The following is a 230,686-nucleotide window of genomic DNA, read 5'->3' as shown; positions in this document are numbered from 1 at the left end:
TAAAAAAGCAAATAACTCCTCATACTCCCATTTCCCACCTTTTTCAAGTAGTGCTTTTGAGTAATTGAATGAGCTGCCAAGATGGGCCTTTTTATTTCCAACCACGTTCCATAAGTTTGGCCCCACTTTATTCATTCCACCTTTCTCAAAACTATGACAAGCTATACATTTTTTTGCTGCTGACTTGCCTTTTTCAAAGCTAGCATTCTGCATGAGCTCTCCAATATCAAGTGCCACTTGTTCAATCTTTTGTTGAGGCTCATTGCTGGCTGCTACTATTGTTTGGTGTTCAATTTTATAATCCTCTGGGTTGTAGAGCATATCAACTACATTACTAACTATCATAATTATTAATCCAGAAAGTAAAATCGATGCTGCAATCTTATTAAGCTCCATAGTTAATTCTTATCAAGTAATGTTACTTAAATTATGCAAATATTTTCGCAAACAGTAAACAATTACCTTTATTTCACCAAAGATAGAAATTTCTATTACTTAGCTAAGTTAGGAGACTGCAATTCTATTTCTATCGGAGTAACTTGTGGTTCAATTACATAATGATCTGGAATAACATATTAAAATAGATTTCCTGCAAACTTGTCTGCAATGATTGAAACTGGAACTACTTCATATAATGTTCGTTTGCTTGACCTAAGATTCAGGAGCATTTAAACTGAATTTTATAAAGTACTAGAAATGATAGGAAATCTAAGAGGAATAGTTGATGAGGTGTGTAGCGATCACATAATCCTGAATGTGAATGATGTTGGCTACATAGTATATCTTTCAGCCAAAACTTTAAGTGCTTGTTCGATTGGAAGTAGAGTAAAATTACTTATCGACACTTATGCAAATAGCAGAGAAAACGTTACTCAGCTATATGGCTTTATAAGTAAAGAAGAACAGCAGTGTCTGCGTTTATTAGTTAAAGTGAGCGGTGTCAGCTATAAAACCGCAATGTCAATTTTGAGCAAATTAACTCCAGAGCAACTGTTTTTGGCAATTATAAATGAGGATAAACTAGCACTTAAGGTGAGTGGACTTGGCCTGAAACTCATAAATCGAATTATTACTGAGCTGAATGGCAAAGTAAGTAAATTAGAGATAAATAACAATCATTTTCACTCAATTAGTGAAGATGCTCTTTCAGCTTTGATCAATCTTGGATATGAAAGAACAAAAGCTTATGATACAATAAAAAAAATAGAAGATGAATCACCAAACTTGGACACTAAAGATATTATTCGTATGGCGCTTAAAACAATATGAAGTCAATATCATGTAGTAAGGAATACTCTGAAGATGTACGTAATTTAAATATCCGGCCTGAGCAACTTGATGATTTTGTCGGGCAAAAAGACTTAATACAAAATTTAAAAGTGTTTATAAATGCTGCACAGACGAGAGCTGAAGCTTTGGATCACGTATTGCTCTATGGTCCTCCAGGGCTTGGTAAAACAACTTTAGCACAAATTGTCTCTAAGGAGTTAAGGGTTAGCTTTCGTGCAACTTCTGGTCCATTGCTTAGTAAAGCTGGGGACTTAGCTGCAGTGCTCACTACTTTAAATGCAAAAGATGTTCTATTTATCGATGAGATCCATAGATTAAATCGTAGCATTGAGGAAGTTTTATATACTGCTATGGAAGATTTTTGCCTAGATATACTAGTAGGTGAGGGCCCATCTACCAGAACTTTAAGAATAGATTTACCACCATTTACACTGATTGGGGCAACAACACGGCTTGGACTGCTTTCTGCACCGCTGAGGGATCGTTTTGGTATTCCCCTGCATCTTGAGTTTTATTCTTTTGAGGAACTGATTGATATTATCAAAAGAGGTGCAAGAGTTCTTTGTGCTGAAATCGAAAAGGATGCTGTGCAGGAAATTGCCTGCCGCGCCCGTGGTACTCCAAGAATTGCTTTGAGATTACTCAGAAGAATAAGAGATTTTGTTGAAGTAAAAGATGATAAAAAAATTACCTGTGAAATTGCCGGTTCTGCACTATCAAAATTGGGTATAGATAAAATGGGACTAAATAAATTAGATATGGATTATCTGAGATTTTTGTTTAACACCTCAGGACCTGTTGGAATTGACACCATATCTATTGCACTATCTGAAGATGTTGGCAATATTGAAGAAACAGTAGAACCTTATTTAATCAAGGTCAGTTTTGTAAAGCGCACACCAAGAGGACGTGTTTTAACTGATCAAGCAAGGGAATATCTCAGCATTAATTCAGTGGTATGCTAGTATTATACTATATTTTATAACATTGTATAGTATTACATTAAACATTATAATATTCTTTTATTATATGATTTGCAGGTGTTTTAGAGGCAAATAAGAAAGTCTTCTGTTATAGTGAATATGTTCTTGAAAAATTACGTAATATATGCTAGGCTGTATATAGTATGAATGTAAAAATATCAATAATTTATTGATATTTTTTAAGATTAATACTTATTAAATACTTCATATTATAAGATTGAGTTATTGTATTTTATAGACTTAAGATAAAATGGTAAAAAGCCTTCTAAACAATTATAGAAACAGTAATTCAATTAATGGAGAAAAAGCAATGAAAAATTTTTTAATCAATAACAACGAAGAGGACGGTAGCTCAATCTACATTAATCGAATCAGAGAGCAAGATCTCTCTGCAGAGCAGAAGCTCAATGAATTAAAAGGATTCATGGAGGAGCTTGCTAGGAAAGCTGAGCTCAAGAGAATAGAGCTTGAGCGTCAGGCTGCGAGTTGCATTGATGAAACATTATCTCAAGTAGAGCTACAGATACAAGATAATGAGGATTACTTTACTGATGATAATCAAGGGGTATTCGCAAATTTCTTTGAATCCCTCTTTAATCTTTTTGAAGTAAATGTAGATCCGAAAGTCTACAAAATGCTCAAGGAGAAGAAAGAGAAAAATCTGCTTCTTTCGATAATTAAGTTTTTGCGTGATAAGCTTAAGGAATTAGTTACAAAGATCTTCAAAAAAGATTTAGATTTAAGTTGGGATAAAAGGCTAGACAAAGAGATAAAAGAATTGCAGGAGAAATTACTCAGCGGTGAGTTATCTCCTGAAGAAGAAATAGCAATACTCGAACGTTTGCAAGCGTTGCAAAATTTAAAATTGAAGCTTCAAACTTTTCTCGTGGGCTCAGTCATTGCAATGTTTGCAGAAATTTTTGCAGTTGATTTAGCAGCAGTAGTAGAGCAAGATGTAACTGAGGAAAAAAGAGACAAAAAAGCAGAAAAAACAGAATCAAAAGAAGTTCGTCAAGAAATAGAAACAAAAGTGAATGAAGTTGCGCCAGTTCACCTCTTTAATTTTTCATCTCAAGTTCCAATGCCAATCACTCTGAATAAGCAAGAACGTGCTATTTTACCAAAGCCTATAGAAAAATTAGTAGACACTCTACCTAAACCTGTTATAAGTCACAAAGATAGTGAAGTACAAAAACTGGAAAAAATGAATAAAGAAAAGAAAGAAGCAAAAGAAGAGAAAACTGAAAAACCAAAATTAGCTGTCTGTCCACCTGCTCCAGAGCGAAAGGAACACAGGAGAGTTAAAAGACAAAAATGTGATAAGGATACAAGGAGAACAAAGAAAAAAGAGCTAAATGGATCTTCCTGCGAGAGAAAGCTTGGTGATCAGCAAAAGTCTAATGCTGCTGTGGAATTGCCAGGAGGATTAACTGATGATGTGAGAGTTGAAAACCATGCTTCTTCAGTCAAAGAGAGAGGTGTGTAAAGGTTCTCTCTTTTTTTTTCATTTCAGACTGGTTTTTTATCTGGATTCCAGCATCAAGTGCTGGAATGACATGGCGGACAAGTAGCTCTCTCTTGTCTTCAAGTGGCCCCTTTGTTGTCATCTCAGTGCCTCCTCTCTTGTCATCCCAGTGCTTGACACTGGGATCCAGGAACTTAGTTTAAAAAAGTTGTCATTTCAGTCTAGGATCCATTTTCTCTTCTAGATTCCAGCGTCACGCGCTGGAATGACATCGTCTTGAATAAAATTTGAATGAAAACCGGTCTGTCATTCAGGTAGCCCTTCATTTTCATTCCAGTGCCTCCTTTGATGTCATCCCATTACCTCCTCTCTTGTCATCCCAGTGCGTGACACTGGGATCCAGAGAACTTAGTTTAAAAGAGTTGTTATTTCAGTTTAGGATCCATTTTCTCTTCTAGATTCCAGACTGGAATGACACCGTCTTGAATGGAAGCCAGTGCCAACGATGCGCCATATTACAATGTTCGTACAGTTGTGTACTCAGACACTGTCATCCAGACACAATTTCATCATATAAATCTTTCCATTCTTGATTTGTTTTTTCAATTAAGTTTATTTTCCATTTTCTCTGCCAGCTTTTTAGGAGTTTTTCTCTACTAATTGCTAAGTTTATCTCTTGAAATTCTTCAAAATAGACTAGTTTACAAACATTGTACTTTGACGTGAAACCAGAGATGGCTTTGCTTTTGTGTTCCCAAATTCGTTTAGTCAAATTTGATGTTATACCTGTATATAGGGTTCCATTGCGTTCACTTGCAAGTATATAAATATAATAACTTTTCATATATAATAAATAAATTTACTAGATTCCAGTGTCAAGCACTGGAATGACATTAAAGGAGCTACTTGATGACACCAAAGAGGCTATTCTTTGATACCAAAGAGGCTACTTGAATGACAAGAGAGGAAGTGCTGGAATGACATTGTCTTGAGTGCATAATGCACCAAAGGTTGTGTACCAAAAAGGTGTCAACCAATTTTAAAAGGCTGTCATGCAAGTGGCCCCTCCGTTGTCATCCAAGTAGCTGACACTGGGATCCAGAAAACTTAGTTTAAAAAAGTTGTCATTCCAGTTTAGGATCCATTTTTCTTCTAGATTCCAGCATCAAGTGCTGGAATGACATGGCGGACAAGTAGCTCTCTCTTGTCATCCCAGTGCGTGACACTGGTTTTTCATCTGGATTCCAGCATCAAGTGCTGGAATGACATGGCGGACAAGTAGCTCTCTCTCTTGTCATCCAAGTAGCTGACACTGGGATCCAGAAAACTTAATTTAAAAAGTTGTTATTCCAGCACTTCTTCTCTTGTCATCCCAGTCTGGAATCCAGGAGTATAAAAATGGTGAATAAAATTTATGTTAAAAAACTGCTTGTGCTGATAATTGATTCTTAATATACTCATTACATAATAATTTAATTCGGAGGCTAATATGGATGGTAATAATGATCCAAATAAAAAAGTACCTGATTCAGGGAGAACAAGGATTTATAAAAAAGATTTAGATCCAAAGAGAATAGATAATTTCAGCGATAGGATTAAGCGTGAACAAGAGCGAATGAAACAAAATCAATCCAGTAGTAGTAAGAGTGGTCAGAGCAGCAGTATGGGTGGCAAGTAATTATGTTGATTAATTAGAGAGGTGGCGTTATGCCTAATAAAAGTGAAATAAATCGAGAATTAGTAAAAGCATTTAATAGTATTCTTCGTTTCAGTAATGCTGTTGTTACTAATTTTACTGTAAAGAACGATCATATTGTTATCTCGTTTGATAATAATATGACTATTGATCAGTGCAAGGGGTACTTGAAAAGTATGAGAGAAAAAGTAGTAAAAAGATTTTGTCCGGATGAAAGTATTCTTGATGATAATTTTTATACAAAGTTTTTTCCTTTTAACTTTGATCAAGGAAAATCGACTGTAGGTAATAAATTTTTGGTGCCAATGAGAAAAGAGGTGGTTTCTAATCTAAAGTTTTTGCTAGCTAATGAACTTGCGCGATTTACAACAGATCTTATTAAAGAGCAAGAAAAAGAAGACAAAAAATCGGAACTAGGTTGTGAGGATCTATCAGATGATATAGAGGAGGAGATAGAAAATCATGTAGATTATAATATAATTGATGAAGTCTTTGATAAGGGATCTTATCTATATGGTGCGGAGTGTGTTGATAGAAATTTGCAACGTTCTTTTGTAGATTTGCTCTCATCGAGGATAAAAGGTTATGAAAATGGTCCTAAAAAAACTAAGGATTTTTTAGAAGAGAAAGGAAATTATGTATATCTAAAGAAAAGCATTTTTGATAATCCTAAGCTCATTAAAGACATAGCAAAGCATGAATTATCCTTTCATTGTCGTGATTTGGAAGTTTCAAGTACCGAGGATGAAATGAATGACACTCTGAAGTTCGCAGTTGTTGATTTTATTTGTAAGGCACTACCGCACCTACCAATTGATTCTATGTGGCATACTTCTCACAAAGAAAGTAAAGATGAGTTTTCAATTTTAGCTCCTGTTATTGATTGTGGTAATTACATAGAGTTTTTAAATGAAAAAGAAGTTGATCATATTAATAATAAGGTGTTTGGTGGTACAAAAGTATTGCGTGATGTAAAAGATGATATTGCAGAAAGAGGTCTTCCAACATATGGTGCCGAACAAATATATGCAATAGACTTTCGTAACCCAGACATTGCTTACTGTGTGATGGATAAGATCATGGAGAGCTCTTTAATCAGCGAAGATAAAGATAAAGTTAAATATAAGCTATCCATTGATCCTGCGCGTGTGCAAGCTATGAAACCACAAACTCTTGAAGAAAAAGTAGGGACGGATGGACCAAGTGCAGATAGTGGTTTTGCTGGTTCACCTAAGAATTCAGTTATAGGTAAATCACATAATGGAAACACAAGCAAATTCCTTAGGCCTGACTACTATGGTGAAGGTAAAGGTGGGGATGATGCTTCGGCTAAAGATAGTGGCTTTGGCCCTTCTTCAGCACGATCTTCTTTTAATAAGCCCGAAACAACATTTAACCAACCTTCTATATCACAGCCTGACCAATGTTCTGCAAAAAAGCAGACATCAACTAGTAAAAAATCATCTTGCTGTATTTATAGCTAAAGGAAATTAGGCTATTCAAAGATGAATTGTGAATGAAAGGTTATTTGCCAAGGTAGAGCTGCCTTGGCCTACAAATCTTGGTTTCTTTATCGTTTACCATTTCATACCACTGGGCAACCCAACCAGTGGTTCTTGCAAGTGCAAAAATGGGTGTAAACATACTTGAAGGGATACCGATAGCATTCATTATTATACCTGAATAAAAATCAACATTTGGATACAACTTACGTGTAATAAAATACTCATCCTTTAAAGCTATTTCTTCAAGTTTTTTTGCAATTTCAAGTAATTCATTGTTTTGCTCTAGTTTGCTTAAAATCTCATGACAAGCATCCTTTAATATAAGCGCGCGCGGATCATAGTTTTTATAAACACGATGTCCAAATCCCATTAGCTTAAATGGATCTTTATCATCTTTAGCTTTCTCAATGAATCTATCTACATCTCCACTTTGCTCTATCTCTTTTAGCATATTTATAACTGCCTCATTAGCTCCACCGTGTGCTGGACCCCAAAGTGTAGCAACTCCTGCAGACAGGCTTGCAAATAGATTAGAACCAGCTGACCCTACCAATCTGACAGCTGCTGTAGAAGCATTCTGTTCATGATCAGCATGGAGAGTAAATATTTTATCCAGAGCTTTTACAAAAAGGGTATTATTAACAGCACTGCCAAATATCATATTTAAGAAATTCTCACTATAACTTAATTTATTATTAGCATTTGTGAATTCCTGATTGTTGATATGTCTATAAATCATTGCAACAATTGCAGGAACTTGTGCTATTGCAGAAATTCCAAAATCTAAATCTTCACCATTGACATTGTTGCCATGTGTTTCATGGTAAGATGCTGACAAATTTGCAAAACATGCAACTAAAATCGACATAGGGTGAGCAGTTTTTGGAAATGCTTTGATTACATTTGTAACTTGCTCTGATACTTTGGATGATTCTTGTATTTTGAGAAGAAATTTTTTGTGTTGCTCTGAACTGGGTAGTTCACCATAGAGCAATAAATAAATCACAGCAGTAAAACTATTATTCTCTGCCAAATCAGCTATATCATGTCCCCTATACTTAAGAACTCCTTCATCTCCATCAATGAATGTAATTGTGGAAGAGCATGAAGCTGTGGAAACAAACCCCGGATCATAAGTGAATAATCCTGTCGTCTTATATAAATCCTTAATATTTAACACGTCAGGACCTACTGTTCCACTTAATACGGGCAGATCAATTTTTGACCCATTACTTAGTTCCAATAATGCTTTTTTATCCATCACTTGAGCTACTTAATTTTATACAGAATATACAAACTGAAAAGTATATATTAATACAGTTAACTTTACATTAACCGTATTAAGCGGTCATCAATGCTTTTACTTTTGCATTTAAGCGACTTATTTTACGTGCAGCAGTATTCCTATGAATGACACCTTTATTTACACATTTGTGTAAATTGGATTCAGCATTCCGAAATGCCAAGACAACATTCTCTTTGTCACCAGACTTGATTATATCAACTAATCTTCTAATAGCAGTACGAGTTTTGCTTTTTCGCATCTTATTTACTAAAGTACGCTTTGCTATTACCTTCATCATTTTTTTAGCACTCTTATGATTTGCCATATATTAATACCTGTACTTTTCTTTTAATTATAAAGTTTTTTTGTTAATTTGCAATATCAGTTTTTTCTGCAATTAATCTACTACTTCTTTCTTCAATGATTTTTTCTAAACTTTGCAAGAATTCATTTTTGTTTAACCCAGGATATATGGGAGGTAATATTTCTATTACCGCCTTTCCGGGATTCTTTCTCAGAGAAAGTATGCTTTTTGGCCAAAACAAACCAGTGTTTAAAGCAATCGGTAACACAGGAACAGATAATACGCTATATAAAGCAGCAATACCCGATTGATATTTTATATTTTGGTTTATAGTCGTTCTTGTGCCTTCAGGAAATATTATTATGCTTCTATTTTCTTTTATATGCATTTTTGCTAGTTTAATTATATGGCGTATAGAACTGATACCATCTGAACGGTTAATAAAAATCATTTTCAGCGCTATAAGATGTAAACCAATGAATGGAATCCATTTCAATTCACGTTTTAAAATAAAAACTGCTTTTCTAAAGAGTAGTATAAAAATAAATGTTTCAAATGGAGATTGGTGTTTAGATGCAATTATAAAAGGTTGCTTAGGAATGTTTTCCATTCCCCTCACTTCATATTTAGTGCCACATAATAAACGCAACATGAATAATACAACTCTCACCGAGCAAACAAGGAAAATGGTTATTACACACTCAGGAAAGAAAATTACAGGGAGAGTAATTAAAGTATAGAATACTTCCCATAATATAAGGAGTAAATTAAACAATAAACTTGCAATCACAAACACACGTAAACTTATTTGAATTTAACTTTACTACAAAACTAAAAGCAATAAGTTTAATTATTGATCATCTGAGTAATAGGATGAGAATCAGCTAATTTGTCCTTTAACTTTTCATTAGCAATATGAGTATATATTTGTGTTGTAGAAAGATTAGTATGGCCAAGAATTTTTTGTATCAGCACAATATTTGCTCCGCTATTCAGTAGATGGGTAGCAAGAGAATGCCTAATCACATGTGGAGAGATTTTATTTTCATCAATATCGCACTTTCTTGCTAATTCCTTTATTAATTGACCAACTCTTTGCCTTGTAATGGGTTTATTAGGTTTATCACCTGGGAATAGCCAATCAGATTTTTTGTTGTTAGGAAGCAGATTGTCACGAATTGATAAATAATTTTTAAGACTTTGCAATGCTTGCTCATTAAAAAGGATTTGCCTTTCTCTGCTACTTTTTCCCTTTATTATTATATAGCCTTCTTTACCATTACCGTTTACTAAATGTAATACTTCACATAACTTCATATTAATTAGTTCAGAAACACGCATCCCGGAAGAGTAAAGAATATCTAAAATTGCACATAGCCTTTTACTGCTTATCTCTTTATTCGATCCGCTTGCTGATTTTTTTACTGTTTCCATGAGCAAAAATATTTCTTGAACACTTAAATACTTAGGCAAAGGACGGGAAACCTTTGGATTTCTTAATTCATTATCATTAGCCGGTGCTGGATTAAAATCTATTATTCCATCATTAAATAGGCACTTATAGAAATTTTTGATAGCAGATATTTTTCTTGATATAGAACTAGTTTTATATTTCTTTTGTGTACGTAAAAAGTTTACATAATCTTTAATATTAGCTTTACTTGCACCAACTAAGGTAGTGCCTCCTTCTAATAAAAATTTTTCAAGTTGGTGTAAATCTGAACGATAACTTTCCAAAGTATTTTGTGTAGAGGATTTTTCAGAAACCAAAGCATCTATGTAATACGTGATGTAAAGATTCTCTTTTTTATTTTGTGGTTGTTTATTTTTCATTATCAGCTCCTATATTTATTTCTTTGACTATAATTTGATTGAAAGTATTTTTTGTGTTTTTTATAAGAAAATATGAGATAAACAAAGCATTTATCAATAAAGTAAGTACTACAAACCTTTGTTTTAACCTTTTTTTTAAATTTGATCTTATTTTTACCATATTTCAATTATCACATTGAGTCTATAAAAAACATCCTGTAAAGTAAGTTTTACTATCGTATAAAATTTCCCTTAGCTATGTCTGTTTATTCTTATTATATCATAGTATTTATTATAATTTTAACATAAAGAAATAGTGATTTCAACTTCATTATTGTATGGGTATTAATAAATTTTTAATATATGTAATAAATACCTTACAAAAAAAGGAATCAATTGGCACTTTTTTTTAATAAAGTGTTAATAAAAGGAATGGTTACATTTGATCCTATAGATTCATTATCTATTTTTTCTATAACTTTATTAATGCTGTGGAAAGAACGTTCTATTCTTGCTAGAATATAATCAATTACCTTTAGATCAATTTTTAACTGTTTATCTGAAAATTGTTTTATTAGCATAATTCTTAATAATTCTTCGCTTGCAGGTAAAATTTTTACGCTGATAGTTGATAATATTCGCGAGCTTAAATCTTTTAGTTTGAAGTTAAGCTTTTTCGGTAAAATCGAAGAAGTAATTAGCAGTCTCTTATCATTTTCTTTCATGTAATTATAACAATGTAACAACATTTCCTCATCTTTAATGTTTTGTACATCTTCTAAAATAAACGCATCGCTGTACCTCATTTCGCTTACAAAATTATTTACATCAATGAAAATAGCATCGTTTTTTGATTGCCAGATATGAGCAAGGTGAGTTTTCCCAGAGCTGTTAGGTCCAAAAAGAATCAGGCATTTCCAAGATAAATCATTAACTATTGAGTTATATACGTGCTTATTTTCATCTAAGGTGATATAATTTTGCCAACAATAATCAACTTGATTATTGTTAAATAAATTTAATTGCACGTAAAGCCTCTTACATTACTACTTTTTGATAATAATTTTTGCATAAAAATTTACTTGGTCAGGTAAGGAAGCAGTATTACTACTACCCCCTCCCTTAGAAACGCAGCATGCAGGTTTCCCCACACTACGCTTGAGCCCCTTATCTAAGTTCTTCTTTTCTAGAACCGGCTTGTCCTTCATGATTCCTCAGGAAACATCATTCTTAATGGTGACACCAACAGTAGAGAACCTTCTCTTGAAAAGGAGCTTGCTAACATTCTTGTTCGTTTCACTCTCTCATCAAAATACTTTTTCCATTTTAAGTCAAGGGGATTTGCATCCGCTCTGATTTTAACATGTCGTCTGATAGGTATATCAATCAGCTTAAGCAGTCTTAAATACCGTATCTCTTTTGGTTTGTTCTTGCATATGGGTGCAGCAAAAACCCATTGGCGTTGACCCATTACTTTGAAGTAACGATTCTTTATCCAACGTAATCCTTTACGAGGATGTCTTTTCTTTGCCCATTTCCATAAACTATGCCAAATTTCATTGTCGATCTTTCTAAACGCTTTTTTAGCACACACATGGTGATAGTAATTTCCCCATCCTCTCAGTAGAGAGTTGAGTGACTTAATTACTATAGCCTGAGTGTTCGCTATATTTGCTTTTATCAATGTACGTGCTTTATTAAGAAGTCTTTTAATACTTTCTTTCGAAGGTTTAATAATTAACTTCTTATTATATCTACGTACATTACAACCAAGAAAGTCAAACCCTGTTGTAATAGATGTAATCTTTGTCTTCTCTTCTGACAGAATTAAACCTCGCTCATGAAGAAAAGATGATACTAAAGGCTTAACTTCCTTTTCCAGTACTTCATGTGTGAAACCTGAAATAATAAAGTCGTCTGCGTACCTGATTACATTCACTCCACTTCTGATTTTTCCTCTTCTTTTGCTACCTAATTTACCAAAGCGACTTTCTAATAACTGTTCAAGACCATCTAAGGTAAAGTTAGCTAGTATTGGAGAAATTATACTTCCTTGCGGAGTGCCAGCAGTTGTGGGATACAGAGTTTTCGATTCTAGGAAACCAGCTTTTAACCATCTATGAAGAATTTTCTTTTCCATAGGAATATGCTTCATAAGCCATTCATGGTTAATGTTGTCAAAGCACCCTTTGATATCACCTTCTAGTATCCATTGTGGTCGATTGCGTCTTGCCAGTAATAAGTGACAAGCAGCAATAGCATCCGCGCAGGATCTTTTAGGTCTAAAGCCATAGGAGTGACGATCACTGATCGTTTCAGCTATCGGTTCCAGAGCAAACAGATATAATGCTTGCATCGCTCTATCTTTTATCGTGGGTATACCGAGAGGCCTTCTTTTGCCATTAGATTTACTGATATAAATTCGTTTGAGCGGAGAAGGTTTATATCCTCTTTGTTTTAACAGCTTTATTCCTTGAAATTTAGCATTGCAAGTTGACCATAGTTGACGATCTACACCTGCTGTGGTTTTTCCTTGGTTTTCAGTTACTCTCTTAACAGCCAAAGCTTTTCCGCTAAAAGAGCGTGTGAGAAGATGTTGTAAAGCTTTTACCTTACCCCATCTTCCTTCTTGGACAGCCTTAACAATACGTCTTTGTAGCCTCACAATAACTTTCTGGCATTTCTTCCATGGCAATTGCTTCCATGCTTCAAAGCTTTCGGTAGATGAACTTACAGGTTTACTTGTAATCATCTGCTTTCCTACCTTAAGTGGTTAACAAAGTTTCTTGTCACGAGGGACCAAATGGAAGTCTGCTCGTTTTCACGCGAATTAATGTTACAAATTCTATCCATTTCGTTACAAAATGGCATTCGCTTTCTCCATTCTCCTTTACCTGCACTTCCATCAGCATTCCTTGCGGTTTGCTTGCCATGTAGGCGAAAATACAGGCTTACCCTGTTTCTCCAGTCATACAACAGTGGGTTAGGTGGCTTCTCTATACCGGTGGAGTTATTATTTGCGTACATCTAGAAATGAAAAATGTAACTTATCCACATTACCTTTTGGTCAGAGCTTATCAGCATCTTTAGCTCTTTCATCGTATCGGTACTTATAAAGCTTCACTTACGTTCACCATACCACTAGCCTAGCCCTCCAACCACATGATGCTTGCAGTTTATGCCCCTCTCACGATTGAGCATCTTCTTTTTCAAGAGGAGGTTCATTGTCCGCATCGCTTGGCACCAACCGGTTGCCCGATTCGCACTGATGCGTAGACTCAGACGGCAAAACATCTGGTTTAATAAGTTTTAGAATCCTTTCAGTTTCTTTCTGAATGAATTCCTCTCCTTTTAAACAATATGACCGAAGACTTTCAGGTCGCACCATCTCTCAAATGTATCAGAGATCCTTTTTTTATCGTGAACTAATTAGCCATTTTTATAAAGCTCACTTTCAAAATATTTATTGACTGCATATTCTACTAATACACTGAACATTGCTATTATTGGAATAAAAAATAATATACCTATAAACCCAAAATATGAGGTGCATATGACAACTCCTAAAATAATGATAGTTGGATGTATATGAACTTTTTTTCCTATTAATAAAGGCACTAATATGCTTGAGTCTATTAATTGACCAACACTAAATAATAGCAAGACAGCAGTACTTTCAAACCATCCACTAAATTGAGTAATGGCGCTCAAAAATCCGATAATAGTGTATAATAATGGCCCTATATAGGGTATAAATGTTAATGTTCCTGATAAAATTCCAATAGCTACAGAATGCTTCAGCCCAATTATGCTAAGGCCCACGGAGTAAAAGATCATCATGACTATACATACGTTTAACTGTCCCTTTAGGTAATTAGATATAATGAAATCTACTTTAGAAAAATAACCTGCAGCTTTTTCTCTGTAAAGAATGGGAATTAGTTTATTAGCCTTTTCTACAATTGCAGGCCAATCACGTAATACATAAAAAAACACCACAAGCGTAATAGCTATTAATGATACCATGTAAATCAAATTAAAGCTTGAATTTAGCACTTGAATTATAAGATTACTGCCCATGCTAAGAGCATTTATAAAATAAGATATATAATCACTGTAATTTTCTACTAGATTTTTAGACAAATGATCAAATAAACTATCTTCAGTTTTTATATTAAGAAATTCTAGCACAGAAGGAATCACTTTAAGCTTTAATGAAGGTATCTTATTTACTAAGAAATTTAATATTAAAGTAATTTGAAAATATATAATAGGTAAAACAAATGTAATAACTAATATAAAAGCTATCAATAAGGCAAGTGTTATAAAAACTACAGAACATGAACGCGGTATTCTATATTTTTCAAACTTGGTTACTAGCGGGTTAAATAGATGTGCAACAAAAACAGATATTAGACACGGAACAATCATAGGACGCATCAAAAATAATGCCCCTATTATGAAAAGCAGTACACAACAAATAGTTATATGACGTTTTTGCATGTGTTTAGAATAGTTAATTTACCGAAAAATATAAAGTTTTTTGTAAGTACTACCTATTCATTATTTTATTAGGCATGAGATCAGCCAAATTTTCACTCAATTGCCAACTAGATAAAACTCCGTTATGCGGGTTATCTGTAAAGCCTCTCAGATTAACGATCTTAATCGAATTTCTATTTAACAATAGATCATCTACTGCCTTTGCCAATTGTGCAGGATATGGTATTAAGGTGTCTCTTTCATGATTAATGACTACTATTGGTATATTATCATTTTGTAGCTTTTGTATATTGCTTACTATATCAAAATCTAAATTTAGGACCTTAAGCATCTTTTTCAATAAGCATGAGGGCAGTACACTTAAAATTTTTGCTTGAGGAATTGGAAAATGCTTTATTGCATTATGAAAAGAGCTGAAAGTGCTAGTAAAAATAACGCCTCCAAGTTTAATATTTTTGTCTGTAAAATATTTTAATACTTCTGATGCAACTGCTCCCCCAAAAGAATGGCCGAAAAGTATTATATTTTCCGATTTCACACCCTTCTCCATTAATTCATTGATTTTTTCTATTGAAGACTTAGATAAGCTTTGATTCTTATTTATAAATGGAATCATGAGTGGTGGTACAGATAAAAAGGTACAAGTTAAAGCTGCTAAGATGGCTAAACTTGCTGTACTAGATGTCATTGGATTAGTAAGTAATATTAAAGTTGGTAATAGTATTGATGTTCCTAAAAACAAGAAACTAGCTATTGCGTAAGTTATATAGTTTTGAAATGCAATTGGGTATTTATGTGCATGAGTGTGAAAATTAGACCTATGGAGATATGTAGATCTATCTTGTATATACCTGGCCGCATTCTTATAATTATCACCTATTCCATGAAAAAATATAAGATGTATCTCATTTTCTTTATTATACTTAGCAACGTGTATTATTTTCCTCTAGCATATATTACACCTAGTAAAAGAATATTCTTTTTTGAGAATTGGATCAACTTTTTTAAAATGCTAGATAACTTGTATTAACACCGAAAATGGTAAGCATGTACACTAACAGACTTGAGGAATACAAGATAGCAGCATTAATAGTTGCAGCAGGAGTAGGCAGTAGATGCAATGCCAAAATCCCTAAACAGTATATAAAATTGGCAGGTAAGTCTGTTTTATTTCACACAATTAGGAAATTCTTAGCTAATCAGTACATAAGTTACATAAGAGTGGTAGTGAATGAAAGTCAAAAAGATTTCTATAAAGAAGTTACGTCATCAACTATAGATACTAAATTGCTGAGTCCAGTATGTGGAGGAAAAAGCAGGCAGAGTTCAGTTAAACTTGGACTGGAGAGTTTGCAAAAGATCAATCCAGATTTTGTTATTATACATGACGCTTGTAGGCCTTTTGTATCAAATATTCTAATAAACAACTTGATTGAATCTATGATTAATGGTCAATATACAGGAGTAGTTCCAGCAATAGAAGTCGAGGATACTATATCGTTGGTGAGTAATAATTTCATTGAATCTACGATTTCAAGAGAAAAACTTAGAGCCATGCAAACTCCTCAAATTTTTAATTTCAGAGAATTATTATCGTGCCATCAATCAGTCAAAGAATTTACTGATGATTCATCACTAATGGTAGAGCATAAAAAACATGTTGCGATTATTGAAGGTGAGAAAAAGAATTTTAAGTTAACTACAAAAGAGGATATCAATATGGCAAAACTTCTCTTTGGAGAGCCAAAATTCCGTGTCGGAACCAGTTATGATATACATAAATTTGTTAAAATTCAAAATGATGCTAAGAGCTTTATAAAAATTTGCGGTGTGGAAATTGAGCATAATATGGCAATAGAGGCACATTCCGATGGTGATGTTGCAATACATGCAATCGTTGATGCAATACTCGGAGCACTAGGATGTGGCGATATAGGAGAACATTTTCCTCCTAATTCCTCTAAATGGAAGGATTGCAATTCATCTCATTTTCTTGACTTTGCTGCTAAAAAAGCACAGGAAAAAGGATATAGCGTGTCTAATTTAGATATTACTATAGTTTGTGAAGAGCCTAAAATATCGCCTTACAAAGCAGGAATGAAGGAATTCATATCAAAAATATTAGAAATTAATGGTGAATTCGTAAATATCAAAGCAACCACAGCGGAAAAATTAGGTTCTATTGGAAGAAATGAGGGAATAGCAACGTATGCTTCTGTGCTATTGCGTGCAAATTTTTATTGAAGGTAGAAACGAAATAACTTACTTGACAAACTCCACCATTTCACTTCCATTGCAAGGAAAGTGGGAAGGTTTGTCAAGAAATTTCTATCAGCTACTTTCGACATTAATAGCTGATTCAAGTCTTCTATTCAAAATTTTCAATATAAAATCCAATTCATTTGAGTTGTTATAACGTATCATGACTTTACCCTTAGAATTACTGTCATTAATTTTGATCTTTAAACCAAGCTGAGAAGATATAGCTCCTTCTAATACTGCCATATCTTGATTTTTAGTACACTTATGCTCTTTTCGGTCGTTATTTTGTTGTAAGTCTTTTATCAATTTTTCAGTTCGCCTAACGCTCAGGCCCTGAGAAACTATTCTTTCTGCAATACTTTCCGCATTTTCAACATTAATCAATGCTCTTGCATGACCCATAGACAATTTTTTCTCGTTGATCATTGTTTTTACTCCATTAGGGAGTGACAGCATTCGTATCATATTGGTTATGTGACTGCGGCTTTTACCTAAAGTTAAGGCTAATTCTTCGTGTGTATAGGAGAATTCATCTATTAGTTTTCTGTACGCCTCACCTTCTTCTATTGGATTAATATCTTGCCTCTGTATGTTTTCAATTATCGATACTTCTAAGCATTCCTTGTCATTTAAATCTTTTATGATAACCGGCACACTATCAAGATTTATGACCTTACTTGCTCGCCAACGACGTTCCCCTGCTACTATTTCATAACCTTCATTACTTGGATCTTTGCGCACCACAACAGGTTGTATTATACCATTTTTCTCTATCGAACCTGCAAGTTCTTTTAATGACTCCTCATCAAAATATTTTCTCGGCTGAAATTTGCTCGGGTGTAGTAATGAAATAGGTAACCGATCTTCTTTATTACCATAATTATCGCCTATGAGGCCAGCAAGACCTCTACCTAAGCGCCTATTGTCCTTCACGCTGCACCCTCACTTATCAGCTTTTTCTCTTTACAGATGCTCATGTGTTTCTTTAAAATTTCTTTTGCCAAACTTATATATGCTTGTGCACCAGGACACTTAAGATCATATACAATAGCAGGTTTTCCATGAGAAGGCGCTTCTGATAACCGTACATTACGTGGAATAATGGTCTCATACAAGGGGATAATAGTTTTATATACTTTATCATTTAAATATTGGCAAATATCATTTTTAATCTGCTCACTAAGTTTGTTGCGTCTGTCATACATTGTGAGCAATATTCCTTCTATTAACAGGAAAGGGTTTAGGTTATTTCTTTTTATCAGCTCTACAGTCTTAACTAAATGGCTCAATCCTTCCAGAGCGAAAAATTCACACTGAAGAGGAACAATAATCGAGTCAGCAGCGGTCAGAGCATTGATAGTAAGCAGACCAAGTGATGGAGGACAATCGATAATTATGTACTCATAATTATTACGTACTTTCTCTAGCGTATCTTTTAGTACGAATTTTCCCTGCTCAAGTTGTGATAGCTCAATTTCTGCAGCTGATAAGTCAACCACTGATGAAATCAGCGATAGATTTGGAATTTCCTTTATATTGAAAATTGCCGATTCCACCAATTCACTTTCGCTGCTCAGCAGTATTTTATATATATTTTTTTCTTCCCTGCTACGATAAGAAATCCCAAGTCCTGTACTAGCATTTCCTTGAGGGTCAAGATCTACCAGTAAAGTACTTTTTCCCACAGCAGCAAAGGCTGTTGATAAATTTATACTAGTTGTAGTTTTACCAACTCCACCCTTTTGATTTACTATTGCAATGATCTTGCTCACGCCTTTTATCTTATGTATAAAATAACTCTATTGTATATATGCAAGAAATTTTTGCATTAGAAAAATTTTTTTGTTGCCAATCATGCTCAAAGTAAACTGCCTTTTTTTGTCTTGTGTAACACACTTTGAACCTTATTTCCTAACTCATTCAGAGTAAATGGTTTGGGTAAAAAATGGAAGTCTTCTATATTGATTTCATCGCTCTTTAAAAAAGCATCCTCTGTATACCCAGAAATAAAAATAACTTTGATGTTTGGCCTATGTATCAATGTTTCTTTAACTATTTCTGGACCACTCACCTCTGGCATGATTACATCAGTGATTATTAGATCTATGTGTTGATTTTTTTTTCTAATGATCTCTAGTGCCTCGCTGCCTATACTCGCTTCTATTACATTAAATCCTTTTCTTGTAAGAGCCTTAGCAGTAAATTCCCTTACTGAATCTTCATCTTCAATTAATAAAATTATACCATTACCTTTAATCTCTACCGGTTTCTCTATTTCTTTACTATCTTCCTCTTTATCATTTTCATCCGATATGTAAACTATGGGCAAAAATATGCTAAATTTAGTTCCATGATTCACTTTGCTAGCAACATAGATGTATCCTTCGGTTTGTTTAATAATGCCATATACAGTAGAGAGGCCAAGACCTGTACCAGAAGTAATATCTTTGGTAGAAAAAAATGGATCAAATGCCTTTTCAATTATATCACTCGTCATTCCACATCCAGTATCAATCACTTCAATCACAACATAATTCCCATGTTCAATCGTTTCCTTATCTGGAGAAAACATATCCTGAGGTGTAGAATTTAATGAATCAACCTTTTGATTAAAGGTTCGTATAGTTAACTCTCCCCCCTTTTCCATAGCAGCACCAGCATTAACTGCTAAGTTAAGCATAACTTGCTCTAATTGTCCTTGGTCAGCCCTAACAGCACCCAAATCGCTACCATAATAAATATTAAATTTTATATTTTCACCTATTAATCTTTTGATCATTTCATAAAGATTAGCTATCGTACCATTTACATTAATAATCTTTGGCTGCAAAGTCTGTCTTCTTGAAAAAGCAAGCAGTTGTCTTACTAAATTTGACCCACGTTTTGCATTTTGCTGTATCTGTATTATATCTCCAAAAGATGGATCGCTAGCTGAGTGCTGGAGTAAAAGCAAATCACAAAATCCTATTATTCCGGTTAATATATTATTGAAATCATGTGCAATACCACCTGCTAATTGCCCTATAGCTTGCACCTTTTGATAATGCTCAAGTTTTATCTCTAGTTTTTTACGTTCAGTATTATCAATAAAATAACAAAGTATGAACATCACTTTATTATGAAGAAACTTATTAAAATATATTTTCATGTTATTACCGCCATTGAGCTGCACATCAAAGGACGCATTATTTATCCTATTACTTGAAAAATATTCACGCACTTTCATATGATAACCATCTGATATCAATGCAAAGATAGAATCATTACTTGACCCCGCAAGTTTTACTAATGCTATATTTTTCTTTATAAAATTGCCATTTATATCGCATTGTGCAATAGCAATTGACGAATTTGTAAAACAAGGGTGTAGTTGATAATCAACAATATTTGATTCAGTTGGTGTTATAAAGCCGTGTATATAGCTATGATTGTATTTATCACAAAATATAGCAGTACTCATATAAGCCTTAAATGGAGCACCGCTTATAGTAAAAAACATAATTTCATTTTTGGTTATTGTATCGTCATACTTAGATTGAGATATAAAATCATTGATTGAGCTACCTTTTTCCAATTTTTTTAGTTCAAACATGTCTAAAAATCTTTTATTTACAGATAAGATACCTCCTTTTGTATTTGCAACGTAAGTTGCTATATTGTGTTTCTCTATCAACTCTTCATATACCTGCTCTTTGTTTACCTGTGTTGCCTTCAGTACAAAATACCCATTCGGTCTTGCTATTGGGGCTAATGATAAATTTAAAGTCTTATTACTATTTATAGCAATTTGTGGATTATCCGGTATTGGTTCAGAGAGCAAAAGAAAGTTAGATATTCTACTCTTCTTGCTTAAGGAAATGCATACTTTTACAGAAGTGTTATTTCTTAACGCATGATAGAGTGATTTTCTGTCTTTTTCTGACACATCTCCTGCTTCAAGAATTTTATCTAGCGTAACATCATCGTTTATGTGATCTTTGAACCTTTCGTAGAACCTCGCATCAGCATAAATAATACCCTCATCTTTATGTAAAATGAGACAAAACTCTGTATTATGATTCAGCGCATTTGCAAATATTGCATTTTGAAACTCTATGATATTAAGTAGATACTTGTAACGTTTTATATTATATACCACAAAGAGAGTCATTAGAATGCTAATTAATAAATTAATCTCTATATTAACATGCTGACTATATACATTAGAAAAATAGAGTACTGATATTGCTATTGGAGGTAAGAACATAATAACTGCCATCACAATAATTGACATCCCATAATTTCTTAGTATGAAGTCAACTCTGTTCTCTTTTTTGTTATCTATGTATCTTTTACTCATTATTATTGCTTGGCATCCTTGCACATATAAAAATATTCTACTATATTGATTTAATTATTATAGATTTATTAACATCCTTGATGAGTAGTTACTATCCCAATCTAATTAAGTCCTGTAAATATAGAGTACAATAATATTAATAAGCCAACAGAAGGCATTATGGAAAAACAAAAGACACAAGCATTTGAATGGTTCTGCGCACTGAGAAACAAGATCACCGAATCTTTCTTATCAATTGAGGTACAGTCATTCACACAACCAAAAATCGAAAAAAGAAAGTGGAACCGACCAGGTGGAGGAAGTGGTGAATCTACAATTATCTTTGGTAATATTTTTGAAAAAGTTGGAGTAAACGTTTCAAGAGTATACGGAAAGCTCGAAGACTCAGCCATTAATGAAATTCCTGGTGCAAGTGAAAGCAATGGAGAGTTTTGGGCAAGCGGTATATCTTTAGTGTCTCACATGCAATCTCCCCTTATCCCTGCAGCACATATGAACACAAGATTGATATATACCTCAAAACAATGGTTTGGTGGAGGAATGGACTTTACTCCAATTTATAAGGATGAGGGAGATTGCAAGTATATTCACGAATCAATTAAAGCAACTTGCGATGAGTTCAACATCGAATATTATCCGAAATTTAAAAAGCAATGTGATGATTACTTTTTTTTACAACATAGAAAAGAGCCACGTGGTATTGGTGGAATTTTTTATGACAATCTAACTTCTGGCAACTGGAAAAACGATTTTGAGTTCACAAAAGCAGTAGGTGAAGCCTTTTTAGAAATTTACTTACACATCATACACAAACATATGCAAAAATCTTGGACAAAAGAACAACGAGAAGAACAATTGATAAAACGTGGCAGATATGTGGAGTTCAATCTTCTTTATGATCGTGGTACAAGGTTTGGTTTAATGACTAATGGTAACCCCGATGCAATTATGATGTCGATGCCTCCTCTTGTTAAGTGGGTGTGAAAAGCGATTATTAATATAAAATAAATCGTTATAGTTTAAGATTGTACCACATATGGTGAGCTTTTGTATAGAGGGGTACAATCATGGGTATAAGTAGATAGTTTTTTAATTAAATCCGCTAGAAATAGCAATATAAGAGGCGTGAGGCTAGCTTTAAGTCTTCATAATATAGTAAACAGCTTTGAAAAACTCTTTTCTAGAATTAATCCTTTTAGGAACAAGGGGTCATTTGACTTGAATAATGATCAAACTTTAAATCGAGCTTTAGAGTATGCAGTAACAAATCTTGATCATAATGTAATGACGTTACTTATTAGTGCTGGAGCAAATATTAATGAGATAAATAATAGTATAGGAAATGTAATCCTTCAATACAAAATAGCATCATAAGCTATGCAGTACGGAGATAAGGACAGTCTCAAAGATCATAAAGAAAAATGTTGTTTAGTGCTTGGTGAGCTAATAAAAAAAGAAAGAAAAGAAATATTGGAGATTTTGAAACAAACGGAAAGTTGTGACAAGCTTAAAGAGGAAGTAGAGATAAAATTTAAGGCCAACTCACCTAAAAAACCTCCTAGGATTTTTGAGCATGATGATATTTTACTTTTAAAAGAGCCCATTTATGATGAGGTATATGACGCTAAGGTTAGTAACTCATTAGAAGAGTTGAGCGTATCGGAAGAATCCATTTATGCTGAAGTATATGATTTGCATAAAAGATCTACTGAAAATTTATCATTGAAAGATAGTGGTTATTCTAGTATATCAGGAGAACCTATTTATGAAGATGTAGATGATTTCTCAGAGCAAAAAAAGCCCACTAGCTTAAATCATAAAGAGCAACCAGAGCCTATTTATGCTAAAGTAGATTTATCGAAAAAGAGATCAGAAAGACAAGCAAAACATATAAAAGATAATTCTGGGACTTATCATGGATTAGTGAAGGATAAAGTGAATAATTTGCAAGTAAAACTAAATGAGCAAAGTGCTAATAAGCCAGCGAGTCAGCAAATCAAGACCAAGGCTGGCTTTAACGTAAAAGAAATAAGGCAAAATTTTGAGCGTAGAGATTCTGGATACGATTCTGGCTATGATTCAGATACAAAAGTTGAACAAAAATTAGAATTAGGATCTAAAGCTCCTAAATCTGAGATAGGTTCAGTAAGCATTGAACATGGGGTAATAGGAGGCTGTCGATATAAAATCACTACTCTAACTGTGTGATTCAAAATAATTGAATTGACTTTATATGTATAATCGATATAACTCAGTTAGATTCAAGTCGACTCTTTCGTCTAGTGGTTAGGACACCACCCTTTCACGGTGGTAACACGGGTTCAAATCCCGTAAGAGTCACTCAAACAGAATGCAAATAACTAAAGTTTTGAATGAAAAAAATTAGGCTTTATGTTGAAGAAGCTTTATCACAAAATGTAAGTTTGGCGCTTCATCCACGACAAAGTCACTATATTTACAATGTAATGCGGCTTAAGAAGCATGATAACATCTATCTTTTTAATGGAAAGGATGGAGAATGGTTAGGAGAAGTAGTGAATATATCAAGTAAATCGACAAAAATTATAATAAAAGAACGCACTAAACAACAACAACATGAAAAAAATCTATATTTGTATTGTGCTCTGGTAAAAAGCGGCGCCTTAAGCAACATAGTAAGACAAGCAACTGAAATGGGAGTAACCTGCATTCAATTTATTTCAACAGAACGTACAGTAGTAAAAAACATTAACCTAAGTAGAGCGAAATTACAGGCAATTGAAGCTGCGGAACAATCCGGTAGGACAAGTATACCACAGATTTTTCTTCCTATTAATTTTTGTGAATTATCCGATTCCCAGAATAAAAATTTTGTTTTGTGTGATGAAACAGGTGAAGGACAACCTCCTAATAAAGTTCTAAAAGGCAAGAAAAACGTTGCTATTATTGTTGGCCCCGAAGGTGGTTTTTCATCTTGCGAACTTGATTCTGCCAATAAATTTTGTCAGAAACTGAGTCTAGGAAAAAGAATTTTGAGAGTTGATACTGCTGTAGTTGCTGCATTAACCTTCACCAATTGGTATAGCTAGATTTTTTAATATGGCTAGTGCAACTTGACACTCTATATAAAGAAATCTGCATTATATTTTTCCTAAAAGAAATAAATGAAACTTGCATTTTTCCGAACTATCGATACTCTTAGTAAAGAAGTCGGGGCGTAGCGCAGCCTGGTAGCGCATTTGGTTTGGGACCAAAGGGTCGGGAGTTCAAATCTCTCCGCCCCGAGATTAGAAAAATTACAAGAGCACTGTAACCTAAGAGCAATTTTTATCAGCAAGTAAATGATTGACAGCAGAATGAAGCTTTTTTCATATAAATCACTGCATATCATATTCTATCGCTCAAGTTTATAAAATAATTGACAATGTTAATTTTCTAATTTATAAATGGATTTTGAAGTGATTACCGAAGGAGGTATAGAGTTTGATTGAAGTATCAGTCCATTATGGTGATGTAGATAGAGCTCTTCCAGTGTTGAGAAAAATAATTCAAAAGGAAGGAAGAGGGCTCAAAATGAAAAAAAAATATCACGAAAAGAAATCAGAGAAAACAGCTAAAAAAAAAGCTGAAGCAAGGAAAAAGAGGTATCAGCAAGAATGCAGAAGACAGCGTTATGGTTGGTAGTTTTTACTAAGGTTAATAATTAGTTATCTTATGAATATTCATGAATATCAAGCAAAGGAAATTTTACACAAGTTTAATGTCCCGGTACCAAAGGGTTTTGTTGCTACATCTGCAGAAGGAGTAGAAACTCAAATAAATCAACTAAAATCTGATGTGTTTGTGGTTAAAGCTCAAATTCATGCAGGTGGTAGGGGTAAAGCCGGTGGCGTAAAGCTAGCAAAGTCAGTTGAAGAAGCTCAACAGTTTGTAGAGGACATGATTGGTATGACTTTAGTTACTCATCAAACAGGGCCAAGCGGGCAGCAAGTAAGAAAAGTGTACATTGAAGAAGGCTCAAGCATTAAGAAAGAGTACTATTTGAGTCTAGTAGTCGATCCAAAGCTTAGCAGGCTAGTATTTATATTTTCTTCAGAAGGTGGAATGGATATCGAAGAAGTGGCAAAAAATTCTCCTACAAAAATTGTGAAGTTTGATATTGACCCTGCTACTGGTTTTACAAGTCTTGATAACAATAAGCTTTGCAATAGCTTTAATCTGAGTTCAGAACAAATAGGAAAGGTAACGAATATTGCAAAAAATATGTATGATGCGTTTATTACAACTGATGCGAGCCAGATAGAAATTAATCCACTAGTTGAAACGAATGCTGGAGGTTTTATTGCACTTGATGCTAAAATTAATTTTGATGACAATGCTCTATACCGTCATTCAGAAATCGTGAGCCTACGTGATTACGATGAAGAAGTCAAAGAAGAAATAGAAGCTTCAAAGCATGGTCTCAGTTATATAAAAATGGATGGCAATATTGGTTGCATGGTGAACGGTGCAGGTCTTGCTATGGCAACAATGGATATAATAAAGTACTATGGAGCAGAGCCTGCTAACTTTTTGGATGTTGGTGGTGGAGCGAGTAAAGAAACTGTAACTGAAGCATTTAAAATCATATTGTCTGATAGCAACGTAAAAGGAATTCTGGTTAACATATTTGGTGGTATAATGCGTTGCGATATTATCGCAAGTGGAATTGTTGCGGCTGCAAAAGAAATGAGCATTAAAGTTCCTCTAGTGGTTAGATTATCAGGTACTAATTTTGAAGAAGGAAAAAAAATCTTAGAAGAGTCAGGATTAAATATTATTGCTGCAGATGAACTGGGTGATGCTGCGCAAAAGATAGTAAAAGAGGTAAAATAAAGCATGTCCGTTTTAGTAAACAAAGATACAAGATTAATATGCCAGGGTTTTACTGGTGCACAAGGCACATTTCATTCAGAGCAAGCAATTGATTACGGAACGAAAATGGTGGGAGGTGTAACTCCTGGAAAGGGTGGTAGCACTCACCTTAATTTACCGGTTTTTAATACTGTAGCAGAAGCCAAAGAAAAAACCTGTGCAAATGCTACAGTTATATATGTACCTGCTAAATTTGCTGCTGCTGCAATACTTGAAGCAATAGATGCAAAAATAGAATTGATAATTTGTATTACAGAGGGCATTCCTATACTTGACATGGTAAAGGTAAAGCATGCTCTCGCTGGTTCAAACAGTCGATTGATTGGCCCAAACTGTCCAGGGGTTATTACACCTGAAGAATGCAAAATAGGAATTATGCCAGGACATATTCACAAACGTGGACATATAGGAATTATGTCTCGCTCTGGAACTTTAACTTATGAAGCGGTAGCACAAACAACTGCTGTTGGTCTTGGTCAATCCACGTGTATCGGAATTGGGGGGGATCCAGTTCATGGTATGACATTTGTTGACTGTATGGAGCTCTTTTTAAAAGATGACGATACTCATGGTATTGTAGTTATTGGTGAAATAGGTGGAAACGAAGAAGAAGATGTATCACATTTTGTGAAAACAGAAAAAACTAAAAAGCCAATCGTTGGTTTTGTAGCAGGCCAAACGGCACCTCCAGGAAGACGTATGGGACACGCTGGAGCAATCATCTCTTCCAGCGGTGGAAGTGCTGGTGCAAAGTTAGAGGTTATGCGCAGTGCTGGGATTGCGATTGCAGAAACCCCTGCTGTGATTGGTAAAAAGGTGTTAGAAGTAATGAGTGTCAGTGCCTAGCCTAGGTCATAAAAACCCTATATCCCCAGTCATCAGTATATTTTTTGACCACTCAATCAGTAAATGACCTCCTGGTAAATGTACTGAAGTTTGTTTAGTAGCCAAACACTTACGAAGTATAGATGCAACAAATGCTGCACAAGCCGCACTACCACATGAAGCAGTAATACCTGTTCCTCTTTCCCAAACTCTTAAGTTTATTTCTCCAGATTTTTCTATTTGTGCAATACTAACATTTGTTTTCTGAGGAAATAATTCGTGATTTTCTAGCTTTGGTCCTAAATTCTGCAATGGTATTTCGCTTATGTTATCAACAAAAAAAACTATATGAGGGTTACCAATATTTACTGCAACTGGCTCTTTCAGCATTTCAAGCTCTATAGGTAGATAAAGGGGATCGCATTCACAAGAAAGAGGAATTTCATTCCATTTAAGCAGTGGTTTACCCATATTGACCCTTATTGATTTATCACCTACTTTAAAACATTCTAAGATACGATTATTTATCAGCTCAATAGTGATATATTCAGTACCTTTTTCTAACATTATCAAATATCCAACACAGCGTGCTGCGTTTCCACACATTTCAGCTCGACTACCGTCAGCATTGTAGATATGCATAAAGCAGTTTGCAGCATTAGACATTGTTATAATTATCACTTGATCACAACTGCCTTGATCAGCAATTTGTCTATAATTCCAGTCTAAATTATTTGCTGAACGTGAGTCTATGATAACAAAACTATTGCCAGTACCATGCATCTTTACAAACGGGATCTTGTCTGTTAGGTTACTTACCATTATAGCAAAATTATATAAGTGAAAATTTTTCTTCTAATTACAGCTGTTTTGTATTCTATAGTTTTCTGTAATGTGAGTGCTAAGTCAATACCGGAGAACAGCAAAATGCTCTTTTGGCAAACTGGAGTCAGAAAGGGAGCAAATGTTTTCAATAGAAAAGTTGATAGTGACTTAATCAAAGCAGCAAAGGAATACAAAATTGGTTTTATTCGTCTTGCTCCTGACAAATTTGAAACTACGCAACGTGACTTCCTCTTAGGCAATGCAGACAATTATCCGGGCCTGATTTCCAAAGACCTGAAAGTTCTGAAAGATGTTTTAGATGCTTTTCATCAACAAAAAATACCAGTAGTGTTAACGATGCTTAGCTTACCTGGATCTAGATGGAAGCAAAATAATAACGATAAAGATGATTTACGTTTATGGTCAGATCAAGCTTTTCAAAAACAAGCAGCAAAATTTTGGCAAGATCTTGCGAAAGAGCTTAAAGATCATCCTGCTATTGTTGGATATAATATCTTAAATGAACCACATCCAGAAAGGCTTTATAATACTGCAGACTCGGCTATTTATAAAGTAGAACAAAGCAAAGTTCAGAAGAATCTATTTGGCTTTTATAGCAGCGTGGTAAACAGTATCCGCCAAGTTGACTCAGAGACCCCAATAATACTTGATAGCAGCAGTTATGCTGACTCTAATACTTTTAACAAATTTGAACCAGTTAGTGATAAAAATGTTCTTTATTCATTTCATATATATGAGCCCTTTGCTTATACAAACTTAAAATTAAACCAAGGTAACTTCGCCTACCCTGGACATGTTCAATCTTTTGATGCAAAAAAAGTAGAGTATTGGAATAAAGATAAGTTAAAATCATATATAGAACCTGTAAAAATTTTCCAAAAGAGGTATAATATACCAGATTATAAGATCCTTGCTGGAGAGTTTGGCGGGCACCGCTGCTCAAAAGGATTAGAGCACTATTTTCGAGATCTTACTTCTATTTTTAATGAATATAATTGGCATTTTGCTGTTTATGGCTTTCGAGAAGATATATGGGATGGTATGGACTATGAACTTGGAAACGAGAAGCTTTCATGGAAAGACTGGCAAGCAATTGAAGAGGGTAGGATGAAAAAAAATTATTTGCCAAATAATTCAATTTTTAAGATATTAAGAGAAGAATGGTCAAGTCAGCTCGCTGGCCATTCGTCATAAAAGAATATTTCTTTTATTGATCTTCTTTGTTTTTCTTTGACTTCAGCACCCTCTTTTTCGTAACCAACTGCTATCACTGACATTACATTAAAATCATCAGGTATATTGAATCTCTTAACTATTTTATCTCTATCAAATCCACCCATTTGATGAGCCATTAAGTTCATAGCTGCAGCCTGCAGCATAAGTGCATAATTTGCTGCACCAGTATCATGTTTAGCCCAAAGATTTTCTCCTTTACCTTGTTTACGGAAGTTCTTAGCGCTTAGAGATATAATTAGTATTTGTGCATCTTTTGCCCACTTTTGATTAGATTCATCAAGGCAACCGAGCAATTTTTTCCATGCGCTTTGATTGTTCTGTTTGTTGCATATCACATATCGCCAAGGTTCATCACCAAAACACGAGGGTGTTAGCCTTACAGCTTCTATTAAAATATCCATTTCTTTCTGAAATATTGCTCTTGTAGGATCGTATGAACGTCCGCTGTGTCTTTCTTTCATCAACGATAATAGATCTTGTTTACTCATCATTTTTAAATAGTGCATAAATAATTCATTGTAGCGCAATATAAGCAAAATTTAAATTGCAAAACCTCTTATACACATATATTACATTTAGTAAGTTATTTTTATTGGGAAGATATGTTTATAACACAATCAAGCAGTAGGTCAACACTGGCTGAAATATTGTCTTGTGTTTTACTTTTATTCTTGATGGCTCAAATAAGCATACCATTGCAGCCTGTGCCTATCACATTGCAAACTTTAGGATTAATACTTGTTGGGCTTAAATTTAACCGCAGAACAGCATTCTATTCTGTGCTTACATATCTATCACTTGGTGCAGCAGGATTTCCTGTTTTTGCGAATTTTTCTAGTGGTTATCACATTTTTCTTGGACCAACAGGTGGATATTTAATTGGCTGTTTAGCTGCTGTTATGGTAATGAACAAAGTAAATGAATTACTGAACTCTAAATATAAATCATTTGTGTGTAATTCTTTAAGTTGTCTGGCCGGTACAGCTGTAATCTTTATTTGTGGTGTTAGTTGGCTTTCTGTTTACTTTGGTCTGGAACGAGCAATAATGGTAGGTGTTTTACCATTTATCCTTCCTGGTTTGGTAAAAATTTTTCTACTTGTAGCAGCTTTGCAATATTTGAAAAAATGATAAAATTTCGTCCTCATCATTTCATGTGCACTCTTGCATTTCAAGGATATGGGTATTCTCAGGGTTTTGTAGAAAATTACAAAAAGATAGCAAGTAAAGTAATTAATGATCCTAATACTAAAATCGAAGTAGTTGATAATCTTGACACTATTTGCAGTGTTTGCCCAAACCAGACTAAACAAGGTAAATGTACCACACAAGCTAAAGTTTTAGAGCTAGATAGAAGGCATATGGAAATTTTAGGAATGAAAATAGGAGAGATTTTAACCTGGAATGAAGCAGTAAAAAGAATTAGAAAGAAAATGTCTTTAGAGAAATTTGACTACGCATGTGAGGAGTGTAATTGGCAACCATATGGAATGTGTAGAAGTGCTCTTTTAACTCATTCTAAATAGTATCTGCCAATTAATAATATCTTTATTATTATATTAGATAAGTAATGTAGCATTTATGAATTTGTAATGTGTTGCATATAGTTCAAAGAAATAAGATTTACTGGTTACGCGCTGCAGCCAATGCCACAACACTAGGATCTATGTTTGTCTGCATGTTAATTTGCGTTGTGATTTTATGGAGGTCTTCTGTTACCTATGCTAGTGAAAATTTGGAGATACAGAAGGTCTTTGATAGTGTTGTCAAGCATATAAAAGCTGATAAAAAATATAAAGATCTTGATGTTATCGAGAGAAAAAGTGACAAATTTAATATCAAAATTTCGCAGAATTCTGGCAAGAATTTTGACATATACTCTATTTTAAAAAAAGCAAAAGATTCCTTTGAGTTAGGAGATAGTGAAACAGCTACTTCTCTCCTCAATCAGATTATCGCAAAATTTCCTTATCATGAAAGTGCTTTAATTGGACTAGGGAATATCTATTACGCTAACAAAGAATTTAAAAAAGCTGTAGAGATTTACACAAGACTGTTAAAAGAATATCCTAGCAACCCTTATGTATTAAAGAATTTTCTGACGATAATTTCACAATATGATCCTAATTTAGCATTGAGTGAAATGTTGAAATTGTATGATACACTCAGAAATAGCGCCCCTTTATCAGCAAATTTAGGTTTGATCTATATGAAAAAAGGGGATTACATAAAAGCTAAAGAATATATGAAAGCAGCAATTTCTTTAGATCAAAACAATATTTTTTATACCTATAATTTAGCTGTTATTCTAGATAAGCTCTCAGATTTTAAAAATGCCACAGCATGTTATTCAAAGTTGTTGAACATGTCAAAAAATGCAAGTGAAAGAATACCTTTATACAAGGTAGCAGCAAGGCTAAAATTTATACAACTCCATAGTGCGCACTCAGCGATTCCATAAGAGTTGCTTGTATCGCTATTTTTGTTTACAACAACAACATTGAACTATAGAATTATATCTAGAGGGGCAATTAGCTCAGCTGGTAGAGCATCTCGTTTACACCGAGGAGGTCGGCAGTTCAAGTCTGTCATTGCCCATTAGCCTAGTTGAATATTAATATTACAATTATTTCAATCAAAGTATAGAAAATGCAAGACAACATAGTACCAGTTTCAATAGTGAAAGAGCTAGAGGATTCTTATCTCTCCTACGCAATGAGTGTGATCATAAGTCGAGCTATACCTGATGTGCGAGATGGATTTAAACCTGTTCATAGGCGCATATTATACGCAATGTCGAGGGCTGGGTTCGATGCCGGTAAACCGTATAAAAAAGCAGCTCGTATAGTCGGGGATGTAATGGGAAAATATCACCCACATGGTGACATGGCTATCTATGACTCCTTGGTCAGGATGGCTCAAGATTTTTCTCTTCTTTTACCACTGATTGATGGGCAAGGTAACTTTGGTTCGATAGATGGAGATCCGCCAGCTTCAATGCGATATACAGAAGCAAGGCTCCACAGAGTGTCGCATTTTTTACTAAATGATATTGACGAAGATACAGTTGATTTTAGGCCAAACTATGATGGAAATGAAACAGAGCCTGTTGTACTGCCTGCAGAATTTCCGAATCTATTGGTAAATGGTGCAAGCGGTGTTGCAGTTGGTATGGCAACCAATATTCCTTCTCACAACCTTGGAGAAATAATAGATGCTTGTATGTTATATATAGATAATCCTGAAGTTACTTTGGATGAGTTACTTGAAGTGATGCCAGGGCCGGATTTCCCAACTGGGGGAATGATTCTTGGAAGGTCTGGAATAAGATCAGCATTTGCAACTGGTCGTGGCTCAATTGTTGTGCAAGGCAAGACTCACATAGAAGACCTGCCACAAGATAGGCAAGCAATAGTGATTAATGAAATACCTTACCAGGTAAATAAAGTAAAATTAATTGAGAAGATAGGTGAGCTTGTAAAAGAAAAAAGAATTGATGGCATAACAGAAATTAGGGATGAGTCTGATAAGTCTGGTATTAGGGTAGTAATTGACCTCAGAAGAAATGCTGAAGCAAGTTTTATACTTAATCAAATATTAGGACTAACTCCACTAAGAAGTAGTTTTAGTGTTAACACTCTAGTCCTCAACAATAACAGGCCTGCTTTGATGTCATTAAAAGAAATCATAGCTGCTTTTGTTGATTTTAGAAAAGAAGTATTAATCAGGAGAACAGAATTTCGTCTAAGAAAAACGAGGGAAAAAGCTCATATATATATAGGGCTCTACATTGCGGTCTTGAGCATAGGTGAAGTGATAAAAATCATCCGTGGTGCAAAAGATCCTGCGGAAGCAAGTAGAGAACTTTTAAATAAAGAATGGAAAACTTCAGCTGAGATAAACACAATTATTGGATTAATCTCAGACAGCATGAGCTTTTTGAAAGACGGAGTGTATAGATTAACTGAGCTGCAAACGAAAGCTATTCTTGACATGAAATTGCAACGTTTAACAGGCCTTGAAAAAGACAAATTAGAAGCTGAGCTAAGTTCAATGATCAACCTGATAAAAGAATATATCGCTTTTCTTGGCTCAGGAGAGAAGTTGATGAAAGAAATAAAAAACAATCTACAAGAAATAAAGAACAGATTTGCTGTGCCGCGAAAAACTTCAATAGAGGAATCAGATACGGACATTGAAGCTGAAGATCTAATTCCACAAGAAGATATGGTAGTGACCGTAACTATGAATGGTTACATCAAACGTGTGAAGCTCTCTCACTATAGAACCCAGCATCGTGGTGGAAAAGGAAAGCTAGGACAGGGGTTAAAAGAGGAGGACGTAATCACAAAATTATTTGTTGGAAATACTCATACTAGCCTTTTATTCTTTTCTAATACTGGTCGAGTTTACAGATTAAAGGTTTATAAACTGCCTCTTGCAGAGCCAACTGCACGTGGAAGAGCGCTTGTTAATATATTCCCGCTTAGCGATGGTGAAACTATAACTAACATCATGCCGCTTCCAAGTGAGAATGACGAAAATCAAAATATAGTTTTTGTTACTGCTCATGGGAACATAAGGCGTAACTCCTTAGCAGATTTTCACTATATTCCAAGCAATGGAAAAATAGCAATAAAGCTCGACGAAGGGGATAGGTTAATATCAGTTAAAGTATGTAGCGAAATTGATCATGTTCTACTTTCAACAACACTTGGAAAAAGCATCAGATTTGTTGTAAGTGATGTGCGTCAATTTAAAAGTCGCAATTCAGATGGCGTAAGAGGTATCAAACTTGCAAAGAATGACAGCGTGATATCTATGACCATATTAAATGGGATAGGTGTAGCAACAGAAACAAAAGAACTTTACTTAAAAGTTCCACTTGCAAAAAGACTGGGGACTGCAATTAATAACTTCATTGATTCTAAATTGGAAAAGACTTTGAATGATTTAGGAATAGATAACAAACTGTTCTTAAAACTTGCAATGAATGAGGAGTTCATATTAACTATTACTGAAAATGGCTTTGGTAAAAGAACTTCTGCGTACGAGTATAGGGTAACAAATAGAGGTGGTGTTGGTATTACAAATATCCTGACTACCGACAGAAACGGTAATGTTGTTGCTAGCTTTCCAGTTGAACAGGGTGATAATATCATGCTTATTACAGATAAAGGAAAGTTAATTCGTATTTCAGTAAATGATATCAGAATTGCAGGACGTAGCACTCAAGGAGTCACTCTGTTTAAAACAGAGAGTAGAGAAAAGGTGGTGTCAGTAGCGAAAATTGAGGATCCCGATTCCACTGAAGATAGTATTTCCGAAATTGACAACTCTGTTTCTTCTTAACTGTATAGCAAAGGTTAAACAAATAGTGCAAATTTCTATTGATTAATCTATAATATTTAAATTAAAATATGTGTCTATGTTCAAGTAGAGATTGATGGATAAGAAGTTAACTAAAAATAAAAAATCATTGACGAATGAGAAGAATAAAAAAACATCTCTTGTTAAAGATTTTGCCAAAAATAAGAGTAGAAGAGATTTTATCACATTAACTACGTGTGCCATGGCAGGTATAGGAGCTGCAAGCGGTCTTTGGCCATTGGTTAAGTCTATGAATCCTTCTGCTGAGGTTTTAGCGATGTCTACGGTTGAAGTTAATCTATCTGATATTCAAGAAGGACAAGGAAAAAAGGTAAAATGGCAAGGTAAGCCAGTATTTATCCGCAAGCGCACAAAACAAGAGATTGAGGCTGCAAGAGCCATAAATGCAGAAAATTTGAGAGATCCTGAATCAGATGAAAAAAGAGTATACAAAGGAAAAGATGAATGGTTAATTATGATTGGAATATGCACCCATCTTGGATGTGTACCAGTTGATCACGCTACAAAAGACGGCAACGGTTGGTTCTGCCCTTGTCACGGTTCATATTATGACACATCAGGCCGAGTAATTGGCGGTCCTGCACCAAAGAACATGGCTATACCTGACTACTTTTTTCCAAGTGAAAATATTGTAGTAATTGGCAAGAAGGCTTAACGGATTTTCATAATTAAAGTAATAAAAGTATATTGCATTTCAAGAAGCACACTGACTTCATAGGCAAAGCTCTTGAAGTCTATCAAGCTAATTTTATACTATGCACATATTCGGGTGATAATTAAGAAACTTGCCTGCCAAATTTTCAGAGTTGACAGCTAAATTTAAAACTTGTTCCTTTGCGTCAGAAAAATTCTGACTAACTTGCTTAAAGTTATTTTCTAACTCTTCGAGGATGGAGCTGAAATTAAAAAAACTTTTCTGCATTTTATCAAGATTTTGAGTTATATAGCTTAATACATAAAGATAGAGACAAGAGGGGAAGAGATATGGTAAAGCAAGAAAAAGCTGAAAGTGAGGGAATAAATGGAGTCACCATATCAATATGAATTAAGGGAAAGAGTGATTTCAGTGGAATTGGGAGTCGCAATAGTAAAAGTGAAAGAAATCTTCAAAGTAGAACTATCCCCCAAAGCTGCACATGGACATAGAATATCCTTTGTCAGGGATGGACGTAAACATTGAAGATCTTCCCCTAGAGCTGGATATAGATATAAAGTCATTTATGCCATTACCTATATTCGAGAAAAATATCACATGCCAAGAACCTTGTCAAAATTATATAATCTATCTCTAGAGCAGGTTATTGAGAATGTCAATCCACATAAAAGAGCCAGGTATTCCTAACACCACTAAACTCACAAATTCATTTGCTAGAGTTTATAAGTTCTTGTTTATAATAATTTTATTATATCGTAAAACCATCTATATCGGCCTATTTAAACAGATTTTACTTTCCTTAAGGATTTTTTAAAGACCACCTATTGAATTCTATGATATTATTTTTTGTGAGATTGTTATACACGTTATGGCAAGGAAGGCAGAGAGATTTGTTAAGTAGTTTTTGCATCTATATGAGCTACTTGAATAATGGTTACAATATTTGTACAATTGTACAGCATGAGCTGAGTTCGCTTAGCCCTTATCTACATATTCAGTTCCACCAACAGTTATTGCATCGACCTTGAGTGTTGGCTGACCAACTCCAACAGGCACATTTTGCCCGTCTTTTGAGCACGTACCAACACCAGGATCTAACTTTAGATCATTACCAATCATTGATACTTTTTTTAGCACTGTTGGCCCATCACCAATTAGTGTTGCTCCTTTCACTGGCTGTGTAATTTTACCATTTTCTATTAGGTAAGCTTCTGAAGATGAGAAAACAAATTTTCCTGATGTTATATCAACTTGTCCACCACCAAAATTTACTGCATATAGGCCTCTTTTTACACTGGATATTATTTCTTCTGGTGCATATTTTCCTGCCAACATATAGGTGTTTGTCATGCGTGGCATAGTAACTTCTTTGTAACTTTCTCTTCTACCATTACCAGTTGGATTTACACCCATAAGTTTAGCGTTCATATGATCTTGCATATATCCTTTTAGAATTCCATCTTCTATAAGCACATTATAGCCAGGTAAAGTACCCTCATCGTCTATGCTAATAGAACCACGCAAATTAGGTAGAGTTCCATCATCAATTACAGTAATGTTACTGGCTGCCACTTGTTTACCCATAGAATTTGAAAATGCCGAGATTCCTTTACGGTTAAAATCACCTTCAAGTCCATGACCTACAGCTTCATGCAATAATATTCCTGGCCAACCTGAACCTAAAACAACTGTCATCTCTCCAGCCGGAGCTGGAATTGCCTCAAGATTTACTAGCGCTTGTTCTAACGCTTGGTTTGCAACTTTTTTCCACTTCTTCTCAGAAACAAATTTACTATAAGAGTCTCTTCCACCGTGCCCTGCAGAACCTCTCTCTGCTCGGCCATTTTTCTCTACGATGACTAGTACATTAAAACGTACCAAAGGCCTGATATCGCTTAACCTGTGATCATCTTTTATTATTTGTACAACTTGCCATTCTCCATTTAGAGTTATTTTTACCTGCTTCACGCAGTTATTCTTCGACCTTACATACTCATTAATCTCATTGAGTAGTTTAATTTTTGAGCTCAGATCCATTTCATTTATGGGATTAATCTTTGAATACAGGCTTTTTGCCTCCTCATTTAAGTTTACTGAATTTGTTTTGCTTAAAGATGCTGAACTTTTTACCATAGAAGCAGCTTTACTAATTTCTTTTTCGCTAATCTCAGAAGAGCAAACAAAAGACGTACTATCTTCACAAAAAGACCTGAGACCAAATCCTCTTCTGATATTTAAATCCATATGTTTTAATATATTATCATCAAAAATCAGGGATTCTGATTGGCAAAACTCTAAAAATAGCTCACCACCATCACTATTGCTCAAAGCGTTGTTGACTATTTTATATACATTATTAATATTAACATTGTTCTGAGCAAAAAATATTTGATCTAGATTTGGCATTACCTTTGAGCTAAAAATTGTTTAAGTATATTATTTAATTTTAACATAGTAAATCACAAAAAGCCCGGGTGGCGGAATTGGTAGACGCGCTAGCTTCAGGTGCTAGTAACTTTTCAAGTTGTGGAAGTTCAAGTCTTCTCCCGGGCACTCTGTATTGATTTTTGAGTCAATTAATGCTATGATATAATGTATTTACTACTAAGTTTATGAGTTATGAAGAAAAAAAGCTTGTTTACAGAAAGAAAATAAGAACTTATTCAAAACGCTTGGTTACTGCACTATCTATTGCTTCTTTGAGTGGGTACATAGCAGCATTAGCCCTAAATATTTCTTCCTTAAGCTTGTATTTTACTATTGTCAGCACTATACTAAGTGCACTTTCGCTTGCTTTAAATATATGGTCATTAACTGATCATTTTAGGCAGTGTGGCCTTAATAAGCAACTCGATACCTCTCGGCAAGAGAAATTAATGAAGATCTGCCTCGACATTGCATCTAACGTTTCATTTTTAATAGGAGGAATTACATCTATATTACCTCTTGAATTTCCTATTATCCCCTTTATTTCCGTTGCTTTTTTTATTCTAGGTTGTACCTTTATGGCAACCAATTTCATTCGAACTATGATTAGTCAGCCGCAAATAGATGAAACCAAAACCTCAAAGTTAGTGATCATTTGAACATTCAATCTGCAATAGCTGCCTAATTATTACATGTTAATAACTTAGCTTATTTAACTTGACAAATTACGCCATCTCCCTTACTATGATAGCAAGAGTATTTACCCTTGTTTTTAATCTCCGCGGATTTAACAGCAAAATTCAGTAAAAAACTCAAATATTTATTGGCAAATTACATAAAAATTATAGCGGCTGCATGTCTTTTTTATTTTTTCTACATTCAGCCAAATCGCGCTTGTTAGTACATTATCAATTTAAATTATTAAAACTCGCTATACGGGGGTTCTTTTGTCTTTTTTTACTTAGTAAATTTCTTAATATTTGTAGCTAAAGTAATTTTAGAGAGCCAGCGTGGGACACACAACCGCACTAACGTTTATTTTTGAAGGTACTATTTATATAGATGAAATGTTCAAAAGTAAAGCATTTAAATATCTAATTCTTACTTCCCAAATTTCAAATTATCTTCCTCCTATTTTATTAATAGCAGGTTTGGTGTTGCAGTACCAATCTAGTTGCGTAGACAGTAAAGTACTCATTGGATTTGCTATAGTACTAGGTTGTACTTTATTATTACAATTAGCAAGTGAGATCTACGAGAGAAAAGTTGTAAATCTTGTAAAAACTGAAGGAAGAGGTGATGAACAAAATGTACCTATAGGAGCATTAACCGAAAAGCCAAGCAGCATTGTAAATCCCGATAGTGTTCACGCTCATGGAAGAGAGCAAGTTGTGTAGTGCATTTATTGTTCTTGGATTAATTGATAGCTATTCTCCATACTAAAATCTCTGGCTAAAAATAGCGAGCCACAGATTAGTATGGTTTTGACGTTTTGTATAGAAGCTTTTAGTATGTGATTTGATATAGCATCTCTGATTGATTCACATTCGATAGCATTGATTCCTATATTATGAGCTCCTTCTCTAATTAAATCTGTACTTGTTGCTTTAGGTTCAGATTTAACACAAACGGCGCATAGTAGTTTGATGTATGGCTTTAAGTGCTCTAAGAACTCTGCGACGTTTCTGTTACGAGTAACACCAAAGATCATATAGATACCTTCAGCAAAATTGTCTCTTACCCACTTAGCTAACACTCTGGCACCATCATTGTTGTGCGCGCCATCTAGAAATAATTGCCAATCTTTTGGTAATAAAAAAATTAAATTACCTTCTTTTATAGACTCTAGCCGCGCAGGCCAATAAGTGCTCTGTAAACCTGAAGCAATGTCCTCTTCTCCAATATTAAATCCATACTTCCCACTCAAAATGCTACATGCTGCAATTGCGTTTCCTGAATTGATTATTTGATGATCTCCTTTTAAAGATGGCAAAGAAAATTCTATTGATTGAATAGTCGATTGAAAGACCATCCTGTTATTCTGTTTTTCGCAATTCCACTCAAATCCTCCTCTATATAAGGGAGATTTTTTGTTTATTGCGTGTTGTTCTAGCGTGTTCATTATAGATTTTTCTTGTGGTGCTATTACGCAAGGAACATTAGGTTTCATTATTCCAGCCTTTTCACCTGCTATGGTTTCTACGGTAGGACCAAGATATTCTGTATGGTCAAGTGCAATGGAAGTGATGATCGTTAGAATCGGATTATCTATAACATTTGTTGCATCAAGCCTTCCACCCAGACCCACTTCAACTAAAGTAATATCAGCTTTATGACGAGAAAAAGCTAAGAAGGCTGCAGTCGTTGCGGCTTCAAATAGAGTGATGGGTTGTTCTGCGACTGCTATACGGCATTCTTCCAGTGAGTTATGTAATTCACTATCATCGATATCATTGCCTGCAACAACTATTCTCTCATTAAAATTCACTAAATGTGGAGAAGTGTACGTATGAACTTTATACCCTGCTGCTTGCATTATATATCTTATAAAGGATAGTGTTGATCCTTTGCCATTAGTGCCAGCTATGTGAATTATTGGCGGTATTTTTTTCTCGGGATTACCCAGTTTATTTAGAAAACTTTTTATGCGATCAAGAGAAAAATCCTTTGGCCTACTGCCAATCGGCTTAGGCCAATGAGGCATGTATATCATAAATTATTGTTACGTTTTAATTCATCTATTACACTTGCCATGCCGTGCGTGTCGATTTTTTCACTAAATTGAGAACGTTGATTAATAGCAATACTTATCCCACTCATTACAACATCGTTTATTAAGAAAGAATTGTCATTTTTAGTCACTTTAAAGTCAATGTTTGTAAATTCCTCATCACCATAAGAAAATCTTGTTCCTATCAGACAAGTTTCATCGTCAACTGCTTTTGTACTCATTATGATCATTTCACTATTATTTATGTATTTATACAAAATTTTAGCGCACAAGCGCGCGAGATATACTTCATATTCTTTTAGAAACTCTTCTTTTTCTTTCTGAGTAGATAAATTCCAATATTTCCCTATGACAAATCGAGATATTCCTTTGAGGTCAACATTATTCTGAATAATTTTCAGAAGTTCTTCTTGTACATGTTCTAGATTTTTTCTATTCCCTTTCATAGACGTGTTGTCTACTTGCTGCTTCATGGCAAGCACAAAAGTTTTGTGCCCTATACAATTCGCGTAAGCACTTGAGGAGATTACAATAAAAATGGTTAAGAACTTAATAAGATTCATAAGATATATTTATTAGCTATGATACTTAAAATGCAAAATTTAACAAAGGCAAAATAATGATCGCTAGTTTTAATATATCTATAGACATACTCTATATAAATAATCTATAATTAATTTAGGGGTCTGTGCTATGCGTTATGAGTTAAGTTAAATTTCCCGAGCGATAATTTCTGATCAAGGGAATTGCCTCTGTTAATTTCATTGAAATTAGTACGTGATGCCCACCTTAACTTTAGGTCTCAGGAATCTACTAAGACTGACGGTAGATATGGATCCCTTTTCCATTATTTAGGTTTATGTTACACCAATATAAAGAACAAGGTGTTTTTTTCTGTTCATCTCATGAGATATTTCAAGTTGTAATTGACGTTGAGAAGTATCCTGATTTTGTTCCTTGGTGCAAAGCTGTTTATATAAAAGAAAAAACTGATAGCCAAATGATTGTGGACCTCCTTGCAGCTTTTCATGGCATTAAAGGAAGTTACACATCAGAAGTGACCTTTCTTTCTCCAAATGGAGCAAATAAAAGTTGGATAAAAGCTGTGTCGTCAAATGGAATATTTAAACATTTATACAACGAATGGAAATTCACTCCTATAGATGAAAGTAAAACTATGGTAGAGTTCTATATAAAGTTTGAATTTAAATCCAATTTGTTTTCCGCCTTATTAAACTCAGTTTATAAATACACACAAAGTAAAATAATTGCTGCATTTAAAGACAGAGTAGAAAGTGTTGCCGAGAAAAAGTTATCTTGACATCATTTATATAAATGCATAAATTCTTTAATAAGTTAAGTATTTCCATTGTAATGATTTTTAGATTATTGTTCTTACTTATTTTTATAAGTGTTAGTTCTTATGCAGCTATTGAACAAAACTTACCCAACACTCAAAAAACTGATGAAATAACATCAAAAGAACTACTGTCACTACTGCCTGATGATAAATTATTAGGTGATCCAAAAGCACCAATTTTAATGATAGAATATGCTTCGCTCACTTGTTATCACTGTTCTCTTTTTCATAAGAAAGTTTTTCCTAAAATCAAAGAAAAGTACATAGATACAGGTAAGATGTTATACATATTCCGTCATTTTCCTCTAGATTACAGAGGATTAAAAGCTGCAATGCTAAGTTATTGCTATGAAAAAGAAGAAGACTATTTTAATTTTAACAAAGCTGTGTTTAATGCAATAGACTCGTGGAACTACTCTAATTTTAGTGATTTAACTATACTACAAAAAATTGCTGCACTAAGCAATTTGAAGCAAGATGTATTTAACCAATGCATTAATGATAAAAAGATGATGGACAAAATTATAAATGATAAATCACTTGCAATTAATAAACTTGATATCACAGCTACTCCTGTATTCATCATCAAGATTAACGATGACAAATCATATGTAGAGAATGGTAAAATCAAACATGAAGGGTATAGAGAGCTGGAATACTTCACTAATGTAATAGATGAGTTATATGGAAAAGCTATAGTGAAGTAATAACACTGTAGCTTACCATATAAAAACCCTATGCTGAATCATTATTTTTTGATACTGTTTGTTGCTTTTTACGCTCAAACTCTCTTTTTTTACTGTGCCAAGCATAATAATACATAGCAATTTTATTCTCTATTAATACTATCGTTCCATCATAAAATTGGACCATATCCATAACTTTTTTCTGAGCTTCGTTAAAGCGTTCTTTGTACTTCTCGCGATAAGCTGGATTGTGCAGTAATTTCACTCCTTCATTATTATTAGATTTCTTGCTTAACGTTTCAACTTCGTTAGCAATGTTATAAGACATATAACCCCCTCTAATTGATTATAAAAATTACATTTTAAGAGAGATGTAAAATAAACGATCCCTTAATTCTAGTATAACAATTGGTTATTATACTAGTTAACCATAGTAAAATATATAATAATCTTTGTCACTTAAAATTTTACTTTATAAAATAACAACTTAAAATAAAAATTTTTATTATTCTTAACTCTATTGTTATATCTATAAATCTTATATAGATTAAACCTCCTTAGTTTATATTATAAAACTTAATGCGTCATAACTTTAGCAGAAAATCGTTGTACATAAGAAGCTTATTTGCAAAAGAGTATAAAAAAATAGAAGAACATTGTACTCTTGATAAGAAACAACGTATTCAAATCACTCCTGAAGAAGGAAAATTATTAAATTTATTTATCAAAATCCATAAAGTTAAAAGCATAGTTGAAATTGGCACTTTATATGGTTATTCGTCAATTTGTATGGTAAAAGCTTTACCGAAAGATGGTCATATATATACAATAGAAAATAATCCTCAACACTCAAGAATAGCAAAAAAAAATTTTAGTGCTTTTAATCTAAGTGATAAAATTACTCTAATAGAAGGTGATGCACTGGAAAAAATTAATGAATTATCAGCAAAGGCACCATTTGACATGATATTCATCGATGCTGACAAAAGTAGTTATCCTAAGTATTTAGATTGGGCAGAGTCATACATTAAACAAGATGGGCTAATCGTTGCAGATAACACTCTATTATTTGATACAGTATTTTTAGAATCTCCTCCAAAAGAAGTATCAGAAAAGTCATGGCATGCTATGAGAGAGTTTAACGATAGATTGTCAGATGAAAAAAAATATTTCTCCATATTGATTCCTACTCTTACTATTACCCACAAATATAAAGTTCGTGAGCAAGTCGCCATCCTTCTGCTAGATCAAAGAGACGTCTCCATCCTTTCCAAATAGTAATGGGGCCTGGTTCTAGATCATTTTTTCTAGCCAAATGTCCTCCAAGTTGAGCAATCCATGAAACAGCTTCTTTTATAGTAGGAGTTGCATTTGAACATGGTTTTCTATGTATTTTTACATATAGAACTTTCCATTCTTCTTCGGCTAATAAGGTAGTACACGGTAATGTTGGATCAGTTCTTGCAATTGTTGTAATAAAGAAAATTCTCCAAGCAATAATACTCATTACTGTTAAATATCGCATCAACCTTTCTGCTGTTCCAAGCCTACATTCTTCAACTTTGAGACCAGATTTTAAAATTTTATGTAATATTTCTATTTTCCATCTAAGACAATACCACCTAACTTTTTCAACAGCTTCATCAAAGGTATTGACTGGAAGATTTGTTAAAAGCATCCACTCTAGCGGATTTGTTTCAGAAGGAAAGTCTTTTTCAACAACGTAAACTGCATAGTGTGGTAATTTAAGTAATTCTTCTGTCTTATGCCTAATACTATTCTTAGATGGATGCATAATAAACTTTCCGAATCTAACTTCCAAATGTGCTGTTCTTTTTGGCTTATTATCTTTTGCAGGAACTTCAACTTTTACCGTACCTGCACAATGAGAGGATTTAATAAATTCCCATAACTTCTGCTCACCTTTTTCAGGATATCGAGATTTTCTATTTACTGCCCTATCTTTGGAAGCTCTAACTAACACTGCCGAATTAAGATTATATGCAAGCTCAAAAAACTCATATATATCTGCTTCTCTATCGCATATGGTTATAGTCTCAGTTTGAGTTGAATCAATAATGTTGTTTGTGTTGCTTAAAGTTTCTAACCATTTTATACTCTCTTTATCTTCAATGCGGATACTGTCATTGTTCTTTTTTTTTATGTTTTCAGATTCTTCAGGTCTTGAATAAATTTTTTGATCTAGTATCCCTAGTACCAAACCTTCTATACTAACAGCTAGAGCTGTATGCATTATAATACCTTGACTATGTTTTCTTGTAATAACTCCCAATCCACTTGTTTTTTCATGGTCTGTGTATGAAATATAACTTGTATCTTGGATCACAAAAATTTTTTTATGGGCTTTTGTTCTTTCAACTGTTTTAGCAACGTGTGAAGCTAGAATATCGCCTTCTTTCACGTTCTCATTTTGAAAAAAACGATATGCTGCTTTTGCTTCTGACCAACTTCCACACGCCTGATTGATTGAGCTTTCAGGTAAACTTGTAAAACTATCAGCAATATTTACTAATCGGTCAGTTAACCTTTTATCTCCAAGTACAGCATCTCCAAATTCATTTTCAGCCCATTCATTATTCCTGTTTGCCATTTTTTACCCTCAATGTTTGCAAACTTTAATGTTGTAATACTTTATTTTTATGTCCATTTATATTTGTGGGTAATAGTAAGATTCCTACTGACGAAGGAATGACTGTAGCTTTAAAACTAACGCAAGTTAAAAATCAAGGTTAGCGTAATGTCTAGGGGGAGTTAAGCCAAAAACTCTCTCTAATAATATTTCGCGAAAACAAGGCCTTGATTTAACAATGGAGTACCATTCTTTTAAAATCTTACTTTTTTCCCAGGGAAAACTATTTACGTAGTCTATTATAGAAATATGTGATGCTAAAGTAATATCGGCTAAAGTGAACTTATCGGTTGCAAGCCAAACGTTCTTGTTAATTAAGTGTTCGATGTATTCCATATGGTAAGGCAGGTTATGCTGAGCTGCATGAAGAAATCTAGAGTCAGGGCTGCGGTTAGTAATTACTTTTTCATTCATAATATACTTAGTAACTTCATTGTAAAATTTGCTATCGAACCAATTGATTAAAGCGCGTATTTTAGACTTAATAATAGTTGATGAACCAAGTAATTTGACGTTACTATTGTAAATCTCTTCTATATATTCACAAATGGCATTACTATCCGCTATTACAAAGTTATTATCTATTAATACTGGTACTTGTCCGATTGGATTGATCTCCATGAATTCATTCCGCTTTTCCCATGGATTTTCATATACCAAATCACAACTCAGCTTTTTTTCCTTGAGAAGAGCTCTAACTTTTCGTGAAAATGGACAAAGAGGAAAATGATATAAAATCATAATATTCCTCTTTTGTTATTCCAATACCTATATGTTGTCATTCCAGTACGTGACATTGGAATCCAGCTTATTTCATTATGGACATTACTTTTAACATATATTCCTAGAATCCATTGTCCATTGTATAATTTCCAAATATTTTTATACTTGAATCCCAGTACAACTGTACGAACATTGTAGTTTGAGAGCAATCCCCACCGGAAGGGTGTCATTTCAGTGATTGACACTGGAATCCAGTTCTTATTATACAACAGCCTAATGTATTCATTTAAAATTAAGTTTTCTGGATCCCAGTGTCTGGACACTGGGATGACAGAAGAAGAGTATTTTAGGTAACGGCTGTTTACTCCAAAGTAATGTTGCAAAAGGTCTAACATATAAATTATAAGACTAATATAGAATATACCTTGCTAAAAAAAAAAAAAAGTATAACCTTTGATAAGGTATGCAGGCAAAAATTCTGTAACTTGGTCAGGTCAGAAATGAAGCAACCATATCAGAATCTTTTTGGGTTGCATACCTATTTGTACTATTTGTTTTATTCTAGGCTATGAACATAGCATTAAAATATCGTCCTAGTAGCTTTAAAGATTTAGTAGGTCAAGATATATTGGTGCGTATACTAGAAAATGCTTTTACTCTCAACAAAATTCCACAATCTATACTGCTTTCTGGTAGCAGTGGAATTGGTAAAACCACCACTGCAAGAATAATAGCTTTATGTTTGAACTGCTCATTGGGGCCAACTTTTGAACCTTGTGGATCATGTACAAGTTGTCTGGCAATAAAAAATTCAAGCCATCCAGATGTAGTTGAAATCGATGCGGCAAGTCACACTAGTGTTGAGGATGTTAGAGCGATCTTGGGAGATATTTGCTATTTACCAATAAGTTCTAAATTTAAAGTTTACATTATAGATGAAGTACACATGTTATCCAGTAATGCATTTAATGCATTACTTAAAACTCTAGAAGAACCACCATCTAGCGTAAAGTTTATTCTAGCAACTACAGAAATAAAAAAGATACCAATAACTGTTATTGCACGTTGTCAAAGGTTTGACTTACATAACATTCCTTCAGCTAAGATAATGGAGCGTTTAAATGATATTGCACAAAAAGAAAATTATTTTATTGAAAAAGAAGCATCGGAATTAATTGCTCACCACTGTAGCAATTCAATGCGTAACGCTTTATTTTTGATGAATCAAGCATTGCTATATAGCAAAGATGGTACAATATCCACTCAAAGTGTTACAGACATACTTGGTCTAGTAGATAGAAACGTTATATTTGATCTACTGGAAGCAGTATTAGATAGTGATTTACAGAAGGCTTTGTTAGTATTCGACAATGTGGTAAAAACAGCAAATCCGCTCAATATTTTTGAAGATCTGCTGCAAACAATCCAGTTAATATGCCGTTTTTTAATTACAAAAGAGATTGATACAGAATATGAGAAGAGCAGAGTAAAAGATTTGAGTGCAAAAAAGTCTTTAATATTTTTTTCGAGATTGTGGAAGGTGCTGCTTAAGGGTATTCAAGATATAAAAATTTCAACATGCAATGAGGTTGCTGCTGAAATGATGTTAATTAGCCTTTGTTATCTTTCTGATTTGCCTTCTCCGGAACAGGTGATCAAAAAAATTCTTTCACAGAATGTAGAGCAAGGAAATAGACAGGGCAGACCTGTTGCACCTTCCCCCTCTGTCATCCAAGTAACTGACTACTCGGATCCAAAAAAATATGTGGAAAAACCCCACTCTGTCATCCCAGTGCGTGACACTGGGATCCATGTGAAAAATAAACAACAAAATTACGATTTTGATAAGATTTTGCAACTATTAAGGCGGAGTAACCAAATTTATCTTTACAAACAACTGTGTAGTAATCTAAAATTAATAGATTGTAAATTTGGGTATTTAAAATTAAAAGCTGTATCTAACTTGAACAGTAATTTTTGTAATGACTTGAAAAGTTACTTAAATCAAGCTACTAATCAGGAGTGGGTTATTATAGTTGATACGAGTTATATGAATAGGGAAGTGAGTAATTTAAATTATGCACCTGTAGTTAAGGATATATTAAATACGTTTAAAGGTGCAAAGGTAGTTAATATAGAAAATAAGGAGTAGGTTGTGGATTTCAGTCAAATAATGAAGCAAGCGCAAGAAATGCAAAAAAAGCTTGCGGAAGCCCAAGAAAAATATATTGGAAAAGAGTTTCAAGGTATTTCTGGTGGTGGCAAAGTTTCTGTATTAGTGGAAGTTATAAAAATAGGTGGCTATAAAGCTAAAAAGGTAAACATAGACTTAGAGCTTATGAGAAATGAAGAAAAAGACATAGTAGAAGATTTAGTGACAGCAGCGTTTAATGATGCCATTAAAAAAGCAGAAGAAGATATGGCAAATGCAACCTCTGATCTTGCAGGTATGATGGGGTTACCACCTGGATTTAAACTTCCTTTTTAAATTTACTACTGAAGTTTGACTTAATGCAGTAACTAAGTGTTTTCCTTTTATACTAGTACTTCCATGAAGTACATTCATATTACTGCATGAATATGCAGCAATTCACAATGATGAATGCAGATCAGAAGATAAAAAGACATTAGTGAAATAGGTGTCAGAAGATCAAGAGTAAAAAAAGTAGAGTAACTCTATTTATTAATTAATAAAATCTTTGTATTTTCCTAAAAGTTAGTTAAGATACAGAAGGTTTTATGTTATTAAGTTAGCACTTGACTTAACTTTAGTTATTATTTAGACTGCTAAAGTGGAATTTTAATTTTTTTAACGAGGGCAATTATGCATTATAAAAAGTTTTTTTCGGCAGCTGCTTTAGTGACGTTGCTAAGCCTATCAAACTCTGCTTTTTCATCAGACCCTATTGGTCCAATAAGTGATGAAGAAACTAGCTACTATGTTCGTTTGCAATATAATGGTGAAGTTTTACCTTTTAAAACAAGAATTGACGGCATTGAATATAAAAAAGGAACCGAAGTTCATGATCCTTTAAAAGCATCTTTTATGGCTGGTGGTGCTGCATTTGGTTATAAAATGGACGATATCAGGGTTGATGTTGAGGGACTTTACTCACAACTAAACAAAAACGACGTTAGTGGTGCAACATTTACTCCAACAACTGTTGCAAACAGTGTGGCAGCATTTTCAGGATTGGTTAACGTTTATTACGATATAGCGATTGAAGATATGCCTATCACTCCATACGTTGGTGTTGGTGTTGGTGCAGCATATATCAGCAATCCTTCAGAAGCTAGTGCAGTTAAAGATCAAAAAGGATTTGGTTTTGCTTATCAAGCAAAAGCTGGTGTTAGTTATGATGTAACCCCAGAAATCAAACTCTTTGCTGGTGCTCGTTATTTTGGTTCTTATGGTGCTAGTTTTAATAAAGAAGCAGTATCAGCTACTAAAGAGATCAATGTCCTTTACAGCGCTGTTGGTGCAGAAGCTGGAGTAGCGTTTAATTTCTAGTCTATCTTTGTCTTATTATCCCAGTGGGTTTTTCTTGTCATTCAAGTAGCATGACACTGGGATCTAGAAAAAAGAAATGTGAATTCCAGTGTTTGAGCACTGGAATAACACATTATTTATTTAATGTAGTTTTTATCGTTACACGCTGGCAATTTTAATTCTACATTTAGGTAGCTGTTGTTAAGATCTCAACTAGATATAAAGTTATGCTTTTTTAATTAAAGCTTGAATTTTTCACTGAAAATCAATATATTATATGTATAGAGTTTTAATTTAAGTTATTATGTTGACCCCAGTAGCAAATTTATGTGTTAATAGTAGCACTAATCTCATGCAATATATTGCTGAAGTGCGAAAATTTCCTATGCTTTCCCAAGAAGAGGAAGTGCGATTAGCAAAAAATTGGCAAGAATACCAGGATATTTCTTCTGCTCACAGGTTGATTACTAGCCATTTGAATTTGGTAGTAAAAATTGCAATGAAATTTAAGAATTACGGTCTATTGTTGATGGACCTGGTCATGGAAGGAAATATGGGTTTAATGCATGCAGTGAAAAAGTTCAATCCTGACTTGGGATTTCGTTTTTCAACTTATGCAGTATGGTGGATTGAAGCTTCAATGAAAGACTTTATATTAAAATCTTGGTCACTTGTAAAAATAGGTACAACGCAAGCACAAAGGAGATTGTTTTTTAGTTTACGTAAAATAAAAAAAAGAATTTTACAATACACAAACAGAGAAACTTTGAGTAAAGAAGAAATAAAAGCAATATCAAATGAGCTTTCTGTATCTGAAGAAGATGTTGTACAGATGAGCTATCGTCTGGCTTGTAAGGATCAGTCGTTAAATAATTGTATAAAAATAGGTGATGACTCTAAAAAGGAGTTACAAGATATGATTCCGTGTAATTTAGTTAGTCAAGAAGTAGCTTACCAGAATCATGAAGAAAAGGCATTAAAAGAAACAATTTTAAGCAATGCGCTGGCAAGTCTTAATGAAAGATCAAGAGACATTTTCATTAGCAGATATTTATCTGAGAATACTCAGACTTTGGATGAGCTTAGCAAAAAATATTGTGTTTCAAGAGAAAGAATAAGACAGCTGGCTGAGCAAGCGATGAGTAAGGTAAAACAACATATAAAATCAGAGAGTTTGAAATTCGGTTTACATGCGTAGTCTTTTCGTATTTCTAATATTTCTTTCAATAGACACTCTTGCATCGGTTAGTAATGTACAACTGAGCGAAAAATATAAAGACTGGTTTGTGTATACTGCATTGGAAGATGGTGAAAAAGTGTGTTATATTGTATCTCATCCTAAGAAAAAAAGTGAACATTATACAGCCGATCGCAAGCCGTATGTAATGGTCAGTTACGTTGATAAAAAAGCAGATGAGGTGAGCGTCACTTCTGGCTTTCAGTATAATAATGAGCCTGTAGTTCTCAATATCGATAAAAAAATTAAATATCAATTGCCAATAATACAGGGAAGTCTTGCGTGGACAGATGATACAAAAATGGACCAAGATTTGATTCTAAAAATGAAGCAGGGATTATCAATGGTAGTTAATGGAAAAGTAAAAACAGCAAATGTTGATGATACTTATTCCTTGCTTGGCTTTCAAAAAGCGTACCAAAAAATGCATGACTTATGCCATACAAAGTAAATTATTGATCACTAAAGTATAAGATAGGCTGTTTTGTCTCTCAGACAAAAATATGGATATCACTTTACATAGAATATGAATATCATTTAAAATATATTTTTGAGAATTAATATGTCAAAAATTGTAGATATAGGAATCAAAGAACAAAGTTCTGTGTGTGAACAAATGCGTTTTAGTGTAAGTCGTGCAAGCCTTTTAAATACGCTATCCAGGGTAAGTGGAGTGGTTGAAAGGCGCAACGCGATAGATGTTTTAGCGTGTATAAATATCAAAGCACAATATGGTAGCATAAAATTGAAGGCTACTGATCTTGACATTTCAATATTTGCCTCACTTACTGCAAATGTATCAGCAGAAGGAGAAGTGAAAATCTCAGCACATACTTTACATGATATAGTGAAAAAATTGCCAACTAATTTGGATGTCAATTTCGAAATGAATAATCAAGGAAAATTATTGATATCCTGTGGAAATGCAAATTTTTCTTTACCGAACGTAGTTTCAAATAACTTCCCTGTTCTTGAAGAAGGTGATCATCAATACGATTTCACTCTACTAAGTGCAGATTTGGTAGACTTGTTGACTAAAACGAAGTTTGCTGTGTCGCTAGATGATACAAGGTATAATTTGAATGGGATATATCTGCATACAGATGAGCAATTTCTGTACTGCGTTGCAACTGATGGCCACCGTTTATCATGTATAAAAAGGCCTAAACCTGAAGATATCAACGGAGAATTTGGGGTGATCATTCCACGTAAAACTATCATGGAACTGTTGAAAGTATTGGATGATTGTAATGAGATAAATATAAAACTTTCAGATAGAAAAATCAAATTTACATGTGGTGAGTATATTCTAATATCAAAATTGATAGATGGAACTTTTCCAGATTACAAAGCCGTTATTCCAACGTCTCAAGATAAACAAATGATTGTTGAGAGTAGCAAACTTGCTAGTGTTATAGACCGAGTTTCCGTTGTTGTGTCCGATAAAATAAAATCAATTAAATTTTCATTGCAAGAGAATTTATTAACTCTACATTCAAATTCCCAAGAGTGCAGTGATGCGACTGAGTCTATAGAGGTGGATTACGATGGAGCTCTTATGGAAGTAGGATTTAATTCTCGTTATTTGCTTGATGCTTTATCTTGTATAAAAAACAAATGTAAGGTCAGCCTATCAGATGGTAATAGCGCTACAATTATCACTGATGAAGATGATCCAAGTGCACTATATATAGTAATGCCAATGAGGACTTAAGCTAGTAATCTATCTTTACTAAGTATAAGCCGTGAGACGGCGCAGTGACCCCAGCGGCGTTTCTTTTACATTGACTTAATATGTTTAGCATTTCTTGTGGATTAGTTCTATTTTTTCCAAATTCAACTAAAGTACCAACAATAATCCTCACCTGGTTATGTAAAAAGGAAATCGCAGATATTTTGATGTATATGTGACTTCCGTTTTGTACTATATCAATATCATCGATTGTTCTGACCGGATTTGTAGCTTGACAATCTTTTGAGCGAAAGCTTGAAAGATTATGTTTTCCAAGCAGGTGTCTAGCAGCTTCACGCATGATGTTTACGTCAAGTGGGTTAAATACTTGCCACACATAACCGATTTCTAGAGCTGCAGGAGCGTAGCGATTAATTATTCTATATTCATAATATCTTTTTTTTGCTGAAAATCGTGCATGAAATGCATCATCTACAGCTTCTGCACTAAGCACAACTATAGGAATCGCTTTTAAGTGATAGTTTATTCCATTTCTTATTCTGTAAAGCTCAAATTGCCTTTCCATATTGAAATGAGCAACTTGCCCTAAAGCATGAACCCCTGTGTCAGTTCTGCCACCACAATGCAAAGAGACTCTCTCGCCACTGAAATTAAATATAGCGTTTTCTATGGTTTCCTGAATTGAGTTAGCAGAGTGTTGTTGCTTTTGCCAGCCAGAGAAACCACTACCATTGTATTCTATCGTTATTTTGTATCGCACTACAAAGTCTATCTATCTAATTTTAGGTAACTAACGTTCTTCGTTATTAAAAAACCCTTGGCAGATTGGTTGCGTTCAATTACCATGGAGACTATACAAGTTAATAAATGATCCATGGCACATAATCCAGAAGAAAGAAATAATGATAAGCAAAAAGCACTAGATAATGCAATAAGTCAAATTGAAAAAGCATTCGGTAAAGGTGCAATAATGAAGCTAAAGCAAAACCCTGTAGAAAAAATAGACACGATATCTACAGGGTCGATTGCACTTGATTCAGCTCTGGGTGTTGGGGGATTGCCAAAAGGACGTATAATTGAGATATTTGGCCCTGAGAGTTCTGGTAAAACTACCCTTGCTTTGCATGTAATTGCTGAAGCACAGAAAAAAGGAGGTTTATGTGCATTTATCGATGCGGAGCACGCACTGGATGTTATATATGCTCGTAAACTTGGAGTAAACACCGATGATTTAGTGATTTCACAACCAGACACTGGAGAACAAGCGTTGCATATTGTTGAGTATTTAGTATGTTCTGGTGCAGTTGATGTAATAGTTATTGACTCTGTTGCAGCACTAACTCCAAGAGCTGAAATTGAAGGAGATATGGGCGACCAGCACATGGGACTACAAGCAAGACTTCTAAGTCATGGGCTACGAAAGCTCACCTCTGCAGTTTCAAAAGCAAACTGTATATTGATATTTATCAACCAAATTCGTATGAAAATAGGAGTAGTATATGGAAATCCTGAAACTACCACTGGTGGAAATGCGTTAAAATTCTATACTTCTATAAGACTTGATATAAGAAAAGTTGGTGCGATAAAGGATAAAGAGAATATTACGGGTAATGAAACGAGAGTTAAAGTTGTAAAAAATAAAGTCGCTCCTCCATTTAGAGAGGCAAAATTTGATATAATGTATAATGAAGGCATATCAAAACTTGGGGAAATAATAGATATAGGAGCAAAACTTGGTGTCCTTGAAAAGGCAGGCGCTTATTATTCATATAACAATACGCGTCTTGGGCAAGGAAGAGAAAATGTAAAAAGCTACCTCAAGGCGAATAAAGAAATTGCAAATGAAATAGAAACAAAAATCAGAGATTTATTTAAAAATCACGATAACTCTATTGCAATAGAAGAGGAGCGTGAACAACTTCTAGAAGAATCAGTATTCTAATCTAGATGCTTGTATTAGGCAGTATTCAATTGCTATACTAAAGTTTCACTCTCAACCGAGTTGATGAAAGCTGAGATATCTCCTTGTAGCATTAGGTGTATATTTTTTGCTATTTTTTCCACTAAGAGGATAACATTATCAAAATTTTCAAATTTTGATAATACATAATCTGCTAAGCTTTTCCGATTTTCAGGCCTACCTACTCCAAATCTCAAACGCCAATAATCGTTACCAATAAAGCTATCTATAGACTTAAGTCCATTGTGTCCAGCAGAGCTACCGCCTTTTTTTACTTTTATTCTTCCGAATTTTAAGTCAGCATCATCATGTATGACAACAATATTGTCTAGCGATAATTTGTAAAAATTTTTTATTTTTGCAACAGGAATACCTGAATTATTCATAAACGAATAAGGCTTTATTAGCATAACTTTATTATTGTTAATTATGCCAGAGGTTATCAAGTAATCGGCTTTCTTAGAAAATGACTGAAAATTCCAATATTTGTAGATTGCGTCAATAACGATAAAACCAATATTATGATGAGTTAACTCATATTGACTACCAGGATTACCAAGCCCAGCTATTAAATGCACTACTCCTCTGTTTTTGTTTGAGTTTCTTCAACATCACTATCGGCAGCAGAGATTGTTACAATGGTGAAATTTTCTTCCTCATGAGCTACAAATTTAACACCTTCTGGCAATTTTACATCATTGATATGTATAGATTGACCAATCATTTTGCCAGACAAATCAATTTCTATGACTTGAGGTATTTTCTCAGGAGAGCATTTGACAGTAATAGAACGACACAGAACATTAAGCACTCCACCTAATTTGATTCCTGGTGATTTACTTTCATTGATGAATGATAAAGGTATATCTATTTTAATTTCACTACCTTTATCAACAAACTGAAAATCAACATGTTGCACAGTATCCTTTACTACATGCCATTGAATATCACGAACAAGAGCATATTCTTTTTTCCCTGAAATATCTAGTTCTATTAAATGTGCAGAAAGAGCACCTGATTTATATTGTTTAGTAAATTCCTTTGCAGACAATGTCAAATTTACGTTATCATGCCCTTTACCATATATAACTGCAGGTATACTTCCCTTCTCCCTCAGAGCCTGCATCGCTTTCTTTTTTTTTACATCACGTAACTCTGCATTAATTGTTACCATTTCTTGCTGTGCCATCGATTACTCCTATTCAGCTAATCCTTTTTATATAATTTAATAATATAACATAAAAATATTTATTTCAAACTTCATTCTTTCACACTAATTCTTTGTGGAAAAATTTATTTAGATATATACTTAAGATTACGTAGTAAGAGCTATGAGTATTAACGATCAAGTAGTTTTTAAGATTTATAAGCCAACAAAAACTGCAACACAATCTGGCTTAGGTAATACAAAATTCTGGTACCTAAAAATTAAGCCTTGTTCTTACTATATTGAACCTTTGATGGGATGGGTTGGCTCAAAAGATCCCCAAAAACAGATTGTATTAAAGTTTGATTCTCTTGAAAAAGCAATATCTTACGCAAAGAAACACAACACAAAGTACACAATTGAAATGCCAAAAGATGTTAAAAGACTGCCAAAATCTTATGCAAATAATTTTATACTAAAGTAAATTTTATTGTAGTATGTTTACCTAAAAGCTTAAATCTAAGAACATATCTTGAAAGGACTTAAGTGGTTAAGCATATATTAAAGAGTTCTTGCAGTAAGGAGAGCACGCTCATACGTCAAGCAAATAATGTTTACCTAAAATTCTTTGACATTCGCAGCTTTCTTGGCAATCGTATCCCATTTTCAGTAAACAGTGATTCTTCTATATATTAGAAAAATTTTTATTTTAATTAGCGTTAAACAATAGGCGCCTATTGGTTTTTAGCTAAAGTAAAAGTCAAATATCTGGAATTCTGGACATAAAATCCTCCTGTGTAAAAAAGATTAGAAAAAAATGCAGTGCACATACGACAGAGATTAAGTATACGTGTATACACTGAAGAAGACACACTACATTTAATGAGTTTGATTGTTTAGTAGAAAAAGTCTGCAGACAAAGATAGATTTTGAGCTCTAAAAGTATCTCTAACTATCATTATAATCAGATTTAAAATATATGGAAGCAATTTTTTACGTTCCCTTTAATATTTCAAATTAGACCTCTTGCATAACTATATTAAACTCCCTCATTATATATTTCATTGCATTAATAATTGTTATCGCCCCTTGTGCAACATTTGGCCTTGTCACTGACATCACTCGTTACCCTCCTATTTTTTGCTTACCTCATCTTATTTTTTTCCCTTTCAAGATAGGTTCTAATTGTTATTCTGGGTTTTAAGTTGTGCTAACACACTACAGAGAGTCGAATCTGGCTAGCTAGTATCAAAGGGTTATTTTTTAGGTATTTCTCCGTAAGACTGCAAGTTTTTTTAGATTACTCAAATAACTCCATTCTGCTTGCAGGACTTTTATGTCGCTTTGCACTAAATTAATTTTATGCTTTATTCATGCTAGTTCTCTATTTAGTGATTGAACGTGTAATTTTACCTTAAATAACCCTACAATAAAAATATAATTATTGAAATGGCATGAAAGGTCCTCATGATAACCTTTGTATAGCTCTCAGTTTTGCTGAACGCGCGCGTGGATTTACATTTATTTCTTCTGAACTTGCTTTGATCACTTTTTTATTTAAAAGGGAGAATGTTTTAGTAGATCCTGGTTCACATAAATCTTTAAAAACAGTTTTGACTATACGATCTTCTAGAGAATGAAAGGTAACTACAATTAATTTGCCGTTTTCACTTAAAATCTCAGATGCAGCTTTAATACCCTTTTCAAGCTCTCCTAGCTCATCATTTACCCATATTCTGATTGCCTGAAATGTCCTAGTTGCAGGGTCAATCTTGCTTTTTCCACGAAACACTACAGAACGTACAATATCCGCAAGTTCAAATGTAGTTTTGATAATTTTCTTCTTCCGCGCATTTACTATCGCTCTTGCGATTCTGCGGGAATGACGCTCACCCCCATAATTATATATAGTGTTCGCAATCTCTTCTTCACGTAAAGCGTTAACAAACGTCGAAGCATTCATATGAGAATAGTTATCCATGCTCATGTTAAGTGGGCCATCACGTAGAAATGAGAATCCTCTATCTCCATTATCAAGCTGCATAGATGAAACTCCAACGTCGAAAACTATTCCATTGATACCTTTAATATTATTACTATCTAATAAATTTTTGATATTACTAAACTTTTCAATAAATAACTTTATTCTATTAGGGTATTTAACATTTAGATCATCATAAAATTTAGTAACTGTTTCATCTCTATCAACTGCATACACTTTGCAATCAGCGGATTCCAATATTGCTTTGCTATATCCTCCAGCTCCAAACGTGGCATCCACATATATACCACCACTGTGTGGTGACAATTGCAGTAGCATCTCTTTTAACAAAACTGGAATATGTGTCATATCAAGAGACTTTGTGCACTTAAATTAAAATAACTTTCTCGCCAAAAAATATATGGAAATATATAGGTATAGTATAAGAATATTTAAATATAATCAACGATATAAAAATTTAATAAGATAATATTATTAATATAACATTTACATAATTCACGTTTGAAAAAGTAAGTAATATTACTATAATATCAAACAAATTACGGAAGATTTCGTGCAACAAATAACAAAAGTAATACTATCAAGTTTAATTTGTAACACTTTATTGTGGTATGATCACATGCTTTTCAGCCATCTAATAAGCATAATCGGAGATGTGTTTTTTCCATCAGACGACAAATTAGTCAGCATACTTAAAGCTTTTGGAGTGTTTGCAGTGGGTTTCTTAATAAGACCAATTGGTGCTGCTATATTTGGCCACATTGGCGATAAATATGGAAGAAGGATTGCTCTATTTCTCTCTATCATATTGATGACTCTATCAACCGTACTTATTGCATTTGTTCCAGGCTATCAGAACATTGGGGTACTCGCATCAGTACTGGTGGTATGTTTAAGATTATTGCAGGGTATATCTCTTGGAGGAGAGGCAGGAAATGCCCCATTTTTAATAGAGCATGCTCCTAAAAATAAAAGAGGATTCTTTGGCAGTATTGAAGTATTGAGCGCAATTCTTGGCTCAATATTAAGTCTTATAGTGGTGCTTATATGCAAAAAAGTATCCGATTTTGAATCTTGGGGATGGAGATTGCCTTTTATTTTCAGTTTTGTAATAGGATTAATCAGTATATATATGAGATATATACTCGATGAAAGCCCAGAATATAAAAAGCAGGAAAAGCCACATGAATTACCGTTAAAAGAACTGTTAAATGGCTATAAAAAACCTTTTCTAATATCAATTGGAGTTGACATAGTTGAGAATGCATCTCTTTACATATATTTAGTGTTTTTTAATCTACTTGCATCAACAATAAACACTCACTTTAATCACGCAGTAGAAATATTGAATCAGGTTGCACTTGGAGGATTGACTATACTATTTGCAATACTTTCTGATAAGGTAGGGAGAGAAAGAGTCATGAAATTTGCATTTGTGACTTTTATAGTAGTAAGTTATCCAGTTTTTTCAATGATACTAAGTGGTAATAATTTGCTCACCATAATGGCGCACGTTCTTTTTATAATCCCAATAGCTGCTTCTCTTGGTCCTGTTAGCGCGTTTATGTGTGAATTATTCCCAATAAAGGTACGATACAGTGGATTTGGTTTATCAAGAAATATAGCTTCGGGATTTTTTGGTGGTCTTGCACCATTTATATGCACAACTATTATCAAAGTTACAGGACAAGGAACTTTAGCAAGTTTTTACATGATTTTCTGTGCATTAATTGGGTTAGTTGCTATATCACAAGTTAAGAGTTAGATTTTTTCAAAAACCAAGTGTTTAAAAAATCTAATCATAAGGTGGAAAATGCCAATTTTTAGGTGATAGTGTAAATATTTCAACTCCATCTTTTGTGACTCCAAGCGTATGCTCAAACTGTGCAGAAAGTGAAAGATCACGTGTTGTCACTGTCCAGCCATCTAGCTTGCTGAGCAGAGTTTCATGTTTTCCAGCATTGATCATTGGTTCTACCGTAAAAAACATGCCTTCTTTTAAGATAAGATCCTCACCTTCATCATAAAAATGTACAACATTTGGTGGAGCATGAAAAACCTTTCCTATGCCATGTCCACAATAATTGCGTACGATAGAATATCCAAAATCTTCAATATATTTTTCTATAGTAAGTCCTATTTTATTTAACTTATTGCCTGGCCTGACTTGTTTTATTGCTTCCATTAGCGCATTATAAGTAGCATTACACAAACGCTTTGCTTTTATTGAGGGTTTACCAGCCCAAAACATGCGACTTGTGTCACCATACCAGCCATTTAAAATCACTGTAACGTCAATATTTAAAATATCTCCATCTTTAAGAGGTTTATCATCAGGAATACCATGACATACAACAGCATTTTTCGAAGTACAAATTGATTTCGGATATCCCTTATAATTCAGTGGTGCTGGAATTGCACCTGCATTGATTATAAAATCATGACATAGATCATTTAATTCATTAGTTGTTACGCCTACTTTGACGTGTGGTGCAATAAAATCAAGGGTTTCAGCTGCAAGCCTGCCAGCTTTACGCATAAAGTCAAAATCTTCTTGTGAATGTATAGTTATGTTCATGTTTCTTACGTTTTATTGTAATTTTCTGCTTCTCTTACGGATACATCAGTGTAATAATACTATAAAAATAAGCTCTTAGATCAAGCCATTTGTATATTAAGAGATAAAGACAAAAATCTAGACTGTGACTTTTGATTTAACCCAATGGTATAACTTACTTATTTTGCCATCGTGACCAAGCATTCCAGAATTATTTCTATAAAAGGTGTCAACTATTAGCTTTATAGAGCCTAAAGCAGCAGAAAATACAGGATTTTTGTCGTATTCGCCATCAAGACCGCTACAAGATTCAGGGCATCCGATACGGACTTGTTTATTGAATATATAGCTTGCAATTTCTTTCATGCTTGTGAGTTGACTGGTTCCACCTGTGATCACTACTTTATTAATTGGATCTTTCTGTTCTTGAAATTGTTCTCTTATCAGCTCAAGTATTTCCTCAACCCTTGGTCTTATGATGTTAACAAGTTCAGACTTAAACACTTGAGTTGGTTCATCGCTTTCATTACTTTGCACTGCAATACATTCATTCTCATCTATTGAAGTTACAATAGTGCTACCGTATAGTATTTTTATGCGTTCAGCATGCTCTATACTTGTGCATAGTCCATAAGCTATATCTCGGGTAATGTGAATGCCACCAATTGGAATGCTGCTTGTGTACACAAGTTTTCCTCTCTTAAAAATTCCAATTGCAGTGCATCCACCTCCTATGTCAACAACGGCAGTTCCTAGCTCTTTTTCATCTTTACTTAGACAGGCAAGGCCTGCAGAATATGCAGAAGCAACACAACCAGACATACTTATCCCACTATTATTAGTTATACAATTTTCGATATTGGTAAGCGCTGGACGCGAAGCAGTGACAACATTAACATCAGCAGATAATCTTTTTCCATATAATCCACTGACTTCCTTTATGTCAGTCATATCATCTAAGTGATATTTCAGTGGTATATTGTGAATGATGACATTTTCTTCGATATATTTCTCAAATGTCTGAAAGACTACACGTTTTATGTCTCGGTCTGAAATTTCGTGATTAGCTGCAATAATTTCGTTATATACGTTAAAAGATGAGACTCCACATCCGGCTACATTCACATATATCTGGTCTATAGTCTCTTCTGATACTTGCTCAGCTAAACCTATAGTTGATGAAATAGAGTAACTTGCATGCTTTGCATCAGTTATTGATCCACCGCTTATACCTTCTGCACTTTTATAACCCGTTCCTATTATTTTATAGCTGAAGTTGCTATTGATCTTAACAATGAGACAGATAATTTTTGTTGTACCTACGTCTAAAACGGCAAAAACATTTCGCTTTGGTTTTATTATTACTGCAGAGTACATTAGTTGACCTTATGACACAATTCCATTCAAATTGTAGCTTCCTTTAATAATTTATATTTCTATTAAAAATACAGCAACATTTTAATATACCCAAAATACTGTACAAAGGAAAAAATAAAACATAAAATTTTAATTTTATGTCTAAATTGCCAATTGTAATTGCCCCTGATGAAAGGTTAACTACACGTGCCAGTGAAGTAATAGATATAACCGATAAAATTAAAGAATTAGTAAACGACATGTTCGAAACTATGTACTATGCAGAAGGTCTTGGTCTTGCTGCAGTACAAGTTGGAGTGCTGAAGAGAATTTTTATCATGGACGTTCAGCCAGAGAAGGCTGAAGATGGGCCAGCAGGATATGAATCAACTGGCAAATTTTGCATGATTAACCCTGAAATTACAGAATTATCGGGTGAACAAGTAATTCTCAAAGAAGGGTGCCTTTCAATTCCAGAGCAAAGCCATGAAATTAAGCGTCCAAAATATTTAACTGTGAAATATAAAAATTTAAATAACGAAGAACAGACGCTAAAAGCTAGTGGTTGGCTTGCAAGGTGTATTCAGCATGAGTTAGATCATTTAAATGGTATATTATACGTTAGACATTTGTCTAAATTGAAGTACGATATGGCTATGAAAAAAGCTCAAAAGGTTAAGAGGCACTATGAACAATGAAGATCTAGAATTGTTGAAGTTCTATCATGAAGTGGGTGTTGACTGCACGCTAACTGAAGGTGAAGAGGAAAAAAAAGTGGAAAATGAGAGAGCTGCACAGTCTTCTGTCATCGAGCAGAAAAAAGCCATGTTCCCAAGTGATTGGATCATTGAAGCAAGGAAGCTTGCAAGTGAATGTGGTAGTGTAGATGAACTAAGAAGTGCAGTTAAGTCATTTGAGGGTTGTGAAATAAAAAAAACTGCAACTAATACTGTTTTTTCCGATGGTAATCCAAATGCAAAAATCATGCTTGTTGGTGAAGCACCAGGAGCAAATGAAGACCTGAAAGGCATACCATTTTGTGGTGCAAGCGGAATGCTGCTCGATAAGATGCTCGGTGCAATTAATCTGGACCGCACTAAGGTATATATAAGCAACACCGTGTTTTGGCGTCCACCAGGTAATAGAAAACCAACTGATCTAGAGCTTGATATGTGCAGACCATTTGTTGAGAAGCATATTGCTCTTGTTTTACCGCAGATTCTGATTTTTGTTGGAGGAATCGCATGTTATAGCCTTCTTGATAACACAAAGACTATATCGAACTTGCGTGGCAAATTTCATACTTATACTAACCAATATTTATCTCATGCAATTACCACAGCCGCTATATTTCATCCAGCCTATCTACTTCGTCAACCAGCACAAAAACGCTTAGCTTGGGAAGATTTAAAGAAGATTAGAGAATATCTTGATAATACCAATAACCACACGGACGTTTAGCTTACTACTTGTTGTCATCGCAGTACCTTCTCCTATCATTCCAGACTAGAATGACACCCTATTGACACACTGCCTAGTTCATGTTAGTTATAGATATTAAGAAATTTACTAAACAAAAAAAAGGCAAAAGAATCCCCCAGTAGTGAGTTTTGACCCTATAATAATGTAAATTGGCATTGTAGTAATGTGCTAACGCTTATTTAAAGCGTGTTTTGGCTGAATGTAGAAAAAATAAAAAAGACATGCAGCCGCTATAATTTTATGTAATCTGCCAATATATACCTGAGTTTTTTACTGAATTTTGTTGTTAAATCTGCAGAGATTAAAAACAAGGATAAATACTCTTATTGATATGATAAGGGAAAGTGGGAGAGTCTGTCAAGTAACTTTTGCTATTGCTACTTAAGTTCCTGTAATCACAATGTTGGTGCAATGTATGCATGGAATTTTATTTACTCTATAATATGTTGGTTTATAGTAGTACTAATGCAGAAATAAATGGAGGAAACATTGGAAAGCAATATAAAAAAATTGAAAGGAAATTTTTTAGAACAAGCAATTAGAGTAAATCATGCTGGCGAATATGGAGCCATTTGCATTTATTCTGGTCAAAAATTTATTCTTAAAAAATCTTCCATAATTGACAAAATAATTGAAATGGAGGAGCAGGAAAAAAAACATTTCCACTATTTTAATGAGAAAATCAAGGAGCAAAGAGTTCGTCCTACTGTTTTGTTGCCAGTTTGGGGTGCTTTAGGGGTATCACTTGGTGTTGTAACTGCCATGATGGGTAAAAAAGCCGCTATGGCTTGCACTGCTGCAGTTGAAGAAGTGATCGGAGAGCACTACAAGGAGCAAGTCTTACATTTAGAAGATGGGGAATTAAGAGAAACTATAAGTAAATTTCGCGATGAGGAATTAGAGCACAGAGATATTGCAATTCAGCACAATGCCGAAAGCGCACTTGGCTACAACGTTTTATCTTTGTTCATAAAAACAAGCTGCAAAGCTGCTATTTACCTCTCTAAATTGATTTAATCAATCACTATTTGACAACCAACCACATTTGCCTTTAGTTCTTGTGCTAATTGCTGCCTCATATCCTCTACTACAATCGAATGCGTATGAATGTTTATAATTAATTTCTTAATTATTATCCTAAAAATACATTAATTTAATTCCCTATTAGAGTTTTCTTGTTGTTGTAAACATGTTTGCATAAGACTAGTAGATGGAACGTTTTTAATAGTCTGAGTTAACTCCTCAGGAATATTTTCAAAACTCTTGCCCATAACTTCTAAAACACTTTTTCCCTGTATAAGACAATTCCCTCCAAAGCTTGATTTGTTTTCTAACTTGCTAAACCTTATTTTGCTTTTCTCATCAATTTCTACTACCATTTTGTTACCATCTTTCCGTAGATAAATACTAATCTCTCCTATTTTAGTAGTAAAAAATATTTCAATACCACCTTTTAAGATATCTGTGTAATTTCTTTTTCCATCTTCTGTAATTTCAACTTTTACTATACTTTCCTCAATCTGAAATATGCCAACTTCTAAATCCTTAGCTTTTTCATTATTTAAAGTTCTCGCAATTTCAACAATACTACCTTGTGGATACTTAATATAAAAATATTTATTATCTACTTCTACTTCAAGATCATATTTATCAATTTGCTTGTTATTTTCTTTCACAATACCTTCATATGCTAGACCCTCTAGCATTTTTTTCTTACTCTTACATTGTTCGTTAAGATCATTTAAATAATTAGAGCCGTAATATCCGCCTTCAATATCGCTATAAAAAGATAATCCTTTTTCTACCCCACCTTTTAACACTAAATTACGAGTGATCTTTTGTATGATATTTTTTGTAGTTGAATTGTGTGGATTTGCATGAAAGCGATTAATTAATTCTTCCATTTTTTCAAATATAAAATTTGTTACAGTCTTATTATCCTTACCGTAATATGAGTTTAATCTTATTCCTTGATTTAAATAACCCTCTATTATGCGTTCCATGTACTTTAAAACGCTTTCTTGCTCATCGTGTTCTGTTATACCTTTTATCATCTCATCACAAAATTTTTTAACTAGAATTTGTTCATCTGTAGTCAATGGTATTTGCAATTTCGTAGAAGATGAGTCTCGCTCAAAAAGATAAATTATTGACAATTCTTCTGCTCTTTTAATAAAGTCATAACTTCTTAGATATTCTGCAACATCTTTGTTTTTTGCGTACCTTTTCTTGATTAAATCCATATGCCTATCTTTACGACTTATAGTCGGTAATTTTGGATTTGATGAACTACTCTGTTGACTATTGAAGAAGCTGTTAGAGAACTGTTCAGGCTCTAAAATAAGATTACTTTCACCTTGTTTACCTACTTGCTTAGACATATTATATACCATAACCAATAAAACTTTTTAGTGATTACTTCAATACATAGATAAGTCAATAAAAATATCTTTTTCTCTTCAGTGCTAAAAAATTGTCAAAAATCTCAAAATTGGTTAATTGCATATAATCTACTTTCTGGTATACATCAAAACTACCGTAGAAAGCTTCAACTTTGAAAGGGATTAACAAATAAAATTCTTGTACTTTACCTCTACTAAAGTACAATCAGGCTTTATTTAATATTTTTCATGCTTGATGAAGTACATGAGGAGTGTGGGGTATTTGGCATAAGTTGCAACCAAAGTGCTGCTTTTAACTCTATACTTGCTCTCCACGCTTTGCAGCATAGAGGTCAAGAGTCTTTTGGTGTAGTAACCAGTAACAACGATAAGCTGCTCTCTTATCACTTTCAAGGTCAAGTGAGCAGCGTATTTGATGATATAGATGAAATAAAGAAATCCTTACCTGGAGATTGTGCAATAGGTCATGTTCGATACTCAACCAGTGGTAGTAAATTTGGAGTGCAGCCCATGTTTGGCAAAAGTGGCAAATTTGGAGATTTCGCCATAGCACATAATGGTAATTTAATTAATATTTCTCCGATACGCGAACAATTAATTAAACAAGAGTGTGTTTTTCAGTCAGATATTGATACAGAAGTAGTAGTGCATCTGACAGCAAGCGGTGAAAAAGATAGCTTTTTAGAGAGTTTTATATATGCATTAAAGCAAATACAAGGTGCTTATTCTTTTGTGGCAATCAATCAAGAAGTAGTTATTGGAGTACGTGATCCATCTGGAATCAGGCCTCTTGTTTTAGGAAAGTTAAACGGTTCTTACGTTCTTGCATCTGAAACTTGTGCTCTTGATATAATAAATGCAGAGTTTATTAGAGAAATAGAACCAGGCGAATTAGTTACCATCAGTTCGGATAGTAAGCTAGCCTCAATGTTTCCTTTCCCAAAGCAAAAATCAAGTTTTTGTATTTTTGAATACGTTTATTTTTCAAGACCAGACAGCATAATGGAGAATAGGTCTATATACGATACAAGAAAAGAAATAGGAAGAATACTTGCAAAGGAAAGTCCACCAAAGAACAATGTAGATATGATTGTACCAATACCTGATTCTGGAATACCTGCAGCTATTGGATATGCAAAGCATTCAGGATTACCTATGGAACTGGGGATAATTCGTAATCATTATATAGGAAGAACATTTATACAGCCAATCCCTGAAATACGTAAGGTTAGAATAAAATTAAAGTTCAATGCTAATAAGCATATTTTAAAGGGTAAAAACATAATTTTAATAGACGATAGTATAGTGCGTGGTAGCACGCTCAGAAGTATAATAGTTATGTTAAAAGATGCAGGAGTAAAAGAAATTCACCTAAAGATTTCATGTCCACCAATTAAGCACTCTTGTTTTTATGGAATAGATACGCCAGAGTGCAAAGATTTAATTGCTGCAAATAAATCTGTAGAGGAAATTAAGGAAGTTATAGGAATAGATAGCCTAGCCTTCTTGAGTATTGATGGCCTATACAGGGCTGTTAAAGAAGAAAAACGTAACAACGCTACACCGCAATATTGTGATGCTTGTTTCACTGGTGACTACCCAATTGGTAAGTAATCTATTATTAATAAAGGTGAGGTTTTTTCTATGTTATATTAACAGTTTTAAAAATAGATTTTTTGCATAACCATATAGTTTTTGCCTGGGCGTCATTTGAGTGAAAACTACTTTACAAATTTCGTCATTCCCTTTACTATGATACCAAGAATATTTATCCTTATTTTTGACCTGCAGGCTCAATTACAAAATCAGTAAAAAACTCAAATATTTATTGGCAAATTACACAAAAATTATAGCGGCTTTTTTTATTTTTTCTACATTCAGCCAAAACGCGCTTGTTAGCACATTATTATAGCGCCAATTTACATTATAAAACTTGTCACACGGGGATTCTTTTGCCTTTTTTCTTCATTTGGTAAATTTCTTAATATTTGCAACTAAAGTAATTTTCGAGAGGTGTTATGTAAGTAGCTGACACACAGCTGTACGAGCATTCATTTTTGAAAGTAAATTGCGTAGCAAATGGTGTCATCCGAGTAGCTGACACTGGAATGGCTTTGTTGCACCACTCAAGGAAAGAACAGGCAGTTACTGATGGAATTTGTTATAAAATAGATATTTAGCCGACAAAGGAAAAATATGCCAATAAGAATGAAAGTCAGTAACTGCAATGAATATAACAAATTTCTTCAAGAAAGGGGAAATGTTTTTCATTATATCAACGATGCCATTGAAAATTGGTACGAAAATAGTCCAAAAGTAGCAGGTGGCAACAATGTCTACAGCGACAAAGTAGTGATTCTAATTCACATAATAACCTATCTATTCAGGATTGGTCTTAGGCAAACAGTGGGATTTATAGAGAAATATCTTGAGCAAATAGGGAAAATTTTGCAAATTATCAGCTATTCGCAGGCTTCAAGAAGGTTTAAAAAGCTTAATATCAAAATCAACGACTGCAGAGTTGATAAGAACGATATGGAAGATATTGAAATTGCTATAGATAGTACAGGTATCAGCATCTACAATAATATTCCAGGCCATAGTAAGGCAAATGGTACAGATAGAAAGTATCGCCGCTATGAGCAAACAAGATGTAATGCTAGAGATAGGTAGTAAAAAAGTTATAGCTGCAAAATACAGTAGTGGAGTTTATTCCGACCACTATGGAGCCTGTGATCTTATTGAAAGAGTGGATACCAAGTATAACATAAGCACGATATATGCAGATAGATCGAAAGAAGTTATACAAACTGTGCGATGAGCTTGACATAAAGACAAGGATTCCTCCGCAAAATAATGCAGTAGAGCATCCAAAGTTGGATTATATGAATGAGAGAAATTCTACAATCAAGCTCATAAAGTCATATGATGAAGATGGTATGAAGAGGTGGAAAAAAGAGATAAATTATTGGAAGAGATCTTATATAGAAAGTTTTTTCTCGCGACTGAAGCAAATATTTGGATTTAGTTTTAGGAATAAATCTGAGATTAATCGTGAGAAGGAACTGCTACTCAAGTGTTATTTGCTTAACAAATTTACTGAAATAGGCATGGCTAAGTTTGATATAGCTTCATGAATTTATTATACATTACCCACTATCCGAAGAGCTGTGCAACAAAGCCATCCCAGTGTCAAGCACTGGGATGACACCGTCATAAAGTAAACCAGTACTTGGATGAACTGGCAAAAATTGCTCTTAAATCACAAGTTCGTGCAATGATGGTGCTTCTTTAAGAAGCACCATTTGCTAATGTTTTGAAGCTTTAATGCTTATTATGCGCATGTATTTGTTGTTGCATTCCATGTTTTACCATCAGGGCAAGCAGTTGCACCATCTTTACAAATCACACCACCTGGTACTATTTTTGAAACAACTACAGGTGCACCAAAAAACACAGCAGTAAATGCACCAAGTGCAAAAAGCGCTGGCCATGGCATTCTGCCAAATATTGCCAGCAATGCTGCACCTATTATCACTATTGTAATCATAGGCCCGCCTATACCGTGAGTATAGCCTACTATTTTGCATATTGTATTGGTTGTTGCATCATCAGTAACAGCAGCAGCAAAAGCATTATCAAATGCAAAGGAAAGAATTAAAGCTACAAGTAGAAGAAAATTTTTCATTATGCCTCCGTATTTAACGCTGGATTATCTATCATTTTGATTAAATTTAAGTAAACGGTGAGGATTTTTTGCTTAAAAGTATGCTTTATTTCATTTAGAATACTTTTCTTAGTTTATTTATATTACAAGTGCTACAGAAATTTTATAGTATCGTTTATTGCCTTTATCGTGCTTTAATTGACACAATTTATAATGATGGAGTGGAGCACGCAGGATATCTATCATTTTTAATCCTGTTATCAATATTTCCTTTTCTTATTGTTTTAATGGCCATGGCATCAACGTTCGCAAATTTCTTAGATCAATACAATGTCGGCTGGGCATTTATTATTGATAACATGCCACAGGATATTTTATCATCTTTGATGCCACGTATTAGGGAGATAATATCAGGCCCTCCGCAAAGCTTATTAACCTTGGCAATTGTAGGCGCTGTTTGGACTGCCTCATCGACAATTGAAGGATTTAGAACGATATTGAATAAGGCCTATAAAGTTCCGGTTTCATCGCCTTATATATGGAGAAGGGTGCTCAGTATATTACAATTTTTAGTAATTACGCTTGTTACAACTCTGACTATAGTATTTTTTACATTAGTGCCAATGTTAATTGATTTTTCTTACCAAGGGCTAAGTTATACTAGATATTTACTTATTGAGTTTGTGCTTTTTACTATAGTATCTTGGCTATATTTTACATTGCCAAACATAAAGCAAAACTTATCAGACGTATTTCCCGGATCTTGTGTGGCTGTTATTCTTTGGACGATCTCTGCTTCAGCTTTCAAGCAATATTTAAAAGCTTCCTTTGATCAACTGAATTTGATATATGGAAGCTTAGGTGGTGTGGTAGTATCGTTACTATTTTTTTATGTGCTAAGTTTGATTTTTATATATGGAGCAAAATTTAATTTTCAGCTAAAATATTTCAATGGATCTTGCTAAGGAGAAAGAAATGGGTAAGTTAGAAGGTAAAGTAGCTTTAATTACCGGGGCTTCAGGTGGAATAGGCTCTGCTGTTGCAAAAAGGTTTGTAAGAGAAGGTGCATGTGTGATTCTGATTTCAAGGTTTATCGATCACCTCAAGCCACTGTATAATGAAATTGAAGAGCTTAAAGAAGGCTATGTAAAACTAATTCAGCTTGATCTTTTAGACTTTGAAAACGTAGAAAAACTGGCAAATATGATAGAAAGCCCAAAATTATCAGAATCTGGCACACTTGATATACTGATTACATGCACTGAAATTTTATGTAAGTTGAGCCCTGTTCACGATTGTGAGCTTGAAGATCTACAGAAGGTAATGAATACAAATTTTACTGCCAGTTGGTACTTGCTAAAAAATTTGGGTCCGATACTAAAAAAGTCTAATGCTGGAAGAGCGATATTCATGACCTCAAAGATAACACTTTCTCCTTCCTCTTATCCATATTGGATGCCATATGCTGCAAGTAAAGTTGCACTAGAAGCAATGGTGAAGATATATGCATCTGAGACAAAACATACGAATTTGTGCATAAATGCCGTGTATTCGGAAGAGCCTATCGATAGTGAAATGTATAAGCAAGCATTTCCGGGAAAAGATATATCTGAATTGGTGCCACCTGATAAACTGACAGACAAGTTTGTAGAACTTGCTTCTGAAGATTGTAGCATATCAGGACAAATCTTACCACTTAGCAAATCTCCCGAGTAAATTACCATAGTATCTGCAAAGATACTGTTAAGCCTAAAGGTAGTTAGGTTTAATAAAAATTCACATACACAGGAAAGATTGGTAACATTATTTGAGTCGAGACTATTATTGTAATTATGCCAAAACGCACAGATATAGAATCTATATTAGTAATAGGAGCAGGCCCAATAGTTATAGGTCAGGCATGCGAGTTTGATTATTCTGGAACGCAAAGCTGTAAAGTATTAAAAAGTGAAGGTTATAAAGTCATTTTAGTTAACTCCAACCCCGCAACTATAATGACAGATCCTGAATTCTCTGATGCAACTTATATTGAGCCGGTGCTACCTGAAATCATAGAGAAAATTATAATTAAGGAGATGCCAGATGCAATATTGCCAACAATGGGCGGGCAAACAGCACTCAATTGCGCAATAAAACTTGCAGATGATGGAGTGTTAGACAAATACAACGTAGAATTAATAGGAGTAAATAGAGAAGCAATAAAAAAAGCGGAAGATAGAGAATTATTTCGCCAATCCATGGATAAAATAGGTCTAAAATACCCCAAAAGTATCATTATAAAAAATCAAGAACAAATAAAAAAGGCTTTGGATTACATTGGATTACCAGCAATCATCCGTTCATCATTCACTCTTGGTGGCGCAGGTAGCGGCATAGCATACAATAAAGAGGAGTTTTTCAATATTGCAGAAAGTGCTCTAAAAATTTCACCAATAAATGAAGTTCAGATAGATGAATCAATTATGGGCTGGAAGGAATATGAAATGGAAGTTATCCGTGACTGCAAGGATAACTGTATAATAGTGTGTTCAATAGAAAATATTGATCCAATGGGAGTGCACACCGGAGATAGTATCACAGTTGCTCCTGCTTTGACTCTGCGTGATGCTGAATATCAACAAATGAGAAATGCATCTATAGCAGTGTTGAGAGAAATTGATGTTAGCGCCGGTGGTGCAAATGTTCAGTTTGCAGTGAATCCTAAAGAAGATGGAAGCCTCGTTGTAATTGAAATGAATCCAAGGGTTTCTCGCTCCTCTGCACTTGCTTCGAAAGCAACAGGCTATCCTATTGCAAAAGTTGTAACTAAACTTGCTATTGGCTATTCGCTCGATGAAATATGTAACGACTGTGCTCCAGTTATACCTGCTGCATTCGAACCAGTGATTGATTATATCGTCACTAAAATTCCTCGATTTGAGTTTGAGAAATTTAAGGGGACGAATTGTGAACTATCAACCTCCATGAAATCAGTGGGAGAAGTAATGTCTATAGGCCGCACTTTTAATGAGTCACTACAGAAAGCTTTTCGCTCACTTGAAACAGGGCTCACGGGACTTGATGAAGTGTTTTCTGAAGACACAGATGTTAAATCTCAATTAGCAAAATTGCTGCCAAACAGATTACTGATTGCTGCTGACGCAATGCGTCACGGAATTAGCATAGAAGAAATAAATTCGATTACAGGATATGACTTATGGTTTCTGCAAAATATACAGCAAATCATCTTGGCTGAACAAAAAATCAAGGAAAACGGCCTTCCTGGAACTGCATATGAAATGTTAGAGCTGAAAAAAATGGGATTTTCAGATGCAAGGTTGGCAAAGTTAAGCAATAAGAAAGTAGAGCAAATTGAAGCAATAAGGAAAAGGTTTGGTACTAAACAAGTTTATAAACGTGTAGACACCTGTGCAGCTGAATTTGAATCGAGCACTGCTTATATGTATGGCTGCTATGAGGGTGATGTTGAAAATAAAACGGAATGTGAGGCGAATATTTCGGATCGAAAAAAAGTTGTCATTTTAGGAAGTGGTCCAAACCGCATTGGTCAGGGTATTGAGTTTGATTATGCATGCGTACATGCAGCTTCTGCCGCCAAAGAAATGGGATATGAAACAATAATGATTAACTGTAATCCAGAAACCGTCTCAACTGACTACGATACCGCTGATCGTTTATATTTCGCCCCACTGATTGCAGAGGATGTGCTTGAAATACTAAGCAAAGAGCAAGAAAATGGCACACTGGTTGGTGTAATAGTTCAAATCGGCGGGCAAACGCCTTTAAAGTTAGCCAAAGTGCTTAACGAGAGAGGTTTCAAAATTCTGGGAACTTCGTTTGATTCTATTGACCTTGCAGAAGATCGCATGAGATTTAAAAATCTTGCTTTGCAACTTAATTTAAAACAACCTGAAAATTCTATCTGCCATTCAGTAGAAGAAGCGTTAACCAACGCAGAAAAGGTGGGGTTTCCACTAGTAGTCAGGCCATCATATGTCCTCGGCGGTCAGTCTATGTCGATTAGACACGATACTCAGAGCTTTAAAGAGTATGTCTTGAATCAAACCAAAATTTTTGAACACGGATCGCTGCTTCTTGATAAATTTTTAGTCAATGCAGTTGAGGTTGACGTTGATGCTGTATGTGATGGGAAAAAAGTTTTCATTGCAGCGGTCATGGAGCACATTGAAGAAGCTGGTATCCACTCTGGCGATTCAACATGCTCAATACCGACAAATACATTGAGTGACGAAGTAATAAAAGAGATCGAGCTCCAAACTGAAAGAATAGCATTAGCATTAAAAGTGAAAGGTCTGATAAACATTCAGTTTGCTGTTCAAGAGAGTGATGTATACATACTTGAAGTGAATTTAAGGGCTAGCCGTACAGTTCCTTTCATTTCCAAGGTAATCAACATTCCTGTTGCAAAGCTTGCCACTCAGGTTATTTTGGGTAAAAATTTGAATCAGGAAAACAAGCCTTTCAATCATTTTGCAGTTAAAGCTGCTGTTTTTCCATTTACCCGCTTTGCAGGAGTTGATACTTTACTTGGTCCTGAAATGAAATCAACAGGAGAAGTGATGGGAATTGACTTATCTTTCGAAGCTGCACTTGCAAAAGTGCACATGGCTGCAGGATACAAGTTACCAACAGAAGGAGCAGCTCTGGTTTCAGTAAAAGATGATGATAAAGAGTGTATATTGCCTGTTGCACGAATGTTGAAAGAACTGAGTTTTGAAATATATGCCACCAAAGGCACAGCTTCGTATCTGAACAATAACGGCATTGCTGCAAAAGCTGTAAATAAAGTGAGAGAAGGCAGACCCCACATAGTTGATATGCTCAAAGATGGAAAAATAAATCTAGTGATCAATACCTCAAAAGGTGTGAAATCAGTTTCAGATAGCAAAGATATCAGGAGAACTGCTATTTTGCAAAATATAGCTTATAGCACCACAGCTTCTGGGAGTAAAGCGTTAGCGCTTGCAATTCAATATGTAAAGAATAGCAAATTGGAAGTGAAATCATTACAGCAGATACAAAATGTTTAAATATCAAGACTATAATAAATTATTACTTATTTCAAAATGAGGATCGTGTAAGCTAAGGCGAGAGAAATTTAATTAAAGGATTTTTGTGTCAGTATCAATATATATAGCACTTCTCATAATAGTCCAAAAAAGGTAAGATATGGATTTATAGTAGTGATGGTAAGCATGCCAGCAGCATATAGTTATGACTTAAGAAAAAAGGTAATGGAAGCATTGGATGAAGGAGAGAGTGGAGAAACTGTTGCCAAGAGATTTAAGATTGGAGAAACAACTTTATATGAGTGGAAGAAAAGACGTGAGAAAACGGGAGATTTTCAATCAAAAAAGCTTGGAAGCGTGGCATAAAATTACCGACTGGAATGCATTTGCCGAATTTGCAAATGAGCAAGGTGGCAAAACTCAGTCAGAGATGCTGGGGCAATATTAGTAGACAAACAATTCATCGAGCACTTAAAAATATAGGATTCACAAGAAAAAAAAGACCTACGGATATAAAGAAAGAAATGAAGAAAAGCGAGCTCAATTTTCAAAGGTTATAGCAACAAAAGAACCTAAAGAATTAGTGTATATAGATGAGTCTGGCATTGATAACACTGAACCTATGGGTATTGCCAGAAAGGACAGCGGTTTTATGCCCTAAAATCTGGAAAGAAAACTCAACGAATTAGCATGGTTGCAGCCTTAAGTGGAAGAAAAATAATTGCTCCGTTAACCTTTAAAGGCCACTGCAATATGGATATCTTTAATAAATGGTTTGAGCAGTTTCTGACACCGATTTTGGAACCTGGACAAACTGTTATCCTTGATAATGCTACTTTTCATAAGTCTAATAAGATTTGCTAAAGGAGTTGGTGCAGAAATTTTATATCTTCCTCCATATTCTCCAGATTTCAACAAAATTGAGCATTATTGGTTTGCTATAAAAAACAGAGCCAGGAAAAACATTCCTCTATTCGAATCCTTTCGTCGTGCTGTTGATTCTGCCTTCCTATGACCTGTTCGGACTATTATGAGAAATGCTATAACTGCCTTGAGCGTTTGTTGAAAGGCTTTGTACTAATTTTCTTGATTCAAACAATATGCTAGACTTTAACTTAAAAATCTTTGTAAGTGATCACGACTGAAAGGTATTTTCATGCATTTTTTACCTGAGTGCAATAAGTGTAATTCATTGAGTTTCCAAAATTGATAATGAAGAAAAGCATTACTCGTCTAATAAAAGCAATTCAATACTCCTGTGAAGGAATAAAATCAGCTTTTGTATCAGAAGTTGCGTTTAGACAGGAGTTACTGCTTTTTATAATATGTGTTTCAACTTTGTTTGTTTTAGATGTAAGTAATTTAGAACGTGCAGTAATGGTAAGTAGCCTATTTTTGGTGTTAATTGTAGAAATTATTAACACTGCTTTTGAAACAACAATTGAGCGTATTTCCAGTGAACAACATATACTTTCAAAAAAAGTGAAAGATCTAGGTAGTGCAGCAGTTTTTCTCTCATTAATTAATTTCTTGATAACATGGATGATAATATTGATATGAATGTTGTTAAGATATATTTTCAAATTCACCGATTAAGACTTGCATGTCTTGTGGTAAATCAGAAACAAATTCTATATATTCTTTACTTTTTGGATGATATAAGCCTAGCGTGTGAGCATGTAGTGCCTGTCTATTGAAATTACGGATAAAGTCAGAGTTTTTAGCATGTTTTTCACTTTTACTACTATTTTTTCCGTAAACTTGATCACCAACTACAGAATGTCCTATGTGGCTCATGTGTACTCGAATTTGGTGTGTTCTGCCTGTCTCTAAAGTACATTTAACCAGGCTTGCTTGCCCTATAATTTTCTTCACTGAATAATGAGTGATTGCTAATTTACCTGCTGTTTTTGTGACACACATCATTTCTTTATTACTGCGTTTTGGAGCAATATGGGTTTTTACTGTTCCTTGCAGATTAGGTAATGCTCCCCAAATTACTGCTAAGTATTCCCGTTTTATTTTACGATTTGATAGCAGTTCAGACAAGAAGCTGTGGGATTGTTCATTTTTTGCAATTACCATGAGTCCACTAGTATCTTTATCAAGCCTGTGAACAATTCCTGGTCTTGTATTTGTATATGGAATTTTGCCAAGGTGAGCGATCACTGCATTCAGGAGTGTATCATTGTTTGTTCCAGCACCTGGGTGTACTGTTAATCTACTTTGTTTACTCAGAACTATAATGTCATCATCTTCATAGACGATATCAAGTTTTATGTCATAATTAGGCTCAATTGATGTGGATATGTCAGGTTGAATGAGATGCACCACATACTCTTCACCTGGTTTTACTATGTGATCATTATTAATTATCGGTATACCAAGTAATTTCACCTGCTCATTCTGTATCAATCTTTGCGCTTTACTGCGAGATATGTTGCATTTTTTAGCTACATAAGTATCTAATCTTAATTTTTTCTCTTCACTACTAATATTTAAAGTCCTGAACATGCTACTTCAAATGCTGCATGAACATCTGGATTCACAAAATCAACTTTTGTACTAGGTTGAATTTGAAGGCCGTCTTGTTTTTTAATGTGGCAAATTGTTTGAGAGCCATCTTTCCAGTAAATTATTATTTTATTATCAAAATTCCGTAGCGTTAACTCCCTCTTTTCTTCTTTTTTATCTTTTTCTTCTAGCTTAATAGACTCTAATAAATAATATAGAAAGCCACTTGCTTTACCGTTAACTTTTTTTCTCCATTCATCCATTTTTTCTTGTTCAGATAATTCTTTTTCCAATTTTGCATTTTCTTGCTCCAGCTCTTTCATCCTTTTTTTTGATTTTAATAATCTATTTTTTTCTATTGCTTTTTTCTCTTCATCTCGCTGTTTTTCAAGAGAAGTAGCAGTAATACTGCCTTCACTGCTATTAGGTTCGGTTGATTGAGTTTGTTTATTCTTTAATTCTTCTAGTTCATCTTTTACTTTTTTTAGCTCTTCCTCTAATTTCTTCCTTATCTTTTCCGCCTCTTTTTTTTGCTTTTCCAACATATCTATAAACAAAGGATCATCACTAACTGTGCTTTCCCCAGATTTAAAAAAGCCAACAAATCTGCTTGGTTCAAATCGCTCAACCTTATCTTCAGCGATTTTAATAGCATTATCTAAACTAGAAAAAATACTTTCAATGTTTAGTGAACTTGCTCTTTTTACCAGCCCTTTAGCTTCACTTAAAATGGGCGAGATTTCCTTGTGCAACTCATCCAAATCTTCTTTGATGTCTTCTCTGACTCTTCGTAGATGAACAAGTGTTTCTTTAATTTCATCATTTGCAGGCTTTAGAAGCTTATTATCGAGTAGACCTTTAACTTCATCTAACTGCTTATCAAGTGAGTCAACAATTTTATCTGTAAAATCAGTCAAGTGCTTATCAAGTAATTTTATCAATCGAGATGTAGAATCATTTTCTTCTTCATCTTTTGTCTTTTTTTCCATTACTGATACAACCCCACCTCTTCTGAATGGAAAGAGAATATCCAAATTGTTAAACTTTTTAACAATATTATGATTATTGTTTATCTCATTGTTTTTTAGCTTGCTGAATGTTATACATATCCCAACAATAGCAATGATACTAGCCAGTGCAACTATGGCCCATTCCAAATCCTGAATATTGGCAAAGCTCAGTCTATTTTGTATTAACGCACCAACTATAATTACAGCACTAATTACATATGGTATGGTAAGAAAAATTGCCTTATTCTTATTCTCTTGTCTTTGATCATCTAATATTTTTTTTTGATTTTCAGAGATTGGCAAAATTATTGAAAAGCTTGCTTTTTTGTGACTTGTAAAACTTAAATTTGGTTTTATCTCTATTTTTAGAGCATTTTCAGCAAGTTCACTTATCTCGTTGTCTTTGCCACCTCTAATTTTATCATTTATTAATTCCTCTATCGGCTTTTTTCCTTCTTTTATCTTCTGCTTATGCATATATCTCATAGCAGAAGAGGCTGCAAAAGTTGTTAAAAGAATAATAGAAACCAAAGTGTAAATTGGCATGAATGTTGGGTTAAAAATATCTGTAATAAAGCTTAAATTATTACTAGTTATTATTATTGCAGCTACATAAGCCAAAGAAAATTGAAGCCAAGTATTTACAGCTGCTATAGGTAGAGTGTTACTTACGGAATATTTCTTTGCTGCATGCCATAATCTAGGGAAAAAACCAATAGCATCATCTATTTTGGCAAAATTATGATCTACTTTAACACTTAAAGGATTTATTATATCTAAAGGCATAAACTTCCTAGCACCTAATTAATTATATACTAATAACACTTTTAAAACAAGTTTTTTGGCTTATGCCAAGGACGATTAGAACGGACTTTGCTAACCTTTATGCCACTATTTGCTAGCCAAACAGAGTGTGTGCCATATGCCTCTAAGTCAGAGTATTTGATGATTTTAGTATTGCAAGCTGGATAGTTAAACTTGCTTAACTGAATTACTAGATCGACATTGTTACAATTTTCTAAAATATCTTCTCTTTTATGAGCTAGCAACACTGACTTATTATTTCCTTTATTATATGTACAGTCATAATCATTACATTTTAGCCTTTTGTTTGAATTACTGAATTTAGTGTGATTCAAAATTTGATTCTGCCCGTTTTGTTTAGCCCATGTTTTGACAACAAAGTTCCTATTTTTCCTAGTAAGAGAATATAGTAAACTGTCATCTTCTTTTACAGCAAGATTATCAATACTGACCAGGATGTCAGGGGTTCTATACATAGCGCTAGAGAAAATACCCAGCACAATAAAGAAAATTCCAAAAAAACGCCAATTCCTTTCCCACAAGCATAGCCACAATAACCCAAGTGTTATTATAATAATTGATGAGCCAGGAAAAGTGCGAGTGGGAATAACCAAATACTGAAGACTAGCGATTGCATTTGTTATACACAAGATACTGTCAATTGGGCGCTCTATAAATGGCGCTATAATCCATTCAATACCTAAAGGAATCAATAAAACATAAATTATTCCAAGTGGAATAATAATCTTACTATTACCCACAAATATAAATGGACATAAAAATAAAGTATTACAACATTAAAGTTTGCAAACATTGAGGGTAAAAAATGGCAAACAGGAATAATGAATGGGCTGAAAATGAATTTGGAGATGCTGTACTTGGAGATAAAAGGTTAACTGACCGATTAGTAAATATTGCTGATAGTTTTACAAGTTTACCTGAAAGCTCAATCAATCAGGCGTGTGGAAGTTGGTCAGAAGCAAAAGCAGCATATCGTTTTTTTCAAAATGAGAACGTGAAAGAAGGCGATATTCTAGCTTCACACGTTGCTAAAACAGTTGAAAGAACAAAAGCCCATAAAAAAATTTTTGTGATCCAAGATACAAGTTATATTTCATACACAGACCATGAAAAAACAAGTGGATTGGGAGTTATTACAAGAAAACATAGTCAAGGTATTATAATGCATACAGCTCTAGCTGTTAGTATAGAAGGTTTGGTACTAGGGATACTAGATCAAAAAATTTATTCAAGACCTGAAGAATCTGAAAACATAAAAAAAAAGAACAATGACAGTATCCGCATTGAAGATAAAGAGAGTATAAAATGGTTAGAAACTTTAAGCAACACAAACAACATTATTGATTCAACTCAAACTGAGACTATAACCATATGCGATAGAGAAGCAGATATATATGAGTTTTTTGAGCTTGCATATAATCTTAATTCGGCAGTGTTAGTTAGAGCTTCCAAAGATAGGGCAGTAAATAGAAAATCTCGATATCCTGAAAAAGGTGAGCAGAAGTTATGGGAATTTATTAAATCCTCTCATTGTGCAGGTACGGTAAAAGTTGAAGTTCCTGCAAAAGATAATAAGCCAAAAAGAACAGCACATTTGGAAGTTAGATTCGGAAAGTTTATTATGCATCCATCTAAGAATAGTATTAGGCATAAGACAGAAGAATTACTTAAATTACCACACTATGCAGTTTACGTTGTTGAAAAAGACTTTCCTTCTGAAACAAATCCGCTAGAGTGGATGCTTTTAACAAATCTTCCAGTCAATACCTTTGATGAAGCTGTTGAAAAAGTTAGGTGGTATTGTCTTAGATGGAAAATAGAAATATTACATAAAATTTTAAAATCTGGTCTCAAAGTTGAAGAATGTAGGCTTGGAACAGCAGAAAGGTTGATGCGATATTTAACAGTAATGAGTATTATTGCTTGGAGAATTTTCTTTATTACAACAATTGCAAGAACTGATCCAACATTACCGTGTACTACCTTATTAGCCGAAGAAGAATGGAAAGTTCTATATGTAAAAATACATAGAAAACCATGTTCAAATGCAACTCCTACTATAAAAGAAGCTGTTTCATGGATTGCTCAACTTGGAGGACATTTGGCTAGAAAAAATGATCTAGAACCAGGCCCCATTACTATTTGGAAAGGATGGAGACGTCTCTTTGATCTAGCAGAAGGATGGCGACTTGCTCACGAACTTTATATTTGTGGGTAATAGTAAGAATAATAATGAGTGTAACTATTGGTATAGCAATCAAATTTGTGATAATGCCACTGATTGAAAAATAGTTAAAATTGTATATTGTGTACGGAACAGTTGCTAAACTTGCTATGACTGAGCTGATCATTATCGACACAAAATATTTTATTATTTTTATTTTGAATAACTTATTAGCATTGATCTGATAGCTGGCAACTAGTGCCAAAACAGCAGAAAATGACATTTGAAAACCTGGCTTTAAGATTGCTTCTGGCTCCACTATGAGTATCACCGAAGCAGCAAACGCAATTGCTATTAATCCTCGATATTTCCTTTCTATGATTATTGCAACAAGTACCAAGATCACCATGATGTAGGCACGCTGAGCAGAAATTTGCATACCGGTAATCAACAAATAAAAGGTAGTTGGCAAGATAGTAAAGAATGCAGATATTTTTTTAGTGTTATATTTAAGAGTCAAAGTTTCAGATATTGCAAATAAATTACGGAATACTATAAAAAATAGACCAGCAACAAACGATAAATGTAAACCAGATATAGCGAATAAATGTGCTATACCTGAATCTCGTATCGCATTCATAGTTTTTTGATCTATCCCGTCTTTTTTGCCAATTAATAATGCAGAGATTATGTCCGCGTGTGGCTTTTTGGTATTTTGCTGTAGGTTTTCATAGATATATTGACGGAAAGATTCTATATACTCTTGAAATTTTCTTGCTTCAGCCTTTTTGTACAGGACTATTTTGCTTGTTGCAAAGCCTGTTGCACTTATTTTCTGATAATATGCTATTCTTGCAAAATCATATGCATATTCCGAAGGCGCAATTTTTGGAGGAAAGAGTTTTGCTGATAATTTTACTTGATCCCCTATTTTAATGCCTTCTTCCGCTTTTGTTTTAACTGATATTCTGATGTTATCCAGCTTGAACTTCGTGTTTTTTATTTCATAAAGCAAAAATTGTTTATATGAGCCCCTATCGTTAATATCCTTCACTGTAGCAACAATATCTTTCACATACCTTTCCTTATCAAGAATATGAGTATTAACTGAATCTGTTCTGAATTTGCTGGCTGTAAATCCTATGAGCACTGCAATTAAAGAAATGCATAATATTGCGTATTTCCTGTATAATATTGCAATCAGAATTAGTATAGGTGAAAGCAAGAGAAAAATAGATATAGTGAAAGCACAGCTTGGTTCAAAATTTAATGAGAAATAGGTTAAAATTCCTGCACACTGAAAAATAGGGAACCACAATATCAAGTTATATTTTTCATTGCACAGATTGTTATGTATATAATTTACTATCATGTTAAGAAAGGTTAATAGATATATAAATATATGTAATAGTGTGATTTTATTCTTTTATTTATTATTATTACGCATATAATAATAAATAAGCAACGACGCGGGATGGAGCAGCTCGGTAGCTCGTCAGGCTCATAACCTGAAGGTCGTAGGTTCAAATCCTACTCCCGCAACCATCTTTCAATTGTACAAATATTGCGATTTCTTTTATTATAATAGCAATGTTATTTCTAACTCAAAGCTTGTTTTTGACCTGTAGGCTCAATCGTAACATTCAGTAAAAAACTCAGGGTATTTATTGACAAAATTATAGCGGCTGCATGCCTTTTTTCTTTTTTCTTATTACATCAATAATTTCACTATACACTTTATTGTTGTCTTTATCTGCAATTCCAGTAATAACATTACATCTATTAGATTCTTTTATAGCTATTTCTTGAAATCCTTTTCGAATTTTATGATAGAAATCAATGCTCATTTCTTCATACTTATTTTTATCCTTTGCTCTGCTGAGTCCAACTTGAACATCAATATCTAAAATAAATGTGATATCTGGATATTTAATTTCCACTAATTTGTGTAAGTCTCTTATTAGACTCAAGTCAACACCTAGTCCATACCCTTGATACGCAATAGTTGAATCGATAAATCGATCACAAATAACTGTCTTTCCCTCTTTAAGAGCTGGTAGTATTAATTCTTTCATATGTTCATATCTCATTGAGGTAAATAATAAAAGTTCAGAGATGGGATCAATATTATCCTTAAGTAGTGATCCTCTTATTTTTTCTGCAAAATCAGTACCACCTGGTTCTCTAGTCAATACGACATTATTTTCACCGTGAATTTGCTTGAAATAATTTGCAAGTAACTCAGACTGTGTTGTTTTACCAGAACCATCTATTCCTTCGAAGGTTATGAACATAAATTTTATAATTACAATGCTAAATGCAAATAGTGTACATAGAAACCATTTGACATTTAAGCAATAAGATCATAAATTATATACGGTATACAATTCTCTATGAGCTATGGTTACGCTAGACACTCCTAAGATAGATTTAGACTTTACTGCAAAGAATTTCAATCTCTTGGGAGTGGATAACAAATATTATACATTAAGTGACTGCTATGGGGAAAATGGTCTTATTGTAATGTTTATATGCAATCACTGTCCTTACGTTCAATCAATTATTAGCAATCTAGTAAGCGATGTTAATTTGTTGAAAAAAGATTATCAGGTAAACACCGTTGCAATCATGCCAAATGATGTGAATAAGTACCCAGAAGACTCTTTTGAAAACATGATTAATTTTGCAGAGAAAAATAAGTTTACATTTCCATATTTAATTGACAGTAACCAAGAAGTAGCTAAAGAGTATGGTGCTGTTTGTACCCCTGATTTCTTTGGGTTTAACGCTGATTTAAAACTTCGTTATCGTGGACGTTTTAACAATGCAAAAAAAGAGAAAGTTCAAAATTATGAAATAGGAAGTAGTGATTTATTTCAAGCGATGAAATTTATTGCAAAAACTAGCAATCCTCCAATTGACCAAAAATCAAGTATTGGTTGTTCAATAAAATGGTCTAATTCTACAGGTTAAATATTATGCACAGCGGCTCTCAGCATTTGTTTGATATTATAATCTTACTTTCCGCTGCTGTGTTTATAGTCATAGCGTTTTGGAAAATGAATATTAGTCCAGTGCTTGGTTACTTTGTTGCAGGTGCATTGATTGGTTCTCATGGATTTAATCTGATACATTCAGTTGAAGTAATGGATAACTTTGCAGAGTTTGGCGTAGTTTTCCTATTGTTCATTATAGGTCTTGAATTGACATTTGAACGCCTTATCGCTATGCGTAGGCATGTGTTTGGGTTTGGTTCCCTTCAAGTTATAGTTACCATGATAGCAATATGGTGCATTGCTCTTGCCTTTGGAGTAAATACAAACATGGCAGCAGTTATTGGTGGTGGACTTGCACTATCCTCAACAGCAATAGTGTTGCAGGTTCTGCAAGAAAAGGGTTCTCAAGCAAGCCAAGTTGGTAGATTGTCAATAGCAGTGCTACTAATGCAGGACTTTGCAGTGGTACCTCTAATAGTACTAGTGCCCCTGCTTACTGGCAATTCTGAACACAGCTTAATAAGCTCGTTGGCAGGCTCATTAGTGCAAGCAGCTATTGCATTGGTGTTGATATTTGTAACTGGTAGGTTATTACTGAGGCCATTGTTTTCGGTTATTGCCAAAATGGAGAGTAATGAAATCTTTATATCAACAACACTTCTGATAATATTAGGATCAGCATTTATTACTGAACAATTTCATTTATCAATGGCATTAGGCGCATTTGTTGCTGGGTTACTAGTTGCAGAAACAGAACACAGGAATTCGGTAGAACATGCAGTATTGCCATTTAAAGACTTATTTCTTGGTTTATTCTTTATGACTGTTGGCATGTCTATTGATATTGACCTTTTACTCAATAAGTTACCACTCGTTACTTTATTATCAATTATCCTTATCGTTTTAAAGACGTCCATTATATATACATTGTGTAGATTTTTTGGATTTAGAAGTGCACCTGCAATACAAGCTGGATTACTGCTTGCACAAGGCGGTGAATTTGCATTTATTTTATTCCGTTTAGCAGATGAATTAGATGTACTATCAAGTGAAATCGCTCAAGTGCTTATGATGGTAACTACAGTAACTATGGCTTTTACTCCTCTTTTATCGGGAATTGGAGACTGGATAGCAAATTCATTTAGCACTGAAAAAATAATACTAGACGATGAAGCAATCGAAACAGACACACAAGATCTTTATAACCACGTAATAGTTGCCGGGTTTGGTAGAGTGGGATATATGGTAACGAAAATGCTTACTGCAGAGCATTTAAGTTATGTTGTTGTAGATATTCAATCAAAAATAGTGAAAGAAGGAAAAAATGACAGTTTCCCTATATATCTTGGAGATGCTACAAGATATGAAATTTTAAAATCAGTAGGAATAGAAAGAGCTCAAGCTCTTGTGGTTTCAATAAAGAACGAAGTCACTATAAAGAAAATAGTTTCTCTAGTTGCAACAAACTTCCCACATGTAAATATTATAATACGTTTACCAGATTTGAATAATGTGGAGGTTTATAAAGATCTAGGGGCTAGTAAAATTATTCCCGAGACGTCTGAGATTGGATTGCAGCTAGGTGGAGCAGCATTAAGCTTAAGTGGAATTAGCGAAAGCGGAGTTACATCTTTAAAAGGTAAATTTAGAAAAGGCAACTACAGTATGTTAAAAGACCTTGGTAGTGATAAAGATGAATAATCCTCTATCACTTTAATTAGTGATCAGAAAAACACATTTAATTAAGCAACTATACTCTCTAGAAAGGTGAAATTGACCTTATTGTAACTATGAACAAAATAATAATAAAAAAATTTGGTGGTACTTCGCTAACTGACTTAAATCGAGTTGCAAATCTAATAAAAAACGATATTGAAAAAGGTTATAATGTAATTGCTGTTGTATCTGCTGCTGCAGGATTCACTGACCAAATGGCTTTTCAAGCCAGGCAAATTTCAAATTTAAATTGTAGACAAGAGTTATCAGAGTATGATGTCCTGCTTTCAGCAGGAGAACAAATCTCTTGCGGGTTATTAGCTATCACTCTTCTGTCTGTTGGAGTTAATGCTAAATCATGGCTCGCCTGGCAGTTACCAATTGTAACGGATAATTTTTATTCTGAGTCTAAAATAAAAAAGATAAAAATTGACCATGTAAAAAGATCTTTTGCTGAGGGTTATACTGCTGCAATCATTGCTGGTTTTCAGGGTATACACGATGATAGAATCACTACTTTTGGTAGAGGAGGATCTGATATCTCAGCAATTGCCTTTGCTGTAGTCTTTGGTATTAGGACTTGTGAAATTTTTACTGATATTGACGGAATATATACAGCAGACCCAAAAATTGTTCCAAGGGCACGCAAGCTTAAATCTATCTCTTACAATGAAATATTGGAGATGTCGTCATCTGGTGCTAAAATATTGCATAATCGTTCAGTACAACTTGCAATGAAGCATAATATTAAGGTGCAAGTGTTATCCACTTTTGAGGAAGTAGAAGGCACTACAGTACTACACGAAAAAGATGTACTGGAAAGATACTTAATTACTGGAATAACTTATAGCACTCACGAAGCTCTTGTAACTTTTACTAACTTTGCAAATACTCTGGATACTTTAAGAGATATAGCAGGAGCAAACGTTAAAGTTGACATGATACATGGGTCAAGCTTTTTGATTTCTAAATTTGATGTTGATTTAATGACAAAGTTATTGAACAAAAATGAAAATTATGTCGTAAACAATAATATAGCTAAAATTTCAATAATTGGTATTGGTGTTATGTCTAACACTGAAGTGATGTATCGCACACTCAAGGTTTTAAGCGAAAAAAAGATAGAAATACTTGCTGTCACAATGTCCGAAATCAAGATCAGTATAGTTGTTCAAAAAAAACACGCTGAGGCTTTAATTAGAGATTTACATACCGAATATGAGCTTGATGTATGACAGCACGCTTGAAATTTATTTACTTGATAATTCAAAAAACTTGAAAGAGCAAAGATAGTTATTGAAATTATCTTGATTTACATCGGTTATCCAAGTTTGACATTGAATGCTTAACACCTCCTCCATTAACACCTTTCTGTAATCTTTATCCAGATGCGACATTATATCGTCAAGCAGAAGAAGAGGTGCTTTATTGTAATGAATACACCTTGCTTTTACACTAGATAAGATGATAGAAAGCAGTAATAGCTTTTGCTCTCCAGTAGAACAAAGATTTATTGGCATGTCCCCTTTTTGGCAAAAAACCCAAAAATTATCATTATGTACAGAAAAGGTTACTCTACCAGTTAATGAGTCTTTTTCTCTGTTTTCCTTTAGACGATTCTGAAAATATTCTGCAGTATCGTTCAAAGTTAGCTGACTGCTAAATTTCAAACTTGCCTTTGGAAAAAACTCACAAGAATGGTTATCAATTGTGTCTTGTAATATCTTTAAAACAGATGATCGCATACGTAAAATATCAATTGCATTGGTAGCCATGACGTTTTCAAGACTAGAGAGCCAACTTTCGTCCAAAATATTCTCTCTAAGCAATTTACTTCGCTCATGCTTAGCTTTTCTATATTTCATGTAGCAATAGGTGTAATTTTCTTCAAATAGTGAAACTATACGGTCTAAAAATTTTAACCTGTCACTTGGAGAATTAAGAAGAATATAGTCCATTTGTGGAATTAGCCATATTACATTAGATATTCTATACAAAGATGAGTAGCTTGACTGCGTTTTCCCATCAATTTGTATTAATTTCTTATTAAGATTCTTTCCTATACCAATTGAGTTAAGCTCTGCTCCATTGAAAAAATCATAATACACTACCCAACTTTCATTACTGCGCCTATTTTGCATCTCATTGATTTTTGCTTTTTTCATTCCGTTGCTTTTAGCAAGCAATGAGATTGCTTCAAGTATATTAGTTTTTCCAATACCATTTTTGCCAGTTACTACAACTGGTCTATCATCTAAATCCAGTTCAAAGTTTGAATGACTACGAAAGTTATATAATTTCAGTTTTTTTATATAGCAATGGGTAGTCATTCTTTAATTTATATTCTCCTTACTTCTTCTAGAACCTCATCAACATGTCCACTAACTTTTACGTTTTTCCAGATCTTCACTACTTTACCTTTTTTATCTATTAAAAAAGTAGTGCGCTCTATTCCCATATACTTTTTGCCAAACATACTTTTCTCTACCCAAACACCATACTTTTCCAACATTTCAGCATTTTCATCAGAAACTAAAGAAAATGGCAGAGAATATTTTGCTTTGAAGTTAGCGTGGCACTTAACGCTATCTTTTGATACACCAATTATCACTGTGTCAAAAGAAGAGAAATTTTCTATATTGTCTCTAAAGCCTTTTGCCTCCATTGTGCAGCCCGGAGTATCGTCTTTAGGATAAAAATAAAGAACTACATTTTTTTTATCAAAAAATTCACTCAGTGATAAAATCTCACCAGAATCTGTTGGCAAGCTAAAATCAGGTGCATTATTTCTTATTGTTAATTCCATACTTTGCTCCATTATTAACACTTTTATGGTACTATATTATATTGTAATAGGAAGGGAGGATAAATGAAAGTAGCTTTTCAGATGGATGAAAGTATAAATTTTGAAGCTGATACTACATTTTCATTAATAAAAGAAGCGCAAAGAAGAAGGTACGAAATTTTTGTTTATGTACCTAATAATTTAGCACTCAAGTTAAATCAGCCAATTGCCCTTGCTCAGAAAGTCAGCGTTGATGATTGTAGCTTCATTTCAAAAGAGGATGTAGTAATCAACCTAAATGAAATGGATATCATATTTATCAGACAGAATCCACCATTTGATATGCGGTACATTACAACAACCTATATCTTAGAAAAGACTACTGCGTTAGTAATAAATAATCCAACAGAAATAAGAAACTGTCCTGAAAAATTAATTACTTCACTATTTCTAGAGCTAATTCCTCCAACTTTGATCACTGAAAATATATCGATGATTAGAAATTTTTGTCACGACTATCAAGATATCATCTTGAAACCACTATATAGCTATGGAGGAAATGACGTAATAAGAATACAAGACCAAAATAGCATTCAAGTGGTAGTCGATCTCATGATTGCAAAATATGAATGTCCTGTAATTGCACAAGCATTTTGTAAAAAGATAAATACAGATAAAAGAATACTGCTACTGGATGGAAAGCCAATAGGAGTAATGAAGCGAGTTCCAAAGTCTAGCGGAGAAATCAGAACAAATATGAGGCTTGGAGCAAGTTTTGAATCTATTGAAATGAATGATAGAGACACTGAAATATGTAATAAAATCGGTCCTGAGCTAAAGAAAAGAGGGCTAATATTTGTTGGTATTGATATTATAGATGACTTCCTTCTTGAAATTAACACAACTTCGCCTACGGGAGTAGTTTATATCAATAAGTTGTATAGTAAATCACTAGAAAAAGAACTATGGGATGCATTTGAAGAAAAAGCAATTCGTCAACTAAGTTCTTGAGCTATTGCCTTAATAAATTCAGTAACTCCATTCCTTATTCTTGTTTTCTTAGTATTATTAGCCATATCACGCAATTTTTGACAATTTTGCAATAAATCAACTAGCAACTCTCCTAGATTCTTTTTCGCGTTACTATTTTGCTCAACTATTACAGCTGCTCCCGAATCTTCAATATGTTTTGCATTATAAAATTGATGGTTATCTTTTGAGTGAGGATAAGGAATATATACAGCAGGACGCTCAGCAAGAGTAATCTCTGCTATTGAAGTTGCCCCCGCTCTGCTAATTACCAAATGAGCATTGGCCAGCTTATTTTCCATATCATCGAAAAACTCACTTAACTCACAATCAATTCCTTCACTTTTGTATAGACTCTTGACCTTGTTTATATTTTTCTTCGTACATTGCTGCGTTACTCTAATCCTCTCTTTTACTTCAACAGGTAGATCACAAATTACGCTGCTCACTACATCATCAAAAAAATTTGCACCCTGACTGCCTGCTATTATTAACACGTTTAAAACTGTTTCAGCTCTAGAATAGCCTTGTGCTTCTATATCGACAAAATTTCCTGTAAAAACGCATTTACTACCTTCTGCATACTTAGTCTCTGGAAAGCTAGTTGCAATTAATTTTGCACTCTTGAAAAAGAATCTATTTACTCTCCCTAAAACTGTGTTTTGTTCATGTAAAACTATAGGTATAGAAAGAATCTTTGCTGCAAGAAGAGTTGGAAAAGAAGCGTAGCTACCAAAACCAATGATTAGCTTTGGTTTTAATTTTCTCGTTTGATACAGTGCTAATACACAACTATACATTAACAAAAAGAGAAACTTCAATTTGTTGCCACTTGGCTTGCACAATGGTAAAATATAACTTTCTATATTGATGGTTTTTTGATCAGTGAATAATATACAATTGTGCCCTTGTACCTTTAGTGCTTTTGCTAAGGTTATAGCTGGAAAAACATGCCCACCTGTACCGCCTGTTGCTAGAATAATAGTCATCTGTAAGTAGTAATTTGATAATAGATTGTTAATTATTTTTTAATACTTTGCATGTAAAATTTTATCAAGCTTTATGATAGTTGAGTTAAAAATGCCTAAAAGTAGTGACAGTAAAAAAGAATCTAACGTAAAAAATAAGCCTCAAGAGCAAAGCAGAAGCGGAGGTTTATTAAAAAACATAATAAAAGCTCTTTTTAACTCAGTTGTTGATCTACCTCAGCAAGAACAACTCAATAAAAATATTGATAGACAACAAGGTTTAGACAGTAAAAGAAAAAGCCCAGAGGATCTTAATCAGGAAAAAAAGCTTGAAGTGAAAGAAGCAGCTGAAGGGTTAAAAGAAAAGTTAGAAAAATCTGATATTGGTAATCAATCTATTAGAATTGAATCGCCTAATCAGGATACTTGTAGCTCCAAAACGATAGAACGTTAGTTCAACTATTCAGCGATTCACCATCTGCAGCAAGTACTGACTCATGTATCATCTCTGAAATGGTTGGATGAGGAAAAATCGTAGATTTTATGTCGAAGTCTGTTCCTTCTAGTTGCTTTGCAAGAGCAAAATTGCTAATTAACTCTGTTACTTCCGCACCTATCATGTGGCTACCCAGAAGTTCGCCTGTTTTTTTGTCTATAATTGTTTTCACTAAACCTTCAGTTTCACTTAGTGCAATAGATTTACCATTAAAGTTGGAGTGAAATTTTCCTACTTTTATATCGTATCCACTTTTTATTGCCTGTTCCTCAGTAAGGCCAACGCTTGCTACTTGCGGATGAGAGTAAGTGCAATTTGGTATGCACTCTTTTTTTAACTTATGAGCATTTTTACCGGCAATTTTCTCAACACAGATTACAGCTTCATGACTTGCTTTATGCGCTAAACATGGGGGACCAGCTACATCACCTATTGCATACACACTTGATTCACTTGTTTCATACCACTCATTCGTTTCAATGAAACCAGAAGGACTCAACTTAATTTTTGTATTTTCTAAACCTATATTTTCAGTGTTTGCTTGCACGCCAACTGCAACAATCACCCTATCAAATTCTTTGCTCTCACCACTACTTAGTAACACTTGAGCAAAGTCTTTATTTTTAGTCAAAGCTTTTACGCTACTGTTTGTATATATTTTTATCCTTTGTTTTGTGAATATTTCTTGTGCTAAATTTGAAATATCTTTATCTTCCAGCGGCAAAATAGTGTCTTTTACTTCTATAATTGTTACATCAACTCCCAAAGTACTATAAAAACTTGCAAACTCTATTCCTATCGCACCAGAACCTATGATTAGTAGAGATTTTGGTAACTTCTTTGGAGTCATAGCGTGCTGCGCATTCCATATTAAATCTCCATCTACTTCGATTCCAGGAAGATTTCTTGCCCTTACACCTGTTGCTAAAATGATATGCTTGGAAGAAATTTCCTCCTCCTTTTTGTCATTAAGAATTTTTATAGTACGATTACCTGCAAGTTTACCGAAGCCTTGATGGACTTTGATGTTATTTTTTTTCATCAAATACTCAACACCACTTGATAGCTTATCAACAACGTTCCTTGAATATTTCACTATTGATTGTATATCAAAACTTGTATCCTTTACTTTTATGCCAAATTCTTCTGATCTTCTTATTAATCTATAAACTTCAGACGCTCTAAGTAGCGATTTTGTTGGTATACATCCCCAATTTAAGCATATACCACCCAAATTTTCCTCCTTTTCAACAATTGCAGTTTTAAACCCAAGCTGCGCCGCCCTAATTGCTGCTATATAACCACCAGGACCGCTGCCTATAACTGTAATATCATACTCATTCATCAGTTTTTTTCGTGTGCAAAAGACTATATATAACAGATGGAACCCGTATGATCAATGCTCAGGTGTATAGAAGCGACTTGACAAACCTTCCCACGTTCCTTATCATATCAATAAGAGTATTTATCCTTGTTTTTAATCTCTGCAGATTTAACAACAAAATTCAGTAAAAAACTCAGATATTTATTGGCAAATTACAAAAAATTATAGCGGCTGCATGTCTTTTTTTATTTTTTCTACATTCAGCCAAAACGCGCTTTAAATAAGCGTTAGCACATTATTACAACGCCAATTTACATTATTATAGGGTCAAAACTCACTACTGGGGGATTCTTTTGCCTTTTTTCTATTTGGTAAATTTCTTAATATTTGTAGCTAAAATTTCAGGATGTCATTCCAGCACTTCTTATTACCTGTTCTGGATCCCAGTATCTGGGCACTGGGATGACAAAAACATAAGATGACACCGAAGGGGCTACTCGCATCTTTTTAGCCCAAATCACAATGTTCGTACAGCTGTGACTAGTATGACACCTTCCTTATACAAAAAATTTTTTGATAAAAAAACTGGATTTCAATACTGAGATTACATCCTTTCTAGTGGAGATTGCTCTCAAATCACAATGTTCATACAAATATACTTTATGAATTGCGTTTATAATCTCTAAACACTTCATTAATAGTGTGCCAAGCTTCGACAGCGTTCGTGTTTGTGGTAATATCAGCAAGAGCCTTCCATAAAGCCCAGGCACGGCCACGAGTCCAAGTGCTAGCATCCAACGGAAGCATTGCACGGAAGATTTTTCGGCTTTCTCCTCTAAGCAGCGTCCAAGCAATCATTAGATCGCAAGCGGGATCGCCGATCCCCAATCCTCCAAAATCAATGACGGCACTCAATTTTCCTTCTTGCACCAATAGGTTGCCAGCGCTAACGTCACCATGGACCCACACTGGCAAACCTTTCCAAGCGCTTGCTAGCGCTGCTTCCCAGAGCTCGATTGCAGCATTGGCATCTATTCTATCTTTTAGAACGGCAATTGCTTGCTTTGTCTCAGCATTATAGGTTGTTAGTACCCCTCCACGATAGAAATTATGTGGTCCGGGAAGAGGCCCATCTGTAGTATCTATGCGTTGTAAAGCAGCGAGAAATTGAGCAAGGCTGGTTGCAAAGTTATTCAGATCTGCTATGTGCACAGATGCAGCGGTGTTGCCATCAATCCATTGGTAAATAGACCATTGCCATAGGTAACCCTCACACGACTCTCCCATTGCCAAACTTACTATTACCCACAAATATAAATGGACATAAAAATAAAGTATTACAACATTAAAGTTTGCAAACATTGAGGGTAAAAAATGGCAAACAGGAATAATGAATGGGCTGAAAATGAATTTGGAGATGCTGTACTTGGAGATAAAAGGTTAACTGACCGATTAGTAAATATTGCTGATAGTTTTACAAGTTTACCTGAAAGCTCAATCAATCAGGCGTGTGGAAGTTGGTCAGAAGCAAAAGCAGCATATCGTTTTTTTCAAAATGAGAACGTGAAAGAAGGCGATATTCTAGCTTCACACGTTGCTAAAACAGTTGAAAGAACAAAAGCCCATAAAAAAATTTTTGTGATCCAAGATACAAGTTATATTTCATACACAGACCATGAAAAAACAAGTGGATTGGGAGTTATTACAAGAAAACATAGTCAAGGTATTATAATGCATACAGCTCTAGCTGTTAGTATAGAAGGTTTGGTACTAGGGATACTAGATCAAAAAATTTATTCAAGACCTGAAGAATCTGAAAACATAAAAAAAAAGAACAATGACAGTATCCGCATTGAAGATAAAGAGAGTATAAAATGGTTAGAAACTTTAAGCAACACAAACAACATTATTGATTCAACTCAAACTGAGACTATAACCATATGCGATAGAGAAGCAGATATATATGAGTTTTTTGAGCTTGCATATAATCTTAATTCGGCAGTGTTAGTTAGAGCTTCCAAAGATAGGGCAGTAAATAGAAAATCTCGATATCCTGAAAAAGGTGAGCAGAAGTTATGGGAATTTATTAAATCCTCTCATTGTGCAGGTACGGTAAAAGTTGAAGTTCCTGCAAAAGATAATAAGCCAAAAAGAACAGCACATTTGGAAGTTAGATTCGGAAAGTTTATTATGCATCCATCTAAGAATAGTATTAGGCATAAGACAGAAGAATTACTTAAATTACCACACTATGCAGTTTACGTTGTTGAAAAAGACTTTCCTTCTGAAACAAATCCGCTAGAGTGGATGCTTTTAACAAATCTTCCAGTCAATACCTTTGATGAAGCTGTTGAAAAAGTTAGGTGGTATTGTCTTAGATGGAAAATAGAAATATTACATAAAATTTTAAAATCTGGTCTCAAAGTTGAAGAATGTAGGCTTGGAACAGCAGAAAGGTTGATGCGATATTTAACAGTAATGAGTATTATTGCTTGGAGAATTTTCTTTATTACAACAATTGCAAGAACTGATCCAACATTACCGTGTACTACCTTATTAGCCGAAGAAGAATGGAAAGTTCTATATGTAAAAATACATAGAAAACCATGTTCAAATGCAACTCCTACTATAAAAGAAGCTGTTTCATGGATTGCTCAACTTGGAGGACATTTGGCTAGAAAAAATGATCTAGAACCAGGCCCCATTACTATTTGGAAAGGATGGAGACGTCTCTTTGATCTAGCAGAAGGATGGCGACTTGCTCACGAACTTTATATTTGTGGGTAATAGTAAGATTGCCAAAGGCTTTGGAATTGAAAGTGGCAGTAAAGGTGCCAACCTGGGTAACCACTTTTGTTCCTTTTCCACCTGCATTGCATACTTTGCAGCGCTTGGCATACGCACAAGCATGTGATCACCCAGACGAAATGTTCTATTGTCCCATCCACCGGGCACGATTTGGCAGATAGACAGATCTTTAAATTGCGGAAACTGGGTGACAACTAAGCGGTGTACAAATGCAGCATCTACTCTTGCTACTTTTTGCACCAATTGTGCCTTAAATTTCTTTCTTTACAATATATCCTACCTGATACAAACAGGGCTACTATAAGATAAATAAGATTCCATGTTGCTAATGAAACACCAAAAATATAATGAGGCCTGTCACAAGACGGAGAGTAATTGGGGTTTAATAGATTATTTCTCAACTCTTCTATGCTAACGTTACCACTTGCTTGCTCTGTACAGCCTAAAACATCATGAAATAAGTGGAGTTCAAGACCTACATGATAAAAAGATATTATTGCACCAATGAGATAGCTGCAAAACATCGCATAGATTAGGATTTTGTTGTCTTTGAACATGTACGCAACTGCAAGTAGCCCTGTAACATAGTAAACTACTCGCTCGTATATGCATAACTTGCATGGTAGCATATTGAAGAAATACTCTAGCACATATGCAAAAATCAGAGCAGCGGCACTTGACAGCAAAAAGATTGTAGAACTGTTATTTATATCTGACATAATTAACGAATTACCACAACAACCGAAAAAGTCAACTTTTGTTTAATAATGTTCTATATAATTATAAAGCGACACATATCACTCTATAACTTTTTTATCTAGCCTCTATGTATGTATTCACAGCTAGATACTGATTTAGTTTGCATACTAGTTACAACCCTAGTATCACTATCTATTTTTGCAATTTCTTCTTTGGTATACAATTCATCCTTGTTTTTCGTCCAGCTATTGTCATATTGAGTATCAACTTCTCCTCCATTGGTTTTAAACCCAAATGTTTCTTGCATAAGCAATCTTGCTTCTTCCAAACGTCTGTTGTAACGTTTGTTAGAATCTTGATAGCTAGATATAAGAAGAAGAACGTCATTAGAAAGAGTGAAATATACTATCTCTTCCATAATTTTGTAAATCTCATGTTCTGATAACTTAAACAAAGGATAATCTTTTTGAAACTTATTCTTTACTTCATTGTAAATTTCCATAATTTTTACTCTACCATCATAGCTTAGAGCAATGATAGCATTTTCAATACTTGCTATACCATCATAGTCATAACCTTTTCTGTCATTTTCAGCAACCAAAAAGCCATGCACAGCCTGAATCTCACCAACTTTCTTATCTTCTTTAGGTAAGATATCAAAATCAAAATAGATCATAGGAGATTTCAATACCAACAACATAAATATACGCATACTGTCTATCTCAACACCAAAATTTTACTTTCTGGAATAGAGTATAGATCTTTGAAATATTGAGATACAGTGTATAAAGGACATTTAGATAGTTCTGTTTTCTTATCTGTTTGTAAGTGAAAGCTAAATTCATACTCTCCTAAATCCAGCTCATTAAAGTCTATAAGCTCTATGTTTTTGTTTGGGTTAAACTCTCTGTTTGATATTTTATTCTCCAACTCTTTACGTTGCGTAGGAGTAAAACCAGATCCATTTATTACTAATTTCACTACACGCGTATCTTCCCTTTTTGCCCAATTGCTCAATCTTTCCAAATATTTTTCTGGAATCGGGTATCCATATCTTTTTGGAAGCTACTGAAATACTAAAGGTGTATCAACCGTGAAAGTATGTGGAGATCCAGGCCTTAAATCTTGTCCTTTATAATTCATAGCAAAAGTACTAAACAAGTTAATACTTTACTATATAATATTAATTTATCAACTACTTATTTAAGTAATATTATTTACTTATTAATAATATTACTAAGATAAAAAAGTATATTATTAGTAAAACAAGATTATCTACTTTACATAGGGGTTTTTATTCTTTTTCAAAAGCAATCTAACTGGTACACCTTCAACAAAGAAGTTTTTTCTAAGACCATTAGTCAAATAACGTTTATAACTCTCATCAACACTTTCCGGGACGTTGCATACCAAAGAAAAAGCTGGAGGTTTGGTGCCAATTTGAGCAATATACTTCATTTTAATCTCTCTACCTTTTATAAGTGGGTGAGAATGTTTTTCCACAGCATCTATTAGCCAATTATTCAGTTTTGCAGTGCTGATCTTCTTGTTTAAGGATTCACTCACTTCAAGACACTTATCTATCACATCACCACAGCGCATACCTTTCAATGCAGAAATTGTTACAGTTGGCACTTCCAAAAATAACCGAGTCACTTCCTGTTGTTTGACAAATTTTATTAACTTACTTCTGTCATCCTTACCTATTAAATCCCACTTATTTAAAACAATGATAATTCCCTTCCCCCCTTTAATTGCAGCTTCAGCAATTGATAAATCCTGCTGCTCAATGCCAAGCAAGGAATCTAACATTAAAATCACTACATGAGAGCGCTTTATTGACTCTATACTTTTTTCAACAAATCTTGATTCTAAGTTATCAACAACATTTGCCTTTCTGCGGATTCCCGCAGTGTCGATGAGAGTGATTAATTTCCCATTATGGTCGTATGAAATATCCACAGAGTCACGCGTGGTACCGGGTTCTGAGCTTACTATTAGTCTATTTTCTGCAAGTAAACTGTTTAAAAAAGTTGATTTTCCAACGTTTGGGCGACCGATGATTGCAATCCTCAGTCTAATGGACTCACTTTCAGGCAGCTCAGTGCCTTCGCTAAGACCTTCAATCACACCAGCTAATGCATCATAAAGATCAACCATGCCAAGATTATGTTCGGCTGAGATGTATACCGGACCTATGAAATTGAAAAACTGCAAATAATCAACATTTTCCGATTTATGACTTTCACATTTGTTTGCTATTAGTATTACAGGTTTATTTGTTTTTCTCTTCAGCCACTTTGCAAACTCTTTGTTCTGCTCGTTTTGCACTTTTGCATCAACAAGAAAGAAAACTACATCTGCACTCGACAAAGAAAACTCTATTTGTTCAATAACTTGTAGTGAAAAACTGGTTTGGTCATTCCATCCTCCTGTATCTATAACTTTAAACTCTAAATCACTAATTCTTCCAATTCCTTCACGCCTATCTCTCGTTACTCCTGGAATGTCACTAACTACCGCTGCTTTTCTTCCCACCAGCCTATTAAATAGAGTTGACTTGCCTGCATTTGGAAGGCCTATTATGACTATTTTCAGCATAGTTTAAGAGCGTATTTTATAAATAGTAAATTATAATCAAAATTTTTTAATTTAACTATTAACTTGATAGATTATATACCTATCCTAAAATTAGGATATTTTATCTTAAGTTTATTATGTAGAATTGGAGGCGCTATGCATAATGCAAATGAAACTTTAATAATGAATTGCGGTCAAGTTGCTCAATTAACTCCTCAAATTTATAAATTAGGGACACCTTATAACAAAAGGACACGTATATATAACTATATAACTTTAGCTAAAGCATTGGAGAATCTCAATGATCCATCCCGGTCACATGAAAATAAGGAGCTTTTTTTGAGTGACAATGATGAAGAAACTAAGAAATTTCTGAGTGTAATTCGAAAAGGAATTGCTGAATATACAGGTAATGATTCTATAGATGTGAGGTTGAGAGGAAAAGAAGATAAATCATTTACTGCATGGGTATCGTTAAAAGAAGGCAGAGGTGAGTTAAAATTTGATAACTCATTTCCTGGTAAAGCCTTAAAGGATAGTAATCCAAAAATTGGAGCTTTTACATTGGTATCTCCAGAAGATAAAAGGTTGGTGCGTGTTTCACAAAGTGATGATGGTGTAAGGCTTTATCAAATACTAAATGAGTCTTGTATAATTAAATTTAACTGGAAAGTGGGTGATAGAGATTGCAGTATTGCTTTAAATATTAGTGGAAATGGTAACGTATTTTGTACTGATTTAAGTGATAATATAAGTCCTGAGGACTTCGAGGAAAACAAAGCTGTAAAAATAAAAATTGGCTATTATGAGAATAAGAAGATGGATAAATATAATGACATGACTCTAGCAAAATTGGTCTCATTGGCTTCAAACTTACAAGGAATTGAAAGAGAAGTTATAACAATTAATCCATCAACAGGTGTAACAAGTGCAAGTGCACAGAATGTTAGTGAGTCTCAGCATTCTCAAAATATTAAATAGAAATTGCTAGCGCATTAATTATCGTACACATACACCGTTGCATGCAGTAACGGTGTATGTGTATAATCAATAGGATTTGTAAGCTCAATAAAGTTTACAACCAATTTGAAAGTTATTTTACTACATGCAAGACTCTGAAATACTAGAAACTCTAAAGATCAAAACATTAGAAGCCGAAAAAGGAGGAGGTCCTGATAGAGTTAACAAGCAACATGAAAAAGGAAAGCTAACCGCTAGAGAAAGGCTGAGTATATTGCTCGATGAAAATTCATTTCAAGAGTATGATAAGTTTGTGAAGCATCACGCAACTGATTTTGGCATGCAAAATGCTGATTTTTTAGGTGATGGAGTTGTAATTGGCCATGGTACTATTCATGGCAGAAAAGTTTTTGTTTATTCTCAGGATTTCACTGTCTTTGGTGGATCACTTGGTGCATCACATGCAAAAAAAATATGCAAAATTATGGATATGGCAATTAATGCCAGGATTCCAATTATCGGACTAAACGACTCTGGTGGAGCTAGAATTCAAGAGGGAGTAAATTCCCTTGCTGGTTACGGAGAAATTTTTCAAAGGAATGTAAATGCATCAGGCGTTATACCACAAATCTCTCTAATCATGGGCCCATGTGCTGGCGGTGCAGTTTACTCTCCAGCGCTAACCGATTTTATTTTCATGGTAAAAAATAGCTCATACATGTTTATAACCGGACCAGATGTAGTGAAAAAAGTTACCTATGAAGATGTAAGCCACGAAGATCTTGGTGGAGCAAAAATTCATACAAGCAAAACAGGAGTAGCAGATTTTGCGTTCAATAACGATGTTGAAATGCTGCTGAGAATCCGTGAATTCCTTACCTTTTTACCAGTAAATAATCAAGAGTCAACGAAATCTGTACCAATCTGCAACTTAATTGATGATGTTGATGAATCTTTGAACACTCTAGTTCCTAGTAATCCTAATACTCCTTATGATATGTATGAACTTATTGAAAAGGTGTGTGATGAAAGGAAATTTTTTGCACTAAAACCCGATTTTGCCCGTAACATCATAATTGGCTTTGGCAGAATTGGAGGAAATACTATTGGTGTTGTTGCAAATCAACCTATGCACCTTGCAGGATGCTTGGATATTGACTCTTCAAGAAAAGCTGCGAGGTTTGTAAGATTTTGTGACGCATTTAACATTCCCATCATCACACTTATTGATGTTCCAGGTTTCCTGCCAGGTACAAATCAAGAATACAATAATATAATACAACACGGAGCGAAACTGCTTTACGCTTATGCTGAAGCGACCGTGCCGAAAATTAGCTTGATCACCAGGAAGGCATACGGTGGTGCATACATTGTCATGAATTCGAAACATCTAAAAGGTGATATAAATTATGCTTGGCCAACCGCTGAAATAGCTGTAATGGGACCTGAAAGTGCAGTTGAAATTATATTTAGGCATGAAAAAGACCAGCAAACGTTAATCAAAGAATATAAAGAGAAATTTGCTAATCCATTTTTTGCTGCATCACATGGATACATTGATGACATTATAGTGCCAAGTAAAACAAGGCATCACTTTCACAAAGCATTAGAGCTACTTAAAAACAAGAAAGTAGAAAGAATATGGAAGAAGCATGATAATCTTCCTTTGTAACTTTACTCTCAGTCTTTATTGTAAGGTCTACAGTGCCGTTACACCAAGTTGGATTACCAATAACGCTAACTTTTGGGTTCCTTTTTTCTATAATATATTCTTATAGCTAAAAAATTACTTCCGCATATTCTAAATCTGATTATAATGACAATTAGAGATACTTTTAGAGCTCAAAAATTTATCTTTGTCTGCAGACTTTTTTTTATTAAACAATCAAACTCATAAAAAAATGTAGCGTATCCTCTTCAGCGTATGTGGGTGCATACACACATACTTAATTTCTGTCGTATGTGCATTGCATTTTTTTCTAATCTTTTTTTTCAAAGGAGGATTTTATGTCCAGAATTCCAGATATTTGACGTTTACTTTAGCTAATAAAAACCAACTGGTACCTGCGGTTTTTATAGCCTCAAAATTTCAATCAAAATTCAACTATCATTCAAAGAAACTTATAGTTATTCTTAGTGTTATTACTGTAGTAACAGCGCTATGATGATAAGAATATACAATCCTTTGTAACTTTCTTCTCAGTCTTTATTATAAGGTGTTCAATAATATGGGAAGAGTAAAGTTTTAAAGAGATAATTAAAATTATCCTTATCACCTACTTAGCAATAAATTATATTTGCTTAATCGTAATTACTTACACTTCTTCAATGTCCTGTTTTATTTATGGCAAACATTAAGCTTAAAAATGTACACAGTCTATTAAATTATATTATTTGTTTTTTCCTTATATACATTCAGTATATGCATTCTGCTATTGCTTTAGATAACTCTTCATCACATTTAAAAAACTCACCTGATTTTTTACCTTTTAGAAAACCTTTTGATAATATAGAAAAAATTATTAGAACTGACAATTTTAGAAGTTTTGATCTTGATAAAAGAAATAAGCTTTATACCAATGCTCATAATAGTATCAGTCTTGTAAATATTATTAATAAAATTATCTTAGCTCAAGATAACTTATTCATACTAGAAAGTAAGCCGTATAATATAGTACTTGTTGATAATCCCAATCTTAGTAGAACTACAGGTGCTGCAGGAAAGGACTATGTAATTATTGAGGGAAGCTTAAAAAAAAATATCAAAGATTATACTAGAGTGATATCACATGAATTAATTCACAGATATATAGGACATATAATAGAGCAAGACAACGATAAGAAAAATGAAATAAAATATAAGTGGTTTTTTGAAGGATTTACGGAATTTTATGGAGTGAAAACCTTACTTGACACGAAACTTATTGATAAAGATGAGTACTTAAAAATAATTAATATTACTTTAAAAGAGTATTTTAATTCTTTAATACCTAATATTGATTTCGAAAAAACAAATCAAAAGCATTTACTTGATCAAAACATAAGCATGTTGAGTTATAACAAAGGTTTTATTCTTGCAATGATAATAGATGAGAAATTAAATGAGGTTAGTAATGGAAGGTATAACTTATTGACTACTATAAATAATATAATAAGTGAAATAACTTCAAAGAAAGTTAATTTTAATGTTGACTTATTTGCAAGTCATTTAAAACATTACTTACCAGAGTCCCTTATAAAAGACATCATAGCCTCTATAAGAGATTCTAGCATACTTCTCAGTCTATTACCCAGTAGATTACTAAATAAAAATTTAACTTTCCAAGATACTGATAAGTATAGTGATATATGCTTTAACTTAACCAGAAGTCTAGAGCTACAAAAGATACGTGGGGTTAAATTAGGTAGTGATTGCCATAATATGGGACTCAAGGATGGTCAAGAACTAAAGTGTTATAGTATTGACTTTAATAGTGGTAATATTAAGTTAAAAGTCCTTGAAAACAAGATACCGAAAGTTATACATTTGAAAGCAAATAAAATGACGAGTAGCATTCCAATATATAAATAGCTCAGATAAATGCTTGACAAAAGCTATAGTAAACCTAGACTTTGCTATTTTAAGGCAAAATAATTATGGTAAACAATAAAGAAAAACAAGTGGATTTATTATTAGAGCTTCTTAGCGCTAATATCGGTCAAGTTAGTAGTAGTGTCATACTTAAAAGAATAGAAAAGCTTTCAGATAATTTTCATGGTAGAAATAATCACAATAGCCATTGTCAGTTTGATAGAGATGGTGGAGGGCATGGTAATATATGCTGGGCAGATAAGATAAAAGAAGACCTGACTGAGAACTATCATAAAAAGGATAGAGAAATTTCTATATAACTTTTCATTAGAGCTATTTTACGGTAATTATTCAAGAGTTGAAGGATTTGGCAAAAGAAGTCCTTTTGTATTACCGTTAATATGTGTTTCCAATAATGGTAATCTCGGCCCACTAGATGATTTGAGAACATGTGTCCCTCATAAGTTTGTTGAATATAACATCAGCAATACTAGTTGGGCTAAGTTCTTATCAGATAAATTTTTTAATAACTTTTTGAGTGATATGGAAAACAGGCCTGACGATTGTAAGCAGTGTTGTTATGAAAATATTTGTGGTGGGGGAAGTTATGGTAACAGGTTTAACCCTGCCAACGTAAGTTTTAATAATCCTTCAGTATATTGTGAGGGATTTTTGGCAAAGGATTATACAATTTCTTTTAATGCATGGATTTTCTAAAGAAAAATTACGGCAGGTATTATTGAATAGTAATACTGAAAAAGCAGCTTAATGGTAGTGTATAAAAGGTATTTACTAGACGTTTTTCTATAATCTAATTAGCATCTAGAGGATTGACTTTATGAATATCGTCCTCTAAACTGCCGTTACCAAGATTCGAACTTGGGACCTCGTCATTACCAATGACGTACTCTACCACCTGAGCTACAACGGCAAGTTCACGTATTATGATAATGAATAACATGAAAAAAAATAAGGAAAAAGAAGAAGAGAGAAAAAGATTGGCAAAAGCTTTAAAGCAAAATATTCTAAAAAGAAAAAAACAGCAACAGAGTAGACAAAGCAGACCCCTTCCAAAATTTGTTTGTGGTGAGGAATTTTTAGGAGAAAGCGCTGCAGAATACCCAAACGTATTTGAGGAAGCTTTAACAACAAAATTACCATCAGAAACTTAAGTTTTGAAGGAGGTATCATGCCAGAACTCCCAGAAGTGGAAGTCATCTCTAACTTCTTATTTGATAAAATCAAAAATAAGAAAATAAGCAATGTTACAGTCAATAATTGGAATTTGCGTGTACCAATAACGAAGAATATTGATGATTTGCTAAAGGGCAAAGTTATAAATGATATCAAGCGTAGAGGTAAATATATAATCTCGAATATAGATGCTAGTATGGCTGTAATCATACACCTCGGCATGAGCGGAAAGCTTATATATGCTGAAGATAATCAAGCACAGAACAAACATGATCATGTGATATTCTTATTTTCTGACAACACTTCACTAATCTTTAATGACCCAAGAAGGTTTGGATTAGTGATTGTTTTAAACAGAGAGCAAGAACTAAATTTTTTTAATAACCTAGGAATAGAACCCCTCACAGATGAATTTAATGGAAATTATTTACAGAAGTTGCTACAGAGCAGAAAAGCAAATATCAAATCAGTATTAATGAATAATAAGCTAATAGTTGGCGTAGGTAACATATATGCTTCTGAGAGCTTATTTAGAGCTCGCATATCACCACTTAGGCTAGCACAAGATTTAACATATATAGAGTGCGAAAAACTTGCTATCGAAATAAAAAATACTCTGAGTGATGCAATTGCTGCTGGTGGTTCAACACTGAAAGATTATGCACAGCCATCTGGATCTGCTGGATACTTTCAAAATAACTTTTACGTATATGGTAAAGTGCAAAAACCTTGCAGAATCTGCAACAATATCATAACACTTATACGACAAAATGGTCGTAGCACTTATTTTTGCAATGCATGTCAGAATTAAATTTTATTTTTGCATATGACACTCTTACCTGAAAAAGATCCTTTTGATTTGTTCTCAAAGTGGTATCAAGAAGTACTTAATTTTCCGTGTAAAGAGTCAACTGCAATGACGCTAGCAACGTGTAGCAAAGACTGCATTCCATCTGCAAGAGTGGTATTACTAAAGGAGTATAGTAAAGAAGGTTTTGTGTTCTTTACTAACGTAAACAGTAGAAAAGGAAAAGAATTGACTGAGAACCCCAAAGCTGCACTCGTATTTCATTGGACAGAATTTTCTAGACAAGTACGAATTGAAGGAGAAGTTAGGCTTCTAAGCGGCAAAAAGGCTGACGAATATTTCTCCTCTCGAGCACGCGATAGTCAAATTAGCGCGTGGTGCTCAAAACAATCAAGAGTTCTGAAAAATTGGCAAGATTTTGAGCAGGCTATAGAATTGAAAGAGAAAGAATTTCACAATACACAAGTTTCTCGTCCTGACTTTTGGGTGGGATTTTGCGTAATCCCAAAGGTAATTGAATTTTGGCAAGAAGGTGAATATAGGAGACACACTAGATTTAGATATACTCTTGTTGAGAAAAGCAATTGGAAAGTGGAACAATTATATCCCTAACGTTAGAGAAAGCTACTCTGCAGATCAAAAATAAAGATTTATTGTCATCCTGATCAAGTAACTTTTTATGGTTTAAAAACTTGTTGTATGTAATGTATTGTAATACTTACGCAAAATATTTTAGTGCATTCTCAAATATGAGCATTCCATCACCATATTTTGGCATAGCCACTCCTGAACGTTTACATTTTTCTTTTTCAAGAGGCCAGTTGTCCTGCTGAGTAAAAAATATTCCTCTCTCTGGGTGAGGCATTAAAGCTAAAACTCTACCACTTTTGTCTGACAAAGCTGCCAGGTCGTATATAGATCCGTTTGGATTGTAAGGAAATTGTAAATTTGCATAGTCACCATTTTCATCAACGTAACGCAGTGCAACGGAATTATTTTCAATCAATTGATTCAAAGTATCTTGATCCATAAAAAATTTGCCTTCCCCATGAGCAATAGGGAGATATAGTTCACTCAGGCCCCGTAGCCAAACAGAATTACTCTGCGGATTAACTCTCACTCTAATCCAACGACATTGGTAATTACCTATATCATTAGAGGTTAAAGCTAGATTAGAGAATTCTGGAACTAACTTTACTAATATCTGGCAACCATTACATATCCCTATAATAAGCTTATCCTGAGATAAGAAATTTTGAAATTCGTCTAACAAGTTGTTTTTTATACGCAAAGCAAACGCATTACCAGCACCAGTGTCATCACCATAGGAAAAACCTCCTGGAATTGCAAGTATATTGCTTAATTTCAGTTCACTTGGATTATCTATAATATCATTAATGTGAACGATTTTTACTTCAATATTATTAATACCAAGCTTTCTGCTACATTCCATAAATGCAAATGCAGTTTCTTTTTCGCAATTTAAGCCATAACCAGATAGGATTGTAATTTTCATGAATCAAAAAACTCAAACTTTCTTTTTACAAAATTTGCTATTAAATTCAAAGCAAATAGCATTAACAATAAAGCTATAATTGCAATGGCAGCAAGCTCAATAAATGCAATTTCAGGACTACTTGACCATATGTATATTTGTACAGGTAAAACAGTTGCCGGATCGAAGAAGGATGTAGGTGTATCAGCAATAAATGCTACCATGCCTATCATAAGTAAAGGGGAAGATTCGCCTAAAATCCTTGCAATTGCAAGCACTGCACCATGTATTATCCGTGGCAACGCAATCGGTAAAGAGTGATCCAATATCACCTTGATGTGAGGTGCACCTAGCGCAAACGCTGCATCTTTTATTGCAATAGGAACGTTTGTAAAGGCATTTTTTGTTGCAATAATAATATTAGGCAGCATCATAAATGAAAGAGTCATCCCGCCAACAAGCGGTGAAGAACGGGGTAAACCAAATATGCCCAAGTAGAGAGTCAGTCCTACCACACCAAATATTATCGAAGGCACTGCAGCAAGGTTATTCATGCTAATTTCTACAATACTGGTTATTAGCCTATTTCTAGGCATAAATTCATAAAGACAGATACCTGACATAATTCCTATTGGCAATGCCAACGCTAAGCATACTATAATTGTCATTAATGAACCGATAAATGCCCCTAAAATCCCTGCATTCTCAGGCTCACAAGAATCAGACTTAAGAAACAGAGACTTATTAAAAAATTTTCTTACTCTTCCCTTCTCTTTTAACCAATCAAGTAATTTAGCATAATGATCATTCAAATGTTTATATTTATTTATTGAATTAATTATACTTGACGCGGTAAACCAGATCTCATATTCACCACTATCTTTTACTTTCTTATGAAAAAATTTCTCTAGTTCTTTGTAAGAATTACGACTTAAAATTTCGTCACCGTCTTTAAAATCAGTTCCTTCAAACACCTTACGTAAAGAATTGTTGAGTAAGCCAATGGACTTATATCGTAAATCACCAGGATTATTAGTTAAAATAAGATCAGCATTTATTTCAACTGGTAATAAAATTTTCGTTACTGTTAAAGCACTGTAAGAGTTAACTAATATACTTAGTAATATACATATAGGACACCCAATTGAGACAATCAGTGCTGTAAAAGAGCAAAAGCATAAAATGTTGTTCTTTTTATTTTTTCTTTTTACACGAGCATGTACGCGCTTAGATTGAAGTAACTTAAGAAAGTTTTTCTTTATTATACCCATTTACTTTTCTTTACATGAGGATTTGAAAAGACTTTCCCCTTTTTCCAGTGCTTGAACTGAGATCTAACAGGCTTTGCCTGCAAATAATTTTTATATTTTCCATGAAAGCACAAACCAAAAGGAGAATCTGGATCCCAGTGTCAAACATTGGGATGACACCACAGCAGGAGGGAAAGTACAGTTGTGCGCCACACACTGGGATAATAAGAGAGAGTTTTGAGATGATACAATTGACATCACTCCCTATTGTATCTACTTAGATTTTTTTTTAACATAAGTAGTACGTTCTTTGATCCTTGCAGCTTTCCCAAATAGCTTGCACAGATAATATAATTTTGCTCTACGGACCTTTCCCTTTCTCATCACTTGTACTGAAATTAATGCAGGAGAGTAAACAAAAAATTGTGATACTATACTTTCTCCATGACTTACCTTTCTAACTGAAAAAGAAGAGTGTAATCCACGATTTCTTTTTGATATACATACGCCCTCAAATATCTGTATACGCTCACCCGTACTATCAACTACCTTAAAAGTGACCTTCAAATCATCGCCAGGACAAAAAGCTGGCATCTCTTTGGCTAACCTTTGTATTTGTTGTTCGTTAAATTTTTCAAGTAAGTTTGTCATTTATCATCTCCATTCAACAATTCAGGTCGACGTTCCTTTGTTCTAACATATGACTGTTCCCTTCTCCAATCACTTATTTTTCTGTGATTGCCAGACAACAGAACCTCAGGAACTTTGTACCTACTCCACTGCTCAGGTCTAGTATATTGAGGATATTCAAGCATACCACCACTATAACTAAAACTTTCTTCAGCAACGCTATCGAAATTATTTACTACACCTGGAAGAAGCCTAATACATGCATCAAGAACCACCATCGCAGCTGGCTCACCTCCCGAAAGTATATAATCTCCAATACTTAACTCATAAGGAGTATACACATCAATTACTCTTTGGTCAACACCTTCAAATCGACCACACAATATTGTTACATGAGGAATTTCTGTTAACTCCTTCGCAATTCTCTGATTAAATTTTGTACCAGATGGAGTCATATAAATAAATCTAGTATTTTTATGAGCAGAAAGCACATTATCAACTGCATTACCAATCACATCTGGGCGCATAACCATCCCTGCTCCACCTCCATATGGAACATCATCCACAGTTGAATGTTTATCTTTAGCAAAAGAACGAATATTTACTATTTCAAGATTCCATATTTTTTTTTCCAACGCTTTTCCGGCAAGAGAATAGTTCAAAAACCCGGGGAACATTTCTGGAAATATGGTTAATATTGTAACACTAAACGTCATTAGCAAATTTGTAGTAAACTAAGCAGCAATTTGATATTATCTTATAGTATACAGCTAAATTAATCATGTCACTGAATAAAACGATATACGAAGGTAAAGCCAAAGTCATTATTGAAACTGAAGACTCATCAACTGTTATACAGTACTTTAAAGATGATGTTACAGCATTCAATAAGGAAAAATATGAAATTATTGAGGGCAAAGGAATAATTAATAATCATGTTAGTGCTTTTATCATGGAAAAGCTTGAAGAAGCAGGAATTAGCACGCACTTTATAAAAGCTCTAAACGAAAGAGAACAGCTAGTCAAAAAGCTCAAGATAATACCTCTTGAGGTAGTGGTTAGAAATATTGCAGCTGGCAGCTTTTGCAAACGTTTTAATATCAAAGAAGGTGAGGCACTTACATCTCCTATAATCGAGTTTTTTTACAAAAATGATGACCTAGCTGACCCAATGGTGAATGAAAATCACATACTATATTTTGGTTGGTTATCCCATAAAGAAATGGAAGAAGTTAAAACTACAACTTTAAAGATCAACAAAATCTTAGTCGACCTATTTTCAAATGCAAATATATATTTAGTTGATCTCAAGTTAGAATTTGGCAAATTGATAAACAACAGCACTAAAATCATTTTAGCCGATGAAATCAGCCCTGATAATTGTAGGCTATGGGATAAAAATACTCATAAAAAGCTAGACAAAGATGTTTTCCGTTTAAATCTAGGAAACTTAAAGGAAGCATACTCAGAAGTTGCAAAAAGACTGTCGGTAAAGTTAGACTAACTAAATACTACTCTATCAAGTGGAGGCTGACATGCTTCATCAAGTTTTCCAATAATCTCAATTTTTTCTCCACGCTTTTGGAAATGGCTTTCCACATCCTTCATATTATCGGGATCTACAATCAGTACTATACCTATGCCGCAATTAAATGTTTTTAACATTTCTCTCTTTTCTATTTTACCTTCTTCTTTCAGCCATAAAAATATATCTGGCCATTTCCAAGAATTAATATTTATGTCTACAAATAAATTTCCTGAGAGAATTCTTGGAATATTGTCTATTAACCCGCCACCTGTTATATGCGCAATGCCTTTTACCTTTGGCATAATAGGCAACAAAGAATCAACATATATCTTTGTTGGCTTAAGTAATATTTCACCCCAAGATTTATTATTCCATGGAGATATATCATTATAATTTATACCTAAGCTTTTAAAAATATGGCGCACCAAAGAAAATCCATTTGAGTGAATTCCATTTGATTCTAAACCAACTACACAGTCACCTGCTTTCATTATACTACAATTTGGAAGAATTTGCTTTCGATCAACAACACCAACCACAAACCCTGCAAGGTCATAGTGATTGTTACCATACATTCCAGGCATTTCTGCAGTTTCTCCACCAACTAATGCTATTTTAGATTCCTTGCACCCTTCTGCAATGCCCTGGATTACAGACAATAAAACGTTTTTGTTTAAAACGCCTGTTGCAAAGTAATCAAGGAAAAATAAAGGTGTTGCTCCTTGTGCAAGTAAATCATTTACACACATTGCAACTAAGTCTATACCTATAGTATCATGCTTATTCACCTCTTGAGCTATTAATAGTTTTGTGCCCACTCCATCAGTTGAGGAAACAAGTACTGGATGGTCGTATTTCTTACTCAGCGAAGAAAAGTCAAACAATGCGGAAAATGATCCTACTTCACTAATTACTTCTTCTCCTTTAGTCTTTTCAATAATAGGTTTAACTTTTTTTATTAGTTCATTATATAGTTTAAGGTCTATTCCAGATTTAGCATAAGTATTCATAACGCCTTCACAAATCTTATAATTATTAATACTACATTAATGCTTTGACACAAAAAGCGCAACGAAACTTTCTCTTAAATTGACTACTACATGCCTACCAATATAGGGTTAACTTAAATCATTTATACTTTTATCCAATGAATAAAAACATAATGTTAATAACAGAGTGCCTATCAGGACGAATTCTTCATGATTTTGCTAGTTCTATGCAAGGAATAGTGGGTGGATTGGAAGAGCTTGAAGAAAACAACCCTAATATGCAAAACGAAGCATTGTCATTGCTTAAAGAAAGCTCCGATGATTTAATATATAAATATAAAGTTATGAAGCAAGCGTATTCTCATTCATCAGATAATTGCAGCTTTGTTAAGACTAAATCCAATATAGAAAATTATTTATTAAAAAAAAAGTAAAGCTTCAGTGGAGAGTAAGTGAATGTCCTACAGAAAACTTAATTGAAAAAATAAATAAGATAATTTCCAATATGGTGATAACTATAATCAGTGCAGTGGCACAAATTGAATTAGTGTCTATTTTACTGACTAAAACAGAAGATAAAACACTACTCACTATAAAAGTAGTAAATGAACATAAATCAATAAGTACATTATTAGTGAGCAAATTAACAAAAAAAAATGATATTCGTTTGGATACAAAAGACATTATTATCTATATGACTTCTTTACTGTTAGAACAGTATAACACTAAAATCAATTGCACTTGTGAAAGTAATTCACTGAATATAGGCTTAACTATAACTTGAGATGGCTTCATATTTCATAAAAGGGAATCGATACTATAAATTTGAATCTTGGATAAGGAAAGGAAAAATTTTGTGGAGTAACTTAGACATAAAATCTGTAGTTAATTTCTTTGCAGGGAGTGTTAAATAAACTGTGTCAAACCGAGAAGTAAAAATAAAATAGAAACAAAAAATGGAGGTTTGACACAGTTTATTTAACACTCCCCTTTTTCCTGCAGTAATGAATTATTATGAAGCTTGCATTTTCTGTCGCTTACTACTGGGATAGCTTAACAGTTGCAGTACATGTCTATCAATGATAAAATGAAGATCAGTTTATTTTGATACTATGATTAGGGTACTCTTTGTTGCACTATTATTTTTTTGTGGTGGTTATGCACTTGCAAAACAGGAACCAAGACCAATAGCTGGTGATAACCACATAAAGGTAATGAATTATAATCCACAGGCTATACATAAGTACACGGGCTTTTATGGTTATCAATCCAGCATATTGTTTGAGCCAGGGGAGGTAATAGAGAGTCTTTCAATGGGTGATGCAACCGGTTGGCAACTCCTTCCTCAAGGTAATAGATTATTTATTAAGCCTATAGATGATATTGCCGATACTAATGCAACTATAATTACCAACAAAAGAGTTTATTATTTCGAGTTTCATGCTGAAGAAGCAAACGGGCTAGATGATCCAAGGTTAGCATATGAAGTAAGGTTTCTTTATCCACTGTTCAACAGTGATGAAATTTATTCAACGAGTAACGGTGATATTCTAGAGCAAGCTAGTCATACCACTATCCCTGATATAAGTGATATTGAGGTTATAAAGAAAGGCTTGAATTTTAACTATTCCATCTCGCACGTTAAAGGCAGTCAATCAATAATACCAATTAAGGTTTTTGATGACGGAAAATTTACATATCTACAATTTAATAAAATAAACTCTGATTTCCCGGCAGTTTTTATGGTTGATTCTGCAGGATATGAATCCTTGATAAATTTTCGTACAGTTGATGACTACCTGATAATTGAAAGAGTAAGCTCGGTATTTACCTTAAGAAACGGATCAAGCACAGTCTGCCTGTTTAATGAAAACATACCTTTCAAAAAAGGTAAGTGATTAAAGGCTATAGTATTCTTATAGGTGCAAAATTCTTTCTATGGTGCTTCGTAATTCCATGAAGGCCAATAGCGCTGAGGTGTTCTTTTGTTCCATATCCCTTATTTTTATACCAATTATATTGAGGATGTTTATTATGCAATTCTTCCATAAGCCGATCTCTTGTAACTTTTGCAACGATTGAAGCGGCTGCAATTGATATACTTAAACTATCACCATTCACTATAGATTTTACTTGCCATTTTACTTCAGGTGGTTGATTACCATCAACTAGCACATAATCTAGTTCTAGATTCAAGTTTGCCAACGCACGTTTCATTGAAAGCTTTGTTGCTTGCAAAATATTGTATGAGTTTATTTCTTCTACGCTTGCCATTCCTATACCAAATTTTGCAACAGACGTTATTTTTTCGTATAGAACTTGCCTACACTTAGGGGTTAGCTTTTTTGAGTCGTTTATTCCATCAATAACCGTATCTCTATCAGTAAATATTACAGCTGCAGATATCACTGGACCGGCAAGCGGACCTCTTCCTACTTCATCTACTCCTGCTATAATTCCTGATAATGTATTTTCTAATGAAAAGTCTGGATATTTCATAATTCCTATAATAAGAAAGTTAAAGCAAAAATCGAACAAACGATAGAAATTATCCAAAATTTTATAACTATTGTATTTTCTGACCACCCTTTCTTTTCAAAGTGATGATGTATTGGTGTCATAAGGAAAATTCTTCTTCCTGCTCCATATCTAAATTTTGTATATTTAAAATATGATACCTGAATAATCACAGATAAAGTCTCTATTACAAAGATTATTCCAATAACGGCAAAAAGCATTTCTTTTTTAATTAGAACACTAGTGAGTCCTAAAGCTGCACCGATTGATAGGCTTCCAACATCACCCATAAATATTTTTGCTGGATGTGTGTTAAACCACAAGAAACTTAAAATAGCTCCTATAAATGCAATGCAGAATAAAGTAATGTTTACATCTGTCTGAGTGATGTATGCAATTAGCCCCAAAAAAGCAAAGGAAGTAATGGCTTGAGTTGCAGCAAGGCCATCTAGGCCATCTGTAAGATTCACAGCATTAGAAGAGCCGACAATTACAAATGCAGCAAACGGAAGATATAGATAGCCAAGGTCGATTGCTACTTCTCTAAATAGAGAAATTTTTGTAAAACCTTCAGCAGATTGTAGCTTAAGTATAAACATACAGACCAGAGTAACGACAAACTGAATAAGTATTTTGGTTTTTGCACTTAAACCTCGGTGGTGATTTGTCTTCAATTTTAAATAGTCATCAATAAATCCAAGTAGAGCAAAAAATAGAGTTATAAATACCAGCAATGAAATTTCTGGTGTTAATTGAGTCCAAAGCAGGATTGGTAATAAAGCAGAAGTTAGTATTATTATTCCACCCATAGGTGGTATATTCTTTTTTGTTATTAAATGACTTTCTGGTCCATATGATCTGATTGGTTGTCCATCTTTACTTATCTTTTTTAGAAGTTTTATAAAATAGGGAAAGAGAATAAACCCAAAAATAAATGAGATAAAAAACGTCTTTGTAGATGAGATCACCTGCCTATTCAAAATTAACTAGATATTATACCAAAAGCTTTACCTAATCTCAATTTATACCTTTTTATCAGCTCATTTTATTTGGAGTAAATTTAGTTATTGATTAGCTATAGCAAAGTTTACATACTGATATTTAGTTAATGGTAAGAGGTAGCATATGTTAGATTATATTAAAAAGCTTTTGTGGGCTACTACAGTACCTGATAATGAGAGTAGAGTTAAAAGTTCTTACATGCATATAGTAGAGAAACCTTCTTTTGGTGATGCAGCTTCAAAGTTGAGTAAGGAAGAAAGGTCAGAAGAGCATCTTGTTCTTCTAAAAGGTAAAGGCAATAGCTCTGGTACAACTGTAACAGAAGGATCGTCTAGTATTCAGAATGCAGTATCAGGCAAGAACAAGCGTGAATATATTAAATTAGACAGTGATGAAGAATTGGATAAATTCTTTAAGTTACAGAATGATCCAGACACTAATACTACAAACAAAGAACCTTTTTCTCCGAAGAAAGGAGAATCTCACTATCATGGTAAAGAGATTGTAGGCAAGATTGCTGACCAAATTAAGGCAGAGATATCGAAGGTATATACCATAGAGTCCATAATGATAAAAGAAGGCAAAAGGGAAGGTAATATTGTTTACCCCACCGTGAGAGTTGTGCTACATGCCAATAAAGAAGGAGTAGATATAGCTAAACTTCTAGGCGGTAGTATATGTAAAGAGTATGGTGTAAGAACAATTACATTTTGTCATCCTAATCAAGAAAAAAAGAGAGGGGCATGTTGCTATATTAATAATGATAGTGATAATGAGGAAAGAGTTTATGAAATAATTAGTGGGTTATATGAAATGACTTTAAAGTGGTATGTTGATGGAAGAGAATGCAAAATTAAAGTTAACATTGATGGTAATAATGGTGTAACTCTCCTTGAAGGCAACGGTGTTACTGCAGAGCAGTTGCGTGCAAATAAAGAAGTCAAAATAGGTAAGAGACGTGAACCAAAATCTTTATATGAAGCGTTAGTACCGCAATTGCAACAAAAGAGCTCTGAATCAGTCAAGGTTTTACAGCAGCCTTCAACAGATGTAACAAATGTGACAACAACACCAACTTCTACTTCTCAGAGATGTAGGTATCCTCTTATCTAAATAAGGAAAAGCGAAAATAGTATGAGTTGCTTGCAAATGTAAGTAACTTGTACTTCTATGATGAATAACACAATATTACCAAGAAATTTCTATGAACGGCCAACTTTAACCGTAGCTGGGGAGCTGCTAGGCAAGATGCTGAAATTTTCTAATTTTAGTGGAATAATAACTGAAGTTGAAGCGTATATAGGAATGGATGACCCAGCTTGTCATGCAGCAAGAGGCTATACTAATCGAACCTCAGTAATGTTTGGTACGCCAGGGTTTTCGTACGTATATTTTATATATGGAATGTACTATTGTCTAAATATTGTAACAGAAGCAGAAGGATTCCCAGCAGCAGTGTTAATACGAGGATTAAAGCTCACTGAACCGCTTGAAGCAAATTTAGGCGGGCCAGGCATACTGTGCAAAAAATTAAACATTACAAAAGAACATAATAAACAAGACCTTACTATAAGTCATGAATTTTGTCTCTATGAATATCACCTCAAACCAGATTATGTGTGCACTCCAAGAATCGGAATTAGTAAAGGCAAGGAGAAATTTTGGCGATTTAAAAGTTGCGTTTTAGCAGACATGCCTAAAATCACACTCAACAATAAATATTAGACCTCCTGCATAAACTAGATAAAAAGGCAAATAGCCTTTTATGTTTACCAACAATAGACTTCTTGGATAACCTAAGGATATTTTTTGATCTTCTATGGGGGAGTTGAACATTCCCTTTTTATAAAACTTTTGCATACTCCTATTTAACTTTAATAGCTCTTTATCTTCCTGAAATCTGGATGTTTTATCAATGCATCTTCTATTCAGCCGTTAGCAAGAACTTTCACTTATTTCATAGCTTTGCACTATATGGAAATATGTACGGTATTTACACAAATATTCGAGTGCTATTAATAAATATATTTGGTTTTCCTCCTCTTGCCTTTTTCTTGGCCTCTTCCTCTATTAAAATTTCTATTATTTTTCCAATGTTTTTCTTTTTACTCCTCTTAGTCTTCGAAGCTTCTCTTCATCAAGTTTACTTATCTGCTCAAAATTTATACCTTCCCTAATATTGCTTCTACTACTTGTTTCTTAAGTTATCCAAGAAGTCTATTGTCTGTTCAGATACGAGGTAGCTGCTGCCATTTGAAATATTTTATTCACCTAAAATTACATTCTACCTATTTTAAAAGTAGTTTAAAAAAACTTTATAGACTGCATACAAAAGACCTAACATCTTTAGCAATGCCTTCATAAATCCTTACTAAATCCTCACTTAGTATTGAAGGATTTCCACAATCAGAAGCACTACATATTTGCGGATCTAGAGGAACTCTGCTCAAGAGTTTGACTCCCAGCTCTTCAGACATTTTTTTTGCACCACCTTTTCCAAATATGTGTATTTTTGAATTATCTTGAACAAAATAGCTCATATTTTCCACAATGCCGATAATTGGCACGCTGAGCTTTGTGAACATATCATAAATTTTTTGTGCATCGATTAAAGCAAGCTCCTGTGGAGTTGAAACTATTATTGCTCCAGTTAAACTAAAATTCTCCATCAGACTTAAATGTACATCGCCAGTGCCAGGCGGTGTATCAATGATTAAATATTCTATATCAGACCACCTTGTTCCCATTAGCAAATTGTAAAGTGCTTTTGTGATCATAGGTCCACGCCATATTACTGCGCGGTCCTTATCAATAAAATAGCCAATTGAAATAGTATAGAGACCATGTTTCTCTATAGGCATTGCTTTACCACTCTGTATTTCTGGTTTTAATTTCTCAGTGCCCAACATTTTAGGAATCGAAGGACCATATATATCTGCATCAACTAGCGCAACTTTATGTTTTAATTCTGCTAACGAAAGAGCTAGATTTAGTGCAACTGTCGACTTACCCACACCTCCTTTACCGGAAGCAACGACAATTATATTTTTCACTCCTTCGATATGAAGTTTAGCTTTTTGTTGCCTAGCTTGTTTTTGACCAGTAGCAACTACAGTAACCTTTCCTACTCCCGGTATCGCCTTAACAGCTTGCTCACAATTTTTTCTTAATTCTTCATTTGGCTCAGTAACTTCAAGAGCAAAAGCAACATCTTTACCCTTAATAACAATTGAGGATACTACACCAACATTCTTACCACTTTTCTTCTCTATAACCTTTTTTAGGCTCTCTCTTACGATTTCCTCATTAACCTGTGTAAAATTTTTCCAGAACATATGATGAAATTTTTTCTATTGGTGTATACTAACATAGAATAATTAAACTGCACTGACTTTAAAACGAGGTTACAAGAATATGCTAAATCATCAAAATTTAACACGAAAACAAAAAGATTTGTATTTTTAGCTAAAAAGATCTATATGGAATGGAAGGAGCATCAGCGATATCTTGGAAGCAGTTTCAGGAAATGATTTACTAAAGTTCTTATCACTTGATATACTACACAATTTCCAAGAGGTGGGGAACGCACTTTAACACTACTTAGCCTAGCTATACATAGAGACAATAATGAATGTGTTAATTCTATTTAGAACAAGCTCAAAACAATGGTATACTACAAGATATTCTTACTGCTCCAAATATTATAAACTATCAAAATGGTTTGATGTACACCTTAACATCGCTTGGCTTTGCCATACATCATAATAAGGGAAGGTATATTAATGTTATTTTAACAACAGCCCAAGAAAATGGTATATTACAAGATATTCTTTCTTCTAGAAATATTGTACAGTATTTAAGTATTATAGCGTGTACTTTAACGCCACTTAACTTTGCTATATATAAAGGCAATAACGAATGTATCAATTCTATTTTAATACGAGTTCAAAACAGTGATACACTACGAAATATCTTTACTTCTAAAGATATTGTGCAGTTTCCAGGCGTGACGTATGTCATTAAACCATTTGCCTTTGCTATATATAAAGGTAATAATGAATGTGTCAATTCTACTTTAATACGAGCTAAAAATAGTAGCATGCTACAAGATGCATTTACTGAAGTAAGTACTGTACTGTTTCCATATGGTAGATATACTTTGAATGCTTGTGAGCTAGCTGTAGTTGTTAATGAGAACAATGCTAGTATTAGGACTGCATTAGATAATGTATCTATTTCTTCTAGGTATGTTAGAGAAAATAGCAAAGTTAATTAATTTCTTAAGTAACTCTTTCTTGCAAGTACTACTTTTTTATGTATCTGTTCAGGCAATGGCGTTAACTTAAGAGAATGAATTAGCAAGCTCTCCTAAAGACATTATGGCGTTTAGGCTTATCTACTTTATTGCGGCTATACAATCTTCACGTTAACTTTAGTGCGTATTTTAAAAAGGGCTTGAAAGTTTTTTGGTGCTAATAAGCACCTGATAAAGTTTCTGTCTCATTACACCAAATAAAACTGAAAAATTTAAACGATACTCAGCAATTTGATCTGGGTTCCAAGGCTCTTGTGCATTACACATATGAAGTATTGCACATGACCAAGTTTGCACAAAATTCTTGTTTCTAAATTTATCCCAGAAAAATTCTCTAATTCTGCTTCTACTTTGAGTCGTTTATAGCACTCCTCTATGTGACACTTAATAGATAAGCTTTACTGATATCTTCTTTATTGAAATAAAATAGAAACCAAAGGTCCTATTTTTTACAGTATTTTATTCCTTAACATCTTTTCTTAAGTTGACGCTATTGGGCTTTGTTGCATCGCTATCTACGATGAATAAAAGATAAAATGTAGAATATCAGTAGCTTATTATTCTAGCATTTATAGTAAGGACAATCAGTAAATATCTAAATTTAAGTAAAAGAAGTTTTACTATCATTCACTAATCTAGCTAGAATTCAAGAATTTCAATGCTTTAGCTATTTTAAGTAGAATTAAATTTACTAGTACAAACAATAAATTACTATTCTTAAATTTAATCAGATAGATTGCAAAAAATAAGATTTTCAATAAGCTGCTTGTATAGTTAGCCTTTCATAGATAGTGATGCAACAAAGCCCGCTGGAATCTAGTTCATATTATATATTTATCTGATAAGTTCCATGTATGTGTAATTTATTTAAATTGACTTCTTATCATATAATTAAATACATTATTGAAAATTAAAGGTAAGGTTATAGCAATGGAAATTTCAAATTGGCACGAATTATTGAGTTTAGTTAATGTTGACAAAGATTTAAGCAAAGATAACGTAATTGAAAAAATACAAAATGAGCTGAAAAGATATTCAAAGGAATATGAAGAGTGGGAAAAGTCTGGCTTTGATATAAATTATGTGTTTAAAGATGGTGAAAAAGCGACTCTTTTGCACTTGGTGGCTTCCTTTAACCTAGAAAATATAGCGAAGGCTCTCATGGAAAAAAGGGCAAATGTTAATGAAAAAGATGTAAAAGGAGATACTCCTTTACATAATACTACTTATCTTGATAGTATAAACATAGCAAACGCTCTCATAGAAAAAGGTGCAGATGTTAATGCAATAAATATATGGAGAAGGACTCCTTTACACTATGCTGCTTTATTTCGCAGTATGGCCATAATAGATGCTCTTGTGGAAAGAGGTGTCAATGTTAATGCAGTAGATATGTGGGGAGAGACTCCTTTATACTATCTTAATTGTCCAGCAATTAAGAAAGGGTGGATTGCCGGTGGAGTAACTGCATTATTAGGTACTGCTATATCTATAGCACTTTTTACAGCCGGAGCAATTACAGCTGAGTTAATACCTATAGTTATAGCAGTAGTTGCAATTACAGCAACAGCATTAATAGTTGGCAATGCTATATATAAATTGTCAAAGCCTGACACTCAAGTTGATAAACCAATCTCAGCAAATCGACAGCAAGAAACTGCTAGCGATAGTAGGGTTGCCTAGCGATTCTGCCACAGTGTCAGCTGCTTTAATGATATCCATTTGTTCCTATAATTGTCTTTTCTTGGCTACCTTATTTTGCTATTCTGCTGAACAGAGACAAATTTACTTTCTTACTTCACTCACTAAAATTTTAATATGTCGTTTCTTTCCTGCAGATAATTTTATAAATGGCTGACCTTTAAAGCTTTCAGAGTTTATTGTATAGTTAACATCGTTTATAGTATTATCATTAACTTTGCATCCATTGCCTTGTATTAAACGCTTTGCCGCACCTTTTGAAGGTTCAAAACCGGTGTCATACAGCAGGTCTATCAAGGGTATACCATTTGCAATTTGTTCTTTTGTAATAGTGTAACCAGAAAGCAATGAACTGTCTTCATTTTCAAAAGCAGAGATTGCAGCAGATCGTGCAAGTTCGGCTTCTTTGCAACCGTGACATATTTTCGTCACTTCTGTTGCCAAAACCTTTTTTGCTTCGTTTGTTTCTTGATCCTTCAAGGACTCTAGTTTTTTAATTTCATCAGTTGGTAAATCAGTGAAAAGTCTCAAGAAACGACCAACATCTTGATCATCAACATTGCGAAAATATTGCCAGTAATCATAAGAATTTAGCATGCTGCCATCAAGCCATACTGCCCCACTTTCAGTTTTGCCCATCTTTTTTCCTTGTGCGTTTAATAAAAGAGGTGTGGTAAGACCAAACAGCTCAGGTAAATTTAACTTTTTGCTAAGTTCAATTCCGTTTACTATATTTCCCCATTGGTCTGACCCTCCAATCTGGAAACGACAGCCATACTTTTTATTCAACTCGACAAAATCATAGGCTTGTAACAACATGTAATTAAACTCGAGAAAGCTTAGATTTTGCTCCCTATCTAGCCTAATTTTCACACTATCAAAGCCTAACATGCGATTTACAGAAAAATGTGTCCCTATATCACGCAAAAAGTCTATATATTTTATGTTATCTAACCAATCTGCGTTGTTTACTATGATTGCACCAGTTTTTCCATAATCGAAAGATATCATCTTCTCGAGGGTTTTCTTTATACCAAGTATATTTTGATTGATATCTTCTATCGGCAAGACGCTTCTTGCTTTGTCTTTACCAGATGGGTCACCAATTTTTGTTGTGCCACCTCCAAGTAGAACTATTGGCTTATAACCGAATTTTTGTAGGTGACGGAGCATCATGATTTGAATGAGACTGCCAATATGCAAACTTGGTGCCGTACAATCAAACCCAATGTATGCAATTATATAATTATCTTGTGATAATAGCTGGTCTAACCTATCAATGTTTGTACATTGATATAGGTATCCTCTTTCTTGAATGAAGTTTAAAAACTCGGATTTATGTTTCATAATATGTTATTTTGTGTGTAAACGGTGTTGTTAACGATGGTGTCATTCCAGTGCTTGACGCTGGAATCCAGTTTATTATGAAATTTCATCAAAAATGTTGTATAGTGTGCTCGTTTATGATTAAGTTTTCTAGATTCCAGCGTCAAGCACTGGAATGACACCACCAACTTCATAAGGGTTGCCTTCAAAATTACAACATTTGAAAGTGTATACCAGCTACCTGGATAATCAATTCCATAACTCTTCTATCTTATAATATTCTCTTACTTCTGGCCTGAATAGGTGAACCATTATACCTTGAAAATTCACAATCACCCAGTTACCTTCATCCATACCTTCTACATCTATTTTATCATATTGCTTGAGATTTTTCATCACGTGCTCAGCTAATGCTTTTACATGGCGGCTCGAATCACCGGATGCAATGATCATATATTTTGCAATGACAGTTTTATTCTGTACATCAAAAGTAACTATATCTTGACCTTTGTTTTGATCTATTACATCTACAATTGTATTTTTTATTGATTCTGTATCACCATTCATTATTCTAAATTATATAATTTATCTGTAATGATACACTCAAAATTTCTGAATATGAACTATTTTTGATATGTTTCTAGTGTAACGTTTATAATACATATATTTGTAATATATGATAGTTTTCTGATGGTATGATCATTTACTTAATCGGATTTCCGGGTAGTGGCAAACTTACGATTGCAAAAGAGCTGTGTAATATTATTGATGGGGTGATAGTAGACAATAACCTGTTTAATAATATTATATTTGATATGATTGACTTCAGAAATGCTGAGGTTACAAGTGAAATATGGGAAAAAATTTTTGTGATTAGAGAGAATATGTTAGCAATATTGGAAAAATACCATATAGAATCAAAGCATTATATATTTACAAACGAATTGATAAAAGGTGATTCCTATGATCAAAAAGTATACAACTCAGTGGTGAATTTAAGTAAAAAAATGAACGTGGAGATTCTCCCTGTGGTGTTATATTGTAATAGTGGAGAACTAGTAAAGCGCGTTCAATTAAAGGAAAGAGAGCAGGAGAGAAAAATTACTGATTCAGATTTTGCTATGAGAAGAATTAAAGGAAAGAAACTATTTGTCCCTCAAGGTTCACTTGAAATTGATAGCTCAAACTTAAGCGCAAAAGAAGTTGCAAAAAAAATTGTTGAAAAAATGAATAGTAAAAAAGTAGTTGGAACTTCTATGATAGATAATTTAGCAACAGAGAGTATTTGTGATTAGTGAGGAGAAAGAGTATCGCCCTTGTGTTGGCATAATGTTATTTAACAAACAGGGAAATATTTTTATTGGAAAACGTTTTGATAGTGACTCTTATTGGCAGATGCCACAAGGAGGAGTTGATGAAGGTGAAGAGCTAGAGCAGGCAGCGCTACGTGAGCTATTGGAGGAAGTTGGTACTGATGAAGCAGAAGTTGTGGCTCAAAATAAAGAGTGGATATATTACAACTTACCCGAGGAAGTTATACCGATATGCTGGAATGGGAGATATTCTGGCCAAAAGCAAAGGTGGTTCTTAATGAAATTTTGTGGGAAGGATAAGGATATTAATATTAACTATACTGATCATCCAGAGTTCAAAGAGTGGCGTTGGCAAAATGTGGATGATTTGGTAGCCAGTGCTATACCGTTCAAAAAAGAAGTTTATAAAAAAGTGATAGAAGAGTTTTCTTCTATCATAAAAGGATCTATTTATGATAGTTGATTCTCATTGTCATCTAATTTATTTTTCTGATGATGAAATACCAAAGGTAATTTCAAGAGCAGAGCAAAATGGTGTGAGAATTTTGCATAACATATGTATAAGCATTAATGATATCCCTAAATTATTAAAAATCTCTTCATCCTATGATCAAGTCTACTGCTCCGTTGGTATACATCCGCTTGATACTACTGTGGAAAAAGGTGAGTGTATAAATGCTGATGAATTGATTGAATTTACTAAGGGCAAAAAGGTAATTAGTATCGGTGAAACCGGATTAGATTTTTATAAATCTGATAACAAAAGCAATCAAAAAAAAAGTTTTGCATCACACATAGAAGCGGCAAAAGTAACAGGATTACCTTTAGTTATTCACACTAGAAGTGCTGATAGTGAGATGATTGATATGTTAAATTCAGAAATGAAGAAGGACGCTTTTAGTGGAGTAATGCATTGCTTTGCTTCTTCTAAAGAGCTTGCTTATAAGGCTATGGACTTGGGATTATACATTTCATTTTCTGGAATTATTACTTTTAAAAATGCGAACTTACTAAGAGAAATTGCACAAAATGTGCCACGTGAGCGTGTTTTAGTTGAAACTGATGCACCTTACCTGTCACCTGAGCCTTACAGAGGAAAAAAAAATGAACCAGCAATGGTGAAATACGTTGTGAATTGTTTAGCGAAATTATGGAATGAATCGCCAGAAGAAGTAGCAAAAATAACTACAAATAATTTTTTTAGACTGTTTTCGAAGCTTGAGCTCAAAGAAATTCTATAGGGCAATTAATTTAGCTGACAGAGCTCTTTTACTGCACTTACAGATTTATAAAACATCTCTTGTTCACTATCGTTCATTTTAACTTCTAGAACTTTCTCAACTCCATTTTTGCCAATAATAGTAGGAACACCAATGAATAAGTCTTTCACACCATATTCACCATTAAGATAAGCAGCGCATGGTAATATACGCCTTTTATCTTTTAAGTATGATTCTAGCATGCTTATGGCTGAAGATGCAGGAGCATAGTATGCAGATCCAGATTTAAGTAGATCAACTATTTCTTTTCCACCATTACGAGTGCGCTCAACTATTTCATCAACTTTTCCTCGCGTAATCACACCCATCTCAATGATTTGGGTAAGTGGAATGCCAGCAATTGAAGCATAATTGATTAGTGGTACCATAGTGTCACCATGTCCTCCAAGCACAAAAGCAGATACATCTTCGACAGAAATATTTAACTCACTTGCAAGAAAATAACGAAAACGAGCAGAGTCAAGCACTCCTGCCATACCAACAATCATATTAGTTGGCAGGCTTGAAGATTTGTATACTACTGAAACCATAGCATCTAAAGGATTGGTAACCACTATTACAAATGCGTTTGGAGAATGTTTTTTAATATTTTCCCCAACCTCTTTCATTACTGCAGCATTAGTTTGCAGAAGGTCATCTCTGCTCATTCCAGGTTTTCTGGCAATGCCAGCAGTTATTATAATTGCGTCAGAGTTTTTTATATCTTCATACCTATTTGTACCAGTAATATTGACATTAGATCGATCAATAGGAGATGATTCTGTAATGTCAAGTGCTTTACCTTGTGGTATTCCATCGCTTACATCAAGCAAAATAACATCTCCTAGCTCTCTTAGTGCAATCATATGGGCAAGAGTCCCACCGATATTTCCTGCACCAATCAAAGATATTTTTTTTCTTTGTGCTGTCATTTTCTACTCCTTTATATTTACTTTTGTGGCTTTACTAACTTCCCAAGGGGATAAGCTGTCAAACATACGAAAATCTTGTGGTAAGTCTATAGGATTATATACAACCTTTTTTGCCTCTATATCGTATCTTACTTCCTCGTAGCCAGTGAGAGGAAAATCTTTTAACATTGGATGACCTTTGAATCCATAATCCGTTAAAATCCTACGTAAATCTGGGTGATCAGAAAACTCTATTCCATACATATCAAATACTTCACGCTCAAACCACGAAGCTGCGTTAAATATCTTTGCTACACTTAGAGGTATATCACCTTCACATAACTGAAGCTTTATGTGCACTCTGATATTGTGTACAACGCTGAGCAAATTGTATATTAGCTCGAAACGTTTTTCTCTATCTGGGTAATCAACTCCAAAAACGTCAACTAATAATTCAAGCCTACACTTTTCATCATCACGTAGAAAGAGTAAGTGATTTTCAATGTCATTCAAAGCTGAATATATTACAATAGTGCCATCATTTTTCTGAATACATTCACATTTAGTCTTTTTTTGTATGTATTTTGCAGTTTTATCCATGCTATATATTTTTAGTTCGTTTTATTTTATTTTGTAGACATAGCATTCCATATAGCAACGCCTCAGCAGTTGGAGGGCATCCAGGAACATACACATCAACTGGCACAATTCTATCGCAACCACGGACTACTGAGTAAGAATAATGATAATAGCCACCGCCATTTGCACAACTTCCCATAGAGACGACGTATTTGGGATCTGCCATTTGATCATAAACTTTACGCAATGCTGCTGCCATTTTATTAGTTAACGTGCCAGCAACAATCATAACATCTGCTTGCCTTGGGCTTGCACGAAAGATTATGCCATATCTATCAAGATCATAACGACTGGATGCAGTGTGCATCATCTCTACTGCGCAACATGCAAGACCAAATGTCATTGGCCACAATGAACCAGACCTTGCCCAGTTCATTATATAATCTATTAAATCGCCAAATTTAGTGATAAGAAAACCTTCTTTTTTGTAACGATTCCAGTCGCCATTAGATAAATTTATTCCCATTCCAACGCACCTTTACACCACTCATAAAGAAAGCCTATAGTAAGTATTGCAAGGAATATCATCATAGACCAAAATCCGCAATAGCTTATTTTAGATAAAGAAACGGCCCAAGGGAAAAGAAAAGCAATTTCTAAATCGAATATTATGAACAATATTGCAACTAAGTAAAATTTTATGTCGAAACTTTTTCTGGCTCTTGATAAAGGATTAAAGCCACACTCATATGTAGAAAGCTTTTCACCATCTGGGTTACTGACTGCAAGAAACATAGGTAATACACCTAAAGTAAAGGATACTACAATTGATACACAGATAAAAATTAATATGGTTAAATATTCACTCATTTAAAAAACATATAACACTATGAATTTACATGCTTTCCTAATCTTTTACCACCTAAAATATGTATGTGAAAGTGCGGTATAACTTGCTCTCCATCTTTACCGTGATTAGTAACTAATCTATATCCTGTTTTTTCTAAGTTATATTTATGTGCTATTTCTCTAACAGTTTTAAAAAAACTTACTATTTCCTCTTCGGAAGCTTTCAGAACAAAATCATCGTATGAAACGTATTGAGCTTTTGGTATAACTAGAATATGAACTGGTGCATCAGGATACTTATCACGAAAAGCCAGCACATTTTCATTTTTATGTATTTCCTCATAAGACAACTCACCTCTTAATATCTTAGCAAAGATATTAGTGTCATCATAAGCTGTACTACCCATACTTTATTAAATTCCTGGTCCTCTTCTATTTTGCTTATGATTTGGTGTAGAAGGTGGGCTTATTGCTGCTTCGCTAGAAGCATCTTCAAGACTTGAAACGTCGTCTTTTAGCTGTATATCTTGTCCACGCAAAATTGACCCATAGTCCATTTGGTGTCTTTTTGAAAAAGTTTCTATTCTATTTGCCCTTCTTGCAGCAATAACTTCTGGTTGTAAATGATACATATCTCCAGGAACAGTTAGGCTATGATACCTTTCCTCTATTTGAACTTCTTTCATAACACTCTCCATAATTTATTTCCCCCTACCTCTTATGCTTTCGCAACTTTCAAAATCTTGTTTAATAGCTTTTTGCCAATTATTTAAAATTTTCTCTGATGACTTTTCTTTATCCATAGGCCTTACAACTTCCTGTGACTTCTGCTTTTTACTATCATATCCACTATACAACTTTTCTGCAATACCATACAGCAATTTCCGATCTGTGTGAACTTTAAACTCTCCACCAGTAATTTTTGCCAAATTTTTAAGATCACAATCAATCTTATTATAAATTCCTTCAAGAGCGTACTTTTTCATTACTTTTTCATCCATACCTAGATTTTTATCTTTTATTTCTTGGATAATTTTTTCAACATCAACTTCAATTACAATTTTGTTTTCTTCTCTAAAAATAGTTATATTGGGCAGATCTTCCCTTATTTCATCTAATTTCTCTGGACTCAAGTAAGGTATATCCCCCGTTAAAGTTCTTGACGCTAAAAAACTTACCTTACCTTTTTCTTGTTTTGTTATTTGTATGCCGAGGTACTTACTAGCTTCTGTGGTTTTTATAGGTGGGTCATATTTCTCTTCTTCTTTAGGCAAATCACTCACAGCGTTTTTTAATGAAACTTTAGCATCATGCTTCATTTCATCAATTGAAGCAAACGGTTTCTTCATAGGATAAATAAGTGCTTTAGGCACAAGAAAAAACACGCCTTTTATCTTAGCCAAAATAGACTTTTTATTTGACTCATCTTTTGCCATACATACCTCCAAGTCACTTTCTACAATCAGATAGTAAAACACACTCAATTATAGACGAAAATATTTAAGCTTGTATATCTATTATAAGATGAAATTATAGAAATAGCAATCATTATTTGTACATTACCAAAGTATGTAGTATTTTTGCTGCTTTTCTTGTTCAAATTACCTTTAAAGATAAATTATGTTAAAATGGAACGCAAATAATATTATAGATGCTACTGGCGGAAGAGGGGAGGGTGTTTGTAATTCGGTGTATAGCTCAAATATTTCAACGGATACAAGAAGCATAAAAAAAGGTGATTTATTTATTGCTCTCAAGGGAAAGAAATTTGATGGGCATGATTTTCTACATGAAGCATTTTTAAAAGGAGCTGTTGCTGCGGTAGTAAGCGAAGATAAATATAGAAATTTTCCTCTAATTATTGTGCAAGATACTCTAAAAGCTTTGCATAATATGGCATCATATTACATTAGAAATATTCTTGTTAATGCTAAAGTTATCACAATTACAGGTAGTGTTGGGAAAACCACTACAAAAGATATGCTTAACACTGTTTTGTTGCATTATGGAGTATCTCATGTAAATGAAGGTAACTTGAATAATAATATAGGATTGCCTTTTACGATTCTAAAAGCGCCAGAAGACTGCCAGTATTTAATCCTTGAAATAGGAATGAGTAGAGCTGGTGAAATAAAAGAGTTATCGAAGATTAGCAATCCGGATATTGCAGTTATTACCAACATTGAACCTGCGCATGTTGAAAACTTTTCATCTCTACTTGATATTGCGCAAGCGAAATTAGAAATTCTACATGGTATGAAAAATAATGGTACTTTGGTTTTGAATAAGGATAATGAACATTATGATTATCTCTTATCAAATGCTAACAGAAATGTAGTAAGCTTTGGTAAGAATGAAAGTGCTACTGTTTGTTTGTTAGAACTAATAAGAGACGATAACGGTCTAAATTTAAAAATCAAACTGAACAGTGGTCAAATTATGAACTGTAATTTACCTGTAAAAGGCGAACATTTTGCATACTCTGCATTAGTTGTTACAGCAGTTTTGCAAAGTCTCGAACTTGATTTATCTAAATTACCACTAGCACTTGAGAATTTTACTGTAACAGAAGGTAGAGGTAATGTTCATCAAGCTAAATACAATGGAAAATTAGTACATTTGATTAACGACTCCTATAATGCTAACCCTACTTCAATGAAGGCTGCAATAAGAACTTTAGGTACATATTCTAATTTAAGAAAAGTGGCACTACTTGGCGATATGTTAGGACTTGGTAATGAAAGCATAGTATTTCATACAGAATTGCTTGACTCTATAGTAGAACAAAATGTGAATAAAGTTCATACAGTTGGTAAATTTATGTTAGAATTGAATAAACTTTTACCGGAGAATATAAAAGGCATGCATTTCGATGATTCTAACCAATTGAAAAGTAATTTAGCTAATATTGTTCAAGGTAATGATGTAATTTTAGTTAAAGGTTCTCATGGAATGAGAATGGACCTTATAGTGCAGGAATTCACAATAGAATATTAAATAAAACTATTGTATTAATTTAAAGTTAAGTTATTGGAAGTTTTAACTGTGATAAAACGTATAATTATTTTTGGTGGAACGGGATTTATAGGAAAACACATCGTAAGACGCTTGGCAGCGGCGGGGTATTTAATAAGAATATTTACTCGTGATCAGGAAAAAGCTGCTTGTCTGAAGTTATGTGGAAATTTAGGACAAATATCAATAATTGAAGGAGATTTTTTTAATGAAAGATCAATTTTAGAAAGTATGGAGGGGTGTGATGTTGTTATAAATTTAGTAGGAATATTATATGAAAAAAGAAAATACGATTTCTATACAGTTCATGTTGGAATAGCTGAAAGAATAGCAAAAGCTGCGCAAATAAAAAATGTATCCATGATGATACATTTTTCTGCCATGGGAATAGAAAATGATAAGTTATCAAAATATGCCCAAAGTAAATTGAAAGGTGAGAAAGCTGTAGCTTCGGCGTTTCAAGGAGCAATGATAATTAAGCCAAGTCTTGTATTCGGTAAAGAAGATAGTTTCTTCAATAAATTTGCAAGATTAGCAACAATTCTTCCTTTTTTGCCGTTAATCGGTAGTGGAATAACGAAGTTTCAGCCGATATGTGTAACAAACTTAGCTGAAGTGGTATACCGTATTATCAGCTTTAATAAGCAAGATAAAAAAATTTATAATATAGGTGGACCAAAAGTTTACTCTTTTAAAAGCTTATTAAAGTTTATTCTGAATGTGACTAACAGAAAGTGTCTACTGATCAATGTACCTTTTCCAATGGCAAGATTGATAGCCTTTTTCTTAGAAAGTAAAGTTGTTTCTGTACTGTTAAAACCTATAACCGGAGATGCAAGCCCTATACTTACTCGAGATCAGGTGAAAGTTATGATGAGTAGTTCAATCGAAAAGTCAGATGATCTCGGAACAATGAAAATTAGACCACTAGCAATTGAAAATGTGGTGCCAGAATACTTGAAAATTTATAGAAAGCATTGATAGAAGAATGTGCCCGGTAGGATTCGAACCTACGACCCACAGCTTAGAAGGCTGTTGCTCTATCCAACTGAGCTACGGGCACACATCATATATAAAATGCTTCTTAGTACACGTGAAGTCAAGTATTTCTTGTGAATATAATGTTTGTGATAATATCTCAAAACTTTGTCAGTACAGCATGTAACGATAAAACTGAGAAAAAAGAAGCGTGGGTAATAGGAAGTCTAATAGCGCAGTAACACAGAACCCCAGGTCAGGCCTGCACCTATTGAAATCAGCAGTACCAGATTTCCTGATTTTATTTTTGATTCTTGTATTGCATAGTCTAAGGCCAGTGGAATTGATGCTGCTGAGGTGTTTGCATGCTTATCAACGGTATTAATCACTTTCTCTATAGGAAAATCTAATTTCTTTACTACTGCTTCAATAATACGAATGTTTGCTTGATGGGGAATTAACCAGTCAATATCAATGATTTTCAAATTATTGCATTTCAGAGTTTCCTCTACTGAGGCTGTTAACTTATCCACTGCATGTTTAAACACTTCTCTTCCATTCATAAGTATCTTTCCAGAATCACGAGTAGAGGATACCCCTCCGTTCGTACATAGTATGTCCACATTGCCATCAGAGTGTAAGTTTGTTGATATGATGCCGCTGCTACCCATTTCTGATTTTATTATCACTGCACCAGCACTATCACCAAAGAGTACACAAGTTGACCTATCTTCCCAGTCAACAATCCTAGACATTATTTCAGCACCAATAACGAGCGCATATTTTATTCTATTGTCAGATTTTATGAGCGAATCAGCAACTGTAACTGCATATATAAAACCAGAGCATGCTGCTTGTACATCAAAAGAAAATGCATTTTTACATTTTAACTTACTTTGTACAATCGTTGCACAGCTAGGCAAAGTTTTGTCAGGTGTTGTTGTTGCAACTATGATCAAACCAATTTCATCTATTGAAATTTTCGCTTTTTCTATAGCATTTTTTGCTGCATTAACAGCTAAATCTGACGTTAGTTCTCCTTCATCTGCTATATGTCTTTGAACTATTCCTGTTCTTTGCCGTATCCATTCATCGTTTGTTTCAACTATCAATGCAATTTCGTTATTACTCAAAATTTTTTTTGGTAGGTAAGAACCAGTGCTCAATATGAAACTTTTATTCAATATGACTTACCCCGTTAATTATCTTCTGGTTCAAATTTTCACTGATTGCATTTACTGCAAATTTTATAGCGTGAGCAAAAGAAATAGCATCAGAATTTCCGTGGCTCTTTATAATGATACCATTTAGCCCTAAAAACATAGCTCCACTTCTAATTTTAGGATTAAAACGCTCTAATGCTTTATTTAGCTTGGGTTTTAACAATATGCCGACAAGCATTTTTGTCATCCATGAATTAAATACTTCCTGTTTTATTAGACTGATAAAAGTACCAGCAGTTGCCTCAGCTGTCTTGAGCATTACATTACCAACAAAACCATCAGCAACAATTACGTCTATATTACCATCTAAAAATTCACTTGCCTCTATATATCCTTTGAAGTTAATACTTGGAGCATTTTTGAGTAACTCAAAAGCTCCTCTTACTGAGTCAGTACCTTTCACTTCCTCTGTACCAATGTTTAGCAAAGCGACTTCAGGATTTTCAACTTTTAATGCTATTTTTGCAAATATACTCCCCATTAATGCAAATTGAAATAATGAGTCAGTATTACAGTCAACATTTGCACCAAGATCAAGCAATGCAAAGCTTTTTGTCTTAGTTGGACAGACAGATGCAATAGCAGGACGATAGATATTGGGTAATGTTCCTAAAATAAATCTGGAGATAGCCATCAATGCTCCAGTGTTGCCTGAAGACACCATCCCAAAAGCTTTACCTTTTTTCACTGCTTCAACAGCTGCCTTCATACTTGAATCTTTGCGATGTCTAAGTGCAAAAGAGGGTTTATCATTTGGAAGAACATTATCAGAGCAATGGGTAAATTCGGAGTTATCGCTTACTTTTTTGTATTTTGAAAGCAAAGGAGATATTTCTTTCTGATCTCCATAAATATGAAAAAAAACTTCAACACCTGGGTCAACAAGATTATCCAAGAAAAAACTAGCACCTTGAATTACGGAAAGAGGTGCAAAATCCCCTCCCATAGCATCAAGTGCGATAGCTATGTTGTTGTTGACCGTGGGTAACATATCATGAGTTACTCCGCCTTTTGTTTAATGAAAACACGTTTTCCTTTGTAACTATTGTCAACTGCTATGTTGTGAGGCAACATGAATTCTCCAGTTGTTGCACATACTACAATATTCTTAGGCTTAATAGCATGATGAGAACGATGCATATTACGCCTTGACTTTGACTTTTTTCTCTTCGGAACTGCCAAAACTTACTCCAATTCAATTATATAACACAATTTATTAGTAGCATGTTTTTTACAAGGAGTAAATAGCAAAATAAATAAGGTTTTCTTATACAATTCAGTCTTATAAACTTAAACTCAAGCATTTTGATCAAAGTATATTGAACTTAAGACATATCTTGACTATACTCTGGCGAAGTTAATAAAAATTTTAATAAAATCAGTAAAACTAATTTTAGCTAAGATAAATGTAAAGTGAGTTCCTTTAATATAGACAGCGTTAGAATAATCGGTAGATGCTTTATGAACTTTCTGTTGAGGATTGGTAACGCATTTGTATTTTTTATTCAATCTCTATACCACTGCTTTATTCCTCCATATTATTTTAGCAATGTGGCAAGACAAATTATAGAGATAGGCTTTTTCTCTTTGCCAATTGTTGGGCTCACTGGAGTTTTTATAGGAGCAGTGATAGTTTTACAGAGTAGCTTAAGTGGTATATTGATTAATCAAGAACAAGTAGTACCTAAACTTGTTGCGATCACTATCATTAAAGAGTTAGGGCCAGTTTTGATCAGCTTAATAATGGTAGGAAAGGTTGGGTCCTCAATTGCAGCAGAAATTGGCACGATGCGCATCACTGAACAAATAGATGCACTTACAACTTTGGACATCAATCCTTTCAAATATTTAATTGTACCAAGAATTCTAGCGTCAGTTATAGTATTTCCAATACTTACAGTATGTGCAGATCTAATAGGAATATTTGGAGGGTATGTCACCGCAGTCTTTGAATTTAACCACAATTTAAATATATACATAAAATATACAGCTCAATTCTTTAATATGTACGATTTTATTGTTGGGCTAATGAAAGCGACTGCTTTTGGAGCCATAATTTCTGTTTCAAGTTGTTATTACGGTTACCATTGTAGGGAAGGTGCACGAGGAGTAGGTATTGCAACAACATCAACTGTTGTTATATCCTCTATATTGATAATTTTAGCAAATTACTTAATTACTTTAATACATGCATAGCCCCATAATATCAATATTGAATATAAGCTTATCCTTTGATGATAGAACGATATTAAACAACATAACTTTCAATATATCGAAAGGAGAATCATTAGTCATACTTGGCGGCTCAGGAAGTGGTAAATCTGTATTAACAAAAATAATTATTGGATTACTGACACCAGACTCAGGGTCTATTAAAATAAATAGTAAAAGCAAAAATAAATTTGGAGTCTTATTTCAAAATTCCGCTTTGTTTGACTACGTTACAGTGTGGGAAAATATATCTTTTAATTATAAAAAGCGCTTTAATATCAGCGAAAAGGAGGCAAAACAGCTAGCAATCGAGAAGTTAAATGATGTTGGACTGGAGGAAAGCATAGCAGATATGTTTCCAATCGAGCTATCAGGCGGAATGAAAAAAAGAGTAGCACTTGCAAGGGCGATTGCGCACAATCCAGAAATTATTGTATTGGATGAGCCAACTTCAGGATTGGACCCAATTATGTCAGATATGGTAAACGAGATAATAATAAAATTATCTAAAGACTTTAACCCTACAATTATCACGATTACACATGATATTCATAGTGCATTTAAAATAGCTGATAAAATAGCAGTATTATACGAAGGGAATATTATCTACCACGGAACTGTCCAAGAAATACAAAATACTAATAACGAATATATAAAAAAATTCATTCATTATATATAGCTATAGGTTTACAAACGATATTGTGAATGCCACATCTAGCATAACTTGAGCTACTGACAATTGTCGTTCTGTTACTAGTGTAGTGCCACGGTGGTATGGTGTGTTAGCTATAAAACAACGCATTAAATATAGCTAAAGTAACTTATATCAATTTTTATTATTATGCCAATTCCAACTGCGGAAATTTATTGAATTTGTTACTTCACTACTCAACAGCAATTACAACTGATGATTTTATTTCATTCTACTACCTGCTGATTTATTTTCTGCTCAGCATATCCATTAAATCAGATTCTTTGAGTTTATTATGATCAACTTTACTGAATTTATTCACCATAGAGCTCATTTGATTATACTGCTTAATTAGAAGATTAACGTCAGTTACACTTGTTCCGGACCCCTTAGAAATTCTAAGTCTTCTTTTGCCATTTAAAATATCTGGATTTTGCCTTTCTTTTTCGGTCATTGAGTTTATGATGGCTATATATTTTTTCACTTTATTGTCGTCTGGCACACTGCTACTTAGCTTTTTTGTGAATGAACTAGGGATGAATTTCATTATGTTGCTAATGCCATCCATTTTACTCAGAGTTTTTAACATTCCCACTAGGTCGTTTAGATCGAATTTACCCTTTTTTACTTTCTTTTGTAACTTATCAATTTCTTCCTGACCAACAATCTCAGCAGCTTTTTCAACCAATGATACAACATCACCCATGCTAAGTATCCTTTTTGCAATTCTATCGGGATAAAAATCATCGAGGTCACTTAATTTTTCACCACAAGCAATAAATTTAATTGGACAATCGGTGATCATTTTCATAGAAAGAGCAGCACCACCACGTGCATCACCATCAACACGGGTGAGAATAATGCCGGTTACACCTATTACCTCATTGAATGATTTGGCAATGTTGACCGCATCCTGGCCTATCATTGCGTCGGCTACTAAAATAACTTCTGCAGGTGAAGCTATTTCCTTTACGGCTTTCAACTCATTCATCATATTATTGTCAATATGAAGCCTGCCTGCGGTGTCTAGTATTAATACATCATAATTATCGTTCTTTGCTGCTGCCAGTGCCCTTTTTGTAATTGCAATAGGCTCCTCATTTATTACTATAGATAAAGTTTGTACGTCTATCTGTTTACCTAGCACCTCAAGTTGTTTCTGGGCAGCCGGCCTATAAATGTCTAAAGAGGCAAGCATCACTTTTTTCTTTTGCTTTTTTAGCTTGAAAGCAAGCTTTCCTGAGGTAGTTGTTTTACCTGCACCTTGTAAGCCCACCATCATAATCACAGCAGGGGGTTTAACTGCTAGATTTAAGTCACTTTTCTCTGATCCGAGAACTGCAACTAAATTATCCTGCACAATTTTAATTATCATTTGTGCTGGAGAAACACTTTTTATGACTTTTTCCCCAATCACTTTATCTTTAATGTCGTTGATGAATTTTTTTGCAACTTCAAGTGAAACGTCAGCTTCAATTAAAGCTATACGTATTTCACGCATGGCAAGATTAAAATCATCTTCAGAAATGATCGACTTTCCTCTCAGTTTACTAAATACAGAATTTAAACTTTCAGTTAACGATTTAAACATAATAGCATTAGTAGAATACTCATTAAAAAGAGAGAAGAAGCTGAAACAAAACTCACTGAGTTATAACTTAGCACTTCTTTAAGTTTAGTAATATTATTAAAGTATAAATTAGTAAGTGAATTAGTCAAGTTTTGCAGTACGTTGGCAGACATTTCTCTCACTTTAAAGACCAATTGATTGAACAGCAAGACAATATAGGGTACGAAAGCTCTAAAAATCCAATCAATATCCATTTTAAAATTTATTCTTGGGTAAAATAACTTGCGTAAAGGAATAAACAATAAAGTGGTACATAATAACAAATTAAATTGCGACAAAATATTTTTTGTGTTGTACACAAAATCGAAAATCGAAGGGTTATTGTAAATAGGCAAGTAAGGGTTGCCAGCAATTATACATATGAATGCTAAAATAATCATTGTTATTCTACCTTCTTTCCCTTCTGAAGGTTTGGACTTGCTTTTAGCGATAAATATGTAATAGAAAAACTTGAGCCCCACGCTTAAATAAAGCAGTAAATTTAGAATCTTGTATAAATTTTTATACACTTCTAAATTAGCACCACTTGCTTCAATCTCGGCTGTAATGTATGATTTGCTAATAAATCCAACGGTTCCAGGAAATGCAGCCACTGTGAATATCGCAATTATAGCACACATGCCTTCGACTGACATCAATTTACCCACTCCATTAAAACTAATTGTTTTTGTCCGCGAAATAATCGCATTGCTAACCACAAACAATAATGATTGATAAACAAGAGAGAAAATTATGTGTAGCATCAAAATTGGTATTGCCTTTTCCGAAGGGCTGAGTAAACCTCCTGCAATAATCAGCAAGCCCATTTGTCCTACAACATTATAGCATAGAAATCTACGAATATTTTGCTCAAGAGAAGCAAATATAATGCTGTAAATTACAGTGATGGCGCCTACAAGTGCTAATATTTCAGTACAATCTTGCCATAGGGTGTAAGTGTGTAAAAGCATCACTAAAAAAGAGACTTTAGTGGTAAATAAAGAGAGATATGTAGTGCCATGTAGTGATGCAGCAGGATATGCATCAACAACCCAAAACGAAAAAGGAAAACAAGCGCAGTTTATCAATAAACCCAAAATTATCAGGTTAGTGCTTTGAAGTGCCAATCCTGCTGTCAATATAACTCCAACCAAAAAGTGTACACAAGCGTACCTTATTGCAGATCCACTATCTCTACAGCTAGCTGCGATAATAAAAAATGCACTGATGGTCATTAATTCAAAGAATATTATAACCAACATTATCTGCTTGGATAAAATTGCACAGAGTGAGCAGGTAGTATAAGCAAAAAAAGATAGCATCTCTGAAAAAGTCAAATTTTGTGTTGGTAGAACAGCTAAAAATGCAACTGATAAAAAAGATATTAGTACGATACGAAAAGATAAATCAAAATTTAGAACTGGATGAGAGCAATTCAGTGTAGTACCTAAATTTTCAGGTAATATTAGGACTATCACTATTAATGTAGTCAACAGAAATAGCAATAAAAATTTATAAAGTTGCACAATGATGTAAAACAGTATGGTTTATGCTACCTCAACATACAAATAAAATCAATTTGCATATTAACCACTAGTTAAGCTAATTACCATATAATTATATCAGGGTTTAGAAGGTTATAGAGAAACCGGTCAGATTAGGTTTTTAATCTAATCTGACCGATAGCTTTAATAGTGAGGTAAGCTTTAATATAGCACTCCTAATTCACAGTGCTACACTCGTGCATAATTTATTTTTAATTTGTGCACGAGCGTTAGTAAATTATTTACTTTTTGAAATAAAATTTGGCATCACTTTAATATCCAGACTTAGTAAACCTCAGTAGGGCTGCCAGTTGGACCCATAAGAATTACTTGTTCACCTTCTTTAAAACATTTACATAAATTAGTGGAACCGCCAGTTTCAAGCACAATAGTGGAAATAATTCCTTTTTTTTTGTCTACTTCAGTGCCGGTTACAGCTATACCTTCCATAGCAAGGGTTGTATTATTGACTTTTCTGCTATTGATTGCAAAATTTTGCAACCTAAAGAATTGTCCGGGTTTAAAATTTTTTGCCGCAAGTGGTGCTTTGATCACTATTTCCACAACTTTGTCAGTTAAATATTGAATTTTTATAATCTTTGCGGTGAATTGCTCTTTGATTCTATTAAAAAATTTTTCGTTAGCCAGGTGTTCTGATATTATTCCAGCGCGTGACGCTTTAGTGTACAAATGCTGCAATTTGTAGGTAATTCGCATAGTAGGTGGTGTTATGCAAGTAGCTGACACTGGAATCCAGTTCTGACTATACAACCATCTGATGTACTCATTCAAAATTAAGTTTTCTGGATCCCAGTGTCTGGGCACTGGAATGACATCTTTTTTGGTGAAAGTTACTCTTACATTACAACATTCATACAAGTGTGCATATGACTCCGAGATTCTAGCTGGAGTGGGAGAAATGAAGCTAACTCTATTCAAAAGCTGAGAAATGATAGGGTAGCCGTTCTTAGCACTTGCCATAGCTTTCACGACGCTGCCGCTATACGAAGGGTGAAGATCACCAAAAAAGCTAATTGTTTTATTGTCTTGCTTATATACCAATATCCTGTCTTTATCCTGCATCTTAGGAGAAAATACTGGATCTATTTCTTTTCCTAATGAGTTTAAATGAATAAAATATCCATTACTTAGTTGAAAATGCTTTTTATCTTCTGTTGCAATAGCCGTGTTTGGTTCAGTGCCTGCTGCTATGAGAATAGAGCGTGCTTTGATACATTTAATTTCGTGGGATTTTGTATCAATCAGTTTTATCAACTCAGCATGATTATATTTGTCTGTAACAATTTCAATAGGCTCTAAGTTTTCAATGAAGTAGATTCCTTCTGACAATGCATTTTGCACCTCTTCGCTATTTAATCGATAGCTCGGTGAATCTTTTAGCTCTTTTCTGTATATAATTTTCACTCCCCCGAAGCTCTTAGTTAGTTCCAATATTTTTGCTTCTCTATTCTCTTTTTTTGCTAACTCTTGCTCTGCTTGGATCAATTTTGCGTGCGATATAAGCTCATTTGCAATTTCATATTCTTCTTCCGTCCAATCTTTTTCAACATATTTCTTTCCATACTTATCAACTAATATCTCATAACGAAGAAGAAATTTTTCTACTTGAATTGGATAATATGCTAAAGCTTCAGTGGCAGTATCAATTGCAGTGAGTCCTGCACCTATGACAACTATCGGCATGCGAACTTGCAGATTTGCTATGGAGTCGAACTTAAGAGCACCGGTAAGTTGTAATGACATCAGAAAATCAGATGCCATGCGCACTCCGCGAGCCAGCATATTCTTTATTTTGATCATTCGTGGCTTGCCAGAGCCAAGTGCTAGTGCGATGTGATCAAAACCCAAGTTGAAGGCATCATCAACATTAATCGTGCCATCAAAACGAATGCCTCCATAAAGTGCGAAATTCTCACGCCTTTCCAGTAGTAATCTAATAATCTTTAAGTAATTTTTATCCCATCGGGAAGTAATGCCATATTCTGCCACCCCACCAAACCCATCTGCCATGCGTTCACTCAATTTTTCGTGTTTGAAATCTTTAATTAGCTGAAAATTATCGATCAAAGGTTCAATCTTTAGTCCATCAATGGCGATAACGTTATGCCCATCGTTTAATAAATGATGAGCTAAATTAAAACCCGCAGGACCAAGTCCTACAACTAGAACGTTTTTTCCAGTATTTTCTTTTGGCAATGGACGCTGAAAATTTAAAGGATTCCAACGGCTAAGCAGAGAATATATTTCAAATCCGTACGGCAAATTGAGTACGTCGTCCAAAATCCTTGTTTCAACCACTGGCACATTTACAGGCTCTTGTTTCTGATATATGCATGAGTTTATGCAATCATTGCATATTCTATTCCCAGTAGCTGCACATAATGGGTTATCTATCATCACAATTGCAAGACTTGCTATGCTATATCCTTCGCTTTTTACCAGATTCATTTCTGATATTTTCTGCTCTAGTGGGCAGCCGTGCAGCTCAACTCTAAGTGGAGACTTTTTGAAAGTGTTGTCATCATTGATTAGCCCCTTTGAGCAGCTGTCCTTACTTTGCTTATGACAAAATATGCAGTAGTGAGCATTATCTAGTGCTTTATTCAAACTCACCTTTTTGCTTGTTAGATCAAAACCATATCTTCTTTTCACCTCATTTGAATACAGAACCTCAACCTCGTCTACTTCTTTTTTCAAGAATGATACGAGATTTTCGTAATCAATTTTCTTATGTATGCTAAATAGTATACTCTGTTTATTTTTTACTCTCCAAACTGCATATTGAGCCGCAAGTTCTATTTCTTCTTTGTGATCCTCTTTATTTTCAAGCCAACTCATTACCTGCTCAGAAAAGTTTTTTTCTGTTGTCGGTAAAGTAATGAAACTATTTAATTTGTTAGTGACATAATCAATATTTGCTACATCAGTGTATTTCTTCAATGCATAACGCTGAACAAATAATCTTTTGCATCTGTATATTACAGCAAAGTCATTGTGTTTTTCCTTTAACTCTTCTACTTCTTTTTCAATATTGAAAAATTTTGCAATAAATTCATCAAGTAAATGTGAGAGATCCATTATTAACTGGCTATTACAACCATCTTTCATCCAAGCTGGAATCCATCCTTCTTGTTTTCTGGATCCCAGTGTCAAGCACTGGGATGAACACTGGGATGACATCGAAGAAGAAGCTGCTTTTTCTCTTGCTTCAACTAATGAATAAAACAAGCTTTCATCGCACGATTTTATGTAATCCAAAAACGCCTTATCTAACTTTATTAATTCACTACGAGTGTATAAGTTTGAAAATGAGATTTTGAAATTCAGTTGCATCTTTATACTATACAGTGTACATACTGTTTCTTACAAATGAAGATTTTATTTATTTTTTAATGCTGCTGAGATTATTGCTTCTGCAACTTTTTCTTCCTTAACATATGCAACACACTCAAATTTGTGTAGACCTAAACGCACACTTTGAATATTAGCTTGAAGAATCAATACGTCTCCTGGAGTAACTGGCTTTGTGAATTTTGCATTTTCAATGGATCTCAAGTAAACAACTTTATTTTCTATTGTTTCTTTACCGAGGACACATATAGCAGATGCCTGAGCTAAAGACTCAATTATCAAAACTCCTGGCATTATCGGATGGCCAGGAAAATGACCAATAAAAAATTGCTCGTTGAAAGTCACATTTTTGATTGCTTTTATACTTTCACCAGGTTCGCATTCTATAACCCTATCTACTAAGAGAAAAGGATAAGAATGTGGTAGTATTTTTATAATATCACTGATATTACATTGCATAAGTCTATTCAATGTTTTGCAAAGCAAATTCGGGTATTTCCTTGTTTACATTTTTTAATACTACATCCGATAAATCTACTTCATCCATAGAGTATAAAACTTGATTCTTTTTTGAAATAAATAGTACCAAATCTATGTTGTTTTTTTCTGCTGTTTTTTTAGCAACTTCTTTTATCTTGTTAAAGACACTTTCTACTGCTTCTCTATAATTTTCTTCTAAATGTGACATTTTCTTAGCGTAATTATCCCTAACACTTACAGTATGCTTACTAAATTGTTCTGTCTTTTCTTTTTTTGCTTCTTCTGACAAAAGGTCAAATTCTTCTTTCGATGGCTTAAATTTTTCTAACTCATTTTCAAATTCCTTCTGTAATCTAGAATTCTGCTCCTTTATTTGTTGTTGTATATTTTGCAGAGCCAGAGATTCATTGATAACCTTATCACTATCAATAATGGCAGCCTTTGTATTAAGCGTGCTCTGAGGTTGATACCCTACAAACTTATACCCCACAAATAAGGAAATAATTAAGGCAATAACTGATGTAAATAACTGTATATATTTCATTTAAATCCCCGCTTCAATAGAAATTTTAACGTTTGTCGATGGTATTATGTCATAAGCTTCCTTTACTAAAGGAAACCCAAAATCTAATCTAATTCTACCAAAAGGAGAAGGCATTGAAAAGCCAAAACCTGGTGATACTCTTATAAGCTTACTATCGTAATATTTCCCACTATATCTCTTCTTTTCATCTAAACCAAAAAGTGTTGCATAGTCAACAAATAGTGAGCCTTTGATACCAGCATAGTCGTATAATTTAGATAGTGGAAAATCTACTTGCTGTGTTAAATTAAAATAAGTTTTGCCTCCCAATGAGCTTTGATTTTTGTCTTCTGCTCTTGGTCCAATGCCGGAAAGGTCAAATCCTCTAATCTCATTACCCCCTTTAAAAAAGTGCTGGCCAATGTTTAGATCTTCATCGGTATAAGAAAAAATATGACCTGCTGCTACTTTAAAGCGCAGTGTTATATCATCATCAATTTTGCTTAATATAGGATGTGTATAAAAAGATAAGAATTCAGATTTTAGGAAATTTACATTTCCTCCCAATCCTGAAATATCCTGATTTAAGCGCAATAAATATCCCTCTTTAGGAGTATAGAGGTTATCCAGTTTATTGTATGATAACGTATATCCCACTGATGAAACCTGATACTCACCTTCTTGATCTCTTATTATCTCAGAGATATCCTCATCTTTTCCACCCTTATTGTCCATGTGTATGTGATTATACTTATAAGAATATTGAAAGGAATTGGTTAGATTTTCTGAGATTTTATATGATACTTTTGCTATTCCTCCCCAGTTGCAGGTATCGAAAGTAGTGTTTGGTTTGTCTTGTTTTTCATAAAAAACACCCATGCCTAGTGAAGTATCAGAGTCGTTAAAATTATTTTCAACAGCGTCTATACTAGTAGAAAGAACATATTGACTTTTTTCAAGAGCAAAAGATACTTCTTTACCACTACCAAATAAATTACGATCTGTGAAATCGGTTTTAACAAATACTCCACCAGGAAGAGACATACCACCTGTTAAAGATAACGAGGCAGTTCTTTTTTCTTTAACATTTAAATCAAGATTCACTGCATTGTCATCCACTGTATAACTATTTATTTTTACTGTTTCAAAGAAATCACTATATATCAATTTTCTACGTGATTTTTGGATCTCAGATGTGTTATATGCGTCACCTTCTGCCATGCTAAGTTTTCTTCTAATTACTTTATCTAAAGTGCGGTCATTGCCATCAATAGTAATTTGGTTTATATAAATCTTTTTACCTGGTAGCACTTTGTAAGTTACATCCACAATATTGTTATGTTGTGTATATTCTGGATTAACTTTTGCAAATATATATCCTTTTTCGCTTAAATGTTTACTTATTTTTTCTGCTGTATTGTTAATTTTAACTCTATTAAATATTTGATTATTTTCCTCTTTGATAAATTCTAATATTTCTTCCCTTAAACTTAAATCCTGAATCTCAGTTTCAATATCAACTTCATTATTTCCAAATAAGTATTGCTGCTTTTCATCAATCAAAAAAGTTAACTCTATTTGGTTATTATTATCAACCTCAACAATTGGTTGGATATTATTTTGAATATATCCCTTAGATGAATAGAAGCGATCAAGCAGTTCTGTGTTAATCAGTAGATATTGAGGTGAATGATGAGTTCCGCTTTTAAAAATGGCTCTAAATAACTTACTAAATATATCATTGCTATGCCTTTTGATAACTTGCTCTAACTCATTTGCTGAAAAGTTTTTATTACCTATAAATCGTAAACCCTTAATTTTAGAAGTTCTTCCTTCTTTTATCTTAAAAATTAGGTTTATCCTATTGCTACCAAGCTTATCTAGCTCATATGCAATTTTAACACCAATTTTACCACTGTTCCTATAAAGAGTAGCTAGATTTATTAAATCGTTTTGTAATTTTGTTTCAGTGAAAATAGTTAGTGATTTTGACTGGATAACGTTATTTAGCAACTCTTTACTGTTAAATAACTTATTGCCTTTCAATATTACTTTGTTAATCAATGGATTCTCATGAATTTTTACTACTAAGTTTTTTTCATCATCGATATAGGCGTTAATACTAGCAAATAACTTTGTTTTATATAAATCTTTTATAACTGAATCTACATCATCATCATTTATATGATTACCTGGTTCTAATTTTGTATAAAACCTTATTGTTTGATCACTTACTCGCTCATTGCCAATATACTTAATATTTTTTATCTGTACTTTTTCCTTATTTTCTAGAGCAACAAGTAGAGTGGGAAAAGAAATAAATATTATTATTAGTATGTGAAATAACTTTTTCATATGTATCTTAAAAAAGATGCCTAATATCATTTGTGATTGCAACTGCCATCAACAAAAACAGTATGGTAGCACCAAAAGTGGCTGCATATTTTTGATATTTCAAACTCAAATCTCTACGTATAACTGCTTCTATAATATAATGAAATAAATGCCCACCATCTAGTAGTGGTATTGGCAGCAAGTTAATTGCAGCTAAATTCGCTGAAATAATTGCCATAAAATATAGAACCATAATAAGTCCCTTTTTAGCTGATTGCCCTGAATATTTTGCAATTTTTATTGGCCCACCTATTTCATTTATACTCCTTTTACCAACAACAATTTGAAAGAGTGCTTTGATTGTTAAACACATAGTGTGGTAGGTTTCATTCACTGATAGGCTAGCAGCTCCAAGAAAAGATGACTGTTTTAACCCTATCATATTAATTGAGGTAATTCCTATAGTTTTTCTTTCTATTATGTTACCAAAGACATCTCTATCCTCAACTGTAAACGGAGTTAGAATAGTTCTGTACTCTTCGTTATTTCTGCTATACTTAATTTCTATTCTTGTTTCAGGGTTGGACATTATCACGCGTGAAATATCTTCAAAGTATTTTATTTTGTACTCATTGATCTGTGTAATAGTGTCACCTGGTAATAGGCCAGCTTGCTTTGCTGCACTTTCTTCAATTACATTACCAATTACTGGTGGAGTACGATAATAACCTGCCACGCTGAAAAATATTGTGAAGGCTATAACGGTAAATATCATGTTTGCAAAAGGCCCTGCAAAAACTATTGCTGCTTTTTGATATCGAGGTTTTGTATGGAATGAGTATAATTTTTCTTCTTCAGTTAATTTTTGTTGATCAACAGGAACGCTTGCTGCATTAGTATCCCCTAACATTTTAACGTAACCACCCAATGGAAAGGCACTTAATTTCCATCTAGTTCCAGACTTGTCGTTAAAACCAAAAATTTCAGGACCAAAGCCTATAGAAAAAGATTCAACTTTAACCTTGCATGCTTTAGCGACAATATAATGCCCACATTCATGCACGAATACTATGATAGAAATTATTAAAGAAAACGATAAAAAATAATATATTCCAGCGCTAAGTTGATGAGAAATTAATTCCACCTATGTTTTAAATCTTAATCAAACGTTGAGTATATTAAAATGCGCCTTGCTTGACAAGTATTTAGTTTAGTCTTTAAATTAAAAAAAAGTTTAATGACAATGATAGATATCTCCTTATTAAGAAGAAAACTGATGTATAGGAGTTGGCATAGGGGTTGTAAAGAAACTGATATACTTTTAGGGCATTTTGCATTGAAATATCTTGATAAATTTTCCTTAAGTGAACTAATTGAATACGAAAAAATAGTTGATCTTGATGATTGCGAATTATATTGTTACATAACTCGTAAGAGACTTCTCCCCCCTGATTTGAGTAGTGAGGTAGTCGATTTGATTGCTTCCTTTAATCACTTATGCACCCAATAATCTTGTTTACCCTATCTAATACTTCAGCATATTCTACTCTTTTTTCCTCCTTATACTTTTTGCATTCTTGATTTATTTCGTCTAATCGCTTTGTTAATTCTAAAATTTTGTCTTCGAGAGTCAATGCTGCAAGTAAGAAATTTAATGCATCTGAGCCCTTACCTCCAGTTCTTTGAGATATGGAGCTAACTAGCTTGTTGAAGCTATTAGCAAGTTGTAATAAATGGTCCTTCTTTTTACTTTCGCAAGATATTTTATATGTGTTATTATGTATAACTATTTCTACTACTTGCATATGATGCTATATTGTACAACTTTCAAATTTACAATATAGATTTTCATTCATTTATCAAGAGGGATAACTTTTTACTGCTACGAAAATAAGTTTTAAAGTATTGATGTTTTGCAACCTTCTGTGACGTCAAATTACTTGCTTCTTTCAAGTTATAGCTTCTAATTGAAAAAGAACCAAACCCCCTGATTTCAACTCTATTATGATATTTTAACGTGTTTGAAAACACTCGAAAAAAACTATCAACTATGGCTGCTATAATAACCTTATCTAACAAAAGGTTTTTTTTTGCCACTTTTGCTATTATATCAGATTTCGTTGCCATTTATATGAAGCACAAGAAGTTATTTGGCAGATAATATTATATTATATTTTTCAACACCTACTACTTCAACTTGTATTTTTTCTGATATAGAAAACTTTTTATTTTCTGGTAAATGCTCTTGATCTACTAAAAGGGTTACATTGTTCTCAATTTCAACGATTAGACCATTTTCCTCTCTCTTACTTACAGTAACCTGAATTTTATCCCCTACTTTAACTTTCTCTATCAGTTCTTCAAGAGGATCATACTCTATTTGTTTTACTCCAAGATAAATTCTTGTCCGATCTACGTTAGCCCTTATCACTTTTGCTTCTATTTCATCACCTACATTATACTTTTTTATCTCATCTGAATTGTTTTTCGACCAACTTAGATTTTGCATATAAATTGTTCCTTCTACGTCCTCAGATATCTCAGAATTATCAAAAGTCACAGATATTTGTGAACCATTGTTGCTTTTAACTTTACCAGAAACAATAGAACCAAGAGGATATTTATCAATAAATACTTGCCAAGGATTCTCTACGCACCTTTTTGTGCTTAAACTCATCTTATTTTTAATAATGTCAATACCGAGAATTTTTACATCCACTTCTTGTCCTATTGTTACAAAACTACTAATTGGTAAATTACTCTTGCTCCAAGTTATTTCTGATGAGTGTACCAAACCCGCAATCCCAGGTTTAATCTCAACAATGAATCCACAATCTTTTATACCCGTTACGCATCCTTTGTGTACGCTGTTAATTGGGCATTTTGACTCTAGATCTTGCCAAGGATTGTCTCCTAATTGTTTTACACCCAGGGAGATTTTTCCATTTTCTCTATCTATTTTTATAATTTTAGTTTTTATATGCTGACCACAAGAAAAAATTGCAGATGGATGACTTACATTACTCCAAGAGATATCTGTAATATGTAGCAGTCCATCTATAACTCCCACTGTATCTGATTCATGAATGCCAACAAATGCACCGTAGTGAGTGATGCTTTTTATTTTGCCTTCTACTACATCACCTTCATTTAAAGATTCTAAAAACTTAATTTTTTCACCAGCATGCAACTTCTCTAATACCAGCTTTCTTGATACTACAATATTCCCCTGCTTCTTATCCATTTTAAGAACGATGAATTTTTGTTCAGTTTCAATAAGGTGATTAGCATCTTTTATTTGCTTCAAATCCACATGACTCAGAGGTAAAAACGCACTTATTCCATCACCAAGATCAACAATAAAACCGCATTTAATTGAGCGTTTAATGATTCCTGTTACTTCATCTTTTGTAATTGCGCTTTCTTCCAATTTATTCCATTTTTCGTCTCTGATTGCTTTCTCACGACTAAGAACAACATTACCATGGTAATCTTCAATTCTTTCAACATAAACTCTAATTTTCGAGCCAACAGTGATATCATCATTACAACTGAGCTCCTTAATCAGAATTCTTCCGTCTGACTTTAAACCAACATCAACCACAATATCATTAGAATTTCTTCTTGTGATTATACCTTCTACCACATCTCCTTCTTTGATTTTGTTAGCAAAAGAATCTTCACAAAAGTCATTGTCTTGATTATCAAATTGATCTTGAAATATCTCTTCTATGAACCTATTTGATGATAGCCTCTTGATAGCAACTGTACTTTCCATACCTTTTAATTTTAACTTCATTAGAACTCATATATTATATAATATTAATAATTAGTGACAAGTAAATTCTCATTAATTCATTTCGAGAATTGTTTAAGCTATAAAAGATTAAGTTATGTAAGATATGTTATCTAGGAATAATAATTGGATTAGGTCATTTTCCAGAAGATCTAGGTTGAAGTTGAATGTTTTGGAGAAGTATTCTATTAAAAACAGCAAGGAATCTATAAAAAAGATCGTAGACTTACAAAAAAGAATACGAGTAGAAATAGGTTTCGGTAATGGTGAAAATATGCTCCATCAGGCATTCAATGAATCTGATCTATTATTTATAGGATGTGAGCCTTATTTAAAGGGGGTCTCTTCCTTGCTAAAAAGCATAGAAGCACACAGCATAAAAAATATTTTAATATGGACAGAAGATGCAAGAGAATTAATTGCCAATTTTCCTGACAACAGTGTTGAAAAATTCTTTATTCTCTTTCCAGATCCATGGCCAAAAAGAAGTCACAACAAAAGACGGTTAATTAATACGGAATTTTTAAATTTATTAGCAAAAAAAATACTTGTCACAGGTGAAATATTTATTGCAACTGATCATCAGGATTATGCAGAGTGGATAGAGTTACATATAAAGCAGTGTAATTTTTTAACCTATAAGGAAGATAGTTTTGCAAATTATACCCCAACAAAATACCACAGAAAAGCGCTAGAATATCAGCGTAAAATAAAGTTTTTTAAAGTAAATGTTATATCTAAACTGACTTAGATTTACCTCTGCTTGTTAGTACAGATGTGTACATGACACTCTATAGTGCAAGTAGCCTACCATATACTGGGAATAACAGTTTACTGAATTCTTTAATCTCACAAATAGAAAGATCAATAAACTTGATAAACATCAACATTATCAGCCAGCATTGCTTTTGCAACTTCAATTCTACCTTTTTTATGATCGGTTTGGATAATTTTATAACCTATAGCATTTTGTCTAGCAACCAATCTGGTGCTTCTCTACCTTTTTCCCACTTAGCAAATCTCATCTTTTCTTTTAGGTAATATTCTCTATATGCTTCTATTGGGTTATTACATTTATATCGATCAGGTAACGCTTGTGTAAAAGCTTGTATATCAGCTGATCGAAATATTAGCAAATCCTTGTTATTATCGCACCAATCTATAACTTCTTCGGATTTATGCGTTCTTTTGTATCGCAAGCTATATTCTATACACAATTCTTTTCCATGTTTTATTAACCAATCAAAGTTTCCTTTTGATTGTCTAGCCCATAAAGAACAAGGATGGTTTTTGTGAGTAAGTTTATATGGAACTTCTATATTCTGGTTTGTAATGCTGACTAAAGGATTTGGCTCTTTTAATGCTATTGAAAAAACACTGCTAAGCAATTGAGCAGTTTCTAGCGGCATTTTTACTATGTGCTTATCGCATAACATTTGTGCTGCAGTTACAGGATTTTCGTCTAATATAAAGATATTCATCTAAGCACCCAGAGATAGAATTTTTGCGTAGTATTTATTTCAATAAACCCTAAAATATCATTCAGAAAATGGATAAAACTCAGTTAAAAAAATTATACACAATTCCGAGGAACCTTTTCAAGCTACAATGAACGTATCGCTACCACTCTAGCAATATTATTTCTCACCCACTGAAGATATTGCACGGTACTGTCTACTTGATCGTCGTGACGGATTTCTGGAAACATTAAAATCTCATACTCAAAGTCGCTAAGCCATACTGCTTGGTTAGGGAGAAAAACCCGCTCAGATTCTATAATTGGGACAATTCGGTGAAATCGAGTTAATTTGTCATCATGTGGTACTATTTGAATAATAGGTAAATCACTGTTTTTCCTGAGCTCCTGAACCAATTGCTGACCGCTTGCTTTTGCTTCGATTAAAATTGCGTGTGGCTTCCACCTTGCAGCCAGCGACAGAACTTTCTCTTTAAGTTTTGGATATTCAAGTTTTGCGCGATATACATCGAGTAAATAGAATGTATTATCTACTTTTGTCCAGGTAGTGCAGACACTAAAGTCACTTGTATTGTTTGTTGAAATTGCAGTATCCCAACTTTGTGTTACATGCAAGAGGCTATCAGGAAAATTTTTATAGCGCTTCAACCACTCTCGTTTAATTATAGCACTTGAAAGTGGTAGAGGGTTTTGTTGGTATTGAGCAGCAAAACCATAACTCCCAAGTTCAGCTTTTATCATCTCAATTTCTTCTTTTCCTTCAGTTAGGGAATACAACAATTGACCTTCTTTTCTTGAGTATATTTCCTGTTCATGCTCTGGAATATGATTATTAACTGAATAAATAATCTCCTTATCTTCAGCTATTATTGGTAAACAGACATGATGCCATATGTTTCTTGGTTTACAGAGGAGGTGACCAGTTAAATCTTCTAAATGGAGTCTGTGCATCACAAGAACGATAACTCCTTTTTTTCTGTCGTTGAGCCTGGTTACTAAAGCCTGATCAAACCAGTTTGCAGCACGCTTTCTAAATGTTTCGCTCAAAGCTTGTGCGGGACTTAGTGGATCATCCACGATAATGAAATCTCCACCTTCACCGGTTAATGTTCCCCCAACTGATGTTGCAATCCTACATCCTCTTTGCACTGTTTGAAATTTATATTTAGTGTTTTGATCTTTGCATAATTCTACTTTCGGAAATAGCTCTCTATACCAATCAGATTGCATTATGCACCTGGTATCGAGTGAGTGCTTTTCGCTGAGGAGCCGAGAATAACTTGCAACTATTATTCTTGCAGTTGGCTGATTTCCGAGTATCCATGCGGGCCATGCAACACTTACACAAATAGACTTCATTGAACGCGGAGGCATATTGAATATTATTCTTTTCACTTCACCTGAACTTGCCGCTTCAAGCCTATCCGCTATGACTTTTATATATTGATAATCATTATACTCACACCCCGGTACTACCGTTTGAAAGCATAATTCAATGAATTTTAAAAAGTTTATATTGTTCATAAAATTGAGATTTTGTTGATTTTTTAAGATTTTTTTGTATAATTATAGTGAGAGTTAAAATATGAAAGAAACAAGAGAGCAAACTGAGAGAGAATTTATAAAAACTCAAAACGGGATAAAAATAGAGACAATTACGCTTCTTGGTAAAAATCAAAACAATAATCGAGGTGAAAAACATCTGATATACTTTATTGGTGGAAATAGAGCGTTAAGCCCTGGTAAAGATTATTCCCAAAATTGGAATTGGGCCACAGAGCAAGGGATAACTGTACATCTTTTTAATTATCCTGGACTTGGTTTAAGTAAAAACAGTTCATTGATACGTAGCAATAGAGTTAAATCTGGTATAGCAGTTGTAACTAACTTATTGGAAAAAGGTATAAAGCCAGATGATATCATATTGTTTGGAGACTGCCTAGGTGGACATGTGGCTGCAGAGGTTCATAAAAATTTTAAGTATAAGGATATACATTTAAGATGCATCGTTAGCAATGCTGCAAGTTCACTTAAACAAGCTTCTCTTTATTATTTTGGATTCATAGCAAAATTAAAAATTTTTCTTGCTCCGATAATCAAATTGGTACTAAAGATTTTTGGCTGCCACTGGAAGACATATAAAATCGTAAATTCAATTACTCCTTATACAATGTACTTTAATCGAGAGGGAGATAAAACGATAAAACAGCCAGCGCAACTTGCAACAGAAATAGAAAAAATAGATCAAAGCGGTAGAAGAAAAGATTACCAAAAAAAAGAAGTATTTGAAGATTTTGAGGAATATGAAGAATTTTTCAAGCAGTATACAATATTAAGAAAAAATGATGAATATATTGATCCTAAAAAAGCTGAGAAAGATATACATAAATTGCCAATTACGTGCTTAAAATCTTCCAACAAAACTGATTACACTTTTCCTGAGCTGATTAATTTATATATTCAAGCGACAGATGAATATTTTTCTAAACATGGCTCACTAAATAATGAAGAGAAAGTTAAAGCATTTAAAGAAAGTAAATTTTATAAAGATTTTTCAAGCTGTAAAAATTCAAAGGACTTTTTGCATAATTACATGAAGAAGCAAGAGATGTCATTTCAGCATGTGACAATAGAATCTGGGGAAAAAAGACCTTTCTTAACAAGTCAAAGAAGTCTAGGGTAGCGAGCTTTAAACTTTTGACGCATATGCTTTTTTCAACATTTTAGCCATCTGTATCTGTTCAGATGCATGCAAATATTGAAACCAGTGTTTCTTTTCTTGTCATCCGAGTACTGGGATCCAGAAGAATTAATTGTGAACAAATAGCTATACGATATTTTCAATGAAGTTACAAAAAAGCTGGATTCCACACTGGAATGACACCGTCATAAACTGCTAGGCCTTCATAATGTCATTCCAGTCCTCATAGTGTTTATCCCGGCCTTCATAATTTCATCCCAGTGTCCTCTTTCTCTTATCATCCCAGTACTTGATACTGGGATCCAGATGCATGGCTAATGCTGAAACCAATACTCCCTTTTCTTGTCATACGAGTACTGGGACCCAGAAGACTCAGGTAATAAGAACTAGATTCCAGCGCCACGCGCTGGAATGACACCGTCATAAACTGCTAGGTCTTCATAATATCATTCCAGTACTGGGATCCAACTAAATTGGTGAACACTTTACAGCATTTTTGATAGAAAGAACTAGATGCCAGTGTCAAGCACTGACCATTTTTTCCTTAAGTTTTTGCAGCTTGCGTTCTATTACAAAACCACCGTGGTACTAACGAGTGGCAAAATGATAGCAAGTTTTAAATTTTATTTTCAATAACGAAATTTGGCACATCTTGCTACACTTCCAGTTTTTATTGTACAAAATGGGCTTCTGTCGTCTGTGTCTGACATGAAGCTAATGTTATTCTCCCTCTTTCTTGTACTGGATTTAGCTTTTGAAACGCGTGGTTGAAATCTTCCTTACTCACTACCTTGGACTTTCTTTCAAGAGCAGCGTATATTTTTGCTTCATTAACTAGTTGTTCTAACTCAGCTCCAGAATAGCCTTCTGTTTTTTCTGCAATATCTTGAATATTTAGCCTTCCATCAGTTTTTGTATTTTTGGTATAAAGCTCCAATATCTTTTGTCTCGTTTCCACATTTGGATTAGGTATATGAACCCTTTGACCTAAGCGTCCAGGCCTAATAAGTGCTGGATCTATCTCATTGACCAGGTTAGTTGCACCAATTACTATTATATCTTTTCTGCTCTTAAATCCATCTATTTCAGTTAGTAACTGTGTTAAGCTCTCTCGACAGTGGTAAGCTGAGTTATTAGCGGTACTTCTTTTTTGGGCAACTGCATCTATTTCATCTATGAATACTATACAAGGAGAATATTTTCTCGCTACTTTAAAAAGCTCGCGTACAGCATGTGCACCATGACCAATATATACTCCAATAAGTTCTGGACCTGAGATACTTATAAAATTCATATTTGATTCACCTGCAATTGCGCGGGCGATAAGTGTTTTACCATTTCCAGGAGGGCCGTGCAGTATATAACCTTTTAGTGAGTTAATACTTTCACTTCCAAACATCTCACGCATTTCTTCTGTCATTTGGTTACAGCAAATAATCTGCAATCGTTGTTTTAAGGAATCGTCAATTATAACATTAGCAAATGTTGTTTTATTATCTGAATTAGCTAATTCTATTTCTATAGGCAGCTCTACTTCCTTCATTTTACTAAATATTTGATCATATATAAACCAAGCGATAAAAAAGAAAACAGTGAGTAACACAGAAGGCATAGCTTCGCTAATATAATGTGCAGCCAGCTCATATCCTTTACTGAGAAACATTGTATGCATATAGGCAAACAAAAGAGCAATAGAGACCATAATTGCTATGCATAGTAAACAGATAGCAATTCTTTTGAGTAATTCTGAGATTTCAATTTTTTTCATCTTACTGTCTTATATCGATTTTAAACTGAGAACAATTTTATTTAGATTAAATACTAAAAAAATATACCCTTACACTTCTTTGAATTCTACTAAATTCACTTTTAAAAAGCAATTATAATATACTTTGTGCGTGGTTAAGATAGCTCTGGAATAGTATAAAGAACTATGTCATCATTGAAGAGAAATTCATCTGTTGTTTTGTACTCTTTATTAATTTTATAAGAATCATAAACATCGTAATCTGCTTTTGTATGGTAATCACAATATTGAAACTTACCCTCTTTATTGAAAAAGCCAAATTGATCAATTAATGTAGCCATTTTCTCACTTTTTGTTAATTCAAATACATCAGCTGGGCAGTGGCCTGAAGAATCTTGATTAGTAGTTCCTTTTGCAATAAAAAAAGATGGTTTATCGTTAAGCAACTTGCAGAAATTTGGCTTATATCCCTTTTTCATATAGTTTAAACTTGTATACTGGTATTCATCTGGAACATTTGAGTATTGAGAATCATACTTTTTATGTTCAAAAAACTCATTACCTAAGAAATTACAAAATGTTAATTTATAATCATCATTATTACTAGACTTAACGACTTTAAGATAATGAAAGTTTCTAGGAATTTTTATCTCTTCTTCTGTAACGTGATTATGTATGACCAATTGGTCATCAAGCATGCAGTAACCTATTTTTGGTAAAGTAGCTACAAGCTTACCGTTTAACATGATATCTGCTTGATAGATATTATCCGATAATTCTTTTCCCTTTTGCAAAGTAAAATCCTGCCCTGCTTTAGCTGGTGCACTGCATTGCTCAGTTTTAGTTAAGTTTTTTATTATTGTTGATATCTCACTAATTTCTAATATAACATGCTCATTTTTTGTGTATTGATACTTATAGCAACTACCATCTTCACATACTGGAAGACATTTTCCTTCTTCATCTGATATATAGATATAATCACCTTCTATTGTAAAATAAAGTCCACCTTTTTCTTCTTGAATTTTTTGTAGTACTGGGTCATTTTCATCGTTAAAATTGATAAAATTGAGTACTCCAGTTATATCTCTACCAGACAATTTGAGGCCAAAGTTAGGACTATCTTTTATGTTGTAAAGCGAAATCAAGATAGGTTTTGATTCAAGCTTTTCTATAATATTGTTTCTATTTGTACTTATTATAGCTTCTTGTTCTACAATAAGATCCTCTTTAATAGAGTTTCCACTTTCATCAGATCTTTCTGCCTGCAGGGGTAAGTTTCCTTCATATAAAGATATTTTATCTCCCTGCTTCTTTAACTTCAAACCATTAATATTCTCTACTTTAATTGTACCAATATGTGAATTGATAACCTTACTATTTTTGTTTAATATATAATATTCAGCAGGAAGTTTAATCAATTTTTTATAGAGCGGATTTTTATCCTCTATTTTAAATATATGTTTTTCCATGATATTACCTTAAATAACCAACAACTTGCTGATTAATGGCACTTAGGCTACTAGGAGGAGAGACATAACTCATAAAACTCCTTGGCTGCTCATTATCTGCCACTATTTTTTCAGTATTAACGAAAGCTCTTTGCTGCTCATTTAATCTTTTTTCCATATGATCTTTGAAAGTAGCCAAACATTTACTAGTTTGTTTGTAATCAGGTAATGATTTTTTCGCAGCTACACACAAGAACTTCAACAACTCATTATGATTTTCATCATTAAGTAATGACTTATTGATAATGGTTGACTGCAGTTCTACTGGATTAAAATTTAGACTTTTCTTTGAAATGCCGCATTTCACAGCTGTTTCTCCTAATACTTCTTCAAATTTTTTTACAATATCTACTGCATCTATTATTTTTGTCACTCGATTAAGCTCCTCTATTTCATTTTTTACTTTATATTTGTCCTGTCCTACCGCAGGGTAAAAGAAATTTATTACTTGAGATATAAATGAAGTTGGTCTGCTTGCTCCGCTTGTCACTGATGATTTTTTAGTTTCCCTCCTTCTTCTGCGTGCACTACAAACTTGATCTGCAGGATTTGTTGTACAAAACATATCTCTTACGCTACTATGCAATGCTTCCGCATTTTCTGCGGATTGAAGTGCTTGATCAGCAGAATCTTCAGCTTCTCCTGTAAGATTCACTGTTTGATTGTGTAGTATTTTAACCTTATCTTCCGTATCTTTAGCTTGTTTGGCAAAACCTTCTGAAGCATTTTTAGCTGCCTCTGCTGCTTTTTTAGCATCCAGAGTTTCATTTTTTGCTTTTCTTATCTCACGTAAAAACTGATCAGCTAATGTAGCACCTATTCCATCTTCTCCCTTGGAACCTGGCAATCCATTCGCACCTGGAGCTCCGGTATCTCCTTTTGGACCTTGTGGACCTGGCATACCCTTAAGACCAGATCTACCAACTTGACCTTTAGGTCCTTGCAAACCTATCTCTCCCTTAGGTCCTTGCAACCCATTCGCACCTGGTTCTCCTTTGTCACCTTTAGAACCTATCTCTCCTTTCTCACCCATATCACCTTTTATTCCCATGGCTCCGTCTAATCCTTTAGGACCAATATCTCCCTTTGTTCCATTTATACCTGGCTCACCTTTTATACCTTGAGGTCCTATATCTCCTTTTAATCCTTCTATACCCGGCTCACCCTTGTTACCTGTAAGACCTTGTGTACCATTGAAGCCCCTCATACCTGGCTCTCCCTTAGGACCTTCTGGACCTTGCAATCCATTTGCACCTGGTTCTCCTTTCTCACCCATATCACCTTTTATTCCCATGGCTCCGTCTAATCCTTTAGGACCTATATCTCCCTTTGTTCCATTTATACCTGGCTCACCTTTTATACCTTGAGGTCCTATATCTCCTTTTAATCCTTCTATACCCGGCTCACCCTTGTTACCTGTAAGACCTTGCGTACCATTGAAGCCCCTCAGACCTGGCTCTCCCTTAGGACCTTCTGGACCTTGCAATCCATTTGCACCTGGTTCTCCTTTCTCACCCATATCACCTTTTATTCCCATGGCTCCGTCTAATCCTTTAGGACCTATATCTCCCTTTGTTCCATTTATACCTGGCTCACCTTTTATACCTTGAGGTCCTATATCTCCTTTTAATCCTTCTATACCGGGCTCACCCTTGTTGCCTGTAAGACCTTGTGTACCATTGAAGCCCCTCATACCTGGCTCTCCCTTAGGACCTTCTGGACCTTGCAACCCATTCGTGCCTGGTTTTCCTTTGTCACCTTTGGAACCTATCTCTCCTTTCTCACCCATATCACCTTTTATTCCCATGGCTCCGTCTAATCCTTTAGGACCTATATCTCCTTTTTCTCCCTTTGGACCTTGGACTTCTCCTGGATTTTTCCTTAGTTCTTCTGCAATGCTTTGTGTTAGCTCGGTATTATTTGCAAGGTTTTCTACTAATGTATGATTAGAATCACTTAGTAACACATCTGCTAGCTCTTCCATTCTGTTATCAGCTAATGCAATGGCTATTCCTGTTTGAATATCTTGATTACTAATAATTCTTCCTGCAACTTGCTTCTCTAATACTAAATCTCCGCCTTGGTCACGATATTCAAGCACCTGATTAGCAATAGTGCCATTATTAATTAATTTTTGTGCAACTTCTTCAGGACTTGCATCTCTACCTTTATCACCTTTAGACCCAGTATCTCCTTTGTCACCTTTAGAACCTATCTTTCCTTTCTCACCCATATCACCTTTTATTCCCATGGCTCCGTCTAATCCTTTAGGACCAATATCTCCCTTTGTTCCATTTATACCTGGCTCACCTTTTATGCCTGGCTCACCTTTTATGCCTGGCTCTCCCTTAGGACCTTGTGCACCTGGCAATCCATCTGTTCCGGTATCTCCTTTATCACCTTTAGAACCAGTATCTCCTTTGGGACCTTTTATCTTTCCTGGATTTTGTCTCAATTCTTCTGCTATTCCTTCACGTAAGACTGGATCATTTACCAGCACTTTTTTATCTTGATCATCTTTTGCTTCTAGTACTGCTCTTCCTAATTCACCTACTTTTTGAGTGTCAAAGAACTGATGAACAATATTTTCAACTATTGTTTTTGCTGCATTCACATCGCCTTTTAATTTGGCATACTCAAGCAAATACTCAACTAATTTTTCCTTGTCTATTTCTTGCTTCACGATTTCTAGAGCCTTTGGCTGATTATTTAAATCACTATGAAGCAGAAGATACTTAGCAAGTGCCCAATCGCTCACCTTACCTTTTATAAGATTGTGAGCTTCTATCTCGCTCATACTGCTTCTATCAACAAGTAGTTTAGCAAGCTTTTCTGCAAATTTTTCATATTTTTGGAAGGCTATAGGATCGGGATTATTTTTCTTTGTGGCATCGCTTGTTATCTTACTCACAGTATCTTTTATAATGTTTTTTGCTTCCTCTAAAGAAAGTTTACTTACTACTCCTTCAGTAAGTTTTGCTACATCAATTTTATTCACAAGTTCCTGCGAATTAAGATTAATTTTACCGGCAATCTGAGTTGCAAGATTTTCACCTTTGATACCATTTGCGTTAAGAACTGCTTCTCCTAGCTCAGCTTTTTTACTGGTAACTAATTCAGTTGCAATTTCTATAGCACTTGAGGCATCTCCCTTCTCACCTTTTGAGCCAGTATTTCCTTTAGAACCTTCTGGACCAGGAAAACCTCGGTCACCCTTATTACCTTTGGGACCTTGTTCGCCCTTTAACCCCCGTTGACCGTTACGACCTGGTTCGCCCTTTTGGCCTGGAGGACCTTGTACGCCTTTAACTAACGCTTTTAAAGAATCTTCTCGCTTTACACGCTCACCAAAAAGATGTGCTATTCTTTCTGAAAATCCCATGGAATTACTCTGATCTTCTTCCATTATAGCTGCTGCTAAAGGATATAGATGGGCTCTGTTAGAAGAAAATTCGGTAACAACTTGACTAATACTTGGAGTTATTCCATTAGTGCCTTGATTCCCTTTTTCTCCTTTAGGTCCTTGATCACCTTTTGATCCATGCGCACCTGACGATCCAGTATCCCCCTTGTTACCTTGAGGACCAGGCGCTCCATCGAAGCCTCTATCACCTTTTTGTCCCCTTTCACCTGGCTCACCTTTAGGACCTTGTACACCAGTACGTTCTAATCTGTCTATTCTGCGTTTTAAAAGTTCAATTTCTGTTTCTAAATTTATATGTTCTTGAATATTCACATCAACCTCCAAAAAGTTATCAAAATTTTCTAAGTTATAATAATAAGGATATGGACCTGGTCTATTGTCGTGCTCATACCCAAAAGAATTAGGGTTAAAATTATAAAAATTTTTGCATGTGCTATTTTCATACGATATGCAACCAACATAACTATTGCCTAACTTTTTTACTGCGAAATAGGTATCTTGTGCTTTCAAGCTCTCCATTTCATGAAAAGGGAATAACTGGAATGTATTGCTTATACGAGTAAATGCTGAAAGGATATTATTCAATATGCCAACTTTTCCACCAGTTAAATTATATACCTGATTATATACCTGAGCGCTCCTATATAATTTGTATATATTTCTTGATTCTTTAAACAAATAGTCTCCTATTTTTATTTTGAGTCTTCTATCAGGTGAACTTTTAAGATCTTCCAAAATAAGACTAACATTTTCGCTACTAATTATGTCTTTTGGATCTATTAAAACCTTCCTGTTTTCTAGCAGTTCATAATAAGTACTACAGCTTTCATGATTATATGTGTTAACATGTAAACCATTTGTGTAACCATAAGGCATATGATAAATAGTATCTATCATAGTATCTTTGCCATCATAGTAATAATAATAAGGTTGATCAGAGGTAGTAACTAAAGCGAATTTGTAATCATTTCCTACCCTTTCTAGCTTTAATTGTGGCCATTCAGATAAGTTGTTTAGTATACTTGCCACGTCATGCTTCAAATCCCAAATTTGAAAACTCAGGCCAATATTGTTGTCGATGATAATGTAAGATACACTAGGCAGGCTAAATGTTGTTTTGTTATTTAATCTTATTTGTGCAGGTATCCTACGACCAGTTCTATTATTACAATCTTTTTGTGGAATATCTTCCTTTTCTAGTTTAAAACGCATCTCCACCTCCCTTTGCGATTAGATATAATTAATTTATGGGTATTAATTATTGATTAATACTGATGATCAGTAAATATAATTATATTTTACACTAATTTAGTTATAAATTAACTTGTGAAAGAAAGTTGTTTTTTTACAACTGAGCATAAAAATGCTTTGTATTATCGAACTTCTTACCACTCCAGCTCTTTCATCTTATGGATGATATCGTTCCAGTGCTTGATACTGAAATCTAGTTCTTCCATAACCTCGTTGGAAAGGTTTTCAGTATAGGGACAAATTTTATTAATCTACAGAAACACCCTTACCCTCAGGATAAAGAAGCTAGTTAAATTTGTCAAGCAATTTTTTCATGACCAGCTAGATAAATAGCTACTTCTTCAATTTGATTGAGGTGAAAAATTGATTGCCGTTGCGGTAAATAAGCAGCATTACTGAATCTTTGCCGTCTTTTTTTACTGCTGAATCAATTTGTTTTTGAAAATCATTAGTATTTTCAATATCGATTCCATCTAGTTGAATAATTATATCACCTTTCTTAATAACACGTAGTGTAGAATTACTACTACTATCTACACTAGTAACTACTACACCCTTTGTGGGTGCATTGTTTTTTAGTTCTTTTGGCAAATTTGAAACGGTTAAACCACTTATATAACTAGATGTTGATTTATTTTCTTCTTGATTATTACCTGAATCATCATTTGTAGATTCCTCGATTGCAACCTTGATATTGACTTCTTTACCTTTTCTAAGTAACTTAACCTGTACTTTCTTTCCGGGCTCAGTTCGTGAAACCATATGAGGTAATTGCGTCATTCTATCAATTTTTTTGCCGTCAAACTCTAATAGTATATCACCTACTTTGATTCCTCCTTTCTCTGCAGGACTGCCCTTTACTACGCTTGCAACTAATGCACCTTTGATATCTTTTAAACCCAAGGATTCAGCAAATTCTTTTGTTATAGGCTGAACTTGCACGCCAAGCCAACCATGTTTTATTTTTTTACCACTTTTTAATGTGTCAATAATTGAAATAGCTAGATTAGATGGTATAGCAAAGCCTATACCCACGTTACCGCCAGATTCAGATGGGGAATAAATAGCAGTATTAATGCCTATAACTTTTCCATTTAGATGAAATAGTGGTCCCCCTGAGTTACCTCTATTAATTGCAGCATCAGTTTGAATAAATTCATTCATAGTACCAATACTAATGTCTCTAGATCTTGCAGACACAATTCCTGTACTTACAGAGCCACCTAAACCAAAAGGGTTGCCTATTGCAATAACTGTATCACCAACTCTTGCTTTATCAGAATTACCAAATTCAACAAAAGGAAGATCTTTATCAGAATTAATCTTAAGCACAGCAAGATCAGTTTTTGCATCATAGCCTAAAACTTCTGCTTTGAAATAAGTATTATCGTTCATAGTAACTGTAATATCTTGGGCATTTTTAATAACGTGATAGTTGGTTACTATGGTTCCACTTTTATCTATAATAAATCCAGACCCAAGTAACGTCACTTCTCTATTAATGCTAGGAGCTCTATCGAAAAATTGATCAAAATGCTCGAAAAATTCTCTAAAGTCATCAAAGAAATTATTTCTTGGCGTAAAAGGGATTTTAGTTCTACTGTTATTTTCTTGCTTAACTATTTGCTCACTTGAAATATTTACAACTGCGGGAATAAGTTCTTCCACTATATCAGCAAGCCCTTTATTACAACTACATACAGGATCTGCAACTGTTTTTGCAAACAGATTAGCATATGAAGCAAATGAAATTAAAAAATATGCAAATATAGATAAAATAAATGCTTTACTTTTCATAAACTATTTCCATCCCTTGTTCAAAATATCTAAGAAATTATTATTTGGTGAAAGCACAAATTTAGTATTACCCTCAGCAAATGATTTACTGTAAGCTTTCATAGAGCGATAAAAGTTAAAAAACTCTTCATCAACCTTGAATGCCTCATTATAGATTCTAGTTGCTTCAGCATAACCACGGCCTCTTATTTCATGTGATTCTTTTACTGCACTAGAGACAATTCCCCTTTTTAATTTATCAGCTTTTGATCTAATTTCTTGTCCAGCTTGTTCTCCTTCTGCTCTAATTTCTTTTGCTTCCTTTTCTCTTTCAGTTTGCATGCGGCGGAATATTGCAGAACTATTTTCTTCTGGTAGATCTGCTCTCTTAATTCTTACATCTATTATCTCTATGCCAAATTTTCCAGCTTCAGAATAAACTCCACGTTGAATTAATTGCATAACTTCTGATCTCTTTTCATTCAATAAACTAATTAATGAAAATCTTCCTATATTCTCCCTTATGTGAGCTTCTATGACAGGATATAATCTTCTAACTAGCCCTGATTCATTTTTCACAGTCTGATAAAAAGTGATAGGATCTATTATTTTATATTTTGCATAAGCATCTACTATAATACGCTTTTGATCTGCAGTTATCACTTCCCTTGGAGTTTTATCAGGACTTAGATCTAAAATTCTCTTATCAAGAAATTCTACGTTATTTATAAATGGCAATTTAAAATATAAACCACTGTCCCTAACATCTTTTACGACTTTACCGAGTTGTATAACTATTGCTTGTTTTGTTTCTTGAACAACAAAGATTGAATTAGATAATGCAATCAATAATGCAACAAATACAAAAGCAAAAACAATTTTAATATTACTACTCATGACTATTTTCCTAGATTTGTAAGAGGTAAATAAGAGAACATACCTTTCAGATCGTCTGTTATAACAAATTTATCTACCTTGCTAAAAATATTTTCCATAGTTTCAAGATAAATACGATTCTTAACAAGAGAAGGATTTTGTCTATATTCTTCATAAAGAGATAAAAAGCGATTTGCATTACCTTTCGCTTCATTTATTATTTCGTTCTCATATGCTTCTGCATCTAATTTTATCTTTATTGCTTCACCTTTTGCACGAGGTATAATATCATTACTGTAAGCATATGCTTCGTTTATAGTACGCTCCTTATCTGCACGAGCACTTTGTACATCCCTAAATGAGCTAATCACTTTTTCTGGTGGGTCAATTTTTTTCATTTGAACAGATAAAATTTCTATACCCATTTGATATCCATCAAGAATCTGTTGCAATAAAATTCTAGTATCTCTGGAGATTTCAGCCCTACCTTGACCTTCGAGTGCAAAAGAGATCGTATTTTTACCTATTATTTCTCTCATGGCACTTTCAGCAGCATTTTTAACGCTGAAACCAGGTTTATAATCCCGCACTTTGAATAAATAATCTTTGGCATCTCTAACTCGCCACTGGACCTCAAAGTTAACGTTGACTATATTCTCATCTCCGGTAAGCATCACTCCTTCACCACGATCTGTATCTTGCCCATAAGAGCTGCTTATCCCAATTTCTTCACGATTTACTTCTTTAACATTCACTTTAAAAACCTTACCAATAGGGTAGGGAAAGTGATAACGCAAACCAGATGTTTCTGTATTGGAATATTTGCCAAAAGTAAGTTCTATACCTTCCTCACTCGGATGGACAATATAGAAACCAGTACAAAAATAAAACAACAAAACAATAAAAATGATGAAATAAGGTTTTTTCCCTCTATTTCTGGTTAAGCCATTAAAAAAGCATCTTATATCAGACACAGCTTTACTTAAAATATCTTCATTACTTGAACCTGACGGTTTCTTTCCAAGATTCCAAGGATTACGCTCATCCATAAAAATTATTAATTGTATAACTAATACGCTGATATTACTTAATCTTATCAAAAAATGCAAAACTATTTTGTTTGCAGATTAATGATCGGAGTGAAGGATGTGATCATACACTTCCTTTTTCTCTATATTATATGGTCAATTCTACAGAATTTCTGGCTTTTTTTGAATTCTTTATTGTCGTTTTTGATAAGTATCTTTAGTTGTATATTAATTATTAACATAAAAGACAATGCCTGGGATTTAGGAAACTTAATTTTAATCAAGTAGCTGCATAATAAATCATCGTCAAGTAATAGAATGACATTATCTACTATACAAATTACCTGCAAATTGCAATGTTCGAACAATTGTGTATCTGAGTTTTGAGATGACGAAACTAGGGTTGTATAATCTATACACATTTGTGACAATTTCTTACCTTCGCTCAAATAACTTTTCAATATCGCTTAATTTCATTTCTATATAGGTTGGTCTTCCGTGATTGCATTGTCCAGAATATGGTGTTTTTTCTATTTGCCTCAACAACTCATTCATCTCCTCTAATTTCATCTTTCTACCTGCTCTAATTGATCCATGACAAGCAATTGTAGCTAGTATTTTATTTATTTTATCCTCTATAGGTAGAGTATCTTCTATTTCTATTAATCTATCCACTATATCAATTAGCATTTTCTTCACATCTATTGACCCTAAGATTGCAGGTATTTCTTTTACTATGATCGCATTTTCTGATTTAATTTCGATATCAAAGCCCATTTCGAAAAGCTTATCCTTATAAACTTCTATCATTTCCATACCGGCTTGACTTTTGATTTCAACCATTTCAGGCAAAAGAAGTTTTTGTCTTTTTATACTTGATTTCTCCTTTAAGCACTCGTATACTAGTCTTTCATGGGCTGCATGCTGATCTACTATAATTAGTTTGTCTCTTACCTCGGCAATAATATAAGTATTGTAGATTTGACAGTGTGCAAACCCAAGTGGATAATCCCTTATTAGATCGGTTTGTTTCCTTTCCAAAATTGTAGTTTCTGCTCGTGGAGGAGATTTTTGCATACCAGTATAATCAAACGATTTTGAATGTTCTGATAAGCTTTTTGTCTCTATATTTGGAGAAGTAAACTCTCTCATTAACTGGTTTTCAAAAGGATCCGACCTTCTTCCATAAAATTCATTTTTAAGACTAGACCTACTAAAAGGATCTGATGATAGATGATTCGTTGTTGTTCCATTCTGGGCCAATACAGTTTCTGCAAGATCTATTCTCTTTGATAGCACTTTTATTAGCCCTCTTCTCACTATTTCATATATTAGCCTCTTGTTCTGAAACCTTACCTCTGATTTATTTGGATGCACATTTACATCAACTTGATCATACGGTATCTCTAAGTGCAGCGCTGCAAAAGGATATCTATTGCTTGGAATAAGGTCGTGATACGCATAACGAATTGCACCAATAAGTAGATTATCTTTAATTGGTCTACCATTAACAAATGTATAGATCTGAGTTGAATTGCTACGATTGACAGTAGGTTTACAGATGTATCCTGTAAGTCTAATGCCATCTTCTTCTTCACTAATTTGCAAAGAGTTTTCATGAAATTCTTCTTCTACTTCGCATAGCCTGCTAAATAATGAGTTCTGCTTAGCATACTTAAGAAGCTTCTTATTATCGGAGATAAGAGTAAACTCAATTCCATAATTGATCATTGCTAAGTTGTTTACAATATCAACAATGCTTTGTGTTTCTGCCCTTTCGGTTTTGAGAAATTTTAGTCTATTTGGTGTGGCAAAAAATAAATCTCGTACTTCAATATATGTTCCTATCGATAAAGGATAAGGAACAAGCTCTCCTATTTTTTCTCCCCCCTCATACCTTATAGACCATGCTTGATCTGCTTTGCTTGCCTTAGATGATAATTTTATTCTGCTTACTGCTGCAATTGAAGGCAAAGCTTCTCCTCTAAAGCCAAGATGCTTGATCTCTATCAATTCACTGTCACTCAATTTTGAAGTAGCATGGCGCATAAACGCAAGTTCTAAATCATCCTTTTTTACTCCGCTACCATCATCGATTACAGTAATGAGGTTACGCCCACCACTTTCTATCTTAATTTCTATCTCTGAGCTTCTGGCATCTATTGCATTTTCCACTAATTCCTTTACCACACTTGCAGGCCTTTCTATTACCTCTCCTGCTGCTATACGATTTATGGTTTTTGTATCTAAAAGAACTATTGCCATTATAATGTTGGTTTTTCTTTTACTGCTTTAGTTTGCCCCTCTCTCCATTTTTTTAATCTATCTGCAATTTCACTATTAGAAATCGACAATATAGATGCAGCAGTAATAGCGGCATTGCATGCTCCACTCTCTCCTATAGACATTGTTGCAACTGGAACACCTTTTGGCATCTGCACTATAGATAATAGACTATCTAGCCCATTTAATTGCTTGCTATGCACAGGAATACCGATAACAGGTAAATAAGTAAGCGATGCAGTCATACCAGGTAAATGAGCCGCTCCTCCTGCACCAGCTATAATAACCTTAAAGCCTTTTTCTTGAGCAGACTTAGTAAAATTAAAGAGTCTCTCTGGTGTTCTGTGTGCGGATATTATAAATACATCATGTGAAATTTCCAATTCTTTTAATAGGTTAATAGCATGCACCATAGTGCCATAATCCGACTCGCTTCCCATAATTACAGCAACATCCTTTTTCATTTTTTCTGTATTAGACATGATTTTATTTACTAACCAAATAGTATTTCAGAAGCAACAGATATTTAAATTAAATTACGAATATGATATAGCATTCTTATTAAATAGAAACTTTAAAAATTGAAATGAATCCCTATATTAAAATATAGAGGTATAAATTTCGGATATAAGGGTCTATTCATAATCTTTTTAGAAGCAAAGCGGTGGAAGCAAGAAGACGATTTGTAAGCTAGTATTGAATTTTGCTTATCACAATTGTCTACACTTTTCTATAAGAGTATTAGAGACTTACCTTTTGACAATACGGCAAAGATTTCTACAGTTACATCCTTTTATTTGTTTCTTTGCAATTACTTTTTTATATATATTTCAAAACACTTTCTTTACTTCCGCTATGTTTTTTACTTCATTTATTAAAATAATCTTGCCATTTTGAAAACATTGTTGATTCACTGAAGCCACTTTTTAGGACCTGTAACACTATGTAAAATATATCCTAAATCTTCTTGATTTTGTTTCTTTCTACAGAACTCTACTCAGTTTTTCTCCTACTCATCTTGCTCTGTTTTCATAATTTACATACTCTATCTCCGGTTTATTCCTTTCTTGAGATCATGTACAGTCTCTAAAACGAGTTTGTAAAATGATTATTTCTGTATTTTAAACTTTGCAATTTCAACTTATTCTCTTTAATAGTAAGTTTTTTACAAAATAATAGTTTGAAATTACTAGTATTTTGATAAAAATTATAGTCAATTTAAAATTTTGAGTATCAGATAGTTATTGACAAGTTATATACTATTAATATATTGGTATATTAAATATTATGATATAATATTTAATAAAGCTAGTTGGTATGTGAGAGTAAAAATTATGGAAACAATATCATTAAACAATCTGGATAGTGAAGCAATAAAAAAAAAATTGCTGAGCATAATAAGTAAAATTATAGGAAAAAATACTTGGACTCAAGCTTGTGCGGCTGAGAAACTTGGTATTGATCAACCAAAGGTGTCACAAATTAAAAGTGGTAAGATAAGTGGTTTTTCTTTAGAGAGACTGTTAGGTTTTTTGAAAAAGCTTGATCATGAGATAACAATTACAATAACAGAAAATCAATCAGTAAAAGCTAAAGAAGAAAAAGTAGAATGTAGAATTGGATCTCAATAGATCTGAAGTTGACATCTTATTTTTTGTGATATAGTATAAAGCTTATCAAGGTGGTATTTTATGGTTGAGTCTATTGTAGAAAAGTGTGTAGAACAGGTACACAACCGTTTTAAATTGGTTCTGCTAGCAAGTCAAAGAACGCATGATTTGAGTACAGGGGCAAGCGATCCCGTTGAAATGGTTAAGTTTAAAGATCATAAGGATACGATAGTTTCTTTATATGAAATAGCAGAAAAGAAGGTGAATACTCATGAGTTGTTTAACCTTTTGGTGAAAAGGTGCAAGGAGCACATGAAAGGAAACACAGATAATACTTATATTAATAGTCCAAGTAAGCTAGCAAATTTGTTAAATTTTTCTGATCATCAACTTAACACAAGTCTGGATGTAAGTCAAGAAAGCCACGATGATGAAATAGATGATCAAGATAGTGGTGAAGAAGTACCGATTTAGAAATCTACAGAGGTTATAATAGTTTATAAATGATTAGTATTGCTATCTATGTGCTTTTGTTCTGTATGAGTGTAATGTTATGTTGTATAGTATTTAGGTCAAGTGACGTTTACAATAAGATTTTAGCATTCAATAATTTATCAACACAATTAGTTTTACTCATAACAGCAATATCGATTGTTCTGAATGATTTTTTTTTAATTGATATAGCATTACTATATGCTAGCATCAGCTTTATATCAACTATAGCGCTAATGAGATTAATGTTGTTTTGATAATTTATGGTAGCATCCATTCTCATATTTTTAGGTGTTTGTTTAATAGTCATTTCAAGCGTAGGAGTAGTAGTATTTCCTGATTTCTATACTAGACTACATGCTGCAGGTATTGCAGATTCTAGTGGCGCAATGTTGTTGTTGATTGGTTTTGCTTGGCAAAATGAATTTTCAATCAATACTATTAAAGTTATATTATTGATTTTTATAATATGGATAGCCAATTCAACTAACAGTTATATTTTAGCGCGTACTTATTATAAAAGTAAAGACTATTAAAGAAGGTTAAGATGCTAGAAATACTGAATCTAATATTACTTTTGCTGTTACTCACGGTTACAGTTTTTATAGTTCTTTCGAAACATTTGGTTGTAAGTGCTGTTCTAATGTGTGTATTTAGTTCACTTATTGCACTTATGTACTTGATTATGAATGCGCCAGATGTTGCAATTACTGAAGCTTCTGTTGGTGCAGGATTGAGCACAGTCTTTACGTTTGCAGCACTCTCTTTGGTAAAGAATTACAAAGCAAATTTATCTCATAGCCCCACAACACTTTTTTTTATGTTATTTTTGACTGCATGTTTATCATACTTTATGATTCAATTACCAGATTTTGGCAGTCATAATGCTCCAGTTCACTTGCACGTTGCTCCTTATTATGTAGAAAATACTGAAAAAGCTATTGGTATTCCTAATATAGTGACAGCTGTTTTAGCAAGCTTTCGTGGCTATGACACATTTGGAGAAACTATAGTAGTTTTTACTGCTGCACTTTGTATAATGTTAATATTAGAAGAGAAAGAAAGTGATTAAAGATCCGGTATTAAGTGCAGTAACATTTTTGATGATACCTTTTATCATTTTTTTTGGTTTATACATACAGTTTCATGGTGACTATACTCCAGGTGGAGGTTTTCAGGCGGGAATAATTATTGCTTCTGGGATAATATTATATTCTATGTTATTTGATATACCTACAACTTTAAAAGCAATACCTTACTCTATTATCAAATTTACTAACGTACTAGGTATTTTAACCTATGGAGGAGCTGGTATTATAACAGTTTTATTTGGCCAAAATTTTTTATCCTATAGTATATTGTCAGCTGATAGTAGAACAGGTCAAAAATTGGGTATTTTCTTAGTGGAGCTGGGTGTATTGCTTACCGTCTCTTCTTCCATGTTAATCATATATATAAATTTTGCTCGCAAGAAAAAACAATGACTCTATATAATTATGTAGGCATTACTATATTAATGGTGCTAGCTTTCTATATCATTGTAAATGATAAAAACTTAATCAAAAAAATGATGGGATTAAGTGTCTTACAATCATCTGTTTTGTTGTTTTACATATCTTTAGGGTATGTAAAAAATTCTTTACCTCCTATATTGACTTCAAATTTTCACTTATATACCAATCCTATACCTCACGTCTTAATGCTTACTGCTATAGTGGTTGGAATTGCAACATTTTCAGTTGGATTGTCCATATTAGTAAGAATAGAGAGATTAGTTGATTAAGAAGAATGTGAATAAATTGATAGTATCTTAAACTATATGAAGTAGCAAGTAACTATAAATTAAGAATAAAACTATAAGCTTGCTAATTGTAAGTTTATTTGATAAATAAGAAATAAAATTATAAACTGTAAAGGTAATGATGTCAACTATTAATGGTACGGAAGATAGGAAAAAGATCATCAAAGATCTTGTAACCAAAAGTATAAGAAAGGGCGGTTTTATCACTTTTGATGATATAAATGATAAGTTGTCAGATGAAAATTTTTCAACTGATTTTATAGATGACACTATAGCTTTATTGCAAGACTCTGGAATTAACATACTCGAAAGTAGTGAAGATGAGGAAGAAGCTCCTTCTAATAATGATGGTAATAAGCTTGATGATGATGAGACATCGTTGAATACTACTACAACTTTAGTGCAAAACGATGATCCAGTAAGGATTTATTTACAGGATATGAGCTCTGTAAAGCTTTTGTCACGAGCAGATGAAATTAAGATAGCAAAAAAAATTGAATCTGAAAAGCATAACATGTTACGTGCAATAATTGAAACATCAGTGGCATTCAAAATAATCAAAACATGGCGTGATGATTTAAGTGGTGGAACTTTTTTACTGAGAGAAATTATAAATCTGGATGCAATTTATAACTCTGATTTCAATATGGTAGACAAAGAAGAAAGTGAAGCTGAAGATGTTAGAGATTGTGTTAATGATGAGGAAAAAGGTAATGATGAAAAGGGAAATGAGAGTGAAGACATAAGTTCAGCTAACTTAAATATTTCTGTTCTTGAAATGGAAAGTGATTTATTGCCAAAGGTTATCACGGCATTGGATGAGATCATTGCTTTAACAAATGAAGCATTGGTATTGAAAAAAAATTCTAAAGATTTCTCTAATGAGCTAGAAAATTTATATAATCAAATATGGTCTGTAGCATTACAAATTCAGTTTAGTGATGCTGCTATTACCAGAATTACACAAAAACTTTACGAAATAAATAGACTAATCACGTTTGAAGAAGCTAATCTTATTACTGAAGCTAGAAAGTACGATATTGATAGAGAAAGTTTTTATAATGTTTATGATGATGTGCTTTTAGAGCACGAGTTTAGTGAAATAAGTTTTCTCAAGATTAATGAAAATCAATCTCTTTTTACAGGTGAATTAAAAAATAAATTCTTAAGGTTTATAAACGATAGCTGTGAGTATATAGCTAGTGCCTTAAGCAATATTAAGAGTTATGTACAAGGAGATAGAGTTCAGGAGTTTAAGAAGGTAATCAAGAGAATACAGAAACATGAACAAGAAGTCTCTCAAGCAAAGCAAGAAATGATTAAGGCTAATTTAAGGCTGGTGGTTTCGATTGCTAAAAAGTATTCAAAAAGAGGCCTTGATCTGCTTGATTTGATACAAGAAGGTAATATTGGTCTTATGAAGGCTGTGGATAAGTTTGATTACAAACGTGGGTATAAATTTTCGACTTATGGTACTTGGTGGGTAAAACAATCAATCACTAGGGCAATACCTGAACAGTCTAAAGTAGTTAGAATACCAGTACATATGGTGGAAATTATCAGTAAAATCAACAAAGCATTAAGAAAGATGACTCATGAAATGGGTAGAGAGCCTACATTAGAGGAATTGAGTATAGAATTGGCGATGCCGCTAGAAAGAATACGCAAAGTTATGAAGATAGCAAGAGATCCGGTAAGTCTTGAAGCTCCAACAGGAAAGGATGATAGTAGTACCTTCGGTGATTGTATAGAAGATAAGCGAGTTTCTAAACCAGAGGATGCTGCAATACTTGCCGACTTGCGTGGTATTACGACCAATGTTCTTGCAACTTTAACACCAAAAGAAGAAAGAATTCTAAGGATGCGCTTTGGCCTTGGTAAAGATGGAAAGGAGCATACCTTAGAAGAAGTAGGAAAAATTTTTAATGTTACACGTGAAAGAATTAGGCAAATAGAGGCAAAAGCACTACGTAAGTTGAAACATCCAAGCCGTGCTAAAAAACTTAGAGGTTTCTTTTAAGGCAGAAGGGCTGCTCAAAAAATAGGTAAAATTCAGCCAAAGTTCTATAATTTCACCCTATTTTTCTTTTTTTATAGGCTTTATAGAGCAGTATGATTAGATATTGAATGTTATGGCAAATAAAAATAATAACTCTAATTCAAAGTGTAAAAATTTTTGTGTTCTGGGTGATAGTTTATCTGATAATGGTGTAATTATTGAAATTTTAATAACTTATCCTTTGTAAGAAACGTGAAACTTAATGCCCCTTTTTATTAAGGAGGATTTTTAGCAATGGCCTTACTGTTGTTGAATATGTATCAAAGTATTTAGGTTTAGAAGAATTTAAGTCATCATGGAGATGCTCATTTTTTGATCGATACTATGAACAGCAAGGTCATAACTATGCGATTTTATATGCAACAGCATCTGAAATTCTTAACCCTATTTTTTCTTATTTCCTCAATAAATTTCGTTTAGCTGATTAACTAAACGCAGTAATTAAACATCATCCAGACGTAGGTAAAGGAGATTTTATTTTTCATTATAATCGAGGAAATAATATTATGGGTGCCACTGCTTATAACAATGTTAAAGCAGAAAAAGTATTGAAATAAAGCGGTTAGTGAAATATGTAATGCATTTGGTTCTAAATGAATATGGTGTAAAGCATGTGATTGTTGCAAATGTGACTGAGGTTGGTTTGATACTAGCTTTAATAAAGACGAAAAGCAAGAGAGCTGGCTGCAACAGCTTACACAGAGTTTTAATACAAAATTAGCTAATAATTTAGATTATATGAAGAAAGGTGCAGATCTTGAAATAAAAGCATTCGATCTTAACTCTAAAATGAAAAGTATGCTTGGTAAATATAAGAGCAAAGGGTTAAATGATCGAGATGCATACCTATCAAACATCGTAGACCAGTTTAGGGTAGGGTGATTTGGAAAAAGTATAAAGATACTCTTGTTGATATTTAAAGGAAGGCTTGATACTTACTATAATTCTGGATGCAGCACAGAAATACTAAAGGATTATTTCTTTTTTGATTATTTTTATCCAACTGCAGAACCTTGTTGTGAAGTTGGTAATGAAATGTATGAGTTGATAAAAAATTAGATTTCTTTTAAACATCTTTACGGTTTGTAGTAACTATCTGCGTAGCTGAATGGTAAAGGGAGGGGGGTAAACAAAATAATCTAAAATATAGAGAAAATACAACGGTGCTTGATACATACTATTGCGATTTTATCCTCTTTTTGTCATTTTAGTGCTAGAATGACATTCTGCTAGTGAAGTTTATTCTTTGATATATTAACTATAAATATAGAGAAGTCTTACTAAATAAAAAGGTAAAAGGAATCTCTGAGTAGTGAAATTTTGACTCTATATTGCTGTAAGTGGTGCTGTAATAATGTTCTAACAAGCGCGACTTGGCTGAATATAGAAAAAATTTAAAAAACCGCTATAATTTTATGTAATCTACCAATAAACACCTAAGTTTTTACTGGATTTTGTGATTGATCCTACAGTCAAAAACAAATTTTGAGTCATAAATACTTTTAGTGCCATAATAAAATAGGGAGGTTTGTCAAGTAAAGTTCTTTATTTCATTAGATGCGCTGCCAAATTGTTATGCAAGCAAGTTTTTTAGTTTTCGTATATCCGAAGTAATTCTTGTGCATTGGCCTTGATTAGAGTCGGACATTCTCTATCATTTAATAATGAATGCAATATTTCAATTGCACCTTTAATGTCGTTACTGTGTATCTTTACTATAGCGATAGCTTCTTGGCTTGAATAAGGGTACACTGCATTTGATTCTAAATTACTAATTTTATCTCTATTTGTTTTTTCACCGCTGGAGTGAAGTAAGCTCATTACTTCTAAGTATTGTGCTAACTCACGCAAAACATCAGGAGCATCTTTATCGTCTGCCAAATCATTATAAATAATAGATGCTGTGTCTGTTGGCATTGAATCTGAGATATGATTGAATGCGCGTTCAAAATTTGCTAAATACTCCCAATTTGAATCTATTTCTTCTAGCAGTGACTTATTATCTTTTTTTAAGAATAATACTTCGTAAAACTTGTCACCTGCAGTTATAGATTGTTTTGTGTTATCAATGTTGCGCAATAAGTATAATGTGATGCCAACTAACATTGGCGCGAGTGCAAGCAGAAAGATGTATTTTTTCATGGTAATATTCCAAATAGTTATATATTTATACATTAATGCTTTTGATTTGCAAAAACATATTGACATAGTGATTATATCACATAATAATATTCTTAGAGTTGTTTGAATAGTTGGAGATTAAAATATTTCTAAAGTAGAAATAAAGACAGCAGTATTAAGCTAAATTATTTTTTGTCGGATTTATCCGATGTACCCTCAACCTTTTATAGGTTGAAGTCTAAATTTGAGAGTTTGATCCTGGCTCAGAATGAACGCTGGCGGCAGGCCTAACACATGCAAGTCGAACGGAGTTATATTGTAGCTTGCTATGGTATAACTTAGTGGCAGACGGGTGAGTAATGTATAGGAATCTACCTAGTAGTATGGAATAATTGTTGGAAACGGCAACTAATACCGTATACGCCCTACGGGGGAAAAATTTATTGCTATTGGATGAGCCTATATTAGATTAGCTAGTTGGTGGAGTAATAGCCTACCAAGGCAATGATCTATAGCTGATCTGAGAGGATGATCAGCCACACTGGAACTGAGATACGGTCCAGACTCCTACGGGAGGCAGCAGTGGGGAATATTGGACAATGGGCGAAAGCCTGATCCAGCCATGCCGCATGAGTGAAGAAGGCCTTTGGGTTGTAAAGCTCTTTTAGTGAGGAAGATAATGACGGTACTCACAGAAGAAGTCCTGGCTAACTCCGTGCCAGCAGCCGCGGTAATACGGAGAGGGCTAGCGTTATTCGGAATTATTGGGCGTAAAGGGCGCGTAGGCTGGTTAATAAGTTAAAAGTGAAATCCCGAGGCTTAACCTTGGAATTGCTTTTAAAACTATTAATCTAGAGATTGAAAGAGGATAGAGGAATTCCTGATGTAGAGGTAAAATTCGTAAATATTAGGAGGAACACCAGTGGCGAAGGCGTCTATCTGGTTCAAATCTGACGCTGAAGCGCGAAGGCGTGGGGAGCAAACAGGATTAGATACCCTGGTAGTCCACGCTGTAAACGATGAATGTTAAATATGGGAAGTTTACTTTCTGTATTACAGCTAACGCGTTAAACATTCCGCCTGGGGACTACGGTCGCAAGATTAAAACTCAAAGGAATTGACGGGGACCCGCACAAGCGGTGGAGCATGTGGTTTAATTCGATGCAACGCGAAAAACCTTACCACTTCTTGACATGGAAATCATACCTATTCGAAGGGATAGGGTCGGTTCGGCCGGATTTTACACAAGTGTTGCATGGCTGTCGTCAGCTCGTGTCGTGAGATGTTGGGTTAAGTCCCGCAACGAGCGCAACCCTCATCCTTAGTTGCTATCAGGTAATGCTGAGTACTTTAAGGAAACTGCCAGTGATAAGCTGGAGGAAGGTGGGGATGATGTCAAGTCATCATGGCCTTTATGGAGTGGGCTACACACGTGCTACAATGGTGTCTACAATGGGCTGCAAGGTGCGCAAGCCTAAGCTAATCCCTAAAAGACATCTCAGTTCGGATTGTACTCTGCAACTCGAGTACATGAAGTTGGAATCGCTAGTAATCGTGGATCAGCATGCCACGGTGAATACGTTCTCGGGTCTTGTACACACTGCCCGTCACGCCATGGGAATTGGTTTCACTCGAAGCTAATGGCCTAACCGCAAGGAAGGAGTTATTTAAAGTGGGATCAGTGACTGGGGTGAAGTCGTAACAAGGTAGCAGTAGGGGAATCTGCAGCTGGATTACCTCCTTAGGCTTTGTACGTAATTCACCATTTCAAATAATAGTGTCATTATGTACTATACTGCTGTCTTTACTTCTACTTTATTTTTTAATTTCTCGATAACGAAATTTTATGAGTAACAGGCCTCTTTCCCCACATTTACAAATATATAAAGTACAAGTTACTAGTTTTTTTTCTATTATGCATAGATTGACTGGTATCTTGCTGTTTCTTTTATTAATCATACTTTCTTGGTATTTTATATTATATGTTTACTCCCCTAAGTTAATTATAGTAAGGTGCTTAAATGCATTATTGTTCACTCCTGTTGCTAAATTAGCTTATATCTTATGCTTTGTAAGCTTTATGTATCATTTTCTCAATGGTATTCGTCATTTATTGTGGGATGCTGGGCTTAATTTAGAAATTGCTAGTGTTTTAAAAAGTGCTATATTACTAACAATAATGCTATTTCTTTCTACTATGGCTTTTTTATTTATATTTATATGAGTCAATCTGTAAATTCAGTACATCATTGGTGGATCCAGCGTGTTTCTGCGGTGATTTTGTTATTTTTATTTCCTTGGTTTATTTACTCATTTTCTTGCACATTTTATGTTGATAGCCCTTTATCTTTTAATGAAAAATTATTTCAGGCTATTAATCATCCACTAGAGCTTTTGTTTTTTGTTATACTGGTGTTTTGCATTTTTTGGCATGCAGTTCTTGGAATGCAGGTAGTGTGTGAAGATTATATAGACAGCGTACCTCTAAGGATTTTTACAATTACATGCATAAAATACTTATCAAGCATTACTTATATAGTCCTTGCTTTTACGACTTTTTTCTTTTATAGGCATATTTTCTTGTAAAGTTGCCAGTTCTATGTTAATATATTATTAGTGTACTAGTTTTATTATTGAACTATAGCGATTTTGGTTTAGCAATATGTTAGAGACATTGAAAAAGTGGGGAATAGACCTTACGCTGAAGGTGAAGGATCTATTTAGTTCATCTGAATCTCAAGTTTATGTCAAAGACCTTAGAAAGGTAATGATATATGAGGATGGACGAAAGTGTCAATATCCAAAAGATTATGATCAGATTGTAGATTCTGGAAGAGTTGTAAAAAAAAATGACAAGCTTGTAAAAGATAAAGACGGAAATCCAGAGTACCAGCTTATATATAATGAATACAAATTTGATCTAGCCTTGGTTAAGGAAATTGATAAAAAATCTTACTTTACTATTGACTTTTTAGTTAGTAAAGGTAGGCGTGAGGTTAATGATTATAGTAAATTTTATAAGCCATTTAAGTTTTCAAAAATAGATCTTGAAAAACACTTGCCGGTCTTTGAGGTTGATACTAAGTTACTTAGATTAACTAATTCTTCTTTTCTTGCTAAAAAAGGTTGCTTCATCAATGATGACACGGGAGAAGTTGATGAGAAAGATAGAGATGAAAAAGGAAGAAATGGAAAATTACTATACGCTAGTGATTACAAGAAGCTAAGCACCCATTTTTCAGAAATTAGAGATCAGGATGGTAATCTAGAGCTAGATAAAAGTCTTATATCTGTTTCTATCGTTTTTGCTACAAGCTTGGCTAAAGTTTGTACTAAATTGTTGACCTCTCTTCCTATAAAGTTAGGGGAGTATTTAATAAGCGAACAAAACCCAATTGCAAAGTCTTTTGGCTATCTTTTGTTCACCCCTGCAATGGCAGTAAAAAATTTAGTGAATATGGGAGCTACCATACTTAAGGCTCCAATTTTATTGTTTGTAGCAAATGAGAAAAAGTATGGTGATGCTTATCTTACTATGTGGAAACACCAATTGAAAGAATGTTGGAAAGAAGTAAAAAGCGACTTTAATGTTGTTACAAATGGGGAAAGGCCAAAGCCGAAGCAGAAGGATCATAAGCCACTTAGCATAGCGGGTACATGGAAAGAGCTTAACGCTAGAAAATCAGATATTGAAAAAAACTTAGAGAAGGGGTTGAGCAAAAATAGTGAAAGTATAGATAAATCTAGAGAACTAGGTGTTGGAGAAAGCTTAAAGGAAAAGTTGCAAAACAAAACTGATGAAAAAGTAGCTGCAGCCGTTAATCAAAAAAGCAACACTCCTCATATTGATAGAGAGATAGAAAGAAGACAAGACTCATCACGAAATGTAGGGACTCCATCACGCTCGTAGTCAACCATCACTTTAAATTACTTTTTACTTTAATCATCTCACAATAAAAACTTGCATGCATTTTGCCGTTAGTATAAGATATTAATCAAATAATTAATATCTTAATTAAATGCGCCCTGTAATACTGTGTGGTGGTAGTGGCAGCAGACTTTGGCCTCTATCTAAGCCAAAGCAATTTCAGAAAATATTTAGTCAGAATACTATGTTTCACAACACTTTGTTGAGGCTAAAAGGCGATTATATGCCACCCATCATTACCACAAATATACAATATGAGTCATTATTGATGCAGGAATTACATGCATTACAGGAATGTAAAGTAGTTTTTGAACCAGTTAAAATTGGGACAGCGGCAGCAATACTAATTGCTGTGCTTCTCTGCGATAGGAACGAGACAATCTTAGTTCTGCCTTCAGACCATTTTATAGGTGATTTGAATAGTTTTTATGTTTCTATTGAGAAAGCGTCTAAGCTAGCCTCTGAAACTGACTCTATAGTCACTTTTGGGATAAAGCCTCATGAATTCAATTCGGAATACGGCTATATAAATGCAGTATATGGTCAGAAAGAAAAATGTCATATAGTAAAAGATTTTACAGAAAAACCCGAGCGTAAGGTAAGTAACGATCATTATTGGAACTCTGGAATATTTGTGTTTAGAGCAAAACGCTATATAGATGAGATAAAAAAAATTGCTCCGACTCTCTATAATTTATGTTGTGAAAGTATGAAGCATTTTGTATCACGAGAGAGATTTCTGTATTTAGAACAGCAAAATTGTGCAGGAATGGGTGATACATCTATTGATCACCTAGTGATAGAAAAAGCAGAAAATATTGTAATGATAGAAGCCAATTTCGATTGGATGGATGTTGGCACTTGGGGTTCAGTTTTAGAGTTAAGTAAGAGATTTAATAAGAATTTTGAGTCGTTTCAAGCTGTAATCAAAGGAAGAGAGCCAGTTTTGATGACAGAAAATGATGCAAAAAATTTACTAGGTAGAGTTTATAAACGGCCAAGTAAGAGCCTAATGTTGTTCATTAATAAAGTTAAGGAAGTAAAGCCAATAAGGAAAGAGGTTAAGCCATGGGGATTTTATAGTGTAGTTTTAATGGGCAAGGATTTTCTTATAAAATACCTTTTTATAAATCCACTGAGCTGCACTTCTAAGCAATTTCACCACTATAGAGATGAGTACCATATAATACTATCAGGGGTTGGATGCGTGAGTTTAGATGACAAAACATATGCTATAACAAAAAATCATGTAGTAGAGATTCCAAGGAAGGTGTTTCATAAAATTGAGAATAAAAGTACAAGATTTCCTCTTGAGATAGTTGAGTTTCAGGTAGGAAAGTTTTTATCTGATAATGATATAGTAAGATTGGACGATATATATGGAAGGTCTTAATATAGAACATTGAATATATTCTATAAGCTTGCTAAATTTAGACAACCTCATTTGAGGTAAAGGAAAAATTACAGTTATATGAAGCATAAAAAGTATGATATTTAAATCTTAGTATAATGTCTATTGCCTTTGAATTTACTATGGCTATTCGCTATTTGCGAGCAAAGAATTCTAGATTTTGCTCTATAATGGCCTTGTTTTCTATTATTGGTATTGCTCTTGGAGTTGCAACGCTAATAGTAGTAATGTCTGTAATGAATGGGTTCAGAGCAAAGCTGCTCGACTCTGTACTTGGCATTAATGGTCATATTAATGTTTACTTTGATAGAAGCATAAATTCAGATTACCACGCAGTGTTAAAATCTATTGAGAAAATCCCAGGTGTATTAAAAGCTACTTCTATGACCAATGATCAAGTGATCGTTGCAGCAAATAGTGGAATTGTGGGTAGCGTAGTCCGTGGTGTGTCAACTAAAGACTTACTTAATAATACTATCGTTAAGAATAATGTAATTATGGGTAACGTGGAAAAATTCGATGAAGGTATCATAATAGGGGCAAGATTAGCAGAAGCTTTGAATATTGATTATGGTGATAACATTATGCTTATATCACCTGAAGGATTTGATGCACTGTCTGGTGAAATACCAAAAATGAAAGAATATAAAGTTGTAGCAATATTTGATATGGGTATGTTTGAGTACGACAATACCTTAATGTATATGCCCATAAAGTCAGCTAAAGCTTTTTTTAATTATAAAGATAATGTGAGAAATATAGAAGTGTTTGTAGATGATATTGCTATGGCTAATAAGCTAGCAAACGCTATAGCAAAAGAAACAGGAATGAGAGCTGAAAGTTGGCAGTCTCAGCAAAGCCATTATGTTAATGCTTTAAAGACTGAAAGAAATGTGATGTTTTTAATTCTCACTTTAATTATAGTTGTAGCAGCATTTAATATTGTTTCAAATTTGATGATGATAGTGCAAGAAAAGAAATCTGCAATTGCAATTATGCGTACGTTTGGTGCAACAAGCGGAAGCATTATGCGCATATTTTGTGCTTGTGGATTGCTGATTGGTTTTACAGGAACTTATCTTGGCTCTATTATAGGGGTTGTTTTTTCTCTCAATATTGAAAGTATTAGAGTGTTTTTAGAAAACATTACCAACATCAAACTGTTTGATCCTATGATATACTTTTTTTCAAGTTTGCCAGTGATATTAGTCTCTCAAGATGTGATTAACATTTCTGCACTTGCATTGTTCTTATCATTTTTAGCGACAATTCCTCCTGCATTACAAGCAGCTGCTCAAGATCCTGTGGAGATATTACGTTATGAATGATACTTGGAGAAAATGCATAGGTTGGTTCTTAATTATATTGTTGTTTGTTAGCTATATTACAATAAATAACATAATATTTTTTAAAATAAATCAGCAAGAGAGTGAAAATAGTATAAGTATTGTAACGGAAAAGATAGATGAACTTAAAATGTTGCTTGAAGTTAATCAAATTAAGGTAGAGAAAAAGATATTTGATTTAAAGAGAAATCTGCACACTCAATGTGAGCAAGGTGACGGTAGTTCAAGACATAAGAACCTCGCAAAGTTGCTGCTACTTGTGATTAAGATGAAGAATTCGTTATTGCAAGAAGCCAAGTTTGATAATCATATAAATTCAATAAAGCCTTTGATATCAGAGCTTGACGATCCAGAAATAGAAAATGCAGTCAATGAATTGGAAAATTTGAAAGAGGTAGATACTTTATGCGGGTTGAAATTGTCTTTTGAGAAGAACATGACTGTTATTAACTACAATAAAAGTAACTTGTTTAAAAAAATCATTTCAAATTGGATCAAGATAGATGATCGTAGTGATCCACTCAGGTTAAAGCTTGCGGAAATTGAAGAATTAATAAGCGATAATGATTGGCAGAGCATAGCCACCGCAATAAGTGACTTAACATACCCAGAATTCAAACCATGGCTTAATAAATTGAATGATTTTATTGTAGCTTTCAAGAATACTTCAATAATATATCGTCACTTATTACAATACATCTCATGATTTATTTTATAATTTTTGCTTTTTCGTTTTTATTTGGCATATGGATCAAGGTAAGTGGTGAAGTAATAAAATTGGAATTAGGCAATTACACTATAAGTATTGATCTATATTTCGTTATTCTTGCTTGCGTAGTCTTATTATTTTTATTGATTGCAGTTGCACGTTTTTGTTCTTCTATTTCATCAACATTTGCTAACATAAAAAATAGAAGAAGAAGTAGGGAAGAATTGCTTCTCTTTGAAGCTTTCTTTAGCTTAGATTTAGGTAATATAGAGAACACCAATAAGCTAATTAAAAATCTAAATGAAGAAAGTGATAAATTATCTTTAGTAAAGCTCTTTAATTCAGGTAAAACGGGAAATTACAGCTTTTTCAGCCATAATTTAACGAGTATTGCAAGTAAAAATCGCAACTTAGCTCTACTTCTGATCAATAAACTGATTATTCACCTAAAGCAAGAAAGGTTAGTCTTTCAAAAATTTATAGAATATTGCTCTAGTTCAATTAATGATAAAATTTTGTCTATTCCCTTTCAAATAGAGCATTGTATATTGCAAGAAGATTGGATAAATGCAATTTCAAAGTTAAAGGAAGCTATCAAATTCAATATTTTTCTTCCCTTTGATCGTAAAAAGATGTTAGCGGTTTTTTATTGCGCTTTAGCAAAGCAATACGAAAGTAAAGGAAGTTTTTGCAAAGCTATAGATTATTTAGCTAAAGCACAAAGTTATTATGCAACTTTTCAGCCCATCAATTATTTAAAGGCAGAATTATATATCAAGCTTGAAAAAATCAGAAAAGCTTCCACAGTATTAGAGGAAGAGTATAGAGTAAATCCTACTCCTCAATCAGCTAGAATGTATATCAAGTTAAATAATAAAGGCGCTGAAAGACTATATAACTTACGCCCTGATTATTATTTTAGTTATTGCTTGCTTGCTTTGTCTTCAATTAGCTTAGGGAAATATGATCTTGCAAGTCAGCATTTAGATATTGCTATGAAAAAAGCTAATTACATATCAATCTACCTTGTTATGGTACAGCTCAAGATTATGCTACAAGAGTATGATCAAGCAATTTACTGGCTAAATAAGATGAACTCAGAAGCTGTGCCTGATCCAGGTTGGAAATGTGTTGATTGTAATAAAGAGCTAAAGCAATGGGATTATAAGTGCTCAAGTTGCAATAGTCTTAATTGTATTTACCTTATATTATAAGACTCCATAAGGTGTGATACTTTTACATCGAGATTGCTTTAATATAATCTTTATCTCAAAACAGTAAATCTGTGAGTTTCTTAGTTAGGTTTGATTCCAATGTCAAAAAAACTTGTTTTTAGACATTACCAGTTATATATTTTAATAAATTAGAATTATATATAAAATGAAGAGCTTAAAGGAATTATCCTTAAGAATTAAAAATATTAAGTCTGTGCAGAAAATCACGAAAATAATGCAAATGGTTTCTGCAGCAAAATTATTACAAAGCCAAAAGAAATTATCAAATTCAAAATTGCATATATCTAAGCTGCATAGCATTATTTCTTCACTAGCGCTATCAGCGGATCAAGAGTTACTAGCAAGAATTCTAAATATCAATAATGAAGATTCTTTCCTAGTATTTATTATTGCATCTGATCGTGGTTTATGTGGCAGCTTCAACTCCTCTGTTGTTAAATTTAGTCAGGAGCATATAAACAAATTAATTGCAAATGATAAGAAAGTAGACATTGTTTTTTTTGGTAAGAAAGCTTTTGAGACAGGCAAAAATAGATTTAATTCTAAAAATATCTTGAAGGTTGAAAATAGTAAGGGAATCACACTAAAGCGTGTGGAAGCCTTGGTTAGTGATATAGATCTAAGTAAATACAATAAAGTTAAGGTTTTTTACAGTAAATTCTATAATACCTTCATGCAAAAGCCAATATTAGAAACAATAAAACCATGGAGTAAAGACTCATTATTAATTGATAATTCTGTAGTTAGTCCTCTAACAGATTACAGCTATGAGTATGAACCACAAAATATTGAGTTTATTTTAAAATCTTTGACTCAAGATTATGTTACAGCTTCTCTTTATTCTGCTTTACTTGAAAGTGCAGCAAGTGAAAATAGTGCTAGGATGGTTGCTATGGAATCAGCAAACAGAAATACAAAAGAAATGCTAAATAAACTAGCATTACTTTATAATCGTTCTCGTCAAGCAGCAATTACAACTGATTTGATTGAAGTTATAGGTGGTGCAGAATCTTTATAGAAACTCAAGGAATGAAAAATGAATATATTAAATATTGCAGCAGATATCACTAAACTAATAAAAAAGCAGAATCAAGACGCAGAAGTTACAATATATGAAACTAATAAGACCTCGGTTTCTCAGCGTCTATCAAAAATTGAACAAATATCACAATCTAAAAACTGTACTGTCGGAATTAGAGCTATAGCAGGTAAGAACAAAGCTGCGTATATTTCCACAAACGATTTGAATAATCTTAGTAGTGCAGTGAGCCAAGTGGTGGAAATGGCAAAGAATGCCCAGGAAGATCCTTATATTAGTTTTGCTGTAGATGGCAGTAATTATATCTCTTCTGCAGATTTAAATATCTCAGATAATAATGTTGTAACAATTGATAACTTAAAAGAAATTACTGAAGCTACAGAAAATTCATCTCTTGCACATAAAAATATTATTAATTCCGAAGGAGCTTCATCTTCACATACTTCAGTAAATACAGTATTATCAACCGTTTCTGGTTTTGTTGGTTCATTTAGTAAGTCAACTTTTGTTAATCAGGTTTCTGTTGTTGCTGGAGAAAAGAATGAAATGAAAATAGGCTACGATTACGATGTAGCATGCAACTTCAGTGATTTAAAAACACCGGAGTCAATAGGGAAAGAAGCAGCAAAAAGAGCAATAGATCAATTGGGTTCATGTACAATCAGGACAGGCAAATTTCCGGTTGTTTTTGAAAAAAGAGCAGCAAAAGAGCTAGTAAAGAGCTTTGCTTCTGCCATAAATGGTAGCAATATTGTAAATAATAGCTCTTTTTTGAGAAATAGTTTAAATAATCAAATTTTTAATACTGAGATTAGCATTATTGATGACCCATTGTTACCAAGGGGTATAACATCAAGACCGTTTGACGGGGAAGGAATAATGAGCAGAAGAAATGAATTTGTAAAAAATGGAGTACTGCAAAACTGGATTTTAGATCTATATTCGGCTAGGAAATTAAACTTGGAAACGACCGCAAATGCAACTCGTGCAAGTAATGCTGCAATTATTCCTTCAGCTAGTAATTTCTATTTCAAAAATGGTAATAGATCGTTTAAGGAATTAATTGAGGAAGTAAAAGAAGGAATATATGTAACTGATTTATTTGGTTTTGGTGTTAATTTAATCAATGGCGATTATAGTCAAGGTGCATGCGGATTTTTTATAGAAAATGGTAAAATAACGTATCCAATACACGAGATTACTGTTGCCGACAATTTGAAAAATATGTTTAGCAATTTAGTTGTTGCAAATGACCTAACTTTCTGTGGGCAGTTTAATTCACCAACGATTAAAGTTAGCGAAATGACAGTAGCAGGTTCACTTAGTGATTAAAAATTTTAGTTGCATTAAGTACAATAATTGTGTACTATTACTATGTAATGTTAAGAATAGACTATGGAGTATAGAAGTTTAGTTGCAGTAACTAAGCTTAAAGCATTCTAAATCGTAATTTCAAAGTTTTTCATCACATTAATAATGTTAGTTAGTAGTTTAGGAGTTATCCATATGGAATTTGGTAATATAAAATGGTTTAATGTTGAAAAAGGCTATGGTTTCATCAAGCCAGAAGGTAAAGGTGAGGACGTTTTTGTACATGTTAGTACATTAGAACGTTCAGGAATAAGACCTGATGAACTTCGAGGAGAGGATAAAAAGAGAGGAATGAAAGGGGAAAGAGTAAGTTATGAGCTTAAAGAAGAGCGTGGTAGGAACGGAGAAGATAAAAAGTCTGCAATAAATTTAAGATTGGAAGATTAGTCTATCGTGAAGCTTTTTAATAGGGTAATGTATTGTGAGTAATTTTCATGAAATGGGGCTTCCAACTTTGCTTAGGCAAGCTCTAAGTAAAAATAATCTTTGTGTTCCAACCCCGATTCAGGTGCAAGCGATTCCTCTAGCTCTTCAGGGCAAAGATATTCTTGGGTCTGCTCAAACGGGAACTGGAAAAACCTTAGCGTTTGCTATTCCACTGGTTGCTAAATTGATGAATGAGCCAAGCATTGGTTCAGCTTTAGTCATCGTGCCAACCAGAGAGCTTGCTCATCAGGTAACAAGTGAGATAAGAAAACTCTTATCTCAAAGTTCTTTACTAAGAGTTGCTTTGTTGATCGGAGGCGAGCCTATTTTTAGGCAGCTAAATCAGCTTCAGAAAAAACCACAAATTATAATAGGTACTCCTGGTCGTATTATAGACCATATTGAGCGTAAAACTTTAGTTACTCGGAATGTTGGTATTCTTGTGCTTGATGAGACGGATCGTATGTTTGATATGGGCTTTGGAATTCAGATTGAAGAAATTATGAAGCATTTGCCTAAAATAAGGCAAACTCTTATGTTTTCTGCAACTCTTCCTGGAGAAATAGTAAAACTTACTGAAAAATATCTTAATCAACCAGAGCGTGTTTCTGTCGATTGCCAGGCTACAACTTCTGTAAAAATTAAACAAGAAGTTGTTTATGCATCAGAATCAGAAAAATATGGCAAGCTTGTTACACAATTATGTCAGCGCAAAGGATCAATCATTATTTTTGTCAAAACAAAGCGAGGAGCGGATCAGCTAGCTGACAAATTGCACAAAGATGACTATAGCGCTTTGGCAATTCATGGTGATTTAAGGCAGCACAAGCGTGAAAGAGTCATTGATTCTTTTCGTCGTGGCCGCAATCAAATCATGGTTGCAACAGATGTTGCTTCTCGCGGTCTTGATATTCCGCACATTCAACATGTTATCAATTATGATGTACCACAATCGCAAGCTGATTATGTTCATCGTATAGGTAGAACTGCACGTGCGGGAGCTGAAGGATTTGCATTATCTTTTGTTACACCTCAAGATAAGAGAAGACTGCCTGCACTAGCAGATAAAGAAGGAGAGCCAAATTTTGATTGTAGTATGCAATCTCAAAAACGTAACAGCAAAAAGATCTTTAAAAGGCCAAGTACGTTAAAGGCTAAATACGGTAGAAAAAAGATCAATGTATTTAAGAAGAAAAGCAGAGTACTAGAAAAAGCGTATTAATGTACTTAACTATTCTTCTATTCTTTAAAAGCTCCAGTAAACTTGCTGCAAAGTGAAGTGATTGGAGGATGGTAGAAAGAATATATAGCTAGCCCAAATTAGATTTACCTACAATTTGATAATCTTAATTCTGCTGCTTATAACGTTTTGAGATTATCACAACGGTATAATGTTAGGCTGTGTGGACTATAATCTGTAGCTTAATTCAATTTGGCTACAACGAGCTGCTAGATTTCAGTTTTTTTAATAATTGTGTGCTACTAATTATATATAAATTTACACTTTTAAAGAGAATAGATGATTTCTAAAAATTTAGAGGCAAGTTTAAATAGAGCGTTACAGATTGCTTCTGATTGTAAGCTTAAATATGCAAAAGTGGAACATTTGTTGCTAGCATTAACCAAAGATGTGGATGTAAATTATGTTTTATCAAGATGTAACATCAGAGCTGGTGAAATCATAAATATAGATAATATTATATTAAGGAATGATCGTGGTAATAATGCAAAAGGTTTTTTACAAGACAACTCCGAATTAACTGTCAATAAAGTTGAGCCTGATGTGCTATTTCAACGCATAATACATAAAGCCATGATACGAGCTCATCGTCTGGGAAGAAAAGAAATAAATGGAGCAAGTATTCTATTAGAGATTCTGTCTGAGCAAGATTTATACATTGAAGAGCTATTATGCAAACAGAATGCAAAGGATTCTAATTTGATTTATAACATATCCAATATAAAATATTCAGGTGATATAGAAGAATATGTAACTAATCGCAAGATAAAACTTGATAAGAATAACGATATCTCTACTGTAGCAAATAAAGGTGAATTATTAAAAGATGAAGAAGTTCTACAAAATTATTGTAGAAATTTAAATGATTATGCAAGAAGCAAAAAAATAGATTATGTCATTGGTCGTGATTATGAATTAAATCGCACTATAGAAATCTTGCTAAGACGCAGAAAAAATAACCCTTTATATGTCGGAGAACCAGGTGTTGGTAAAACAACAATAGTTGAAGGCTTGGTATTGAAAATTATTGAAGGTAGTGTTCCGAGTGCACTGAGATCCAGCATAATTTATGCTTTGGATTTAGGATCACTTCTTGCAGGAACACGCTATAGAGGTGACTTCGAAGAGAGAATAAAATCTATAATAAAAGTAATTGAGGCAAAACCTGGCGCTATTCTTTTCATTGATGAAATACACACTATTATTGGAGCAGGTTCAACAAGTGGCAGCTTTCTTGATGCTGGCAATCTGCTCAAACCTGCACTTGCAAGAGGTGCGTTGCGTTGTATAGGTGCAACTACATATAGAGAATATAGCAATAGCTTTGAAAAGGATAAAGCATTAGCAAGGAGGTTTCAAAAAATTAATGTAAAAGAGTCTTCTATTAATGATACAGTAAAGATACTAGATGGTATAAAGCATTACTATGAAAGGTATCATGGAGTATATTACACGAAACATGCCATTAAATCTGCAGCTGAACTTTCACACAAGTATATTACTGGGCGAATATTACCTGATAAAGCAGTTGATGTTATAGATGAAGCAGGGGCATATTGTAAGTTACAAAAAAGCAGGCGAAAAATTATAAACAGTAGAGACATTAAGAGTACTATCGCTAGGATTACAAACGTACCTTGCGGGTTTGATGATATGCAAAGAGTAAAATCTTTGAAAGAAAATCTCAATAGGGCCATTTTTGGTCAAGAGCAAGCGATAGAGTTTCTCGTTAATTCTATTAAAATTGCTAAATCTGGTCTGAGAAGTTACAATAAACCCTTGGCAAAGTATCTTTTTGCAGGGCCAACTGGTGTAGGTAAGACTGAGCTTGCGAAGCAGCTAGCACAAAATATGGGTATGAACCTTATTCGGTTTGATATGTCTGAGTATATGGAACCTCACACAATATCTAGAATGATTGGTTCCCCTCCTGGATATGTGGGTTACGACCAAGGTGGATTGCTTACAGAATCTGTATCTAATAATCAATATAGCGTAGTACTTCTTGATGAAATTGAGAAAGCTCATAGTGATATTTATAATATATTACTACAAATCATGGATTATGGTTGTGTTACAGACACTTACGGACGTAAGGTTAATTTTTCCAATACGATTTTAATTATGACAACCAATGCAGGGGCATTTGAACGTAACAAAAGTTCTATTGGCTTTGGGTATAAAAACTTTAACATCAGTGACAGCGAAAAAGCAATGGAACGGGTTTTTAGCCCCGAATTTCGTAATCGTCTTGATGCAGTCATTTCCTTTTCTGATTTGGATGCGGATGTCATTTTGCACATTGTGGATAAATTTATTCAGGAATTAAAAAAACAACTTGTGCAAAAGGGTATAAGCTGCTCAGTGGAAGAAGAAGTAAAGTCTTATCTTGCGCAAACAGGTTATAGCAAAGAAATGGGAGCACGCCCAATAGAGAGGCTGATTGAAAAAGAGATAAAAAGTCATTTGGCTGAAGAAATACTGAATCGTCGATTAATTAAAGGAAAGAAATTAAGGATTTATATTGGTAAACACGGAATTGCTTTTGATATAGTTTAAATTCTTGCTTGAGTATTAAATTTGTAGTATAGTCACTATTTTTTAATGAGGCTATAGTGGCAAGTTTAACCAGAAATCAATATTACAGTAATCAAGATTTACGGAATTTATTTTCAAGGCTGGGAATAAAAGCGGAAGAAGTAATAAGCCAGGAGTTTGATGATGTACTTAAGTTAGTTGAGCGGCGCTTTAGAAGAGCTTCATTAAAATGTCACCCTGATAAAGTAGTAGGAGAGAAAGAGAAAAAAATAGCTGAAGAAAAGTTTAAAAAACTTAGTGCAGATAAAGATAAGCTAGAGAAATATCTTAACGACTTAAAAGCAGCTGGCATATCTATAACATTACAGCGAGAAGTGCAGGAAAAACAAAGGAGAATCAATGAGATTCTATTGCGTAGAGAGAAAGCTGTGAATAGAGCATGTTTATTTTTTATATTAGCAAATGTGGTACTTGGTCCGTCGCCTCAAGTCAAATATTGCTTATCACAACTTGCTAACAGTGGCAAAGTGCAAAATATTGCTTATAAATTTTATGCATTCAGCATTGGAGTTTGGCCATGGTTATTTATTATATCCTTTTGTAGTATTATCTATGCAGCAAGTAAACAAAGAGGCTCACAAGAAGGAAATCTAGATAGGTTAAATAGAAGATACAATCTACTTATTGCTGCTGATAATTATGTAATATGTATATCAGCAGCGTTTGCTGTATGCAGTTTAATGTCGGAAGTTGCACAAAATGGCTGGCCTGTTCAATATGGAACGATGCTAATAGCTAATTTAGCATTAGATTTATTACTTATTGCTTTACTTAGGACTTTTGTGAAAGCTTTTGAACTATATGGTGAATACTGTACCCAGTGTTTATATGAAGAAGATGCGGAATTTAGTTATAAAGAAAAATTTGCATGGTATGACTACAAATTAGTACTTATGCCGCTCGTTCTTCCTATTGTTAAAATGTATTTTGAAGATTTAGTTCAAGAAAAACCACAACAGCATACTACTGATCCTAAAGTTACACCTTTAAATATAGGCGTAGGAACAAGAGCATAAAAAGGTCTTTGCTTCAACTATAGTTTTTGCTACACTTTGAGTAAATTTGAAGATATTAATGAGTGAAGAAGTAAAACAAATCCTAAGTTACTACGAAAGTGAAAACCCTGGAGTAAAAGCGAATCTTACTCGCATTCTTATGCATGGGAAACTTGGTGGAACTGGCAAGTTAGTAATTCTCCCTGTAGACCAGGGATTTGAGCACGGACCAATAAAAAGTTTTGAAGTTAACCCTGATGCTTACGATCCACATTATCATTTTCAGCTTGCAGTTGATTCAGGAGTAAGTGCATACGCTGCTCCGCTTGGTATGATCGAAGCTGGTGCTTCAACTTATGCTGGAATGCTACCACTTATTTTGAAGCTTAATAGCGCTAACTCTTTGCACTCAAAAAGCTTAACTTCAGATCAAGCAATAACTGCCTCTGTAAAAGATGCGCTGCGTTTGGGCTGCATGGCTGTTGGGTTTACTATATATCCTGGTTCTGCTAAGTGTTTTGATATGATGGAAGAAGCTCGCAAAATTATAGCTGAGGCTAAATCTTGTGGCCTTGTTGTAGTGCTATGGTCTTATCCACGTGGTGAAGGGGTTTCCAAAGAAGGTGAAACAGCAGTTGATGTGATTGCCTATGCTGCGCATATAGCGGCTTTGCTCGGTGCCAACATAATAAAAGTAAAACTTCCAACCAATCATCTGGAAAGAGAAAAAATAGAAAATATTGAATCATTATCTAAAAGAATTGAATATATTAAAAAGTCTTGCTTTGCAGGAAAAAGAATAGTAGTTTTCTCTGGTGGTGAGTCAAAGTCAGTGGATGATATATACAATGAGGCAAAAGAAATTAAGCAAGGTGGTGGTAATGGTTCAATTATCGGGCGCAACACTTTTCAAAGAAAAAAAGAGGATGCTTTATCTATGCTAAAAGATATAATTAATATCTACGCATAAAAAACGGCTGGGTGGCAGAATGGCTTATGCGGAGGACTGCAAATCCTTTTATACCGGTTCAATTCCGGTCCCGGCCTCTTACTCCAATTAGATCGTTTTTTCTTCTCAAATTTTAACAAGAAGTGTGGCTTTTAATGAAATATTTAAAAAAATAAGATACTATATTCAAAATATAAGCAGTAAAATGCCAAAGAGATTAACAGAAGTTTTATTATTGATTGGTTTGCCCTTCTTGCTTACCAGTTGCACTTTTCACTATTTATTAAAGAGCTCGTATACTCATCTTGCACCAGAAAAGTACCCTTCATCCAACAAACAGCCGGTTTACGTCGGTACAGCTTACAGTGCACAGACTATATATAATGCGTTATTTAATGACTTTCTGTTAATAGGTAAGTCATCATTCACAGCCAAACATGGGCGTGCTAGTCAATATGTTAACTATGGAAGAGAAGTTGGAGCAGATGTGATAATCGTATCATTTCAAAATATGCAAAAGGATAAAGAGCATTTTAGCATCACAGAAAAACTATTATGGGACACAAGCTTAACAACATTTCATACAAGGACCATTATAAACTTTGATCAGGACGTACTCTTTCTAAAAAAGGTAGGTGATGCAAAAGCTCCATGGGAATATGTCAAAGGAGAGTTCAAGCTTCACGAAAAAGACGATACTGATCCATATCTAGGGAATTGGGTAGGGTATAGAATATGCGAGATTGCAATATCTTCTTCAGAAGATGAATACTTAGGATTTGTAAATGAAGATAATTGTAAAGAAAAATCTGGAATAAATAAGATGCTTGCTTGGAAAAATGGGGATGTAAGGTTGCGGATTAATAAACAATCAAAACAGGGATTTTATTTAAATCGAAATAAGATTCCTATACTAATAAAATCTCAAATTAACAAATTTGGCTACCTCGAATTAGTAGATGAAAATACTGATCAAGTTCTGGTTTCCCTTCAGAAAAATTAGTTTTTACTACCCATAGAAACTATATACTTACTATTTTGATAAACCTCAAGCTTTCTAAGTTATTCTTGTTGCATGGTAAAAAATAAACTAAAAATAAGCAAAGTGTTTTACAAAATGATATTACGTAATTTATTGTTTTTACTGCCGCCTGAAATCGCTCACTCCTTGGTAATAACGGCGTTAAAAAAGATGCCCTGTAGGAAACCTATAGAACTACCTAAGTCTTTAAATGTAAACTTTTTTGGTGATAAAATTAGGAGTCCTGTAGGTCTTGCTGCAGGTTTTGATAAAAATGCGGAAGTTGTAAAGCCGATGCTCTCATTTGGTTTTGGATTTATTGAGGCTGGTACTGTAACTAAACATCCCCAATATGGAAACAAAAAACCGAGAATTTTTCGATTAATTAAAGATGAAGGAATAATTAATAGATTGGGATTTAATAATAAAGGAGTAGACTATTTTCTTAAACAGATAAGTGAAACTAAACTTGGTAATTGTATTTTTGGTATAAATATAGGAAGAAACAGTACATCAAAGGACCAAATCAGCGATTATGTTGACTTAATAAAGATAGTATATGGAAAGAGCAATTATATAGTACTGAACATCTCATCCCCAAACACACCTAACTTGCGCGATTTGCACAATAAACAAGAATTATCCAAATTGTTGAAATCTATCACTCTAACCCGGAAATCAATCGATAGCTCTGAATCCATACCGATAATATTAAAAATTTCTCCAGATATAGATCAGCAAACAAAAGAAAATATCGCTGAGCTTACACTAGAATATAAAATTGACGGCTTAATAGTAAGCAACACTACGATAAGTCGAGATTCTTACTATAATGAGAGTGGTGGGTTGAGCGGCAGGCCATTATTTCAACTTTCAACCGAGTTATTGAGTGACATGTACAAGCTTACTAAAAGCAGAATTCTATTGATAGGATGCGGAGGAATTTCAAGTGGTGTTGATGCATATGAAAAAATAAAGGCAGGAGCCTCTTTAGTACAACTGTACACTGCTCTTGTATACCAGGGGCATCAAGTTGTGAACAAAATCAATCTGGAGCTTGCAGAATTGGTAAAAAGAGATGGATTTAGTAACATTACTGAAGCAGTGGGTTGTATACATTAATTTTGGAAGTTATTGATATTGTTTTAGTAAAGTAGAGCTAACTTTTTAGTGTAGAGGTATGATAGAGAGTGCTTTTCTATTGAATGATTAATATGAGAGTTTTGAACGATACAATATCTAAAGTTATTAATTACAAATTTACAGATTATGCAATATTAGAAGAGGCATTAACTCACCCAAGCGTAAATAAGAGAAATAGCGAAGACCAGGTTGTAAGCTACGAAAGGCTAGAGTTTTTGGGCGATAGTGTTTTGAATATGGTTGTGTCTGTTATGCTGTTTAAAATGTTTCCTGAAGAAAAAGAAGGAGCATTGGCAAAAAGAAAAACGGATTTAGTTTGTGGCAGTACCATTGCTAATGTTGCTAAAGAAATAGAGTTAGGTAACTTTATTATCATGAATAATAGTGAACGTTGTAACGGAGGAAAATGTAACTTAAAAAATTTAGAAAATTCGCTTGAAGCACTAATAGGTGCAATTTATATTGACGGCGGACTTGAGAGTGTTGAGAAATTTATTATCCGACATTGGGAAAAGCTAGCTAAGGACATCCTCGATCCTCCTCAAGATCCTAAAACTTCACTGCAAGAATGGACTCAGAGAAATAAATTACCTTTACCGAAGTATGAGCTTGTAAAACAAACTGGACCAGCACACAATCCTGAATTTACTATATCAGTTTGCATAGAGAGTTATGACAAAGTTTCTGCATGCGCTCCTAGTAAGAAAATTGCTGAACAAAAAGCTGCTGAGTTGATCCTAGAAAAAATTAAAAAAACGACTTAGTTTAATCAAAATAGCTGTTAGCATAAATTTAAAGTAAGCTAAGCTCTTTAGTTCAGCTTACATATTTTTTTATCTCAGCCAGAATCTTATCAGATTGACTTTCATCTGAATTTAAATCAGCTACAAAGTGTGTGACATATTTTCCTTCAGGGCTAATAAGGTATATCATTGAAGAATGGTTAATTTCCTCTTCTCCATCTACTTTACTTGCATATACTTTATACTTTGCAACTACTTCATCTATTTTTTGTCTTTCACCAGTGAGCATTTGTATTCTATGGTCAAATTGCTGCTGAAATTCTTTAAGCCTTTCTGTATTATCGCGCTCAGGATCAACTGTGATAAAAAATGTTTGTAGCTTGTTGTCAGTTTTCTCGTCTAACTTTGCAAGTGTTTCTGAAATTATTCCAAGGTTCATAGGGCAAATTCTTTTACATGAGGAAAATCCAAAAAAAATCATCATATACTTATCTTTGAAATCACTACTGCGTACTATTTGCCCGTTTTGGTTAATCAAAGAAAAATCCCCACCTATTTTAATTTCTGTATTTTGTGAAACAAATATGCCTTGCTTAGTAAAATAACAATAACCTAAGAAGATAGCTGCTACTGTTATTAGCAAACTAGACAATAACCTTATAAACTTTATCATTAAAGCGTTTCCAATAAAGTTAAATCATATATTGATTAGTTGATTGATTCAATATATTCCTTCCAAAGTGGGTTGTTAATTTTATCTAACAATTTCTTATGCTCATCAATTTCTTTAATACTTGGTGAATGTTCTCTGCGAGCTAAATTACGCACTTTATGTTGAATAAACGTAGAGTTATTGTCCTGAGCACATTCATTATTAAATAAAAAGGTTTGCAATCCTCCTGTAAGCTCAACATAGACCTTTGCAAGCAATTGAGCATCAACTAATGCTCCGTGTAACTCTCTACCTTCTAGCGATATATCAAAACGCTTGCATAATGCATTTAAAGAAGCAGGTGATCCTACAAACTTTTTTCTTGCAAGTGGTAATGTATCTAGTACTCTATCTGAGGAAATTAACCCAGCATTTAACTTGCCTAACTCCATATTAAGGAACTTAACATCGAATTCAGCATTATGAATCACCAAAATGTCATTGGATATGAAGTCAAGAAATTCAAGTGCAACATCTGAGAATAGTGGTTTATCTTCCAAAAATTCCTCACTAATACCATGAATCTTAAATGAGTGGTAAGGTATATCTCTTTCTGGATTGAGATATCGATGAAATGTTTTACCTGTTGGAATACGATTAATTAGTTCTACACATCCTATCTCAATAATTCGATGGCCAGATTTAGTATCAAGACCTGTAGTTTCAGTATCAAGTACTATTTCTCGTAGCCTACTTTTCATCAGTTGTCATTTGTTGTTAAATTTTTATCAGTACTTGCCTTCTTATAGTTAATAGAAACAAGTAACCAAGTTAGATCTGATGAATTAATATTTTTTTTGAATTGCCATACATCTTCAACTTTGTTAATAGTAGACATGCTACCTGATGTGATGTTTCCTTCGTTATTCTTAACGAAGTTAATTTGCTCTGAAAGGAAATATACTGCAATAAATATTACGTTTTTTACTAACTTTATTTCTAAGATCTTTTGTGAAACGATAGAAACAATTATGGACTCATGTGTCTCTTTACGATGTTTAATCTTATCCACAAAACTGTTATATAAGTCTTTGTCCAGAAGGGATTTTAATTGAGGTAAATTTCCTTGGTTAAAATATTTTATTATTAATTCAAAAGCTATGCTTGAACCTTCTATAAAATTGGAAATAGAAAACTCTTTGTTTTTTTGTAATATTTGTTCATAAGTAGTTTCTATTGAACTTTTGTCGTTGCTATAAATATAATCTTCGATATTTTCTACCACATCTTCTTTACTTTGACTTACATCCAATACACCTGTTAGCTTTTTTAGGTTGAGACTGGCTGATCTTCCTAAAGAATTATATAAGCGTGAAAAAATAAACGCCGCTAGTAAAGCATATATTACAAGCTCTATCATGGTAACTTAACTCCTTGATATATAAAGTATCTAAATATTATTAATTATTGATAAAAATATGTTTTTCATATTAACCTATAGTTAGGTTTACTATTCATTTGTAAATGAATATATTATATAAGAAAGTATTAAACATCTCAACTTAATTAAAGGAGACGTAAGAAATGTCACAACACAAAATGAAAATTCATGGTCAGTATGTCAAAGATTTTTCGTTTGAGAATCCAAATTCGCCATTCCTTCCTTCTAGTAAAGCTCCTGATATTAATGTAATGGTTAATATTAATTCAGCAAAATTAGAAGGAACAGAAAATAAAAAAGGAATAAGTGAAGAAAAGCCTTTTCATGAAATTACTTTGCATATAGAAGCCAAAGCAACGGTAAAAGATGAAGATGTAAAAGATGATATAGCTTTCATTTGCGAGGTAAAGTATTGCGGTATTTTTTCAATAGAAAATTTTACAGAGCTAAGTGAGGAAGAGGTGAGACAAGCTTTATTTATTGGTGGACCTACTTTTCTTTTCCCTTTTGCAAGAGAAATAATTGCAAGAACTACAAGTAGTGGTGGGTTTCCTCCACTTATGCTAGATCCTATAGATTTTGAAACTATGTATCAGCAGCAAAGTCAACAACAAAAAAGTAGCGCTAGTAATTCCAATTTTAACTAATACAGGATGAACAATTCTTTAAATGCAAAGACGACTTTAAATATTGATGGAAGGTTATATAACTACTTTAACCTAAGTAACGCTGGTAAATTTTTAGGAGTAAATTTAACAAAATTGCCTTGTTCACTCAAGGTATTGCTTGAAAATTTATTGCGCAACGAAGATGGAGTAAGCGTTAAATTAGATGACATAAAGATATTAGCAAATTGCGTCAAGAAACACATTAATCACGAAATTAGCTACAAGCCAGCAAGGGTTTTGATGCAGGATTTCACAGGAGTTCCTGCTGTCGTTGACTTAGCTTCAATGCGTAATTATGTGAAGAAAAACGGAGGTAACCCCAGCAAAATAAATCCATCTGTACCTGTTGATCTTGTGATCGATCACTCTGTTCAAGTAGATAGTTACGGAAGCACTTCTGCATTTGGTAAAAACGTTGCACTGGAAGTAAAAAGAAATTTGGAGAGGTATCAATTCTTAAAATGGGGAGAGTCATCCTTCACAAATTTTAGAGTAGTGCCACCAGGTACTGGAATTTGCCACCAAGTGAATCTTGAATATTTAGCGCAAGTTGTATGTAACGATAGCGGAGTTCTATATCCAGATACCTTAGTCGGTACAGATAGTCACACTACTATGGTAAATGGTTTATCGGTTCTTGGTTGGGGTGTTGGTGGAATAGAAGCTGAGTCTGTGATGCTTGGTCAACCAATTAGTATGGTAATTCCAGAAGTAGTAGGATTTAAATTAATAGGAAGACTTTCAGAGGGAGTAACAGCAACTGATCTAGTGCTAACGATTACTAATATCCTGAGAACAAAAGGCGTTGTTGGCAGATTTGTGGAATTTTATGGTGATGGCTTAGATTGTTTATCTTTGGCAGATAGAGCAACCATAGCTAATATGGCTCCAGAGTATGGTGCAACTTGTGGATTCTTTCCAATTGATCAGAAGACACTAGATTATTTAAACTTAACCGGAAGGCCAAAAGAGTTGGTTAAATTAGCTGAAGTCTATGCAAAAGAACAAGGGCTGTGGCGTAGTAATGAAGAATTGGCGTTCTTTGACACACTGAAGCTTGATTTATCAAGCGTAAAGCCAGTGATGGCTGGTCCTAAAAGACCACAGGATAAGATTTTCCTTTCAGAAGTAGCGGAATCTTTTTCTACATCTTTTCCTATTAATGAGACAAACAGACCTCCGTTGGAACCTATCTATGGCGATCAGCTCCAGAGTGGCAGCGTAGTGATTGCAGCAATAACAAGCTGCACTAACACCTCAAATCCAAGTGTGATGATTGCTGCAGGTCTTGTAGCTCGTAATGCAATTAAACTTGGATTAAAATCAAAGCCTTGGGTTAAAACTTCTCTTGCTCCAGGGTCACAAGTTGTGACAGAATATTTAGAAAAGTCTGGATTGCAGGTAGATCTAAATGCTTTGGGTTTTAATCTAGTTGGATATGGCTGCACAACTTGCATTGGAAATTCTGGTCCACTTAATAAGGATATAGAGGATGATATAAAAAACAAAAACTTAACTGTTGCTGCAGTTTTGTCTGGCAATCGTAACTTTGAAGGAAGAATTCATCCGTTAGTCAAAGCTAATTACTTGGCATCTCCGCCACTTATTGTTGCATATGCACTTGCAGGCACTGTGCAAATTGATTTGACAAAAGATTCAATATGCAAAGATAAGAATGGAAATGATGTCTATCTCAAAGATATATGGCCAACAAATAATGAAGTTGAGAGCTGTGTTAAAAGTGTTGTGACGCGTGAAATGTTCATACAAAAGTATAAGGATGTTTTTTCTGGTGATGAGCATTGGCAAAAGATAAAGTGTGAGAAAGGTGAAATCTATGATTGGGACACGAAAAGCACTTATATACAAAACCCTCCCTATTTTGATAATTTATCGACTAAGAACAATGGAAGCAACATAGTTGATATAAAGAATGCGCAAATACTAGCGATGTTTGGCGATAGCGTCACTACCGACCACATTTCCCCTGCTGGAAATATTGCCTCAAATAGTCCTGCAGGCATATATTTAAAAGGTCTTGGAGTTGAACCGCAAGATTTCAATTCATATGGATCTCGCCGCGGTAACCACAACGTAATGATGCGTGGAACCTTTGCTAATATCAGAATAAGAAATAAAATGGTGAGCGCTGAGGGTGGCTATACAAAACATATTCCTTCTCAAGAAACTATGTCAATTTTTGATGCAGCAATGCAATATAAAAGAGAAGCTGTTCCATTAGTTGTCATTGCAGGAAAAGAATATGGTACAGGTTCAAGTAGGGATTGGGCAGCAAAGGGTACTGCATTACTGGGAATTAAAGCTGTGATTGCAGAAAGTTTTGAACGCATACATAGGTCCAACTTGGTCGGCATGGGTGTTCTTCCACTTATATTCCAAAATGGAATAACCAGAAAGATATTTGATGGTAGTGAGATAATAAGCATAAAAGGTGAAATAGTATCAAATGGAAATCTAGAATGTATCATTAAAAGACAGGATAATTCAAAGCAATCAATACAACTCAAATGCTGTGTACAAACCGCAACTGAGATTAAATACTTAATGAGTGGTGGAGTGTTAAGCTACATACTTCTTTCGACTTAGTAAAAGTAAGTACTAGACTTCTTTTAGCTCCAGCCCTGGTCCTTTTAAATAATGATTTGTTCTATGCGAAGTTATGATATAATTTTACCTTACATATAGTAAAGGTGTTTTATAGATAATTATGATTAGCTCTATACAAGAACCTAATGAACTCAGAAAACGTTTACAAGGATTTTATCGTACTGATGAAAAAAGCTGTGTACGTTATCTTGTAGAAAAAGTAGAACTTTCGGTTGATTCGAAAAACAGAATTTACAATATTGCAAAACAAATTGTCGAAAAGATTAGAGGTAGTAAATTAGGCATTATAGATTCTTTTATACAACAGTACTCACTTTCTAATGATGAAGGAGTAGCACTAATGTGTCTTGCTGAATCATTACTTAGAATACCAGACGATTACACAATAGATGAATTGATCAAAGATAAAATTGCCAACCAAGAATGGAATAAACACTTGGGGCGTTCCTCTTCATTGTTTGTTAATGCTTCTACATGGAGTTTAATTATAGGAAGCAGTATATTAAGAAACAATGAAGAGGATTCAAAATTCTATAACATAATTTCCAGGTTATTGAAAAATTTAGGAGAGCCAATAATTCGCAAAGCGGTAAAACAAGCAATATCCATTCTTGGCAAGCATTTTATTGTTGGAGAAACTATAGAAAAAGCATTGGAAAGTGTGAAATCAGATGACTACAGTAAGTATTTATGCTCTTTTGATATGCTTGGTGAATCTGCTTGCACAGTTGAGGATGCGGAAGAGTATTTTAATTTATACATGCATGCAATAAAAGCCATAGGTGAATCTGCTGACATAAATGATTGCTTTAAATCTCAGGGGGTTTCAATCAAATTGTCTTCGCTGCACTCACGTTATGAATTTAGCCAATTTGATAATATGGCTGAAGAACTGAGAACTAAAGTACTGGAACTTTGTCATGAAGCAAAAAAGTATAATATTTCATTGTGTATAGATGCAGAAGAATCAGAAAGGCTTGAGATGTCGCTCGTGTTATTTGAACAGTTGCGTCTTGATGAGTCACTTTCTGAGTGGGAAGGGCTTGGTCTAGCTGTGCAAGCGTATCAAAAACGTGCTTTGTCTGTTCTTGATTTTGTTGAAGATGTTGCCATTCGATCAAAGCATAAGGTTATGGTGAGACTTGTGAAAGGAGCATATTGGGACTCGGAAATCAAGCGCACACAAGAATTAGGGTTAATTGGTTATCCGGTGTTTACTAGAAAAAGCCACACAGATGTATGCTACCTTGCCTGTGCGCAGAAACTTTTAAGCAAAGAGAATCACTTTTATCCATGTTTTGGAACTCATAATGCTTATACTTTTGCTACTATAATAGAGCTTGCCGATAAAAATCATCCTGGGTTTGAGTTTCAGCGCTTACATGGAATGGGTAAAAGTTTGTATGATTATGCAATTTCAGAACTTGCAACAAGCATCAATTGTCGTATATATGCACCAGTTGGTAAACATAGTGATTTATTGCCATACCTTATTAGGCGTCTTCTTGAAAATGGAGCTAATAGCTCGTTTGTCAATCAAGTAAATGATTCTGACGTTAAAATTGAAGAATTAGTCTCAGATCCATTAGAAAAAGTAAAAAGCTTAGAATATGAGCCTCATCCAAGCATTCCGTTGCCACGAGATATTTTTGGAGAGGAAAGAAAAAACTCCTTGGGAATGGATATTAGCGATTCAATTGCAGTTTCACAATTTGCAAATGATGTAAGGGAATTTAGTGAAAAGAAATGGCAGGTTGGCCCAATAATTGATGGAGAGTCGTTTCTTGACAGTGCGGAATTTACCGAAGTAGTGAATCCTGCACATTTGGAAAATGTAATTGGGGAAGTGTCAAGTGCAACAAGTGCTCATGCTTTAAATGCTCTTGAAATAGCACATAGTGCTTTTACTAAGTGGCAGAATGTTTCAGCAGAAGAGCGCGCTAAATGCCTTGAAAAAGCTGCAGATTTGCTTGAGGAAAGGATGAAAGAGTTAATTTATATTCTGATTGTAGAAGCAGGAAAAATTTTATCCGATGCAATAGCAGAAGTAAGAGAGGCAATCGACTTTTTGCGCTATTATGCAATGATAGCAAAAAATGAACTGAATGACTGGAAAAAATTGCCAGGTCCAACAGGTGAAGATAACTTCATCTTTTTTGAAGGCAGAGGAGTTTTCTTATGCATATCACCGTGGAATTTTCCACTCGCGATCTTCATTGGACAGGTTTCAGCTGCACTTGCAGCAGGTAATGCAGTGCTGGCAAAACCGGCAGAGCAAACGCCGATTATTGCCTGTGAAGCCGTTAAGATACTACACGAAGCTGGAATACCAAAAAATGTGCTACACCTTATTCCAGGGGATGGTTGGTATTTAGGTAAAACATTAGTGCCAGATAATAGAATTTCCGGTGTAGCTTTTACTGGTTCAACACAAACTGCTCAAATAATTAATCGAATGCTTGCTAGTAGAGATGGTCCTATTGTGCCACTTATCGCTGAGACTGGTGGATTAAATGCTATGATTGTTGATAGTTCTGCTCTTTTAGAGCAGGTAACTAAGGATGTTTTAATTTCTGCATTTCGCAGTGGCGGTCAACGTTGTTCTGCTCTCAGAGTGCTATTTATTCAAGAAGATATAGCAGAAAAACAAATAAAAATGATATGCAATGCAGCTCAAGAACTAAAGATAGGTGACCCAATACAACTGAGCACAGATATTGGTCCAATAATTGACAAAGCATCTATTGATATGCTCACTAAACATACGGAAAAGATATCAAGGGATGAAGATTCAAACCTTTTGTCCAAGGTACCCATGGATACAAATTCTTATAATGGTTATTTCTTTCCTCCGTACATTTATGAGATACAAAAAATTTCGCAATTAAAGCAAGAAGTGTTTGGGCCTATTTTACATATCATACGTTTTAATAAGTCGCAGTTAAATGAAGTTATAAGTGATATAAACAATACAGGATATGGACTTACGTTTTCTTTGCAAAGCCGTGTACAAAGTCAGATCGATTTAATAAGCAAGAAAATATCAGTTGGAAATGTATACATCAATCGCAATCAAATAGGTGCAGCAGTTGGAATACAACCATTTGGCGGTAGAGGACTGTCAGGTACCGGACCAAAAGCTGGTGGTCCTAATTATCTGCAACGTTTTTCTATAGAAAAGGTTGTAAGTGTCAACACTACAGCATGTGGCGGTAACATTAAACTTGCGTGTTTGGATTGATTTGCAATTTCTAAATTGGAAGTCCGTGCAGTTGTGTATGCAGTACTAAAACCTAAAACTCATACATTGAAAGGATAGTTGTGATTCTAAGGAGGCTTCAAAGAAAGTCTTGTCTTTAATAAAAGAAAAAGGTTGCTATAATTCTGATAAAAGCACTATAAACAAAATGAATGTAAAAAATATCTTATTAGCGTTTTTAGTACAATTTATATTCGATTTGTCATTATTTGCAGCTGATCCTATTTTGCTTAATTGTATTGAAACTCCAGGGATTTATGATCTTGAAACAAGGCCAAAAAGCTTTAACTCTTCAAATAATTTAAGAAGAAAACCTGGCTCTCCAAATAATGCATCAGGAGAATTAATAAATGTAGTGGGTAGAGTTACTGATGTAAATTGCTTACCGATACAAAATGCTGTGGTTTCTATATGGCACGCAGACTCACTTGGCATGAGCTATTATGATGAAAATGTGGAGCTTGATCCAAATTTTGCTGGATCAGGAAGATTTGTAGTAAATAACCTTGGCTATTATAATTTTATTACAATAGTACCAGGTAAAATTGGTGATAGGGCTCCACACATCAACTTTTTGGTCCAACATCCAGATTTTCCAGAATTCACAACACAAATGTTTTTTGCTGATCATAATTGCGATAACTGTGATGATCTTCTTCTTGGTAATCTTATTGAGAGTGGACTTGCAAGCCTTCTGATAGCACCATTTACTTATAACAATCAGGCTATGAAGACCTACACATTTAATATAACCCTAGGTGGGCATAACAAATTTTCTGATAAAAGATAAAGCCCTTGCATATCAGCGGAGTTCATAGTAGTCTTAAGCGCTATTGTACTTAAAATGTATATGAAAAATATCTTACTAATGTTTTTACTATGCTTTATGTGCAGCTTACAATTATTTGCAACGGAGATGTCAACGATGAAGATAACAATTTCTAAAGCTTTACCCGATTTTGAGACGCTAGTGGTAGGTTTTTTTGAGGGTGATAAGCTCATAACTAATGTTCTACAAGATAAGCAAGCTATAGATAACATCAAGAAATTTAGTGATTTTAATGGAGGTTTTGGTGAATTTTTCTCCGTTACTTCATCAGAGGGAAAAAATATTATAGTTGCTGGTCTTGGAATGAGAGATGAATGGGATGAAAGCAAAGGATTAAATATTGGTGGTAAAATATATTGTGAGCTAAGCAGATTAAGAATCAAGCGAGCGGCAATCTCAATCGAAGGCAATGCAGCAAATGTTGCATACGGTGCATTTTTGCGCAGTTTTAAATTTGATAAGTATAAAACCAAAAAGGATGAAAAAGTTACAGAAGTAGAGGAGATCACAGTGCTAACGAAAGATGAGCAATTCAGTAGTGCTGAAAAATCATTTGAGCGTTTAAGACAAGAAGGTGAAGGCATATTTCTTGCACGTACTCTTACCATTGAACCACCTAATGTTTTATATCCAGAATCCTATGCTGATTATATAAAAACCGAGCTTACTAAGCTTGGCCTTGAAATCGAAGTGCTTGGTAAGAAGCAGATGGAAGAGAAAAAAATGGGAGCATTGCTTGGGGTAGCACAGGGAAGTAGTAAAGAGCCAAAATTAGTAGTGATCAAATGGAATGGAGCTTTCAAGGAACAAAAGCCTGTAGCTTTTGTGGGTAAAGGCATAACGTTTGATACTGGTGGAGTGTCACTCAAGCCTTCGCGTGGCATGGAGTCAATGAAATATGACATGGCGGGTTCTGCTACTGTGGTTGGGGTGATGCGTACTCTAGCTGGACGAAAAGCAAAGGTAAATGCAGTTGGTGTAGTTGCACTTGCAGAAAATGCAGTGGACGGTAATGCTCAAAGACCAAGTGATGTAGTAACTTCGATGTCTGGACAGACGATAGAAGTGTTGAACACTGATGCAGAAGGAAGGCTCATACTTGCAGATGCTTTATGGTATACACAAGATAGATTTGCACCGAAATTTATGATCGACCTTGCAACTTTAACTGGTGCTATAGTGGTTGCACTGGGAAATAATGAATATGCTGGTCTTTTTTCAAATAACGATGAATTAGCGAATCATCTGATTGATGTAGGAAATGAAGTAAATGAGAAATTATGGCGTTTTCCTATGAATGAAACTTATAACAAAATTATTGATTCGCCGATTGCTGATGTGCAAAATATAGCTCCTGCAGGTTCTGGTGGAGATAGTATAATGGCTGCACAGTTTCTACAGCGTTTTGTAAACGACACTTGTTGGGCACATTTAGACATTGCAGGCACTGCTTGGCACGAAAAAGGCACTGATATTTCTCCAAGAGGGGCAGTAGGTTTCGGTGTAAGGTTGCTAAATAAGTTGGTTGAGAAGTACTATGAGATTAATAATTAAGGATCTTTGTATTGAGTTTATAGCTTAATTTACGGCTACATGAATGTCTATTTATAAGACGTAGAAAATGATATCATCAAAGTAACTTACATTTTCTTTTTTGGGGATTCTAAAGTTACACACTTGAGCAGCATCAAGAGAAAGTATTTTGTTCAAATGATGATTGTAATGATGGACTATTAAAACTTTAAAGCTATTGGGTATTGACGGTATATACTTAAGTGTTAGAATAAAATAGGAAGTTTTTAGGAGTTTATATGGCAGCAGGCGGAAAAGCGAAAACAGCTAGTAAAAATAACCCTACTCAGCGTAAGAAAGCAGAACAAAAAATGTATAAGGATAAACCGGTAAAGCCGGTTAGATATATAGACCGTGATTCACGTATGAACTATATGTCTGCTCAATACGATAACGGCAATCTAGTTGAAGATGAGGTAAGCGGCAATCCTATAAAGTGGGAAGCTGTATAGTAGTTGTGGTTAAAGTTACTATTAATTCTAAGGAATGTGAAGTAGAGCATGGGCTCACTATAATTCAAGCTTGTGAAGTTGTGGGCGTTGAAGTTCCGCGGTTTTGTTATCATGAGCGTTTAGCAATTGCTGGTAACTGCAGAATGTGTTTGGTTGAAGTTGAGGGTGGCCCTCCAAAACCAGTAGCTTCTTGTGCAATGCCAGTTGCAGAGGGTATGGTTATTCACACGGATACTCCCAAGGTAAAAAAGGCGCGTGAAGGAGTGCTCGAATTTTTACTAATTAATCATCCACTTGATTGTCCAATTTGTGATCAAGGTGGTGAGTGCGATTTGCAAGATATAACAATGGCTTATGGGAAAGGAATAAGCAGACTTGATGAGCATAAAAGAGCTGTGCCAAAAAAACATTTTGGTCCACTGATTGGAACTGCAATGAATAGATGCATTCATTGTACTCGATGTGTTAGATTTTTGTCCGATGTTGCAGGTACAAATGAACTTGGAGGAATTGGCAGGGGAGAAAATATAGAGATTAGTACTTACATAAAAAGGCATATTAGCTCTGAATTATCTGGGAATATTATAGATCTCTGCCCGGTAGGGGCTTTAACTTCAAAGCCTTACTCCTTTACAGCGCGTCCATGGGAGCTATCACATTGTGAGACTATAGATGTGCTAGATGCTGTGGGAAGTAGCATTAGAGTTGATTATCGTGGCCTGGAAGTTATGCGAATATTACCAAGGCTGAGCGAAGAGGTAAATGAAGAATGGATATCAGATAAAACCCGTTTTGCCTATGATGGACTAAAAGTTCAGCGTCTTGATCAACCTTATGTAAAAAAAGATGGTAAATTAGCCCCAGTTGATTGGAATGAAGCACTAACTGTTGCTGCAAAGAAATTAAAGAATACAAAATCAAATAAAATAGCTGCAATTGCAGGTGATTTAGCAGATTGTGAGTCTATGCTTCTACTCAAAGAAGTGATGCAGAAGCTCGGCTCGGGGAATATAGACTGTAGGCAAGATGGAGCAAAGCTTATACCAAATAATCGTGGGTCATATGTATTCAACACCACTATTGAGGGTATAGAAAATGCAGATTTATGTCTGCTTATAAATACAAATCCAAGAATAGAAGCACCAATAATTAACGCAAGATTGAGAAAGAGATATTTACAAGGTAATTTCACTATTGCAAATATTGGTCCTAATCTTGAATATCTATATAATGTTGAAAGATTAGGTGATGGTCCAAACGTTCTAAAAGAAATAGAAGAGGGAAATCACAAATTCTGCGAGTTACTGAGTGCGGCTCAGAACCCTATGCTAATTATCGGTCAAGATGCATTAATAAGAGATGATTCTGAATCAGTTTTAGCTCTAGCTGGCAAAATTGCAGAAAAATTTAACATGATCAGAGATGACTGGAATGGCTTTAACGTACTGCATAAGGCTGCAGCAAGGGTTGGTGGACTCGATATTGGATTCGTTCCTAGCAAAGGTGGAAAAGACATTAATCAGATGCTAAAACAGGCAGAAAGTGGTGAGATAGAAGTAGTTTATCTTCTTGGCGCAGATGAAATTGATATATCAAAGTTAGAAAGTACATTTGTAATTTATCAAGGCCACCATGGTGATAGGGGAGCGCATATAGCAGATGTCATTCTACCTGGAGCTGCATACACAGAAAAATATGCAACTTATGTAAATACTGAAGGGCGAGTACAGAGAACAAATTTAGCTGTTTTTCCTCCTGGTGAAGCAAAGGAAGATTGGTTGATTATAAAAAATTTATCCCAATATTTGGGCCTTTCCTTACTATATGATAATTTATTTGATGTGAGGAAGAAATTATACACTATTGGTCCACAGTTTAGAGATGCTGACCAAGTGGTGAAAAACAAATGGGTACCAATTACCTGTGATGAAATAAAATTAAGTAATATCTCTTTCACTCTAAAAAAGTGTAATTTTTATATGACAGACTCAATAAGTCGCGCTTCAAAAATAATGGCAGATTGTACTAAGGATTTTTATGAACACTCTACTTAATATTTTATTTATTCTAACACCATTATTACTAATAACTCTGGTATATTTTCAACGAAAATTAAACTCTATATTTTTGTGTAAAGAACAAAATACATTAGAAAAACAGTTCGTTTATAAGCTAGTTGATTTTATCAATGATATTATTGCACTATTTACGGAAGGATATGTATGGATGGCAATAACATTTATTATAGTTACCGAGGGAAGAGGGAATTATTTGCCTCTCACAATGATCTTAATTATGATGTCACTAGTGTCATTCATATGCATATCATTTTACTATTCTATTAAGCTAAATGCTGTACAGAAAAGTGTTGTCCTATTGATTTCAATAGGGACATTGTCTTGTGTGTCTAGAGCATTTGCTGTATTTTTTATTGCCACAATTATGAACTATTTTTTTGATTTAGGGTTGCATGTACTTGATATTTGATATTCTTTTTCTTCTTATTCCACTTTTGCTTTCAGTAGCATATTTAGTGTACTTTGAGCGTAAAGTTATTGGTGCAATTCAACTAAGGCATGGTCCAAGTGTAGTAGGGCCATTTGGGCTACTACAGCCATTTGCAGATGCTATCAAATTGATAATTAAAGAGCCGATAATACCATTTAGAGCAAACACCATACTGTTTATTATGGCTCCAATGCTCACCTTTATTTTAGCATTAATTTCCTGGGCAGTTATACCATTTGGAGCTGAAATAATTACAGAAAATGGACAGCAGGTAATAATCCCTAAGGTAATAGCAAATATTAATGTTGGAGTGCTTTATGTGCTAGCTATATCCTCTTTGGGAATATATGGCATTATTATTGCAGGCTGGTCTAGTAATTCTAATTATGCATTTCTTGGCGCTATAAGGTCAGCTGCTCAAATGATTTCATATGAAGTTTCAATAGGTCTAATAGTTGCTACAGTTGTTATTACAACTGGTACGTTGAATCTTGCAGAGATGGTGGTAGCGAAACATAATATGCCATTTTGGATTGATTTGCTGATGATGCCTATAGGAATAATATTTTTTATTTCTTTGCTTGCAGAAACTAACCGTCACCCATTTGACTTACCAGAAGCTGAAGCAGAGCTTGTCTCTGGGTATAACGTCGAATATTCATCAATGCCTTTTGCTCTCTTTTTTCTAGGAGAGTATGCAAATATGATTTTAGCAAGCGCTATGATGACAATATTCTTTCTAGGAGGGTGGTATCCTCCATTAGAGCTTAGTTTGCTGTATAAAATTCCTAGTTTAATCTGGTTTGTTTTGAAGATAGTTGTACTTTTGTTTATATTTGTTTGGATTAGAGCTACAATACCTCGTTATCGTTATGATCAATTAATGCGTCTTGGTTGGAAAGTATTTTTGCCAATATCGGTACTTTGGGTAATACTCATTTCAGGAGTGTTGCTTTTTACTGGGAATTTGCCTGGATCCAATGTTTAATTTCCCAAATACAAGGTTAAGGCGTAGGCGCTCAGGCAAGTGGATTCGCAATTTAACAAGTGAAAGCACTTTATCAGTAAATGATTTGATTTTTCCCTTATTTGTTCATGACGGAGAAGAAACAATTGAGCCAATTTCTGGCTTACCTGATATCAAATGTTATTCAATAGATGGATTAATTTCTATAATTCAGAAAGCTAAGGACTCGGGGATTAATGCTGTTGCAATTTTTCCTGTAGTTGATAGTAAACTAAAATCTGAAAACGCCGAGGAAGCGTACAATCCTGACAATTTAATCTGTAAAGCAATTTGTGCTGTAAAATCAAATGTACCGGATATTGGCATTATTGCAGACATTGCACTAGATCCATACACTACTCACGGTCATGATGGCATTTTAAAAGACGGCAAGATGGATGTGGAAAATGATGAAACTGTGTCAATATTGTGTAAGCAAGCGCTTGTTTTAGCAAAAGCAGGATGCGATATAGTTGCTCCTTCTGATATGATGGATGGCAGGATAGGAAAAATAAGAAAAACATTGGATGATAATAACTTTCAGAATGTGTCAATATTGTCCTATGCAGTAAAGTACTGTTCTAGCTTCTATGCGCCATTCAGGCAAGTTGTCGGTTCGTGCGCATCATCAAATTTCATCGACAAAAGTGGTTATCAAATGGATTATCGAAATGCACGCGAAGCAATCTGCGAAATTGAAATGGATATAAATGAAGGTGCAGATTTTATTATGATAAAGCCGGGTATGCCATACTTAGATATAATAAAAACAGCAAGTGACAAGTTCAATTTTCCGATTTTTGCTTACCAAGTAAGCGGTGAATACGCAATGATAAAAGCTGCAGCAAATAATGGCTGGTTGGATTATAACAGAGTGATTTATGAGTCCTTAATTGGTTTTAAACGTGCAGGTGCAAGTGCAATATTTACCTATGCTGCACTTGATGTTGCAAAAAATTTGGTATCTACTTAGCAGTGTGGAACATCTAAGTAGGTAGCTGGCCGAAGTGACTTGACAAACCTTCCCACTTTCCTTACCATATCAATAAGAGTATTTATCCTTGTTTTTAATCTCTGCAGATTTAACAACAAAAATTCAGTAAAAAACTCAGGTATATATTGGCAGATTACATAAAATTATAGCGGCTTTTTTTATTTTTTCTACATTCAGCCAAAACGCGCTTATTTTAAGCGTTAGCACATTATTACAATGCCAATTTAAATTATTATAGGGTCAAAACTCGTTACACGGGGATTTTTTGCCTTTTTTTTATTTGGTAAATTTTTTAATATTTATAGCTAAAATTTCAGGATATCATTCCACTGCTTGACACTGGAATCTAGAAAAAAAGAACCAGTGTCTGGGCACTGGAATGACACCACAGAGGGCTACTTGAATGACAGGAAAAGGAGCACTGGGATAGAGGCACTAATATGAAGAAAGAAGGGATAACGGTTATTGGTAAATTTAGATCGTTTTTAACTATTTGCCTTTTTTCTATGCAAGAAGTGTATTGATAAGTCCATTACAATTCAGTATTGTGAAAAATATAAGTCAAGTGTTAGTTAGGACATGGGGATTTTTTTTCAATTTTTGGGTAAGGTGCTAGGCAAGGTTTTTCCTGCCAAAATAGTAAGCTCTTTTTTAGGAGTAGGATATTTACCGGGTTGGCAGCATTATTGGTCTTCTTTTCTAATATTATTTATTACCGACATTATATTAATGCTTACATACGGAGGTGATTTTATACTATATAAAATGCCGAATTCAGGCATAGTTGTAGCTGCTATTTTTACCAAGCTAGCAATAGTTATGTTAGTGCTGCAATTAGTTGGCATATCTATTTTTCATACTCAAGATCCTTCAGCCAGCAGTGATGAGAATATAGTAATACAAATAGCATCAGGACAGGTGATGACTGTTGCGTTTTCGATGCCGGCAATAATGTCAATTTATTATATTGTAAGTAAATTCTATTTAAGTATATGCAAGGCAATACTTCAATGTCCATTTTGGTTTAATGATCTTATGCATTTGTTCTTTTTCTTTATAATACCTTATTTATTTTTTAATATTGTAGAAGTAATAAAACCATGGCCGATAAGTACGATACAGCTTAGTTATAACAATGCAATATCAATCACATTTGAAGGGATTTTTCATGTGTTTTATGCAGTGATTTTATTGTACTTGACTGCATTTATATTCTGCGATCTGACTATGCATGATGCGATTGTTTTAAACAAAAGCATATTTGAGTATGTAAAAGAAAGTTCAATAGCCTTGAGTGACTATTTTCATGGCACTATTAAAAAAATAAGTATAGAATAGTACTTATTTGCTTATGTATTCAGTTTAAAAGATATACAGTTTGCGTGAATCTACAGGATATAATAAAGGGATTACAAGATTTTTGGGCAGATGAAGGGTGTACTATACTTCATCCATATACGTCTGAAGTTGGAGCTGGAACACTACATCCCGCAACAATCATGTCAGCGATTGACGAAAAATCAACAAAAATTGTGTATCTACAACCAGTAATCAGACCTGCAGACGGACGCTATGGCGACAACCCTAATCGTTTATATCAGCATCATCAATACCAAGTTATAATAAAACCATCTGGCAGCAATTTGCAAGATATTTACTTAAATAGCTTAAAAGCTCTTGGTGTATCGACAAAAGAATATGATATTAAGTTTATTGAAGATGATTGGGAAAACCCAAGTGTTGGCGCATCCGGTCTTGGTTGGGAGGTTACATGCAACGGAATGGAAGTAACACAACTTACTTATATACAGCAAGTGGGAGGTATTGACTGCAGAATAATTCCTGGTGAAGTAGCATATGGGTTAGAGCGTTTAGCAATGTGCATACAGGGTGTAGATAATGTTTACGACATAATGTGGAACGATAATGGTGTAACTTATGGAGATATTTTTAAACAAAGAGAGCGAGAGTTTTCTTACCTGGCACTTGATTATTATGATACTAAAGTAGTACAACAGCAGTTTGAGGATACAGAAAAACTGTGTAAATTCCTTGTTGAAAAAGAATTGCCGATAGCAGCTTATGACCAATGTATTAAAACGAGCCATCTACTTAATCTACTTGATGCAAGAGGTGTGCTTGGTGTGAATGAACGTACAGCCTATATTGGTAGAGTGAGAGAGTTAACAAAAAAATGCTGTGAATTATATAGAGCAAAGTAGAATATGTTGTCACAATTATTGTTTGAATGTCTTTCAGAAGAAATTCCATCAAGAATGCAGAATTCATCTGCAGCTCAGGTTAAGAGCTATATCACTAATGCTTTTAGTAAAAATAATGTGAAATTTGCATCTATAGAAGTTTATGTGACTGCACGTCGCATTGCTCTTTTTATTGATGGCATAAGTGCTTTAGAGCTAAAAGATTCTAACAATGAAATTAAAGGACCAAGAGTTAATGCACCGAAAAGTGCTATCGAAGGTTTTTTGAGAAAAAATCGGAAAGGTGAAGAAGATTTACTCATTCGCAAAGTAAATGATGAAGATTTTTACTTCATTAAGAGAGAAAGCTGCTTATTTAACATCAACGGGTTTCTCAAAAATCAACTGGAGGAAATGCTAAAAAACTTTTCTTGGCCAAAGAGTATGAGATGGAGTGAAAGAAAAGAGAGATGGGTTAGGCCAATTAAAAATATTCTATGTATTTTAAATGACGAAATAATACCTATATCTTTTGCAGGGGTTACAGCATGCAACGTGACGTATGGTCATAGGTTTCTTTCAGGTGATGCAGTACTTACTGTTAAAACGCCCAAAGACTATTTTGAATTGTTAGAAAAAAATAATGTCATTCTCCAGTTGGACAAAAGAAAGCAATTTATACTAGATCAGATTAATAAGTTTACAAAAGAGGAGAACTTACAACTTGAAAAAAATGATTATTTACTTAATGAATTGGCAGGGCTTATAGAGTGGCCAATAGTATTATTTGGTAAAGTAAAATCATCAGAATTACCGAAGAAAGTAATACTTAGTATAATTAATACGCAGCAAAAGTATCTTGCTTTAAGTGATGGACAGAAAATATCACATTTTGTTACTGTTGTAAATGTTAACAACAATGAAGTTGTCAAAGGCCATGAAAGAATATTAGAAGCACGTCTTGCTGATGCCCAGTTTTTGATATCTCAAGACAAGAAGGAAAACCTAGATTACTATGTCAAAAAATTGAGCTCTATTTCATTTCATGCTTCGCTCGGTAGCGTAGAAGAAAAAGTGAAGCGTATTATCGCTCTTTCAAAGTATATAGCGATATTTATTCCACATGCTTCATTAATTAAAGTTGAACGTGCTGCATATTTAGCAAAGGCAGATCTTGCAACGTTGATAGTGAAAGAATTTCCGGGATTGCAAGGAGTAATGAGTGGATACTACGCTTCTTATTTTCAAGAGGATAAAGAAGTAGTGGAAGCTATAACTGAGCACTATAAGCCAATTGGATCGGACCAAGAATGCCCTAGATCTCCTACTGCGATTGCTGTAGCTATTGCAGACAAAATGGATAGTTTGGTTGGCTTAATTGCAGCAGGTGAGAAAATCTCTGGTTCGTATGATCAGTTTGGTTTGCGTAGAATGACAATTGGTATAATTAGAACAATACTTGAAAATAATTTGCATATTCCAATTAGATTGCTGATAGATAAGTCAGTATCTTTATGTTCAAGGCTTCTATTGAATAAAAATATAACTCCAGTTGATAAGCCAAGTGAAAAACAAATTTTAGAACTAGTATTTAAATTCTGCTTAGAAAGGTTCAAGATTATTTTAAAAAATAGAAATATAAGGCAAGATGTTGTAGATTCAATACTATATAAAGTCGATATTAATGATCTGCTGAAAGCGGAAAAGCAAACTGTGATATTGGATCGTTATCTTAGTACAAAAGAAGGTGAACAGGTTCTAAGCACTTATAAAAGAGCCAGTAACATGATGAGCAAAGTGAGAAAAAGTGATGGCACTACTTATAATGCATCTTACAGTAAGAAGTTTTTGATTGAAGATGAGGAGATTGCGCTATCAAATTGTGCTATAGCTGCTTGTAAAAACATCAAACAAGCGATAGAAAATAACGACTTTAATACAGCGCTTGATGAACTTGCTCGTTTTGCTCCATTTATCAATCAATTTATGGACAGTGTAAAGATTAACTGTGATTCTAATGAGCTTAGAATAAACAGGTTATCTTTGCTTGCAAATGTTGTTTCTACCTTTCATTTAGTAGCAGAGTTTAACCTTATACAGGTTAAACAATTGATAAATGCTCAGGCAATATAAGGAACAAATCAAATCATCTCCACAATCCTGTGGCGTTTATAAGATGATTGGAGATAAGAGTAAGGTTTTATACATTGGTAAAGCAAAAAACTTGAAGTCGAGATTATCTGACTACCTTCAATTCGAAAACCTTTCTGAACGAATCAGAGTAATGATCTCACAGGTTATTAAGGTTGAAATATTCATCACTGAGAATGAAATCGAAGCATTGCTTCTTGAAGCACAGTTAATAAAATCGTTAAAACCATCTTATAATATTTTGCTTAGGGATGGAAAATCTTATCCTTATATAACAATTTCTAAGCATGATTATCCAAGAATAGCGAAATATAGAGGTAAGTTTAAGAAGAATGAGTTTCATTACTACGGCCCTTTTCCATCTGCTGCTGCTGTTAAGAACACTATATTATCATTGCAAAAAGCTTTTCTCTTAAGAGTATGTTCAGATCAATATTTCTCTTCAACAAAAAGACCATGTCTTGAGTATCAAGTTAAGCGCTGTTCAGCACCATGCGTAGATAAAATTACAAAAGATGATTACTGCAAATCAGTAAAACAAGCACAAGATACTCTGCTAGGAAGGAATAAAGAAGTGCAAAGACAGCTATTTTCTACAATGGAAAAGTGCAGTAGGGAAATGAACTACGAGCTTGCTGCTGTCTATAGAGATCGATTGAAATTTCTTCAGCAAATTCAAATGCAGCCAATGGATTTTTCTTTTGAAGAAGATGCAGATTTCTTTAGCGTTGTACGTGAGGCAGACTTAGCATGCATTGGTGTACTATCTTTCAGAGATAAAGGTAACTATGGAAGCATTCCTTACTTCATTGAGAATTGTAGTGATCATTCAAATGATGAAATTTTATCCACCTTTTTGGTCAATTTGTATAATCCAGTTAACACACCACCAGCGCAAATTTACGTTCCCGATTTTATTAAGGATAAGGAAATTATAGAACAAGCACTTTATGCTCTTACTCAAAAATCAATAAAAGTTTTGCATGCGAAAAATAGTAAAGAACGTGATTTGTTGAATTTTATTTACAATAATTCTCAGCATAGTCTAGAACAGAAGCTTACTGATTATAGAAATAACCTAGAAAAGCTCGAAGAGCTTAGGAAGATTTTCTCGTTACCAAATATTCCAAAGCGTATCGAGGTTTATGATAATAGCCATATATCTGGAAATCAACAAGTTGGTGTGATGATTGTTGCAGGGCAGGAAGGTTTTTTAAAAAGTGAATACAAAAAATTTACTATAAAAGAAGAAATTTCAGGTGATGACTATAAAATGATGAGAGAAGTGCTGACTAGACGTTTCTCTGGCAATATAAAAGATATAATCCCTGATTTTTTACTGATTGATGGCGGTCCAGGACATGTTTCCATAGTGCAGAATGTGTTGGAAATATTGAATATAAAAGTTCCTTTTGCTTGTATGGCAAAGGGTCATGATCGTAATGCAGGAAATGAAAGATTTTATGTGCCGGACAGAGAAGAATTTACTCTAGCAAGTGACAGTAAGGTCATGCTTTATTTACAATTGCTGCGTAATGAAGCTCACCGTTTTGCGATAACTTCGCATAGAAAAAAACGCGATAAACAGTTTTTTGCTTCACAATTAAGTGAAATATCCGGTGTTGGCAGTAAAAGAAAGAAGGCACTCATGTCTCATTTTGGTTCTGTAGAAAATATAAGCAAAGCTTCTCTAGCTGAAATTCAAAACGTACCTGGAATTAGTAAAGGTTTAGCAGAAATCATTCTTCAACACGTGAATTCTAAGAAAGGTACTCCTAAATAGGTACTCTAAAATTAACCTTTATTTCTTCTTAATAAGACATAAAAAGCTCCTTTGCCACCATGTTTTTTTATGGCTTGCTGATAGTATAAGATCATATTTCGAACTTTTGTGTCATTCAACCACTTATTTAAGCTATTCTTTATAGTGTCTATTTTATCTGTACTATTACCATGCCCCGTAATTACCAATAAGCACCTATTCCTTGCTTGATAATTTTTGATAATAAAATCTATCAATTTACAATAAGCATTATCTATACTATAGCCATGCAAATCGAGTTTATCGCTTATAAAATATTTGCCCCTATCGATCTTTAATTTTGTATTGTAGTCAAGACAAAATGATGAATCACCATTATCAGTATTAAGAAAATTTTCTTGTAAACTAGAGGCACCTTTATCAATCATAGATTTTATATTTACTTTGTGATCAACTTTCAAAGTAACTTTTCCACATTCTATTGGCTTAACATTTTTTTGCCAATCTAACTCATCATCTGACATAAATTCATTAATTGAACTGCATAATTTTACAACAATATATAAACACAGTAAAATATTGCTTATTCTATAAAAAACTGATTTTCAATAATGAGATGAAATCATCAAAAGCTAATGAAAACTGTTGGATATATGGAAAGCACACTTGTATTTCAGCATTAAGAAACAAAAATAGGCGGTGTATAGAACTGTTAGTAACAGAAAATTTCTACAGAGAATTTGAGAAAGAAATTAAACAATGTGCAGATAGTAAGGGCATTAAACCTCGACTGGTAGAGAACAAAATGTTCAATGATGTTTTACCCAAAGGTGTCAATCATCAAGGAATTGCTTTAAAAGTTGCTCCTATTTTTCACAGCTTAAATATCGAAGAAATAGCTGAAGGTTCAGGTGACAGCTCTACTATAGTCATTTTAGATCAAATTACTGATACACACAATATAGGGTCGATTTTAAGAACCTCAGCTTGTTTCAACATTGATGCACTGGTTTTACCACATCACCATTCACCGAGCGAAAATGCATCTATCGCAAAAGCAGCAAGTGGAGCACTGGATATTGTTCCTCTAATATACGTTACAAACATAGTAAAAACGATGGAGTCTTTAAAAAAGATAGGCTACTGGTGTTATGGGTTTGATTGCAATGCAAAGGAAAATATAGATGAAATAAAGAATTTTGGGCAAAAAAGAGTAATTATTTTTGGTTCTGAAGAGAAAGGAATGCGGAGATTAGTGAAAGAAAGTTGTGATTATCTTTTAAAAATTCCAATGTCAAACGTAATTGATAGTCTAAATGTTTCAAACGCAGCAGCAATAGGACTATATTCCATTTACATTAAAACAAGAATCACTGCAAATTAGTTGCAATAAAACAAGGATGTCATTCCAGCATGTGATACTGGAATGACAACAGTGAATGACATCTTGCGATGTCATTCACTAGCACTTACATTACCAATCCCAAGAAAGAGGTGAACTTGAATCTGTTGGAATCTCGAAGGATGGCTGTGACACTATCTCTTTTATCTCATTTTTAAGCCATTCGCTACCATCTTCTCCAGCTTCTTTAATAGCTTTCTTGAAACTGCTCTCTAGTACAGCTTTAGCAGCTTCAGTGACGTTACCATTACCATTTATAGCATTTCCTATTGTAGTTAACTTAATTAACTCAGCGTTTAAGTCAGCAGGCATCTTATCAGTCTTAGCCTTTATAGCAGTGACATCAGCTCCTAAGGTATCTGTAATCTTATCAGTCTTAGTTTGTATTGCAGTAACCTTATCTCCTAAATTAGCAGAATTTGTAGCAGTTTCTATAGCAGTTACTTTAGCTGTTAAGTCAGCTGGAATAGTATCAGTTTTAGCCTTTATAGCAGTAACATCGGCAGATTTAGCTAAAGGAGCTAGTTCAGCAGATTTAGCTAAATTACCTAACTCAGTTCCTAAATCAGCAGGCATCTTATCAGTCTTAGCCTTTATAGCAGTGACATCAGCTCCTAAGGTATCTGTAATCTTATCAGTCTTAGTTTGTATTGCAGTAACCTTATCTCCTAAATTAGCAGAATTTGTAGCAGTTTCTATAGCAGTTACTTTAGCTGTTAAGTCAGCTGGAATAGTATCAGTTTTAGCCTTTATAGCAGTAACATCAGCAGATTTAGCTAAAGGAGCTAGTTCAGCAGATTTAGCTAAATTACCTAACTCAGTTCCTAAATCAGCAGGCATCTTATCAGTCTTAGCCTTTATAGCAGTGACATCAGCTCCTAAGGTATCTGTAATCTTATCAGTCTTAGTTTGTATTGCAGTAACCTTATCTCCTAAATTAGCAGAATTTGTAGCAGTTTCTATAGCAGTTACTTTAGCTGTTAAGTCAGCTGGAATAGTATCAGTTTTAGCCTTTATAGCAGTAACATCAGCAGATTTAGCTAAATTACCTAACTCAGTTCCTAAATCAGCAGGCATCTTATCAGTCTTAGCCTTTATAGCAGTGACATCAGCTCCTAAGGTATCTGTAATCTTATCAGTCTTAGTTTGTATTGCAGTAACTTTATCTCCTAAATTAGCAGAATTTGTAGCAGTTTCTATAGCAGTTACTTTAGCTGTTAAGTCAGCTGGAATAGTATCAGTTTTAGCCTTTATAGCAGTAACATCAGCAGATTTAGCTAAAGGAGCTAGTTCAGCAGATTTAGCTAAATTACCTAACTCAGTTCCTAAATCAGCAGGCATCTTATCAGTCTTAGCCTTTATAGCAGTGACATCAGCTCCTAAGGTATCTGTAATCTTATCAGTCTTAGTTTGTATTGCAGTAACCTTATCTCCTAAATTAGCAGAATTTGTAGCAGTTTCTATAGCAGTTACTTTAGCTGTTAAGTCAGCTGGAATAGTATCAGTTTTAGCCTTTATAGCAGTAACATCAGCAGATTTAGCTAAATTACCTAACTCAGTTCCTAAATCAGCAGGCATCTTATCAGTCTTAGCCTTTATAGCAGTGACATCAGCTCCTAAGGTATCTGTAATCTTATCAGTCTTAGTTTGTATTGCAGTAACTTTATCTCCTAAATTAGCAGAATTTGTAGCAGTTTCTATAGCAGTTACTTTAGCTGTTAAGTCAGCTGGAATAGTATCAGTTTTAGCCTTTATAGCAGTAACATCAGCAGATTTAGCTAAATTACCTAACTCAGTTCCTAAATCAGCAGGCATCTTATCAGTCTTAGCCTTTATAGCAGTGACATCAGCTCCTAAGGTATCTGTAATCTTATCAGTCTTAGTTTGTATTGCAGTAACTTTATCTCCTAAATTAGCAGAATTTGTAGCAGTTTCTATAGCAGTTACTTTAGCTGTTAAGTCAGCTGGAATAGTATCAGTTTTAGCCTTTATAGCAGTGACATCAGCTCCTAAGGTATCTGTAATCTTATCAGTCTTAGCCTTTATTCCTGATATCAGATCTGTTCCGACTTGAGTTTTTATGGTAACTAAGTCAGCGCTTAAGTCAGCTGGAATAGAATCAGTCTTAGTTTTTATTGCATCTACATTAGTTCCAATACCTAATAATGTAGCAATTGCACCTCCAGTCATGAACTTTGTTGCTGTAGCACTGTAATCTATTTCAGCAGCACCATTAGGTTCATACTTAAAAGTGTTGAAAACATTAGTAGCATTGTCTACACCAAAGGTATACTTATTCTGTGCAGCATCTTCATAAATTATGCTTTTAATGTTAGGGGATGGTACATTTCCTCCAGAGTTGTCTTTAAAAGTTAAACTAGCCATATCACTTTCCGTTAATTATAAAAACCATAATGTGCATGAAAATAATATAAATTCCGTAAATACTAGATTTTGCATAAGATTTCCTTGAAGCTTTTCGCTTCAGAATTCTTCTCTTGCCGTCCCAGTCTCCTCTGTCATTTCATTGTCTGGGCACACAACTGTACGAATATTATGGTTTGGGCTAAAAAGATGCAAGTAGCCCCTTCGGTGTCATCCCAGTCCTCTCTTCTGTCATCCCAGTGCTTGACACTGGGATCTCATTTTATTTTATAATTTCATCATATAAATCAGCCCAATTTGGATTTTCCCTTTCAACTAAATCAATTTTCCATTCTCTTTTCCAGCTTTTCAAAAGTTTTTCTCTGTTCAGAGCTGAACCTACATCTTGAAATACCTCAAAATAAACTAATTTCTGCACATTGTACTTTGATGTGAAGCCAGAAATAACTTTATTTTTATGTTCCCAAATTCGTTTAGTTAGATTTGACGTTATACCTATATACAGAGCCTTATTGTGCTTGCTTGTAAGTATATAAACATAATAACTTTTCATATCTAGTAAATAAATTTACTAGATCCCAGTGTCAAGCACTGGGATGACAGAAGAGAGGACTGGGATGACAGAAGAGAGGACTGGGATGAAAGAAGAGAGAGGACTGGATGACAGAAGAGAGGACTGGGATGACAGCAGAGAGGACTGGAATGACAGAAGAGAGGACTGGGGTGACACCGAAGGGGCTACTTGAATGACAAGAAGAGGGCACAGGGCCCTCCTTGTATGTATTAAATGTAGGCCGAGTTATGATCGTGATAAACGTGATCGCTTGCGCAGTCGAACATTTTCACAAAACCATTCTCTAGATAGAGATTATATTCATGATGTTGATCTAATAACTCAAAGTTATCTTGTGTTTCTAAGCTGAAGTGACTTGAATCTGATAGCAATTCGTAATTTGGATTATCTATTTTACTAATGCTGCTTATTACTTTGCCATTACCATTTGATATAGCCAAACTATAACTATCACCATCCTTCATTATTTTGATGGATACCTTATCTTCAGGTAACACTATAAGCTTTTTCGTGTCACTATCGTGAATTAGAAATTTGCCATCTTTAAAGTAATACTTGTCTTCCGGCAAAGCACCAATCTTATAATCCGATGTATGCAGTTTGTTCCAAAAATCTAACACAGATTGCTTATCTGCTCCTTCTGCTCTATTATACAAGGCTTTCACATCATTATAATCTATGATTACATTTGCCTTATGCTTTCCTTCTACATCTCTATCATAGCTCTTTTCTATTTTCAAGATTGTGTCTTTCAACACTACCTGCTCTTTCTCCTCCACTGAAGCTGACCTTTTTGCCCTTGTTGGAATTTGTGATTGATCAGACTGTATTTCACTATTGTCGTTTGATACAGTTCTCTCTTCAGCAACAACATTAGTAGTACTATGAACTTCTGTCTTAGTTTCACTTACTTGCCCTTTTGGACTTTCGGTTTGTTTCTCTTTTGTGAATATTCTCTGATAGTCCGTGTAGCCTCTGTTAGTATCGCCGATATCGCCACTGCCTTGATCGAAAGTTATTTTTTTGCTTCCATTTCCCATATTCTCAATTTCAACTTGAGGAGAAACAGATGCGAGGAAATCATTATAGCTGTAGTTATAATCAGCAGAAAAGAATATTTTTCCTTTGAAGTTATGGAAATTATTAGATAACATTCCTATTTCTTCATCAGTATCACCATCAAATAGTTTTACTTTAGTGAAATATCTTTGATTGTTGATTCTCACTATTTCACCACTCGAGTTTCTTTGTATCTGATAATCATTTGGATCATGTTTAATGGTAAAAAGTTTACCAGGGGCATATTTTTCTAAGTTTATAAGGCCCACATTTATATGTTTATGAGAATAATCTCTCTTTTCATATTCATGTGCAAATACTGGGTTGATATATTTGTATTCTTCTGGTATAGTATTACCTTGAGCATCATACCTATATTCATTACCACGTTCATCAGCTGGCACTAATTTGTATCCTTCATCCTTTTGCACTAACTTTAGATGAGTAACTTCTTCAGGTAACTGATAGCGTACATTTTTTCCGTGATCATGAATGAATAAGTTACTCCCATTTACAACTTCACCTCTTTCATTTTTCATCTCTTCAGTGATATAGAAGCCCATATTTTTGAATGCATGTAGATTTTCGCCTCCTTGCTTTACAACCGCTTCGTATACATCGTCGTCTGTTCTATCAGTCCCTTTATCATCCAATAATGTTCCTTTTTCTACGATTACACCGCTTTCTCTTTGCTCATCAGAATATTGAGCATGCTTTGAATCCTGATGATTTAGAATTTTGGTCCCTCTAAGAAGCAGAGAATCTAAATCTTTTTGAATGTGTCCAGTGCTAGGATGCAACAATTCATTTTCATGTAAATGTGCTTCATCAAAGTATTCATCACGTTCAACTGTTCTGCCATCTATCAGAGAAGCTTTATAATGACCATTTTCTTTTGTAATAGCCATATAAGCACCACCGTCATATTGAGTATTCAAGTTGTGCAATATGTCCTCAAAAACAAAAGTTTCTTTAGTTTGACCTTCAACTTGCTTAAAAAAGCCCGATTCGCTCGACAACTCTCCAAGCTTTGTATTCCCATCATATATAGATAGTGCACCCATATCTCCGTGACCAAGAGCTTTGATAGAGAAAACTTTACCTTCTTGTAGATTAATATGAGCACCTCTGATTAGGTTTGGATCGATATTAACCATCTCTTCTAACATCTTTTCTACGTCAATGTTCTGAGTTGACTTTAACTGTTTTGAACCAGTGCTTATCATCTCATCGAGCAAGGAACCTTTTAATTCCTCATATTTGGAGGGAATTGAATGATATTTGCCTAAATATTCTTCATAAGAAATCTTCCCTTCACCAAGTTCTCTATCTATTTTAGAATATTCCTCTTGCCTCTCCTGATCCAGACCTTTTAATGCATCGTCGTAAGTTTTCTTCAAATTCTCATCATACTTTGATAGCACCCTAAAAGCTTGCATTTTATACTCTTGACTGTTTTGATATTCATTACCTTGTTGGTCAGAGTAAGTTAGTTTATCCTGTCCATCAGGAGTTTTTACTACCTTTAAAAAATGATATTCCTTTGATATATCGAGGTTATCATTTGTTGCCCTATTAATAGCACGAGCAACATCATAAAATGCAACATGTTCTACAGGAGAAAAACTTCCAACGTTTTCTCCATCTATCTTTTCTATATTTGCTTTATAGTAGGATATGTTTTTAATTTCTCCACCCACTATTTCTTGACCAGTTGCTATAAAATCTCCTTTTGTAACTTGCAAAGCGTTGAGATGTTCCATTGCAGTTTCTGTATCATTCTCAGCAAGCCAACTTTTGAAGTCAGCATCATGTCCTTTTATGTCTTTCAAGAAACTTTTTGATTCATCTGAGTTACCTTGACGTAAAGCATCTAGGTAGTCTCTTAATAAACTAGGATCTTTTTCCTGTAAGTACATTATCAACGCATGACCAGTTTTATACACTAAACTGTTTTCTTCACCATTGGCTGAGTATTGTAAATTTAAAATTCCACCTAGATCCAAATTTGCGGCTTCAGTTTTATCAATGCTTGACCCTTGAGCATTGAACTTGTGATCTGAATGATGTTCAAAGTAATCTGCAATTCCCTCCATTAATACTGTAGGTAGAGATTTTCCTCCTGTAGCCAAGTAAGTTAAACCATGTGCAAATTCATGCTGAAGGTTATGAACGCCACCTTGCTGATAGACATACATCTCAGCAAAAACATCAGCTTCTCCTTTGTAGTAACATTTACCACCCTCATCTCCAAGGTAAGAACCAAAACGTTCGCTTCCGCCAAGATGAGTGTAATCAGCCTTATCATCAAACACATAAATTTTGAACGTTTGTTCTGAGCTACCAGGCTCCAACTTAAATGCATCTTTAAAATTAGTAGCTGTTTCTCTTATTTCACTTTCAATTTTAGCAACTTTACTTGCTCTTAAATCGTGAGAATAAACCTCTACTTTAATATTTAAATCTTTAACTTCTATAACATGCTTATCGTTAAAATATTCTTCTTTAGTTATATTTTTATTTACTTGTTGATTAATTGTCATAATTCTAACCTCTAATTTATTAGTCTTTACAATATCAAGCATAAAGCTACTTCCGCTAAGAAAGTGTAAATTCTCATATTGATATAATTTATATCTTAATAAAAAAGTATAGATAGTTAACTCAATATGAAAAATCGAGAATATAGCTAAAATTCCATGGCTGTTAATAAGTAGCGGAATTATAATTAAGAAATTTACTGAGTAGAAAAAAAGGTAAAAAAATCCTTTAGTAGCGAGTTTTATAATGTAAATTGGCGTTGTAATAATGTCCTAACAAGCGCGATTTGGCTGAATGTAGAAAAAATAAAAAAGACATGCAGCCGCTATAATTTTTATGTAATTTGCCAATAAATATCTGAGTTTTTTACTGAATTTTTGTTGTTGAACCCGCGCGGATCAAAAACAAGGATAAATACTCTTATTGGTATGATAAGGAAAGTGGGAAGGTTTGTCAAGGAATTTCATTCAACAAGAAGTCTAAAAGCAAATTGACTTTCATTTCACTGAAGCACTATACTAAAGCTACGATGGGTAATTAGCTCAGTTGGTAGAGCACTTGCTTGACGTGCAAGGGGTCGCTGGTTCGAGCCCAGTGTTACCCACGTTTTTTTGCTCATAAAAAGATTTTATATGACAGCAGTGCACAATGGCAAACACTCAATAGCAGAGTCCAAGCGCTTAATTTATTCCATAATAATAGTCGCAATAACAATGCTTATGGAGATAGCAGGTGGAGTAATTTCACATTCGCTTGCTCTACTATCAGATGCAGGACATATGCTCACTGATCTTTTTGCCTTGGTTTTAAGCTGGATAGCACACAAATTTTCAGCTAAGAAATCTGATTTACAGAGGTCATATGGGTATCACAGATTGCAGATAATTGCAGCATTTGTTAATGGTTTAACTCTATTTTTCATTGCAGCGGTCATTATAATTGAATCAATAAAGAGATTCATTTGTCCGGTCAATGTTGAATGGAAAGTAATGCTAATAATTGCCACACTTGGCCTGATCTCTAACATTATAGTCTTTTTTATATTACATAGTAAATGCGAAAGTAATATAAACATAAAAAGTGCTGTATTGCATGTTATCGGAGATATTTTAGGTTCTGTAGCTGCTATACTTGCATCCATAATTATCATGTTTACCGGATGGCAAATAGTGGACCCTATTTTGTCAGTATTTGTCAGTGTAATAATCTTAAACAGTGGCTATAAAATTCTCAAGAATTCTTGCCATATACTCCTTGAAGGTACACCTGAGAGTGTATCTGCTGAGGAGATAAAAAGTGAGATTGTATCTAAGTTACCTGAAGTGATAGATGTGCATCATATACATGCATGGTCACTATCTGATAATTATTTTATACTTACTATGCATGCCAAGATAAAGCAAAATGGACAACACACTAATATTTTGTATGAGATAAAAAAAATACTATTAAATAGGTTCGAAATTGCGCACTCTACAGTTGAAATTGAATACGATGAGTGCGTAGACAGTAAAATACTTAAGCATTGACATCTATAGGCTATTTGTTATTACTACAATATCATAATATTATAGAGAGTAGGCTATGATAGGTATTTCCCAAATACAATTTCCTGGAAAGGATTCTTACAGATTAAAGACAGCAAGTTACTTCGCAGCTTTTGTTTCTTTAAGCATTTTAGTTAATCCTGCCAATGTCTTTTTATCTTTTGCCACATTGTTTTTTAGATCTGAAATAAAAACTTTTTACGTTTATAAAGACATAAAAGCTGCAAAGCAGGAAAAAATAAGTAAAAAGGAATATGGGGAAATATTTTTTGAGAAAAATAAAATTAAAATAGCATCTTTCCTTTTATTTTTTGCCTCTATAACATATATAACTTTTACAACTACTTTCCTGCTTGTTTCGTTACTTGCAACAATACCACTTGCAATGGTTTTAATTCTATTACAAAGTGAATTAAGGCCAAAGGATTTTAATCCATTTACGTTACTCAAAGCTGCTATTAGTTTCTTTTTAGAAGGCATAAAAGAAAACTCACGTGGGCTAGTCAATAGCTTTGATATTAAGCTTGAACATTTACTACCCCATCAATTAAATAATGATATCATTAAAAATATTGACAAATTAAAAGATAAATATACTGAACAAGTATCTGAAGACACTATTAATAATGAGGGATTTAAAGAATTTATTGAATATATAAATCACTTACATATGCTTGATGGCCAACCATTTAGTAATGAGAATAAGGGAAAATTAGTAATGTTTTTGCAAGATTTTTGCAAAGGTAATGAGAAACATAGCTCTGGCTTCACTGGTGGACAAATTCTTCTGTTAGTTCTTAGAGCCTGCAATGATGGAGATAGAGAAGCTGTAAAAAATAAAAAAGACGCGTTGATTGCAAATTTACTAGATAGCCAAACTTTCTCTAGAAAAGAACGAATTCCTAACACATGTTTTACTGGTGTTATCTACAGAATGTTAAGTACATTAGAGGGTATTCATTCCGATCCAGAGATTAAATTTACACCACCTAGACAAATGCTCCTTACAGAAGCAGAAAATGAAGCACGTAAGTTTATGTTAGACAGGCTAAAAAATAAGAAGAACAGTAAAGAAATTCTTAGGGCTTGGTATAACGCCCAAAATAATTATGAAGATGATAAAAGTCAAAAAATAGTTGATGATTTTATTGCAGAAGTAAGCGTTCCTTTAATGAGAAGGTTGCTAAGTTTTACTTCTCAGTATAGTGAACAAATTGTGCTGACATTAATGAAAAATATCAGCTCTGTAAAGTTAAATAAATTAGAGCACTTTGTGTTGGGTCAGCACATGAGAGATAGACTGCAGGAGCATGCTTTAGATGACCAACTCGAAAATATCAAAGAAAAAGTCTTTTTGAAGCTTTTAAACCAAAATTTACTTAGGATAGATTTTTCTCTTAAGGATTCATTTTTGAATGAAGCTAAGGGAATAGCTGACGAAATAATAAAAGAAGAAGTAGAGAAATTTAGGTCAGAAACTGCTGAAAAGGCTAGGAAAGTTAACCCTATAGAAGCTCAAATAGATGCTACATTGCAAAATCTGTCAGCCTTGCCACGAGAAAGGAAGTGTTGCATTGCATATAACAGACTAAATGGACAATATAAAGGTGATAAAAGAGAAATAATGGAGAACATCTTACTAAAAAAATTAGAGATAACGAAAGAAGAAATGAATAAGATGCTAGAAGAGTATGATATACGTAAGCTAAAATTAGCACTTGATGATGCATGTAAAAAAAGTGGAAAAAACATGGAAGAAATAATAAAAGAAGTAGAAGAAGTAGTCTCAAGTCGTCTCTCACATGGAGTATCCGCTAGTAATGTAGTAGAAGGAATGAGACATAGCTCATAAAAACTTACGTTCTCTGCCTTGCAGAAGATTTGCAATATTTTTGTAATGCTTCAAGAAAATTAATATCGCTACAGTGAGTAGTATAAGGAATAACTCCTTTTGAAAAAAGAAAGATGCTATAACAGCTGCTGCAGTAGCAGTCAAGGAAGCAAGAGAGGAGTACCGAAAGATAAAAAATACTATTAGCCAGACAAATACAAATGCTAATGCTATAGAAATGTTAAGTGCTATCAAAACTCCCAAAGTTGTTGCAACTCCCTTTCCTCCATTGAACCTTAGCCAAATAGGAAACATATGCCCTAGAACTGCTAAAATTGCAGATACATATATATAAAAATCGTTATTATCACAAAATTGTTGTGCTGTATAAACCGCGACAAATCCTTTCAAAGAGTCTAAAAATAATGCGAGGACAGCAAGTCTCTTATTTCCTGTTCTTGCAACATTTGTAGCACCAATGTTTCCTGAACCTACTTCTCTTAAATTTATACCATTTATTTTTGCAATAATTAAGCTAAACGGTATTGAACCGATTACGTAAGATAATATAAGAATTATATATTTCTCCATTATACTAAAAATCTAGTTGATCTTGTTATTCCTCAGTCTTTTTAGATAGCATTGAACTTCATCATTAATCTGATTGCTAAACAGTATAAGTGCTGTCATATTGATGAGTGCTAAACAAGAGAATAAAGCCCCACCAATATTAGCAATAGCCATTATATCTTTAGACAAACCTGACAAAAATGCAACTACCACCACCGCTATACGATATATTACTACACTTTTTACACCAAACAAATACAGCCATCCCATTTCACAACAATATACAAATGAAATTACTGAGGAAAACGCAAACAAAGGCGCAGCGATGGTTAAAAGTATAGGAAACCAAGAAGAAACTGTTTCAAATGCTTTTTGGGTGATCAATATTCCCTCGCCAATGCCAGTCTGGTATGCGCCTGTTATTACTATTGTTATTCCTGTCAAACAACAAATTAACATTGTATCGAAGCATGGTTCTATCATAGCAACTAGACCAGTCCTAACCGGCTCCTCATCTTTAGCTACAGCGTGAGTAATTGCAGCAGAACCAACACCTGCTTCACTGGCAAAAATTGCCCTTTGAATCCCAGCGACAAATGCTCCTACTACTCCACCACCAACAGCATTGAAGTCTATCATACTGGAAAACAATATTTTTAATGTATTGCTAAAATTGTGAATATTGAATGCAATAATCGTGAAACAACTCAAAATATATATGAGTGACATAATAGGCACTAGTGCAGAAGATACTCTAGCTATTCTCCTGATTCCACCGATAATCACTAGAGCAAGTAATGTAGAAATTATGAAGGAAAGAACCCAAGGATGACTATCTATCCAGCTTGAATAGCCAGATAATATTGAAACCATTTGATTAGTCTGAAATGCTACACTTCCACCAAGACCTGACAATACAAAAAACACTGCATATATTGCAGCTATCACAATACCAAGCTTCTTAAATCCAAATTCCTCTAGTCCATTTCTTATATATTGAAAGGGACCACTGAATAACTGCTCTTGACCTTCTGTTCTGTGCCTGAATGCTAAAGTCACTTCAGCGAATTTTGCAGACATACCAAAAAAGCCTGTGATCATCATCCAAGGTACCGCTCCTGGCCCTCCCATTGAAATTGCAATTGCAACACCAGCAACAGTTCCAAGACCTACTGTGCTTGATAGCGCGGTTACAAATGCCTGAAAATGCGTAATGTGACCATCATGATGATCTGTGTCATATTTTCCACATAAAATAGCGAACGCATGCTTAAACATCCTTATGTTGAGAAATCTAAAACGTAGTGTTAGAAATATATAACCAAAGGCCAATAAAAGAATTATAAATGGTACGTGAAAGATCTTGAAAAACAACACTTCATTCATGAAGTTGCTTACTCCATTTAATGCAGTGTCATAACTTTTATGAAAAACTGAAGCAGCGTATACATCGTTAAACGATAGGCAAAATAACATCATGCAAAGCAATCTATAAATCATGTTTAATACCTTTTGTAATAAGAATCTATTGTATTTAAGACTTCCCTTCTCAGTAGATATATTGCAACAGCATTTGGAATCATAAGGCACATAAACAGGCTATCGCCTAAATAAGATATAAATTCTATATTTTTTGACATACAACTGATATACACTGAACCCACTATAAGAATTTGGAACAATATCAGTACTTTTTTGTTACCAAATAAGTACAACAGGGCAACTTCACAGTAGTAATAGTAAGCTATTATTGTGGAAAATGCAAAGGAAAACATTATCAGCGGAAGAGCTAGCTTGCTCAATAAAGGCAAGGCTGTTGAAAATGCTGAGCTAACTAACGTAATATCACCTACGGTATTAGTGATATGCATATCGGTGATAATTATCACAATACCAGTCAAAAATGAGACTAATATTGTGTCTACAAATGGTGCAATCATTGCAACACTTCCAACTTTAACTGGGTCTTTCTCTTTTACAATCGAATGTGCTATAGCTGCTGTTCCAGTACCTGCTTCATTAGCAAACACTGACCTTCTTACCCCTGCTATTAATCCACTCAATACTCCACCTCCTATAGCTGATTTGTTAAAGATATCTTGAAATATTATAGATAGAGCATTCAGTAGATTATTTCCGTTTACACAGATTAAATATATACACATGCCTATATATAACATTATCATGATCGGCCCTAAACCTGTTGCAACTAAAGCAATTCGCTTTATTCCTCCCAGTATTACAATTAATACAAATAGCGAGATAATAACAGATGTGTTGTATTCAAATAAGTTACTTGACAACGCTGCAATTTGATTTGCCTGAAATGGTATGCCGCCTAGAATCATTGCAACAAGCAGCATAACTGCGTAGATAAATGCAAGGAATTTGCCAGTCTTCATAAATCCAATCTTTGCAAGTCCATGTTCCATATAATAAAAAGCCCCACCAGTTGTGTTTTCAGAGCGATGAGTAAATGCAAGCACTACTTCAGCAAATTTTATTGACATGCCAAGTACTCCGGTAATTATCATCCAAAAAACTGCACTTGGCCCCCCTATTGTAAT

General features: G+C 34.0%; 220 protein-coding genes, 9 tRNA genes, 1 rRNA gene, 2 other RNA genes and 5 pseudogenes (2 of these 237 only partly in view). 134 read left to right on the top strand and 103 right to left on the bottom strand.

All coding sequences use genetic code 11. The features are described 5' to 3' along the window. A protein-coding gene (locus AB3210_RS06620; protein WP_007302376.1) for a c-type cytochrome crosses the window boundary here: on the bottom strand, window positions 1-396 show its 5' portion. Its footprint begins 129 nt before the window's first position; 396 of the gene's 525 nt are visible here — the first part of the coding sequence; it begins with the start codon at window positions 394-396; its stop codon lies off the left edge, out of view. A gap of 300 nt (window positions 397-696) precedes the next feature. On the opposite strand from AB3210_RS06620, the gene ruvA reads away from it, so the two are divergent. From ruvA to AB3210_RS06605, 3 genes are all read left to right on the top strand, one after another. Next, window positions 697-1,269: a Holliday junction branch migration protein RuvA gene (gene ruvA, locus AB3210_RS06615; RefSeq protein ID WP_007302375.1), complete on the top strand. Its 573-nt coding sequence runs from the start codon at window positions 697-699 to the stop codon at window positions 1,267-1,269. After that, window positions 1,266-2,255: a Holliday junction branch migration DNA helicase RuvB gene (gene ruvB, locus AB3210_RS06610; RefSeq protein ID WP_052265003.1), complete on the top strand. Its 990-nt coding sequence runs from the start codon at window positions 1,266-1,268 to the stop codon at window positions 2,253-2,255. Before ruvA ends, ruvB begins: the two co-directional genes overlap by 4 nt. Window positions 2,256-2,523: 268 nt before the next feature. Then, on the top strand, window positions 2,524-3,759 hold the full coding sequence (locus AB3210_RS06605) for a hypothetical protein (RefSeq protein WP_265013671.1): 1,236 nt from the start codon (window positions 2,524-2,526) through the stop codon (window positions 3,757-3,759). Here the strand turns inward: AB3210_RS06605 and AB3210_RS06600 are convergent. Continuing rightward, the gene (locus AB3210_RS06600) at window positions 3,740-3,880 is read right to left on the bottom strand and encodes a hypothetical protein (RefSeq protein WP_180708358.1); all 141 of its coding nucleotides are present in this window, start codon (window positions 3,878-3,880) and stop codon (window positions 3,740-3,742) included. The genes AB3210_RS06605 and AB3210_RS06600 overlap by 20 nt on opposite strands. A gap of 408 nt (window positions 3,881-4,288) precedes the next feature. Continuing rightward, window positions 4,289-4,582 (bottom strand): GIY-YIG nuclease family protein, encoded by a 294-nt coding sequence (locus AB3210_RS06595; protein ID WP_139686762.1) that lies wholly within the window; start codon window positions 4,580-4,582, stop codon window positions 4,289-4,291. 645 nt (window positions 4,583-5,227) lie between these two features. On the opposite strand from AB3210_RS06595, the gene AB3210_RS06590 reads away from it, so the two are divergent. Both AB3210_RS06590 and AB3210_RS06585 read left to right on the top strand, forming a co-directional pair. Next, on the top strand, window positions 5,228-5,416 hold the full coding sequence (locus AB3210_RS06590; RefSeq protein ID WP_264336132.1) for a hypothetical protein: 189 nt from the start codon (window positions 5,228-5,230) through the stop codon (window positions 5,414-5,416). Window positions 5,417-5,445: 29 nt separating this feature from the next. Further along, on the top strand, window positions 5,446-6,918 hold the full coding sequence (locus tag AB3210_RS06585; protein ID WP_265013670.1) for a hypothetical protein: 1,473 nt from the start codon (window positions 5,446-5,448) through the stop codon (window positions 6,916-6,918). 40 nt (window positions 6,919-6,958) lie between these two features. On the opposite strand, the gene AB3210_RS06580 is transcribed toward AB3210_RS06585, so the two are convergent. From AB3210_RS06580 to AB3210_RS06535, 10 genes are all read right to left on the bottom strand, one after another. Beyond that, entirely contained in the window at window positions 6,959-8,200 is a 1,242-nt protein-coding gene (locus AB3210_RS06580; protein ID WP_007302370.1) for a citrate synthase, read from the bottom strand. Window positions 8,201-8,279: 79 nt separating this feature from the next. Then, a complete protein-coding gene (gene rpsT, locus AB3210_RS06575; protein ID WP_007302369.1) occupies window positions 8,280-8,549 on the bottom strand; it encodes a 30S ribosomal protein S20 in 270 nt (89 codons plus the stop codon). Window positions 8,550-8,592: 43 nt separating this feature from the next. After that, window positions 8,593-9,318, bottom strand: a complete 726-nt coding sequence (locus tag AB3210_RS06570; RefSeq protein WP_052265025.1) for a lysophospholipid acyltransferase family protein — start codon at window positions 9,316-9,318, stop codon at window positions 8,593-8,595. 56 nt (window positions 9,319-9,374) lie between these two features. Continuing rightward, entirely contained in the window at window positions 9,375-10,361 is a 987-nt protein-coding gene (locus AB3210_RS06565) for a site-specific tyrosine recombinase (protein WP_007302367.1), read from the bottom strand. A gap of 371 nt (window positions 10,362-10,732) precedes the next feature. Next, window positions 10,733-11,368 carry a DnaA ATPase domain-containing protein gene (locus AB3210_RS06560; RefSeq protein ID WP_007302365.1) on the bottom strand — a complete coding sequence of 212 codons (636 nt, stop codon included), beginning with the start codon at window positions 11,366-11,368 and terminating at the stop codon, window positions 10,733-10,735. Between the two features lie 18 nt (window positions 11,369-11,386). Next, the gene (locus tag AB3210_RS06555; protein ID WP_012481963.1) at window positions 11,387-11,548 is read right to left on the bottom strand and encodes a hypothetical protein; all 162 of its coding nucleotides are present in this window, start codon (window positions 11,546-11,548) and stop codon (window positions 11,387-11,389) included. Continuing rightward, a complete protein-coding gene (ltrA, locus tag AB3210_RS06550) occupies window positions 11,545-13,092 on the bottom strand; it encodes a group II intron reverse transcriptase/maturase (protein ID WP_096097167.1) in 1,548 nt (515 codons plus the stop codon). Before ltrA ends, AB3210_RS06555 begins: the two co-directional genes overlap by 4 nt. A gap of 435 nt (window positions 13,093-13,527) precedes the next feature. Next, a complete protein-coding gene (locus AB3210_RS06545; protein WP_230609272.1) occupies window positions 13,528-13,725 on the bottom strand; it encodes a hypothetical protein in 198 nt (65 codons plus the stop codon). 44 nt (window positions 13,726-13,769) lie between these two features. Beyond that, window positions 13,770-14,843 carry an AI-2E family transporter gene (locus AB3210_RS06540; protein ID WP_026097254.1) on the bottom strand — a complete coding sequence of 358 codons (1,074 nt, stop codon included), beginning with the start codon at window positions 14,841-14,843 and terminating at the stop codon, window positions 13,770-13,772. A 49-nt stretch (window positions 14,844-14,892) separates the two neighbouring features. Then, on the bottom strand, window positions 14,893-15,459 hold the full coding sequence (locus AB3210_RS06535) for an alpha/beta hydrolase (protein WP_052264976.1): 567 nt from the start codon (window positions 15,457-15,459) through the stop codon (window positions 14,893-14,895). On the opposite strand from AB3210_RS06535, the gene AB3210_RS06530 reads away from it, so the two are divergent. After that, a complete protein-coding gene (locus AB3210_RS06530) occupies window positions 15,458-15,604 on the top strand; it encodes a hypothetical protein (RefSeq protein WP_019236829.1) in 147 nt (48 codons plus the stop codon). The genes AB3210_RS06535 and AB3210_RS06530 overlap by 2 nt on opposite strands. A gap of 277 nt (window positions 15,605-15,881) precedes the next feature. Continuing rightward, window positions 15,882-17,087, top strand: a complete 1,206-nt coding sequence (gene ispD, locus AB3210_RS06525) for a 2-C-methyl-D-erythritol 4-phosphate cytidylyltransferase (RefSeq protein ID WP_052264975.1) — start codon at window positions 15,882-15,884, stop codon at window positions 17,085-17,087. Between the two features lie 87 nt (window positions 17,088-17,174). On the opposite strand, the gene AB3210_RS06520 is transcribed toward ispD, so the two are convergent. The 3 genes from AB3210_RS06520 to AB3210_RS06510 form a co-directional block, all read right to left on the bottom strand. After that, entirely contained in the window at window positions 17,175-18,038 is an 864-nt protein-coding gene (locus AB3210_RS06520) for a ParB/RepB/Spo0J family partition protein (protein ID WP_052264974.1), read from the bottom strand. Beyond that, a complete protein-coding gene (locus tag AB3210_RS06515) occupies window positions 18,035-18,877 on the bottom strand; it encodes a ParA family protein (protein WP_006014513.1) in 843 nt (280 codons plus the stop codon). Before AB3210_RS06515 ends, AB3210_RS06520 begins: the two co-directional genes overlap by 4 nt. 86 nt (window positions 18,878-18,963) lie before the next feature. After that, window positions 18,964-21,444 (bottom strand): response regulator, encoded by a 2,481-nt coding sequence (locus AB3210_RS06510; RefSeq protein WP_007302355.1) that lies wholly within the window; start codon window positions 21,442-21,444, stop codon window positions 18,964-18,966. 159 nt (window positions 21,445-21,603) lie between these two features. Here AB3210_RS06510 and hemF point away from each other — a divergent pair, with 159 nt between their 5' ends. The 9 genes from hemF (at window position 21,604) to sucD (ending at window position 27,183) form a co-directional block, all read left to right on the top strand. Then, window positions 21,604-22,428, top strand: coding sequence for an oxygen-dependent coproporphyrinogen oxidase (gene hemF, locus AB3210_RS06505; protein WP_052264973.1), 825 nt, complete (start codon window positions 21,604-21,606; stop codon window positions 22,426-22,428). Window positions 22,429-22,569: 141 nt separating this feature from the next. After that, entirely contained in the window at window positions 22,570-22,818 is a 249-nt protein-coding gene (locus AB3210_RS06500; RefSeq protein WP_019078621.1) for a hypothetical protein, read from the top strand. Between the two features lie 3 nt (window positions 22,819-22,821). Next, entirely contained in the window at window positions 22,822-23,652 is an 831-nt protein-coding gene (locus AB3210_RS06495; protein ID WP_007302352.1) for a hypothetical protein, read from the top strand. 60 nt (window positions 23,653-23,712) lie between these two features. Further along, window positions 23,713-23,784 (top strand) — tRNA-Glu (locus AB3210_RS06490). Between the two features lie 32 nt (window positions 23,785-23,816). Further along, window positions 23,817-24,512: a 16S rRNA (uracil(1498)-N(3))-methyltransferase gene (locus AB3210_RS06485; protein WP_007302351.1), complete on the top strand. Its 696-nt coding sequence runs from the start codon at window positions 23,817-23,819 to the stop codon at window positions 24,510-24,512. Between the two features lie 122 nt (window positions 24,513-24,634). Next, window positions 24,635-24,708 (top strand) — tRNA-Pro (locus tag AB3210_RS06480). A gap of 198 nt (window positions 24,709-24,906) precedes the next feature. Next, a complete protein-coding gene (gene rpsU, locus AB3210_RS06475; RefSeq protein WP_007302350.1) occupies window positions 24,907-25,107 on the top strand; it encodes a 30S ribosomal protein S21 in 201 nt (66 codons plus the stop codon). 30 nt (window positions 25,108-25,137) lie between these two features. After that, window positions 25,138-26,298 carry an ADP-forming succinate--CoA ligase subunit beta gene (sucC, locus tag AB3210_RS06470; protein WP_052264972.1) on the top strand — a complete coding sequence of 387 codons (1,161 nt, stop codon included), beginning with the start codon at window positions 25,138-25,140 and terminating at the stop codon, window positions 26,296-26,298. Between the two features lie 3 nt (window positions 26,299-26,301). After that, window positions 26,302-27,183, top strand: coding sequence for a succinate--CoA ligase subunit alpha (sucD, locus tag AB3210_RS06465; RefSeq protein ID WP_007302348.1), 882 nt, complete (start codon window positions 26,302-26,304; stop codon window positions 27,181-27,183). A gap of 6 nt (window positions 27,184-27,189) precedes the next feature. On the opposite strand, the gene dapF is transcribed toward sucD, so the two are convergent. Then, window positions 27,190-27,984, bottom strand: coding sequence for a diaminopimelate epimerase (dapF, locus tag AB3210_RS06460; protein WP_052264971.1), 795 nt, complete (start codon window positions 27,982-27,984; stop codon window positions 27,190-27,192). Window positions 27,985-28,089: 105 nt separating this feature from the next. Here dapF and AB3210_RS06455 point away from each other — a divergent pair, with 105 nt between their 5' ends. Next, window positions 28,090-29,202 carry a glycoside hydrolase family 5 protein gene (locus tag AB3210_RS06455; RefSeq protein ID WP_052264978.1) on the top strand — a complete coding sequence of 371 codons (1,113 nt, stop codon included), beginning with the start codon at window positions 28,090-28,092 and terminating at the stop codon, window positions 29,200-29,202. On the opposite strand, the gene AB3210_RS06450 is transcribed toward AB3210_RS06455, so the two are convergent. Then, window positions 29,178-29,750 carry a nitroreductase family protein gene (locus tag AB3210_RS06450; RefSeq protein WP_052264977.1) on the bottom strand — a complete coding sequence of 191 codons (573 nt, stop codon included), beginning with the start codon at window positions 29,748-29,750 and terminating at the stop codon, window positions 29,178-29,180. The genes AB3210_RS06455 and AB3210_RS06450 overlap by 25 nt on opposite strands. A gap of 96 nt (window positions 29,751-29,846) precedes the next feature. Between AB3210_RS06450 and AB3210_RS06445 the strand changes: the two genes are divergently transcribed. The 7 genes from AB3210_RS06445 to AB3210_RS06415 all read left to right on the top strand — a co-directional run bounded on the left by AB3210_RS06445 (window position 29,847) and on the right by AB3210_RS06415 (window position 35,814). Beyond that, on the top strand, window positions 29,847-30,374 hold the full coding sequence (locus AB3210_RS06445; protein WP_052264970.1) for a biotin transporter BioY: 528 nt from the start codon (window positions 29,847-29,849) through the stop codon (window positions 30,372-30,374). After that, the gene (locus AB3210_RS06440; RefSeq protein WP_007302343.1) at window positions 30,371-30,769 is read left to right on the top strand and encodes a DUF1284 domain-containing protein; all 399 of its coding nucleotides are present in this window, start codon (window positions 30,371-30,373) and stop codon (window positions 30,767-30,769) included. The genes AB3210_RS06445 and AB3210_RS06440 overlap by 4 nt, the downstream gene beginning before the upstream one ends. Before the next feature lie 68 nt (window positions 30,770-30,837). Next, complete coding sequence (locus AB3210_RS06435) at window positions 30,838-31,704, top strand: tetratricopeptide repeat protein (RefSeq protein ID WP_052264969.1); 867 nt, start codon at window positions 30,838-30,840, stop codon at window positions 31,702-31,704. A 64-nt stretch (window positions 31,705-31,768) separates the two neighbouring features. Continuing rightward, window positions 31,769-31,841: transfer RNA gene (locus AB3210_RS06430), tRNA-Val, on the top strand. A gap of 51 nt (window positions 31,842-31,892) precedes the next feature. Further along, a complete protein-coding gene (gene gyrA / locus AB3210_RS06425) occupies window positions 31,893-34,595 on the top strand; it encodes a DNA topoisomerase (ATP-hydrolyzing) subunit A (protein WP_007302341.1) in 2,703 nt (900 codons plus the stop codon). Between the two features lie 94 nt (window positions 34,596-34,689). Then, window positions 34,690-35,289: a ubiquinol-cytochrome c reductase iron-sulfur subunit gene (petA, locus tag AB3210_RS06420; RefSeq protein WP_006014178.1), complete on the top strand. Its 600-nt coding sequence runs from the start codon at window positions 34,690-34,692 to the stop codon at window positions 35,287-35,289. 366 nt (window positions 35,290-35,655) lie between these two features. Beyond that, a complete protein-coding gene (locus AB3210_RS06415) occupies window positions 35,656-35,814 on the top strand; it encodes a hypothetical protein (RefSeq protein ID WP_019078626.1) in 159 nt (52 codons plus the stop codon). A 450-nt stretch (window positions 35,815-36,264) separates the two neighbouring features. On the opposite strand, the gene tldD is transcribed toward AB3210_RS06415, so the two are convergent. Next, on the bottom strand, window positions 36,265-37,695 hold the full coding sequence (gene tldD, locus AB3210_RS06410) for a metalloprotease TldD (protein WP_007302340.1): 1,431 nt from the start codon (window positions 37,693-37,695) through the stop codon (window positions 36,265-36,267). 62 nt (window positions 37,696-37,757) lie between these two features. Here tldD and AB3210_RS06405 point away from each other — a divergent pair. The 3 genes from AB3210_RS06405 (at window position 37,758) to AB3210_RS06395 (ending at window position 39,113) form a co-directional block, all read left to right on the top strand. Further along, window positions 37,758-37,842, top strand: a tRNA-Leu gene (locus tag AB3210_RS06405). Between the two features lie 59 nt (window positions 37,843-37,901). Then, entirely contained in the window at window positions 37,902-38,375 is a 474-nt protein-coding gene (locus AB3210_RS06400; protein WP_007302339.1) for a hypothetical protein, read from the top strand. 351 nt (window positions 38,376-38,726) lie between these two features. Next, a complete protein-coding gene (locus AB3210_RS06395) occupies window positions 38,727-39,113 on the top strand; it encodes a hypothetical protein (protein ID WP_007302338.1) in 387 nt (128 codons plus the stop codon). 5 nt (window positions 39,114-39,118) lie between these two features. Here the strand turns inward: AB3210_RS06395 and AB3210_RS06390 are convergent, their stop codons facing one another. Both AB3210_RS06390 and AB3210_RS06385 read right to left on the bottom strand, forming a co-directional pair. After that, window positions 39,119-40,429, bottom strand: a complete 1,311-nt coding sequence (locus AB3210_RS06390) for a bifunctional folylpolyglutamate synthase/dihydrofolate synthase (RefSeq protein ID WP_367363638.1) — start codon at window positions 40,427-40,429, stop codon at window positions 39,119-39,121. Continuing rightward, on the bottom strand, window positions 40,426-41,010 hold the full coding sequence (locus AB3210_RS06385; protein WP_007302336.1) for a phospholipid-binding protein MlaC: 585 nt from the start codon (window positions 41,008-41,010) through the stop codon (window positions 40,426-40,428). Before AB3210_RS06385 ends, AB3210_RS06390 begins: the two co-directional genes overlap by 4 nt. 117 nt (window positions 41,011-41,127) lie before the next feature. Here AB3210_RS06385 and ssrS point away from each other — a divergent pair. From ssrS to AB3210_RS06370, 3 genes are all read left to right on the top strand, one after another. Next, window positions 41,128-41,289: non-coding RNA, 6S RNA (gene ssrS, locus AB3210_RS06380), on the top strand. A gap of 17 nt (window positions 41,290-41,306) precedes the next feature. Then, window positions 41,307-41,768 (top strand): type II toxin-antitoxin system RatA family toxin, encoded by a 462-nt coding sequence (locus AB3210_RS06375; protein WP_006013504.1) that lies wholly within the window; start codon window positions 41,307-41,309, stop codon window positions 41,766-41,768. A 53-nt stretch (window positions 41,769-41,821) separates the two neighbouring features. Next, complete coding sequence (locus AB3210_RS06370; RefSeq protein WP_007302335.1) at window positions 41,822-42,514, top strand: thioredoxin domain-containing protein; 693 nt, start codon at window positions 41,822-41,824, stop codon at window positions 42,512-42,514. 28 nt (window positions 42,515-42,542) lie between these two features. Here the strand turns inward: AB3210_RS06370 and AB3210_RS06365 are convergent, their stop codons facing one another. Continuing rightward, complete coding sequence (locus AB3210_RS06365; RefSeq protein WP_007302334.1) at window positions 42,543-42,821, bottom strand: DUF2671 domain-containing protein; 279 nt, start codon at window positions 42,819-42,821, stop codon at window positions 42,543-42,545. Window positions 42,822-43,072: 251 nt separating this feature from the next. Here AB3210_RS06365 and AB3210_RS06360 point away from each other — a divergent pair, with 251 nt between their 5' ends. Further along, complete coding sequence (locus tag AB3210_RS06360; RefSeq protein WP_262986267.1) at window positions 43,073-43,771, top strand: O-methyltransferase; 699 nt, start codon at window positions 43,073-43,075, stop codon at window positions 43,769-43,771. On the opposite strand, the gene AB3210_RS06355 is transcribed toward AB3210_RS06360, so the two are convergent. From AB3210_RS06355 to AB3210_RS06810, 3 genes and pseudogenes are all read right to left on the bottom strand, one after another. Continuing rightward, window positions 43,692-45,104 carry an IS4-like element ISWosp2 family transposase gene (locus tag AB3210_RS06355; protein WP_214303148.1) on the bottom strand — a complete coding sequence of 471 codons (1,413 nt, stop codon included), beginning with the start codon at window positions 45,102-45,104 and terminating at the stop codon, window positions 43,692-43,694. The genes AB3210_RS06360 and AB3210_RS06355 overlap by 80 nt on opposite strands. Window positions 45,105-45,230: 126 nt before the next feature. Then, the gene (locus AB3210_RS06350; protein ID WP_052265014.1) at window positions 45,231-45,884 is read right to left on the bottom strand and encodes a glutathione S-transferase family protein; all 654 of its coding nucleotides are present in this window, start codon (window positions 45,882-45,884) and stop codon (window positions 45,231-45,233) included. 206 nt (window positions 45,885-46,090) lie between these two features. Then, window positions 46,091-46,198, bottom strand: a pseudogene (locus tag AB3210_RS06810) (WPE palindromic element domain-containing protein); the annotation flags it as partial. A gap of 121 nt (window positions 46,199-46,319) precedes the next feature. Between AB3210_RS06810 and ffs the strand changes: the two are divergent. From ffs to dnaN, 7 genes are all read left to right on the top strand, one after another. Further along, an RNA gene (gene ffs, locus AB3210_RS06340) (signal recognition particle sRNA small type) lies at window positions 46,320-46,418 on the top strand. Window positions 46,419-46,434: 16 nt separating this feature from the next. Further along, window positions 46,435-48,018: a DNA polymerase III subunit gamma/tau gene (dnaX, locus tag AB3210_RS06335; protein ID WP_007302330.1), complete on the top strand. Its 1,584-nt coding sequence runs from the start codon at window positions 46,435-46,437 to the stop codon at window positions 48,016-48,018. A gap of 21 nt (window positions 48,019-48,039) precedes the next feature. Continuing rightward, on the top strand, window positions 48,040-48,354 hold the full coding sequence (locus AB3210_RS06330) for a YbaB/EbfC family nucleoid-associated protein (protein WP_006013488.1): 315 nt from the start codon (window positions 48,040-48,042) through the stop codon (window positions 48,352-48,354). Window positions 48,355-48,690: 336 nt separating this feature from the next. Then, window positions 48,691-49,377 (top strand): P44/Msp2 family outer membrane protein, encoded by a 687-nt coding sequence (locus tag AB3210_RS06325; RefSeq protein WP_007302328.1) that lies wholly within the window; start codon window positions 48,691-48,693, stop codon window positions 49,375-49,377. Between the two features lie 283 nt (window positions 49,378-49,660). Next, window positions 49,661-50,554 carry an RNA polymerase factor sigma-32 gene (locus AB3210_RS06320; protein ID WP_012481951.1) on the top strand — a complete coding sequence of 298 codons (894 nt, stop codon included), beginning with the start codon at window positions 49,661-49,663 and terminating at the stop codon, window positions 50,552-50,554. Then, on the top strand, window positions 50,547-51,044 hold the full coding sequence (locus AB3210_RS06315) for an invasion associated locus B family protein (protein ID WP_019078627.1): 498 nt from the start codon (window positions 50,547-50,549) through the stop codon (window positions 51,042-51,044). Before AB3210_RS06320 ends, AB3210_RS06315 begins: the two co-directional genes overlap by 8 nt. Before the next feature lie 111 nt (window positions 51,045-51,155). Continuing rightward, window positions 51,156-52,307 carry a DNA polymerase III subunit beta gene (gene dnaN, locus AB3210_RS06310; protein ID WP_019236841.1) on the top strand — a complete coding sequence of 384 codons (1,152 nt, stop codon included), beginning with the start codon at window positions 51,156-51,158 and terminating at the stop codon, window positions 52,305-52,307. 1 nt (window position 52,308) lies between these two features. Here dnaN and truA read toward each other — a convergent pair whose 3' ends face one another. Beyond that, window positions 52,309-53,046 (bottom strand): tRNA pseudouridine(38-40) synthase TruA, encoded by a 738-nt coding sequence (truA, locus tag AB3210_RS06305; RefSeq protein WP_019236842.1) that lies wholly within the window; start codon window positions 53,044-53,046, stop codon window positions 52,309-52,311. Between the two features lie 114 nt (window positions 53,047-53,160). Between truA and recA the strand changes: the two genes are divergently transcribed. Next, entirely contained in the window at window positions 53,161-54,228 is a 1,068-nt protein-coding gene (recA, locus tag AB3210_RS06300; RefSeq protein ID WP_052265013.1) for a recombinase RecA, read from the top strand. A 32-nt stretch (window positions 54,229-54,260) separates the two neighbouring features. On the opposite strand, the gene pth is transcribed toward recA, so the two are convergent. Both pth and AB3210_RS06290 read right to left on the bottom strand, forming a co-directional pair. Beyond that, a complete protein-coding gene (gene pth, locus AB3210_RS06295; protein ID WP_052265012.1) occupies window positions 54,261-54,824 on the bottom strand; it encodes an aminoacyl-tRNA hydrolase in 564 nt (187 codons plus the stop codon). Next, window positions 54,824-55,435 carry a 50S ribosomal protein L25/general stress protein Ctc gene (locus tag AB3210_RS06290; protein WP_007302321.1) on the bottom strand — a complete coding sequence of 204 codons (612 nt, stop codon included), beginning with the start codon at window positions 55,433-55,435 and terminating at the stop codon, window positions 54,824-54,826. Before AB3210_RS06290 ends, pth begins: the two co-directional genes overlap by 1 nt. 142 nt (window positions 55,436-55,577) lie before the next feature. Between AB3210_RS06290 and AB3210_RS06285 the strand changes: the two genes are divergently transcribed. After that, a complete protein-coding gene (locus tag AB3210_RS06285) occupies window positions 55,578-55,877 on the top strand; it encodes an ETC complex I subunit (protein WP_052265011.1) in 300 nt (99 codons plus the stop codon). A 981-nt stretch (window positions 55,878-56,858) separates the two neighbouring features. Here the strand turns inward: AB3210_RS06285 and rsmH are convergent. Beyond that, window positions 56,859-57,743 (bottom strand): 16S rRNA (cytosine(1402)-N(4))-methyltransferase RsmH, encoded by an 885-nt coding sequence (gene rsmH / locus AB3210_RS06280; protein ID WP_007302319.1) that lies wholly within the window; start codon window positions 57,741-57,743, stop codon window positions 56,859-56,861. Window positions 57,744-57,948: 205 nt separating this feature from the next. On the opposite strand from rsmH, the gene AB3210_RS06275 reads away from it, so the two are divergent. Continuing rightward, entirely contained in the window at window positions 57,949-59,160 is a 1,212-nt protein-coding gene (locus tag AB3210_RS06275) for an MFS transporter (RefSeq protein ID WP_012481950.1), read from the top strand. A gap of 30 nt (window positions 59,161-59,190) precedes the next feature. On the opposite strand, the gene map is transcribed toward AB3210_RS06275, so the two are convergent. Beyond that, window positions 59,191-59,973: a type I methionyl aminopeptidase gene (gene map, locus AB3210_RS06270; RefSeq protein WP_007302317.1), complete on the bottom strand. Its 783-nt coding sequence runs from the start codon at window positions 59,971-59,973 to the stop codon at window positions 59,191-59,193. Window positions 59,974-60,090: 117 nt separating this feature from the next. Next, a complete protein-coding gene (gene ftsA, locus AB3210_RS06265; protein ID WP_007302316.1) occupies window positions 60,091-61,329 on the bottom strand; it encodes a cell division protein FtsA in 1,239 nt (412 codons plus the stop codon). 137 nt (window positions 61,330-61,466) lie between these two features. Between ftsA and def the strand changes: the two genes are divergently transcribed. The 3 genes from def (at window position 61,467) to AB3210_RS06250 (ending at window position 63,807) form a co-directional block, all read left to right on the top strand. Then, window positions 61,467-62,006 (top strand): peptide deformylase, encoded by a 540-nt coding sequence (gene def / locus AB3210_RS06260; protein ID WP_007302315.1) that lies wholly within the window; start codon window positions 61,467-61,469, stop codon window positions 62,004-62,006. Further along, window positions 61,996-62,769, top strand: a complete 774-nt coding sequence (locus AB3210_RS06255; RefSeq protein WP_010403847.1) for a uracil-DNA glycosylase family protein — start codon at window positions 61,996-61,998, stop codon at window positions 62,767-62,769. The genes def and AB3210_RS06255 overlap by 11 nt, the downstream gene beginning before the upstream one ends. A 498-nt stretch (window positions 62,770-63,267) precedes the next feature. Further along, on the top strand, window positions 63,268-63,807 hold the full coding sequence (locus AB3210_RS06250; RefSeq protein WP_179943898.1) for a demethoxyubiquinone hydroxylase family protein: 540 nt from the start codon (window positions 63,268-63,270) through the stop codon (window positions 63,805-63,807). Between the two features lie 131 nt (window positions 63,808-63,938). Here AB3210_RS06250 and AB3210_RS06245 read toward each other — a convergent pair whose 3' ends face one another. Beyond that, entirely contained in the window at window positions 63,939-65,171 is a 1,233-nt protein-coding gene (locus AB3210_RS06245) for a hypothetical protein (protein WP_052265010.1), read from the bottom strand. A 249-nt stretch (window positions 65,172-65,420) separates the two neighbouring features. Here AB3210_RS06245 and purF point away from each other — a divergent pair, with 249 nt between their 5' ends. From purF to AB3210_RS06225, 4 genes are all read left to right on the top strand, one after another. Next, entirely contained in the window at window positions 65,421-66,806 is a 1,386-nt protein-coding gene (gene purF / locus AB3210_RS06240) for an amidophosphoribosyltransferase (RefSeq protein WP_052265009.1), read from the top strand. A 582-nt stretch (window positions 66,807-67,388) separates the two neighbouring features. Beyond that, window positions 67,389-67,865, top strand: a complete 477-nt coding sequence (locus AB3210_RS06235; protein WP_019236989.1) for a transposase — start codon at window positions 67,389-67,391, stop codon at window positions 67,863-67,865. After that, window positions 67,831-68,013, top strand: a complete 183-nt coding sequence (locus AB3210_RS06230) for a hypothetical protein (RefSeq protein WP_038227351.1) — start codon at window positions 67,831-67,833, stop codon at window positions 68,011-68,013. The genes AB3210_RS06235 and AB3210_RS06230 overlap by 35 nt, the downstream gene beginning before the upstream one ends. Continuing rightward, a complete protein-coding gene (locus AB3210_RS06225; protein WP_007301972.1) occupies window positions 67,973-68,329 on the top strand; it encodes a transposase in 357 nt (118 codons plus the stop codon). Before AB3210_RS06230 ends, AB3210_RS06225 begins: the two co-directional genes overlap by 41 nt. A 197-nt stretch (window positions 68,330-68,526) precedes the next feature. Here AB3210_RS06225 and AB3210_RS06220 read toward each other — a convergent pair whose 3' ends face one another. Beyond that, the gene (locus tag AB3210_RS06220) at window positions 68,527-68,880 is read right to left on the bottom strand and encodes a TrbC/VirB2 family protein (protein ID WP_230608996.1); all 354 of its coding nucleotides are present in this window, start codon (window positions 68,878-68,880) and stop codon (window positions 68,527-68,529) included. 128 nt (window positions 68,881-69,008) lie between these two features. On the opposite strand from AB3210_RS06220, the gene AB3210_RS06215 reads away from it, so the two are divergent. The 5 genes and pseudogenes from AB3210_RS06215 (at window position 69,009) to AB3210_RS06195 (ending at window position 75,449) form a co-directional block, all read left to right on the top strand. Further along, complete coding sequence (locus AB3210_RS06215; protein WP_052264967.1) at window positions 69,009-69,824, top strand: YihY/virulence factor BrkB family protein; 816 nt, start codon at window positions 69,009-69,011, stop codon at window positions 69,822-69,824. Next, the gene (locus tag AB3210_RS06210) at window positions 69,811-70,575 is read left to right on the top strand and encodes an SDR family oxidoreductase (RefSeq protein ID WP_007302308.1); all 765 of its coding nucleotides are present in this window, start codon (window positions 69,811-69,813) and stop codon (window positions 70,573-70,575) included. The genes AB3210_RS06215 and AB3210_RS06210 overlap by 14 nt, the downstream gene beginning before the upstream one ends. Window positions 70,576-70,691: 116 nt before the next feature. Beyond that, window positions 70,692-73,910, top strand: coding sequence for a carbamoyl-phosphate synthase large subunit (gene carB, locus AB3210_RS06205; protein WP_052264966.1), 3,219 nt, complete (start codon window positions 70,692-70,694; stop codon window positions 73,908-73,910). Between the two features lie 165 nt (window positions 73,911-74,075). Beyond that, window positions 74,076-74,904 (top strand): annotated as a pseudogene (locus tag AB3210_RS06200) (IS630 family transposase). Window positions 74,905-75,101: 197 nt separating this feature from the next. Then, entirely contained in the window at window positions 75,102-75,449 is a 348-nt protein-coding gene (locus tag AB3210_RS06195) for a diacylglycerol kinase (RefSeq protein WP_007302306.1), read from the top strand. Between the two features lie 6 nt (window positions 75,450-75,455). Here the strand turns inward: AB3210_RS06195 and AB3210_RS06190 are convergent, their stop codons facing one another. The 3 genes and pseudogenes from AB3210_RS06190 to AB3210_RS06180 all read right to left on the bottom strand — a co-directional run. Beyond that, window positions 75,456-76,403: an RluA family pseudouridine synthase gene (locus AB3210_RS06190; RefSeq protein ID WP_007302305.1), complete on the bottom strand. Its 948-nt coding sequence runs from the start codon at window positions 76,401-76,403 to the stop codon at window positions 75,456-75,458. Beyond that, entirely contained in the window at window positions 76,388-78,199 is a 1,812-nt protein-coding gene (locus tag AB3210_RS06185; protein ID WP_052264881.1) for a coiled-coil domain-containing protein, read from the bottom strand. The genes AB3210_RS06190 and AB3210_RS06185 overlap by 16 nt, the downstream gene beginning before the upstream one ends. 41 nt (window positions 78,200-78,240) lie before the next feature. Further along, window positions 78,241-78,963: pseudogene (locus AB3210_RS06180) on the bottom strand (competence protein ComEC); the annotation flags it as partial. A gap of 80 nt (window positions 78,964-79,043) precedes the next feature. Between AB3210_RS06180 and AB3210_RS06175 the strand changes: the two are divergent. Further along, the gene (locus tag AB3210_RS06175; RefSeq protein ID WP_214303148.1) at window positions 79,044-80,456 is read left to right on the top strand and encodes an IS4-like element ISWosp2 family transposase; all 1,413 of its coding nucleotides are present in this window, start codon (window positions 79,044-79,046) and stop codon (window positions 80,454-80,456) included. Between the two features lie 7 nt (window positions 80,457-80,463). Here the strand turns inward: AB3210_RS06175 and AB3210_RS06170 are convergent. Then, window positions 80,464-81,774: pseudogene (locus AB3210_RS06170) on the bottom strand (ComEC/Rec2 family competence protein); the annotation flags it as partial. 96 nt (window positions 81,775-81,870) lie between these two features. Between AB3210_RS06170 and AB3210_RS06165 the strand changes: the two are divergent. After that, a tRNA-Met gene (locus AB3210_RS06165) sits at window positions 81,871-81,947 on the top strand. 131 nt (window positions 81,948-82,078) lie between these two features. Here the strand turns inward: AB3210_RS06165 and tmk are convergent. Continuing rightward, a complete protein-coding gene (gene tmk / locus AB3210_RS06160) occupies window positions 82,079-82,696 on the bottom strand; it encodes a dTMP kinase (RefSeq protein ID WP_007302302.1) in 618 nt (205 codons plus the stop codon). A 106-nt stretch (window positions 82,697-82,802) separates the two neighbouring features. On the opposite strand from tmk, the gene AB3210_RS06155 reads away from it, so the two are divergent. The 3 genes from AB3210_RS06155 to AB3210_RS06145 all read left to right on the top strand — a co-directional run bounded on the left by AB3210_RS06155 (window position 82,803) and on the right by AB3210_RS06145 (window position 86,349). Continuing rightward, window positions 82,803-83,375, top strand: coding sequence for a thioredoxin family protein (locus AB3210_RS06155; RefSeq protein ID WP_052264880.1), 573 nt, complete (start codon window positions 82,803-82,805; stop codon window positions 83,373-83,375). 5 nt (window positions 83,376-83,380) lie between these two features. Beyond that, entirely contained in the window at window positions 83,381-85,099 is a 1,719-nt protein-coding gene (locus tag AB3210_RS06150) for a monovalent cation:proton antiporter-2 (CPA2) family protein (protein ID WP_007302300.1), read from the top strand. A gap of 89 nt (window positions 85,100-85,188) precedes the next feature. Continuing rightward, window positions 85,189-86,349, top strand: a complete 1,161-nt coding sequence (locus tag AB3210_RS06145) for an aspartate kinase (protein ID WP_007302299.1) — start codon at window positions 85,189-85,191, stop codon at window positions 86,347-86,349. A 15-nt stretch (window positions 86,350-86,364) separates the two neighbouring features. On the opposite strand, the gene recF is transcribed toward AB3210_RS06145, so the two are convergent. After that, window positions 86,365-87,444: a DNA replication/repair protein RecF gene (gene recF / locus AB3210_RS06140; RefSeq protein ID WP_007302298.1), complete on the bottom strand. Its 1,080-nt coding sequence runs from the start codon at window positions 87,442-87,444 to the stop codon at window positions 86,365-86,367. Between the two features lie 8 nt (window positions 87,445-87,452). Then, the gene (gene bcp, locus AB3210_RS06135; RefSeq protein ID WP_052264884.1) at window positions 87,453-87,920 is read right to left on the bottom strand and encodes a thioredoxin-dependent thiol peroxidase; all 468 of its coding nucleotides are present in this window, start codon (window positions 87,918-87,920) and stop codon (window positions 87,453-87,455) included. Window positions 87,921-87,983: 63 nt separating this feature from the next. Here bcp and gshB point away from each other — a divergent pair, with 63 nt between their 5' ends. After that, entirely contained in the window at window positions 87,984-88,910 is a 927-nt protein-coding gene (gene gshB, locus AB3210_RS06130; protein ID WP_052264879.1) for a glutathione synthase, read from the top strand. Here gshB and AB3210_RS06125 read toward each other — a convergent pair. Then, window positions 88,895-89,917: a UDP-N-acetylglucosamine--N-acetylmuramyl-(pentapeptide) pyrophosphoryl-undecaprenol N-acetylglucosamine transferase gene (locus AB3210_RS06125; protein ID WP_052264878.1), complete on the bottom strand. Its 1,023-nt coding sequence runs from the start codon at window positions 89,915-89,917 to the stop codon at window positions 88,895-88,897. The two genes, gshB and AB3210_RS06125, sit on opposite strands and share 16 nt — an antisense overlap. Window positions 89,918-89,990: 73 nt before the next feature. Between AB3210_RS06125 and AB3210_RS06120 the strand changes: the two genes are divergently transcribed. Continuing rightward, window positions 89,991-90,350: a hypothetical protein gene (locus tag AB3210_RS06120; protein ID WP_052264877.1), complete on the top strand. Its 360-nt coding sequence runs from the start codon at window positions 89,991-89,993 to the stop codon at window positions 90,348-90,350. Window position 90,351: 1 nt separating this feature from the next. Here AB3210_RS06120 and lpdA read toward each other — a convergent pair whose 3' ends face one another. Continuing rightward, window positions 90,352-91,737 (bottom strand): dihydrolipoyl dehydrogenase, encoded by a 1,386-nt coding sequence (gene lpdA / locus AB3210_RS06115; RefSeq protein WP_052264876.1) that lies wholly within the window; start codon window positions 91,735-91,737, stop codon window positions 90,352-90,354. Window positions 91,738-92,376: 639 nt separating this feature from the next. Further along, complete coding sequence (locus tag AB3210_RS06110) at window positions 92,377-93,078, bottom strand: aminoglycoside phosphotransferase family protein (protein ID WP_367363637.1); 702 nt, start codon at window positions 93,076-93,078, stop codon at window positions 92,377-92,379. 12 nt (window positions 93,079-93,090) lie between these two features. Between AB3210_RS06110 and AB3210_RS06105 the strand changes: the two genes are divergently transcribed. Further along, on the top strand, window positions 93,091-94,503 hold the full coding sequence (locus AB3210_RS06105; protein ID WP_214303148.1) for an IS4-like element ISWosp2 family transposase: 1,413 nt from the start codon (window positions 93,091-93,093) through the stop codon (window positions 94,501-94,503). On the opposite strand, the gene AB3210_RS06100 is transcribed toward AB3210_RS06105, so the two are convergent. The 5 genes from AB3210_RS06100 to der all read right to left on the bottom strand — a co-directional run bounded on the left by AB3210_RS06100 (window position 94,456) and on the right by der (window position 97,824). After that, entirely contained in the window at window positions 94,456-94,626 is a 171-nt protein-coding gene (locus AB3210_RS06100; protein WP_367363654.1) for a hypothetical protein, read from the bottom strand. The genes AB3210_RS06105 and AB3210_RS06100 overlap by 48 nt on opposite strands. 125 nt (window positions 94,627-94,751) lie before the next feature. Next, window positions 94,752-95,243 carry a disulfide bond formation protein B gene (locus AB3210_RS06095; RefSeq protein ID WP_012481943.1) on the bottom strand — a complete coding sequence of 164 codons (492 nt, stop codon included), beginning with the start codon at window positions 95,241-95,243 and terminating at the stop codon, window positions 94,752-94,754. A gap of 98 nt (window positions 95,244-95,341) precedes the next feature. After that, window positions 95,342-95,899 carry a hypothetical protein gene (locus AB3210_RS06090; protein WP_230440386.1) on the bottom strand — a complete coding sequence of 186 codons (558 nt, stop codon included), beginning with the start codon at window positions 95,897-95,899 and terminating at the stop codon, window positions 95,342-95,344. Between the two features lie 41 nt (window positions 95,900-95,940). After that, window positions 95,941-96,249: a hypothetical protein gene (locus AB3210_RS06085; protein WP_012481941.1), complete on the bottom strand. Its 309-nt coding sequence runs from the start codon at window positions 96,247-96,249 to the stop codon at window positions 95,941-95,943. Window positions 96,250-96,498: 249 nt separating this feature from the next. After that, window positions 96,499-97,824: a ribosome biogenesis GTPase Der gene (der, locus tag AB3210_RS06080; protein WP_007302288.1), complete on the bottom strand. Its 1,326-nt coding sequence runs from the start codon at window positions 97,822-97,824 to the stop codon at window positions 96,499-96,501. Between the two features lie 135 nt (window positions 97,825-97,959). On the opposite strand from der, the gene AB3210_RS06075 reads away from it, so the two are divergent. From AB3210_RS06075 to AB3210_RS06055, 5 genes are all read left to right on the top strand, one after another. After that, entirely contained in the window at window positions 97,960-98,784 is an 825-nt protein-coding gene (locus AB3210_RS06075; RefSeq protein WP_052264874.1) for a hypothetical protein, read from the top strand. Between the two features lie 124 nt (window positions 98,785-98,908). Further along, window positions 98,909-100,435: an acyl-CoA carboxylase subunit beta gene (locus AB3210_RS06070; RefSeq protein ID WP_007302285.1), complete on the top strand. Its 1,527-nt coding sequence runs from the start codon at window positions 98,909-98,911 to the stop codon at window positions 100,433-100,435. Window positions 100,436-101,107: 672 nt separating this feature from the next. Continuing rightward, the gene (locus tag AB3210_RS06065; protein WP_265013668.1) at window positions 101,108-102,334 is read left to right on the top strand and encodes a hypothetical protein; all 1,227 of its coding nucleotides are present in this window, start codon (window positions 101,108-101,110) and stop codon (window positions 102,332-102,334) included. Between the two features lie 65 nt (window positions 102,335-102,399). After that, window positions 102,400-102,654 carry a hypothetical protein gene (locus AB3210_RS06060; protein WP_019236861.1) on the top strand — a complete coding sequence of 85 codons (255 nt, stop codon included), beginning with the start codon at window positions 102,400-102,402 and terminating at the stop codon, window positions 102,652-102,654. Between the two features lie 223 nt (window positions 102,655-102,877). Further along, the gene (locus AB3210_RS06055) at window positions 102,878-103,051 is read left to right on the top strand and encodes a hypothetical protein (RefSeq protein WP_179943622.1); all 174 of its coding nucleotides are present in this window, start codon (window positions 102,878-102,880) and stop codon (window positions 103,049-103,051) included. Between the two features lie 141 nt (window positions 103,052-103,192). Here the strand turns inward: AB3210_RS06055 and AB3210_RS06050 are convergent. Further along, window positions 103,193-103,265 (bottom strand) — tRNA-Thr (locus tag AB3210_RS06050). Window positions 103,266-103,284: 19 nt separating this feature from the next. Between AB3210_RS06050 and AB3210_RS06045 the strand changes: the two genes are divergently transcribed. From AB3210_RS06045 to pdxH, 3 genes are read left to right on the top strand one after another with little or no spacing between them, the layout of a single operon-like run. Next, window positions 103,285-103,506 (top strand): hypothetical protein, encoded by a 222-nt coding sequence (locus AB3210_RS06045; protein WP_230609012.1) that lies wholly within the window; start codon window positions 103,285-103,287, stop codon window positions 103,504-103,506. Between the two features lie 17 nt (window positions 103,507-103,523). Then, window positions 103,524-104,339: a bifunctional DNA-formamidopyrimidine glycosylase/DNA-(apurinic or apyrimidinic site) lyase gene (gene mutM / locus AB3210_RS06040; RefSeq protein ID WP_019236864.1), complete on the top strand. Its 816-nt coding sequence runs from the start codon at window positions 103,524-103,526 to the stop codon at window positions 104,337-104,339. Window positions 104,340-104,354: 15 nt separating this feature from the next. Then, window positions 104,355-104,948: a pyridoxamine 5'-phosphate oxidase gene (gene pdxH / locus AB3210_RS06035; protein ID WP_006014087.1), complete on the top strand. Its 594-nt coding sequence runs from the start codon at window positions 104,355-104,357 to the stop codon at window positions 104,946-104,948. A 106-nt stretch (window positions 104,949-105,054) separates the two neighbouring features. Here the strand turns inward: pdxH and AB3210_RS06030 are convergent, their stop codons facing one another. The 4 genes from AB3210_RS06030 to trmD all read right to left on the bottom strand — a co-directional run bounded on the left by AB3210_RS06030 (window position 105,055) and on the right by trmD (window position 108,427). Then, window positions 105,055-105,852 carry a phosphoribosylformylglycinamidine synthase subunit PurQ gene (locus tag AB3210_RS06030; RefSeq protein ID WP_019236865.1) on the bottom strand — a complete coding sequence of 266 codons (798 nt, stop codon included), beginning with the start codon at window positions 105,850-105,852 and terminating at the stop codon, window positions 105,055-105,057. Further along, window positions 105,849-107,102 carry a PstA family ABC transporter permease gene (locus AB3210_RS06025; RefSeq protein WP_007302279.1) on the bottom strand — a complete coding sequence of 418 codons (1,254 nt, stop codon included), beginning with the start codon at window positions 107,100-107,102 and terminating at the stop codon, window positions 105,849-105,851. The genes AB3210_RS06030 and AB3210_RS06025 overlap by 4 nt, the downstream gene beginning before the upstream one ends. Before the next feature lie 252 nt (window positions 107,103-107,354). Next, a complete protein-coding gene (gene rplS, locus AB3210_RS06020) occupies window positions 107,355-107,732 on the bottom strand; it encodes a 50S ribosomal protein L19 (protein ID WP_007302278.1) in 378 nt (125 codons plus the stop codon). Further along, window positions 107,729-108,427 carry a tRNA (guanosine(37)-N1)-methyltransferase TrmD gene (gene trmD / locus AB3210_RS06015; RefSeq protein WP_096097154.1) on the bottom strand — a complete coding sequence of 233 codons (699 nt, stop codon included), beginning with the start codon at window positions 108,425-108,427 and terminating at the stop codon, window positions 107,729-107,731. The genes rplS and trmD overlap by 4 nt, the downstream gene beginning before the upstream one ends. Window positions 108,428-108,492: 65 nt before the next feature. Between trmD and purC the strand changes: the two genes are divergently transcribed. Further along, the gene (purC, locus tag AB3210_RS06010) at window positions 108,493-109,215 is read left to right on the top strand and encodes a phosphoribosylaminoimidazolesuccinocarboxamide synthase (RefSeq protein WP_052264678.1); all 723 of its coding nucleotides are present in this window, start codon (window positions 108,493-108,495) and stop codon (window positions 109,213-109,215) included. Here purC and purM read toward each other — a convergent pair. Further along, complete coding sequence (gene purM, locus AB3210_RS06005) at window positions 109,212-110,249, bottom strand: phosphoribosylformylglycinamidine cyclo-ligase (RefSeq protein ID WP_019236866.1); 1,038 nt, start codon at window positions 110,247-110,249, stop codon at window positions 109,212-109,214. The genes purC and purM overlap by 4 nt on opposite strands. 137 nt (window positions 110,250-110,386) lie before the next feature. On the opposite strand from purM, the gene AB3210_RS06000 reads away from it, so the two are divergent. From AB3210_RS06000 to virB9, 3 genes are all read left to right on the top strand, one after another. Then, entirely contained in the window at window positions 110,387-110,662 is a 276-nt protein-coding gene (locus AB3210_RS06000) for a hypothetical protein (protein ID WP_012481935.1), read from the top strand. Then, on the top strand, window positions 110,647-111,012 hold the full coding sequence (locus AB3210_RS05995) for a histidine phosphotransferase family protein (RefSeq protein ID WP_125855783.1): 366 nt from the start codon (window positions 110,647-110,649) through the stop codon (window positions 111,010-111,012). The genes AB3210_RS06000 and AB3210_RS05995 overlap by 16 nt, the downstream gene beginning before the upstream one ends. Window positions 111,013-111,340: 328 nt before the next feature. Further along, window positions 111,341-112,126 (top strand): P-type conjugative transfer protein VirB9, encoded by a 786-nt coding sequence (virB9, locus tag AB3210_RS05990; RefSeq protein WP_007302273.1) that lies wholly within the window; start codon window positions 111,341-111,343, stop codon window positions 112,124-112,126. Between the two features lie 7 nt (window positions 112,127-112,133). Here virB9 and AB3210_RS05985 read toward each other — a convergent pair whose 3' ends face one another. Further along, window positions 112,134-112,727, bottom strand: coding sequence for a ribonuclease HII (locus tag AB3210_RS05985; protein ID WP_007302272.1), 594 nt, complete (start codon window positions 112,725-112,727; stop codon window positions 112,134-112,136). Between the two features lie 5 nt (window positions 112,728-112,732). Beyond that, on the bottom strand, window positions 112,733-113,713 hold the full coding sequence (gene mraY, locus AB3210_RS05980; protein ID WP_052264679.1) for a phospho-N-acetylmuramoyl-pentapeptide-transferase: 981 nt from the start codon (window positions 113,711-113,713) through the stop codon (window positions 112,733-112,735). A 157-nt stretch (window positions 113,714-113,870) separates the two neighbouring features. Here mraY and AB3210_RS05975 point away from each other — a divergent pair, with 157 nt between their 5' ends. Next, the gene (locus AB3210_RS05975) at window positions 113,871-114,860 is read left to right on the top strand and encodes a hypothetical protein (protein ID WP_052264677.1); all 990 of its coding nucleotides are present in this window, start codon (window positions 113,871-113,873) and stop codon (window positions 114,858-114,860) included. 60 nt (window positions 114,861-114,920) lie between these two features. Continuing rightward, window positions 114,921-115,472 carry a DNA-3-methyladenine glycosylase gene (locus tag AB3210_RS05970; RefSeq protein ID WP_012481934.1) on the top strand — a complete coding sequence of 184 codons (552 nt, stop codon included), beginning with the start codon at window positions 114,921-114,923 and terminating at the stop codon, window positions 115,470-115,472. A 590-nt stretch (window positions 115,473-116,062) separates the two neighbouring features. Here AB3210_RS05970 and AB3210_RS05960 read toward each other — a convergent pair. Continuing rightward, complete coding sequence (locus AB3210_RS05960) at window positions 116,063-117,082, bottom strand: Mrp/NBP35 family ATP-binding protein (protein WP_019236868.1); 1,020 nt, start codon at window positions 117,080-117,082, stop codon at window positions 116,063-116,065. Window positions 117,083-117,471: 389 nt separating this feature from the next. Between AB3210_RS05960 and AB3210_RS05955 the strand changes: the two genes are divergently transcribed. Further along, the gene (locus AB3210_RS05955; protein WP_052264676.1) at window positions 117,472-118,023 is read left to right on the top strand and encodes a hypothetical protein; all 552 of its coding nucleotides are present in this window, start codon (window positions 117,472-117,474) and stop codon (window positions 118,021-118,023) included. A gap of 79 nt (window positions 118,024-118,102) precedes the next feature. On the opposite strand, the pseudogene AB3210_RS05950 reads toward AB3210_RS05955, so the two are convergent. Continuing rightward, window positions 118,103-118,483: pseudogene (locus tag AB3210_RS05950) on the bottom strand (IS4 family transposase); the annotation flags it as partial. A 509-nt stretch (window positions 118,484-118,992) separates the two neighbouring features. Here AB3210_RS05950 and AB3210_RS05945 point away from each other — a divergent pair. Beyond that, entirely contained in the window at window positions 118,993-119,745 is a 753-nt protein-coding gene (locus AB3210_RS05945) for an ankyrin repeat domain-containing protein (protein WP_007302265.1), read from the top strand. A 102-nt stretch (window positions 119,746-119,847) separates the two neighbouring features. On the opposite strand, the gene tyrS is transcribed toward AB3210_RS05945, so the two are convergent. After that, on the bottom strand, window positions 119,848-121,110 hold the full coding sequence (gene tyrS / locus AB3210_RS05940; protein WP_052264675.1) for a tyrosine--tRNA ligase: 1,263 nt from the start codon (window positions 121,108-121,110) through the stop codon (window positions 119,848-119,850). A gap of 228 nt (window positions 121,111-121,338) precedes the next feature. Continuing rightward, window positions 121,339-121,656, bottom strand: a complete 318-nt coding sequence (gene rsfS, locus AB3210_RS05935; protein ID WP_007302263.1) for a ribosome silencing factor — start codon at window positions 121,654-121,656, stop codon at window positions 121,339-121,341. 128 nt (window positions 121,657-121,784) lie between these two features. On the opposite strand from rsfS, the gene AB3210_RS05930 reads away from it, so the two are divergent. The 3 genes from AB3210_RS05930 to AB3210_RS05920 are packed head-to-tail and all read left to right on the top strand — an operon-like array spanning window position 121,785 to window position 123,643. Beyond that, complete coding sequence (locus AB3210_RS05930; protein ID WP_052264674.1) at window positions 121,785-122,384, top strand: AAA family ATPase; 600 nt, start codon at window positions 121,785-121,787, stop codon at window positions 122,382-122,384. After that, window positions 122,377-122,865, top strand: a complete 489-nt coding sequence (locus tag AB3210_RS05925; protein WP_007302261.1) for an RNA pyrophosphohydrolase — start codon at window positions 122,377-122,379, stop codon at window positions 122,863-122,865. The genes AB3210_RS05930 and AB3210_RS05925 overlap by 8 nt, the downstream gene beginning before the upstream one ends. Continuing rightward, window positions 122,855-123,643, top strand: coding sequence for a TatD family hydrolase (locus AB3210_RS05920; protein WP_007302260.1), 789 nt, complete (start codon window positions 122,855-122,857; stop codon window positions 123,641-123,643). Before AB3210_RS05925 ends, AB3210_RS05920 begins: the two co-directional genes overlap by 11 nt. A 5-nt stretch (window positions 123,644-123,648) precedes the next feature. Here the strand turns inward: AB3210_RS05920 and mdh are convergent, their stop codons facing one another. The 7 genes from mdh to AB3210_RS05885 are packed head-to-tail and all read right to left on the bottom strand — an operon-like array spanning window position 123,649 to window position 127,436. Next, the gene (gene mdh / locus AB3210_RS05915) at window positions 123,649-124,593 is read right to left on the bottom strand and encodes a malate dehydrogenase (protein ID WP_007302259.1); all 945 of its coding nucleotides are present in this window, start codon (window positions 124,591-124,593) and stop codon (window positions 123,649-123,651) included. Between the two features lie 3 nt (window positions 124,594-124,596). Continuing rightward, a complete protein-coding gene (locus AB3210_RS05910) occupies window positions 124,597-125,172 on the bottom strand; it encodes an NADH-quinone oxidoreductase subunit C (RefSeq protein WP_007302258.1) in 576 nt (191 codons plus the stop codon). Between the two features lies 1 nt (window position 125,173). Next, window positions 125,174-125,677 carry a NuoB/complex I 20 kDa subunit family protein gene (locus AB3210_RS05905; RefSeq protein WP_007302257.1) on the bottom strand — a complete coding sequence of 168 codons (504 nt, stop codon included), beginning with the start codon at window positions 125,675-125,677 and terminating at the stop codon, window positions 125,174-125,176. Then, on the bottom strand, window positions 125,668-126,021 hold the full coding sequence (locus AB3210_RS05900) for an NADH-quinone oxidoreductase subunit A (protein ID WP_012481929.1): 354 nt from the start codon (window positions 126,019-126,021) through the stop codon (window positions 125,668-125,670). Before AB3210_RS05900 ends, AB3210_RS05905 begins: the two co-directional genes overlap by 10 nt. A gap of 17 nt (window positions 126,022-126,038) precedes the next feature. Further along, window positions 126,039-126,407, bottom strand: coding sequence for an HIT domain-containing protein (locus AB3210_RS05895; RefSeq protein WP_006014413.1), 369 nt, complete (start codon window positions 126,405-126,407; stop codon window positions 126,039-126,041). 6 nt (window positions 126,408-126,413) lie between these two features. Then, window positions 126,414-126,698: a hypothetical protein gene (locus AB3210_RS05890; protein ID WP_019236871.1), complete on the bottom strand. Its 285-nt coding sequence runs from the start codon at window positions 126,696-126,698 to the stop codon at window positions 126,414-126,416. 3 nt (window positions 126,699-126,701) lie between these two features. Then, window positions 126,702-127,436, bottom strand: coding sequence for a hypothetical protein (locus tag AB3210_RS05885; protein WP_007302253.1), 735 nt, complete (start codon window positions 127,434-127,436; stop codon window positions 126,702-126,704). Window positions 127,437-127,620: 184 nt separating this feature from the next. Between AB3210_RS05885 and AB3210_RS05880 the strand changes: the two genes are divergently transcribed. Both AB3210_RS05880 and AB3210_RS05875 read left to right on the top strand, forming a co-directional pair. Then, window positions 127,621-128,997 carry a UDP-N-acetylmuramoyl-tripeptide--D-alanyl-D-alanine ligase gene (locus AB3210_RS05880; protein ID WP_019078639.1) on the top strand — a complete coding sequence of 459 codons (1,377 nt, stop codon included), beginning with the start codon at window positions 127,621-127,623 and terminating at the stop codon, window positions 128,995-128,997. 48 nt (window positions 128,998-129,045) lie between these two features. Continuing rightward, complete coding sequence (locus tag AB3210_RS05875; RefSeq protein ID WP_180708352.1) at window positions 129,046-129,996, top strand: complex I NDUFA9 subunit family protein; 951 nt, start codon at window positions 129,046-129,048, stop codon at window positions 129,994-129,996. Window positions 129,997-130,004: 8 nt separating this feature from the next. Here AB3210_RS05875 and AB3210_RS05870 read toward each other — a convergent pair. The 4 genes from AB3210_RS05870 to rpmF all read right to left on the bottom strand — a co-directional run bounded on the left by AB3210_RS05870 (window position 130,005) and on the right by rpmF (window position 132,398). After that, window positions 130,005-130,078 (bottom strand) — tRNA-Arg (locus AB3210_RS05870). Window positions 130,079-130,220: 142 nt separating this feature from the next. Then, the gene (locus AB3210_RS05865) at window positions 130,221-131,177 is read right to left on the bottom strand and encodes a beta-ketoacyl-ACP synthase III (RefSeq protein WP_052264671.1); all 957 of its coding nucleotides are present in this window, start codon (window positions 131,175-131,177) and stop codon (window positions 130,221-130,223) included. Next, entirely contained in the window at window positions 131,170-132,207 is a 1,038-nt protein-coding gene (gene plsX / locus AB3210_RS05860) for a phosphate acyltransferase PlsX (protein ID WP_096097156.1), read from the bottom strand. The genes AB3210_RS05865 and plsX overlap by 8 nt, the downstream gene beginning before the upstream one ends. 8 nt (window positions 132,208-132,215) lie before the next feature. Beyond that, window positions 132,216-132,398, bottom strand: coding sequence for a 50S ribosomal protein L32 (rpmF, locus tag AB3210_RS05855; protein ID WP_006014434.1), 183 nt, complete (start codon window positions 132,396-132,398; stop codon window positions 132,216-132,218). A 231-nt stretch (window positions 132,399-132,629) separates the two neighbouring features. On the opposite strand from rpmF, the gene AB3210_RS05850 reads away from it, so the two are divergent. Continuing rightward, window positions 132,630-133,412 carry an MlaE family ABC transporter permease gene (locus AB3210_RS05850; protein ID WP_052264924.1) on the top strand — a complete coding sequence of 261 codons (783 nt, stop codon included), beginning with the start codon at window positions 132,630-132,632 and terminating at the stop codon, window positions 133,410-133,412. After that, on the top strand, window positions 133,405-134,106 hold the full coding sequence (locus AB3210_RS05845) for an ABC transporter ATP-binding protein (protein ID WP_052264923.1): 702 nt from the start codon (window positions 133,405-133,407) through the stop codon (window positions 134,104-134,106). Before AB3210_RS05850 ends, AB3210_RS05845 begins: the two co-directional genes overlap by 8 nt. Here the strand turns inward: AB3210_RS05845 and AB3210_RS05840 are convergent, their stop codons facing one another. The 8 genes from AB3210_RS05840 to rseP form a co-directional block, all read right to left on the bottom strand. Next, on the bottom strand, window positions 134,107-134,229 hold the full coding sequence (locus AB3210_RS05840; protein ID WP_264377365.1) for a hypothetical protein: 123 nt from the start codon (window positions 134,227-134,229) through the stop codon (window positions 134,107-134,109). It abuts the gene before it with no gap. A 136-nt stretch (window positions 134,230-134,365) separates the two neighbouring features. After that, window positions 134,366-135,709, bottom strand: a complete 1,344-nt coding sequence (gene ffh / locus AB3210_RS05835; RefSeq protein WP_052264999.1) for a signal recognition particle protein — start codon at window positions 135,707-135,709, stop codon at window positions 134,366-134,368. Further along, window positions 135,694-137,253 (bottom strand): proton-conducting transporter membrane subunit, encoded by a 1,560-nt coding sequence (locus AB3210_RS05830; RefSeq protein ID WP_052264998.1) that lies wholly within the window; start codon window positions 137,251-137,253, stop codon window positions 135,694-135,696. The genes ffh and AB3210_RS05830 overlap by 16 nt, the downstream gene beginning before the upstream one ends. Window positions 137,254-137,556: 303 nt before the next feature. Further along, on the bottom strand, window positions 137,557-140,625 hold the full coding sequence (locus AB3210_RS05825; RefSeq protein ID WP_052264997.1) for a WPE palindromic element domain-containing protein: 3,069 nt from the start codon (window positions 140,623-140,625) through the stop codon (window positions 137,557-137,559). 45 nt (window positions 140,626-140,670) lie between these two features. After that, complete coding sequence (fabZ, locus tag AB3210_RS05820; protein ID WP_052265001.1) at window positions 140,671-141,102, bottom strand: 3-hydroxyacyl-ACP dehydratase FabZ; 432 nt, start codon at window positions 141,100-141,102, stop codon at window positions 140,671-140,673. A 4-nt stretch (window positions 141,103-141,106) separates the two neighbouring features. Then, the gene (locus AB3210_RS05815; protein WP_052264996.1) at window positions 141,107-141,667 is read right to left on the bottom strand and encodes an OmpH family outer membrane protein; all 561 of its coding nucleotides are present in this window, start codon (window positions 141,665-141,667) and stop codon (window positions 141,107-141,109) included. Beyond that, complete coding sequence (gene bamA, locus AB3210_RS05810) at window positions 141,668-144,001, bottom strand: outer membrane protein assembly factor BamA (protein WP_367363636.1); 2,334 nt, start codon at window positions 143,999-144,001, stop codon at window positions 141,668-141,670. Window positions 144,002-144,008: 7 nt separating this feature from the next. Continuing rightward, a complete protein-coding gene (gene rseP / locus AB3210_RS05805; RefSeq protein ID WP_007302416.1) occupies window positions 144,009-145,124 on the bottom strand; it encodes an RIP metalloprotease RseP in 1,116 nt (371 codons plus the stop codon). A 99-nt stretch (window positions 145,125-145,223) separates the two neighbouring features. Between rseP and AB3210_RS05800 the strand changes: the two genes are divergently transcribed. Next, a complete protein-coding gene (locus tag AB3210_RS05800) occupies window positions 145,224-145,490 on the top strand; it encodes a succinate dehydrogenase assembly factor 2 (protein ID WP_019236875.1) in 267 nt (88 codons plus the stop codon). On the opposite strand, the gene AB3210_RS05795 is transcribed toward AB3210_RS05800, so the two are convergent. From AB3210_RS05795 to AB3210_RS05785, 3 genes are read right to left on the bottom strand one after another with little or no spacing between them, the layout of a single operon-like run. Further along, window positions 145,468-145,785 (bottom strand): cell division protein ZapA, encoded by a 318-nt coding sequence (locus tag AB3210_RS05795; protein ID WP_007302417.1) that lies wholly within the window; start codon window positions 145,783-145,785, stop codon window positions 145,468-145,470. The two genes, AB3210_RS05800 and AB3210_RS05795, sit on opposite strands and share 23 nt — an antisense overlap. Before the next feature lie 43 nt (window positions 145,786-145,828). Then, a complete protein-coding gene (locus tag AB3210_RS05790) occupies window positions 145,829-146,107 on the bottom strand; it encodes an HU family DNA-binding protein (protein WP_007302418.1) in 279 nt (92 codons plus the stop codon). A gap of 19 nt (window positions 146,108-146,126) precedes the next feature. Continuing rightward, complete coding sequence (locus AB3210_RS05785) at window positions 146,127-147,779, bottom strand: 30S ribosomal protein S1 (RefSeq protein WP_052264995.1); 1,653 nt, start codon at window positions 147,777-147,779, stop codon at window positions 146,127-146,129. Between the two features lie 103 nt (window positions 147,780-147,882). On the opposite strand from AB3210_RS05785, the gene trmB reads away from it, so the two are divergent. Then, window positions 147,883-148,527, top strand: coding sequence for a tRNA (guanosine(46)-N7)-methyltransferase TrmB (gene trmB / locus AB3210_RS05780; RefSeq protein WP_007302420.1), 645 nt, complete (start codon window positions 147,883-147,885; stop codon window positions 148,525-148,527). A 208-nt stretch (window positions 148,528-148,735) separates the two neighbouring features. Here trmB and AB3210_RS05775 read toward each other — a convergent pair whose 3' ends face one another. Both AB3210_RS05775 and terL read right to left on the bottom strand, forming a co-directional pair. Further along, window positions 148,736-149,257: a pyrimidine dimer DNA glycosylase/endonuclease V gene (locus tag AB3210_RS05775; RefSeq protein WP_007302421.1), complete on the bottom strand. Its 522-nt coding sequence runs from the start codon at window positions 149,255-149,257 to the stop codon at window positions 148,736-148,738. A gap of 122 nt (window positions 149,258-149,379) precedes the next feature. Next, window positions 149,380-150,777, bottom strand: a complete 1,398-nt coding sequence (gene terL, locus AB3210_RS05770) for a phage terminase large subunit (RefSeq protein WP_012481978.1) — start codon at window positions 150,775-150,777, stop codon at window positions 149,380-149,382. A 61-nt stretch (window positions 150,778-150,838) separates the two neighbouring features. Between terL and AB3210_RS05765 the strand changes: the two genes are divergently transcribed. Continuing rightward, window positions 150,839-151,936 (top strand): alpha/beta hydrolase, encoded by a 1,098-nt coding sequence (locus AB3210_RS05765; RefSeq protein WP_052264664.1) that lies wholly within the window; start codon window positions 150,839-150,841, stop codon window positions 151,934-151,936. A 688-nt stretch (window positions 151,937-152,624) separates the two neighbouring features. Here the strand turns inward: AB3210_RS05765 and AB3210_RS05760 are convergent. The 8 genes from AB3210_RS05760 to purE form a co-directional block, all read right to left on the bottom strand. Continuing rightward, window positions 152,625-153,722, bottom strand: a complete 1,098-nt coding sequence (locus AB3210_RS05760) for an AAA family ATPase (protein ID WP_007302426.1) — start codon at window positions 153,720-153,722, stop codon at window positions 152,625-152,627. 134 nt (window positions 153,723-153,856) lie between these two features. After that, on the bottom strand, window positions 153,857-155,173 hold the full coding sequence (locus tag AB3210_RS05755; protein ID WP_052264665.1) for a hypothetical protein: 1,317 nt from the start codon (window positions 155,171-155,173) through the stop codon (window positions 153,857-153,859). Between the two features lie 4 nt (window positions 155,174-155,177). Then, the gene (locus AB3210_RS05750) at window positions 155,178-159,848 is read right to left on the bottom strand and encodes a collagen-like protein (RefSeq protein ID WP_230609016.1); all 4,671 of its coding nucleotides are present in this window, start codon (window positions 159,846-159,848) and stop codon (window positions 155,178-155,180) included. A 372-nt stretch (window positions 159,849-160,220) separates the two neighbouring features. After that, complete coding sequence (locus AB3210_RS05745; protein ID WP_007302429.1) at window positions 160,221-161,684, bottom strand: DegQ family serine endoprotease; 1,464 nt, start codon at window positions 161,682-161,684, stop codon at window positions 160,221-160,223. Window positions 161,685-161,687: 3 nt separating this feature from the next. Further along, the gene (hflC, locus tag AB3210_RS05740; protein WP_007302430.1) at window positions 161,688-162,560 is read right to left on the bottom strand and encodes a protease modulator HflC; all 873 of its coding nucleotides are present in this window, start codon (window positions 162,558-162,560) and stop codon (window positions 161,688-161,690) included. Between the two features lie 2 nt (window positions 162,561-162,562). Beyond that, entirely contained in the window at window positions 162,563-163,588 is a 1,026-nt protein-coding gene (hflK, locus tag AB3210_RS05735; protein ID WP_264690007.1) for an FtsH protease activity modulator HflK, read from the bottom strand. A gap of 414 nt (window positions 163,589-164,002) precedes the next feature. Next, window positions 164,003-165,832 (bottom strand): DNA mismatch repair endonuclease MutL, encoded by a 1,830-nt coding sequence (gene mutL, locus AB3210_RS05730; protein WP_052264667.1) that lies wholly within the window; start codon window positions 165,830-165,832, stop codon window positions 164,003-164,005. Then, complete coding sequence (gene purE, locus AB3210_RS05725) at window positions 165,832-166,332, bottom strand: 5-(carboxyamino)imidazole ribonucleotide mutase (protein WP_007302433.1); 501 nt, start codon at window positions 166,330-166,332, stop codon at window positions 165,832-165,834. The genes mutL and purE overlap by 1 nt, the downstream gene beginning before the upstream one ends. An 852-nt stretch (window positions 166,333-167,184) precedes the next feature. On the opposite strand from purE, the gene AB3210_RS05720 reads away from it, so the two are divergent. The 9 genes from AB3210_RS05720 (at window position 167,185) to AB3210_RS05680 (ending at window position 172,694) form a co-directional block, all read left to right on the top strand. Further along, window positions 167,185-167,481: a helix-turn-helix domain-containing protein gene (locus tag AB3210_RS05720; RefSeq protein ID WP_007302434.1), complete on the top strand. Its 297-nt coding sequence runs from the start codon at window positions 167,185-167,187 to the stop codon at window positions 167,479-167,481. A 60-nt stretch (window positions 167,482-167,541) separates the two neighbouring features. Further along, window positions 167,542-167,934 (top strand): DNA-directed RNA polymerase subunit omega, encoded by a 393-nt coding sequence (gene rpoZ, locus AB3210_RS05715; RefSeq protein WP_007302435.1) that lies wholly within the window; start codon window positions 167,542-167,544, stop codon window positions 167,932-167,934. 29 nt (window positions 167,935-167,963) lie between these two features. Further along, window positions 167,964-168,209: a monovalent cation/H+ antiporter complex subunit F gene (locus AB3210_RS05710; protein WP_012481980.1), complete on the top strand. Its 246-nt coding sequence runs from the start codon at window positions 167,964-167,966 to the stop codon at window positions 168,207-168,209. 6 nt (window positions 168,210-168,215) lie between these two features. Beyond that, on the top strand, window positions 168,216-168,488 hold the full coding sequence (gene mnhG / locus AB3210_RS05705) for a monovalent cation/H(+) antiporter subunit G (protein WP_012481981.1): 273 nt from the start codon (window positions 168,216-168,218) through the stop codon (window positions 168,486-168,488). A gap of 11 nt (window positions 168,489-168,499) precedes the next feature. Further along, window positions 168,500-169,024 (top strand): DUF4040 domain-containing protein, encoded by a 525-nt coding sequence (locus tag AB3210_RS05700; RefSeq protein ID WP_010404272.1) that lies wholly within the window; start codon window positions 168,500-168,502, stop codon window positions 169,022-169,024. Continuing rightward, window positions 169,017-169,436, top strand: a complete 420-nt coding sequence (locus tag AB3210_RS05695) for a Na(+)/H(+) antiporter subunit B (protein WP_007302439.1) — start codon at window positions 169,017-169,019, stop codon at window positions 169,434-169,436. Before AB3210_RS05700 ends, AB3210_RS05695 begins: the two co-directional genes overlap by 8 nt. Continuing rightward, window positions 169,433-169,735, top strand: a complete 303-nt coding sequence (locus tag AB3210_RS05690) for a cation:proton antiporter subunit C (protein WP_052264668.1) — start codon at window positions 169,433-169,435, stop codon at window positions 169,733-169,735. Before AB3210_RS05695 ends, AB3210_RS05690 begins: the two co-directional genes overlap by 4 nt. Before the next feature lie 139 nt (window positions 169,736-169,874). After that, entirely contained in the window at window positions 169,875-171,773 is a 1,899-nt protein-coding gene (gene rpoD / locus AB3210_RS05685) for an RNA polymerase sigma factor RpoD (protein ID WP_052264669.1), read from the top strand. A 777-nt stretch (window positions 171,774-172,550) separates the two neighbouring features. Continuing rightward, entirely contained in the window at window positions 172,551-172,694 is a 144-nt protein-coding gene (locus tag AB3210_RS05680) for a hypothetical protein (protein WP_007302443.1), read from the top strand. A gap of 708 nt (window positions 172,695-173,402) precedes the next feature. Here the strand turns inward: AB3210_RS05680 and AB3210_RS05675 are convergent. Then, window positions 173,403-174,020: a hypothetical protein gene (locus AB3210_RS05675; protein WP_029237695.1), complete on the bottom strand. Its 618-nt coding sequence runs from the start codon at window positions 174,018-174,020 to the stop codon at window positions 173,403-173,405. Window positions 174,021-174,173: 153 nt separating this feature from the next. Between AB3210_RS05675 and AB3210_RS05670 the strand changes: the two genes are divergently transcribed. From AB3210_RS05670 to rnc, 19 genes are all read left to right on the top strand, one after another. After that, window positions 174,174-175,677 (top strand): 16S ribosomal RNA (locus tag AB3210_RS05670). A gap of 102 nt (window positions 175,678-175,779) precedes the next feature. After that, entirely contained in the window at window positions 175,780-176,157 is a 378-nt protein-coding gene (sdhC, locus tag AB3210_RS05665) for a succinate dehydrogenase, cytochrome b556 subunit (RefSeq protein ID WP_010407125.1), read from the top strand. Then, window positions 176,154-176,519 carry a succinate dehydrogenase, hydrophobic membrane anchor protein gene (gene sdhD, locus AB3210_RS05660; RefSeq protein WP_052264670.1) on the top strand — a complete coding sequence of 122 codons (366 nt, stop codon included), beginning with the start codon at window positions 176,154-176,156 and terminating at the stop codon, window positions 176,517-176,519. Before sdhC ends, sdhD begins: the two co-directional genes overlap by 4 nt. Window positions 176,520-176,595: 76 nt before the next feature. Further along, on the top strand, window positions 176,596-177,843 hold the full coding sequence (locus AB3210_RS05655) for a hypothetical protein (protein ID WP_230609018.1): 1,248 nt from the start codon (window positions 176,596-176,598) through the stop codon (window positions 177,841-177,843). Window positions 177,844-177,952: 109 nt separating this feature from the next. After that, on the top strand, window positions 177,953-179,254 hold the full coding sequence (locus AB3210_RS05650; protein WP_052264745.1) for a sugar phosphate nucleotidyltransferase: 1,302 nt from the start codon (window positions 177,953-177,955) through the stop codon (window positions 179,252-179,254). Between the two features lie 116 nt (window positions 179,255-179,370). After that, a complete protein-coding gene (locus tag AB3210_RS05645) occupies window positions 179,371-180,600 on the top strand; it encodes a lipoprotein-releasing ABC transporter permease subunit (protein WP_367363635.1) in 1,230 nt (409 codons plus the stop codon). Continuing rightward, entirely contained in the window at window positions 180,593-181,324 is a 732-nt protein-coding gene (locus tag AB3210_RS05640; RefSeq protein WP_007302451.1) for a hypothetical protein, read from the top strand. The genes AB3210_RS05645 and AB3210_RS05640 overlap by 8 nt, the downstream gene beginning before the upstream one ends. Further along, entirely contained in the window at window positions 181,321-182,541 is a 1,221-nt protein-coding gene (locus tag AB3210_RS05635; RefSeq protein WP_019236883.1) for a tetratricopeptide repeat protein, read from the top strand. Before AB3210_RS05640 ends, AB3210_RS05635 begins: the two co-directional genes overlap by 4 nt. A gap of 166 nt (window positions 182,542-182,707) precedes the next feature. Further along, the gene (gene atpG, locus AB3210_RS05630) at window positions 182,708-183,580 is read left to right on the top strand and encodes an ATP synthase F1 subunit gamma (protein WP_007302454.1); all 873 of its coding nucleotides are present in this window, start codon (window positions 182,708-182,710) and stop codon (window positions 183,578-183,580) included. Window positions 183,581-183,598: 18 nt separating this feature from the next. Beyond that, a complete protein-coding gene (locus tag AB3210_RS05625) occupies window positions 183,599-184,933 on the top strand; it encodes a TldD/PmbA family protein (protein WP_052264746.1) in 1,335 nt (444 codons plus the stop codon). A 174-nt stretch (window positions 184,934-185,107) separates the two neighbouring features. Continuing rightward, entirely contained in the window at window positions 185,108-185,359 is a 252-nt protein-coding gene (locus AB3210_RS05620) for a cold-shock protein (RefSeq protein WP_007302456.1), read from the top strand. A gap of 52 nt (window positions 185,360-185,411) precedes the next feature. Next, the gene (locus AB3210_RS05615; RefSeq protein WP_007302457.1) at window positions 185,412-186,620 is read left to right on the top strand and encodes a DEAD/DEAH box helicase; all 1,209 of its coding nucleotides are present in this window, start codon (window positions 185,412-185,414) and stop codon (window positions 186,618-186,620) included. 297 nt (window positions 186,621-186,917) lie between these two features. Then, entirely contained in the window at window positions 186,918-189,197 is a 2,280-nt protein-coding gene (locus tag AB3210_RS05610; protein ID WP_007302458.1) for an AAA family ATPase, read from the top strand. A gap of 56 nt (window positions 189,198-189,253) precedes the next feature. Further along, window positions 189,254-190,252 carry a hypothetical protein gene (locus AB3210_RS05605; RefSeq protein ID WP_007302459.1) on the top strand — a complete coding sequence of 333 codons (999 nt, stop codon included), beginning with the start codon at window positions 189,254-189,256 and terminating at the stop codon, window positions 190,250-190,252. A 58-nt stretch (window positions 190,253-190,310) separates the two neighbouring features. After that, window positions 190,311-191,201 (top strand): class I fructose-bisphosphate aldolase, encoded by an 891-nt coding sequence (locus tag AB3210_RS05600; RefSeq protein ID WP_007302460.1) that lies wholly within the window; start codon window positions 190,311-190,313, stop codon window positions 191,199-191,201. A 5-nt stretch (window positions 191,202-191,206) separates the two neighbouring features. After that, window positions 191,207-191,278 (top strand) — tRNA-Cys (locus AB3210_RS05595). A 107-nt stretch (window positions 191,279-191,385) separates the two neighbouring features. After that, complete coding sequence (locus tag AB3210_RS05590; RefSeq protein WP_052264760.1) at window positions 191,386-192,183, top strand: hypothetical protein; 798 nt, start codon at window positions 191,386-191,388, stop codon at window positions 192,181-192,183. 72 nt (window positions 192,184-192,255) lie between these two features. Beyond that, window positions 192,256-193,323 (top strand): quinone-dependent dihydroorotate dehydrogenase, encoded by a 1,068-nt coding sequence (locus AB3210_RS05585; RefSeq protein ID WP_052264761.1) that lies wholly within the window; start codon window positions 192,256-192,258, stop codon window positions 193,321-193,323. 92 nt (window positions 193,324-193,415) lie between these two features. Then, window positions 193,416-194,108, top strand: coding sequence for a ribonuclease III (gene rnc / locus AB3210_RS05580; protein ID WP_012481989.1), 693 nt, complete (start codon window positions 193,416-193,418; stop codon window positions 194,106-194,108). A gap of 52 nt (window positions 194,109-194,160) precedes the next feature. On the opposite strand, the gene AB3210_RS05575 is transcribed toward rnc, so the two are convergent. The 3 genes from AB3210_RS05575 to AB3210_RS05565 are packed head-to-tail and all read right to left on the bottom strand — an operon-like array spanning window position 194,161 to window position 196,159. Continuing rightward, complete coding sequence (locus AB3210_RS05575) at window positions 194,161-194,760, bottom strand: SCO family protein (protein WP_007302464.1); 600 nt, start codon at window positions 194,758-194,760, stop codon at window positions 194,161-194,163. Between the two features lie 35 nt (window positions 194,761-194,795). Then, a complete protein-coding gene (dnaQ, locus tag AB3210_RS05570) occupies window positions 194,796-195,500 on the bottom strand; it encodes a DNA polymerase III subunit epsilon (protein WP_007302465.1) in 705 nt (234 codons plus the stop codon). Next, window positions 195,500-196,159 (bottom strand): Tim44/TimA family putative adaptor protein, encoded by a 660-nt coding sequence (locus tag AB3210_RS05565; protein WP_007302466.1) that lies wholly within the window; start codon window positions 196,157-196,159, stop codon window positions 195,500-195,502. Before AB3210_RS05565 ends, dnaQ begins: the two co-directional genes overlap by 1 nt. 164 nt (window positions 196,160-196,323) lie before the next feature. Here AB3210_RS05565 and secB point away from each other — a divergent pair, with 164 nt between their 5' ends. From secB to uvrC, 14 genes are all read left to right on the top strand, one after another. After that, the gene (gene secB, locus AB3210_RS05560; RefSeq protein WP_007302467.1) at window positions 196,324-196,827 is read left to right on the top strand and encodes a protein-export chaperone SecB; all 504 of its coding nucleotides are present in this window, start codon (window positions 196,324-196,326) and stop codon (window positions 196,825-196,827) included. 6 nt (window positions 196,828-196,833) lie between these two features. Further along, window positions 196,834-199,455, top strand: coding sequence for an aconitate hydratase AcnA (gene acnA / locus AB3210_RS05555; protein ID WP_052264762.1), 2,622 nt, complete (start codon window positions 196,834-196,836; stop codon window positions 199,453-199,455). Window positions 199,456-199,576: 121 nt separating this feature from the next. After that, entirely contained in the window at window positions 199,577-202,717 is a 3,141-nt protein-coding gene (gene putA / locus AB3210_RS05550; protein ID WP_230609022.1) for a bifunctional proline dehydrogenase/L-glutamate gamma-semialdehyde dehydrogenase PutA, read from the top strand. Window positions 202,718-202,883: 166 nt separating this feature from the next. Continuing rightward, window positions 202,884-203,525 carry a protocatechuate 3,4-dioxygenase gene (locus tag AB3210_RS05545; RefSeq protein WP_012481990.1) on the top strand — a complete coding sequence of 214 codons (642 nt, stop codon included), beginning with the start codon at window positions 202,884-202,886 and terminating at the stop codon, window positions 203,523-203,525. A 135-nt stretch (window positions 203,526-203,660) separates the two neighbouring features. Further along, window positions 203,661-205,118 (top strand): leucyl aminopeptidase, encoded by a 1,458-nt coding sequence (locus tag AB3210_RS05540; RefSeq protein ID WP_007302471.1) that lies wholly within the window; start codon window positions 203,661-203,663, stop codon window positions 205,116-205,118. 257 nt (window positions 205,119-205,375) lie between these two features. Continuing rightward, a complete protein-coding gene (locus AB3210_RS05535; RefSeq protein WP_006279675.1) occupies window positions 205,376-205,588 on the top strand; it encodes a hypothetical protein in 213 nt (70 codons plus the stop codon). A 5-nt stretch (window positions 205,589-205,593) separates the two neighbouring features. Beyond that, the gene (gene nuoG, locus AB3210_RS05530; protein WP_007302472.1) at window positions 205,594-207,642 is read left to right on the top strand and encodes an NADH-quinone oxidoreductase subunit NuoG; all 2,049 of its coding nucleotides are present in this window, start codon (window positions 205,594-205,596) and stop codon (window positions 207,640-207,642) included. Beyond that, the gene (locus AB3210_RS05525) at window positions 207,626-208,075 is read left to right on the top strand and encodes a hypothetical protein (protein ID WP_012481992.1); all 450 of its coding nucleotides are present in this window, start codon (window positions 207,626-207,628) and stop codon (window positions 208,073-208,075) included. Before nuoG ends, AB3210_RS05525 begins: the two co-directional genes overlap by 17 nt. Next, window positions 208,059-209,084, top strand: coding sequence for an NADH-quinone oxidoreductase subunit NuoH (nuoH, locus tag AB3210_RS05520; RefSeq protein WP_052264902.1), 1,026 nt, complete (start codon window positions 208,059-208,061; stop codon window positions 209,082-209,084). Before AB3210_RS05525 ends, nuoH begins: the two co-directional genes overlap by 17 nt. Continuing rightward, on the top strand, window positions 209,077-210,075 hold the full coding sequence (hemB, locus tag AB3210_RS05515; RefSeq protein ID WP_052264901.1) for a porphobilinogen synthase: 999 nt from the start codon (window positions 209,077-209,079) through the stop codon (window positions 210,073-210,075). The genes nuoH and hemB overlap by 8 nt, the downstream gene beginning before the upstream one ends. Before the next feature lie 600 nt (window positions 210,076-210,675). Beyond that, window positions 210,676-211,434 carry a hypothetical protein gene (locus AB3210_RS05510; RefSeq protein WP_010404500.1) on the top strand — a complete coding sequence of 253 codons (759 nt, stop codon included), beginning with the start codon at window positions 210,676-210,678 and terminating at the stop codon, window positions 211,432-211,434. A 44-nt stretch (window positions 211,435-211,478) separates the two neighbouring features. Next, window positions 211,479-212,318: a glycine--tRNA ligase subunit alpha gene (locus tag AB3210_RS05505; RefSeq protein ID WP_007302494.1), complete on the top strand. Its 840-nt coding sequence runs from the start codon at window positions 211,479-211,481 to the stop codon at window positions 212,316-212,318. 3 nt (window positions 212,319-212,321) lie between these two features. Continuing rightward, window positions 212,322-214,430, top strand: coding sequence for a glycine--tRNA ligase subunit beta (gene glyS, locus AB3210_RS05500; RefSeq protein WP_007302493.1), 2,109 nt, complete (start codon window positions 212,322-212,324; stop codon window positions 214,428-214,430). Then, window positions 214,414-216,231: an excinuclease ABC subunit UvrC gene (gene uvrC, locus AB3210_RS05495; protein WP_012481994.1), complete on the top strand. Its 1,818-nt coding sequence runs from the start codon at window positions 214,414-214,416 to the stop codon at window positions 216,229-216,231. Before glyS ends, uvrC begins: the two co-directional genes overlap by 17 nt. Window positions 216,232-216,242: 11 nt before the next feature. Here the strand turns inward: uvrC and AB3210_RS05490 are convergent, their stop codons facing one another. After that, the gene (locus tag AB3210_RS05490; protein WP_007302491.1) at window positions 216,243-216,734 is read right to left on the bottom strand and encodes a Smr/MutS family protein; all 492 of its coding nucleotides are present in this window, start codon (window positions 216,732-216,734) and stop codon (window positions 216,243-216,245) included. A gap of 92 nt (window positions 216,735-216,826) precedes the next feature. On the opposite strand from AB3210_RS05490, the gene rlmB reads away from it, so the two are divergent. Then, window positions 216,827-217,594, top strand: a complete 768-nt coding sequence (rlmB, locus tag AB3210_RS05485) for a 23S rRNA (guanosine(2251)-2'-O)-methyltransferase RlmB (RefSeq protein WP_052264988.1) — start codon at window positions 216,827-216,829, stop codon at window positions 217,592-217,594. A gap of 90 nt (window positions 217,595-217,684) precedes the next feature. Here rlmB and AB3210_RS05480 read toward each other — a convergent pair whose 3' ends face one another. Both AB3210_RS05480 and AB3210_RS05475 read right to left on the bottom strand, forming a co-directional pair. After that, window positions 217,685-219,997, bottom strand: a complete 2,313-nt coding sequence (locus tag AB3210_RS05480) for a hypothetical protein (RefSeq protein WP_230609023.1) — start codon at window positions 219,995-219,997, stop codon at window positions 217,685-217,687. A 262-nt stretch (window positions 219,998-220,259) separates the two neighbouring features. After that, window positions 220,260-220,550 (bottom strand): GIY-YIG nuclease family protein, encoded by a 291-nt coding sequence (locus AB3210_RS05475; RefSeq protein WP_230609024.1) that lies wholly within the window; start codon window positions 220,548-220,550, stop codon window positions 220,260-220,262. 28 nt (window positions 220,551-220,578) lie between these two features. Between AB3210_RS05475 and AB3210_RS05470 the strand changes: the two genes are divergently transcribed. Next, the gene (locus tag AB3210_RS05470; protein WP_230609025.1) at window positions 220,579-220,743 is read left to right on the top strand and encodes a hypothetical protein; all 165 of its coding nucleotides are present in this window, start codon (window positions 220,579-220,581) and stop codon (window positions 220,741-220,743) included. Window positions 220,744-220,780: 37 nt separating this feature from the next. Here AB3210_RS05470 and AB3210_RS05465 read toward each other — a convergent pair whose 3' ends face one another. Next, window positions 220,781-224,173: a peptidase M2 gene (locus AB3210_RS05465; RefSeq protein ID WP_264336138.1), complete on the bottom strand. Its 3,393-nt coding sequence runs from the start codon at window positions 224,171-224,173 to the stop codon at window positions 220,781-220,783. 529 nt (window positions 224,174-224,702) lie between these two features. Here AB3210_RS05465 and AB3210_RS05460 point away from each other — a divergent pair. The 3 genes from AB3210_RS05460 to AB3210_RS05450 all read left to right on the top strand — a co-directional run bounded on the left by AB3210_RS05460 (window position 224,703) and on the right by AB3210_RS05450 (window position 227,570). Beyond that, window positions 224,703-224,775 (top strand) — tRNA-Val (locus AB3210_RS05460). Between the two features lie 28 nt (window positions 224,776-224,803). Continuing rightward, window positions 224,804-225,700 (top strand): cation diffusion facilitator family transporter, encoded by an 897-nt coding sequence (locus AB3210_RS05455; RefSeq protein ID WP_007302486.1) that lies wholly within the window; start codon window positions 224,804-224,806, stop codon window positions 225,698-225,700. Between the two features lie 55 nt (window positions 225,701-225,755). Beyond that, window positions 225,756-227,570 (top strand): hypothetical protein, encoded by a 1,815-nt coding sequence (locus tag AB3210_RS05450; protein WP_052264700.1) that lies wholly within the window; start codon window positions 225,756-225,758, stop codon window positions 227,568-227,570. Here AB3210_RS05450 and plsY read toward each other — a convergent pair. The 3 genes in view from plsY to AB3210_RS05435 are tightly spaced (at most 12 nt apart) and all read right to left on the bottom strand, a layout consistent with a single transcriptional unit that may run on beyond the window. After that, window positions 227,565-228,140, bottom strand: coding sequence for a glycerol-3-phosphate 1-O-acyltransferase PlsY (plsY, locus tag AB3210_RS05445; protein ID WP_367363634.1), 576 nt, complete (start codon window positions 228,138-228,140; stop codon window positions 227,565-227,567). The genes AB3210_RS05450 and plsY overlap by 6 nt on opposite strands. 12 nt (window positions 228,141-228,152) lie before the next feature. Then, window positions 228,153-229,619, bottom strand: coding sequence for an alanine/glycine:cation symporter family protein (locus AB3210_RS05440; protein ID WP_052264702.1), 1,467 nt, complete (start codon window positions 229,617-229,619; stop codon window positions 228,153-228,155). 2 nt (window positions 229,620-229,621) lie between these two features. Next, a protein-coding gene (locus AB3210_RS05435; protein WP_052264703.1) for an alanine/glycine:cation symporter family protein crosses the window boundary here: on the bottom strand, window positions 229,622-230,686 show its 3' portion. 270 nt of this gene lie beyond the right edge of the window; 1,065 of the gene's 1,335 nt are visible here — the last part of the coding sequence; its start codon lies beyond the right edge, outside the window — the gene reads right to left on this strand; the stop codon is at window positions 229,622-229,624.

The organism is Wolbachia endosymbiont (group B) of Scrobipalpa ocellatella, assembly GCF_964188425.1.
In the GTDB taxonomy this organism is placed as follows: Bacteria; Pseudomonadota; Alphaproteobacteria; order Rickettsiales; family Anaplasmataceae; genus Wolbachia.
This window is presented reverse-complemented; position numbering and strand designations above follow the sequence as displayed.

Coding starts and splice junctions, on each gene's coding strand:
- dnaQ (WP_007302465.1), bottom strand. CDS start 195,500: ATGAAAAGTAGGCTACGAGAAATAGTACTTGATACTGAAACTACAGGT.
- AB3210_RS05490 (WP_007302491.1), bottom strand. CDS start 216,734: ATGTCAGATGATGAGTTAGATTGGCAAAAAAATGTTAAGCCAATAGAA.
- sucD (WP_007302348.1), top strand. CDS start 26,302: ATGTCCGTTTTAGTAAACAAAGATACAAGATTAATATGCCAGGGTTTT.
- AB3210_RS05840 (WP_264377365.1), bottom strand. CDS start 134,229: ATGCGTTGTTTTATAGCTAACACACCATACCACCGTGGCACTACACTA.
- carB (WP_052264966.1), top strand. CDS start 70,692: ATGCCAAAACGCACAGATATAGAATCTATATTAGTAATAGGAGCAGGC.
- AB3210_RS05800 (WP_019236875.1), top strand. CDS start 145,224: ATGATAGATATCTCCTTATTAAGAAGAAAACTGATGTATAGGAGTTGG.
- AB3210_RS05575 (WP_007302464.1), bottom strand. CDS start 194,760: ATGATAAAGTTTATAAGGTTATTGTCTAGTTTGCTAATAACAGTAGCA.
- AB3210_RS05910 (WP_007302258.1), bottom strand. CDS start 125,172: ATGGATAAAACTGCAAAATACATACAAAAAAAGACTAAATGTGAATGT.
- recF (WP_007302298.1), bottom strand. CDS start 87,444: ATGACTACCCATTGCTATATAAAAAAACTGAAATTATATAACTTTCGT.
- AB3210_RS06605 (WP_265013671.1), top strand. CDS start 2,524: ATGGTAAAAAGCCTTCTAAACAATTATAGAAACAGTAATTCAATTAAT.
- hemF (WP_052264973.1), top strand. CDS start 21,604: ATGGAAAAACAAAAGACACAAGCATTTGAATGGTTCTGCGCACTGAGA.
- AB3210_RS05750 (WP_230609016.1), bottom strand. CDS start 159,848: ATGCGTTTTAAACTAGAAAAGGAAGATATTCCACAAAAAGATTGTAAT.
- uvrC (WP_012481994.1), top strand. CDS start 214,414: ATGCTCAGGCAATATAAGGAACAAATCAAATCATCTCCACAATCCTGT.
- AB3210_RS06590 (WP_264336132.1), top strand. CDS start 5,228: ATGGATGGTAATAATGATCCAAATAAAAAAGTACCTGATTCAGGGAGA.
- AB3210_RS06055 (WP_179943622.1), top strand. CDS start 102,878: ATGGAAAACAGGCCTGACGATTGTAAGCAGTGTTGTTATGAAAATATT.
- pdxH (WP_006014087.1), top strand. CDS start 104,355: ATGACACTCTTACCTGAAAAAGATCCTTTTGATTTGTTCTCAAAGTGG.
- atpG (WP_007302454.1), top strand. CDS start 182,708: ATGAAGAGCTTAAAGGAATTATCCTTAAGAATTAAAAATATTAAGTCT.
- AB3210_RS05565 (WP_007302466.1), bottom strand. CDS start 196,159: ATGATAGAGCTTGTAATATATGCTTTACTAGCGGCGTTTATTTTTTCA.
- AB3210_RS05985 (WP_007302272.1), bottom strand. CDS start 112,727: ATGAAATATCCAGACTTTTCATTAGAAAATACATTATCAGGAATTATA.
- AB3210_RS05590 (WP_052264760.1), top strand. CDS start 191,386: ATGCCAAAGAGATTAACAGAAGTTTTATTATTGATTGGTTTGCCCTTC.
- AB3210_RS06565 (WP_007302367.1), bottom strand. CDS start 10,361: ATGAAAAATAAACAACCACAAAATAAAAAAGAGAATCTTTACATCACG.
- AB3210_RS06210 (WP_007302308.1), top strand. CDS start 69,811: ATGGATCTTGCTAAGGAGAAAGAAATGGGTAAGTTAGAAGGTAAAGTA.
- AB3210_RS05480 (WP_230609023.1), bottom strand. CDS start 219,997: ATGGCTAGTTTAACTTTTAAAGACAACTCTGGAGGAAATGTACCATCC.
- AB3210_RS06320 (WP_012481951.1), top strand. CDS start 49,661: ATGTTGACCCCAGTAGCAAATTTATGTGTTAATAGTAGCACTAATCTC.
- AB3210_RS05945 (WP_007302265.1), top strand. CDS start 118,993: ATGGAAATTTCAAATTGGCACGAATTATTGAGTTTAGTTAATGTTGAC.
- bcp (WP_052264884.1), bottom strand. CDS start 87,920: ATGGAATTAACAATAAGAAATAATGCACCTGATTTTAGCTTGCCAACA.
- AB3210_RS06225 (WP_007301972.1), top strand. CDS start 67,973: ATGCAGATAGATCGAAAGAAGTTATACAAACTGTGCGATGAGCTTGAC.
- AB3210_RS06360 (WP_262986267.1), top strand. CDS start 43,073: ATGCGTCATAACTTTAGCAGAAAATCGTTGTACATAAGAAGCTTATTT.
- AB3210_RS06285 (WP_052265011.1), top strand. CDS start 55,578: ATGAGTATTAACGATCAAGTAGTTTTTAAGATTTATAAGCCAACAAAA.
- AB3210_RS06075 (WP_052264874.1), top strand. CDS start 97,960: ATGCATAATGCAAATGAAACTTTAATAATGAATTGCGGTCAAGTTGCT.
- AB3210_RS06455 (WP_052264978.1), top strand. CDS start 28,090: ATGCTCTTTTGGCAAACTGGAGTCAGAAAGGGAGCAAATGTTTTCAAT.
- ltrA (WP_096097167.1), bottom strand. CDS start 13,092: ATGATTACAAGTAAACCTGTAAGTTCATCTACCGAAAGCTTTGAAGCA.
- AB3210_RS05625 (WP_052264746.1), top strand. CDS start 183,599: ATGAATATATTAAATATTGCAGCAGATATCACTAAACTAATAAAAAAG.
- AB3210_RS06530 (WP_019236829.1), top strand. CDS start 15,458: ATGAGTGGTGGTACAGATAAAAAGGTACAAGTTAAAGCTGCTAAGATG.
- AB3210_RS05640 (WP_007302451.1), top strand. CDS start 180,593: ATGAATGATACTTGGAGAAAATGCATAGGTTGGTTCTTAATTATATTG.
- AB3210_RS06090 (WP_230440386.1), bottom strand. CDS start 95,899: ATGATCTATTTTGATTTTGATATCTTACCTAAAGAAGATAAGAAAGTT.
- purC (WP_052264678.1), top strand. CDS start 108,493: ATGTCACTGAATAAAACGATATACGAAGGTAAAGCCAAAGTCATTATT.
- AB3210_RS05440 (WP_052264702.1), bottom strand. CDS start 229,619: ATGATTTATAGATTGCTTTGCATGATGTTATTTTGCCTATCGTTTAAC.
- AB3210_RS05970 (WP_012481934.1), top strand. CDS start 114,921: ATGAATAACACAATATTACCAAGAAATTTCTATGAACGGCCAACTTTA.
- AB3210_RS05465 (WP_264336138.1), bottom strand. CDS start 224,173: ATGACAATTAATCAACAAGTAAATAAAAATATAACTAAAGAAGAATAT.
- AB3210_RS05620 (WP_007302456.1), top strand. CDS start 185,108: ATGGAATTTGGTAATATAAAATGGTTTAATGTTGAAAAAGGCTATGGT.
- AB3210_RS06175 (WP_214303148.1), top strand. CDS start 79,044: ATGGCAAACAGGAATAATGAATGGGCTGAAAATGAATTTGGAGATGCT.
- glyS (WP_007302493.1), top strand. CDS start 212,322: ATGTTGTCACAATTATTGTTTGAATGTCTTTCAGAAGAAATTCCATCA.
- AB3210_RS05960 (WP_019236868.1), bottom strand. CDS start 117,082: ATGTTCTGGAAAAATTTTACACAGGTTAATGAGGAAATCGTAAGAGAG.
- AB3210_RS06375 (WP_006013504.1), top strand. CDS start 41,307: ATGTTACACCAATATAAAGAACAAGGTGTTTTTTTCTGTTCATCTCAT.
- mnhG (WP_012481981.1), top strand. CDS start 168,216: ATGGTAGCATCCATTCTCATATTTTTAGGTGTTTGTTTAATAGTCATT.
- hflC (WP_007302430.1), bottom strand. CDS start 162,560: ATGAGTAGTAATATTAAAATTGTTTTTGCTTTTGTATTTGTTGCATTA.
- AB3210_RS05760 (WP_007302426.1), bottom strand. CDS start 153,722: ATGAAAAAAATTGAAATCTCAGAATTACTCAAAAGAATTGCTATCTGT.
- AB3210_RS06125 (WP_052264878.1), bottom strand. CDS start 89,917: ATGACTATTATTCTAGCAACAGGCGGTACAGGTGGGCATGTTTTTCCA.
- AB3210_RS05645 (WP_367363635.1), top strand. CDS start 179,371: ATGTCTATTGCCTTTGAATTTACTATGGCTATTCGCTATTTGCGAGCA.
- AB3210_RS06450 (WP_052264977.1), bottom strand. CDS start 29,750: ATGCACTATTTAAAAATGATGAGTAAACAAGATCTATTATCGTTGATG.
- AB3210_RS06030 (WP_019236865.1), bottom strand. CDS start 105,852: ATGAAAATTACAATCCTATCTGGTTATGGCTTAAATTGCGAAAAAGAA.
- AB3210_RS06445 (WP_052264970.1), top strand. CDS start 29,847: ATGTTTATAACACAATCAAGCAGTAGGTCAACACTGGCTGAAATATTG.
- rpoZ (WP_007302435.1), top strand. CDS start 167,542: ATGGTTGAGTCTATTGTAGAAAAGTGTGTAGAACAGGTACACAACCGT.
- AB3210_RS05585 (WP_052264761.1), top strand. CDS start 192,256: ATGGTAAAAAATAAACTAAAAATAAGCAAAGTGTTTTACAAAATGATA.
- AB3210_RS06245 (WP_052265010.1), bottom strand. CDS start 65,171: ATGTCTAAGCAAGTAGGTAAACAAGGTGAAAGTAATCTTATTTTAGAG.
- AB3210_RS05880 (WP_019078639.1), top strand. CDS start 127,621: ATGTTAAAATGGAACGCAAATAATATTATAGATGCTACTGGCGGAAGA.
- AB3210_RS06330 (WP_006013488.1), top strand. CDS start 48,040: ATGAAGCAAGCGCAAGAAATGCAAAAAAAGCTTGCGGAAGCCCAAGAA.
- AB3210_RS06535 (WP_052264976.1), bottom strand. CDS start 15,459: ATGATTCCATTTATAAATAAGAATCAAAGCTTATCTAAGTCTTCAATA.
- terL (WP_012481978.1), bottom strand. CDS start 150,777: ATGAACAATATAAACTTTTTAAAATTCATTGAATTATGCTTTCAAACG.
- def (WP_007302315.1), top strand. CDS start 61,467: ATGTCTAAATTGCCAATTGTAATTGCCCCTGATGAAAGGTTAACTACA.
- purF (WP_052265009.1), top strand. CDS start 65,421: ATGCTTGATGAAGTACATGAGGAGTGTGGGGTATTTGGCATAAGTTGC.
- AB3210_RS05720 (WP_007302434.1), top strand. CDS start 167,185: ATGGAAACAATATCATTAAACAATCTGGATAGTGAAGCAATAAAAAAA.
- AB3210_RS05815 (WP_052264996.1), bottom strand. CDS start 141,667: ATGAAATATATACAGTTATTTACATCAGTTATTGCCTTAATTATTTCC.
- hflK (WP_264690007.1), bottom strand. CDS start 163,588: ATGGATGAGCGTAATCCTTGGAATCTTGGAAAGAAACCGTCAGGTTCA.
- AB3210_RS06145 (WP_007302299.1), top strand. CDS start 85,189: ATGAACAAAATAATAATAAAAAAATTTGGTGGTACTTCGCTAACTGAC.
- AB3210_RS06250 (WP_179943898.1), top strand. CDS start 63,268: ATGGAGGAAACATTGGAAAGCAATATAAAAAAATTGAAAGGAAATTTT.
- tldD (WP_007302340.1), bottom strand. CDS start 37,695: ATGCCAAATCTAGATCAAATATTTTTTGCTCAGAACAATGTTAATATT.
- AB3210_RS05825 (WP_052264997.1), bottom strand. CDS start 140,625: ATGCAACTGAATTTCAAAATCTCATTTTCAAACTTATACACTCGTAGT.
- hemB (WP_052264901.1), top strand. CDS start 209,077: ATGTTTAATTTCCCAAATACAAGGTTAAGGCGTAGGCGCTCAGGCAAG.
- AB3210_RS05710 (WP_012481980.1), top strand. CDS start 167,964: ATGATTAGTATTGCTATCTATGTGCTTTTGTTCTGTATGAGTGTAATG.
- sdhD (WP_052264670.1), top strand. CDS start 176,154: ATGAGTCAATCTGTAAATTCAGTACATCATTGGTGGATCCAGCGTGTT.
- mutM (WP_019236864.1), top strand. CDS start 103,524: ATGCCAGAACTCCCAGAAGTGGAAGTCATCTCTAACTTCTTATTTGAT.
- plsX (WP_096097156.1), bottom strand. CDS start 132,207: ATGTTACCCACGGTCAACAACAACATAGCTATCGCACTTGATGCTATG.
- AB3210_RS06155 (WP_052264880.1), top strand. CDS start 82,803: ATGGTTACGCTAGACACTCCTAAGATAGATTTAGACTTTACTGCAAAG.
- AB3210_RS05905 (WP_007302257.1), bottom strand. CDS start 125,677: ATGGGAATAAATTTATCTAATGGCGACTGGAATCGTTACAAAAAAGAA.
- AB3210_RS06580 (WP_007302370.1), bottom strand. CDS start 8,200: ATGGATAAAAAAGCATTATTGGAACTAAGTAATGGGTCAAAAATTGAT.
- map (WP_007302317.1), bottom strand. CDS start 59,973: ATGAACATAACTATACATTCACAAGAAGATTTTGACTTTATGCGTAAA.
- rnc (WP_012481989.1), top strand. CDS start 193,416: ATGAGAGTTTTGAACGATACAATATCTAAAGTTATTAATTACAAATTT.
- AB3210_RS05900 (WP_012481929.1), bottom strand. CDS start 126,021: ATGAGTGAATATTTAACCATATTAATTTTTATCTGTGTATCAATTGTA.
- AB3210_RS06150 (WP_007302300.1), top strand. CDS start 83,381: ATGCACAGCGGCTCTCAGCATTTGTTTGATATTATAATCTTACTTTCC.
- AB3210_RS06045 (WP_230609012.1), top strand. CDS start 103,285: ATGAATAACATGAAAAAAAATAAGGAAAAAGAAGAAGAGAGAAAAAGA.
- lpdA (WP_052264876.1), bottom strand. CDS start 91,737: ATGAATGAGTATGATATTACAGTTATAGGCAGCGGTCCTGGTGGTTAT.
- trmB (WP_007302420.1), top strand. CDS start 147,883: ATGTTATCTAGGAATAATAATTGGATTAGGTCATTTTCCAGAAGATCT.
- AB3210_RS06495 (WP_007302352.1), top strand. CDS start 22,822: ATGCAGTACGGAGATAAGGACAGTCTCAAAGATCATAAAGAAAAATGT.
- tyrS (WP_052264675.1), bottom strand. CDS start 121,110: ATGAAACATAAATCCGAGTTTTTAAACTTCATTCAAGAAAGAGGATAC.
- ffh (WP_052264999.1), bottom strand. CDS start 135,709: ATGTTTAAATCGTTAACTGAAAGTTTAAATTCTGTATTTAGTAAACTG.
- AB3210_RS06540 (WP_026097254.1), bottom strand. CDS start 14,843: ATGCAAAAACGTCATATAACTATTTGTTGTGTACTGCTTTTCATAATA.
- virB9 (WP_007302273.1), top strand. CDS start 111,341: ATGATTAGGGTACTCTTTGTTGCACTATTATTTTTTTGTGGTGGTTAT.
- AB3210_RS06485 (WP_007302351.1), top strand. CDS start 23,817: ATGAAAAAAATTAGGCTTTATGTTGAAGAAGCTTTATCACAAAATGTA.
- AB3210_RS05635 (WP_019236883.1), top strand. CDS start 181,321: ATGATTTATTTTATAATTTTTGCTTTTTCGTTTTTATTTGGCATATGG.
- AB3210_RS05975 (WP_052264677.1), top strand. CDS start 113,871: ATGTTAGATTATATTAAAAAGCTTTTGTGGGCTACTACAGTACCTGAT.
- AB3210_RS06315 (WP_019078627.1), top strand. CDS start 50,547: ATGCGTAGTCTTTTCGTATTTCTAATATTTCTTTCAATAGACACTCTT.
- AB3210_RS06365 (WP_007302334.1), bottom strand. CDS start 42,821: ATGTCTTATAACATTGCTAACGAAGTTGAAACGTTAAGCAAGAAATCT.
- mdh (WP_007302259.1), bottom strand. CDS start 124,593: ATGACAGCACAAAGAAAAAAAATATCTTTGATTGGTGCAGGAAATATC.
- ftsA (WP_007302316.1), bottom strand. CDS start 61,329: ATGTACTCTGCAGTAATAATAAAACCAAAGCGAAATGTTTTTGCCGTT.
- AB3210_RS06325 (WP_007302328.1), top strand. CDS start 48,691: ATGCATTATAAAAAGTTTTTTTCGGCAGCTGCTTTAGTGACGTTGCTA.
- AB3210_RS05675 (WP_029237695.1), bottom strand. CDS start 174,020: ATGTCAATATGTTTTTGCAAATCAAAAGCATTAATGTATAAATATATA.
- dnaN (WP_019236841.1), top strand. CDS start 51,156: ATGTCAAAAATTGTAGATATAGGAATCAAAGAACAAAGTTCTGTGTGT.
- ispD (WP_052264975.1), top strand. CDS start 15,882: ATGGTAAGCATGTACACTAACAGACTTGAGGAATACAAGATAGCAGCA.
- AB3210_RS06595 (WP_139686762.1), bottom strand. CDS start 4,582: ATGAAAAGTTATTATATTTATATACTTGCAAGTGAACGCAATGGAACC.
- AB3210_RS05535 (WP_006279675.1), top strand. CDS start 205,376: ATGGCAGCAGGCGGAAAAGCGAAAACAGCTAGTAAAAATAACCCTACT.
- bamA (WP_367363636.1), bottom strand. CDS start 144,001: ATGAAAAAGTTATTTCACATACTAATAATAATATTTATTTCTTTTCCC.
- AB3210_RS05785 (WP_052264995.1), bottom strand. CDS start 147,779: ATGAAGTTAAAATTAAAAGGTATGGAAAGTACAGTTGCTATCAAGAGG.
- AB3210_RS06230 (WP_038227351.1), top strand. CDS start 67,831: ATGAGCAAACAAGATGTAATGCTAGAGATAGGTAGTAAAAAAGTTATA.
- AB3210_RS05690 (WP_052264668.1), top strand. CDS start 169,433: ATGACTCTATATAATTATGTAGGCATTACTATATTAATGGTGCTAGCT.
- recA (WP_052265013.1), top strand. CDS start 53,161: ATGGCACATAATCCAGAAGAAAGAAATAATGATAAGCAAAAAGCACTA.
- AB3210_RS05655 (WP_230609018.1), top strand. CDS start 176,596: ATGTTAGAGACATTGAAAAAGTGGGGAATAGACCTTACGCTGAAGGTG.
- AB3210_RS06235 (WP_019236989.1), top strand. CDS start 67,389: ATGCCAATAAGAATGAAAGTCAGTAACTGCAATGAATATAACAAATTT.
- AB3210_RS06600 (WP_180708358.1), bottom strand. CDS start 3,880: ATGACAACAAAGGGGCCACTTGAAGACAAGAGAGAGCTACTTGTCCGC.
- AB3210_RS05885 (WP_007302253.1), bottom strand. CDS start 127,436: ATGGCAAAAGATGAGTCAAATAAAAAGTCTATTTTGGCTAAGATAAAA.
- AB3210_RS06385 (WP_007302336.1), bottom strand. CDS start 41,010: ATGAATCTTATTAAGTTCTTAACCATTTTTATTGTAATCTCCTCAAGT.
- AB3210_RS05930 (WP_052264674.1), top strand. CDS start 121,785: ATGATCATTTACTTAATCGGATTTCCGGGTAGTGGCAAACTTACGATT.
- ruvB (WP_052265003.1), top strand. CDS start 1,266: ATGAAGTCAATATCATGTAGTAAGGAATACTCTGAAGATGTACGTAAT.
- tmk (WP_007302302.1), bottom strand. CDS start 82,696: ATGTTCATAACCTTCGAAGGAATAGATGGTTCTGGTAAAACAACACAG.
- AB3210_RS05475 (WP_230609024.1), bottom strand. CDS start 220,550: ATGAAAAGTTATTATGTTTATATACTTACAAGCAAGCACAATAAGGCT.
- AB3210_RS05540 (WP_007302471.1), top strand. CDS start 203,661: ATGAAGATAACAATTTCTAAAGCTTTACCCGATTTTGAGACGCTAGTG.
- AB3210_RS05890 (WP_019236871.1), bottom strand. CDS start 126,698: ATGGAGAGTGTTATGAAAGAAGTTCAAATAGAGGAAAGGTATCATAGC.
- AB3210_RS05525 (WP_012481992.1), top strand. CDS start 207,626: ATGAACACTCTACTTAATATTTTATTTATTCTAACACCATTATTACTA.
- rpsT (WP_007302369.1), bottom strand. CDS start 8,549: ATGGCAAATCATAAGAGTGCTAAAAAAATGATGAAGGTAATAGCAAAG.
- ruvA (WP_007302375.1), top strand. CDS start 697: ATGATAGGAAATCTAAGAGGAATAGTTGATGAGGTGTGTAGCGATCAC.
- AB3210_RS06355 (WP_214303148.1), bottom strand. CDS start 45,104: ATGGCAAACAGGAATAATGAATGGGCTGAAAATGAATTTGGAGATGCT.
- AB3210_RS06370 (WP_007302335.1), top strand. CDS start 41,822: ATGATTTTTAGATTATTGTTCTTACTTATTTTTATAAGTGTTAGTTCT.
- sucC (WP_052264972.1), top strand. CDS start 25,138: ATGAATATTCATGAATATCAAGCAAAGGAAATTTTACACAAGTTTAAT.
- gshB (WP_052264879.1), top strand. CDS start 87,984: ATGAAAGTAGCTTTTCAGATGGATGAAAGTATAAATTTTGAAGCTGAT.
- AB3210_RS06415 (WP_019078626.1), top strand. CDS start 35,656: ATGGAGTCACCATATCAATATGAATTAAGGGAAAGAGTGATTTCAGTG.
- AB3210_RS05680 (WP_007302443.1), top strand. CDS start 172,551: ATGAAGAAAGGTGCAGATCTTGAAATAAAAGCATTCGATCTTAACTCT.
- AB3210_RS05600 (WP_007302460.1), top strand. CDS start 190,311: ATGAGTGAAGAAGTAAAACAAATCCTAAGTTACTACGAAAGTGAAAAC.
- AB3210_RS05755 (WP_052264665.1), bottom strand. CDS start 155,173: ATGGAAAAACATATATTTAAAATAGAGGATAAAAATCCGCTCTATAAA.
- AB3210_RS06585 (WP_265013670.1), top strand. CDS start 5,446: ATGCCTAATAAAAGTGAAATAAATCGAGAATTAGTAAAAGCATTTAAT.
- purE (WP_007302433.1), bottom strand. CDS start 166,332: ATGTCTAATACAGAAAAAATGAAAAAGGATGTTGCTGTAATTATGGGA.
- AB3210_RS06255 (WP_010403847.1), top strand. CDS start 61,996: ATGAACAATGAAGATCTAGAATTGTTGAAGTTCTATCATGAAGTGGGT.
- AB3210_RS05775 (WP_007302421.1), bottom strand. CDS start 149,257: ATGAATATCTTTATATTAGACGAAAATCCTGTAACTGCAGCACAAATG.
- plsY (WP_367363634.1), bottom strand. CDS start 228,140: ATGGAGAAATATATAATTCTTATATTATCTTACGTAATCGGTTCAATA.
- AB3210_RS05450 (WP_052264700.1), top strand. CDS start 225,756: ATGATAGGTATTTCCCAAATACAATTTCCTGGAAAGGATTCTTACAGA.
- AB3210_RS05845 (WP_052264923.1), top strand. CDS start 133,405: ATGCATAGCCCCATAATATCAATATTGAATATAAGCTTATCCTTTGAT.
- AB3210_RS05700 (WP_010404272.1), top strand. CDS start 168,500: ATGCTAGAAATACTGAATCTAATATTACTTTTGCTGTTACTCACGGTT.
- AB3210_RS06350 (WP_052265014.1), bottom strand. CDS start 45,884: ATGATTTTATATCATTTTCCTCTTTGTCCATTTTCACGAAAAGTTAGA.
- nuoH (WP_052264902.1), top strand. CDS start 208,059: ATGTACTTGATATTTGATATTCTTTTTCTTCTTATTCCACTTTTGCTT.
- gyrA (WP_007302341.1), top strand. CDS start 31,893: ATGCAAGACAACATAGTACCAGTTTCAATAGTGAAAGAGCTAGAGGAT.
- AB3210_RS06110 (WP_367363637.1), bottom strand. CDS start 93,078: ATGTTTGCAAACTTTAATGTTGTAATACTTTATTTTTATGTCCATTTA.
- der (WP_007302288.1), bottom strand. CDS start 97,824: ATGCTGAAAATAGTCATAATAGGCCTTCCAAATGCAGGCAAGTCAACT.
- AB3210_RS05545 (WP_012481990.1), top strand. CDS start 202,884: ATGAATGTAAAAAATATCTTATTAGCGTTTTTAGTACAATTTATATTC.
- AB3210_RS05790 (WP_007302418.1), bottom strand. CDS start 146,107: ATGGCAACGAAATCTGATATAATAGCAAAAGTGGCAAAAAAAAACCTT.
- AB3210_RS06060 (WP_019236861.1), top strand. CDS start 102,400: ATGGTAAACAATAAAGAAAAACAAGTGGATTTATTATTAGAGCTTCTT.
- AB3210_RS06195 (WP_007302306.1), top strand. CDS start 75,102: ATGAAGAAAAGCATTACTCGTCTAATAAAAGCAATTCAATACTCCTGT.
- AB3210_RS05895 (WP_006014413.1), bottom strand. CDS start 126,407: ATGGGTAGTACAGCTTATGATGACACTAATATCTTTGCTAAGATATTA.
- sdhC (WP_010407125.1), top strand. CDS start 175,780: ATGAGTAACAGGCCTCTTTCCCCACATTTACAAATATATAAAGTACAA.
- dnaX (WP_007302330.1), top strand. CDS start 46,435: ATGAACATAGCATTAAAATATCGTCCTAGTAGCTTTAAAGATTTAGTA.
- AB3210_RS06000 (WP_012481935.1), top strand. CDS start 110,387: ATGAATAAAAACATAATGTTAATAACAGAGTGCCTATCAGGACGAATT.
- rsmH (WP_007302319.1), bottom strand. CDS start 57,743: ATGACACATATTCCAGTTTTGTTAAAAGAGATGCTACTGCAATTGTCA.
- AB3210_RS06105 (WP_214303148.1), top strand. CDS start 93,091: ATGGCAAACAGGAATAATGAATGGGCTGAAAATGAATTTGGAGATGCT.
- AB3210_RS06070 (WP_007302285.1), top strand. CDS start 98,909: ATGCAAGACTCTGAAATACTAGAAACTCTAAAGATCAAAACATTAGAA.
- AB3210_RS05455 (WP_007302486.1), top strand. CDS start 224,804: ATGACAGCAGTGCACAATGGCAAACACTCAATAGCAGAGTCCAAGCGC.
- AB3210_RS05745 (WP_007302429.1), bottom strand. CDS start 161,684: ATGAAAAGTAAAGCATTTATTTTATCTATATTTGCATATTTTTTAATT.
- secB (WP_007302467.1), top strand. CDS start 196,324: ATGTCACAACACAAAATGAAAATTCATGGTCAGTATGTCAAAGATTTT.
- AB3210_RS05650 (WP_052264745.1), top strand. CDS start 177,953: ATGCGCCCTGTAATACTGTGTGGTGGTAGTGGCAGCAGACTTTGGCCT.
- AB3210_RS06185 (WP_052264881.1), bottom strand. CDS start 78,199: ATGCCTTTAGATATAATAAATCCTTTAAGTGTTAAAGTAGATCATAAT.
- AB3210_RS05795 (WP_007302417.1), bottom strand. CDS start 145,785: ATGCAAGTAGTAGAAATAGTTATACATAATAACACATATAAAATATCT.
- dapF (WP_052264971.1), bottom strand. CDS start 27,984: ATGGTAAGTAACCTAACAGACAAGATCCCGTTTGTAAAGATGCATGGT.
- AB3210_RS05955 (WP_052264676.1), top strand. CDS start 117,472: ATGTACACCTTAACATCGCTTGGCTTTGCCATACATCATAATAAGGGA.
- AB3210_RS06190 (WP_007302305.1), bottom strand. CDS start 76,403: ATGTTCAGGACTTTAAATATTAGTAGTGAAGAGAAAAAATTAAGATTA.
- petA (WP_006014178.1), top strand. CDS start 34,690: ATGGATAAGAAGTTAACTAAAAATAAAAAATCATTGACGAATGAGAAG.
- AB3210_RS06290 (WP_007302321.1), bottom strand. CDS start 55,435: ATGGCACAGCAAGAAATGGTAACAATTAATGCAGAGTTACGTGATGTA.
- fabZ (WP_052265001.1), bottom strand. CDS start 141,102: ATGCAATGTAATATCAGTGATATTATAAAAATACTACCACATTCTTAT.
- AB3210_RS06120 (WP_052264877.1), top strand. CDS start 89,991: ATGATAGTTGAGTTAAAAATGCCTAAAAGTAGTGACAGTAAAAAAGAA.
- AB3210_RS06095 (WP_012481943.1), bottom strand. CDS start 95,243: ATGTCAGATATAAATAACAGTTCTACAATCTTTTTGCTGTCAAGTGCC.
- rplS (WP_007302278.1), bottom strand. CDS start 107,732: ATGACAAACTTACTTGAAAAATTTAACGAACAACAAATACAAAGGTTA.
- AB3210_RS06555 (WP_012481963.1), bottom strand. CDS start 11,548: ATGAAGGACAAGCCGGTTCTAGAAAAGAAGAACTTAGATAAGGGGCTC.
- AB3210_RS05610 (WP_007302458.1), top strand. CDS start 186,918: ATGATTTCTAAAAATTTAGAGGCAAGTTTAAATAGAGCGTTACAGATT.
- acnA (WP_052264762.1), top strand. CDS start 196,834: ATGAACAATTCTTTAAATGCAAAGACGACTTTAAATATTGATGGAAGG.
- rpoD (WP_052264669.1), top strand. CDS start 169,875: ATGTCAACTATTAATGGTACGGAAGATAGGAAAAAGATCATCAAAGAT.
- AB3210_RS06220 (WP_230608996.1), bottom strand. CDS start 68,880: ATGAAAAATTTTCTTCTACTTGTAGCTTTAATTCTTTCCTTTGCATTT.
- AB3210_RS05920 (WP_007302260.1), top strand. CDS start 122,855: ATGATAGTTGATTCTCATTGTCATCTAATTTATTTTTCTGATGATGAA.
- rsfS (WP_007302263.1), bottom strand. CDS start 121,656: ATGAATGGTGATACAGAATCAATAAAAAATACAATTGTAGATGTAATA.
- trmD (WP_096097154.1), bottom strand. CDS start 108,427: ATGACGTTTAGTGTTACAATATTAACCATATTTCCAGAAATGTTCCCC.
- AB3210_RS06100 (WP_367363654.1), bottom strand. CDS start 94,626: ATGCTTGTGCGTATGCCAAGCGCTGCAAAGTATGCAATGCAGGTGGAA.
- rlmB (WP_052264988.1), top strand. CDS start 216,827: ATGAAATCATCAAAAGCTAATGAAAACTGTTGGATATATGGAAAGCAC.
- AB3210_RS06025 (WP_007302279.1), bottom strand. CDS start 107,102: ATGGGTATAATAAAGAAAAACTTTCTTAAGTTACTTCAATCTAAGCGC.
- purM (WP_019236866.1), bottom strand. CDS start 110,249: ATGAATACTTATGCTAAATCTGGAATAGACCTTAAACTATATAATGAA.
- AB3210_RS06440 (WP_007302343.1), top strand. CDS start 30,371: ATGATAAAATTTCGTCCTCATCATTTCATGTGCACTCTTGCATTTCAA.
- AB3210_RS05615 (WP_007302457.1), top strand. CDS start 185,412: ATGGGGCTTCCAACTTTGCTTAGGCAAGCTCTAAGTAAAAATAATCTT.
- AB3210_RS06390 (WP_367363638.1), bottom strand. CDS start 40,429: ATGATATACATGCCTCATTGGCCTAAGCCGATTGGCAGTAGGCCAAAG.
- AB3210_RS05510 (WP_010404500.1), top strand. CDS start 210,676: ATGGGGATTTTTTTTCAATTTTTGGGTAAGGTGCTAGGCAAGGTTTTT.
- AB3210_RS05765 (WP_052264664.1), top strand. CDS start 150,839: ATGAAAGAAACAAGAGAGCAAACTGAGAGAGAATTTATAAAAACTCAA.
- mutL (WP_052264667.1), bottom strand. CDS start 165,832: ATGGCAATAGTTCTTTTAGATACAAAAACCATAAATCGTATAGCAGCA.
- putA (WP_230609022.1), top strand. CDS start 199,577: ATGATTAGCTCTATACAAGAACCTAATGAACTCAGAAAACGTTTACAA.
- AB3210_RS06065 (WP_265013668.1), top strand. CDS start 101,108: ATGGCAAACATTAAGCTTAAAAATGTACACAGTCTATTAAATTATATT.
- AB3210_RS06400 (WP_007302339.1), top strand. CDS start 37,902: ATGAGTTATGAAGAAAAAAAGCTTGTTTACAGAAAGAAAATAAGAACT.
- AB3210_RS06510 (WP_007302355.1), bottom strand. CDS start 21,444: ATGAGTAAAAGATACATAGATAACAAAAAAGAGAACAGAGTTGACTTC.